Source organism: Micromonospora sp. CNZ309, from assembly GCF_002846525.1.
The window spans coordinates 113,267-340,363 of sequence record NZ_PJNG01000001.1 but is presented as its reverse complement, the minus strand read 5'-3'; the positions used below and the strand labels follow the sequence as shown (position 1 = coordinate 340,363).

The 227,097-nt window shown below is 74.0% G+C and carries 203 protein-coding genes and 4 pseudogenes (1 of these 207 running past the window's edge); 103 read left to right on the top strand and 104 right to left on the bottom strand.

Translation table 11 applies throughout. The features are described 5' to 3' along the window. Positions 1 to 240: 240 nt before the first annotated feature. Positions 241 to 1,122 (top strand): peptidylprolyl isomerase, encoded by an 882-nt coding sequence (locus CLT72_RS01565; RefSeq protein WP_101409200.1) that lies wholly within the window; start codon positions 241 to 243, stop codon positions 1,120 to 1,122. 64 nt (positions 1,123 to 1,186) lie between these two features. Beyond that, complete coding sequence (locus CLT72_RS01560) at positions 1,187 to 2,023, top strand: peptidylprolyl isomerase (protein WP_101409199.1); 837 nt, start codon at positions 1,187 to 1,189, stop codon at positions 2,021 to 2,023. Between the two features lie 87 nt (positions 2,024 to 2,110). On the opposite strand, the gene CLT72_RS01555 is transcribed toward CLT72_RS01560, so the two are convergent. Beyond that, complete coding sequence (locus CLT72_RS01555) at positions 2,111 to 2,812, bottom strand: winged helix-turn-helix transcriptional regulator (protein WP_101409198.1); 702 nt, start codon at positions 2,810 to 2,812, stop codon at positions 2,111 to 2,113. 105 nt (positions 2,813 to 2,917) lie between these two features. On the opposite strand from CLT72_RS01555, the gene CLT72_RS01550 reads away from it, so the two are divergent. After that, positions 2,918 to 3,280, top strand: coding sequence for a DsrE family protein (locus tag CLT72_RS01550; protein ID WP_101409197.1), 363 nt, complete (start codon positions 2,918 to 2,920; stop codon positions 3,278 to 3,280). A 67-nt stretch (positions 3,281 to 3,347) separates the two neighbouring features. Here the strand turns inward: CLT72_RS01550 and CLT72_RS01545 are convergent. From CLT72_RS01545 to ruvC, 9 genes and pseudogenes are all read right to left on the bottom strand, one after another. Further along, positions 3,348 to 5,678 (bottom strand): annotated as a pseudogene (locus tag CLT72_RS01545) (RelA/SpoT family protein); the annotation flags it as partial. A 353-nt stretch (positions 5,679 to 6,031) separates the two neighbouring features. Beyond that, on the bottom strand, positions 6,032 to 6,598 hold the full coding sequence (locus tag CLT72_RS01540) for an adenine phosphoribosyltransferase (protein ID WP_101409196.1): 567 nt from the start codon (positions 6,596 to 6,598) through the stop codon (positions 6,032 to 6,034). Positions 6,599 to 6,699: 101 nt separating this feature from the next. Then, positions 6,700 to 7,893, bottom strand: coding sequence for a protein translocase subunit SecF (secF, locus tag CLT72_RS01535; protein WP_101409195.1), 1,194 nt, complete (start codon positions 7,891 to 7,893; stop codon positions 6,700 to 6,702). A 1-nt stretch (position 7,894) separates the two neighbouring features. Further along, the gene (gene secD / locus CLT72_RS01530) at positions 7,895 to 9,826 is read right to left on the bottom strand and encodes a protein translocase subunit SecD (protein ID WP_199184447.1); all 1,932 of its coding nucleotides are present in this window, start codon (positions 9,824 to 9,826) and stop codon (positions 7,895 to 7,897) included. Between the two features lie 256 nt (positions 9,827 to 10,082). Then, complete coding sequence (gene yajC / locus CLT72_RS01525; RefSeq protein ID WP_199184446.1) at positions 10,083 to 10,427, bottom strand: preprotein translocase subunit YajC; 345 nt, start codon at positions 10,425 to 10,427, stop codon at positions 10,083 to 10,085. A gap of 138 nt (positions 10,428 to 10,565) precedes the next feature. After that, positions 10,566 to 11,900 (bottom strand): Holliday junction branch migration DNA helicase RuvB, encoded by a 1,335-nt coding sequence (gene ruvB / locus CLT72_RS31775; RefSeq protein WP_486484359.1) that lies wholly within the window; start codon positions 11,898 to 11,900, stop codon positions 10,566 to 10,568. Positions 11,901 to 12,437: 537 nt separating this feature from the next. Next, positions 12,438 to 12,644 (bottom strand): annotated as a pseudogene (locus CLT72_RS01515) (Holliday junction branch migration DNA helicase RuvB); the annotation flags it as partial. Beyond that, positions 12,641 to 13,243 carry a Holliday junction branch migration protein RuvA gene (ruvA, locus tag CLT72_RS01510; protein WP_101409192.1) on the bottom strand — a complete coding sequence of 201 codons (603 nt, stop codon included), beginning with the start codon at positions 13,241 to 13,243 and terminating at the stop codon, positions 12,641 to 12,643. The pseudogene CLT72_RS01515 and the gene ruvA, both read right to left, overlap by 4 nt. Next, positions 13,240 to 13,767, bottom strand: a complete 528-nt coding sequence (ruvC, locus tag CLT72_RS01505) for a crossover junction endodeoxyribonuclease RuvC (protein WP_089001018.1) — start codon at positions 13,765 to 13,767, stop codon at positions 13,240 to 13,242. Before ruvC ends, ruvA begins: the two co-directional genes overlap by 4 nt. A 194-nt stretch (positions 13,768 to 13,961) precedes the next feature. Here ruvC and CLT72_RS01500 point away from each other — a divergent pair, with 194 nt between their 5' ends. Both CLT72_RS01500 and CLT72_RS01495 read left to right on the top strand, forming a co-directional pair. Further along, entirely contained in the window at positions 13,962 to 14,744 is a 783-nt protein-coding gene (locus CLT72_RS01500) for a 3-hydroxybutyrate dehydrogenase (RefSeq protein ID WP_101409191.1), read from the top strand. A 14-nt stretch (positions 14,745 to 14,758) separates the two neighbouring features. Then, positions 14,759 to 16,678 carry a helix-turn-helix domain-containing protein gene (locus CLT72_RS01495; RefSeq protein ID WP_101409190.1) on the top strand — a complete coding sequence of 640 codons (1,920 nt, stop codon included), beginning with the start codon at positions 14,759 to 14,761 and terminating at the stop codon, positions 16,676 to 16,678. Positions 16,679 to 16,757: 79 nt separating this feature from the next. On the opposite strand, the gene CLT72_RS01490 is transcribed toward CLT72_RS01495, so the two are convergent. Next, the gene (locus CLT72_RS01490; RefSeq protein ID WP_101409189.1) at positions 16,758 to 17,366 is read right to left on the bottom strand and encodes a TetR/AcrR family transcriptional regulator; all 609 of its coding nucleotides are present in this window, start codon (positions 17,364 to 17,366) and stop codon (positions 16,758 to 16,760) included. A 10-nt stretch (positions 17,367 to 17,376) separates the two neighbouring features. Beyond that, complete coding sequence (locus tag CLT72_RS01485) at positions 17,377 to 18,945, bottom strand: MFS transporter (RefSeq protein ID WP_101409188.1); 1,569 nt, start codon at positions 18,943 to 18,945, stop codon at positions 17,377 to 17,379. An 835-nt stretch (positions 18,946 to 19,780) separates the two neighbouring features. On the opposite strand from CLT72_RS01485, the gene CLT72_RS01475 reads away from it, so the two are divergent. Continuing rightward, on the top strand, positions 19,781 to 20,374 hold the full coding sequence (locus CLT72_RS01475; RefSeq protein WP_101409186.1) for a hypothetical protein: 594 nt from the start codon (positions 19,781 to 19,783) through the stop codon (positions 20,372 to 20,374). Positions 20,375 to 20,673: 299 nt separating this feature from the next. Further along, positions 20,674 to 20,937 carry a DsbA family oxidoreductase gene (locus CLT72_RS01470; protein WP_101409185.1) on the top strand — a complete coding sequence of 88 codons (264 nt, stop codon included), beginning with the start codon at positions 20,674 to 20,676 and terminating at the stop codon, positions 20,935 to 20,937. 27 nt (positions 20,938 to 20,964) lie between these two features. Here CLT72_RS01470 and CLT72_RS01465 read toward each other — a convergent pair whose 3' ends face one another. Then, the gene (locus CLT72_RS01465; RefSeq protein ID WP_396801705.1) at positions 20,965 to 21,594 is read right to left on the bottom strand and encodes a transcriptional regulator; all 630 of its coding nucleotides are present in this window, start codon (positions 21,592 to 21,594) and stop codon (positions 20,965 to 20,967) included. 96 nt (positions 21,595 to 21,690) lie between these two features. Next, positions 21,691 to 21,885, bottom strand: a pseudogene (locus CLT72_RS01460) (ABC transporter permease subunit); the annotation flags it as partial. Between the two features lie 61 nt (positions 21,886 to 21,946). Here CLT72_RS01460 and CLT72_RS01455 point away from each other — a divergent pair. After that, complete coding sequence (locus tag CLT72_RS01455; RefSeq protein ID WP_101409184.1) at positions 21,947 to 22,807, top strand: SPFH domain-containing protein; 861 nt, start codon at positions 21,947 to 21,949, stop codon at positions 22,805 to 22,807. A 42-nt stretch (positions 22,808 to 22,849) separates the two neighbouring features. Here the strand turns inward: CLT72_RS01455 and CLT72_RS01450 are convergent, their stop codons facing one another. Both CLT72_RS01450 and dnaE read right to left on the bottom strand, forming a co-directional pair. After that, on the bottom strand, positions 22,850 to 23,887 hold the full coding sequence (locus tag CLT72_RS01450; protein ID WP_101409183.1) for an aminotransferase class V-fold PLP-dependent enzyme: 1,038 nt from the start codon (positions 23,885 to 23,887) through the stop codon (positions 22,850 to 22,852). Positions 23,888 to 24,108: 221 nt separating this feature from the next. Continuing rightward, a complete protein-coding gene (gene dnaE / locus CLT72_RS01440) occupies positions 24,109 to 27,639 on the bottom strand; it encodes a DNA polymerase III subunit alpha (protein ID WP_101409182.1) in 3,531 nt (1,176 codons plus the stop codon). A gap of 267 nt (positions 27,640 to 27,906) precedes the next feature. Here dnaE and CLT72_RS01435 point away from each other — a divergent pair, with 267 nt between their 5' ends. Together CLT72_RS01435 and CLT72_RS01430 are read left to right on the top strand one after the other, a co-directional pair. After that, a complete protein-coding gene (locus CLT72_RS01435) occupies positions 27,907 to 28,470 on the top strand; it encodes an RNA polymerase sigma factor (RefSeq protein ID WP_101414869.1) in 564 nt (187 codons plus the stop codon). Continuing rightward, a complete protein-coding gene (locus CLT72_RS01430) occupies positions 28,467 to 29,039 on the top strand; it encodes a hypothetical protein (RefSeq protein ID WP_101409181.1) in 573 nt (190 codons plus the stop codon). Before CLT72_RS01435 ends, CLT72_RS01430 begins: the two co-directional genes overlap by 4 nt. A gap of 9 nt (positions 29,040 to 29,048) precedes the next feature. On the opposite strand, the gene CLT72_RS01425 is transcribed toward CLT72_RS01430, so the two are convergent. Further along, positions 29,049 to 30,617 carry a protein kinase domain-containing protein gene (locus CLT72_RS01425; protein ID WP_101409180.1) on the bottom strand — a complete coding sequence of 523 codons (1,569 nt, stop codon included), beginning with the start codon at positions 30,615 to 30,617 and terminating at the stop codon, positions 29,049 to 29,051. A gap of 196 nt (positions 30,618 to 30,813) precedes the next feature. On the opposite strand from CLT72_RS01425, the gene CLT72_RS01420 reads away from it, so the two are divergent. From CLT72_RS01420 to CLT72_RS01390, 7 genes are all read left to right on the top strand, one after another. Next, positions 30,814 to 31,416: a hypothetical protein gene (locus CLT72_RS01420; RefSeq protein WP_101409179.1), complete on the top strand. Its 603-nt coding sequence runs from the start codon at positions 30,814 to 30,816 to the stop codon at positions 31,414 to 31,416. Positions 31,417 to 31,546: 130 nt separating this feature from the next. Beyond that, positions 31,547 to 31,888: a PadR family transcriptional regulator gene (locus tag CLT72_RS01415; protein ID WP_089001033.1), complete on the top strand. Its 342-nt coding sequence runs from the start codon at positions 31,547 to 31,549 to the stop codon at positions 31,886 to 31,888. Then, the gene (locus CLT72_RS01410; protein WP_101409178.1) at positions 31,885 to 32,835 is read left to right on the top strand and encodes an HAAS signaling domain-containing protein; all 951 of its coding nucleotides are present in this window, start codon (positions 31,885 to 31,887) and stop codon (positions 32,833 to 32,835) included. The genes CLT72_RS01415 and CLT72_RS01410 overlap by 4 nt, the downstream gene beginning before the upstream one ends. Positions 32,836 to 33,041: 206 nt before the next feature. Next, positions 33,042 to 34,328 carry a sensor histidine kinase gene (locus CLT72_RS01405; RefSeq protein WP_101414868.1) on the top strand — a complete coding sequence of 429 codons (1,287 nt, stop codon included), beginning with the start codon at positions 33,042 to 33,044 and terminating at the stop codon, positions 34,326 to 34,328. Then, entirely contained in the window at positions 34,325 to 35,044 is a 720-nt protein-coding gene (locus CLT72_RS01400; RefSeq protein WP_101409177.1) for a response regulator, read from the top strand. The genes CLT72_RS01405 and CLT72_RS01400 overlap by 4 nt, the downstream gene beginning before the upstream one ends. Positions 35,045 to 35,125: 81 nt before the next feature. Further along, complete coding sequence (locus CLT72_RS01395; RefSeq protein WP_101414867.1) at positions 35,126 to 36,019, top strand: ATP-binding cassette domain-containing protein; 894 nt, start codon at positions 35,126 to 35,128, stop codon at positions 36,017 to 36,019. Continuing rightward, on the top strand, positions 36,016 to 37,077 hold the full coding sequence (locus CLT72_RS01390; protein WP_101409176.1) for an ABC transporter permease: 1,062 nt from the start codon (positions 36,016 to 36,018) through the stop codon (positions 37,075 to 37,077). Before CLT72_RS01395 ends, CLT72_RS01390 begins: the two co-directional genes overlap by 4 nt. A 151-nt stretch (positions 37,078 to 37,228) precedes the next feature. Here the strand turns inward: CLT72_RS01390 and CLT72_RS01385 are convergent, their stop codons facing one another. From CLT72_RS01385 to pgsA, 7 genes are all read right to left on the bottom strand, one after another. Beyond that, the gene (locus CLT72_RS01385; protein WP_101409175.1) at positions 37,229 to 37,978 is read right to left on the bottom strand and encodes a YebC/PmpR family DNA-binding transcriptional regulator; all 750 of its coding nucleotides are present in this window, start codon (positions 37,976 to 37,978) and stop codon (positions 37,229 to 37,231) included. A 307-nt stretch (positions 37,979 to 38,285) separates the two neighbouring features. Continuing rightward, complete coding sequence (gene pdxT / locus CLT72_RS01380; protein ID WP_089001038.1) at positions 38,286 to 38,894, bottom strand: pyridoxal 5'-phosphate synthase glutaminase subunit PdxT; 609 nt, start codon at positions 38,892 to 38,894, stop codon at positions 38,286 to 38,288. Between the two features lie 100 nt (positions 38,895 to 38,994). Next, complete coding sequence (gene pdxS / locus CLT72_RS01375; RefSeq protein ID WP_101409174.1) at positions 38,995 to 39,912, bottom strand: pyridoxal 5'-phosphate synthase lyase subunit PdxS; 918 nt, start codon at positions 39,910 to 39,912, stop codon at positions 38,995 to 38,997. Positions 39,913 to 40,208: 296 nt separating this feature from the next. Beyond that, entirely contained in the window at positions 40,209 to 40,709 is a 501-nt protein-coding gene (locus tag CLT72_RS01370) for a hypothetical protein (protein ID WP_089001040.1), read from the bottom strand. Between the two features lie 2 nt (positions 40,710 to 40,711). Next, a complete protein-coding gene (locus CLT72_RS01365) occupies positions 40,712 to 41,872 on the bottom strand; it encodes a glycosyltransferase family 4 protein (RefSeq protein WP_101409173.1) in 1,161 nt (386 codons plus the stop codon). Between the two features lie 15 nt (positions 41,873 to 41,887). Beyond that, positions 41,888 to 42,820 (bottom strand): phosphatidylinositol mannoside acyltransferase, encoded by a 933-nt coding sequence (locus CLT72_RS01360; RefSeq protein ID WP_101409172.1) that lies wholly within the window; start codon positions 42,818 to 42,820, stop codon positions 41,888 to 41,890. A gap of 43 nt (positions 42,821 to 42,863) precedes the next feature. Continuing rightward, positions 42,864 to 43,496, bottom strand: a complete 633-nt coding sequence (gene pgsA / locus CLT72_RS01355) for a phosphatidylinositol phosphate synthase (protein ID WP_101409171.1) — start codon at positions 43,494 to 43,496, stop codon at positions 42,864 to 42,866. A 252-nt stretch (positions 43,497 to 43,748) separates the two neighbouring features. Between pgsA and CLT72_RS01350 the strand changes: the two genes are divergently transcribed. Further along, entirely contained in the window at positions 43,749 to 45,911 is a 2,163-nt protein-coding gene (locus CLT72_RS01350) for an elongation factor G-like protein EF-G2 (RefSeq protein WP_101409170.1), read from the top strand. A 214-nt stretch (positions 45,912 to 46,125) separates the two neighbouring features. Here CLT72_RS01350 and CLT72_RS01345 read toward each other — a convergent pair whose 3' ends face one another. Continuing rightward, complete coding sequence (locus CLT72_RS01345) at positions 46,126 to 47,184, bottom strand: aldo/keto reductase (RefSeq protein ID WP_101409169.1); 1,059 nt, start codon at positions 47,182 to 47,184, stop codon at positions 46,126 to 46,128. An 83-nt stretch (positions 47,185 to 47,267) separates the two neighbouring features. Beyond that, positions 47,268 to 47,780 (bottom strand): HIT family protein, encoded by a 513-nt coding sequence (locus tag CLT72_RS01340; protein ID WP_172896686.1) that lies wholly within the window; start codon positions 47,778 to 47,780, stop codon positions 47,268 to 47,270. Between the two features lie 211 nt (positions 47,781 to 47,991). Here CLT72_RS01340 and CLT72_RS01335 point away from each other — a divergent pair, with 211 nt between their 5' ends. Next, the gene (locus tag CLT72_RS01335; RefSeq protein WP_101409168.1) at positions 47,992 to 48,741 is read left to right on the top strand and encodes a D-Ala-D-Ala carboxypeptidase family metallohydrolase; all 750 of its coding nucleotides are present in this window, start codon (positions 47,992 to 47,994) and stop codon (positions 48,739 to 48,741) included. A 64-nt stretch (positions 48,742 to 48,805) separates the two neighbouring features. On the opposite strand, the gene thrS is transcribed toward CLT72_RS01335, so the two are convergent. Continuing rightward, positions 48,806 to 50,815, bottom strand: a complete 2,010-nt coding sequence (gene thrS / locus CLT72_RS01330; RefSeq protein WP_089001047.1) for a threonine--tRNA ligase — start codon at positions 50,813 to 50,815, stop codon at positions 48,806 to 48,808. 267 nt (positions 50,816 to 51,082) lie between these two features. Between thrS and CLT72_RS01325 the strand changes: the two genes are divergently transcribed. Beyond that, positions 51,083 to 51,985, top strand: coding sequence for a DUF1775 domain-containing protein (locus CLT72_RS01325; RefSeq protein WP_158241942.1), 903 nt, complete (start codon positions 51,083 to 51,085; stop codon positions 51,983 to 51,985). Positions 51,986 to 52,162: 177 nt separating this feature from the next. Here the strand turns inward: CLT72_RS01325 and CLT72_RS01320 are convergent, their stop codons facing one another. Continuing rightward, entirely contained in the window at positions 52,163 to 53,083 is a 921-nt protein-coding gene (locus CLT72_RS01320; protein WP_101409166.1) for an ADP-ribosylglycohydrolase family protein, read from the bottom strand. A gap of 74 nt (positions 53,084 to 53,157) precedes the next feature. Here CLT72_RS01320 and CLT72_RS01315 point away from each other — a divergent pair, with 74 nt between their 5' ends. Further along, complete coding sequence (locus CLT72_RS01315) at positions 53,158 to 53,847, top strand: response regulator transcription factor (protein WP_089001050.1); 690 nt, start codon at positions 53,158 to 53,160, stop codon at positions 53,845 to 53,847. Positions 53,848 to 53,876: 29 nt separating this feature from the next. Then, entirely contained in the window at positions 53,877 to 55,265 is a 1,389-nt protein-coding gene (locus tag CLT72_RS01310; protein ID WP_199184445.1) for a HAMP domain-containing sensor histidine kinase, read from the top strand. Between the two features lie 252 nt (positions 55,266 to 55,517). On the opposite strand, the gene CLT72_RS01305 is transcribed toward CLT72_RS01310, so the two are convergent. Together CLT72_RS01305 and CLT72_RS01300 are read right to left on the bottom strand one after the other, a co-directional pair. Continuing rightward, complete coding sequence (locus CLT72_RS01305) at positions 55,518 to 56,543, bottom strand: adenosine deaminase (protein WP_101409165.1); 1,026 nt, start codon at positions 56,541 to 56,543, stop codon at positions 55,518 to 55,520. Next, positions 56,540 to 57,337, bottom strand: a complete 798-nt coding sequence (locus CLT72_RS01300; RefSeq protein WP_101409164.1) for a trans-aconitate 2-methyltransferase — start codon at positions 57,335 to 57,337, stop codon at positions 56,540 to 56,542. The genes CLT72_RS01305 and CLT72_RS01300 overlap by 4 nt, the downstream gene beginning before the upstream one ends. An 84-nt stretch (positions 57,338 to 57,421) precedes the next feature. Between CLT72_RS01300 and CLT72_RS01295 the strand changes: the two genes are divergently transcribed. After that, the gene (locus CLT72_RS01295) at positions 57,422 to 58,405 is read left to right on the top strand and encodes an aldo/keto reductase (protein ID WP_101409163.1); all 984 of its coding nucleotides are present in this window, start codon (positions 57,422 to 57,424) and stop codon (positions 58,403 to 58,405) included. A gap of 40 nt (positions 58,406 to 58,445) precedes the next feature. Further along, complete coding sequence (locus CLT72_RS01290; RefSeq protein ID WP_089001054.1) at positions 58,446 to 58,640, top strand: hypothetical protein; 195 nt, start codon at positions 58,446 to 58,448, stop codon at positions 58,638 to 58,640. Between the two features lie 132 nt (positions 58,641 to 58,772). Here CLT72_RS01290 and CLT72_RS01285 read toward each other — a convergent pair whose 3' ends face one another. The 7 genes from CLT72_RS01285 to CLT72_RS01255 form a co-directional block, all read right to left on the bottom strand. Next, positions 58,773 to 58,976, bottom strand: a complete 204-nt coding sequence (locus CLT72_RS01285) for a cold-shock protein (protein WP_007075740.1) — start codon at positions 58,974 to 58,976, stop codon at positions 58,773 to 58,775. A gap of 292 nt (positions 58,977 to 59,268) precedes the next feature. Beyond that, positions 59,269 to 59,541: a DUF4235 domain-containing protein gene (locus tag CLT72_RS01280; RefSeq protein WP_101409162.1), complete on the bottom strand. Its 273-nt coding sequence runs from the start codon at positions 59,539 to 59,541 to the stop codon at positions 59,269 to 59,271. Then, positions 59,538 to 59,888: a DUF3618 domain-containing protein gene (locus CLT72_RS01275; protein ID WP_101409161.1), complete on the bottom strand. Its 351-nt coding sequence runs from the start codon at positions 59,886 to 59,888 to the stop codon at positions 59,538 to 59,540. The genes CLT72_RS01280 and CLT72_RS01275 overlap by 4 nt, the downstream gene beginning before the upstream one ends. After that, the gene (locus tag CLT72_RS01270) at positions 59,885 to 60,319 is read right to left on the bottom strand and encodes a phage holin family protein (protein WP_101409160.1); all 435 of its coding nucleotides are present in this window, start codon (positions 60,317 to 60,319) and stop codon (positions 59,885 to 59,887) included. The genes CLT72_RS01275 and CLT72_RS01270 overlap by 4 nt, the downstream gene beginning before the upstream one ends. A 400-nt stretch (positions 60,320 to 60,719) precedes the next feature. Further along, positions 60,720 to 61,919 (bottom strand): mechanosensitive ion channel family protein, encoded by a 1,200-nt coding sequence (locus tag CLT72_RS01265; protein WP_101409159.1) that lies wholly within the window; start codon positions 61,917 to 61,919, stop codon positions 60,720 to 60,722. 82 nt (positions 61,920 to 62,001) lie between these two features. Next, entirely contained in the window at positions 62,002 to 62,823 is an 822-nt protein-coding gene (locus CLT72_RS01260; RefSeq protein ID WP_101409158.1) for a DUF1206 domain-containing protein, read from the bottom strand. A gap of 61 nt (positions 62,824 to 62,884) precedes the next feature. Then, positions 62,885 to 63,250, bottom strand: a complete 366-nt coding sequence (locus tag CLT72_RS01255) for a hypothetical protein (RefSeq protein ID WP_101409157.1) — start codon at positions 63,248 to 63,250, stop codon at positions 62,885 to 62,887. A gap of 89 nt (positions 63,251 to 63,339) precedes the next feature. On the opposite strand from CLT72_RS01255, the gene CLT72_RS01250 reads away from it, so the two are divergent. Together CLT72_RS01250 and CLT72_RS01245 are read left to right on the top strand one after the other, a co-directional pair. Then, positions 63,340 to 64,566 (top strand): cysteine desulfurase-like protein, encoded by a 1,227-nt coding sequence (locus CLT72_RS01250; RefSeq protein ID WP_101409156.1) that lies wholly within the window; start codon positions 63,340 to 63,342, stop codon positions 64,564 to 64,566. Continuing rightward, positions 64,563 to 64,850, top strand: coding sequence for a GNAT family N-acetyltransferase (locus CLT72_RS01245; protein WP_101409155.1), 288 nt, complete (start codon positions 64,563 to 64,565; stop codon positions 64,848 to 64,850). Before CLT72_RS01250 ends, CLT72_RS01245 begins: the two co-directional genes overlap by 4 nt. A gap of 119 nt (positions 64,851 to 64,969) precedes the next feature. Here the strand turns inward: CLT72_RS01245 and CLT72_RS01240 are convergent, their stop codons facing one another. After that, positions 64,970 to 66,466: a glycoside hydrolase family 3 N-terminal domain-containing protein gene (locus CLT72_RS01240; RefSeq protein ID WP_101409154.1), complete on the bottom strand. Its 1,497-nt coding sequence runs from the start codon at positions 66,464 to 66,466 to the stop codon at positions 64,970 to 64,972. 178 nt (positions 66,467 to 66,644) lie between these two features. On the opposite strand from CLT72_RS01240, the gene CLT72_RS32495 reads away from it, so the two are divergent. From CLT72_RS32495 to CLT72_RS01220, 5 genes are all read left to right on the top strand, one after another. Next, entirely contained in the window at positions 66,645 to 66,767 is a 123-nt protein-coding gene (locus tag CLT72_RS32495; RefSeq protein ID WP_255474757.1) for a hypothetical protein, read from the top strand. A 92-nt stretch (positions 66,768 to 66,859) separates the two neighbouring features. Then, the gene (locus tag CLT72_RS01235) at positions 66,860 to 67,810 is read left to right on the top strand and encodes a TIGR03557 family F420-dependent LLM class oxidoreductase (RefSeq protein WP_101409153.1); all 951 of its coding nucleotides are present in this window, start codon (positions 66,860 to 66,862) and stop codon (positions 67,808 to 67,810) included. Between the two features lie 445 nt (positions 67,811 to 68,255). Continuing rightward, positions 68,256 to 68,687 carry a hypothetical protein gene (locus tag CLT72_RS32095; protein WP_199184444.1) on the top strand — a complete coding sequence of 144 codons (432 nt, stop codon included), beginning with the start codon at positions 68,256 to 68,258 and terminating at the stop codon, positions 68,685 to 68,687. Positions 68,688 to 68,804: 117 nt separating this feature from the next. Then, the gene (locus tag CLT72_RS01225; protein WP_101414864.1) at positions 68,805 to 70,436 is read left to right on the top strand and encodes a RecQ family ATP-dependent DNA helicase; all 1,632 of its coding nucleotides are present in this window, start codon (positions 68,805 to 68,807) and stop codon (positions 70,434 to 70,436) included. Positions 70,437 to 70,503: 67 nt separating this feature from the next. Further along, positions 70,504 to 71,007 carry a hypothetical protein gene (locus CLT72_RS01220; RefSeq protein ID WP_101409152.1) on the top strand — a complete coding sequence of 168 codons (504 nt, stop codon included), beginning with the start codon at positions 70,504 to 70,506 and terminating at the stop codon, positions 71,005 to 71,007. A gap of 66 nt (positions 71,008 to 71,073) precedes the next feature. On the opposite strand, the gene CLT72_RS01215 is transcribed toward CLT72_RS01220, so the two are convergent. Continuing rightward, entirely contained in the window at positions 71,074 to 71,847 is a 774-nt protein-coding gene (locus CLT72_RS01215) for an ABC transporter permease (protein ID WP_250100642.1), read from the bottom strand. Continuing rightward, complete coding sequence (locus CLT72_RS01210; RefSeq protein WP_101409151.1) at positions 71,840 to 72,799, bottom strand: ATP-binding cassette domain-containing protein; 960 nt, start codon at positions 72,797 to 72,799, stop codon at positions 71,840 to 71,842. The genes CLT72_RS01215 and CLT72_RS01210 overlap by 8 nt, the downstream gene beginning before the upstream one ends. Before the next feature lie 98 nt (positions 72,800 to 72,897). On the opposite strand from CLT72_RS01210, the gene CLT72_RS01205 reads away from it, so the two are divergent. Then, positions 72,898 to 73,653, top strand: coding sequence for a TetR/AcrR family transcriptional regulator (locus tag CLT72_RS01205; RefSeq protein ID WP_199184443.1), 756 nt, complete (start codon positions 72,898 to 72,900; stop codon positions 73,651 to 73,653). Between the two features lie 108 nt (positions 73,654 to 73,761). Then, complete coding sequence (locus CLT72_RS01200; protein ID WP_101409149.1) at positions 73,762 to 74,799, top strand: AraC-like ligand-binding domain-containing protein; 1,038 nt, start codon at positions 73,762 to 73,764, stop codon at positions 74,797 to 74,799. Positions 74,800 to 74,942: 143 nt separating this feature from the next. On the opposite strand, the gene CLT72_RS01195 is transcribed toward CLT72_RS01200, so the two are convergent. The 8 genes and pseudogenes from CLT72_RS01195 to CLT72_RS01160 form a co-directional block, all read right to left on the bottom strand. After that, entirely contained in the window at positions 74,943 to 75,926 is a 984-nt protein-coding gene (locus CLT72_RS01195) for a DNA topoisomerase IB (protein ID WP_101409148.1), read from the bottom strand. Continuing rightward, positions 75,910 to 76,863, bottom strand: coding sequence for a glycosyltransferase family 9 protein (locus CLT72_RS01190; RefSeq protein ID WP_101409147.1), 954 nt, complete (start codon positions 76,861 to 76,863; stop codon positions 75,910 to 75,912). The genes CLT72_RS01195 and CLT72_RS01190 overlap by 17 nt, the downstream gene beginning before the upstream one ends. Then, positions 76,860 to 77,561, bottom strand: coding sequence for an SDR family oxidoreductase (locus CLT72_RS01185; protein ID WP_101409146.1), 702 nt, complete (start codon positions 77,559 to 77,561; stop codon positions 76,860 to 76,862). Before CLT72_RS01185 ends, CLT72_RS01190 begins: the two co-directional genes overlap by 4 nt. Before the next feature lie 80 nt (positions 77,562 to 77,641). After that, a pseudogene (locus CLT72_RS01180) lies at positions 77,642 to 79,123 on the bottom strand (PfkB family carbohydrate kinase); the annotation flags it as partial. Beyond that, positions 79,120 to 79,791: an SIS domain-containing protein gene (locus tag CLT72_RS01175; protein WP_486484163.1), complete on the bottom strand. Its 672-nt coding sequence runs from the start codon at positions 79,789 to 79,791 to the stop codon at positions 79,120 to 79,122. The gene CLT72_RS01175 and the pseudogene CLT72_RS01180, both read right to left, overlap by 4 nt. Beyond that, the gene (locus CLT72_RS01170; protein WP_101409144.1) at positions 79,791 to 81,008 is read right to left on the bottom strand and encodes a glycosyltransferase; all 1,218 of its coding nucleotides are present in this window, start codon (positions 81,006 to 81,008) and stop codon (positions 79,791 to 79,793) included. The genes CLT72_RS01175 and CLT72_RS01170 overlap by 1 nt, the downstream gene beginning before the upstream one ends. Next, positions 80,993 to 81,970 (bottom strand): glycosyltransferase, encoded by a 978-nt coding sequence (locus tag CLT72_RS01165; RefSeq protein WP_101409143.1) that lies wholly within the window; start codon positions 81,968 to 81,970, stop codon positions 80,993 to 80,995. The genes CLT72_RS01170 and CLT72_RS01165 overlap by 16 nt, the downstream gene beginning before the upstream one ends. Next, on the bottom strand, positions 81,967 to 83,598 hold the full coding sequence (locus tag CLT72_RS01160; RefSeq protein ID WP_250100636.1) for an HAD-IIIA family hydrolase: 1,632 nt from the start codon (positions 83,596 to 83,598) through the stop codon (positions 81,967 to 81,969). Before CLT72_RS01160 ends, CLT72_RS01165 begins: the two co-directional genes overlap by 4 nt. 284 nt (positions 83,599 to 83,882) lie before the next feature. Here CLT72_RS01160 and CLT72_RS01155 point away from each other — a divergent pair, with 284 nt between their 5' ends. The 3 genes from CLT72_RS01155 to CLT72_RS01145 all read left to right on the top strand — a co-directional run bounded on the left by CLT72_RS01155 (position 83,883) and on the right by CLT72_RS01145 (position 86,196). Next, positions 83,883 to 84,311: an SRPBCC family protein gene (locus CLT72_RS01155; RefSeq protein WP_308220769.1), complete on the top strand. Its 429-nt coding sequence runs from the start codon at positions 83,883 to 83,885 to the stop codon at positions 84,309 to 84,311. Then, complete coding sequence (locus CLT72_RS01150; protein WP_101409140.1) at positions 84,308 to 85,309, top strand: SDR family oxidoreductase; 1,002 nt, start codon at positions 84,308 to 84,310, stop codon at positions 85,307 to 85,309. The genes CLT72_RS01155 and CLT72_RS01150 overlap by 4 nt, the downstream gene beginning before the upstream one ends. A gap of 119 nt (positions 85,310 to 85,428) precedes the next feature. After that, positions 85,429 to 86,196 (top strand): polyprenol monophosphomannose synthase, encoded by a 768-nt coding sequence (locus CLT72_RS01145; protein WP_101414861.1) that lies wholly within the window; start codon positions 85,429 to 85,431, stop codon positions 86,194 to 86,196. A gap of 1,186 nt (positions 86,197 to 87,382) precedes the next feature. Here CLT72_RS01145 and CLT72_RS01140 read toward each other — a convergent pair. Then, on the bottom strand, positions 87,383 to 88,987 hold the full coding sequence (locus tag CLT72_RS01140; RefSeq protein ID WP_101409139.1) for a phytoene desaturase family protein: 1,605 nt from the start codon (positions 88,985 to 88,987) through the stop codon (positions 87,383 to 87,385). Positions 88,988 to 89,057: 70 nt separating this feature from the next. Between CLT72_RS01140 and CLT72_RS01135 the strand changes: the two genes are divergently transcribed. Beyond that, positions 89,058 to 90,491, top strand: a complete 1,434-nt coding sequence (locus CLT72_RS01135) for an aldehyde dehydrogenase family protein (RefSeq protein ID WP_101409138.1) — start codon at positions 89,058 to 89,060, stop codon at positions 90,489 to 90,491. Positions 90,492 to 90,572: 81 nt separating this feature from the next. On the opposite strand, the gene CLT72_RS01130 is transcribed toward CLT72_RS01135, so the two are convergent. Beyond that, a complete protein-coding gene (locus CLT72_RS01130; RefSeq protein WP_101409137.1) occupies positions 90,573 to 90,974 on the bottom strand; it encodes a ChaB family protein in 402 nt (133 codons plus the stop codon). A gap of 159 nt (positions 90,975 to 91,133) precedes the next feature. Here CLT72_RS01130 and CLT72_RS01125 point away from each other — a divergent pair, with 159 nt between their 5' ends. From CLT72_RS01125 to CLT72_RS01110, 4 genes are all read left to right on the top strand, one after another. After that, a complete protein-coding gene (locus CLT72_RS01125) occupies positions 91,134 to 92,114 on the top strand; it encodes a YihY/virulence factor BrkB family protein (RefSeq protein WP_101409136.1) in 981 nt (326 codons plus the stop codon). A 95-nt stretch (positions 92,115 to 92,209) separates the two neighbouring features. After that, on the top strand, positions 92,210 to 92,626 hold the full coding sequence (locus CLT72_RS01120; RefSeq protein WP_089001084.1) for a DUF2795 domain-containing protein: 417 nt from the start codon (positions 92,210 to 92,212) through the stop codon (positions 92,624 to 92,626). A gap of 52 nt (positions 92,627 to 92,678) precedes the next feature. Further along, entirely contained in the window at positions 92,679 to 93,140 is a 462-nt protein-coding gene (locus CLT72_RS01115; RefSeq protein ID WP_089001085.1) for an SRPBCC family protein, read from the top strand. Positions 93,141 to 93,235: 95 nt separating this feature from the next. Beyond that, entirely contained in the window at positions 93,236 to 93,496 is a 261-nt protein-coding gene (locus CLT72_RS01110; protein WP_101414860.1) for a hypothetical protein, read from the top strand. 100 nt (positions 93,497 to 93,596) lie between these two features. Here the strand turns inward: CLT72_RS01110 and CLT72_RS01105 are convergent, their stop codons facing one another. Then, positions 93,597 to 94,799 carry an MFS transporter gene (locus tag CLT72_RS01105; RefSeq protein WP_101409135.1) on the bottom strand — a complete coding sequence of 401 codons (1,203 nt, stop codon included), beginning with the start codon at positions 94,797 to 94,799 and terminating at the stop codon, positions 93,597 to 93,599. Positions 94,800 to 94,953: 154 nt separating this feature from the next. Between CLT72_RS01105 and CLT72_RS01100 the strand changes: the two genes are divergently transcribed. Beyond that, entirely contained in the window at positions 94,954 to 95,166 is a 213-nt protein-coding gene (locus tag CLT72_RS01100) for a hypothetical protein (protein ID WP_089001087.1), read from the top strand. A 9-nt stretch (positions 95,167 to 95,175) separates the two neighbouring features. Here CLT72_RS01100 and CLT72_RS01095 read toward each other — a convergent pair whose 3' ends face one another. Then, the gene (locus CLT72_RS01095; protein WP_101409134.1) at positions 95,176 to 95,625 is read right to left on the bottom strand and encodes a hypothetical protein; all 450 of its coding nucleotides are present in this window, start codon (positions 95,623 to 95,625) and stop codon (positions 95,176 to 95,178) included. A gap of 162 nt (positions 95,626 to 95,787) precedes the next feature. Here CLT72_RS01095 and CLT72_RS01090 point away from each other — a divergent pair, with 162 nt between their 5' ends. Continuing rightward, positions 95,788 to 96,165 carry a DUF6401 family natural product biosynthesis protein gene (locus CLT72_RS01090; protein WP_101409133.1) on the top strand — a complete coding sequence of 126 codons (378 nt, stop codon included), beginning with the start codon at positions 95,788 to 95,790 and terminating at the stop codon, positions 96,163 to 96,165. 68 nt (positions 96,166 to 96,233) lie between these two features. Here CLT72_RS01090 and CLT72_RS01085 read toward each other — a convergent pair whose 3' ends face one another. Further along, a complete protein-coding gene (locus CLT72_RS01085) occupies positions 96,234 to 97,100 on the bottom strand; it encodes a mechanosensitive ion channel family protein (RefSeq protein WP_101409132.1) in 867 nt (288 codons plus the stop codon). A 189-nt stretch (positions 97,101 to 97,289) separates the two neighbouring features. On the opposite strand from CLT72_RS01085, the gene CLT72_RS01080 reads away from it, so the two are divergent. From CLT72_RS01080 to CLT72_RS01070, 3 genes are all read left to right on the top strand, one after another. Continuing rightward, entirely contained in the window at positions 97,290 to 99,416 is a 2,127-nt protein-coding gene (locus tag CLT72_RS01080; protein ID WP_101409131.1) for a SpoIIE family protein phosphatase, read from the top strand. A 38-nt stretch (positions 99,417 to 99,454) separates the two neighbouring features. Beyond that, the gene (locus CLT72_RS01075) at positions 99,455 to 100,132 is read left to right on the top strand and encodes an HAD family hydrolase (RefSeq protein ID WP_101409130.1); all 678 of its coding nucleotides are present in this window, start codon (positions 99,455 to 99,457) and stop codon (positions 100,130 to 100,132) included. A 105-nt stretch (positions 100,133 to 100,237) separates the two neighbouring features. Continuing rightward, positions 100,238 to 101,527, top strand: coding sequence for a cation:proton antiporter domain-containing protein (locus CLT72_RS01070; RefSeq protein WP_101409129.1), 1,290 nt, complete (start codon positions 100,238 to 100,240; stop codon positions 101,525 to 101,527). A gap of 31 nt (positions 101,528 to 101,558) precedes the next feature. Here CLT72_RS01070 and CLT72_RS01065 read toward each other — a convergent pair whose 3' ends face one another. Beyond that, positions 101,559 to 102,500, bottom strand: coding sequence for an NAD(P)/FAD-dependent oxidoreductase (locus CLT72_RS01065; protein ID WP_199184690.1), 942 nt, complete (start codon positions 102,498 to 102,500; stop codon positions 101,559 to 101,561). 164 nt (positions 102,501 to 102,664) lie between these two features. On the opposite strand from CLT72_RS01065, the gene CLT72_RS01060 reads away from it, so the two are divergent. Then, positions 102,665 to 102,880, top strand: coding sequence for a DUF3072 domain-containing protein (locus CLT72_RS01060; protein WP_089001095.1), 216 nt, complete (start codon positions 102,665 to 102,667; stop codon positions 102,878 to 102,880). Here the strand turns inward: CLT72_RS01060 and CLT72_RS01055 are convergent. Then, positions 102,874 to 103,389 carry a metallophosphoesterase family protein gene (locus CLT72_RS01055; protein WP_101409127.1) on the bottom strand — a complete coding sequence of 172 codons (516 nt, stop codon included), beginning with the start codon at positions 103,387 to 103,389 and terminating at the stop codon, positions 102,874 to 102,876. The two genes, CLT72_RS01060 and CLT72_RS01055, sit on opposite strands and share 7 nt — an antisense overlap. A gap of 159 nt (positions 103,390 to 103,548) precedes the next feature. Here CLT72_RS01055 and CLT72_RS01050 point away from each other — a divergent pair, with 159 nt between their 5' ends. The 5 genes from CLT72_RS01050 (at position 103,549) to CLT72_RS01030 (ending at position 108,069) form a co-directional block, all read left to right on the top strand. Then, entirely contained in the window at positions 103,549 to 104,931 is a 1,383-nt protein-coding gene (locus tag CLT72_RS01050) for a glycoside hydrolase family 6 protein (RefSeq protein ID WP_250100628.1), read from the top strand. A 79-nt stretch (positions 104,932 to 105,010) separates the two neighbouring features. Next, a complete protein-coding gene (locus CLT72_RS01045; RefSeq protein ID WP_486484358.1) occupies positions 105,011 to 105,802 on the top strand; it encodes a helix-turn-helix domain-containing protein in 792 nt (263 codons plus the stop codon). Positions 105,803 to 105,855: 53 nt separating this feature from the next. Continuing rightward, positions 105,856 to 106,440, top strand: coding sequence for a YflT domain-containing protein (locus CLT72_RS01040; RefSeq protein ID WP_089001099.1), 585 nt, complete (start codon positions 105,856 to 105,858; stop codon positions 106,438 to 106,440). A 149-nt stretch (positions 106,441 to 106,589) separates the two neighbouring features. Further along, on the top strand, positions 106,590 to 107,072 hold the full coding sequence (locus CLT72_RS01035) for a MarR family transcriptional regulator (RefSeq protein WP_101409124.1): 483 nt from the start codon (positions 106,590 to 106,592) through the stop codon (positions 107,070 to 107,072). Between the two features lie 10 nt (positions 107,073 to 107,082). Continuing rightward, positions 107,083 to 108,069, top strand: coding sequence for a pirin family protein (locus CLT72_RS01030; RefSeq protein WP_101409123.1), 987 nt, complete (start codon positions 107,083 to 107,085; stop codon positions 108,067 to 108,069). Between the two features lie 63 nt (positions 108,070 to 108,132). Here CLT72_RS01030 and CLT72_RS32490 read toward each other — a convergent pair whose 3' ends face one another. Further along, entirely contained in the window at positions 108,133 to 108,261 is a 129-nt protein-coding gene (locus tag CLT72_RS32490; RefSeq protein ID WP_284039359.1) for a hypothetical protein, read from the bottom strand. Between the two features lie 141 nt (positions 108,262 to 108,402). Between CLT72_RS32490 and CLT72_RS01025 the strand changes: the two genes are divergently transcribed. Then, positions 108,403 to 109,992 (top strand): phospholipase D family protein, encoded by a 1,590-nt coding sequence (locus CLT72_RS01025; RefSeq protein WP_101409122.1) that lies wholly within the window; start codon positions 108,403 to 108,405, stop codon positions 109,990 to 109,992. Between the two features lie 16 nt (positions 109,993 to 110,008). On the opposite strand, the gene CLT72_RS01020 is transcribed toward CLT72_RS01025, so the two are convergent. Continuing rightward, a complete protein-coding gene (locus CLT72_RS01020; RefSeq protein ID WP_250100624.1) occupies positions 110,009 to 110,764 on the bottom strand; it encodes an acetoacetate decarboxylase family protein in 756 nt (251 codons plus the stop codon). A gap of 354 nt (positions 110,765 to 111,118) precedes the next feature. On the opposite strand from CLT72_RS01020, the gene CLT72_RS01015 reads away from it, so the two are divergent. After that, positions 111,119 to 111,946: a SigB/SigF/SigG family RNA polymerase sigma factor gene (locus CLT72_RS01015; RefSeq protein ID WP_101409121.1), complete on the top strand. Its 828-nt coding sequence runs from the start codon at positions 111,119 to 111,121 to the stop codon at positions 111,944 to 111,946. Between the two features lie 202 nt (positions 111,947 to 112,148). Here the strand turns inward: CLT72_RS01015 and CLT72_RS01010 are convergent, their stop codons facing one another. The 3 genes from CLT72_RS01010 to CLT72_RS01000 are packed head-to-tail and all read right to left on the bottom strand — an operon-like array spanning position 112,149 to position 114,930. Continuing rightward, positions 112,149 to 112,739: a GNAT family N-acetyltransferase gene (locus CLT72_RS01010; RefSeq protein ID WP_101409120.1), complete on the bottom strand. Its 591-nt coding sequence runs from the start codon at positions 112,737 to 112,739 to the stop codon at positions 112,149 to 112,151. Beyond that, complete coding sequence (locus CLT72_RS01005; RefSeq protein WP_101409119.1) at positions 112,736 to 114,262, bottom strand: APC family permease; 1,527 nt, start codon at positions 114,260 to 114,262, stop codon at positions 112,736 to 112,738. Before CLT72_RS01005 ends, CLT72_RS01010 begins: the two co-directional genes overlap by 4 nt. Before the next feature lie 41 nt (positions 114,263 to 114,303). Further along, positions 114,304 to 114,930, bottom strand: a complete 627-nt coding sequence (locus CLT72_RS01000) for a GOLPH3/VPS74 family protein (protein ID WP_101409118.1) — start codon at positions 114,928 to 114,930, stop codon at positions 114,304 to 114,306. 141 nt (positions 114,931 to 115,071) lie between these two features. Here CLT72_RS01000 and CLT72_RS00995 point away from each other — a divergent pair, with 141 nt between their 5' ends. The 3 genes from CLT72_RS00995 to hrpB are packed head-to-tail and all read left to right on the top strand — an operon-like array spanning position 115,072 to position 118,815. Further along, positions 115,072 to 115,914, top strand: coding sequence for a helix-turn-helix domain-containing protein (locus tag CLT72_RS00995; protein ID WP_101409117.1), 843 nt, complete (start codon positions 115,072 to 115,074; stop codon positions 115,912 to 115,914). A gap of 41 nt (positions 115,915 to 115,955) precedes the next feature. Continuing rightward, positions 115,956 to 116,156, top strand: a complete 201-nt coding sequence (locus CLT72_RS00990) for a DUF397 domain-containing protein (protein WP_101409116.1) — start codon at positions 115,956 to 115,958, stop codon at positions 116,154 to 116,156. Between the two features lie 28 nt (positions 116,157 to 116,184). Continuing rightward, complete coding sequence (gene hrpB / locus CLT72_RS00985; RefSeq protein WP_101414859.1) at positions 116,185 to 118,815, top strand: ATP-dependent helicase HrpB; 2,631 nt, start codon at positions 116,185 to 116,187, stop codon at positions 118,813 to 118,815. A gap of 86 nt (positions 118,816 to 118,901) precedes the next feature. On the opposite strand, the gene CLT72_RS00980 is transcribed toward hrpB, so the two are convergent. Next, positions 118,902 to 119,627, bottom strand: a complete 726-nt coding sequence (locus CLT72_RS00980) for a PP2C family protein-serine/threonine phosphatase (RefSeq protein WP_101409115.1) — start codon at positions 119,625 to 119,627, stop codon at positions 118,902 to 118,904. Positions 119,628 to 119,851: 224 nt separating this feature from the next. Between CLT72_RS00980 and CLT72_RS00975 the strand changes: the two genes are divergently transcribed. From CLT72_RS00975 to CLT72_RS00965, 3 genes are all read left to right on the top strand, one after another. Next, on the top strand, positions 119,852 to 122,464 hold the full coding sequence (locus CLT72_RS00975; RefSeq protein WP_101409114.1) for a glycoside hydrolase family 9 protein: 2,613 nt from the start codon (positions 119,852 to 119,854) through the stop codon (positions 122,462 to 122,464). 126 nt (positions 122,465 to 122,590) lie between these two features. Continuing rightward, a complete protein-coding gene (locus tag CLT72_RS00970) occupies positions 122,591 to 123,595 on the top strand; it encodes a hypothetical protein (protein WP_199184442.1) in 1,005 nt (334 codons plus the stop codon). A 327-nt stretch (positions 123,596 to 123,922) separates the two neighbouring features. Then, entirely contained in the window at positions 123,923 to 124,456 is a 534-nt protein-coding gene (locus CLT72_RS00965) for a GNAT family N-acetyltransferase (RefSeq protein ID WP_101409113.1), read from the top strand. Positions 124,457 to 124,511: 55 nt separating this feature from the next. On the opposite strand, the gene CLT72_RS00960 is transcribed toward CLT72_RS00965, so the two are convergent. Genes CLT72_RS00960 through CLT72_RS00950 form a run of 3 tightly spaced genes read right to left on the bottom strand, consistent with a single transcriptional unit; the run spans position 124,512 to position 127,221 of the window. After that, positions 124,512 to 125,477, bottom strand: coding sequence for a TIGR03885 family FMN-dependent LLM class oxidoreductase (locus CLT72_RS00960; protein WP_101409112.1), 966 nt, complete (start codon positions 125,475 to 125,477; stop codon positions 124,512 to 124,514). Positions 125,478 to 125,532: 55 nt separating this feature from the next. Beyond that, the gene (locus CLT72_RS00955; protein WP_101409111.1) at positions 125,533 to 126,945 is read right to left on the bottom strand and encodes an NADP-dependent succinic semialdehyde dehydrogenase; all 1,413 of its coding nucleotides are present in this window, start codon (positions 126,943 to 126,945) and stop codon (positions 125,533 to 125,535) included. Positions 126,946 to 126,957: 12 nt separating this feature from the next. Then, positions 126,958 to 127,221, bottom strand: a complete 264-nt coding sequence (locus CLT72_RS00950; protein WP_089001114.1) for a DUF6343 family protein — start codon at positions 127,219 to 127,221, stop codon at positions 126,958 to 126,960. A gap of 179 nt (positions 127,222 to 127,400) precedes the next feature. Between CLT72_RS00950 and CLT72_RS00945 the strand changes: the two genes are divergently transcribed. Together CLT72_RS00945 and CLT72_RS00940 are read left to right on the top strand one after the other, a co-directional pair. Then, positions 127,401 to 128,012: an antibiotic biosynthesis monooxygenase gene (locus CLT72_RS00945; RefSeq protein WP_101409110.1), complete on the top strand. Its 612-nt coding sequence runs from the start codon at positions 127,401 to 127,403 to the stop codon at positions 128,010 to 128,012. Between the two features lie 188 nt (positions 128,013 to 128,200). Then, a complete protein-coding gene (locus CLT72_RS00940) occupies positions 128,201 to 129,052 on the top strand; it encodes a GDSL-type esterase/lipase family protein (RefSeq protein WP_101409109.1) in 852 nt (283 codons plus the stop codon). Positions 129,053 to 129,115: 63 nt separating this feature from the next. On the opposite strand, the gene CLT72_RS00935 is transcribed toward CLT72_RS00940, so the two are convergent. From CLT72_RS00935 to CLT72_RS00930, 3 genes are all read right to left on the bottom strand, one after another. Next, on the bottom strand, positions 129,116 to 129,874 hold the full coding sequence (locus CLT72_RS00935) for an EcsC family protein (RefSeq protein WP_101409108.1): 759 nt from the start codon (positions 129,872 to 129,874) through the stop codon (positions 129,116 to 129,118). Between the two features lie 37 nt (positions 129,875 to 129,911). Next, positions 129,912 to 130,055, bottom strand: a complete 144-nt coding sequence (locus CLT72_RS32090; RefSeq protein WP_172896546.1) for a hypothetical protein — start codon at positions 130,053 to 130,055, stop codon at positions 129,912 to 129,914. Positions 130,056 to 130,158: 103 nt separating this feature from the next. After that, complete coding sequence (locus CLT72_RS00930; protein WP_101409107.1) at positions 130,159 to 130,992, bottom strand: peptidase M23; 834 nt, start codon at positions 130,990 to 130,992, stop codon at positions 130,159 to 130,161. 420 nt (positions 130,993 to 131,412) lie between these two features. On the opposite strand from CLT72_RS00930, the gene CLT72_RS00925 reads away from it, so the two are divergent. From CLT72_RS00925 to CLT72_RS00915, 3 genes are all read left to right on the top strand, one after another. Beyond that, positions 131,413 to 132,333 carry a proteasome assembly chaperone family protein gene (locus CLT72_RS00925; RefSeq protein WP_101409106.1) on the top strand — a complete coding sequence of 307 codons (921 nt, stop codon included), beginning with the start codon at positions 131,413 to 131,415 and terminating at the stop codon, positions 132,331 to 132,333. Positions 132,334 to 132,370: 37 nt separating this feature from the next. Then, positions 132,371 to 133,168: an exodeoxyribonuclease III gene (locus CLT72_RS00920; protein WP_101409105.1), complete on the top strand. Its 798-nt coding sequence runs from the start codon at positions 132,371 to 132,373 to the stop codon at positions 133,166 to 133,168. A 187-nt stretch (positions 133,169 to 133,355) separates the two neighbouring features. After that, positions 133,356 to 133,664, top strand: coding sequence for an antibiotic biosynthesis monooxygenase family protein (locus CLT72_RS00915; RefSeq protein ID WP_101409104.1), 309 nt, complete (start codon positions 133,356 to 133,358; stop codon positions 133,662 to 133,664). A 16-nt stretch (positions 133,665 to 133,680) separates the two neighbouring features. On the opposite strand, the gene CLT72_RS00910 is transcribed toward CLT72_RS00915, so the two are convergent. Next, on the bottom strand, positions 133,681 to 134,358 hold the full coding sequence (locus tag CLT72_RS00910) for a class F sortase (protein ID WP_101409103.1): 678 nt from the start codon (positions 134,356 to 134,358) through the stop codon (positions 133,681 to 133,683). 8 nt (positions 134,359 to 134,366) lie between these two features. Further along, on the bottom strand, positions 134,367 to 134,894 hold the full coding sequence (locus CLT72_RS00905) for a hypothetical protein (protein WP_089001123.1): 528 nt from the start codon (positions 134,892 to 134,894) through the stop codon (positions 134,367 to 134,369). 142 nt (positions 134,895 to 135,036) lie between these two features. Here CLT72_RS00905 and trmB point away from each other — a divergent pair, with 142 nt between their 5' ends. Further along, positions 135,037 to 135,750 carry a tRNA (guanosine(46)-N7)-methyltransferase TrmB gene (trmB, locus tag CLT72_RS00900; protein WP_101409102.1) on the top strand — a complete coding sequence of 238 codons (714 nt, stop codon included), beginning with the start codon at positions 135,037 to 135,039 and terminating at the stop codon, positions 135,748 to 135,750. Positions 135,751 to 135,847: 97 nt separating this feature from the next. After that, positions 135,848 to 138,352 (top strand): DEAD/DEAH box helicase, encoded by a 2,505-nt coding sequence (locus CLT72_RS00895; RefSeq protein WP_101409101.1) that lies wholly within the window; start codon positions 135,848 to 135,850, stop codon positions 138,350 to 138,352. Between the two features lie 37 nt (positions 138,353 to 138,389). Here the strand turns inward: CLT72_RS00895 and helR are convergent, their stop codons facing one another. Next, a complete protein-coding gene (gene helR, locus CLT72_RS00890; RefSeq protein ID WP_199184688.1) occupies positions 138,390 to 140,534 on the bottom strand; it encodes an RNA polymerase recycling motor ATPase HelR in 2,145 nt (714 codons plus the stop codon). Between the two features lie 532 nt (positions 140,535 to 141,066). Between helR and CLT72_RS00885 the strand changes: the two genes are divergently transcribed. The 3 genes from CLT72_RS00885 to CLT72_RS00875 all read left to right on the top strand — a co-directional run bounded on the left by CLT72_RS00885 (position 141,067) and on the right by CLT72_RS00875 (position 144,788). Further along, positions 141,067 to 141,711 (top strand): hypothetical protein, encoded by a 645-nt coding sequence (locus tag CLT72_RS00885; protein WP_101409099.1) that lies wholly within the window; start codon positions 141,067 to 141,069, stop codon positions 141,709 to 141,711. 152 nt (positions 141,712 to 141,863) lie between these two features. Continuing rightward, entirely contained in the window at positions 141,864 to 143,633 is a 1,770-nt protein-coding gene (locus CLT72_RS00880; protein ID WP_396801779.1) for a hypothetical protein, read from the top strand. A 63-nt stretch (positions 143,634 to 143,696) separates the two neighbouring features. Then, positions 143,697 to 144,788, top strand: a complete 1,092-nt coding sequence (locus tag CLT72_RS00875; protein ID WP_486484162.1) for a glycosyltransferase family 2 protein — start codon at positions 143,697 to 143,699, stop codon at positions 144,786 to 144,788. Between the two features lie 22 nt (positions 144,789 to 144,810). On the opposite strand, the gene CLT72_RS00870 is transcribed toward CLT72_RS00875, so the two are convergent. Genes CLT72_RS00870 through CLT72_RS00855 form a run of 4 tightly spaced genes read right to left on the bottom strand, consistent with a single transcriptional unit; the run spans position 144,811 to position 148,763 of the window. After that, complete coding sequence (locus CLT72_RS00870; protein WP_101409097.1) at positions 144,811 to 145,755, bottom strand: ABC transporter substrate-binding protein; 945 nt, start codon at positions 145,753 to 145,755, stop codon at positions 144,811 to 144,813. Beyond that, a complete protein-coding gene (locus CLT72_RS00865) occupies positions 145,755 to 146,603 on the bottom strand; it encodes an ABC transporter ATP-binding protein (protein ID WP_101409096.1) in 849 nt (282 codons plus the stop codon). The genes CLT72_RS00870 and CLT72_RS00865 overlap by 1 nt, the downstream gene beginning before the upstream one ends. Before the next feature lie 25 nt (positions 146,604 to 146,628). Continuing rightward, entirely contained in the window at positions 146,629 to 147,720 is a 1,092-nt protein-coding gene (locus tag CLT72_RS00860; protein WP_250100611.1) for a FecCD family ABC transporter permease, read from the bottom strand. Beyond that, a complete protein-coding gene (locus CLT72_RS00855) occupies positions 147,717 to 148,763 on the bottom strand; it encodes a FecCD family ABC transporter permease (protein WP_101409095.1) in 1,047 nt (348 codons plus the stop codon). Before CLT72_RS00855 ends, CLT72_RS00860 begins: the two co-directional genes overlap by 4 nt. 152 nt (positions 148,764 to 148,915) lie before the next feature. Between CLT72_RS00855 and CLT72_RS00850 the strand changes: the two genes are divergently transcribed. Next, positions 148,916 to 149,275, top strand: coding sequence for a YciI family protein (locus CLT72_RS00850; RefSeq protein WP_101409094.1), 360 nt, complete (start codon positions 148,916 to 148,918; stop codon positions 149,273 to 149,275). Between the two features lie 74 nt (positions 149,276 to 149,349). Here CLT72_RS00850 and CLT72_RS00845 read toward each other — a convergent pair whose 3' ends face one another. Further along, complete coding sequence (locus tag CLT72_RS00845) at positions 149,350 to 149,790, bottom strand: cytidine/deoxycytidylate deaminase family protein (protein ID WP_101409093.1); 441 nt, start codon at positions 149,788 to 149,790, stop codon at positions 149,350 to 149,352. 169 nt (positions 149,791 to 149,959) lie between these two features. Between CLT72_RS00845 and hrpA the strand changes: the two genes are divergently transcribed. Then, entirely contained in the window at positions 149,960 to 153,991 is a 4,032-nt protein-coding gene (hrpA, locus tag CLT72_RS00840; RefSeq protein WP_101409092.1) for an ATP-dependent RNA helicase HrpA, read from the top strand. Here the strand turns inward: hrpA and CLT72_RS00835 are convergent. Next, positions 153,958 to 155,298 carry an FAD-dependent oxidoreductase gene (locus CLT72_RS00835; RefSeq protein WP_101409091.1) on the bottom strand — a complete coding sequence of 447 codons (1,341 nt, stop codon included), beginning with the start codon at positions 155,296 to 155,298 and terminating at the stop codon, positions 153,958 to 153,960. The genes hrpA and CLT72_RS00835 overlap by 34 nt on opposite strands. Positions 155,299 to 155,424: 126 nt before the next feature. Then, complete coding sequence (locus tag CLT72_RS00830) at positions 155,425 to 156,354, bottom strand: LysR family transcriptional regulator (RefSeq protein ID WP_101409090.1); 930 nt, start codon at positions 156,352 to 156,354, stop codon at positions 155,425 to 155,427. Positions 156,355 to 156,431: 77 nt separating this feature from the next. Here CLT72_RS00830 and CLT72_RS00825 point away from each other — a divergent pair, with 77 nt between their 5' ends. The 7 genes from CLT72_RS00825 (at position 156,432) to CLT72_RS00795 (ending at position 164,855) form a co-directional block, all read left to right on the top strand. Next, complete coding sequence (locus tag CLT72_RS00825) at positions 156,432 to 157,121, top strand: succinate dehydrogenase/fumarate reductase transmembrane subunit (RefSeq protein WP_308220768.1); 690 nt, start codon at positions 156,432 to 156,434, stop codon at positions 157,119 to 157,121. A 1-nt stretch (position 157,122) separates the two neighbouring features. Further along, complete coding sequence (locus tag CLT72_RS00820) at positions 157,123 to 159,060, top strand: fumarate reductase/succinate dehydrogenase flavoprotein subunit (RefSeq protein ID WP_101409088.1); 1,938 nt, start codon at positions 157,123 to 157,125, stop codon at positions 159,058 to 159,060. Beyond that, complete coding sequence (locus CLT72_RS00815) at positions 159,057 to 159,821, top strand: succinate dehydrogenase/fumarate reductase iron-sulfur subunit (RefSeq protein WP_089001139.1); 765 nt, start codon at positions 159,057 to 159,059, stop codon at positions 159,819 to 159,821. Before CLT72_RS00820 ends, CLT72_RS00815 begins: the two co-directional genes overlap by 4 nt. Before the next feature lie 553 nt (positions 159,822 to 160,374). Beyond that, positions 160,375 to 161,559, top strand: a complete 1,185-nt coding sequence (locus CLT72_RS00810) for a zinc-dependent alcohol dehydrogenase (protein ID WP_101409087.1) — start codon at positions 160,375 to 160,377, stop codon at positions 161,557 to 161,559. Continuing rightward, positions 161,556 to 162,500 (top strand): SDR family NAD(P)-dependent oxidoreductase, encoded by a 945-nt coding sequence (locus CLT72_RS00805; protein WP_101409086.1) that lies wholly within the window; start codon positions 161,556 to 161,558, stop codon positions 162,498 to 162,500. The genes CLT72_RS00810 and CLT72_RS00805 overlap by 4 nt, the downstream gene beginning before the upstream one ends. A gap of 98 nt (positions 162,501 to 162,598) precedes the next feature. Further along, on the top strand, positions 162,599 to 163,600 hold the full coding sequence (locus tag CLT72_RS00800) for a serine hydrolase (RefSeq protein ID WP_486484161.1): 1,002 nt from the start codon (positions 162,599 to 162,601) through the stop codon (positions 163,598 to 163,600). A gap of 109 nt (positions 163,601 to 163,709) precedes the next feature. Beyond that, positions 163,710 to 164,855, top strand: a complete 1,146-nt coding sequence (locus CLT72_RS00795) for an MBL fold metallo-hydrolase (RefSeq protein WP_101409084.1) — start codon at positions 163,710 to 163,712, stop codon at positions 164,853 to 164,855. A gap of 61 nt (positions 164,856 to 164,916) precedes the next feature. Here the strand turns inward: CLT72_RS00795 and CLT72_RS00790 are convergent, their stop codons facing one another. After that, positions 164,917 to 166,428, bottom strand: a complete 1,512-nt coding sequence (locus tag CLT72_RS00790) for a deoxyguanosinetriphosphate triphosphohydrolase family protein (protein WP_101414857.1) — start codon at positions 166,426 to 166,428, stop codon at positions 164,917 to 164,919. Between the two features lie 170 nt (positions 166,429 to 166,598). Here CLT72_RS00790 and CLT72_RS00785 point away from each other — a divergent pair, with 170 nt between their 5' ends. The 8 genes from CLT72_RS00785 to CLT72_RS00750 all read left to right on the top strand — a co-directional run bounded on the left by CLT72_RS00785 (position 166,599) and on the right by CLT72_RS00750 (position 177,036). Beyond that, on the top strand, positions 166,599 to 169,028 hold the full coding sequence (locus CLT72_RS00785; protein WP_486484160.1) for a Tex family protein: 2,430 nt from the start codon (positions 166,599 to 166,601) through the stop codon (positions 169,026 to 169,028). Between the two features lie 204 nt (positions 169,029 to 169,232). Continuing rightward, positions 169,233 to 169,664, top strand: coding sequence for a hypothetical protein (locus tag CLT72_RS00780; RefSeq protein WP_101414855.1), 432 nt, complete (start codon positions 169,233 to 169,235; stop codon positions 169,662 to 169,664). A gap of 359 nt (positions 169,665 to 170,023) precedes the next feature. Next, positions 170,024 to 170,662: a sugar transferase gene (locus CLT72_RS00775; protein ID WP_101409083.1), complete on the top strand. Its 639-nt coding sequence runs from the start codon at positions 170,024 to 170,026 to the stop codon at positions 170,660 to 170,662. Next, a complete protein-coding gene (locus tag CLT72_RS00770) occupies positions 170,659 to 171,807 on the top strand; it encodes a PLP-dependent aminotransferase family protein (protein ID WP_486484159.1) in 1,149 nt (382 codons plus the stop codon). The genes CLT72_RS00775 and CLT72_RS00770 overlap by 4 nt, the downstream gene beginning before the upstream one ends. Next, on the top strand, positions 171,804 to 172,448 hold the full coding sequence (locus CLT72_RS00765) for an acetyltransferase (RefSeq protein WP_101409082.1): 645 nt from the start codon (positions 171,804 to 171,806) through the stop codon (positions 172,446 to 172,448). Before CLT72_RS00770 ends, CLT72_RS00765 begins: the two co-directional genes overlap by 4 nt. A gap of 149 nt (positions 172,449 to 172,597) precedes the next feature. Further along, a complete protein-coding gene (locus CLT72_RS00760) occupies positions 172,598 to 174,469 on the top strand; it encodes a nucleoside-diphosphate sugar epimerase/dehydratase (protein WP_101409081.1) in 1,872 nt (623 codons plus the stop codon). 102 nt (positions 174,470 to 174,571) lie between these two features. Then, positions 174,572 to 175,798: a glycosyltransferase family 4 protein gene (locus CLT72_RS00755; protein ID WP_486484158.1), complete on the top strand. Its 1,227-nt coding sequence runs from the start codon at positions 174,572 to 174,574 to the stop codon at positions 175,796 to 175,798. After that, the gene (locus CLT72_RS00750) at positions 175,795 to 177,036 is read left to right on the top strand and encodes a glycosyltransferase (RefSeq protein WP_486484157.1); all 1,242 of its coding nucleotides are present in this window, start codon (positions 175,795 to 175,797) and stop codon (positions 177,034 to 177,036) included. The genes CLT72_RS00755 and CLT72_RS00750 overlap by 4 nt, the downstream gene beginning before the upstream one ends. Positions 177,037 to 177,105: 69 nt before the next feature. Here the strand turns inward: CLT72_RS00750 and CLT72_RS00745 are convergent, their stop codons facing one another. From CLT72_RS00745 to CLT72_RS00720, 6 genes are all read right to left on the bottom strand, one after another. Next, positions 177,106 to 178,530: a glycosyltransferase gene (locus CLT72_RS00745; protein ID WP_101409080.1), complete on the bottom strand. Its 1,425-nt coding sequence runs from the start codon at positions 178,528 to 178,530 to the stop codon at positions 177,106 to 177,108. A 123-nt stretch (positions 178,531 to 178,653) separates the two neighbouring features. Next, the gene (locus CLT72_RS00740; RefSeq protein WP_158241941.1) at positions 178,654 to 179,970 is read right to left on the bottom strand and encodes an oligosaccharide flippase family protein; all 1,317 of its coding nucleotides are present in this window, start codon (positions 179,968 to 179,970) and stop codon (positions 178,654 to 178,656) included. Further along, complete coding sequence (locus tag CLT72_RS00735) at positions 179,967 to 181,244, bottom strand: O-antigen ligase family protein (RefSeq protein ID WP_101409079.1); 1,278 nt, start codon at positions 181,242 to 181,244, stop codon at positions 179,967 to 179,969. The genes CLT72_RS00740 and CLT72_RS00735 overlap by 4 nt, the downstream gene beginning before the upstream one ends. Continuing rightward, on the bottom strand, positions 181,241 to 182,248 hold the full coding sequence (locus CLT72_RS00730) for an SDR family NAD(P)-dependent oxidoreductase (RefSeq protein ID WP_101409078.1): 1,008 nt from the start codon (positions 182,246 to 182,248) through the stop codon (positions 181,241 to 181,243). Before CLT72_RS00730 ends, CLT72_RS00735 begins: the two co-directional genes overlap by 4 nt. Positions 182,249 to 182,298: 50 nt before the next feature. Further along, positions 182,299 to 183,210 (bottom strand): NAD-dependent epimerase/dehydratase family protein, encoded by a 912-nt coding sequence (locus tag CLT72_RS00725; RefSeq protein ID WP_101409077.1) that lies wholly within the window; start codon positions 183,208 to 183,210, stop codon positions 182,299 to 182,301. Beyond that, positions 183,207 to 183,935 carry a nucleotidyltransferase family protein gene (locus CLT72_RS00720; RefSeq protein ID WP_101409076.1) on the bottom strand — a complete coding sequence of 243 codons (729 nt, stop codon included), beginning with the start codon at positions 183,933 to 183,935 and terminating at the stop codon, positions 183,207 to 183,209. Before CLT72_RS00720 ends, CLT72_RS00725 begins: the two co-directional genes overlap by 4 nt. Before the next feature lie 189 nt (positions 183,936 to 184,124). Between CLT72_RS00720 and CLT72_RS00715 the strand changes: the two genes are divergently transcribed. Continuing rightward, the gene (locus CLT72_RS00715; RefSeq protein WP_101409075.1) at positions 184,125 to 185,054 is read left to right on the top strand and encodes an NAD(+)/NADH kinase; all 930 of its coding nucleotides are present in this window, start codon (positions 184,125 to 184,127) and stop codon (positions 185,052 to 185,054) included. A gap of 10 nt (positions 185,055 to 185,064) precedes the next feature. Here CLT72_RS00715 and pgm read toward each other — a convergent pair whose 3' ends face one another. Together pgm and glgC are read right to left on the bottom strand one after the other, a co-directional pair. Beyond that, a complete protein-coding gene (gene pgm, locus CLT72_RS00710; RefSeq protein ID WP_101409074.1) occupies positions 185,065 to 186,711 on the bottom strand; it encodes a phosphoglucomutase (alpha-D-glucose-1,6-bisphosphate-dependent) in 1,647 nt (548 codons plus the stop codon). Next, entirely contained in the window at positions 186,708 to 187,940 is a 1,233-nt protein-coding gene (gene glgC / locus CLT72_RS00705; protein ID WP_101409073.1) for a glucose-1-phosphate adenylyltransferase, read from the bottom strand. The genes pgm and glgC overlap by 4 nt, the downstream gene beginning before the upstream one ends. Before the next feature lie 71 nt (positions 187,941 to 188,011). On the opposite strand from glgC, the gene glgA reads away from it, so the two are divergent. Next, entirely contained in the window at positions 188,012 to 189,214 is a 1,203-nt protein-coding gene (gene glgA / locus CLT72_RS00700; protein WP_101409072.1) for a glycogen synthase, read from the top strand. Between the two features lie 478 nt (positions 189,215 to 189,692). On the opposite strand, the gene CLT72_RS32485 is transcribed toward glgA, so the two are convergent. Then, on the bottom strand, positions 189,693 to 189,926 hold the full coding sequence (locus CLT72_RS32485; protein ID WP_486484156.1) for a type II toxin-antitoxin system VapC family toxin: 234 nt from the start codon (positions 189,924 to 189,926) through the stop codon (positions 189,693 to 189,695). Positions 189,927 to 190,197: 271 nt separating this feature from the next. Between CLT72_RS32485 and CLT72_RS00690 the strand changes: the two genes are divergently transcribed. The 4 genes from CLT72_RS00690 (at position 190,198) to CLT72_RS00675 (ending at position 195,091) form a co-directional block, all read left to right on the top strand. Beyond that, positions 190,198 to 192,297, top strand: coding sequence for an alpha-1,4-glucan--maltose-1-phosphate maltosyltransferase (locus CLT72_RS00690; protein WP_101409071.1), 2,100 nt, complete (start codon positions 190,198 to 190,200; stop codon positions 192,295 to 192,297). Then, entirely contained in the window at positions 192,285 to 194,387 is a 2,103-nt protein-coding gene (gene glgB / locus CLT72_RS00685; RefSeq protein ID WP_101409070.1) for a 1,4-alpha-glucan branching protein GlgB, read from the top strand. The genes CLT72_RS00690 and glgB overlap by 13 nt, the downstream gene beginning before the upstream one ends. A gap of 78 nt (positions 194,388 to 194,465) precedes the next feature. Continuing rightward, positions 194,466 to 194,720: a type II toxin-antitoxin system Phd/YefM family antitoxin gene (locus tag CLT72_RS00680; RefSeq protein WP_101409069.1), complete on the top strand. Its 255-nt coding sequence runs from the start codon at positions 194,466 to 194,468 to the stop codon at positions 194,718 to 194,720. Then, on the top strand, positions 194,717 to 195,091 hold the full coding sequence (locus CLT72_RS00675; RefSeq protein ID WP_101409068.1) for a type II toxin-antitoxin system VapC family toxin: 375 nt from the start codon (positions 194,717 to 194,719) through the stop codon (positions 195,089 to 195,091). The genes CLT72_RS00680 and CLT72_RS00675 overlap by 4 nt, the downstream gene beginning before the upstream one ends. 44 nt (positions 195,092 to 195,135) lie before the next feature. On the opposite strand, the gene CLT72_RS00670 is transcribed toward CLT72_RS00675, so the two are convergent. The 4 genes from CLT72_RS00670 to CLT72_RS00660 all read right to left on the bottom strand — a co-directional run bounded on the left by CLT72_RS00670 (position 195,136) and on the right by CLT72_RS00660 (position 198,758). After that, positions 195,136 to 197,160, bottom strand: a complete 2,025-nt coding sequence (locus tag CLT72_RS00670) for a family 10 glycosylhydrolase (RefSeq protein ID WP_486484155.1) — start codon at positions 197,158 to 197,160, stop codon at positions 195,136 to 195,138. 334 nt (positions 197,161 to 197,494) lie between these two features. Continuing rightward, complete coding sequence (locus tag CLT72_RS00665) at positions 197,495 to 197,959, bottom strand: hypothetical protein (protein WP_144082152.1); 465 nt, start codon at positions 197,957 to 197,959, stop codon at positions 197,495 to 197,497. Between the two features lie 53 nt (positions 197,960 to 198,012). Continuing rightward, on the bottom strand, positions 198,013 to 198,231 hold the full coding sequence (locus CLT72_RS31455) for a hypothetical protein (RefSeq protein WP_144082151.1): 219 nt from the start codon (positions 198,229 to 198,231) through the stop codon (positions 198,013 to 198,015). Continuing rightward, entirely contained in the window at positions 198,228 to 198,758 is a 531-nt protein-coding gene (locus CLT72_RS00660) for a sugar O-acetyltransferase (protein ID WP_199184440.1), read from the bottom strand. Before CLT72_RS00660 ends, CLT72_RS31455 begins: the two co-directional genes overlap by 4 nt. A 138-nt stretch (positions 198,759 to 198,896) precedes the next feature. On the opposite strand from CLT72_RS00660, the gene CLT72_RS00655 reads away from it, so the two are divergent. Further along, on the top strand, positions 198,897 to 199,394 hold the full coding sequence (locus CLT72_RS00655) for a YcxB family protein (protein WP_101409065.1): 498 nt from the start codon (positions 198,897 to 198,899) through the stop codon (positions 199,392 to 199,394). A 191-nt stretch (positions 199,395 to 199,585) separates the two neighbouring features. Further along, the gene (locus CLT72_RS00650) at positions 199,586 to 200,677 is read left to right on the top strand and encodes a winged helix DNA-binding domain-containing protein (RefSeq protein WP_199184439.1); all 1,092 of its coding nucleotides are present in this window, start codon (positions 199,586 to 199,588) and stop codon (positions 200,675 to 200,677) included. Positions 200,678 to 200,713: 36 nt separating this feature from the next. Here CLT72_RS00650 and CLT72_RS00645 read toward each other — a convergent pair whose 3' ends face one another. After that, positions 200,714 to 201,754: an App1 family protein phosphatidate phosphatase gene (locus CLT72_RS00645; RefSeq protein WP_101409063.1), complete on the bottom strand. Its 1,041-nt coding sequence runs from the start codon at positions 201,752 to 201,754 to the stop codon at positions 200,714 to 200,716. A gap of 216 nt (positions 201,755 to 201,970) precedes the next feature. On the opposite strand from CLT72_RS00645, the gene CLT72_RS00640 reads away from it, so the two are divergent. The 4 genes from CLT72_RS00640 to CLT72_RS00625 all read left to right on the top strand — a co-directional run bounded on the left by CLT72_RS00640 (position 201,971) and on the right by CLT72_RS00625 (position 206,373). Further along, positions 201,971 to 203,590 (top strand): hypothetical protein, encoded by a 1,620-nt coding sequence (locus tag CLT72_RS00640; protein ID WP_101414850.1) that lies wholly within the window; start codon positions 201,971 to 201,973, stop codon positions 203,588 to 203,590. A gap of 62 nt (positions 203,591 to 203,652) precedes the next feature. Further along, on the top strand, positions 203,653 to 204,450 hold the full coding sequence (gene yaaA / locus CLT72_RS00635; RefSeq protein WP_101409062.1) for a peroxide stress protein YaaA: 798 nt from the start codon (positions 203,653 to 203,655) through the stop codon (positions 204,448 to 204,450). 102 nt (positions 204,451 to 204,552) lie between these two features. Further along, positions 204,553 to 205,227, top strand: a complete 675-nt coding sequence (locus tag CLT72_RS00630; RefSeq protein ID WP_101409061.1) for a hypothetical protein — start codon at positions 204,553 to 204,555, stop codon at positions 205,225 to 205,227. Between the two features lie 225 nt (positions 205,228 to 205,452). Continuing rightward, a complete protein-coding gene (locus CLT72_RS00625; RefSeq protein ID WP_250100658.1) occupies positions 205,453 to 206,373 on the top strand; it encodes a TAXI family TRAP transporter solute-binding subunit in 921 nt (306 codons plus the stop codon). A gap of 57 nt (positions 206,374 to 206,430) precedes the next feature. Here the strand turns inward: CLT72_RS00625 and CLT72_RS00620 are convergent, their stop codons facing one another. From CLT72_RS00620 to CLT72_RS00610, 3 genes are all read right to left on the bottom strand, one after another. Beyond that, positions 206,431 to 207,918, bottom strand: a complete 1,488-nt coding sequence (locus CLT72_RS00620; protein ID WP_101409059.1) for a sensor histidine kinase — start codon at positions 207,916 to 207,918, stop codon at positions 206,431 to 206,433. Positions 207,919 to 207,927: 9 nt separating this feature from the next. Continuing rightward, entirely contained in the window at positions 207,928 to 208,584 is a 657-nt protein-coding gene (locus CLT72_RS00615) for a response regulator transcription factor (protein ID WP_089001170.1), read from the bottom strand. Positions 208,585 to 208,772: 188 nt separating this feature from the next. Further along, complete coding sequence (locus tag CLT72_RS00610; protein ID WP_101414849.1) at positions 208,773 to 209,084, bottom strand: hypothetical protein; 312 nt, start codon at positions 209,082 to 209,084, stop codon at positions 208,773 to 208,775. Between the two features lie 115 nt (positions 209,085 to 209,199). Between CLT72_RS00610 and CLT72_RS00605 the strand changes: the two genes are divergently transcribed. Both CLT72_RS00605 and CLT72_RS00600 read left to right on the top strand, forming a co-directional pair. Further along, complete coding sequence (locus CLT72_RS00605) at positions 209,200 to 209,538, top strand: DUF952 domain-containing protein (RefSeq protein ID WP_101409058.1); 339 nt, start codon at positions 209,200 to 209,202, stop codon at positions 209,536 to 209,538. A gap of 159 nt (positions 209,539 to 209,697) precedes the next feature. Next, positions 209,698 to 210,240, top strand: a complete 543-nt coding sequence (locus tag CLT72_RS00600) for an acyltransferase (RefSeq protein ID WP_089001172.1) — start codon at positions 209,698 to 209,700, stop codon at positions 210,238 to 210,240. A 55-nt stretch (positions 210,241 to 210,295) separates the two neighbouring features. On the opposite strand, the gene CLT72_RS00595 is transcribed toward CLT72_RS00600, so the two are convergent. The 4 genes from CLT72_RS00595 to CLT72_RS00580 form a co-directional block, all read right to left on the bottom strand. Beyond that, on the bottom strand, positions 210,296 to 212,041 hold the full coding sequence (locus tag CLT72_RS00595) for a CDP-glycerol glycerophosphotransferase family protein (protein ID WP_101414848.1): 1,746 nt from the start codon (positions 212,039 to 212,041) through the stop codon (positions 210,296 to 210,298). A 187-nt stretch (positions 212,042 to 212,228) separates the two neighbouring features. Next, positions 212,229 to 213,512: a nucleotide sugar dehydrogenase gene (locus tag CLT72_RS00590; RefSeq protein WP_101409057.1), complete on the bottom strand. Its 1,284-nt coding sequence runs from the start codon at positions 213,510 to 213,512 to the stop codon at positions 212,229 to 212,231. Positions 213,513 to 213,516: 4 nt separating this feature from the next. Further along, positions 213,517 to 215,088 carry a glycosyltransferase family 2 protein gene (locus CLT72_RS00585; protein WP_101409056.1) on the bottom strand — a complete coding sequence of 524 codons (1,572 nt, stop codon included), beginning with the start codon at positions 215,086 to 215,088 and terminating at the stop codon, positions 213,517 to 213,519. Next, entirely contained in the window at positions 215,085 to 216,653 is a 1,569-nt protein-coding gene (locus CLT72_RS00580; protein ID WP_101414847.1) for a glycosyltransferase family 4 protein, read from the bottom strand. The genes CLT72_RS00585 and CLT72_RS00580 overlap by 4 nt, the downstream gene beginning before the upstream one ends. A 286-nt stretch (positions 216,654 to 216,939) precedes the next feature. Between CLT72_RS00580 and CLT72_RS00575 the strand changes: the two genes are divergently transcribed. Beyond that, positions 216,940 to 218,217 (top strand): hypothetical protein, encoded by a 1,278-nt coding sequence (locus tag CLT72_RS00575; RefSeq protein WP_101409055.1) that lies wholly within the window; start codon positions 216,940 to 216,942, stop codon positions 218,215 to 218,217. 15 nt (positions 218,218 to 218,232) lie between these two features. Here the strand turns inward: CLT72_RS00575 and CLT72_RS00570 are convergent, their stop codons facing one another. After that, a complete protein-coding gene (locus CLT72_RS00570; protein ID WP_358166681.1) occupies positions 218,233 to 220,044 on the bottom strand; it encodes a DUF6311 domain-containing protein in 1,812 nt (603 codons plus the stop codon). 56 nt (positions 220,045 to 220,100) lie between these two features. Further along, positions 220,101 to 221,660: a glycosyltransferase family 4 protein gene (locus CLT72_RS00565; RefSeq protein ID WP_101414846.1), complete on the bottom strand. Its 1,560-nt coding sequence runs from the start codon at positions 221,658 to 221,660 to the stop codon at positions 220,101 to 220,103. Positions 221,661 to 221,881: 221 nt separating this feature from the next. On the opposite strand from CLT72_RS00565, the gene CLT72_RS00560 reads away from it, so the two are divergent. Next, positions 221,882 to 223,063 carry an acyltransferase gene (locus tag CLT72_RS00560; protein WP_101409054.1) on the top strand — a complete coding sequence of 394 codons (1,182 nt, stop codon included), beginning with the start codon at positions 221,882 to 221,884 and terminating at the stop codon, positions 223,061 to 223,063. A 140-nt stretch (positions 223,064 to 223,203) separates the two neighbouring features. Here CLT72_RS00560 and CLT72_RS00555 read toward each other — a convergent pair whose 3' ends face one another. From CLT72_RS00555 to CLT72_RS00545, 3 genes are all read right to left on the bottom strand, one after another. Further along, positions 223,204 to 225,768, bottom strand: coding sequence for a glycosyltransferase (locus CLT72_RS00555; protein ID WP_101409053.1), 2,565 nt, complete (start codon positions 225,766 to 225,768; stop codon positions 223,204 to 223,206). Positions 225,769 to 225,849: 81 nt separating this feature from the next. Next, on the bottom strand, positions 225,850 to 226,887 hold the full coding sequence (locus tag CLT72_RS00550) for a Gfo/Idh/MocA family protein (protein WP_101409052.1): 1,038 nt from the start codon (positions 226,885 to 226,887) through the stop codon (positions 225,850 to 225,852). Continuing rightward, positions 226,884 to 227,097, bottom strand: the end of a protein-coding gene (locus tag CLT72_RS00545) for a DegT/DnrJ/EryC1/StrS family aminotransferase (RefSeq protein ID WP_101409051.1). 896 nt of this gene lie beyond the right edge of the window; only the last 214 of its 1,110 coding nucleotides appear in the window; the start codon falls outside the window, past its right edge; its stop codon occupies positions 226,884 to 226,886. The genes CLT72_RS00550 and CLT72_RS00545 overlap by 4 nt, the downstream gene beginning before the upstream one ends.

Here is a 227,097-nt window from a genome sequence, read left to right as displayed (position 1 = left end):
TCCCGTGTGGCGCCGGTCGCGCCCCTCACTCGCGGCGCGGGCGGCACCGGTCGCGTGCGTCCCGTGGGTCCGACCGGGCGCAGTGACGCGTTCCGATAAACCCGGCCCGGACCTCGTACACCACTTTCCCAGCCGGTAGCCGTACACTCTGGCGGGCGTGTGGCGTGGCGCACCCGCCGTCGAACGGGCGCAGGACGCCCGACCACCGGTGACGACCAGGGTAGAGGAAGGGGAGCACGGGTGGCTTCCAGCAGGGACCGGCAGCGCAAACTGGCGCGGGCCAAGCTCGACCGGCAACTCGCCCGCCGGGCCGCCGCAGTCAGACGCCGCCGGCAGATCCAGGCCGGCGTCGGCGTCGCCGTCGTGCTCGTGCTCATCGTGGCCGGCTCGGCGTGGGCGCTGGGCGCCTTCGACGACGAGCCGAAGGAGAACACGGCCACCGAGGACGTCTGCCTGTGGACCCCGCAGGACGCCACCGCGAACACCAACCTCAAGGACGTCGGCACCCCGGCCACCCAGGGGCTGCCCACCGACGGCGTACGCCCGATGACCGTCACCACCAACCAGGGCGCGCCGATCACCGTCGAGTTGGACCTGGCCGGCGCCCCCTGCGCGGCGGCGAGCATCGCCCACCTCGCCAGCCGGTCGTTCTACGACAACACCAAGTGCCACGAGATCACCGCCGAGGGCGCGGTGCGCTGCGGCGACCCCAGCGGCACCGGGCTCGGCGGCCCCACCTACTCGTTCTACGACGAGAACGTCCCCACGGCGCCGTCGGCGAGCCCCGCGGCCGGCCAGCCCGCGACCTACCCGAAGGGCACGGTCGCGATGGTCGCCAACCCGCCGGGCGCCAACGGCAGCCAGTTCCTGATGTTCTTCAAGGACTTCACGACCACCGACCCGAAGTACCCGATCATCGGCCGGGTCACCGGCGGGATCGACGTGGTGGCGAAGATCGGTGCCAAGCCGACCGTGGACAATGGGACCGGGGCCAAGGTCAAGCCCAAGGACGACGACGTGGTCGTGCAGAGCCTGACCGTCGGTGAGCCCGTGGCGCAGGCGACCTCGGCGCCGACGCCGCCCGCCTCGGGCGCTCCGGCGGCCAGCCCGAGCGCCGGCTGACCCGGCCGCCCCACCAACCTCAGCGGCACCGACCGCGCCACAGACAGCCCAGGAGGATCCAGGCGTGACGTCCACCAGAGAGCGGCAGCGCGCGGCGGCGCGCGCCCGGCTCGAGAAGGAGATGGCCGAGCGCGCGGCCAGGGCCCGCAAGCGCCGGCAGACCCAGGCGATCGTGGGGGCCGCCTCGGTCCTGGTCCTCGTCGTCGCCGGCACGGTCTGGCTCGTCACCGCCCTCGGTGACGACGACAAGACCGACACCGCCGGCCCGGCGGCCGGCAACGTGCAGTGCGCCTGGACCGAGGTCCCCAAAGACCAGCGGTCCCCGCAGATCAAGGACGTCGGGCTGCCGCCCGTGCAGCAGTCGGCCACGGGCACCCAGACGATGACGATCGACACCGACCTGGGCCCGATCACCGCCACGATCGACCGGGCGGCGGTGCCCTGCACCGCGGGCAGCTTCACCCACCTGGCGGAGAAGAACTTCTTCGACAACAGCAAGTGCCACCGCCTGGTGACCGAGGGCATCAAGGTGCTCCAGTGCGGTGACCCGAGCGCGACCGGCAAGGGCTGGCGCCAGACCGACGGCACCGGCGGCCCGAGCTACCGGCTCGCCGAGGAGAACCTGCCCACCGACAAGCGGCCCCCGTACCCGGAGGGCGTGATCGCGATGGCCAACTCCGGCCAGCCGGGCAGCACGGGCAGCCAGTTCTTCATCGTCTACGGCGACTCGCCGCTGGAGCCGAAATACACCGTCCTGGGCACCATCACCGGCGGCATGGACCTCGTCAAGCAGGTCGCGGCGGCGGGCGACGACAAGGCGTTCGCGCAGCAGGCCGGTGGCGGCCACCCGAAGAAGGAAGTCACCATCAAGAAGCTCACCATGAGCGCCCCCCAGGGCTGAACCACAAACCTGACGTACGACGAGCGCCCGCCGGCACAGCCGGCGGGCGCTTTCATCCGTCCTGGCCGGGCCGGCCGACGACCCCAGTCAGTGGGGCCGGTGGAGGCCGACCTCCGCCCGCTCCACGGCGGCGAAGGGGCTGACGTCGAGCCACTGCGGCAACGCGCGGCAGGCCGCGGTGTCGCCGGCGACGGTCAGCAGGCCGTCCCGCAGGGCTGCGGCCCAACTCATGTCCCCCATCCAGACCCGGGTGAGGGTGGGCACGTCGGTCTCCACCCACACGCTGACCGCGAAACCGGGGTCGGTGTCGCAGGCGTCAAGGCCACCGGAGCGGGACAACACCAGCCACCACCGCTGCTGACCGCTCCGCGCGTCGCGGAAGTAGAGCTGAACGGCGGTCGCCGTCTCCGGTAGGCGGCTGGACCGGGCCTCCCGTTTCATGTCGATCAGCAACATCGCCGGATCGAAGTCGTCCGACCGCAGGTCGTGGATCCAGCGCACGCCCCACGCGCCCATCTGCTCCAGCACCGGCCGCAACTCCAGCCCCGCCTGCGTGAGCCGGTAGCGGGGCTCGTCGTCGACCATGTCACGCCGGAGAAGGCCCGCCCGTTGCAGCTCGCGCAACCGGGTCGCGAGCAGCGACGGCGACATCCGGGGCACCCCGCGGGCGATGCCGTTGAACCGCTCCTCGCCCCAGAGCAACTCACGAAGGACGAGCAGCGTCCACCGTTCGGCGAGGATCTCCGCGGCCCGGGCCACCGGGCAGTACTGGTCGTAGTGCTTCGCCACTCGCACCTCCGCCGGGACCGAGCGCTACAGAAAACATAGCGGGCGCACGGTCAGCGGTCACTCATCCTGGCGGACGACGAGCAATTCCCGACGAGGAGGAGCGAGATGTCCGGACGAGCGGTTGTCAGCCTTACCACCGGCCTGGAGGACCCCGAGAAAGTCACCGTGGCGTTCCTGGTAGCCGTCGGCGCGGCCGAGCAGGGCCGGCCCACGCTGATGTTCCTGACCAAGGAGGCGGTCCGGCTCGCGACCGGCAGTGTCGCCACCGGGGTCGCCTGCTCCGGCTGCCCACCCCTGCCCGATCTGGTCCGGCGGTACCAGGACGCGGGCGGGACGTTCCTGGTCTGCTCGGTGTGCTTCACCGCGAAGGGTCTGGACGAGTCCCAGCTGATCAGCGCCGCCGAGATCGGCGGCACCGTCCAGTTGTGGCAGTGGATCGGCGACGGGGCGACAACGTTCAGCTACTGACGTCCGACCGGCGGCTCCCGGGTCGTCGACGCCGCCGGTACGGGCGGGCCGACGACCCGGAGTTGTCTCAGGCGCCGGAGGTGACGCGGTAGGCGTCGAAGACGCCGTCCACCTTTCGGACCGCGGCCAGCAGGTGGCCCAGGTGCTTCGGGTCCGCCATCTCGAAGCTGAACCGGCTCACCGCCACCCGGTCGCGCGTGGTGGTGACCGTGGCGGAGAGGATGTTCACCCGCTCCTCGGAGAGCACCCGGGTCACGTCGGCCAGCAGCTTGTGCCGGTCCAGCGCCTCGACCTGGATGGCGACCAGGAAGGTCGACGCCGAGGTGAGCTTCCAGCTGACCTCCACCACGCGCTCGGCCTGCGCCCGCAGGTCCTCGGCGTTGGCGCAGTCGTCGCGGTGCACGCTGACCCCGCCGGAGCGGGTGACGAAGCCGAAGACCGAGTCCGGCGGCACCGGCGTGCAGCAGCGCGCCAGCTTGATCCAGACGTCGCTGACCCCGCGCACCACCACGCCCGGATCGGCGCTGCTCTGCCGGCTGCGCGGCGGCCGGGTGGCGACGGCGGTCTCGGCGATGTCCTCCGCCGCGCCCTCCTCGCCGCCGTACGCGGCCATCAGCTTCTGCACCACCGACTGGGCGGAGACCTGGCTGTCGCCGACGGCGGCGTAGAGCGAGGCGACGTCGGCCAGGTGCAGGTCGCGGGCGATCGCCATCAGCGCGTCGGAGGTGAGCATCCGCTGCAACGGCATGCCCTGCTTGCGCATCGCCTTGACGATCGCGTCCTTGCCGGCCTCGATCGCCTCCTCGCGCCGCTCCTTGTTGAAGTACTGCCGGATCTTCGTACGCGCCCGCGGGCTCTTGACGAAGCCCAGCCAGTCCTGCGTCGGGCCGGCCGTGTCGGACTTCGAGGTGAAGATCTCGATCACGTCGCCGTTGGACAGCGTCGACTCCAACGGCACCAGCTTGCCGTTGACCCGCGCCCCGATGCACTTGTGCCCGACCTCGGTGTGCACCGCGTACGCGAAGTCCACCGGCGTCGAACCCGTCGGCAGCGGGATGACGTCGCCCTTCGGGGTGAAGACGTACACCTCCTGGCTGGACAGGTCGAAGCGCAACGCGTCGAGGAACTCGCTCGGGTCAGCCGCCTCCCGCTGCCAGTCCAGCAGCTGGCGCAGCCACGTCATCTCGTCGATGTGCGCCGGCGGGCCGACGATCTGGGTGCCCTTGTGCTCCTTGTACTTCCAGTGCGCGGCGATGCCGAACTCGGCGGTGCGGTGCATGGCGTACGTGCGGATCTGCATCTCGACCGGCTTGCCGGTGGGCCCGATGACCGTCGTGTGCAACGACTGGTACATGTTGAACTTGGGCATCGCGATGTAGTCCTTGAACCGGCCCGGCACCGGCTGCCAGTTGGCGTGGATCACGCCCAGCGCCGCGTAGCAGTCGCGCACCGTGTCGACCAGGATCCGCACCCCGACCAGGTCGTAGATGTCGTTGAAGTCGCGACCCCGCACGATCATCTTCTGGTAGATCGAGTAGAGGTGCTTCGGCCGCCCGGTCGTCTCCGCCTTGATCTTGGCGGCCTTCAGGTCCGTCTGCACCTTCTGGGTGACCTGGCGCAGCAGCGCCTCGCGCTGCGGCTGGTGCTCCCCGATGAGGCGGTTGATCTCCTCGTAGCGCTTCGGGAAGAGCGTGCCGAACGCGAGATCCTCCAGCTCCCACTTGATCGTGTTCATGCCCAGCCGGTGGGCCAGCGGAGCCAGGATCTCCAGCGTCTCCTTCGCCTTCTGCTCCTGCTTCGGGCGGGGCAGGAAGGTGAGGGTGCGCATGTTGTGCAGCCGGTCGGCCAGCTTGATCACCAGCACCCGCGGGTCCTTGGCCATCGCGACGACCATCTTGCGGATGGTCTCGGCCTTGGCCGCGTCGCCCAGCTTGACCTTGTCGAGCTTGGTCACCCCGTCGACCAGCAGCGCCACCTCGCCGCCGAAGTCGGCGCGCATCTGGTCGAGGGTGTATTCCGTGTCCTCGATCGTGTCGTGCAGGAGCGCGGCGACCAGGGTGGTGGTGTCCATGCCCAGGTTGGCCAGGATCGTGGCGACCGCGAGCGGGTGGGTGATGTAGGGGTCGCCGGACTTGCGGTACTGCCCGGAGTGCCAGCGGGCCGCCGTGTCGAAGGCGCGCTGGAGCAGCCGCGCGTCCGCCTTGGGGTGGGCGTCGCGGTGGGTCGAGATCAGCGGCTCCAGCACCTCGCTGACCTGCGAGGACTGCCAGGGCGCGTTGAACCGCGCCAGCCGCGCCCGGACCCGGCGGCCGGTGGGCGCGGTGGAGAGCGCGAAGCCGGCGCTCGGGATGTGGTCGCCGATGACGTCGGCGGGGAACGGGAGCACGACCCCCTCGGTCGCCGCGCCCGCGTCGCCGCCCGCCGCGAGCGGCGTGTCGGGGCGTACGGGATCGACCGCGCCGGTCGCGCCGGACGTCTTCTCCGGGGCCTGCGCGTCACCGTTCCGTGCGGTCACCGAGCCGTCCGCGTCGCCTGTCGGGTGCACCGTGCCCTCCACCGGAGGGGCGACATCGTGGGACACCGGCCTCCTCACCGCTCGCCGGGAAGTCACCGACCGTGAGCCGGCCGGCCTGGTCTCGCGCCGCCCGGACGGGTCCCGCCCGGTCAGCAAAGGGCAATGCTACCCGCACGCACGGTGCCCCGCCGCTCCGCCGGACGGTCCGCGCCGGGTCGGCCCGACGGTCGGCCGACTCAAACGGTCAACAGGGCATGCACCGGACGCGGGGCCAGCCGCTCCCGGCCGCCGAGGAAGGCTAGCTCCAGCAGGACGGTGAAACCGGCCACCGTCCCGCCGGCCCGCTCCACCAGGTCCAGCGTCGCCTCGGCCGTACCGCCCGTGGCCAGCACGTCGTCGACCACCAGCACCCGGTGCCCGGCGGTGAAGGCGTCCTCGTGCACCTCCAGCGTGGCCTCGCCGTACTCCAGGGCGTAGGAGGCCGAGTGCGCCGGGCGGGGCAGCTTGCCGGCCTTGCGCACGGGCACCACGCCGACCCCGGTCGCGTACGCGATGGCCGCCGCGACCACGAACCCGCGCGCCTCGATGCCGACGACGACGTCGAACGAGTCCCGCCCGTGGTACGCCACGATCCCGTCGATCACCGCGCGGAACACGTCGCCGTCGGCGAACAGCGGCATCAGGTCCTTGAACATGACGCCGGGCTTCGGGAAGTCGGGCACGTCGAGCACCCGGCTGGCGACCAGCGCGGCGGCGCCCGGGCCGCTGTCTCCCCGTGCCCCGGTGCTGTGGGTCTCCGTCACGGCAGTTCCGCTTCCCTTCACGACGACGGCGTCCTGCATGCTGCTCGCACAGCATGAAGGACGCCGTCGGATCGGTTCCTACCGGGTCTGCCCGGCCCGGCTCAGCGCCGCTTGCCGCCACCCGGGCGGTTGCCACCGCCGCCGGCCGGCCGGCCGCCCCGGGCGCCAGTCGGGCGCTTCCCGGCCGGTCGGGCGCCCACCCGCGGCGCGGCGCCGGCCAGCGCGGCCGACTCCGGATCGACCGGCGCGTCGTCGGAGTCGTCGGTGCGGGGAGCGGCGCCCTTCGGGGTGACCTCACCACGGGCGAGGGCGCCCCGGCGGGCCAGCACCCGCTTGTTGTGCGCCTGGATGCGCGGCTCGTAGTTCTTGAGCAGCACCAGCAGCGGCGTGGCCAGCAGGATCGAGGTCAGGAACGCCACCGCCATACCGACGAAGAGCACCAGGCCGAGGTCCTTCAGGGTGCCCGCGCCGAGCAGGCCGGCACCGATGAAGAGCAGACCGCCGACCGGCAGCAGCGCGACCACCGAGGTGTTCAGCGACCGCATGAGGCTCTGGTTGATGGCCAGGTTGGCCGCCTCGCCGTACGTCTGGTTGTTGTTGGCGGTGATGCCGCGCGTGTTCTCCTGCACCTTGTCGAAGACCACCACCACGTCGTAGAGCGCGAAGCCCAGGATCGTGAGGAAGCCGATGACCGTCGACGGGGTGACCTCGAAGCCGACCAGCGAGTAGATGCCGGCGGTGAGGATCAGGTTCATGATCAGCGAGGTGACGGCGGCGACCGCCATCCGCCACTCGAAGCGCAGGATCAGGTAGATCATCACCACCGCGATGAAGATGACCAGACCGAGCAGCGCCCGGGAGGTGACCTGGCTGCCCCACGCCTCGCTGACCTGGTTGCCGCTGATGCTGGCGGCGTCGATGCCGAACTCGTCGGCGATCTCGGTCTTGACGGCGTTGGCCTGCTCGGTGTCGAGCTGGGTGGTGCGCACCTCGTAGAACTCGCCGCCGGTGCCGCCGACCTTCTGCGTGGTGACGACCTTGGCGTCGTCACCGGCCGCGGCCAGGGCCTCCTGGACCTTCACCTCGGTCTGCTCCAGTGTGCCGACGCTGGCCGGGATCTGGAACGAGTTGCCGCCGGCGAACTCGATGCCGAGGCTGAAGCCGCGCAGCCCGAAGCTGAGCGCCGACAGCAGGACCAGCGCGAGCGCCACGCTGAACCAGACCTTGCGCCGGCCGATGATGTCGAGGCCGGCCTCGCCGCGGTAGAGGCGGCTCGCGAGACCACTCTTTGCCATCTCAGGCCTCCTTCACGCGCTGGTTGCGCGGCTTGGCCGGCTCGGCCGTCCGCGGCGGGAGCGCCCGACCGAGGCCACTGACCCGTGGGGACAGGAAGGCGGAGGTGCGGGCGAACATCGTCATGATCGGGTGCCGGAAGAGGAAGACCACGACCAGGTCCAGCACCGTAGCCAGGCCGAGGGCGAAGGCGAAGCCCTTCACCGCGCCGACCGAGACCACGTAGAGCACCACCGCCGACATCAGCGTGATCGCGTTGGCCGAGATGATCGTGCGGCGGGCCCGGATCCAGGCGCGCGGCACCGCGCTGCGCGGGCTGCGGCCCTCCCGGATCTCGTCCTTGAGCCGTTCGAAGTAGATGACGAACGAGTCCGCCGCCACACCCAGCGAGACGATCATGCCGGCGATGCCGGCGAGGGTGAGGGTGAAGCCGATCTGCCGGCCGAGCACCACCAGCGCGCCGAAGACCAGCAGCGCCGAGAGGATCAGGCTCAGGAAGATGACCGAGCCCAGCAGGCGGTAGTAGAAGAACGAGTAGATGATGACCAGCGCCATGCCGATGCCCGCCGCGAGCAGGCCGGCCCGCAGGTGGCTGGCGCCCAGGGTGGCGGTGACGTTCTGCTGCTCCTGCGCCTCGAAGGTCACCGGCAGCGCGCCGTAGCGCAGCTGGCCGGCCAGGGCGCTGGCGTCCTTCTGGGTGAAGTTGCCGGTGATCTGCGAGTTGCCCGTCAGCACGCCCTGGATCTCGGGCGAGGAGACGATCTCGTTGTCGAGCACGACGGCGACGCGGCACTTGCCGTCCTGGCCGAGGGCGGTGGCGTCGCAGGCCTGGCCCTCGTTGTTGAAGGCCTCACGGGTCAGGGCGGTCCACTTGTCCTGGCCCGCGCCGGTGAAGTCGAGGCTGACGACCCACTGGCTGGTCTGGTCCAGCACCGCGCTGGCGTCCTCGACGTCGGTGCCGAGCACCTTCGCCTGGTCGAGCAGGTACTTCGCGGCGCCGTCCTCGCAGGCCACCACCTGCTGGTCGGCGGCGGAGATGGAGGCCGGCGGGCGCTTGTCGAGCTGGGCGCAGCCGATCTGCGGCACGTTGAACTGCATCGCCGCCGGCAGCACCGCGACCTCGCGCGCGTCGAGGGCCGCGAACGGCTTGAGCTTCTCCGCCAGCGACGGGTCGGCGGACAGGTCGGCCGGGGCCTGGAGACCGCTCGCGGCGGCCCAGGCGGCGGCGCCGACCTTCTGCTCGACGGCCTTGCGCTGCTCCTCGACGCTCTGCGGCACGGGCTCGCCGCCGACGCTCGGCGTCGGGGTGGCGGCGCTGGCCGACGGGGTGGCGCTCGGCGCGGCCGATGCGCTGGCGCTCGGGGCCGGGGCCATGCCGCCCTGGCCGCCGCTCGGCGACGCGGTCGCCTTCGGCGCGGCGCTGCCCGACGGGGCGGCGCTGCCGGAGGGCTTCGCGCTGCCCGACGGGGCCGGGGTCGCGCTGCCGGAGGGGGCAGGGGTGGCGGCGGGCGGCGGGGCGGTGGCCGCGCCGCTGCCGTCGGCGGCCTTGAGGACCTTGCGGAAGCGCAGCTCGGCGGCGCTGCCCACCTCGGTCAGGTCGCGGTTCTCACCGGGCAGGGAGATCACGATGTTGCGGTTGCCCTCGGTGACCACCTCGGCCTCGGCGACGCCGAAGGCGTTGACGCGGCTCTCGATGATCTGGCGGGCCTCTTCGAGGTTCTCCGCCGTCGGGGCCTGGCCGCCGATGCTGTTGGTCGCCTCCAGCGTCAGCCGCGTGCCGCCGACGAGGTCCAGGCCGAGCTTGGGCTCGAGCCGGTCCTTCAAGCCGCCGCTGGCGCCGCCCGCGAAGAACACCAAAAGATAGAGGACGACGAAGATGAGCCCGAGCACGGCCAGTTGCCGTCCGGGGCGCATCTGTCCCTGAGGTGGTGCCACGGCTGTCCTGTCTCCCTGTACGGTCGCGCCGCTGGTGCGGCGGGTGTCGGCCGGTCCGGCCGGCGGGTCCGACGGGCCGGCGTCGGAGGCCGGCATCCGGCTCCGGGGCTCGGCGCGGGGGCGCCGGGCGGAACGGGACGAGCCGGCTTCCGGCGTCGGGCCCACTATCCAGTTTTCTCGTCGCCTCCGCTGCCCCGTCGGGGGAAGTCGTCACCGGAGTGCGGCGACCACCACCCCGTGCGGGCGGGAGCGACCGTCACTCCTTGACGACGTCCGCGTCCTCGACGACCGGCTCGTCGGCCGGGCGCTCCGCCTGGCTGACCACCCGGGCGATGGCCGGACGGGCGTAGCGGGTCTGCACACCGGGCGCGACCTCGAGCAGGACGGTGTCGTCGTCCACGCCGGTGACCGTGCCGTAGAGCCCACCGATCGTGACCACCTCGTCGCCGGGGGCGAGGGCGGACTGCATGGACTCCGCCTCACGGCGGCGCTTCTGCTGGGGGCGGATCATCATGAAGTACATGACGCCGAAGAGCAGAGCGATCATGAGGATCGGCGTCAGGCTGCCGGCACCCCCGCCGCCCTCTGCTGCGTAAAGCACGGTGAAAGACCTTCCCATTGGCCGCCGTCCCGGCGCGGGCGCGCCGGAGCGGAGGCGGATTCTCACGTCCTGTACAGACCGGCGCGAGTCTAATCCCTGCACCTGGGAACGCCGAATGCGGCACAGATCACGTTCACATCACGGCTGATCGGCGTCCACCGAGAACAGATCGGGCACGGGAGGGGCATCCGTGCCAAATGTACCATTCGGGGGCGTACGGCCCAGGTGCCGCCAGGCGGCCTCGGTGGCGACCCGGCCCCGGGGCGTACGGGCCAGCAGGCCGGCCCGGACCAGGAACGGCTCGCAGACCTCCTCCACCGTGTCGGGCTGCTCGCCCACCGCGACGGCCAGGGTGGACAGGCCGACCGGCCCGCCCCGGAACGAGTCGACCAGCGCGGTCAGCACCGCCCGGTCCAGCCGGTCCAGCCCCAGCGCGTCGACGTCGTACACCGTCAGGGCGGCCCGGGCGGTCTCCAGGGTGACCACACCGTCGGCCCGGACCTCGGCGAAGTCGCGGACCCGCCGCAGCAGCCGGTTGGCGATGCGGGGCGTGCCCCGGGAGCGGCCGGCCACCTCGGCGGCGCCGTCGTCGGTGATCGGCACGCCGAGGATCCGGGCCGATCGGCGCAGCAGCACCTCCAGGTCGGCCGGCGAATAGAAGTCGAGGTGCGCGACGAAGCCGAACCGGTCGCGCATCGGTCCGGTGAGCAGGCCGGAGCGGGTGGTCGCGCCGACCAGCGTGAACGGCTCGACGTCCAGCGGGATCGCCGTCGCGCCCGGGCCCTTGCCGACGATCACGTCGACCCGGAAGTCCTCCATCGCGCTGTAGAGCAGTTCCTCCGCCGGCTTGGCGATGCGGTGGATCTCGTCGATGAACAGGACGTCGCCCTCGGCGAGGCTGGTCAGGATCGCCGCCAGGTCGCCCGAGCGCTCGATCGCCGGGCCGCTGGTCACCCGGATGCCCGAGCCCAGCTCGGCGGCGACGATGTTGGCCAGGGTCGTGTTGTGGACGACGAGGTCGTTCACGGTGAAGGTGTGGTCGCCGTCGACCGTCAGGCATCGGCATTCGTGCAGGCCCGCCGGCTCCACGGAAGCGACGCGATCGGCGGCGAGCCGCTCCTCGAAGCGATCACGTCGAGGGGCCCACTCCGCAAGCCTCAGGCCTCGCTCGCCGATCACCGTGACGCGTTGCACGAACCTGGCGACGTCGTCCTGGCTCGTGATGCTCAGCCGCCACGACTCGTGCGGTCTGCCCTGGTAGCGGCCCCGCTTGAGTTTCAGACGTGACTGGACGCCGATGCGCAGCAGGAGGTGCTGGACGTCCGCGAGCAGGTCCCGCGAGACGCTGTAATATTCGACGACCAGGTCGTAGCGGTCGCGGCCGCGTCGGCTGACCGTTCCGTCGCAGGCGAAGTAGGCACCGAGAAACGCCGCCACCTGCCACGCGTCACCGCGGTAGACGAACTCGGGCACGCGCTTCTGCCAGGCATTCTTGTCCAGCAGACCGTGCTCGGCCAACCAGGGCCGCAGGCCCGAGACGCGGACGAGCGAGCTCCGCGCGCTGTTGGGCCTGGTGCGGTGGACCAGGCCCAACCGATCACAGGTCGAGCGGAAGTCGGCGAGGACGTCCTCGTCGCCGCCGGTGAAGGTGACCTGGTTGGTCGTGCAGCCGTCCCCGACGAGGTAGCCCGCGAGCTTGTGCTCGCTGGTGTCCTCGGTACCGTCGGCGACCAGGTCGGGACGGAGCACGTTGGCGAGGAAGTCGTTCCCGGTGAGGTCCCCGGCCTTCGTCCACCCTTCGGTGGTCCAGAAGGGGTGGTCCGGAGCGGCGACGACCTCCCGGCCGCTGGTCGTCCGGATCCGGACCGAGTCCAACTCGCCCTGCTCGTGGACGGCGGTCACCGTCGCCCCCTCGCCGGTGCGCGTGATGACCCGGTCACCGACGACGATGTCGCCCAGGCGGCGTCGAGAGCCGTCCTCCAGCAGCACCAGGGCGTCGACGGACACCGGCTTACCCAGGCCAGGCGGCCCCGAGAGGAGGATGTGGTCGGGCGGGGAGCCGCGCCGCATCGCGCCCTGGAGCAGCAGGTCGAGCTGGTCGCGCACGCGGTGCTGGGCGATGAACTCCTCCAGCCGCTTCGGCCGTACGGTGGCCTCCGCGTCCAGGTCGGCGTCGTGCACGTAGGCGGAGACCAGCCCGCCGTCGGGGCCCGTCACCGGGTGCGACCCAGCAGCCGGATGGCCTGCTTGAGCAGGACCGGCACCGGCGGGACGTCACCGTCGACGGTCTCCGCCACCGCGGCCACCGCCTGGTCGGCCTGCCCGGCCGTCCAGCCGAGCCCGACCAGCGCCTGCCGGACCTGCTCGGGCCAGGCCCCGCCGGTGACCCCGGCCGCGCCGTCGGCGCCGACAGGCACCGGGCCGACGCGGTCGCGCAGCTCCAGCACCAGGCGCTCCGCGCCCTTCTTGCCGATGCCGGGCACCCGGGTCAGCGCGGCGGTGTCGGCGTTGGCGATCGCCTTGCGCACCGCGTCCGGGCTGTGCACGGCGAGCACCGCCTGGGCCAGCCGGGGGCCGACGCCGCTGGCGGTCTGGAGCAGCTCGAACAGCTGCTTGGCGTCGTCGTCGGCGAAGCCGTAGAGGGTCAGCGAGTCCTCCCGCACGACCAGGCTGGTGGCCAGCCGGGCGGGCTGGCCGATCCGCAGGTCGGCGAGGGTGCCGGGGGCGCACTGCACCGCCAGGCCCACCCCGCCGACCTCCACCACGGCGTGGTCCGGACCGGTCGCGGTCACCACCCCGCGCACGCTGGCGATCATCTGGCTCCTCCTCGTCGTACCCGGTCGGCCGCGGCGGCCAGCTTGGAGCGCGTCCCGCCGCGCCACACGTGACAGATGGCCAGGGCGAGGGCGTCGGCGGCGTCGGCCGGCTTCGGCGGCTCGGCCAGCCGCAGCAGCCGGGTCACCATGGCGGTCATCTGCGCCTTGTCGGCCTGACCGGAACCGGTCACGGCCGCCTTCACCTCGCTGGGCGTGTAGGTCTGCACGGGCAGCCCGGCGCGGGCGCCGGCGAGCACGGCGATCCCGCTGGCCTGGGCGGTGCCCATCACCGTGCGGACGTTGTGCTGGCTGAAGACCCGCTCCACCGCGACGCTGTCGGGCCGGTGCTCGGCGACCAGGTCGGTGAGCGAACGGTCCAGGTGCAGCAGGCGCAGCGGCAGCTCGTCGGCCGGGTCGGTGTAGACGACGTAGTAGGCGACCAGCGTGCAGGGCCGCCCCGGCACGCCCTCGACCACGCCGACCCCGCACCGGGTCAGCCCCGGGTCGACGCCCAGCACCCGCACGCCGCCTCCTCCCCCAGCCGCCAGCAGTACGTGTGTTCGACACCCTACCGAGCCGGGCGACACCCCGCCGCCGGGGACACGCCGGGCGCGCCGACACGCCGCCCGGGGGAGCGCGGCGGCCACACACTCCGGCCGCCGAGTATGTGTCGCCGCCCCATGTGCGCCCGCACACACAGCTCGTAACTTCATGCGCCATGACGGCAGAACCCGTGGCGGTCCCCCACGTCGTACACGTCGACCTCGCTGGTCGTACCGCCCTGGTGACCGGGGGCGGCAGCGGCATCGGCCGGGCGTGCGCCCTGCGGCTGGCCGCCGCCGGCGCCGACGTCCTGGTGGTGGACCGCAACATCGAGGCGGCCAAGGCGGTGGCGGCGGAGGCCGGCGGGCGGGCCGAGGGCGTGGACCTGGCCGACCCGGACGCGGTGGACCGGCTCGACGCCGACGTGGACATCGTGGTGAACAACGCGGGCCTGCAACACGTGGCGCCGGTGCAGGAGTTCTCCCCGGAGCGCTTCGCCCACCTGCACCGGGTGATGGTGGAGGCGCCGTTCCTGATCATCCGCCGGGCCCTGCCGCACATGTACGCCCGCGGCTGGGGCCGCATCGTGAACATCTCCTCGGTGCACGGGCTGCGCGCCTCGCCGTACAAGTCGGCGTACGTCTCCGCCAAGCACGCGCTGGAGGGGCTGTCGAAGGTGGTCGCGCTGGAGGGCGCCCCGCACGGCGTCACCGCCAACTGCGTCAATCCGGCGTACGTGCGCACGGCGCTGGTGGAGAGCCAGATCGCCGACCAGGCCGCCAGCCACGGCATCCCCGAGGCCGAGGTGGTCGAGAAGATCATGCTGGCGCGGGCGGCGATCAAGCGGCTGATCGAGCCGGAGGAGGTGTCCGAGCTGGTGGCGTACCTCTGCTCCCCGCCGGCGGCGTTCATCACGGGCGCGTCCATCGCGCTCGACGGGGGCTGGACGGCCAACTAGTGGCAAGCCGCACAATGTCGGTCATGTCGTCACCGGTGGAGTTCCTGGAGCTGCTCGCCCGCGAGGCCGCCGCGGTGGAGTTCGAGGGGCCGCTCATCGCCGCGCGCGCCGCCGGCGTGCCGCCGGAGCGGCTCGCCGAGCTGGAGCAGGCCAAGACGGTGGCGCTGCGGGTCCGCGCGCTGCTGGAGCGTCGCCGCCGCCGGGAGGTCGAGCTCTCCGGGCTGTACGACACGGTCAGCGACCTGGCCGGGCTGCGCGACCTGGACGACGTGCTGCGCGCGATCGTGCACCGGGCGCGCAACCTGCTCGGCGCGGACGTCGCCTACATGACCCTCGACGACGACGAGCGCGGCGACACCTACATGCGGGTCACCGACGGCTCGGTCTCCGCCCGCTTCCAGCAGCTGCGGCTGCCGATGGGCGCCGGCCTCGGCGGCCTGGTGGCCCAGTCCGGCGCCCCGTACGTCACCGCGAACTACCCGGAGGACGACCGCTTCCACCACACCGGTGAGATCGACGCCGGGGTGGGCGAGGAGGGCCTGGTGGCCATCCTCGGGGTGCCGCTGCGGCTCGGCTCGACCTCGATCGGGGTGCTCTACGCGGCCAACCGCTCCGCCCGGCCGTTCGTCCGGGAGGAGGTGGCGCTGCTGGTGTCCCTCGCCGCGCACGCGGCGGTGGCGATCGACACCGCGCGGCTGCTCGCGGAGACGCGGGCGGCGCTGGAGGAGCTGTCGGCGGCGAACACCACGATCCGCGCGCACAGCAGCTCGGTGGAGCGGGCCGCGGCGGCACACGACCGGATGACCGCGCTGGTGCTGCGCGGCGGCGGCGTGGAGGACGTCGCCTCGGCGGTCACCGACGTGCTCGGCGGGGCGCTGCTGGCGCTCGACGCGGAGGGCCGGCTGCTGGCCCGGGTCGGCGAGATCGAGGAGCCGGACCGGGCGGACATGGTGGAGGCGGTGGCCGCGTCGCGCACGGAGGGCCGCAGCGTGCGCCGGGGCCGGCTCTGGTACGCGGCCGTGGTGGCCGGTGCGGAGAACCTGGGCGCGCTGGTGCTGCGCCCCGACGACGAGTTGGTCGACGCCGACCAACGGATCCTGGAGCGGGCGTCGCTGGTGACGGCGCTGCTGCTGCTGTTCCGGCGTACCGTCGCCGAGGCGGAGGGGCGGGTCCGGGGCGAGCTGCTCGACGACCTGATCGCCCGGCCGCTGCGGGACACGGACGCGCTGCGCAGCCGGGCCCGCCGCCTCGGGGTGGACCTGGACGCGCCGCACGTGCTCGTGGCGATCGGCGACGACGCGATCGCCGCGACCGGCTCGGCCCGGCAGCGGGTGCTCTCCTGGGCCACCACGTACGCCTCGACGCGCGGCGGGCTGGCGGCGGCCCGCGACGGGCGGGTGGTGCTGATGCTGCCCGGTCAGGACGCGGGCGGCAGCGCGCGGGCGGTGGCCCGGGACCTGTCGCGGGTGACCGGGCGGCCGGTGACCGCCGGGGCGAGCGGCCCGTCGACGGGTCCGGCGTCGCTGGCCGCGACGTTCGCCGAGGCGGAGCGGTGCCTGACCGCCCTGGGTGCGCTGGGCCGCTCGGGGCAGGGGGCGAGCACGGCGGAGCTGGGCTTCGTCGGGCTGCTGCTGGGCGCGGTCGGCGACGGGGGCGACAAGGACGTGAACCGGTTCCTGACCGCCACCGTCGGGCCGGTCGTCGACTACGACGCCCGGCGGGGCACCGCGCTGGTGCGGACCCTGGAGGCGTACTTCGGGGTGGGCGGCAGCCTGGCGCGCGCCGCCGAGCTGCTGCACGTACACGTCAACACCGTCACCCAGCGGCTGGAGCGGGTCGGGCAGCTGCTCGGCGCGGACTGGCAGAGGCCGGAGCGGGCCCTGGAGGTGCAGCTGGCCCTGCGCCTGCACCGCCTGCGTACGCCCGCCGCCTGAACACCCGCCGGCGGCACCTGGCCGCCGGCCGGCCCGTGTCCCGGCCGACCGCCGGGCCGCCGCGCGGCGCGGCGGCCCGTCAGCGGGCGCGGATGCCGTCCAGTACGCCGTCGACGATGCGCTGCGGCAGGGTCGGCTCGTCGAGGTCGGGGTGCCACCGCATGACGCGCTGCACCAGCATCGGGCCGGTCAGCATCGCCATGACCACCTCGACGTCGAGATCGGCGCGCAGCTCGCCGCAGCGCACGCCGCGGCGCAGCACCTCGCGCATCATCTCGCGCCGGGGCTCGATGATGTTCTGGTAGAGCTGGTACTGCTCGGGGCTGCGGTTGACCTCCGGCACCAGGCAGGGCATGATCCGCGCCGCCCGCGGGTCGATGTGGTGCCCGACCGCCCCGACCAGCAGGATCAGGTCGTCGCGCACCGAGTGGCCGGCGGGCTCCGGCGGGGTGCCCTTGAGCCTGCGCAGGGCGTCGCGCAGCAGCGCCTCCTTGCCGGGCCAGCGGCGGTAGATGGTGGCCTTGCCGACCCCGGCGCGGGCGGCGATCGCCTCGATCGAGATCGCCTCGATCGTGCTGCCGTCGGCCAGCAGGTCGAGGGTGGCCTCGACGATCGCCTCGTCCGCACGGACGCTCCTCGGACGCCCGGGCGGCCGGGGAGCGTCGGCGGGGGAAGTCATGTCGGACATTGTGGCGAGGCTAGGCGGTGCCGGCCAACTCGGCCTCCCCCACCGGCGCCGGCTCCCCCGGCCGCGCGGCGGGCCGGCCGGGCATCCAGCGCAGCACCACCACGATGCCGAGGGCGGCGGTCGCGGCGGCGAGCCCCGCCGCCCAGTGCATCGCGGCCAGGAAGGCGTCGTCGGCGACCGCGATCAGCTGCGGCGCCGCCGGCCCGAGCTGACCCGCGGCGGCGTACGCGCCGGAGATGGACTCGCCGGCCGCCTCGCCCGCCCCGGCGGGCAGGTCCCGCAGGGCGGAGTCGATGTCGGCCCGGTAGACCGCGGAGAGCACCGACCCGAGCACCGCCACGCCGAGCGCGCCGGCCACCTGCCGGATCGTGTTGCTGACCGCCGAACCGACGCCGGCCTTCTCCCGGGGCAGCGCGGACATGATCGATTCCGTGGCCGGGGGCATGATGTTGGCCATCCCCGTGCCCTGGAGGAAGAAGACGACCAGCACCACCCAGATCGGGGTGGTCGCGTCGACGAAGGCGAACACGCCGAGCGCGGCCACGGTCAGCGCCAGCCCCACCGTCGCGACCGCCCGGCCGCCGTAGCGGCGGACCATCGCCGCGCTGCTCGGGGCGAAGATGAGCTGGGCCGCGGCGAAGGGCAGGTAGAGCAGGCCGGTCTCCAGGGGGCTGAACCCGCGCACCAGTTGCAGGTAGAACGAGCTGAAGAACATGACGCCCGTCGCGGCGAAGAAGATCAGCCCGACGATGGCCACCGGCGCGGCGAAGCGGGGCACCCGGAACAGCCGTACGTCCAACGACGGGTGGTCGCTGCGCCGCTCGTACGCCACGAACCAGGCCAGCACCGCCAGCCCGCCGAGGGTCGCGGCCCAGACCACCGGGCGGCCGAAGCCGTGCTCGCCGCCGTCGATGATGCCGTACGTCAACGCCACGAGCCCGACCACCGACAGCAGTACGCCGACAACGTCGACGCGGCCCGGATCCGGGTCCCGCGACTCCGGCACGAGCAGCGCCACCAGCACCACGCCGAGCGCCACCACCGGTGCGTTGATCAGGAACACCGAGCCCCACCAGTAGTGCTCCAGCAGGGCACCACCGAGGATCGGGCCGATGGCCACGGCCAGGCCGACCGCGCCGGCCCAGACGCCGATCGCCCGGCCCCGCTCGCGGGGGTCGAACACGTTGGAGATGATCGAGAGCGTGACCGGCATGATGGCCGCACCGCCGACGCCCATCAGCGCGCGGGCCGCGATCAGTTGCGCGGGGCTCTGCGCGTACGCCGACAGCACCGACGCCAGCCCGAAGAGCACCAGGCCGATCAGCAGGAAGCGCTTGCGCCCGGCGCGGTCGCCGAGGACACCGAAGGTGAACAGCAGGCCGGCGAAGACCAGCGTGTAGGAGTTGATCGACCACTCCAGTTCGCCCTGGCTCGCGCCGAGGCCGTGCACCGGGTCGGCGAGCGTACGCAGCGCGACGTTGAGGATCGTGTTGTCCAGGACGACCACGAGCAGGCTGATCACCAGCACCCCGAGGATCGCCCACCTCCTCGGGTGTCCCGTGTGCTCGTGCGGCGGCATCAGCGTTCTCCCCCCGGCCCCGTTTCGATACGGGGCAGACTCGTAATCCGGGTGTGAGCGTAGGCGGGCGATTATCGATACGGAACCGGTTCGTATCTTATGTGACGGCAGTCACCCCTGTCCTCTTCACGGTTGCGCTACGCCACCCGGGTGGGCTGCGCGGGCGCGCGTCGTGTCGGCGGGTGTGGCGTCGGACGGCTGCGCCGGGTCCGGGTCCGGGTCCGGGGAGATCTCGGTAGGGACGTGCCCCTCCAGGGGCCGGTAGCTACCAGGATCTGCGGCGAGTCGCCGCCGTATGCGGCTGCGTGCGGTGTGCGGTGTCGTGGCGGGTGCCCGGTTGGCTGGTCGGGTCGGGGGTGTCGGGTGTCTGGTTGGTTGGTGGTGTCCGGTTTGGGGGTGTGGTCGGGGGCATCGTGGGGGCGGAATCGTGGCGGGGGTGGGGTCGTTACACCCTGCGTACGACCGAGCAGGGCCACACGCCAGGCCACGTCGCCCGCCCCGGCGGGCAAGTCCCAAGGTGATGTCGCCCCGGGTTGGGATGGCGGGCCCCGGGGTCCCGGAATGGTGGCGGGCCGGTGGTCGTTACACATGGTCCGGCCGACGTGAGGGCACCCCCCGGCCCCACGAAAACAGCCGGCCTCTTCCGACCGCACAGGTTTCGGGCATCCGGCCGACACGGCCGACCTGATCTTTCCTCCAGTCGGACGCCGGAGGTCCCTCCGGTTCGACTGGGCATCCCCCTTGATCTTCTTGGGCGCCGGACGGTGCTTGTACCCGCGTGAAAGCCGATCCCCCTTCGGCGTGTGGGTGCCGACCCCCGAATGGAGCATCTGCGATGAACACGATCATCCGTAACAGCGTTCTCGGTATCGCCGGTCTGGCGTTCGCCGGTGGTGTGGCCGCCGGCCCGATGACCGACACCGCGCACAGCCCGAGCGTGGACGCCACGGCTGTCGCCGTCGCCGCCGTGCAGGCCGACAAGCCCGACATGGCCAAGCTGGTCCCGCACGGTGTGCAGGGCGCCCAGTCGCACATCGACCTGTCCGACGAGCAGGTGGGCAACGTGAAGGCGATCATCGCGGCGACGAAGAAGGCCGGCATGGACGAGCGTGCCGCCGTCGTCTCCATCGCGACCGCCCTGCAGGAGTCGAAGCTGGAGAACCTGGGGCATCTGGGTGACCGCAACGACCACGACTCGCAGGGCCTGTTCCAGCAGCGTCCGTCCAGTGGTTGGGGCACGGTGGAGCAGATCACCGACCCCGAGTACTCGACCACCGCGTTCCTGAAGGGCCTCAAGCAGGTCGACGGGTGGCAGGACATGCCCCTGACGAAGGCCGCGCAGACGGTGCAGGTGTCGGCGTACCCGGACCACTACGCCCAGTGGGAGCAGCAGGCCGCCGACCTGGTCGCCGAGCACTGGAACAGCTGACCCGCAACCACGGACACAGACTTTCCACCACAAGGGGGATCGCTGGCCGGCACCCGAACCCGGGGTGCCGGCCAGCGGCACGTTCATCGACCTTTCCGCGAAGGGCTTGACCTCAAGTTCGGATGAGGATCGAGGATCTCAGTCGGATCCACGGTCTCCGACAAGTCCGAGACGGGAGTACGCATGAGCCCTGACACCAGCTTCTACTCGATCATCGACTACACGGTCGACGGACCCGAGGGTTCCCGTGGCCGCGGGAACCGGACCCGACTCGCCCGGGCCGGCAAGGACCGCAGGTCGTGCCGCACGAGGGCAGGACCCAGGCCGGACAGCGGCCGAGGCCATGGCGGACTGGTGGGCTGGACGTCGCCGACGTCCGTACCCTGCTGGCCGGTGACGCCTACGCGGACCGTGTGCGGGCCGACGAGCGCCGCGCCGTGGAGTGCGGCGTTACCGGCGTCCCCTCGCTGGTGATCGACGGTCGGCCCCCGGTCTCCGGAGTCCAAGCTGCCGATGGACTCCGCCGCCTGCTCAGCCGCCGCCCGGCCGTACCCGTGGAATAGGACCGGGGCAGCGACGGCGCGCAGCGGTCAGGGCAGGAGCGGCGCGGCGCAGGCCGCGACGGCGGCAGGCAGCGTCCACAGTCGGGTCGCCGGGTCGCCGAGCGGCTCGATCCAGCCCGGGCCGGCGCCGTACACCTGGATCGCCGGGAAGTCGCGGGCGAAGCGCACCAGGCGGTACGCGCGCCCGGTGACCGGCGTCTGGGCCCAGACCACGACGATGCGCGGCCGGACGCGGCGGGCGGCGCTGGCGAGCGCCGTCCACGGCAGGGCCGGTCCGAGCAGCAGGCTGCCCCGCGTGCGCTCGCGCAGCGCGGCGGCGAGGGCGTGCAGGCCGAGGCAGTGCGTCTCCTGCTCGGCTCCGGCCAGCAGCACGCCGCCGGTGGGCAAGGGGCGGCCCGGTACGCGCCGGAACACGTCCAGGCCGACGCGGACGCCCTCGGCGAGGGCGTGCTCGACGGCGACCTCGATGGCGGTGTGCCCGGGCAACGCGGCCAGCATCGGCACGCAGACCTGCTCCCACAGCGCCGCCGCGCCCCACTCGTCGGCCGCCTCGACGACGAGCGCGGCGACCCGGTTGGCGTCGAGGTCCTCGGCGGCCAGGGAGAGATGCTTGCGCGCGGTCTCGACGGCCTCGACCGGCATGGGATCTGTCAGCACCAGACGTACCCCCGGGTAGACGTTCACTACCAGGGGGTTCGTCGGGAGGGTCGCGAATGGATGCGCCAGGGTGCGACTAACGGCGGCGGGACGCCCAGACACGATCGGGAAGTCGGACAGGTACGCCTCGCCCCACGCCTGCACGAGCCGATGCCGAAGCCGGCGGCGACGGACCCGAAGATCGAGCCCAGCCCGCCGATCACCACCACCGCGAAGACCACGATGATCAGGTCGGCGCCAACAGCGGGTTCACGGCCGCATCGGCGCGGCCAGCACCCCGGCACCACCTGCGCCTCACCTTGACCGGTGCCCCTAGGGTGATGGGCCCCCTCCCGCGAAAGGTGCCGAGCGAATGCCCTTCGGCTTCACTGTTGCGATCATCTTCGCCGTCGGCCTGGCGATCTCCGGCCTGCTGGCGCTCGCCGCTTCGAACAGGTCGACCAAGCGGACCGCCACCCTGGCGGCGCTCGGCTGCCTCGTCGGCGCGGTCGTGTTCGTCGTCGGCTCCAGCGCCCACTCCGTGCCGATCCGCTCGGTCGGCATCGTCACCAGCTTCAACAAGCCGACGGGCAAGGTCACCGGCTCCGGCCTGAAGTGGGTCGCCCCCTGGCACAAGGTCGGCGAGTGGGACGCGGGCCGGCAGAAGTACGACCACATCGGCGGCGAGGACTGCGTGCGGGTCCGCACCGGCACGCTCGCCGACGCCTGCGTCGAGGTGCTCGTCGAGTGGCAGGTCAAGCCGGAGAACGCGCCGAAGCAGTTCATGGACTACAAGGGCGACTTCGACAGCTTCCGGGGCCAGCGGGTGGGCGTGCAGCTCGACAGCGCCGTCAACGACGCCTTCGCCACCTACAACCCGCTGGAGAAGATCGACTCGGACACCGGCAGCCTGAACGTGGACCTGAAGCCCTTCGCCGAGAGCATCAAGACCAGCGCCGAGTCGCGGCTCTCCAGCGACGTCGACATCCTGTCGGTGACGATCACCCGGGTCAACCACGACGACAAGACCGAGGGCAACATCAAGGCCTTCCAGGACAAGCTCGCCCAGACCCGCAACCTGGAGCAGGACCGGAAGAACGCCGCCATCCAGAAGCAGATCACCGAGACCAACGCGAAGGTCGACAAGGTGTCGCGGTGCCTGGAGATCGCCGAGCGCAACGGCAGCAACCCCGGCCTCTGCATCAACCCGGGGATCGTCACCGGCGCCAAGTGACGGTCGGCCGGCGTCGACCCTGCCCTTGGCCGCGCCCCGGCCTCAGCCGGTGAGCGCGTCCAGGGCTAGGTCGACGTCGGCCTCCGTGGAGTAGACGTGGAAGGACGCCCGCACCCGGCCGGCACGGACCGCCGCCCGGACGCCGGCCCGCTCCAGCCGCTCCGCCGCGCCCGGCACCTCCACAGCGACGATCGCGCTCTCCCCCGGCGGGCGGCCCAGCCCGGCGAGGAACCGGTTGGCCAGGGCCACGTCGTGGGCGTGCACGGCCGGCACGCCGATCTCGGCGAGCAGTTCCAGTGCGGGGGCCGTGCCGACCCAGCTGAACCAGGCCGGCGAGATGTCGAACCGGCGGGCATCGGCGGCCAGGCGCAGCGGCGGGCCGTAGTAGGAGGCGTGCGGGTCGTCCCCCGCGTACCAGCCGGCGGCGTCGGGGCGCAGCCGCTCCCGCAGCGCGGGCGCCAGGTAGGCGAACGCGGAGCCGCGCGGGGACATCAGCCACTTGTAGGCCCCGACCGCCACCACGTCGGCCAGGCCCGCGTCGAACGGCAGCCAGCCGCACGCCTGGGTGGCGTCGACCGCGACGAGGGCGCCGTGCGCCCGGGCCGCCGCGACGATCTCGGCGTACGCGGCGACCGCGCCGTCGGCCGACTGCACCAGGCTGAACGCGACCAGGTGGGTGTCGGCGTCGATCGCGTCGACGAGCCCGGCCAGTGGCACGGTACGCACCCGCACGCCCCGCTCGGCCTGCACCAGCCACGGGAAGAGGTTGGAGGTGAACTCGACCTCCGGCACCACGACGGTCGCGCCGGCGGGCAGGGCGGCGGCGACCGGGGCCAGCAACTGCGAGACCGTGCTGCCGACCGTGACGTCGACGGCCGGCACCCCGACCAGCCCGGCGAAGGCGGCCCGCGCCCGCTCGGTGGCCGAGCCCCAGCCCTCCCACGACGTACGCCCGGCCCGCCAGTCGACCATCGCCTCCTGCACCGCGTCCCACGCCGGTTCGGGCGGGAGCCCGTAGCTGGCGGTGTTCAGCCAACCCGGCTGCGGCTGCCACAACTTCTGCGCCTGTGCGATCTCCACGCCGTCGACGCTAGCCACCCGCGCGACGGACCGGGACGGCCAATCCGGCGCTCGCGGCCCCTGGTGCTGCCTTCCCGCCTCCCGCCCGTGCAGCCGATCCAGGCCACCTCCGAGGTCGACCAGCTCGGACCGGCGGCCCCGGAGCGGGCCGCAGCACCGCAGGACGGCCGGGCGGGCGCAGGTACGCGCCCGTCCCGGTCGCGTCCTCGGCCCCGCCGGCGTCAGCTGACGTTGGCGGGGCCGAGGACGCTCTTGAGGTCGCCCATCAGCGCGGTGGTGGCCGCCACCCGGAACGGCCCCAGCCGCAGGGTGGTGGTCCGCCCGCCGTTGAGCAGCTTGACGTGCACCTCGGTGTCGCCCGGGTGCAGCACCAGGGTCTCCTTGAGCCGCTCCACCAGCGGCGGGGTGCACCGGTGCACCGGGATGGTTAGGGTGATCGGCTTGCTCCCCGGGGTGCTGCTGACGTCCGGCATGGACATGTCCATCGCCATGATGCGGGGCGTGTCGTCGCGCCGGTCGACCCGCCCCTTGACCACCACGATGGCGTCCTCGGCGATGTACTGCCCGATCACCTCGTAGGTGTTGGGGAAGAAGAGGGTCTCCACGCCGCCGGCGAGGTCCTCCAGGGTGGCCGAGGCCCAGGCCCGGCCCTGCTTGGTGACCCGCCGCTGCACCCCGGAGAGGATGCCGGCGAGGGTGACCACGGCCCCGTCCGGGACGGTGCCCTCCTCCGACAGGGCGGCGATGGTGCAGTCCGCCGCCGCGCCGAGGACGTGCTCCAGGCCGAACAGCGGGTGGTCGGAGACGTAGAGGCCGAGCATCTCGCGCTCGAAGGCGAGCTTGTCGCGCTTGTCCCACTCCCCGTCGCCGATCACGGGCATCACCGTGGTGCTGTTGGTCTCCGCGTCGCCGAAGCCGGCGCCGAAGAGGTCGTACTGGCCGACGGCCTCCTTGCGCTTGACGTCGGCGTACGCGTCGATCGCCTCGGCGTGCACCGTGAGCAGCGCCTTGCGGGCGTGCCCGAGCGAGTCGAACGCCCCGGCCTTGATCAGCGATTCGATGGTCTTCTTGTTGCAGACCACCGCGTCGACCTTGGAGAGGAAGTCGTAGAAGTCGGCGTACTCGCCCTTCTCGTCGCGGCAGCGCATGATCGCGGCGACGACGTTGGCGCCGACGTTGCGCACCGCGCCGAGGCCGAAACGGATCTCCTTGCCGACCGGCGTGAACGGCCCGGCGGAGGTGTTCACGTCCGGGGGCAGCACCTGGATGCGCATCCGGCGGCACTCCGAGAGGTAGAGCGCCATCTTGTCCTTGTCGTCGCCGACGGAGGTGAGCAGCGCCGCCATGTACTCGGCCGGATAGTGGGCCTTCAGGTACGCCGTCCAGTACGACACCAGCCCGTACGCCGCCGAGTGCGCCTTGTTGAAGGCGTAGCCGGCGAACGGGACCAGCACGTCCCAGACCTTCTGGATCGCCTCGTCGGAGTAGCCCCGCTCGCGGCAGCCGTCCCGGAACGGGATGAACTCCTTGTCGAGGATCTCCTTCTTCTTCTTGCCCATCGCGCGGCGCAGCAGGTCGGCCTGGCCGAGCGTGTAGCCGGCGAGGATCTGCGCGGCGCGCTGCACCTGCTCCTGGTAGACGATCAGGCCGTAGGTGGGCGCGAGGATCTCCCGCAGCGGCTCCTCCAGCTCCGGGTGGATCGGCGTGATCTCCTGGAGGTTGTTCTTGCGCAGCGCGTAGTTGGTGTGCGAGTCCACGCCCATCGGACCGGGGCGGTAGAGCGCGAGGACGGCGGAGATGTCCTCGAAGTTGTCGGGCTTCATCATCCGCAGCAGCGAGCGCATCGGCCCGCCGTCGAGCTGGAAGACGCCCAGGGTGTCGCCCCGGGCCAGCAGCTCGTACGCGGGCTTGTCGTCCAGCGGCAACGCCAGCAGGTCCAGCTCCTTGCCGTGGTTGAGCTGGATGTTCTTCACCGCGTCGTCGATGATCGTCAGGTTGCGCAGGCCGAGGAAGTCCATCTTCAACAGCCCGAGCGACTCGCACGTCGGGTAGTCGAACTGGGTGATGATGACCCCGTCGGAGTCCCGGCGCATCAGCGGGATGTGGTCGACGATCGGCTCGGCGGACATGATGACGCCGGCGGCGTGCACGCCGGTCTGCCGGATCAGCCCCTCGATGCCCCGGGCGGTGTCGATGACCTTCTTGACGTCCGCCTCGGCCTCGTACATGCCCCGGATCTCGCCGGCCTCGGCGTAGCGGGGGTGCTTGGGGTCGAAGATGCCCTCCAGCGGGATGTCCTTGCCCATCACCGCCGGGGGCATCGCCTTGGTGATCCGGTCGCCGACCGCGTACGGGTAGCCGAGCACCCGGGCCGAGTCCTTGATCGCGGCCTTCGCCTTGATGGTGCCGAAGGTGGCGATCTGGGCGACCTTGTCCTCGCCCCACTTGTCGGTGACGTACTTGATGACCTCGCCGCGCCGGCGCTCGTCGAAGTCGATGTCGACATCCGGCATCGAGACGCGCTCGGGGTTGAGGAAGCGCTCGAAGATCAGGCCGTGCGGGATCGGGTCGAGGTCGGTGATGCCCAGCGCGTACGCCACGAGCGAGCCGGCGGCCGAACCACGGCCGGGCCCCACGGCGATGCCCTGGCTCTTCGCCCACTGGATGAAGTCGGCGACCACGAGGAAGTACGACGGGAAGCCCATCTGGGTGATGACGCCCAGCTCGTACTCGGCCTGCCGGACGTGCCCCTCGGGGATGCCGCCGGGGTAGCGGCGGGCCAGGCCGGCGAAGGTCTCCTTGCGGAACCAGGAGTCCTCGGTCTCCCCCTCGGGGACGGGGAAGCGGGGCATCAGGTTGTGGAACTCGAACATCCCGGCCGGGTCGACCTTCTCGGCCACCAGCAGGGTGTTGCGGCAGCCCTCAAGCCACAGGTCGGAGTTGTCGACGGCGCGCATCTCGTCGGCGGACTTGATGTAGTAGCCGCTGCCGTCGAACCGGAACCGGTTGGGGTCGGCGACGTTCGCCGCCGTCTGCACGCAGAGCAGCACGTCGTGCGCCTCGGCCTGGGCCTCGTGCGTGTAGTGCGAGTCGTTGGTGACCACGGGCGGGATGTCCAGCTTGCGGGAGATGTCGTGCAGCTCCTGCCGGACCCGTCGCTCGATGCTGATGCCGTGGTCCATGATCTCCAGGAAGTAGTTCTCCTTGCCGAAGATCTCCTGGTATCTCGCCGCGGCCTTGAGCGCCTCGTCGTACTGGCCCAGGCGCAGCCGGGTCTGCACCTCGCCGGAGGGACAGCCCGTCGTGGCCATCAACCCCTCGGCGTTGTCGGCCAGCAGCTCCGCGTCCATGCGCGGCCACTTGACGAAGAACCCCTCGGTGTACGACCGGCTGGTGAGCTTGAAGAGGTTGTGCAGGCCGGTCTTGTTCTTCGCCCAGATCGTCATGTGCGTGTAGCCGCCGCTGCCGGAGACGTCGTCGCTCTTCTGCTCCGGGCGGCCCCAGCGCACCCGCTGCTTGTGGAAGCGCGACTCGGGCGCCACGTACGCCTCGATGCCGAGGATCGGGGTGACGCCGGCGGCCATCGCCTGCTTGTAGAAGTCGTTCGCGCCGTGCATGTTGCCGTGGTCGGTCATCGCCACCGCCGGCATGCCCTGCCGCTTGACCTCGGCGAAGAGGTCCTTCAACCGGGCCGCCCCGTCGAGCATCGAGTACTCAGTGTGCACGTGCAGATGCGCGAACGAATCGCCCATGCGTGGCGCCCCCCGGGTCGGATCATGGGTTGGTCGAGCTCGGACGGCCTACCCTATCGCCGCCGCCGAACGCGGTTCCAGACGCCGCGCTGACCGCCGCCGGCCGGGGTGGCGCGGGTCTCTCCGACCGCCCCGGGGGCGGGCCGCCGGCGGCCGACCGGGCTGCCCGGCGGCCTCCGACAGTCGGTTCCCGGACTCGTGACGCCGGGTGCGGTGGCGCCGGCCGTAGCCTGGGCGGACGGTATCCGGCGAGCATTGGACGACCTGATGCCCCTCCCGGACGGTGTCGAGGAGCTGGCCGCCTCGGCGTCGCGCGGCGACCCCGCCGCGCTCGACGCCCTGCTGGTCGCGGTGCGCCCCGAGGTGCTGCGCCTCTGCGCCCGCCTGCTGCCGCACCGGGAGGACGCCGAGGAGGCGTGCCAGGACACGCTGCTCGCGCTGGCCCGGGGCATCGGCCGGTTCGAGGGCCGCTCGTCGTTGCACACCTGGCTGTACCGGCTGGCGGCCAACCGGTCCCGCTCCACGTACCGGGTGCTGCGCCGGCGCTGGCTGGTGGAGGCGGGCGGCGTGCCGCTGCCGGAGCCGGTGGACCCGCGCCGCACGAGCGTGGTCGCCGGCACCCGGCTGGACCTGCTCGACGCGCTCGACGCGCTCCGTGGCGACCTGGCCGAGGCGGTGGCCCTGCGCGACGTCCTCGGGCTGGGCTACCGGGAGATCGCCGGCCTGCTCGGCGTGCCCGAGGGCACCGTCAAGTCACGCATCCACGAGGCCCGTCGGCAGCTGCGTCACCGGCTCTCCGGCGGGCCCGCCGCCGAGCGGGGGCGGCGGTGACCGCGCGGCGGCGCGGCGGAGTCGCGGTCGTCGCCGTGGTCGTGGCCGTAGCGGCGGCGGGGTGCGGCGGTGGGGACGCGCCCGTCTCGCCCCTGCCCGTGCAGGCGCCGGCCGCGCCGACAGCGCCGGCCGCCCACTCCCCCGGCCCGCCGTCGGCCACCGCGTCGTCGGCGTCGCCGCCGCGACCGGGCGCCCCGGGCACGTCGGCCGTCGTCCCCCCGGCCCGCCGGCCCCCGCCGGCCGCGCGCCCCACGACCGCCGTCGGGCGTACGCCGAGCGCGACGGCGTCGCCGAGCGGACCGCCCGGCACCTGCTTCGGGGCGGTACGCCACGACGTGGTGCTGGCCGAGACCGAGCTGGCGCTGCTCACCTCGCTCTGCTTCGCCACCGGCGGGGTGCTGCGGCTCATCGGCATCGGCCCGGGCGAGGTGGGCGTGGACCGGGAGGACCTGGTCTCCCACAGCTACGAGGCCGGGGTGGTCGACATCCGGTTCGTGCGCCCCGGCACCGTGGCCGTGCTGATCCCGCAGGGCGGCACGACGCACACGGTCACCGTGGTGGTGCGGTGACGGGCGGGCTCACCGCACCCGCACCCCGGCCAGCAGGGTGTCGACGAAGTCGGCCCGACCGTTGGCCGGGGGCGTGACCTGCACGTAGATCAGGCCGGCGCGGCCGGGGGCGAGCCCGGCGGCCTCCACGATCTCGGGTCGACCCTCGTCGCAGGTGAACCGGGCCACCACCCACTCCACGCCCGCCTGGCGGGTACGCCGTACCGGCCAGGCGGCGCACGCCGCGTGCGGACGCTCGGCGACGAATCCGGCCGGGGTGCTGCGTGCCGCGCTGTCGGCCGACAGCCCGACGAAGGCGCCCGGCACGCTCGGGTCGGCCGCCCACCGGTGCGGGTCGGGCGACATCACCAGCGCCGGTTCGAGCCGGCCGTCGGCACCGTACCGGCCGGCCCAGCCGGTGCCGGCCGCCCGCCAGCCGGGCGGCAGCGCGACGGTCAACGGTCCGCTGGTCGCACTCTCGGCGTCACGCCCACCGGTCGTGTCGTCCCCGCCCGTGGCCCCGGCTGCGACGAGCGCCAGCACGCCCAGCGCCAGTACGCCGAGGCGGCTGCGGGCGACCGGCCGTCCCCGCGCGCGCACCCGCCGGGGCGGGGAGCCGACCGGCGCGGGGGCGGCTCGCGGGTTCCCCGGTGACGCGCCGGCGACGGCCCGGCCGGGCGACGGTTCGCCCGACCCGGCTGCCGACGCCACGAGGACGGAACGGTCGGGCGCGGTGACGGCGTGCCGCAGGGCGAGGCGGAAGGCGGCGGCGTCCGGGTACCGGTCGGCGGGTCGGAGCGCGGTGGCCCGGCGCAGCACGTCGACCACCTCCGGCGGGACGCCCCTCCCCCGCTCCCCGTCGCCGCCGTCACCGACGCGCCGACGCGGCCCGGTCGCCGCCCCGCCGGCGCGCCCGTCAGGGCCGTCCGCCGGGCCGACGGTCGGGGTGGCGTCCCGGGCGACGGTGGTGCCGGCGGCCGGGGCGAGGAGTCGCAGGCCGAGGCGGCCCAGGCCGTACACGTCGGCGCGGGTGTCCACGACGGCGAACGGGTCGTCCTGCTCGGGTGCCATGTAGCCGGGGGTGCCGGCCCGGGCGGTGAGGCCGGAGGCGGCGGCGAGGGCCTTGGCCAGCCCGAGGTCGGCGATGAGCACCCGCTCGCCGTCCGGCCCGGAGCGGAACAGGACGTTGCCGGGCGTCAGGTCGCGGTGCACCACGCCGTGGCGGTGCAGGACGGCCACCCCGGCGGCGATCTCGGCGAGCAGGTCCAGGGCGACGGGCGGGGGCATCGGGCCGGTCGCCAGCCGCTCGTGCAGGCTGCCGCCGTCGGCCCAGGCCATCACCGAGTACGGCCGGCCGTCGGGCAGCTCGCCGGCGGCGTGGACGCGGATCAGCCGCTCGTCGTCGAGCCGGCGCAGCAGGCGGGCCTCGTCGAGGAACCGCTCCCGCACCCGCAGGTCGTGGTGCCAGTTCTCGGCCAGCACCTTGATCGCCACCAGGGAGTCGAGCACCGGGTCGTGGGCCAGCCAGACCGTCGCGAACGACCCCGCGCCCAGCAGCCGCTCGATCCGGTAGGGCCCGATCCGCTCCGGACTGGTCACCGCACCACCCCCGACACCGGCACCGCCGGCCGCCGTTCCGCCTCGACAGTAGACGGCGCGTCGGTGCGGCGGCAGCCCCCGGCGGCGCGGCCGGCGCGCGTCCGGGGGCGTGTCGGTCGGGAACCCGACGAACCGACCGGGTCGGCGGGGAGACCAAGAGGACAAGGACACCCGCACCGTCGAGGAGGAGATCCCCGTGCACCGTCTCTCGTACACCGTCGTCACCGCCCTGCTGGCCACGGCCGGGCTCGTGCCGATCACCCTGGCGGCCCCGGCCGCCGCCGCGCCCCTGCCGCCGGTCGTCGCCGGGCACCTCACGGACCGTCCCGGCAGTGACGCCGCCGCCGAGCGCGACGAGGTCCGGATCATCAGTGTCCGGGGCGCCGGGCCGTTCCGGATCGGGGCCGACCTGGCCCGCCTGTCGGCGGCCGGCCTCGTCGACTGGGTCGCGCCGGGCTGCGGCGGCACGGTCCACACCGGCGTGACCGGGGCCTGGGCGGGCAAGATCCTGCTGACCTTCCACGACGGGCGGCTGGTCGAGGTGGGCACCGCCACCGCGCCGCCGCGTACGCCCGCCGGGGCGGGGGTGGGCATGTCCTTCGCCGCCCTGGAGGAGATCTACGGCCCCCGCGGCTCGATGATCCGCAACGACGCGGGCGACGCGTCGGCGTACCTGGTGCGGGTCGGTTCCCGGGTGGAACTGTTCACCGGGCACCCGATCCGGCCCGGGGTCGGCTACCTCCAGGTCGGGCCGGCCCACGTCGTCGAGCGCGGTTTCCGGGAGGGCCGGCCCTGCTGAGCGGCCGACACCACGGCGGCGGATCCCGTAGGGGTCCGCCGCCGCCCGTTTCGCCCGAACACACTGATGGTGGAGCACACGATGTTGTGCCGGTGGACGATAGTGTATGCCACACAGTATCGTGTGACGCATGGTGAGCGATGAGATCCTGCGAACGCACCTCCAGGAGTTGCGTCGGGGAACCGTGGTCGTGGCGAGCCTCGTCGCGCTGCGCCGCCCCGACTACGGTTACGCGTTGCTGCAACGCCTCTCCGACCACGGCTTCCCCGTCGACGCCAACACGCTCTACCCGCTGCTGCGGCGCCTGGAGGAACAGGGGCTGCTGACCAGCGAGTGGAACACCGAGGAGAGCCGGCCGCGCAAGTTCTACCGGACCAGCGAGGAGGGCGAGTCGGTGTTGGGCCGACTCCTGACCGACCTCGCCACAGTGCAGACCTCCCTGACCGGGCTGATCGAAGGAGCCGACCGATGACCACCCTGACCGACCGATACCTCGCCGCGACCCTGCGCTCGGTGCCGGTCGCGCGCCGCGCGGAGATCGCCACCGAGCTGCGCGCCTCGATCGACGACATGGTCGAGGGCCGTGCGGCCGGCGGGCAGGACGCCGCCACCGCCGAGCGGGAGGTGCTCACGGAGCTGGGCGACCCGGACAAGCTCGCCGCCCGCTACGCCGACCGCCGGTTGCAGCTCATCGGCCCGGCCTACTACCTGGCCTGGTCGCGACTGATGAAGCTGCTGCTCAGCTTCATCCCGGCCCTGGCCGGTGTCCTGGTCGGGCTGCTGCAGACCGCCGACGGCGGCGACGTGGGCGACGCTATCGGCGGGGGCATCTCCGCCGCCTTCCAGGTGGCCGTCCAGCTCGCCTTCTGGGTGACCGCGGTCTTCGCGGTGCTGGAACGCACCAAGACGCCCCTGCACCTGCCCGAGTGGAGCGTCGACCAGCTCCCGGAGGACACGACCGAACGGCAGATCACCCTGAGCGACATCGCCGCCTCGGTCACCTTCCTGGCGCTGATCATCGCCTACCTGCCGCTACAGCACTTCCGTTCGTTCGTGCCCACCGACGACGGCGAGAACCTGCCCGTCCTCGATCCGGCGCTGTGGAGCTTCTGGCTGCCGTTCCTGATCGCGGTGCTGGTGGCCACGATCGGCCTGGAGTTCGCCAAGTACCGCGCGGGGCGCTGGACCTGGCCGCTGGTCGCGGTCAACGCGCTGCTCGGCCTGGCGTTCGCGGCGCCGGTGGTCTGGCTGATGTCGACCGACCGGCTGCTCAACCCCGACTTCGTGGCCCGCTTCGAGTGGCTCGGTGAGGGCGACAACCTGAACCTGGTGGCGACGGCCGTGATCGCCGGCACCGTGCTCGTGACGCTCTGGGACATCCTCGACAGCGCCGTCAAGACGTGGCGCAACCGCACCTGATCCCGTCCGCACCATCACCACGGCCCGGCAGGCCCCACGGCTGCCGGGCCGTGGCGTGTGCCGGCCTCTGGTGCCCGTGGGCACCGGGCGTACGACCTACCCGCCGGGACGCGGCGCGCCGGTGCGGACGCCGCCGCCCGGTGGGGCGAGCCGTCCCGGTCGGGTGCCGGGCCGGCGGCGACCGGCGGGATGAGATCCTGACCTGGATGAACAGCGAAGCCGACGAGGACTGGCAGCGGCCGGGGCCCACCCCCGAGCAGCGCCGGCTGGACGTCTACACCGGGCTGGCCGCCACCGTCCTGGCGCTGTTCAGCCTGACCCTTGCCCGCAGCGCCGGGGCGTTCCTGCTCGGGCCGCCGCCCTCGGGGCCGGAGCAGATCTTCTGGACCGTCGCGGTGACCCTGCCGCTGATCTGGCGACGCCGGTTCCCCGCCGCCGTCACGCTGGTGGTCTCGGTCGCGTTCATCGCCGCGCAGGCCCGCTCCGCCCCGGAGACGCAGATCGCCTCGTGGGCGCTGTTCGCCGCCCTCTACACGTTGGGCGCGTGGGGCCGGGACCGGCGGCTGTCCCGGCGACTGCGGATCGGCGTCATCGCCACCATGTTCCTGTGGCTCGGGATCTACTACGCGACCACCTACACCACCATCCCCGCCGACGCGTTCGCCCGCGCGGTCGGGCCCGTGCCCCCGCTGCTCGCGGCGATGGTGAACGGGGTGCTGGTCAACGGCCTCTACTTCGGGTTCGCGTACTTCTTCGGGGAGACCGCGTGGCTGGCCGCCCGGCGCCAGCACGAGGTGCAGGCGCGGGCCGAGGAACTGCGCCGCTCGCAGGCCGAGGTCCGCGAGCACGCCGTGGTGGGCGAGCGGGTGCGCATCGCCCGCGAACTGCACGACGTGGTCGCCCACCACGTGTCCGTGATGGGCGTGCAGGCGTCCGCCGCCCGCCGCGTGTTCGACAAGGACCCGGTGAAGGCCCGCGCCGCGCTGAGCGCCATCGAGGAGACGGCCCGCACGGCCGTCGACGAGCTGCGCCGGATGCTCGGCCTGCTCCGCGCCCGCGACGGCGGCCCGGAGCGCGAGAACCAGCCGGGACCGGCCGGCATCGACCAGGTCGAGGCACTGGTCGAGCGCGCCCGCGAGGCCGGGCTGCGGGCCACCCTCGGGGTGTACGGGGATCCGGGGCCACTGCCGGAGTCGGTCTCGCAGGCCGCGTACCGGGTGGTCCAGGAGGCCGTGACGAACGCGCTCAAGCACGCCGCCGGGGCGACCGCGCTCGACGTGCGGATCCGCTACCTGGCCCAGGAGGTGGAGGTCGACGTGACCGATGACGGACGGGCCACCGGCCCGGCGAACGCCGACGGGCTCGGCCTGGTCGGGATGCGCGAGCGGGTCGCCACCCACGGCGGCGCGCTGGAGACCGGCCCGCGCGCGGGCGGCGGCTGGCGGGTGCGGGCCAGGTTCCCGCTGCCGCTGCCGGTGGGGCGGCCCGCGTGAGCGCCGACCACGAGGCGCCCGGGACCGACCGGCCGATCCGGGTGCTGCTCGCCGACGACCAGCACCTCGTGCGTACCGGCTTCCGGGTCATCCTCGAGGTGGAGGACGACATCGAGGTCGTCGGGGAGGCCGCCGACGGGGAGCGGGCCGCCGGCATGGCGCGGGCGCTGCGCCCGGACGTGGTGCTGATGGACGTGGAGATGCCCGGGGTCGACGGGCTGGAGGCCACCCGGCGGATCACCGCCGAGGACGACGGGCCGGGCGGACCGGCCGTGCTGATCCTCACCACCTTCGACCGGGACGACTACCTGTTCGCCGCGCTGCGCGCCGGGGCCAGCGGCTTCCTGCTCAAGAACGGCACCCCGGAGGACCTGATCGAGGCGATCCGGGTGCTGGCCCGGGGCGACGGCCTGCTCGCCCCGGAACTCACCCGGCGGGTGATCGCCACCTTCGCCCGACCCGGCGGATCCGTCACGTCGGGCGGCCCGCGTACCGCTCCCGAAGCGGCGCTGCGCGACCTGACCCCCCGCGAGCGGGAGGTCCTGGTCCTGGTCGCCGGCGGCGCCAGCAACGGCGAGATCGCCGCCGCGCTGCACCTGGGCGAGGCGACGGTGAAGACGCACGTCAGCCGGGTGCTCGCCAAGCTGGGTCTGCGCGACCGGGTGCAGGCGGTGGTCTTCGCGTACGAGCACGGGGTGGTGCGCCCCGGCGGCTGACCGGTCTCCGCCACGAGGGGGACGGCACGCTCGATCTCGGGACGGACGGCGCGCCGCGCCCGACGACCTAGCGTGGACGCCGTGACCAATGTGCTCCGCCTCGACGGCGTCGACCGCAGCTTCAGCGACCGGCGGGTGCTCCAGAACGTGTCCTTCGACGTGGCCGCCGGCCGGATGACCGGCTTCGTGGGCGGCAACGGCGCCGGCAAGACCACCACCATGCGGATCATCCTCGGGGTGCTCGCAGCGGACGCCGGTGAGGTGACCTGGCGGGGTGCGCCGCTGACCCGCGAGGCCCGCCGCCGCTTCGGCTACATGCCGGAGGAGCGCGGCCTCTACCCGAAGATGAGCGTCCGGGACCAGATCGCCTACCTGGGCCGGCTGCACGGCATGACCGCCGCCGCGGCGGGCCGCAGCACCGACGCGCTGCTGGAGCGGGTCGGCCTCGCCGAGCGCGGCGCCGATCTGCTGGAGACGCTGTCGCTGGGCAACCAGCAGCGCGCGCAGATCGCCGCCGCCCTGGTGCACGACCCCGAGGTGCTGGTGCTCGACGAGCCGTTCTCCGGCCTCGACCCGCTGGCCGTGGACACGGTCGTCGCCGTCCTGCGCGAACGGGCGGCCACCGGGGTGCCGGTGCTCTTCTCCAGCCACCAGCTCGACGTCGTCGAGCGGCTCTGCGACGACCTGGTGATCATCGCCGACGGCGTGATCCGGGCCGCCGGCAGCCGGGAGCAGCTGCGCGCGACGTACACCTCGCCCCGCTACGAGCTGGTGGTGCAGACCGACGCCGGCTGGCTGCGCGACGAGCCCGGGGTGACCCTCGTCGACCTCGACGGCGCGCGCGCCGTGTTCGACCTCGCGCCCGGCGCGGACGAGCAGCCGGTGCTGCACGCGGCGCTGGCCCGGGGCCCGGTGCGCGCGTTCCGCCCGGTCAGCCCGTCCCTCACCGAGATCTTCCGAGAGGTCGCACAGTGAACACCACGCAGGCCACCCGGCTGGTCGCCGGCCGGGAGATCCGGGTCAAGCTGCGCGACCGCACCTTCCTGTTCAGCACCCTGTTCTTCCTGCTGATCGCCGCCGCCGCGACCATCCTGCCGCCCCTGCTCTCCGGCGGCCCGTCGAGCGTGGCGGTGACCGAGGCGGCGGCCGGCCCGCTGCGCGAGGCGGGGCTCGAGGTGCGTACCGTCCCCGACGACCGCGCCGCCGAGCAGGCCGTACGGGCCGGCGACGCCGACGCCGCCGTGGTCTCCGGGCCGGCGGTGCTGGCCATGGACGAGGCCCCCGACGACGTGGTGGCGGCGCTGAGCACCCAGCCCGCGGTCCGGCTGCTGGACCCCGACGCGGTGGACCCGGTGGTGGCCTTCCTGGTGCCGTTCGCCTTCGCGTTCATCTTCTTCATCACCTCGCAGACCTTCGGCGTGCAGATCGCGCAGAGCATCGTGGAGGAGAAGCAGACCCGGATCGTGGAGATCCTGGTGGCCGCGGTGCCGGTACGGGCGCTGCTGGCCGGCAAGATGATCGCCGGAACCGTCCTGGCGCTCGGGCAGATCGCCCTGGTCGCCCTGGTGGCCGTGATCGGGGTGCAGTTCGGCGACAGCGGCGGGCTGCTCTCGCTGCTGGCCCCGGCGATCGGCTGGTTCCTGCCGTTCTTCCTGCTCGGCTTCGTGCTGGTCGCCGCGATGTGGGCGGCGGCCGGGGCGCTGGTCAACCGCCAGGAGGACATCGCCGGCGTGTCGACGCCGGTGCAGCTGGCGGTCATGCTGCCGTTCTTCGCGGTGGTCTTCCTGAACGACAACGCGACGGCCATGCGGGTGCTGTCCTACCTGCCGTTCTCCGCGCCGACGGCCATGCCGCTGCGGCTGTTCACCGGCGACGCGGCCGGCTGGGAGCCGCTGGTGTCCCTGGCGCTGCTGCTGGTCGCCGCCGCCGCGTTCGTGGCCGCCGGCGCCCGGGTCTACGAGGGCTCGCTGCTGCGCACCAACGGCCGCACCTCGGTGCGGGCGGCGTGGCGCTCGCGCGAGACGCCGGGCTGAGCGACGTCGCGCCCGGCACGCCCCGGCGTGCCGGGCGCCGTCGCGTCCCTGAGGGCGTGGCGGCCGAACCACACCTCACCGCGCAGGATCCCGCGCCGGACGACGACGTCGCCCGGCGCCGGAGCGGCCACCGCCGCCGGTGGCGTCGGGGTCAGCCGACGGCCTCCATCACCTCGTCGCTGACGTCGAAGTTCGCGTAGACGTTCTGCACGTCGTCGCAGTCCTCCAGGACGTCGATCAGCTTGAAGATCTTGCGGGCGCCCTCCTCGTCGAGGGGGACGTTGACGCTCGGGATCAGCGACGACTCGGCCGACTCGTACTCGATGCCGGCGTCCTGGAGCGCGGTGCGGACCGCGATCAGGTCGGTCGGCTCGGAGACCACCTCGAACGCCTCGCCCAGGTCGTTGACCTCCTCGGCGCCGGCGTCGAGGACCGCCATCATCACGTCGTCCTCGGTCGTGCCGGCCTTGGGGACGAGCACGACCCCCTTGCGGGAGAACATGTACGACACGGAGCCCGCGTCGGCGAGCGAGCCGCCGTTGCGGGTCAGCGCGGTGCGTACCTCGGTGGCCGCGCGGTTGCGGTTGTCGGTGAGGCACTCGATGAGCATCGCCACGCCGTTCGGGCCGTAGCCCTCGTACATGATGGTCTGCCAGTCGGCGCCGCCGGCCTCCAGGCCCGAGCCGCGCTTGACGGCGCGGTCGATGTTGTCGTTGGGGACCGAGTTCTTCTTCGCCTTCTGGATGGCGTCGTAGAGCGTCGGGTTGCCGGCCGGGTCACCGCCGCCGGTGCGCGCGGCGACCTCGACGTTCTTGATCAGCTTGGCGAACATCTTGCCGCGCTTGGCGTCGATGACCGCCTTCTTGTGCTTGGTCGTCGCCCACTTTGAGTGGCCGGACATCTGCTACCTCCGTTGCTACCCGCCGTCTGCATCGACCGACCGCGCACGCCCCGCTCCCGCCGGCGCACGCGGTGGTGCCGGTCAGCCCTGCGGGAAAGCCGTGACGGGCAGCTGGCCCCGCCGAATCTCGGCAATCCTACCGACGACCGGCGGGTGGCTGTCACGCGCGGCACGGCGGCGGCCCGCCCAGAACCGTCCGGACACCGACGACGGGGGCGGCCGGGCCCCCGGCCCGGGGGCCGGGTGAACGGCGCGGGCGGGGCCCCTCCCGAGGGAGGAGACCCCGCCCGACGTGCCACGGGAGCGCTCAGCGGGCGGCGCGGACCAGTTCGACGAAGTACGCGTGCACCCGCGCGTCGCCGGTCAGCTCCGGGTGGAACGAGGTGGCCAGCAGGTTGCCCTGCCGTACCGCCACGATCCGGCCGGCGGCCGGGCCCTCGGTCACCGTGCCGAGCACCTGCACGCCGTCGCCGACCCGCTCGACCCACGGCGCCCGGATGAACACGGCGTGGAACGGCCCGCCCTCGACGCCGGTGATCCCCACGGGCGCCTCGAACGAGTCGACCTGCCGGCCGAACGCGTTGCGCCGCACGGTCATCTCGATGCCGGCGAACCCGCGCTGGTCGGGGCGGCCGTCGAGGACCTCGGTGGCCAGCATGATCATGCCGGCGCAGGAGCCGTAGACCGGCATGCCGTCGGCGACGCGCTTGTCGATCGGCTCGCGCAGCTCGAAGATGTCGGCGAGCTTGCTGATCGTGGTGGACTCGCCGCCGGGGATGACCAGCCCGTCCACCTCGTCCAGCTCCCGCGCGCGGCGCACCGGTCGGGCGTCCGCGCCGGCCGCCGCGAGCGCGGCGACGTGCTCGCGCACGTCGCCCTGGAGGGCGAGTACGCCGATGACGGGTGCGTCGCTCATGTCACCGTTCCTTCCGTCGTCGACCTGCGCGTAGCTCCGCGGCGGCACGCCGCGGGCGGTGGCCCCTCCGCCGCCCGGGGCGCGCGGACGGGGCCGTTGCTCACCAGCCGCGCTCGGCCAGCCGGTGCGGCTGCGGGATGTCGTCGACGTTGATGCCGACCATCGCCTCGCCGAGGCCCCGGGAGACCTTCGCCAGGACGTCGGGGTCGTCGTGGAAGGTGGTGGCCTTCACGATCGCGGCGGCGCGCTGCGCGGGGTTGCCCGACTTGAAGATGCCGGAGCCGACGAAGACACCCTCGGCGCCGAGCTGCATCATCATCGCGGCGTCGGCCGGGGTGGCGATCCCACCGGCGGTGAACAGCACCACCGGCAGCTTGCCGGCCTCGGCGATCTCCTTGACCAGCTCGTACGGGGCCTGCAGCTCCTTGGCCGCCACGTACAGCTCGTCCTCCGGCAGCGACTGCAGCCGGCGGATCTCCTGGCGGATCTTGCGCATGTGGGTGGTGGCGTTGGAGACGTCACCGGTGCCGGCCTCGCCCTTGGAGCGGATCATGGCCGCGCCCTCGGTGATCCGGCGCAGGGCCTCGCCGAGGTTGGTCGCCCCGCAGACGAAGGGGACGGTGAACGCCCACTTGTCGATGTGGTTGGCGTAGTCGGCCGGGGTCAGCACCTCGGACTCGTCGACGTAGTCCACGCCGAGCGACTGGAGGATCTGGGCCTCGACGAAGTGGCCGATGCGGGCCTTGGCCATGACCGGGATGGAGACGGCGTCGATGATGCCGTCGATCATGTCGGGGTCGCTCATCCGGGACACCCCGCCCTGGGCGCGGATGTCGGCGGGCACCCGCTCGAGCGCCATCACCGCGACGGCACCGGCGTCCTCGGCGATCTTGGCCTGCTCGGCGTTGACCACGTCCATGATCACGCCGCCCTTGAGCATCTCGGCCATGCCGCGCTTGACGCGGGCGGTGCCGGTGACGGGGCTGGCGCTAGCGTTCTGGGCAGTGGTTTCGGGCACGGGTCATCGCTCCTCGAACATGCTCGGGGGGTGGCTGCGGAAATGCTACGACGGTCCCAACAACGATCCGACAGCCAATCAGACCCACGGTGGCCTGCACTGTGGCAACCGTCACCGCCCCCACGTGGTTTCTCCCCGCCCGCCCCGCGGCTCCCCGCTGCGAAGTCCGTCCCAGGTGCGCGCCCCATCCGGTGATCAGGACGCCATGGACCTCTCAGCGGCCGGATGACGTCCATGGGGTCCTGATCACGACGTCCGGGGTTGCGACGCCCGCGCGGCGCGAGGACGCGCTGGGGTCAGTTGGCGGGGACGTCGGCCGGGACGGCGAGCGTCGGGTCGTCGATGTCGAAGTAGCGCGGCCAGGGGCGGCGGCGCCCCATCCGCAACAGGCGCACCAGCGGGCGGCCACGCGCCGATCGGGCGTCGCGTACCAGGTCGGTGTGCACCTGGCGGGCCAGGGCCAGCCGCCGGCTCGCGCCGATCACCGCCTCGCAGTCCGGGTCCCCCGGGTCCAGGTCCACCGCCCGCAGTTGGCGGGTGAGGTCGTTCTCCGCCGCCTCCCGCTCGTCGGGCTCGGCGTCCAGGGCGATGCGCGCCGCCGCGTACAGCTCGACGCCGTAGCGGCGCTCGGCCAGGACGGCGGCGGCCGCCGCCCGGCGCAGCAGATGGGCCTCCAGGGCGCGGGCCGCCAGCTCGGCCCGCGCGTGCAGCCGGGCGACCCGGCCGGCGGTCCAGACGAGGTACGCCACGACCAGCCCGACGACCAGAGCCGCGAGCACCCACCAGAAGCGCGACATCGTCAGTCCAGCCCCACCCATTCGGTGTCCATGACCCGCCCGTCGGTGGCCTCGATCGCCGCCGCGTACACCTCCAGCACCCGCCGGGCGACCACGGGCCAGTCGAAGGTGGCCACCACCTGGTCGCCGCAGGCGGTCAGCGCGGCCCGGGCGTCGGGGTCGTCGAGCAGGTCGGCCAGGGCGGTACGCAGCGCCGCCGCGTCCCCGGTCGGGAAGAGCCGGCCGGCCCGGCCGCCGTCGAGGACGCGCCGGAACGCGTCGAGGTCGCTGGCCACGACGGTCGCGCCCGCCGCGAGCGCCTCGGTGAGGATCATGCCGAAGGACTCGCCGCCGGTGTTCGGCGCCACGTAGAGGTGCACGCTGCGCAACATCCGCGCCTTGTCCTCCTCGGAGACCAGCCCGAGGAACGTCACCCGGTCACGCAGGTCGGCCGGGAACCGCCCGAACAGGTCGTCGGCGTCGCCGGGGCCGGCCACCAGCAGCCGCAGGCCGGGACGCTGCCGGGCCAGTTCCACGAAGGCGTCGCGCAGGATCGGGAAGCCCTTGCGGGCCTCGGTGAACCGGCCGAGGAACCCGATGGCGCCGTCGTGGCCCGGCCGGCACCGCCCCGGCCAGCCCGGCAGCGGCTGCGCGTGACTGAACTTCGCCACGGCCACCCCGTTGGGGATCTCCACCGCCCCGCCGTCCATGTGCTCGACCTGCACCTTGCGCGCCAGGGCGCTCACCGCGATCCGGGCCGTGATCCGCTCCAGCACGATCTGGAGCACCCCCTGCGCGGCGGCCAGCGCCCGCGACCGGGTCATCGCGGTGTGGAAGGTGGCCACCACCGGCCCGCGCGCGGAGAGCACGGCCAGCAGCGACAGGCTCAGGGTCAGCGGCTCGTGCACGTGCAGCACGTCGAACTCGCCCCGGATGATCCACCGCCGCACCCGCGCGGTGGAGACCGGGCCGAAGGCGATCCGGGCCACCGAACCGTTGTACGGCAGGGGCACGGCCCGCCCCGCCGGCACCACGTACGGCGGCAGCGGGGAGTCCTCGTCGGCCGGGGCGAGCACGCTCACCTCGTGCCCGAGCCCGATCAGCGCCTCGGCGAGGTCCATGACGTGGTTCTGCACCCCGCCGGGCACGTCGAAGGAGTACGGGCACACGATGCCGATGCGCACGCCTCAACGCCTCCCTTACGCCTGTCCGGCGGCCGGGGAGGGCAGGGTCGGATCGCCGCCCCTGCCGTGCTGGTCCAGCCACATCCGCTGCAACATGTGCCAGTCTTCCGGATGCCGGGCGATGCCCGCCGCCAGACCGTCGGCGATCCGCTGGGTCAGCGACCGGACCCGCTGGTCGAGCGGGCCCTCCTCGGGGCCGGGCAGCGGCAGCGGTCCCTCGATCGACGCGCACGCCGCGTCCGCTTCATACCACATCGAGGCGACGTAGAGCGGCGCTCCGGTGCGCAGCGCGAGCAGGGCCGGGCCCGGGGGCATCCGGGTGCGGTGGCCGAAGAACTCGACCTCCACGCCGCGCGCGGAGAGGTCGCGGTCGGCCAGCAGGGGCACCACCGTGCCGGCCCGGACCCGGTCGACCAGCACGTCGAACGCGTTGCGCTCCCCGCCGTGGGTGGGCAGGATCTCCATGCCCAGGCTCCGGCGGAAGGCGAGGAACCGCTGGTAGACGCCCTCGGGCTTGAGCCGCTCGGCGACGGTGGTGATCGGCCAGCCGGTCGCCGCGACCCAGGCGCCGGCGGCGTCCCAGTTGCCGGCGTGCGGCAGCGCCACCACCGCGCCCCGGCCGGCCGCCACGTCGGCGGCGAGCTTCTCCTCGCCGTCGAGCCGGAAACCGGCCAGGATCTCCGCCCGGCTGAGCGCGGGCAGCCGGAACGCCTCCAGCCAGTACCGGGCGTACGAGCGCAGCCCACGACGCACCAGCTCGTCGAGCTCGGCCTCCGGCAGGTCGGGGCCGACCACCCGGCGCAGGTTCGCGCGCAGTCGGGCCGTACCCCCGCCGCCGCGACGGTGGGCGCGGTCGGCGCCCGCCCGGAACGCCGCCGCCCCGACGGACCGGGGCAGCGCGCGGATCACGCGCCACCCGGCCACGTAGCCGAGCTCGGTGAGGTTCACCGGCGCCGGCCCCCCGACCCCGGCCGACCGGCGGGTGTCGCGCTCACCCCTGTCCGCCCGGGGTGTGCACCCGCTGGGCCTGGCGGTAGACGTGCGCCATCCGCTGGCCGACGGTGAAGATCGACACGGCGGCGAGCAGCCACAGCGCGATCTCCAGCGCGGGCTTGACGTTGAAGCCGGTGAGCAACCCGCCGACGCCGACGATGAGCAGCCGCTCGGTGCGCTCGGCGATGCCCACGTTGCAGGTCATGCCGAGCCCCTCGGCGCGGGCCTTGACGTAGGAGACCAGCCCGCCGGCGGCCAGGCAGAGCAGCGCGGCGGCGACGCCCGAGTACTGGTGCTGGGTCGCCAGCCAGTACGCCACCGCGCCGAAGACGGCGCTGTCGGCGACCCGGTCCATGCTCGAATCGAGGAACGCCCCGAACTTCGTCGAGCCCCCGCTCATCCGGGCCATCGTCCCGTCGAGCAGGTCGGTGAGCGCGAAGAACGTGACTATCAGGGCCCCGGCGACCAGATGACCGCGGGCACCGAAGCCGAGCGCGCCGACGAGCACCCCGAGGGTGCCCGCCACGGTGACCGCGTTGGGAGTTACGCCCGCTCGGAGCAGGCGGCGTGCGACCGGCTCGACGACGCGGGTCATCCCCGCGCGGGCCGACACTTGGAAGATCTTCGCCATGGCGGTCCCACGATAACGGTCGGCGTGTCAGCAGCGGTACGGCCGGTCCGGCGACCCGCGGAAACGGAGCCTTGTGCCGGCCCCGGATCGGGTGTGAGATCGAGCCAGGGACGTGAGTCAGCTCACCCGTCCGCCCGTTGATTACCCGCAACCCGGCACAGCACCGGAGGATGTCGCCGCGGAACCCGACCGGGCCGCTTCCCCGTCGCGCGCGGCGGTCGCCACCAACCACGGCTGAGGGAGGTGCGCCCCATGGCGCAGAAGAGTCAGGAGAAGGGGGCCGCCGGCGGCGCGCCGGTGGTGACCGAGCCCGCCAGGATCCGCAACGTGGTGCTCGTCGGGCACTCCGGCGCGGGCAAGACCACGCTGGTGGAGGCGCTGCTCGCCGCGAGCGGCACCATCGCCCGGGCCGGCGACGTCGCCGCCGGCACCACCGTCTGCGACCACGACCCCGCAGCCGTACGCCAGCAGCGCTCGGTCAGCCTGGCCTGCGCGCCGCTGCTGCACGACGGGATCAAGGTCAACCTGCTCGACACCCCCGGCTACGCCGACTTCGTGGGCGAACTGCGGGCGGGGCTGCGGGCCGCCGACGCGGCGCTGTTCGTGGTCTCCGCCGTCGACGGCATGGACGCCGCCACCGCCGCCCTCTGGGAGGAGTGCGCGGCCGTCGACATGCCCCGGGCGGTCGCCGTGGCCCGGCTGGACCACCCGCGCGCCGACTTCGACGAGGCCGTGGCGCTGTGCCAGCGGGTCTTCGGCGACAACGTGCTCCCGCTCCACCTGCCGATGCTCGGCGACGACGGGGTCTCCACCGTCGGCCTGCTCAGCCTGATCACCCGCCGGGTCTTCGACTACACCGCCGGCCTGCCGGCGCAGGTGCGCGAGCCGGACCCGGAGCACCTGCCCGCCATCGTCGAGTCCCGCGACGAGCTGATCGAGGGGATCATCGCGGAGAGCGAGGACGAGTCCCTGATGAACCGCTACCTCGCCGGCGAGGAGATCGGCACCGACGTGCTCGTCGACGACCTGGAGAAGGCGGTCGCCCGCGGCCACTTCTATCCCGTGGTGCCGGTCTGCGCCGCGACCGGCGTGGGGCTGGACGTGCTGCTGGAGGTGCTCACCGCCGGTTTCCCCTCGCCGCTGGAGCACGAGGTGCCCGCCGTCGCCGGGGTGGACGGCTCCCCCCGGCCGCCGCTGACCTGCGACCCCGACGGCCCGCTGGTCGCCGAGGTGGTCAAGACGACCGTGGACCGGCACGTCGGCCGGGTGTCCCTGGTGCGGGTCTTCTCCGGCACGCTACGGCCCGAGCAGACCGTGCACGTCTCCGGGCACGGGATGGCCGAGCGGGGCCACCCCGACCACGACGCCGACGAGCGGGTCGGCCACGTCTACACGCCGCTGGGCGCGAGCCTGCGCGAGGTGGGCGCCTGCGTGGCCGGCGACATCTGCGCGCTCACCAAGTCGGGCAGCGCGGAGACCGGCGACACCATCTCCGCCAAGGACGACCCACTGCTGATCGCCCCCTGGGAGATGCCCGAGCCGCTGCTGCCGGTGGCCGTCGTGGCCCACAGCCGCGCCGACGAGGACGCCCTCGCGCGCAACCTGGCCCGCCTCGTCGCCGCCGACCCGACCCTGCGGCTGGAGCGCAACCCGGAGACCCACCAGCTGGTGCTCTGGTGCATGGGCGAGGCACACGCCGACGTGGTGCTGGAGCGCCTGCGCGCCGGCGGGGTGCAGCTCGACACCGAGCCGGTCAAGATCGCGCTGCGCGAGACGCTGACCGTACCGGCCACGGGACACGGCCGGCACGTCAAGCAGTCCGGCGGCCACGGCCAGTACGCCGTCTGCGACATCGAGGTCGAGCCGCTGCCGCCCGGCGCCGGCTTCGAGTTCGTCGACCGGGTCGTCGGCGGGGCGGTGCCGCACAACTACGTCCCCTCCGTCGAGAAGGGCGTACGCGCCCAGATGGCGCGCGGCCTCGTCGCCGGCCACCCGGTGGTGGACCTGCGGGTGACCCTCGTCGACGGCAAGGCGCACAGCGTCGACTCCTCCGACGCGGCCTTCCAGACCGCCGGGGCGCTCGCCCTGCGCGACGCCGCCGAGAAGGGCCAGCCGGCGCTGCTGGAGCCGGTCGACGAGGTGCTGGTCCGGGTGCCCGACTCCTCGGTGGGCGCCGTGATGGGCGACCTGTCCGGCCGACGCGGCCGGGTGCTCGGCACCGAAGCCGACGCCGAGGCGGAGGGGCGCACCGTGGTCCGCGCCGAGGTGCCCGCCACGGAACTGCTCCGCTACGCGGCCGAGCTGCGCTCGATGACCTCGGGCACCGGCACGTTCCGCCGCCACTTCGTCCGCTACGACCCGATGCCCGCCCACCTCGCCGACCAGCTCCGCACCGCCCCCACCGCCCACCCCTAGGCGTGTCTCGGAAGTGGTGGGGGCCGATCGCAGTCCTGACGGCGTGACGCTGAGGAACCACCGCCACGAGAACGCTGATACCTCAGGGGCATAAAAATACCTAGGAGGTATCGGGGCCGGGGGCCACACCGCCGGCCGCCGCGGTCCGGCGCAGCCAGTCACGGTCGCGCCCCGCGGTGGTGTCCGGGTGGGGCAGACCGACCCGACACCCCCGTCAGGGGCGGGCGGTGGGCAGCGTCGGGGTCGGCCAGTGGGGGCGGTCGGCGTCGCGGAGGGCGGCCGAGCGCAGCGCGGCCAGTTGGCGCTCCACCTCGGCGAACTGGTCGGCGGGTAGCGGGCCCCGGTGCAGGGCGCCGGCGTTCTCCGCCACCTGGGCCACGGTGCGGCAACCGGGAATCGGGACCGTACGGGCGCTGCGCGCCCAGAGCCACCCGAGCGCGCCCTGCGCCAGGGTGCGCCCGTCGGCGGTCAGCGCGGCGCGCACGGCGGCCACGCGGCGCAGCCACTCGGGCGCCGGCCGGCCGCCCCGGAACCACTCCAACCAGCCGGGGGCGGCTCCGCGTACGTCGTCCCGGGGCAGCGTGGTGCCGGCCGTGTACTTGCCGGAGAGCAGCCCCATGCCCAGCGGTGCCCGGTTGACGCTGGCGAGGTCGTACTTGTCGCAGACGGCGAGCAGTGCGGGGGCGTCCCGGAGCACCGACAGCGTGTGCTGCACGGCGGTGGCGTGCCGGGCGCCCTGGCCGAACGCGGCGGCCCGGTCGGGGCGGTCGGTGCTCCAGCCGTACGCCCGGATCAGACCTTCGGTGACCAGGTCCTCCAGGGTTCCCACGAGCGCCTCGGCACGAGGCACCGGCAGGTCCGCGAGGTGCAGCTGGTAGAGGTCGATCCGGTCGGTGTCCAGCCGGCACAGCGAGTGCGCGACGGCCTGCCGCAGGTATGCCGGGGAGGCGTTCTCGCCGGTGGCCTGGCGGGCGGCCTCGTCGAAGGTGTAGCCCCACTTGGTGGCGATGACGGCCTCGTCGCGTCGGCCGGCGAGGGCCCGGCCGAGCACCCGCTCCCCGTGCCCGGCCCCGTAGGTGTCGGCGGTGTCGAAGAGCGTCACCCCGAGGTCGAGTGCGTGCCGGATCGCCCGGACCGACTCGTCGTCGTCGACCGCGCCCCAGCCCAGCGGCCGGGCGCCCTCGGCCCAGGGGCCGCCGATCGCCCAGCACCCCATGCCGAGGGCGCTGACCTCGATGCCGCTGCGGCCCAACGTCCGCGTCGTCACTGCCATCGCCAGATCGTGCCACCTCGCGCCCCGCCCCGGGTGGGAAGTTCACCGCCGCCCCGACCGTCCACTGCGGCCGGGCGGGCCGGTCAGGTCGGCCAGGCCCGGGTGAACAGGTCGCGGGTGTCGGTGAGCAGCTGGGGCAGGACCTTCGTCCGCCCGATGACGGGCATGAAGTTGGCGTCCCCGCCCCAGCGGGGCACCACGTGCTGGTGCAGGTGTGCGGCGATGCCCGCGCCGGCCACGCCGCCCTGGTTCATGCCCAGGTTGAAGCCGTGCGCGTTGCTGACCTTGCGCACCACCCGCATGGCGGTCTGGGTGAACGCCGCCAGCTCGGTGGTCTCGGCCAGGTCCAGCTCGGTGTAGTCGGCGACGTGCCGGTAGGGGCAGACCAGCAGGTGCCCGGGGTTGTATGGATAGAGGTTGAGCACCGCGAAGACGTGCTCGCCCCGGGCCACCACCAGGCTCTCCTGCGCCGCCAGCCCGGGCGCCCGGCAGAACGGGCAGCCGGCGGGCCGCTCGTAGCCGCCCTCGGGCCGGTCCTCCCCGGAGATGTAGGTCATCCGGTGCGGAGTCCAGAGCCGCTCCAGGCCGTCGGCCATGCCGCTGTCCGCGTGCCGTTCCACCCCAGTCACGCCACCGATCCTACGTTCCCGGCGGGTGCCGCTCCCGATGCCGCACGCGGGCCCGCGTCCCGGCCCCGACGGCCTCTGGGGGTCGGGGTGCGTTCAGGGGGACGGATAGGGGGTGAAAGTTCTTGACCAAACGATGACCGTGAATGAAGAATCCATCCGCATACATCATCCCCCGTCGATGGGAGACACCGTGAGAACCGCACTCCGCCGAATCGGCCGGGCGTTCGCCGCCTGCACCCTCGCCGCGGTCACCACCCTCGTCGGGGTCGTGGCGACGAGCAGCGCCGCACAGGCCGACGGCTGCTACACCTGGGGACGCGTCCTGACACAGGGCGCGACGGGCGAGGACGTCCGGCAGCTCCAGATCCGGCTGGCCGGCTACCCGGGATACGGCGGGATCCTCGCCCTCGACGGGTCGTTCGGCCCGGCCACCCGCTCCGCCGTCATCCGCTTCCAGCAGGCGTACGGGCTGAGCGCGGACGGCGCGGCCGGCCCGCAGACCTTCAACCAGCTCTACGCGCTCCAGGACAACGACTGCACTCCGGTCAACTTCAGCTACGCGGAGCTGAACCGGTGCAACAGCACCTGGTCCGGAGGCGCGGTCTCCGCCAGCACCGCCAAGTTCAACGCCCTCGTGTCGATGTGGAAGCTCCAGGCCATGCGCAAGGCCCTCGGCAGCGTGTCGATCAACATCAGCAGCGGCTTCCGCAGCTACTCCTGCAACAGCGCGGTCGGCGGAGCCTCCAACAGCCGGCACCTCTACGGCGACGGCGTCGACCTCGTCGGGTCGCCCTCGTTCTGCCGGCTCGCCCAGCAGGCCCGCTACCACGGCTTCGGCAACATCCTCGGCCCCGGCTACCCGGGTCACAACGACCACACCCACGTCGGGGCGGTCGGCGGCTGGTCCGCGCCGACCTGCGGAATCTGACGCCCGACGACCCGTCGACGAAGGGCCCCCCGCAGTCGCGGGGGGCCCTTCGGTGCGTGGCGGGTCAGGCGGCGGACGGCCCGGCGTTCGTCCGGGAGCCGACCACGTCGAGCACGTGGGCCACGGCGTCGGCGACCGGCACCCCGTTGCGCTGCGAGCCGTCCCGGTAGCGGAACGAGACGGTGCCCGCGGCCACGTCGTCGTCGCCGGCGATCACCATGAACGGGACCTTCTGCTGCTGGGCGGTGCGGATCTTCTTCTGCATCCGGTCGTCACCCGCGTCGACCTGGGCGCGGACGCCCTCGGCTCGCAGGGTGGCGACGAAGTCGTGCAGGTAGTCGGTGTGGTCCTCGCGGATCGGGATGCCGACCACCTGCACCGGGGCCAGCCAGGCCGGGAACGCGCCCGCGTAGTGCTCGGTGAGCACGCCGACGAAGCGCTCGATCGAGCCGAACTTCGCGCAGTGGATCATGACCGGCTGCTGCCGGGTGCCGTCGGCCGCCTGGTACTCCAGCCCGAAGCCCTTGGGCTGGTTGAAGTCGTACTGGATGGTGGACATCTGCCAGGTGCGGCCGATCGCGTCCTTCGCCTGCACGGAGATCTTCGGGCCGTAGAAGGCCGCGCCGCCCGGGTCCGGCACGAGGTCCAGCCCGGTCTCCCGGGCGCACTCCTCCAGCACGGCGGTCGCCGTCGCCCAGTCCTCCTCGGTGCCGACGAACTTCTCCGGCTTGGACTCGTCGCGCGTCGACAGCTCCAGGTAGAAGTCGTCGATGCCGAAGTCCTTCAGCAGGCCGAGCACGAAGTTCAGCAGGTGCTTCACCTCGCCCGGCGCCTGCTCCTTCGTGCAGTACGAGTGCGAGTCGTCCTGGGTGAAGCCGCGCACCCGGGTCAGGCCGTGGATGACGCCGGACTTCTCGTACCGGTACACCGACCCGAACTCGAACAGCCGCATCGGCAGCTCGCGGTAGGAGCGTCCGCGCGAGCGGAAGATCAGGTTGTGCATCGGGCAGTTCATCGCCTTGAGGTAGTAGTCCGCGCCCTCGAACTCGATGGGCGGGAACATCCCGTCGGCGTAGTACGGCAGGTGACCCGAGGTGTGGAAGAGCCCTTCCTTCGAGATGTGCGGGGTCCCGACGTACTGGAAGCCCTCCTCGATGTGGCGGGCCCGGACGTAGTCCTCCATCTCCCGCTTGATCACGCCGCCCTTGGGATGGAAGACCGGCAGGCCCGAGCCGATCTCGTCGGGGAAGCTGAACAGGTCCAGGTCCGCGCCGAGCTTGCGGTGGTCGCGCCGCGCGGCCTCCTCGAGCAGCTTCAGGTACGCCTTCAGCTCGTCGCGGGTCGGCCAGGCGGTGCCGTAGACCCGCTGGAGCTGCGGGTTCTTCTCGGACCCGCGCCAGTACGCGGCGGCCGAGCGCATCAGCTTGAACGCGCCGATGAGCCGGGTGTTCGGCAGGTGCGGGCCCCGGCACAGGTCCGACCAGCAGACCTTGTCCTCGTTTGCGGCGAGGTTGTCGTAGATGGTCAGCTCGCCGCCGCCCACCTCCATCACCTCGGAGGTGTCCAGCCCCTCGCCCTTGACGTCGATGAGCTCCAGCTTGAACGGCTCGGCGGCCAGCTCGGCCTTCGCCTCGTCGAGGCTGCCGAAGCGCCGGCGGCGGAACCGCTGGCCGGACTTGACGATCTCCTGCATCCGCTTCTCGAGCTTGCCGAGGTCGTCCGGCTGGAACGGCTTGTCGACGGCGAAGTCGTAGTAGAAGCCGTTCTCGATGGGCGGGCCGATGCCGAGCTTCGCATCGGGGAAGACGTCCTGCACGGCCTGGGCGAGCACGTGCGCGGTCGAGTGGCGCAGCACGTCGAGCCCGTCCGGCGAGTCGAGGCTGACCGGCTCGACCTCGGTGTCGACCTGCGGGGCCCAGTCGAGGTCGCGCAGCTGGCCCTGCGGGTCGCGGACCACCACGACCGCCTTCGGGCCGGACGCGGGCAGACCGGCCGCGGCCACCGCGTCGGCCGCCGTGGTCCCGGCGGCGACGACGACGGGGTCGGCCACGGCGGGGGTACGGGGTGCGGACACGGTGACTCCTCCAGCAGACGGCACGGATGACGCCGAACGTTCGGCTCCTGCGATGCTATCGGTCGCCTCCGCCACCACGGTGGCCGACGCCACCGCCCCGGGATCCGTGGGACGGGCGGCGCCCCGTCGGCAGCCGGGGAGTGGCCGACGGCGTCGGGCCCGATCGGCGTCCTGAGCCCTGCGTTGAACCTTTCCGCCGCCGCATCCGAACTACCCGGTGTGGCCGGAACCGGTGCCGGCCCCCCCTGGAGACGGATGGGACCGACGATGGCGACGATGCACGGCACGCGCTCCCGACGCCGGGCGGCGACGGTGGCCGCCCTGGTGGCGGCCGGGGTACTGACCTGGCCCGCCCCGGCGTACGCGGCCGACGTGACGACCAGCCCGACGCAGGCGCGCCAGGGCGGTTCGGTGAAGCTGGAGTTCGTGGTGCCCGACGAGCTGCCGGGCGCCCGCGCCGAGCGCATCGAGATCCGGCTGCCGGCCGACGCCCCGATCGCCGAGGTCTACCCGATGTCGGTGACCGGCTGGGCGCCCCGGATCACCTCCCGCAGGCTCGACGAGCCCCTCGCCGGCATCCACTCCGCGCGCGTCGACGAGGTCGCCAGCGCGGTGACCTGGATCCGGATGCCCGGAGGGGCCCCCGGTCCGGCCCGGCTCACCCTCTCCATGGGGCCGCTGCCGCAGGCCGACCGGCTCACCTTCGAGGTGATCCGGACGTACGCCGACGGCACGGTCGTGCGCTGGGCCGGGCCGAGCGGGGCCCGCCGCGCGCCGGCGCTCACCCTGCTGCCGGCGGCCCCCGGCGCGGCGACCGGGCACGGCGGACACGGCGCCGGTCCGGGGGCCGGGACGGCCGGGCACGGCGGCGGCCCGGCGGCCGGAACGCCGGCCGGCGGGGCTGGCGACGTGCCGGGAACGGCCGGCGGGGCTGGCGGCGTGCCGGGGACGGCCGGCGGCACGTCGGCCGAGGGCGGGAACGCGGACGCGATGCTGGCCGCCGGGCTGCTCGCCGGCCTCGGCGGGGGCGCGGCGGTCGGCTGGCTGGTCAGCCGATGGCGTCGCCGCGAGCCGGCCGACCCGGTCGACCTGTCGGTGCTGCGGGAGGTGCCGGCGACCCCCGCCGACGCCGGGGCGCGGTCCCCGGGCGGGCCGGTCACCGCACACTGAGCGCGGCACGTGGGGTCGGCCGGCCGCTGCCGGAGGCGGCGCGCACGTCGGCCGACCCCGTGCTTCGCGCGGCGCGCGGGCCAGCCGGCCCAGTGCGTTGCGCGGCACGCGGGCCCCCCGGTCCGACGCGTGGCGCGGCACGCGGGCCCCCCGGTCCGACGCGCGGCGCCGCGAGGGTCAGCCGGCCCAGTCCGGCAGGGGTTCGCGGGCGGCCAGCCAGTCGGTCGGCACCCCGCCCGGGGTGCCGACCCCGGTGTGCGCGGCCACCACCGACCCGACGATCGCGGCGGTGGTGTCGACGTCCCCGCCGGCCTCGACGCAGGCGCGGACCGCCGCCGGGTAGTCGTCGAGGTGCACGGCGGCGACCCAGCAGGTGAAGGCGACGGTGTCCTGGGCGGTGACCCGGGAGCCGTTGCCGAGCACGTCGGCGGCCTCGGCGACCGGGCGGTCGAGCAGGCCGGCGGCCCGGCGTACGCCCCGGTGCACCTCGGTGGCCGGGTCCAGCGCGGCGGTGACGCCGGCCAGCAGCCGCTCCGGGGCGGGCCGGTGGCCGTCGAGGCGGGCGCGGGCGGCCAGCGACGCGGCCACCGCGACCGCCACCGCGCCGGCGACGCCCTCGGGGTGCGCGTGGGTCACCTCGGCCGACGCCCGGGCCTGCGCCGCCGCCCGCGCGGTGGAGTCGGCGAACCACGCGCCCAGCGGGCCGACCCGCATGGCCGCGCCGTTGCCGCAGGAGCCCTGGCCGTCGAAGGCCGAGGCGGCCGCCACCGGCCACGGCGTGCCGGTGCGGATCAGCCGCAGGATGGTCACGGCGCCCGGCCCGTACCCCCGGTACGGCTCGCAGCGCTCGGCGAAGGCCGTGGCGAGGGCGTCGGAGTCGATGCGGCCGGCGTCGGCGAGGGCGGCGACGACGGAGCAGGCCATCTCGGTGTCGTCGGTCCACTGCCACGGCGGCGGGGGCAGCTTCCCGGCGGCCAGGTCGCCGGGGCGCCGGCCGGGGACGAAGAACTGTGAGCCGAGCGCGTCGCCGACCGACAGGCCGGCGAGCGAGTCCCGGGCGAGCGCGAGACGGGTGTCGGGAAAGAGCGTGAAGGACATCGTTGTACCAGCTTGCCCCTTTGCCTCGTGCGCCGCAAACGCGATCGACTTGCCACCACGAGTACGGTCTTGCTGTGGCCACCGTGCTCCTGGTCGAAGACGATCACGTCGTACGCGGCGCGATGCTGCGATCCCTCGCCGACCGGGGGCACGCCGTGCACGCCGTCGGCACGGCGCTGGACGCGCTGCGCCGGGTGGCGGCCGAGACCCCCGACCTCGTGGTGCTCGACCTCGGGCTGCCCGACCTCGACGGCTCGGACGCGCTGCGGATGCTGCGCGGCATCACCGACGTGCCGATCATCATCGCCACCGCCCGCGACGACGAGCAGTCGGTGGTACGCCTGCTGCGCGCCGGGGCCGACGACTACATGGTCAAGCCGTTCACCGGCGCGCACCTCGACGCGCGGATCACCACCGTGCTGCGCCGGGCCGGGCGGGCCAGCCGGACGGTGCAGCCGGCCGTGCACAGCGTCGGCGGGCTGCGGGTGGACGTCGGCGAGCGCAGCGCCCACCTCGACGGTGAGCCGCTGGCGCTGACCCGCAAGGAATTCGACCTGCTGGCCTATCTCGCCGCCCGGCCGGGCCGGGTAGTGTCCCGCCGGGAACTTCTGGAGGAGGTATGGCGGCAGCCATCGGTCGGCGAGGACCAGACCATCGACGTTCACCTGTACTGGCTGCGCCGCAAAATGGGCGAGTCCGCGGCGAAGCCGCGCTACCTGCGCACCGTGCGGGGGGTCGGCTTCCGGCTGGTGGCGCCGGACTGAGGCCGTCGCTGGCCCTGCTCACGGCCGGCATGTGCGCCCTGGTCGCGCTCGCGTTCCTCGTCCCGCTCGCCGTCGGTCTCGGTGACCGGGCGCGCGAGGAGGCCATCGCGGACGCGGCCCGGCGCAGCGCGCTGGTGACCGGCGCGCTCACCGTCAGCACCGACCCCGCCGTGGTGGAGCGCGCCGTGGCGGCCAGCGGCGACGACCCGGCCACCCGGCCCGTCGTGCACGGGCTGGGGGTGGACGAGTCCACGGCCCGGGCCGACGCCGCGAGCCTGGAGCGGGCCCGGGCCGAGCGGCGCTCCGTGGTCGTCGACGTCGAGGGTGGCGTGCTCCGGCTGGACCCGGTGGTGCTCGGCGACACCACGGCCGTGGTCGAGGTCTTCGTGCCCGAGTCCGCGCTGACCGGCAACAGCCGGTGGCTGCTGCTGCTCGGGGTGGCCGCCGCCCTGGTGGGCGCGGCGGTGCTGGTGGTCGACCGGGTCGCCGCCCGCGCGGTCGACTCGGCCCGGGGCCTGGTCCGCGCGGCGCTCGCGATCGGCGACGGCGACCAGGGCGTACGCGTCGACCCGAGCGGCCCGCGGGAGCTGGCCGAGGCCGGGCACGCCTTCAACCGGATGGCGGACCGGCTGGACGCGGCCCGTACCGACGAGCGGGAACTGGTCGCCGACCTGTCGCACCGGCTGCGTACCCCGCTGACGGTGCTGCGGCTCGACGCCGAGGCGCTGGAGTCCGACGACACCAGCGTGGGCTCGTTCAGCGAGGCGGAGCTGGACCGCCGCCGGGGCATCCGGCGGATCCGGCAGGCGATCGTCACCCTCGAGGGCGAGATCGACGTGCTGATCAAGACCACCCGCAAGGCCGTCGCGCACGAGGCCGGGCCGGCGATGTGCGACGTCAGCGAGGTGGTACGCGACCGGATGGTGTTCTGGGCCGCCCTGGCCGGCGACCAGAACCGCCCGCACCGGGTCAGCGGCGCCCAGCTGCGCATCCCCGCGCCGGTGCCCCGGGCCGAGCTGGCCGCCGCGCTGGACGCGGTGATCGGCAACGTCTTCCGCTACACCCCGCAGGGCACCGCGTTCGAGGTGGCGGTCTCGCGCCGCGACGGGTACGTGGCCATCCGGATCGACGACGCCGGTCCGGGGATCGCCAACCCGGACCGGGCCCTGCGCCGGGGCGCCAGCGACCAGGGCTCGACGGGGCTGGGGCTCGACATCGCCAAGCGAGTGGCGTTGCAGGCGAACGGCTCGGTGAGCATCGACCGGGCCCGGCTGGGCGGGGCGAGCGTGGTCATGCTGCTCGCCGACCCGGAGGCGACGCCCCGGCAGGTCAGCCGCTTCGGCCTGGTCGGCCGGATGGCCCGGGAGCAGAAGACCGGCAGCCGCCGCTGGCCCCGTCAGCGGCCCACCGACGACTGACGCGGCGTGCGGGGCGGCGGCCCGCACGCCGATCCCGGGAAGACGGGCCGGTTGTGCGGCGGCGCAAGTCTTCCTTAGATCGGAGTTAACCGCGCTGCCGTGGCGGGCCGGCGCTGACAGGATCGAATCCGAACCCATCAGTTCCACCGGCCAATGCCTCGGGGCACCCCACCGGCCGGTGGAGCCGGGCGCGCGGCGGGAGACTCGGTCCCCCCACACCTCCTCCCGCCGCGCGCCGTCCCCTCTTCGCGCTCAGTCGGTGGCGGTGGCCAGGTAGGCGTCGATCTCGGCGGTGATCCGCCGCTTCGCCGCCGCATCCAGGAACGAGGCGGTCACCGCGTCGCGGGCCAGCGCGGCCAGCCCCTGCGGCCCCGCGTCGAGCAGCCGGGCCGCGACGGCGTACTCGTCGTTGAGGGTGGTGCCGAACATCGGCGGGTCGTCGGAGTTGATGCTGACCAGCAGGCCGGCGTCGACCAGCTGCCGCAGCGGGTGCTCCTCGATGGCGGCGACCGCCCGGGTGCGCACGTTGGAGGTCGGGCAGACCTCCATGCCGATCCGGTGCTCGGCGAGGTACGCCAGCAGCTCCGGATCCCGGGCGGCGGAGATGCCGTGCCCGATCCGCTCGGCGCCGAGCTCGCGCAGCGCGTCCCAGACGGTCCCGGGACCGGTGGTCTCGCCGGCGTGCGGCACCGAGCGCAGCCCGGCCGCCCGGGCCCGGTCGAAGTACGGCTTGAACTGCGGCCGGGGCACCCCGATCTCGGGGCCGCCGAGGCCGAAGCTGATCAGCCCGTCCGGGCGCTGCTCCAGACAGATGCGCAGCGTCTCCTCGGCAGCCGCCAGGCCGGCCTCGCCGGGGATGTCGAAGCACCAGCGCAGCTCGATGCCGAAGTCGGCCTCGGCCCGCTTGCGGGCGTCCTCGATCGCCTCGCAGAAGGCGGGCGCGGGGATCCCCCGGTGCACGTGCGAGTACGGCGTGACGGTCAGCTCGGCGTAGCGGACCTGCTGGCGGGCCAGCTCGCGGGCGACCTCGTGGGTGAGCAGCCAGACGTCGTCGGGGTCGCGGATGAGATCCACGACGCTCAGGTAGACCTCGATGAAGTGCGCGAAGTCGCGGAAGGCGAAGTAGTCGGCGAGCGCGGCCGGGTCGGCGGGCACGGGGCTGCGGCTCTCGTGGCGGGCCGCCAGCTCGGCGACGATCCGGGGTGAGGCGGAGCCGACGTGGTGCACGTGCAGCTCCACCTTGGGCAGTCCGGCGATGAAGGTTTGCAGGTCGGTCACAGGTTCTCCTCTGCGCGGGCGCCGGTGCGGGCGACGAAGAAGACGCGGCGGAACGGGAAGTGCACCTGAGCGTGCCGCACCGGGTACGCCTCGGCGAGGCGTACGCCCAGCTCGGCCCGGAAGTCGGACCAGCGGTCGGCGTCCAGGGCCGCCCGGACCGGCCGGAGCGCGGTGCCCTCCAGCCAGCTCAGCACGGGGTGGTCCGCGTCGGCGCGGGCCGGCAGCAGGTGCACGTAGGTAGTCTCCCAGGCGTCCACCGCGCAGCCGGCACCGGTCAGCAGCTCCGCGTAGCCGACGGCGGTGTCGTCGGCCGGGGGCCGGCGCAGCAGGGGTGCCACGTCGGCGCGCCACGCCGGCCGCCCGGCGAGCTCGCGCAGCGCCCGGTGCGAGGGCGCGTCGAAGTTGCCCGGCACCTGCACGGCCAGCCAGGCGCCGGCGGGCAGTTGCCGGGCCCAGCGAGTCAGCAGCTCCCGGTGCCCGGGCACCCACTGGAGCACCGCGTTGCTGACCACCACGTCCACGTCGGACGCGGGGCGCCAGTGCCGCACGTCGCCCACGGCGAAGCGGACCCCGGGGGCGGTGGCGGCGGCCCGGTCGACCATCTCGGGTGAGGAGTCGAGGCCGGCGACCCGGCTGTCCGGCCACCGCTGGGCGAGGGTGGCGGTCAGGTTGCCCGGGCCGCAACCGAGGTCGACCACCGCGCGGGGTCGCTGCGCGGGGACCCGGGCGAGCAGGTCGTGGAAGGCCCGGGAGCGCTCGTCGCCGTAGCGCAGGTACGTCGTCGGATCCCACATCACTACCTCCCAAACCGTACGTTCGTCTTGTTAACCGTACGGGCCGGCGCGCGGCACGACAAGGCGATCACTAGGCTCAGTCCCATGCAGCAGCGCACCTTCCCCCGGCTGGGGCGGCACGTCGGGGTGATCGGGCTGGGCGCCTGGCAGCTCGGCGCGGACTGGGGCACGGTCAGCGAGGCCGACGCCACCGCCGTACTGAGCGCCGCCGTCGAGTCGGGGGTCACCTTCCTCGACACGGCGGACGTCTACGGCGACGGTCGCAGCGAGCAGCTCATCGGGCGGTTCCTGCGCAGCCGGCCCGACGCCGCGCTGACCGTGGCCACCAAGATGGGCCGCCGGGTCGCGCAGACGCCCGAGGCGTACACCCTGGCGCACTTCCGCGAGTGGACCGACCGGTCCCGGCGCAACCTCGGCACCGACACCCTGGACCTGGTGCAGCTGCACTGCCCGCCCTCCGCCGTCGTCGCCGACGACGCCGTCTTCGACGCGCTGGACACCCTGGTCGCCGAGGAGCGGATCGCCGGCTACGGGGTGAGCGTGGAGACCTGCGAGCAGGCGCTCACCGCCATCGCCCGGCCGGGCGTCGCCAGCGTCCAGATCATCCTCAACGCGCTGCGGCACAAGCCCCTCGACCGGGTGCTCCCGGCCGCTGCCGCCGCCGGGGTCGGCATCGTCGCCCGGGTCCCGCTGGCCAGCGGGCTGCTCTCCGGCCGCTACGACGAGCACACCACCTTCGCCGCCGACGACCACCGCACCTACAACCGGCACGGCGAGGCGTTCGACGTCGGCGAGACCTTCTCCGGCGTGGACTTCACGCTGGGCCTGGCCGCCGTACGCCGGCTGGCGCCGCTGGTCGGCGACGGTCGCACCATGGCCCAGTTCGCGCTGCGCTGGGTCGTCGACCAGCCCGGGGTCACCGTGGTCATCCCCGGCGCCCGGGACGCCGCCCAGGCCCGGGGCAACGCCGCCGTGGCCGGTCAGGCGCCGTTGACGCGACGGGAACTGGCGGCGGTGGCGGAGGTCTACGACGAACTCGTCCGCCCCCGGGTGCACGACCGGTGGTGAGCCGGGCGACCGGGGCCCGGACCGACGGAGGGGGATCGCGATGAAGGGCTGGCTGCCGCTGACCCTCGGACTGCTCGCCGTTGTCGGCGGTGCGTTGTGGACGGTGCAGGGCCTCGGCTACGTCGAGGGCAGCGTGATGACCGACCGGCGGTTCTGGGCCGCCCTCGGGCCGCTCGTCGTCCTGGTCGGACTCGTCGTGCTCTGGTTCGGGCTGCGCGCCCGCAGGCGCCGCTGAGCGCCCCCGCAGCCGCCACACCGCTCCGGCGTCGCGGTACGCGGAAAGCCCCGCATCCCGGGCGGAATACGGGGCTTCGCTGTGATCCGGGCGCCGGATCACCACTGGCCGGCGGCTGCCGACCGGCACTGCTCAGATGGGGCGGACCTGCTCGGCCTGCGGACCCTTCTGACCCTGGGCGATCTCGAACTCCACCCGCTGGTTCTCCTCCAGCGTGCGGTAGCCGCTGGTCTGGATGGCCGAGAAGTGGACGAACACGTCAGCACCCCCGCCGTCGACGGTGATGAAGCCGAAGCCCTTGTCTGCGTTGAACCACTTCACGGTTCCCTGCGCCATGTGTATCTCCTTCTAAAACTGGCGGCCGAGCACGCCGTGCGGCCGATTGGCCGTTTTCGAGCAGCGGTGCCTGAGGCGGCCCCCACGAAGGAGACTTCACTCAACCCACGCCATCTCTCAACAGCGTGGAACAGCAAACCACGTAGCGAAAACTCTGCACAGAGTACCGGACGAAATTCTTCGACATGTGACCTGACGGATGGCGAAGATCCGCTGGGTGGGCCCTTGTCCCCGTGCGAAAAGACCCCCGCACCAGGGCGCCGGTGCGGGGATCCTTTTCGTCGTCGTCGGGTCAGTCCGGCCAGCTTCCGGTGAACCGGCGTACGCCCACCGCGCCGCCCCGGTCGACGGCGGCCCGGACGACCGAGAAGATCGCGCCCTGCAACGCCGCCGCCGCCAGGACCTCGCCCCAGCCGCGGTCCTCGTCGGTGGCGCTGGGTGCCTCGCCGTCGCCCGCCGTCATCTTCCACACCTGCCGGAAGATCGCGCCCGCGACCGCACCGGCGGCGATGCCCATCAGCACGCCGACCGGCTTGTACGCGGCCTTCCCGATACCCTTGCTCACCGCTGCCTCCCCCGAACGATCATCAACACGATCACTGCGGCCACCGCCCCGGCCGCGAGGGCGACGAACGGCGTCGGGTTACGCCGTACGACCTCGCCCGTCTCCTGCGCCTGGCCCCGCGCGAGCTGCGCCTTCTGCGTCGCCTGCCCGCGCACCCGGGCCACGGTCTGCGCGGCCTGGCCCCGCATCCGCTCCTTCGCCTGGTCGGCGGAGGACCTCAGGCGCGCCTTGACGTCGGCCTTGGCCGCCAACGCCTCCATCGTCTCGCCCAGCTCGACCCGGGTCCGCCGGATCTCCTCCCGCAGCGCCTCGGTGTCGCCGCTGCCCCGGCCGTTGCCCGTCGTCATGCCCGTCCCCTGTCCTTCACGGCGGCGGTGACCGTGTCCACGTCCGCCCGGACGCTACGGACCGCGGCCTGCGGCACCGGTGGGACCGCCTGGCTGACCTGCTTCTTGCCCACCAGGGCCAGGATGCCGGCCATCGCGAAGAGCACCACCGCGACGATCAGGGCCGCCGCCCAGGCCGGCAGCACCAGGTCGAGCAGCAGGATCGCGGTGGCGACCAGGGCGCCCAGGCCGTAGAGCGCCAGCGCCCCGCCACCGCCGAAGAGACCGATACCGATACCGGCGTGCTTGCCCTTCTCGGTCAGCTCCGCCCGGGCCAGGGCCAGTTCGTCGCGGACCAGGCGGGAGACCTGCTCCGTGGCCCGCTGCACCAGCTCGGCGGTGGACGGCTCGCTCCCGTTGCGGGATGTGCGGGCGTTCGCCACGTCAGCCATGCTGTCCTCCTTTCCTCATCACCGCGCTGTATGCCCGGAGTCGCCGCCCGTCAATCCTTCGCCGGTGCACCCGGACCGCCGGGCCCCCCGAGCCGCCGCACGGCGCGGAAGAAGGTGCAGAAGCGTCGCGCAGCAGGTCCCCACGAAACGCCCGGTCAAACCCCCCGAGCCACCGCACTCCACTCCGGGCGCCCCCAGCAGGCACAACCCACCCACACCACCAACGCCCCCACCCCCCACAGGTCACGACCCCACTCCCCCGCCCCGACCTCCGCTGCGCCGATCGTGCAGTTGTGGTGGGCTCCACGCGACCTACGCACCTTCTGCGGGGCGCCGCAACTGCATGATCGACACGGGGCCGGGCCCGGGGCGGCCGGCGCCCCCGGCACGGGTGGGTGGGTCAGCGGCGGGAGTCGGCGGGTTCGTCGGGGCCGACGAAGGCCTCGCTGCGGGCGTCGCCGTCGTCGCTGCCGCCGAAGACCCGCGCGTCGTCGGGTACGTCGGCGGCGTCGGTACGGCGACGCACCGGCCGGCGGGGGCGTACCCACTGCCACGGCAGGTTGCTCTCCACGTCCCCGATCTCGGTACGCATCCGGGGCATGGCGGTCGGCCGGTGGTCCCGGATCCAGGTGACCAGGTGCTCGCGCACCAGGCAGCGCAGGTCCCACAGGCTGCCGGCGTCGGCGGCGCTGACCAGGGCGCGCACCTTGACCGTCCCGCCGGTCGCGTCGGTCACCTGCAGTACGCAGACCCGGCCGTCCCACAGGTCGGTGCCCTCCGCGAGGCGGCGCAACTCCTCCCGCATGGCCTGCACCGGGATCGACCAGTCGACGTCGAACTCGGCGGTGCCCAGCACGGCCGCCTCGGTGCGGGTCCAGTTCTGGAACGGCTTGCTGGTGAAGTAGGAGGTGGGCAGGATCAGCCGCCGGTCGTCCCAGATCTGCACGACCACGTAGCTGAGCGTCAACTCCTCGACGCGGCCCCACTCCCCCTCGACCACCACCACGTCGCCGAGGCGGACCGCGTCGCTGAAGGCGAGCTGGAGACCGGCGAAGACGTTGCCCAGCAGGCTCTGCGCGGCCAGCGCGCCGACCACGCCGAACACACCGGCGCTGGTCAGCACGCCGGCGCCGATGCCGCGTACGGCCGGGAAGGTCATCAGCATCACGCCGATCGTCAGCACGACGATCACCGCGATCGTCAGCCGGCGCAGCATGACCACCTGCGTCCGCACCCGCCGCGCGTGCCGGTTGTCGGGCACGTCGACCCGGAAGCGGACCAGGGCGGTGTCCTCGGCCACGACGAGCAGCGAGGCCACCAGCCAGGCGACGCTGGCGATCACGCCGAGCACCAGCAGGTGCAGCAGCGCCTGGCGCCACTGCTCGCCGACCGCGTAGCCGGTGCTGAAGCGCACGGCGAACTGGACGGCGAGGACGGTGGCGGCGACCTGGATCGACCGGTGCGCGTGGTCGGTGAGCTCGGTCAACAGCAGCGAGCGCCGGCCCACCCGCCGGATGACCCGGTGCGCGACCTCGACCGCGAACAGGGCGATCGCCGCCGCGGCGAGCGCGGCGACGATCGTCCCGAGATAGCTCTGCACAGGTTGTTCCTCCTACTGGCGCCGGACACATGGCTTCGGGCAAAGCCCCAATGGTGCCCGGCGACGCCGGAATCGACCAGGATCAGACCTTGCGATACCGGGACTGGAGGAAGCAGAAGACACCGAAGGCGGCGATACCGAGCGCCACCAGGGTGAGCAAAATCTGGCCGTACGCCTGGTCGCGCAGCGTGCGCAGGGCCGCGTCCAGGCCGCGGGCCTTCTCGGGGTCGTAGTTGACGGCGGCCAGGATGATCAGCAGGCCGGAGATGCCGTACGCGACGCCCTTGGCGATGTAGCCGGCCATGCCCAGCCGGCGGGTGAGCTGCCGCGTCCTGGCGTTCATCTCGCCGGTCTTGAGGTGCTTCTCGAAGCGCTTGATCAGCCCGTAGATCACCAGGCCGACGCCGATCGCGGCGAGGCCGAGCCCGGCCAGGCCGACCAGCCAACGGCCACCGGAGGACTCCATGAGCTTGCCGGTCAGCGCCTCCTGCTTGTCGGCGCTGTTGGAGCCGGCGTCCCTGAAGACCTTGAAGGCCGTCCAGGCGAAGTAGAGGTAGACGACGGTGCGTCCCAGCGAGGCGAGCCGCTCCCAGACGCGCTCCTTGCCGCGCTCGGCGCGGTGCCCGACGGCCGCCTCCAGCGCCTGCCAGATCGCCATGGCGAGCAGGCCGACCGCGATGGTGACGACGAGGAACTTGCCCAGCGGCTGGGCGGCGAGGGTGCGCAGCGCGCCGGCCTGGTCGCCGTCGGCGGCGGGCTTGCCGAACGCGATCTGCAACGCCAGCCAGGCGAACAGGAGGTGCACGATGCCGTAGCCGATGAAACCGGCTCTGGCCAACAGTTCGAGCCACCTGCTGTTCGCGGTGCGGGAGGCGGTGGCTTCGGCGTTCCGGGTAAGCGACATGGCGCCACAATCACCGAATACGAAGATTTCCAAACGTCGGCCACCGCCGCCCCCGGCCAGGTCAGTTGCCCGGGCTCCTCGACACCCGGATCTTGACCTCCTGGTCGGTGACGCTGTCCAGCGTGACCGCGAAGCCGCCGGCCTCGGCGGCCTGCTGGCCCATGGTCAGCGACAGCTGCTCGCCGGCGACCTCGACGGTCACCTGGTCGTCCTGCGCGCCGATCAGCTTGGCCTCGACGCCGAGGATGGTGGCGCTGGCGTTCACGCCCCGGTCGAAGGTGACCGTGCAGGCGTCCAGGCCGCAGTCGGTGCTGGCGCCCTCGGAGCTGCAACCGGCGAGCACGGCGACGCCGAGCGCCAGGCCGGCCAGCAGGCCGGCGGCTCGGCGGGCGGGGGTGAGGGGGGAGGCAACACGTCGGTTCGTCACCCCGCCAAGGGTACGAGACGCCGGCCACCGCGGCAGCGCGTGATCATCCGCCCAGGTGGGCACCCGTGGCAGGGGTTAGGGTCCCGGGCATGCCGTTCGACATCGCCCGCACCCGGGCCGCCTACCCCGCCCTCGCCGAGGGCTTCGTCCACCTCGACGGGGCCGGGGGCACCCAGACCGCCGCCGGAGTCGTCGACGCGGTCACCACCGCCATGCGGGCGGCGGTGGGCAACCGCAGTGCCGCCTTCGCACCCGGCCGGCGGTCGCTGGAGATGGTGGCCGCCGCCCGCTCGGCGGTGGCCGACCTGCTCGGTGCCGAGCCCGGGGGCGTGGTGCTGGGGCCGAGCGCGACGGCGCTGACGTACACCCTGGCCCGGACCCTGGGCGCCGGATGGCGGCCCGGCGACGAGGTCGTCGTGTCGCGGCTGGACCACGACGCGAACGTACGCCCCTGGGTGCAGGCCGCCGAGGCGGCCGGTGCGACGGTGCGCTGGGCCGAGTTCGACCGCGACACCGCGGAGCTGCCGGCGGCCCGCTACGCGGAGCTGGTCGGCGAGCGCACCCGCCTGGTCGCGGTGACGGCGGGCAGCAACGCCACCGGCACCGTCCCGGACGTGGCGGCGATCGCCGCCACCGCGCACGCCGCCGGGGCGCTGGTCTGCGTCGACGGGGTGCACTCGGTGCCGCACGGCCCCACCGACCTTGCCGCCCTGGGCGCCGACTTCCTGGTCACCAGCGCCTACAAGTGGTCGGGGCCGCACCTGGCCGCGATGGTGGCCGCCCCGGCGACGTGGGAGCGGCTGCGCCCGGCGAAGCTGCTGCCCTCCTCCGACGCGGTGCCGGACCGCTTCGAGTACGGCACCCCGAGCTTCCCCCTGCTGGCCGGCGTGGCCGCCGCCGTGGACCACCTGGCGGGGCTGGACCCGACGGCCACCGGCAGCCGGCGCGAACGGCTGCTCGCCGGGCTGGGCGCCGCGCAGGCGTACGAGGAGGCGCTGCTTCGGCGGCTGCTCGCCGGGCTGGCCGCGCTGCCCGGCGTCACGGTGCTCGGCTCCCCCGTCCGGCGCTGCCCGACGGTGTCCTTCCGGCTGGCCGGGCTCTCGCCGCAGCGGACCCAGGAGGAACTGGGCGCGGCCGGGTTCTGCCTCTCCGCCGGCGACTACTACGCGTACGAGTACTTCCAGGCGATGGGGCTGCGCGACAGCGGCGGGGCGGTGCGGGCCAGCCTCTACCACTACAACACGGCCGACGAGGTGGACCGGTTGCTCGGCGAACTGGACCGCCTCGCCGCCGGCGGGGGCAGAATGGCCGCGTGAGCACCCTGGTCGAGGACAACCCCGCCAAGCACCGGTTCGAGATCCTGGTCGACGACGCGCTGGCCGGGTTCACCGCGTACCTGCCACGCGGCGAGGTGCTGGTCTTCACCCACACCGAGATCGACCCGAGGTTCCAGAACATGGGCGTCGGCGCGGCCCTGGTCCGGGGCACCCTCGACCAGCTGCGCGAGCGCGGCACCACCGTCGTGCCGCGCTGCCCGTTCATGGCGGCCTTCATCGACCGTCACCTCGAGTACGCCGACCTGGTCACCCCCGAGCCGTAGCCCGGGGGCACCGGTCGGGCCGGCCGTGCTGGTCGACGGCGCCTCTGCGGCCTCCGCTCGACGCCGTCGCCCCGGTCGGGTGCCGGGAGGCGGCTACGGGCGCCGGGTGCCGGCGGTGGTCAGCGGCCCGCGAGCAGGCCGGCGGCGGCGTGGGCGGCGGCCCGGGTGGCGCCGTGGGTGGCGACGTGCACCGCCCCGGTGACCAGCTCGGGAACGCCCAGCTCGACCACGACCGCGTCCGGGCGGGCCGCCAGCGCGCGGTCCACCGAGGCTCGCATCCAGTCGTGCCGGTGCAGGTCGCGGACCACCAGCACCACGCACCGGCCGGCCGCCCCGGTGGTCGGGTCGGCGGGCACGTCGGCCTCGGCGTAGCGGGCGGTGGTGGTGCCGGCGATCAGGTCGGCCAGCGGGGCGGCGACTCCCCACGGGGTCTCCGGACCGATCGCGATGTTGCGGGGCGGCTCGAACTCGACCACGTGCGCGGGGCCGGCCAGCGGCAGGGCGCCGACGCCGGCGGGCGCGGTGGTGACCCGCAGCGCCCGGCGGGCGGCGGCCAGCCCGACGGCCGAACCGGCGGCGGTGGGGCGGCGTCGGTTCGGCCGCTCGGCCCGGGCCGCGACGGTCCAGGCGGCGAGCTGCCCCACCCGCTTGGCCGCCTCGGTGAGCCGTTCCTCCGGCAGCTCGCCGGAGACGACCGCCGCGACGATGGCGTCGCGCAGCAGCCGGGCCGACTCCTCGTCGGCGCGTTCCCCGCCCACGCAGATCGCGTCGGCGCCGGCCGCGAGGGCGCGGACCGCCGCGCCCGCGAAGCCGTACCGGTCGGCGACCGCCCGCATCTCCACCGCGTCGGTGACGACGACGCCGGAGAAGCCCAGCTCGTCGCGGAGCAGCCCGCCGAGGATCCGGCCGCTGAGGGTGGCCGGCAGCTCCGGGTCCAGCGCTGGCACCAGCAGGTGGCCGGTCATCACGGCCTGCACCCCGGCCGCCACGGCGGCCCGGAACGGGGCCAGCTCCACGGCCTCGAGCCGGGCCCGGTCGGCGGTGATGCGGGGCAGGTCGTGGTGCGAGTCGACCTTGGTGTCGCCGTGCCCGGGGAAGTGCTTGGCGCAGGCGGCGACCCCGCCCGCCTGGAGGCCGCGTACCCAGGCGGCGGTGTGCCGGGCGACCAGCGCGGGCTCGGCGCCGAAGGCGCGTACGCCGATCACCGGGTTGGCGGGGTTGGAGTTGACGTCGGCGTCGGGGGCGTAGTTGAGGGTGACGCCCAGCGCGGCGAGATCGGCGCCCAGGTCGTGGGCGACCTCCTCGGTCAGGGCCGGGTCGTCCACCGCGCCGAGGGCGAAGTTGCCGGGCCGGGAGCTGCCCCGGGCGGACTCGATGCGGGTCACGTCGCCGGCCTCCTCGTCGATGGCGACGATGACGTCGGGGCGTTCGGCCCGCAGGGTGGCGGTGAGCGCGGCCACCTGCTCCGGCTGGACCACGTTGCGGGCGAAGAGCACCACGGAGCCCAGGCCCTCGCCGAGCCAGCGGCAGATCCACGGCGGCGGTGTGGTGCCGACGAACCCCGGTTGCAGGACGGCCGCGGCCAGGGCCGCCAGGCTCTCGTCGCGCCCGCTCACGCCGGCCCGCCCGCGTGGTGGCTGTTGTGTCGCTCGCTCATGCGGTCGTCGTACCCCCGTCTTCTCCGCGCCCGGCGGCCCGCCACCCGCGGCGGTGCTGACATGGTCACACCGCGCGAAGAAATAGTCAATAAACCTTACAGTTGCCGTCCGGCGCGGAGCTGGGGACAGTTCGGGGATGGATCCCCTGCTGCTGGCCGACGCGACGAGCCCGGCCGACATCCCCGGCGTACGCCTGCTCGGCCTGGTCGTCGGCGGCCTGCTGCTGCTCGCCGCGATCCGCGCGATGTTCCGGCGCTGAGGCGCCACCCGGCGCCGGCGCCCGCGGTTCGACGGCGGCCGTCGGGGTACCGCCTGCCTCGTTGGACCGGTAGGAAACCGCGAGGGGGAACGATGAGGATCGGCTACTTTCTGTCCACCGAGGAGTACACGCCCGCCGAGCTGCTCGAACAGGCGCGCGGAGCGGAGCGGGCCGGCTTCGAGGCGCTCTGGATCTCCGACCACTACCACCCGTGGACGGACGCGCAGGGCCAGAGCCCCTTCGTCTGGTCGGTCATCGGCGCGCTCAGCCAGGTCTGCCAGCTCCCGGTCACCACCGCCGTCACCTGCCCGACCGTGCGCATCCACCCGGCCGTCGTGGCGCAGGCGGCGGCCACCAGCGTCGTCATGCACTCCGGCCGGTTCGTGCTCGGGGTGGGCAGCGGCGAGGCGCTCAACGAGCACATCCTCGGCGACGCCTGGCCGCAGACCGACGTGCGGCTGGAGATGCTGGAGGAGGCCGTCGAGGTGATGCGCGAGCTGTGGCGGGGCGGCTTCGTCAACCACCACGGCAAGCACTACACCGTCGAGCACGCCCGGATCTACACGCTGCCCGAGACTCCCCCGTCGGTGTACGTCTCGGGCTTCGGCCCCAAGGCCGTCGACCTGGCCGCACGCATCGGCGACGGCTTCGTCAACACCTCGCCCGACGCCGGACTCGTCCGGCGGTTCCGGGAGAACGGCGGCGGCGACAAACCGTGCCAGGCCGGCTTCAAGGCGGCGTACGCGCCGACCGAGGAGGAGGGCGTGCGGATCGCGTACGAGCGCTGGCCCAACGCCGGGGTGCCGGGCGAGCTGTCCCAGGTGCTGCCCTCGCCGCGGCACTTCGAGCAGGCCGCCGAGCTGGTTCGGCCGGAGATGATGAAGGACGCGTTCGTCTGCGGGCGGGACACCGACGCGCACCTGGCGAAGATCGACCAGTACGCCAAGGCCGGCTTCGACGAGGTCTACGTGGCCAACACCGGCCCGGACTGGCAGGGCCTGCTCGACCTCTACCAGCGCGAGGTCTTCCCCCGCGTACGCTGACCGCGCCGGCCCCTCCGGCGGGGCTGCCCGGGCTCGGCGCGAGCCCGACGCCCGGCACGGCCGCGCGCACCCGGCGATGGCAGGAAGTGGCGTGCGCCGTCGGCTAGCCGACCCTGCCGGTGCCCGGGCTGGTTTCCAGCGCGGCGACCCCCGCGTCACGGACGTGAGCGGTCAGCGTCTGCGACCTCGCGAGAACGATCGGCCCCACCACCAGGAGCACGAGCCACAGTGGCACCAGGCGGGGGGGGTGATCGCCCGCCAGATGGGCCACACCGGCTCGACGAGCATGTCCGCGGCCAGGTCCCTCCAGGTCAGGGCGACGCCCGGGAGCAGTGCGACCATCACCAGCGTGCCGATGAGTCGGGGCACGGGCGCAGGTCGCCGCGCCACCAGCCAGAACAGGGCCGCACCGGTGGCGGCGCCGAAAAGGACGCCAGCGAGGGTGGTGGCGAGGAATCCGTCCGGAGCAGCTGGCGCGACGCTCAGCACCGACCCGTTCGCCTGGCGCGAGCCCGCCACCGGCGACGACGAGCAGCGCGTCGAGGATCTGCCCGACCCCGGCGCCCTCCCCCGCCCTGACGACCGACAAGGAGGAGCCGTGGCCAGTGAGCCGGAGCCGGGCATCGCGCCCGAGGACCAGTCGCCCCGCCATGCCGGCGATCCCGTCATGTTGACGGTCGACGGGCACGACTTCCGGGTTCGGGTACGCACCGGGGAGCCCGGCACGTACGACTTCGACTGGCTCAGCGGGCCGCACGAGTACGGCTTCGGCCTCTCCGGCGCTGCCGGTGCCCCGATGAGCCGGGCCGCGATGGAGGAGGCCATCCGCGGTTTTCTCGCCGAGATCGATCCCGCTACCGGCTACCTGGCGGAGTGACGGCAACCGACGGCAGCACGAGTGGGTCCCTCCCACCGGCTCTCCGCGCGTCGGGTCGCCGACGTCACCCGGGCCGCCGGTTTCGCCGCTGAACACGTCGGGTACCTCCGGCCCTCGATGAAACTGTCCACGCACTCGACGACACTGCGCCGCGCGGCGAAGAGCCTCTTCGGCTGGACCGCACTGCGGCCCCACCAGCTGGCCGCCATGCGGGCGGTGATGAAGCGCCGTGACGCCCTGGTGGTGCTGCCCACCGGTGCCGGCAAGTCGGCGATCTACCAGATCCCGGCCAGCCTGATCCCCGGCCCGACCGTGGTGATCTCCCCGCTGCTCGCCCTCCAGCAGGACCAGATCGCGGCGCTCAACGAGCGGCAGCGGCCGGAACTGCGCGCCGTGCGGATCAGCTCGAACGAGTCGGCCGCCCAGCAGGCGGAGGCGATCGCCGAGATCCGCGACGGGCGGGCCGAGTTCCTCTTCATCACCCCGGAGCAGCTCGCCAACCCCGACCGGATGGCCGAGGTCAGGTCGCTGAAGCCGGCGCTGGTGGCGATCGACGAGGCGCACTGCATCTCGGCCTGGGGGCACGACTTCCGCCCCGACTACCTGGCGCTGGGCCACCTCATCGACGGCATCGGCCGGCCGCCGGTGGTGGCGCTGACGGCCACGGCCTCCCCGCCCGTACGCGACGACATCATCGCCCGGCTGCGGCTGACCGAGCCCGAGGTGGTCGTCTCCGGGCTGGACCGGCCGAACCTGTTCCTCGAGGTGGCGCACTGCCCGACGGAGGACTACCGGTGGCGGCGGCTGACCGCCCTGCTGCGCGACGACACCCGCCCCGGCATCATCTACGTGCCCACCCGGCGCTCCGCCGAGGAGCTGGCGGCCCGGCTCACCGACGCCGGCTTCCCGGCCCAGTACTACCACGGCGGGATGGCGGCCGGGGCCCGCGCCGAGCTGCACGAGGCGTTCCTCGCCGACCAGGTACCGATCATGGTGGCCACCTCGGCGTTCGGCATGGGCATCGACAAGCCGAACATCGCCTGGGTGGCGCACATGGCGCTGCCGGACTCGCCCGACAGCTACTTCCAGGAGATCGGGCGGGCCGGCCGCGACGGCGCCCCGGCCCGGGTGCTGCTGCTGTGGCAGGCCGAGGACGTCGGGTTGCAACGCTTCTTCAGCGGCGGCCTGCCGGACCCCGACGAGCTGCGCGACCTGTCCGCGCTGCTGCGCAAGAAGGCGCGCAACAAGAAGGAACTGCGCGAGGTCACCGGCCTGGGCCCGCGCAAGCTCGGCCAGTACCTGGCCCTGCTGGAGCAGGTGGGCGCGGCCGAGCCGAGGGCGAAGCAGCGCATCGGCGCCCCCCGCTACTCCCCCGCGCCCGTGGACGCCGCCGCCGCGGCCCTGGCGGAGGCCGAGCGGCAGCAGACCGTGACCCGCTCGCGTACGGACATGATGCGGGCCTTCGCCGAGACCACCGCCTGTCGGGGGCAGACGCTGCTGGCGTACTTCGGCGAGCAGATGACCGAGGTCTGTGGGCACTGCGACAACTGCCACGCCGGCACCAGCACCCCCGACGACGGCTCGGTGGGGCCCTTCCCCGTGCACAGCCAGGTCCGGCACCCGGAGTGGGGGCACGGCCTGGTGCTGAGCTACGAGGAGGACCGGATGACGGTTCTCTTCGACGAGGTGGGGTACAAGACGCTGTCCGTCAGCGTGGTGTCCGAACAGGGCCTGCTGACCCTCGACTAGCCTGAGCCGGGCTCCCCCTGTCGGGGCCGCGGACGACGAGCGACATCAGTACGGAAGGGGCGTTGCCGTGATCGAGCAGCCGGCGTACACCGGGTTCGGTTTCTCCGACGAGGAGTGGGGGCTGCTGGTCGGCCTGCCGCAGTCGGTGCTGACCGCGGCGAGCGCCGCCGAGTCCGACGGCACCCGCCGCACCATGGCCGAGAACGCGGCCGGGCTGGAGACCATCGCCGCCGGCCGGGAGTCGGCCAGCCCGCTGGTCGCGGCCGTGGCCGGCGAGATCGTCTCGCGGGTCGGCGACCCGGAGGCGGGCGAGGAACTGCCGGTCATCGCGCCGTCCGACCCGCGCGCCTACCTGGAGGACGTGCTGGGCCGGGCCAGGGAGGCGGCGGTGCTGCTGGCCGCCCGGACCGACGAGGGCGAGGCCGGCGCGTACAAGCACTGGCTCGTGGACATCGCCGAGCAGGTGGTGGGCGCGGCGTCCAGCGGCGGCATCCTGGGCCTCGGCGGGGACGTGGTGAGCGACTCGGAGCGGCGTTTCCGCGACCGGCTCTCCCAGGTGCTCAACGACTGACGCGTAGACGACGGCGGCACCGGACGAGGTCCGGTGCCGCCGTCGCGTACCCGGGGTGGCACGCGGTCAGGCCACGCGGCGGCGGAACAGCACGGCGGTCAGCGGCACCGAGACGGCCAGGACGCCGAGGCACCAGGCCACCGCCAGGGTCGGGGCCGTGCCCGTCGGGGTGCCCAGCAGCAGGGCGCGCAGCGTCTCGATGACGGGTGTGACGGGCTGGTGGTCGGCGAAGCCGCGGATCCAGCTCGGCATCGTCTCCACCGGCACGAAGGCGCTGCTCGGGTAGGGCAGGAACATCGCCAGGAAGGTGAAGCCGCTGGCGGCCTCCGGGGTGCGGACCAGCAGGCCGAACGCGGCCGACAGCCAGGACATGGCGAGCAGGAAGAGCAGCAGCACCCCGAACGCGGCCAGCCAGCGCAGCGGGTCCACGGCAGGGCGGAAGCCGATGGCGACGGCGAGGGCCAGCACCAGCACGGTGGAGACGGCGTTGCGGGCGATGCTGGCGACGACGTGCCCGCCGAGGATCGCGGTGGCGCTGACGTCCATCGTGCGGAACCGCTCGATGACCCCGTTGGTCAGGTCGGTGGTCACGCTGACGGCGGTGCTCGCCGCGCCGAAGCTCGCGCAGAGCAGCAGGACGCCGGGCACCACGTAGGTGACGTAGCGGGTGCCGGTGTCGATCGCGCCGCCGAACAGGTAGACGAAGAGCAGCATCAGCAGCACCGGCAGCAGCAGCGACGTGAGCAGCGCGTCGACGTTGCGGCGGGACAGCCGCAGGCAGCGCGCCACCATGACGACGGCTTCGCCGGCGCGGGTCGGACGCAGGGTCAGCTCAGACACGGGCCACCTCCGGGTGGGCGGTCACCGGGTCGCCGGTGAGGGTGAGGAAGACGTCGTCCAGGGTCGCCTCGCGGACGACGAAGCGGGCGAGGCCCCGCCGGTCGGGGTCGGCATGGTCGAGCAGGTGGCGGATCTCCGCCGCGTCGCCGCCGGTGGCCACCGCCAGCTCCAGGCGGGCCGGGTCGCGGTGCGTGACCCGGTCGCCGAGCCGCTGCCCGGCGGCGGCGAAGCTCTGCGCGTCGCGCAGCGTCAGCTCCAGCCGGTGGGCGCCGAAGCGGCGCTTGAGGTCGGCCGCGCTCCCCTCGGCGGCGAGCCGGCCGTCGTGCAGCACGGCGATCCGGTCGGCGAGCCGGTCGGCCTCCTCCAGGTACTGCGTGGTGAGCAGCACCGTGACCCCGGCCCCGGCCAGCTCGGCGACGACCTCCCACAGGCCCTGCCGGCTGCGCGGGTCGAGGCCGGTCGTCGGCTCGTCGAGGAAGATCACGGACGGCGTGCCGACCAGACTGGCCGCGAGGTCGAGACGGCGGCGCATCCCGCCGGAGTAGGTCGCCACCCGCCGGCCGCCGGCGACGACCAGGTCGAAGCGCTCCAGCAGGTCGCTGGCCCGCCGCCGGGCGGCGGCCGGGGCCAGCCCGGCCAGCCGGGCCATCATGCGCAGGTTCTCCGCGCCCGTCTGCTGGTCGTCGAGCGCCGCGTGCTGCCCGGCGAGGCTGATCGCCCGCCGCACCCGGCGCCGGTCGCGGACCACGTCGTGGCCGTCCACCCGGGCCGCGCCCCCGTCGGGCGCGGTCAGCGTGGCCAGGATCCGTACGGTCGTGGTCTTGCCCGCCCCGTTGGGGCCGAGCAGGGCGTGCACGCTGCCCCGGGCCACCTGCATGGTCAGCCCGTCGAGCACCGCCACCCCGCCGTAGCGCTTGCACAGGTCGACGGTCTGCACCGCTGCTGTCTCCATCACCCCTCACCCTCCGCCTTCTGCGTATGACGTACGCTGTTCTGCGTAGACCATACGCAGAAGTTAGGATGGCGGTCAAACACGCACCGGGAGGTGGGATGAGCGACGCCGACGTCGAGCTGCCGGAGAGCATCGAGCTCGCCTGGGGCCTGCGGGAACGCCCCGGCAAGGGCCCCCGGCGCAGCCTCACCATGGAGCAGGTGGTGGCCGCCGGCATCCGGGTGGCCGAGGCCGACGGGCTGGCGGCGGTGTCGATGAACCGGGTGGCCGGCGAACTGGGCGTGGGGACCATGTCGCTCTACCGCTACGTCTCCGCCAAGACCGACCTGCTGGAACTCATGGCCGACGCCGGCTACGGGGACCCACCCGCGCCACGCGGCCCGGACGAGGGCTGGCGGCCGGCCCTCGCCCGCTGGGCGCACGCCAACGTCGCGGCGATCCACCGCCACCCGTGGATCCGGCAGATCCCCATCGGCGGCCCGCCGATGGGCCCCAACGGGGTCCGCTGGATGGAGCAGGGGCTAGCCGCCCTGCGCGGCACCGGTCTGCGCGGCGTCGAGCGACTCTCGACGATCCTGCTGGTCAGCGGGTACGCCCGGTACTGGGCCACGCTCACCGCCGACCTCACCGAGGCCGCGGCACGGGAGCAACTCAGCCCGGACGAGGTCGGCGCGCGGTACTGGCAGCAGCTCGAACGACTGACCCGCAACGGCCCGTACCCGGCGGTCCGGGAGTTGCTGGCGGACGCCGAGGACGAGCTGGACGAGGAACTCGATGCGGAGTGGCGGTTCGGCCTCGACCGGATCCTCGACGGCGTCGAGGCGCTGATCAGCAGCCGCACGGCCACGCGCTGAGCCGCCGGCGCGCCCGGCCGCGTCGACGGGCGGGCCGGGGAACGCCCTGGGCACCCGGACGACCACGATGGACAATGGCCACTCGAACTGCGCGAGGACGGGGAGCGGATGCTGCTGCGCAACACCGTCGACACGACTGCGGTGCCGCCGGCCGAACGCTTCGAGATGTGGCTCGACCTGGTGGCGCGTACGGCGTCGCCGCTGCGCATCCGCACCGAGCACGCGCACGACTTCGCCGCCCGGGCCGAGATCGTCGAACTCGACCCCATCCGGGTGGTCAACTACCGGTATCCGTCCCTGGATGCCGTCGGGAGCTCCCGGCTGGTGCGCGAGTCGGCCCCGGAGATCTACACGCTGGCGCTCACCGTCGACGGCGACGGCGCGGCCAGCCAGGCCGGTAAGAGCAGCGTGCTCGGGCCGCGCGAGTTCATCTTCTACGACGGGTCACGGCCGCACGGGGTGCGGCACGTCGGCGACGACGGCGGCCGCCAGCCGGCCCGCTCGGTCGTGGCGATCATCCCGCACGCCGCGCTGCCGCTGTCGCCGGACCGGCTGGCGCCGCTGCTCGGCGGCCGGATGTCGGGCACCGAGGGGATCGGCGCGCTGCTGGCCCAGTTCCTCCTCCAGATCGCCCGCCACCCCGAGCAGTACCACGCCGCCGACGCCCCCCGCCTCGGCACCGTCGGGCTCGACCTGGTGTCCACCATGCTGGGTCGGCACCTGGTGGCCGAGGACGCGGTGCCGACGGAGGCCCGCCGGCGCGCCGTCGTCACCCAGATGCGGGCGTACATCCAGCGGCACCTCGGCGACGCGACGCTGAGCCCACAGGTGGTGGCGGACGCGCACCACGTCTCGCTGCGTACCCTGCACCGGCTCTTCGAGGCCGAGGAGTCGACTGTCGCGTCGTACATCCGGGAGCTACGGCTGGCGCGGTGCCGGCACGACCTCGCCGACCCGGGCCTGCGCGGCCAGCCGGTCCAGGCGATCGGGGCCCGCTGGGGCTTTCCCGACAAGGCGCACTTCAGCCGGGCCTTCCGCAAGGCGCACGGCGTCGGGCCGCAGGCGTGGCGGGCCGGCCAGGCGCAGGACGCGGCACGGGAAGTCAACCCGGCGGCGTCCACGGTCAACCCGGTCGCGGCAGACTGACGCCGAGGTGGCCGATCCCCGCCCGCCACGGCACCGGCGGAGCGGGATCGCCAACGGGGGCCGCGGCGAGCCGCCCGCCGCCACGGGGGAGGCGGGCGGCCGCCCGGTGACCACCGGGGACGGTCCCCGCACCGGCGGCCGGCTCAGGCGTCCTGGAGCAACTCGAGCACGATCCGCTCGGCCTTCTCGCGGGGCGTGGCGGGTTCGACCGGGGCGACCACGCCGTCGTGGAAGAGGTCGACCACGCGCGGGTCGACGTAGGACGTGCGCGCCACCGTGGGGGTGTTGCCGAGCAGCTCCGCGACGTCGCGCATCACCGCCGCCACCGCCCGCCTGCCGGCGGTGGCCGAGCGCGGCGGGCCCACCGTCGCCAGCTCGGTCGCCGCCAGCACCGTGGCGTGCCAGGTCCGGAAGTCCTTCGCCGTCATCTCGCCGCCGCTGGCGTCGCGCAGGTACTCGTTGACCTCGTCGCTGCGCACGTCGCGCCAGTCCCCGCCGTCGCGGTAGCCGAACAGCCGGTCGGCCGAGCGCCGCCGGCGGCGCAGGTTGATCAGCACCCGGCACAGCTCCGGGTCCTCGATGCGGCGCACCTGCTCGACGCCGCCCTTCGCGGGAAACTCGAAGACCACGCAGCCGCCCCGGGAACGGGCGTGCTCGGGGCGCAGGGTCGACACCCCGAACGTCGGGTCGTCGCCGGCCGCGTACTGGTCGCTGCCGACGCGGAACATGCCCATGTCGAGCAGCCGGGTCACCGTCGCCAGCACCCGGTCGCGGTACAGGCCCCGGCCGGACAGGTCACGCTCGACCCGCTCGCGCAGCACCGGCAGCCGGCGGGCCACCTCCAGCACGTGGTCGAACTTCGCCTCGTCGCGCTTCTCGCGCCACTTCGGGTGGTAGAGGTACTGCTTGCGCCCCGCCGCGTCGATGCCGGTGGCCTGGATGTGCCCGTTCGGGTACGGACAGATCCACACGTCCCGCCAGGCGGGCGGGATCACCAGCTCACGCAGCCGGCCCAGCTGGCCGGGGTCACGTACCGGCTGCCCGGACGGGTCGAGGAAGAGCCAGCCCCGGCCGCGCCGGCGTCGCCCGTACCCCGGCCTGCCCGGATCACTACGCCGCAACCGCACCGGACACCCGCACCGCCCGTTCCACCTCGTCCACGGCGGCCACCACCTCGTCGACCCCGATGGCCGCCAACGTCGGATGGCTTCCTACCCCGTCCCACCTGGGCCAACCCTGTCCACCCGCCCACAGCGCCCGGTGCCGGGCCCGGCCCGGCGGCGGCCCCCACCGCGCCGGGGAGACCGGTCCGAAGAGCACCACCGACGGGGTGCGGTAGCCGGTCGCCAGGTGCGCCACGCCCGTGTCCCCGCTGACCACCACCCGGGCGTACGCCACCAGCGCCGCGAGCCGGCCCAGATCCGTCCGGCCGGCCAGCACCGCGTCGGCGGGCAGCCCCGCCCCCGCCGCGATCCGCTGCGCCGTCGCCCGCTCGTCGGGGCTGCCGGTGAGCATCACCCGGTGCCCCCGGGCGGCCAGCTCCCGGGCCAGCGCGGCGAACCGCCCGGGCGGCCAGCGCTTGGCGGGGACCTTGGAGCCCGGGTGCAGCACGGTCACGCCGGTCGGGACGTCGCCGGGGGCCGGGCGCAACAGGTCCAGGTCGGCGCGGTCGGCGGGGATGCCGTACCAGTCGAGCAGCCGGCACCAGCGGTCGACCTCGTGTTCGTCGGCGCGCCAGTCGGGGCCGTCGCGGTGACCGGCCTCCGGGCTGGCGTAGGCGAGCAGCCGGCCCGGGTGGGTGCCCACGAGCATCCGGTGCGACTCGGGGCCCCGCCCGTGCAGGTTGACGGCGACGCGCGGGTTCCGCAGGGCCGCACCGGGGCGGCCCAGCCCGTCCGTGGGCACCAGCCGGTCGACGCCGCCGACCAGCTCCACCAGCGGCGCCAGCCAGCCGGGCGCGGCGAGCACGAGCTGCCGGTCGGGGTGGGCGGCGCGCAGGGCGCGCAGGGCCGGGGCGGCGGTGGCGAGGTCGCCGACGCCGAGGGCGCGCAGGACGAGGATCACGGGTACGAGGTCTCCTGGTCGGCGCAGACGACCATCTCGCGTACGGCGCAGCCGGCGGGTTGGGACAGCGCGAACATGACGGCGGCGGCGGTGTCGGCGGGGTCGTTCAGCACGGCGTCGGGACCGGGCTTGTACGCGGCGTCGCGCTCGTCGAAGAAGGCCGTGCGCATGCCGCCGGGGATGAGCAGCGTGACGCCGACCCTGCCGGCCAGTTCGGCGGCGAGGGCCCTGGTGAAGCCGACGACCCCGAACTTGGCCGCGCAGTACGCGGTCGCGTCGGCGACGGCCTTGACCCCCAGCGTGGAGGCGACGGTGACCACGCTGCCCCGGGAGGTCTCCAGGAACGGCAGGGCGGCCCGCACCACGGCCGCCGTGGCGAGCAGGTCCACGGCCACGATCCGGTCCCAGGTCTCGCCCGGCACGTCCGCCAGCTTCCCCGGCACGTCCATTCCCGCCGCGGTGACCACCGCGTCCAGCCCGCCCGACCGCTCGGCGAGTTGCCGGGTGGCGGCCTCGGCGGCGCGGGTGTCGGCCAGGTCGCACTCCACCCACGGCACCCCGTCGGCGGGTGCCTGGCGGTCCAGCACCAGCGGCCGACCGCCGGCACGGGCCACGGCCGCGACCACGGCGGCGCCCAGCCCGCTCGATCCTCCGGTGACCAGCACGGTGCGCCCCGCGCCGGGCGAACCGGCGCTCATCGGGTGCCCTCCGCCGCGCCCGGTCCCCCGAGGGCCGGTCGGCCGGCCCGCACCCGTGTCGGACCGTCGGCCGGCGTCCCGCCGGGGGCGGGGCCGGGCGGCGGCACGCAGGCAGGCGGCACGGTGTCGGTGAGCGGCGTCCCGGCGGTGCCCGTCGACCGGGCGGCGGCGATCAGCCCGGTGGTGGAGCGGCCGTCCAGGTACGGCACCACCACGGCGTTGCCGCCCCACCGGCGCAGCACCTCCGCCTCGGGCAGGGCCGGCTCGCCGCCGTCGCCGGCGTAGTCGCCGCCCTTGACCCAGACGTCCGGACGCAGCCAGGACAGCGCCGCGTGCGGGGTGGACTCGTCGAAGATCATGACCGCGTCGACGCAGCTCAGCGCCGCGAGCAGCCGGGCCCGGTCGCCCTGCGGGATCACCGGCCGGTCCGGGCCCTTCAGCCCCGCCACGCTCGCGTCGGAGTTCAGGCAGACCACCAGGCAGTCGCCGAGCTGCCGGGCCGCCTGCAACGTCGCCACGTGCCCGGCGTGCAGCAGGTCGAAGCAGCCGCCGGTGGCCACCACCGTGCCGCCGGACGCGCGTACCGCCGACACCACGCCGGCCGCCGCGGCCACGCCGACACGCTCGCCGCCGGGGCTGGAGACCGCCGGCGGCAGCGGGCGCACCGACTGTGGCAGCGCCGTCGCCACTCCCCCGCCGGCAACGTACGCCGACGCCTCGGCCACCGCCTCCTGCACCGCCTCGGAGACCAGCGCCCCCCGCGCCAGGGCGAGGCTGGCGGTGGCCGCGAACCGGTCACCGGCGCCGCACGTGTCCCCCTCGGCGGTGGCCGGGGCGGGCACCACCATCGGCGTCGCGCCGGCGTGGCAGAGCAGCGCGCCGTCCCCACCGAGGGTCACCGCGACCGCGCCGGCACGCCAACGCTGGCGCAGTCCCTGCGCGCCCCGCGACGCCGTCGCCAGCCGGGTCGCGCCGGGCGCGACCGTGACCAGCTCCCGCACCTCGGACTCGTTGGGCGTGACGAGGTGCACCCCCGGGACGGCCGCCGGCCCCCGCGGGTGCGGGTCCCAGACCACCGGCGCCCGGGTCGCGGCCAGCGCCGCCCGCAACGCGGGCTGCCGCGCGACACCCCGCCCGTAGTCGCTGACCAGCACGGCGGAGGCCCGCGCGAGCACCCGCAGCACCGCCTCCGACGGCTCGCCCGGCGTGCCGGCCGCCCCGCCCCGGTCATGGCGCAGCAGCACCCGGCCCCGGGCGCGCAGCCGGACCTTCTCCGGCGTGCCGCCGCGCAGCCCCAGGGGATAGACCTGCACGCCGGAGTCGGCCAGCAACGAGCTGAGCCGGGCGCCGCCCGCGTCGTCGGCCAGCGCGGTCACCAGCACCACGTCGACGCCCCGCGCGGCGGCGGCGAAGACCGCGGCCAGCCCGGCGCCGCCGGGCCGGTCGACGTGGGCGGTCTCGTCCAGCACCGGCACCGGCGAGTCCGGGCAGAGCCGGTTCACCACCCCCTCGACGTCCCGGTCCAGCAGGGTGTCACCGACCACCACGACGGGTCCCCTCACGCTTCCCCCCTCATCACGGTCTGGGCCTGCCGACCTGCACCGCCGTCGAGCACCACCTCGACCCCGGTCCGTACGGGCGCCCCGGGCGCGGCCGACGCCACCGGCAGCGCCCGCTCCACGTACTCGCAGAGGAGGTGGCTGGTCACGAGATGGAGTTCCTGCACGACCTGGCTGTCGGCGGAGCCGACGGCGAGCACGTCGTGGCACAGCTCCGCCAGCGGGTTGGGGGCGGGGCCGGTCAGGGCCCAGCAGGTCAGCCCGATGTCGCGCCCGGCGCGGGCCGCGGCGAGCAGGTTGGCGCTGCTGCCGCTGGTCGACAGCAGCAGCAGGATGTCGCCGTCGCGGCCGTGGGCGCGTACCTGACGGGCGAAGACCTCGTCGTAGCCGTAGTCGTTGCCGATGGCGGTCATCGCGGAGGTCTCGGCGTGCAGGGCGATGGCGGACAGGGGCTGGCGGTCCTCACGCAGCTTCCCGACCAGCTCGGCGGTGAGGTGCTGGGCCTCGGCGGCGCTGCCCCCGTTGCCGGCCACCAGCAGCCGGCCGCCGTCGACCAGCCGGCGGGCGAGCACCGCCCCCCACTTCGACAGCAGCGGCTCGTGCCGCCGGAAGGGCACCAGCGCCGCCGCCAGGTTCGTCAGGTGCGCGTCCAGCGGGGTGCCCGCCGTCATCAGGCCACCACCCGGGTCGGCCGGCGCAGGGCCGCCACGTCGCCGTAGACCTCCACCAGCCGCTCCGCGGTGGCCGCCCAGGAGTACCGCCGCCGGGCCCGTTCCCGCGCCGCCGCCGCGTACGCGAAGCGGCGGATCCGGTCGTCGAGCAGCCCCTGGATCGCGGTGCCCAGCGCACGCGGGTCGCGGGCCGGCACCAGGTCGCCGGTGACGCCCTCGACCACGGTGTCCTTGATCCCGCCGACGGCGGTGCCCACCACGGGCACGCCGCACGCCATCGCCTCCAGCGGGGTGAGCCCGAACGGCTCGTACCAGGGGGCGGCCACCAGGACGTCCGCCGAGCGGTACCAGCGGCCCATCTCCTCGCGGGGCACCGCGCCGACCAGCCGCACCCGGTCGGCCACCCCGCAGCTGACCGCGAGGGCGCGCAGCCGGCGGGCGTACGGGTCGGTCTCCAGCAGGCCGGCGGGCGGGCCGCCCACCACCACGCACTCGGCCTCCGGCACGTACGCCATGGCCCGCACGACGGTCTGGAAGCCCTTGCGTTCGACCAGGCGGCCGACGGTCAGGATGCGCGGCCGGCCGTCCTCCCGCTCGGCGGTCGGCCCGAGCGGGGCGAACGTGCCCAGGTTCACCCCGGACGGCACGACCGTCATCCGGGACCGGGGCACGCCCATCCGGACCAGCTCACCGACCTCGTCGCGGCACTGGGCGATGATCCGGTCGACGGCCCGGCCCAGCTCCCGCTCGTAGCCGATCCGCCGGGCCGGGCTGGTGTCCTGCACGCCCTGGTGCCGCCGCTTGACCGCCCCGAGGGCGTGGTACGTCTGCACGACCGGCACCCCGGTCTGCCGGCCGGCGGCCAGGGCGGCGAGGCCGCTCATCCAGAAGTGCGCGTGGACCACCTCGGGCATCCAGTCCCCGCCCCGCCACCGCTCGACCAGCCAACGGCTGAACTCCTTCATGTGCGGCAGCAGGGCGTCCTTGGCGACCGGCTCCGCCGGACCCGCCGGTACGTGCACCACGTCGTAGCCGTCGGCGCTGCGTACGGTCACCGGCAGGTCCACGGCGTCGCGGCGGGTGTAGACCCGCACGTCGTGTCCGGCGGCCGCGAGGGCGGCGGAGAGCTCGGCGACATGCGTGTTCTGACCGCCGGCGTCCTCGCCGCCCAGGATGGCGAGCGGGCTGGCGTGCTCCGAGATCATCGCGATGCGCATACTTCCTCCTCCAGCAGCCGGTCCCAGTCGGCGAGGAAACGGTCGAGGCCGTAGCGGTCCCGCGCGGCGAGGCGGGCCCGCTCCCCCGCCCGGCGCGCCTGTGCCGGCTCGTCGATGAACCGGCGGGCGGCGTCGAGCAGGGTGTCGAGCCGGGTGGACAGCGCGCCCGCCCCTGGTGGCACCGCCATCGCCGCCTCCGTGGCGGCCAGGGCCACCACCGGCATCCCCATCGACATCGCCTCGATGAGGCTCAGCCCCAGCGAGGTCCACCGGCACAGGTGCAGGTACGCCCGCCGCCGCCCCAGCTCGGCGTGCATCCGGTGCTGGGGCACGTCGTCGTGGCTGACGATCCGGTCGGCGGGCAGGCCGAGGTGCCCGGCCAGCCCGGCGACCTTCATGCCGAAGACGTCCAGCGGGGCGATCTCGGCGAAGCGGGGCAGCAGGTCGGTGCCCGTGACCCGCCAACGGCGTACCGGCTCGTTGATCACCACCGCGAGCCGGTCCAGTTCGCCCGTGTACTCCACGGCCGGGGTGACGATGCCGTGGTCGACCACCGTGGTGCGGGTGGCGCCGGTGTCCCAGAACAGCTCGTTGAACCCGGTGACGTGGGCGACGAGCAGGTCGTCGCGGTCGGCCATGGGGTGCCGGCTGTCGGGCACGTCGCCGTCCTTGGGCGTGTTGTGCTCGACGTAGACGGCGGGGACGTCGCGGCCGGGCCGGCGCCCGAGCCACCGCTCGGCGAGGTCGAGCTCCTCGGGGCGTTGCAGGACGACCAGGTCGACGTCGGCGGTGCGCAGCTGCTCGGGGGTCACCTCGACGACCGTGTCGGGCCACGGGTAGGTGCGGGCCCGGCCGAGCCCGTACGGGCCGCGGTCCGGGGTGACGGGCACCAGGTACCGGTGCTTGCCGTGCACGAACGACGTGGTCCAGGAGCCGTGCACGTGCCAGAGCAGCAGGTTCATCGGCCGCTCCCGCCGGTGCTGGTCCCCGCCGGCACGCCGGCCGCCCGGTCGGCGGCCCTCGGCGCGGGTCGGGCCGGTGGGTCCACCCCGAGCAGCCGCAGCGCGTCGAGGACCTGGTCGGGTTCGAGGCCGCTGAGGCAGGGGTGTCCGGGCACCGGGCAGCGCGCCGCGCGGGTGCCGCGGCAGGCCGCCTCCGCGTCGCCGAGCCGCACCGTTGGCACCCGCCACGGCCCCCACTGCCCGAACGGGACCGTGGGGGCGAAGAGACTGACCACCGGCACGCCGTGGGCGGCGGCGAGGTGGGCGGGGCCGGTGTTGCCGACCACGACCGCGCCGGCGCCGGCGACCGTCGCGGCCAGCGCGGCGATCGTGGTACGCCCGCCCAGGTCGACGGCGACGTCGCCGGCCACCCATGCGGTCAGCTCCCGCTCGTCGGGGCCGCCGGTGACCACCACCCGGTGGCCGGCGGACGCCAGGGCGCGGGCGATCCGCGCGGCCAGCTCCGGCGGGCAGCCCCGGGCCTGCGCCGCCGAGCCGGGGTGCAGCACCACGTATCCCGGCGCGCCGACCTCCGGCGGCGGCGCCGGCACCGGACGCAGGCGGGGCGCGGGTCCGTCGAGCTCGACTGGGGCGAAGCCGGCGGCGGCGGCGAGCGACAACGCCCGCTCCGCTTCCGGTACGCCGGGCGGCACCCGGTGCCGCACGTCGAGCAGGCTGCCCGGGTAGTCGTCGCTGATGGCGCTGACCCGGCGGATCCCGGCCAGGCGCAGCAGCAGGGCCAGGGGCAGGGGCGACTGGTGGAAGCTGGTGAAGACGACCGCCTCGTCGGCGCCCACGGCGGCGAGCCGGTCGACGAGCCGGCGCATGTCGGCGGGGTCGACCGGGGCGGGCGTGGGGTCGATCCAGGGCAGCCGGTGTTCGACGATCTCGTCGACGCCGGGCAGCAGTTCCGCGGCGGCCCGCCCCCGTGGCCCGCACAGCAGCACCACGCGCCGGGCGCCGGCCGCCACCGCGCGGATGCCCGGGCCGGTGACCAGGACGTCCCCCGCCGAGTCGGCGCGTACCACCAGCACCGTCCCCACCCGCCGCGCGTCGACGTGCCCGTAGGTGGCCGGGTCGACCGCCGCCTGGCGGCGGAGGATCTCCGCCACGGCCGCCGGCAGGTCGGGCGCGACCTGCGGCGCGGCGGCCACCTCCTGAGGGCGGGTCACCGGCGTGGGCACCAGGATCCCCGAGGCCCCCGCGGCCGAGGCGGCCGTCATGTCCCGCCCGATGTCCCCCACCAGCGCGCACCGCGCCGGCACGGTGCCCAGCTGCCGCGCCGCCGCGTACACCAGGCCCGGGGCCGGCTTGCGGCATCCGCATCCGTCGCCGTCGTCGTGGGGACACACCGCCCAGGCGTCGAACGGCCCCAGCAACTGCTCCACCCGGGCGTGCACCGCCCGCATCTGTCCCTCGGTGAACAGCCCCCGGGCCAGGCCGGACTGGTTCGTCACCACCGCCAGCCGCAGGCCCGCCGCGCGCAACCGGTCCAGGGCGTCCCGTGCCCCGGGCATCGGCCGCACCTTGTCGGGATCGCCGTTGTACGGCACGTCCTCGATGAGCGTGCCGTCGCGGTCCAACAGCACCGCGTCGAACAGGACGGGCCTGGACGCGACCCGGTCAGCGCCGGCAAAAACCCGGGCTGACCTGCGCTGATCCGGCTCGACCTGGTCCTGTCGCACAGCCGGCGGGTTCCCGGCGCCCCGGGGAGTAAACGTCATCTTGAACGCCCCGCCGCGTCCCTCGCCAGCGGTGTCCCCACGCCGGCCCGCAGGTGCCGTTACCCGTCGCCCGGGAGAAGCTAACCCGCCGGCGCCGTTAGCCCCCGGTACGGCCGGGGTATGGGAGCGCAGTGGCGATTGTGGAGAAAGTGATCGAGGCTTCCCCGGAGCAGGTCTGGGCGGTGCTGGCGGACGGGTGGACGTACAGCGACTGGGTCGTGGGCACCGCGCACGTACGCGACGTCGACGACGCCTGGCCCCGGGTGGGCAGCCAGCTGCACCACAAGGCCGGACCGTGGCCGTTGTCGCTGCACGACTCGTCGACGGTGCTGACCTGCGAGCCGCCGCGCCGGCTGGTCATCCGCGCCGGCCTCTGGCCGGCCGGGGAGGCCGTCGTGGTGTTCACCCTCGAAGCGGCCGGCGCGGGCGCCACCCGGGTACGCCTCGGCGAGGACTTCGCCGCCGGCCCGCTGCGCTGGGTGCGCAACAAGCTCAACGACCTGGTGCTGCACCAGCGCAACAAGGAGACCCTCACCAGGCTGGCCGACATCGCGATGCGACAGAAGGGCGACGCATGACGCAGACCGTCGTCATCACGGGGGCGAGCGCCGGCGTGGGACGGGCCGTCGCCCGCCGCTACGCCGAGCGCGGTGCCCGGCTCGCGCTGCTCGCCCGGGGTGGGGCCGGGCTGGCCGCCGCCGAGCGCGACTGCCGGGAGCTGGGCGCCTCGGACGTACGCACGTACCGGGTGGACGTGGCCGACGCCGGCGCGGTGCAGCAGGCCGCCGACGACGTGGCGCACCGCTTCGGCGGCATCGACGTGTGGGTGAACAACGCGATGGTCTCGGTCTTCGCCCCGGCGTGGGAGATCCCGGCCACCGAGTTCCGTCGGGTCACCGAGGTCAACTACCTCGGAACCGTGCACGGCACCCTCGCGGCGCTGCGGCACATGCGGGCCCGTGGCCGGGGCGCGATCGTGCAGGTGGGCTCCGCCCTGGCCTACCGTGGGATCCCGTTGCAGTCGGCGTACTGCGCGAGCAAGCACGCCGTGCAGGGCTTCAACGACTCGCTGCGGGCGGAGCTGCTGCACGACTGTCCGGGGGTGAAGCTGTCGATGGTGCAGCTGCCGGCGATCAACACCCCGCAGTTCTCCTGGGTACGCACCCGGCTGCCCCGGCACCCCCAGCCCGTACCGCCGATCTTCGCGCCCGACGTGGCCGCCAGGGCGATCGTCTGGGCGGCCGAGCACGGGCCGCGCGAGCTGAACGTGGGTGGCCCGACCTGGCGGGCCCGGCTCGGCGACATCCTCGCGCCCGGCCTGCTCGACCGGAAGCTGGCGCGCGACGGCTACGACAGCCAGCAGACCGAGACCCCGATCGACCCGGCCGCCTGGCGGGACAACCTGGACAGCCCCGGCGACGACGAACGGGACCGGGGCGCGGAGGGCGTCTTCACCGACCGGGCCCGCGGCCGCTCGGCCGCCCTGTGGGTCGGTACGCACAAACCGGCCGTCTCCGGCATCGCCCTGGCGGGGTTGACGGTGGCCCTCACCGCGCTCGCCCGACGCCTCCGCTGACCCGGATCCGTCCTCGCCGGGGGCGGGAAGACGGGGCGGTAGGGGTGGCCTTTTCGACCCGGATGTGGCAACTGGCTACGCTCTCAGGGAGCCCTGTCCGCCGACCGAGGATGTCCGACATGATCGAACCCGTGCAGTTGCCCGTGCCGTGGCGGGACGCACGCCTGACCGTCGTGGTTCCCACCTACAACGAGGCGGGCAACCTCCCGGTGCTGGTCGAGCGGCTGCTGGCCCTGCCGCTGCCGGGCCTGAAGATCCTGGTCGCCGACGACAACTCGCCGGACGGCACGGGTGAGGTGGCCGACAAGCTGGCCGTCGAGCACCCCGACCGGGTCGAGGTCGTGCACCGGGCCGGCAAGGAGGGCCTGGGCCGGGCGTACGTGGACGGCATCGGGCGCGCCCTCGACGGCGGGGCCGAGTACGTGGCGCAGATGGACGCCGACCTGTCGCACCCGCCGGAGGCGCTGCCGGGCATGCTCGGCGCGCTGCTCTCCACCCAGGCCGGCGTGGTGATCGGCTCCCGCTACGTACCCGGCGGCGAGCTGGACGAGAACTGGCCGCTGTACCGACGGGCGCTCAGCGGCTGGGCCAACCTGTACGTGCACACGCTGCTGCGGGTCCGGATCCGCGACCTCACCGCCGGCTTCAAGATCTGGCGGGCGGACGCGCTGCGCGACATCGGCCTGGAGCGGGTGCAGTCCAACGGCTACAGCTTCCAGGTGGAGATGCACTACCTGGCCACCAAGCTGGGGCACACCATCCTGGAGGTGCCGATCCGCTTCGAGGAGCGGCGCGACGGCGCCTCCAAGATGACCACCGCGACCAAGATCGAGAGCGCGCTGATGCCGTTCAAGCTGCGCAGCAAGCACCGCAACATCGAACCCTGACCCCGCCCGGAGCCTGCGGCCCTCCGGTCCCGGGCTCCCTCGGGTCGCTGCGGTCCGCCGCCGCCCCACCCTGCCCCGTGACTCAGCCCTGCCTGCTTCCGCCTGCCGGGCCCGGCCCCGCCACGGCCGCCGCCCCGGCCCTGCCGCCTCACGGCCTTGCCCCGCCCCAGGCTGGCGGGCGGCTCGGGCGAGCCTGGCCCACGCGCCGGTACGGCTGCGGGCAGGGCAGTGTGGGGCGGCTGAGGCCGGCAGCGGGGCGAGGCCGGCAGTGGGTGAGGCCCGAGGCCGCGGCAGGGCCGGGGCCTTCACGGCCGGCGGATCGGATGACACGTGGCCTCGGCCCACGGCAGGGGATCAGCGAGCGGGGCCTCGGCGCTACCCGGATCGGCAAGTGCGCTCGTCGCACGGTGGGCGCGGCGGCACGGCCGTCGGCGGTCGCGGCGGTCGCGGCCGAGCGCGGCGGCAAGGCCGTCGGCTGGTCGCGGCGCGGCGGTCGGCGGTCGCGGCGGCTTGCGAACGACCTCAGGCACCCCACCCCGACCGTCCTCACTGAGCATGCGGTTACCGTACGTAATTTGACTGTGGGTAGTCTCCATCCAGGAGCCTCGGACCACCCCTATCGGCCCTTTGCTCTGCAGCCATGGACGCACCACCCCGCTGAGCTGGTGCTATGCAATTCTCGACACGGTTGCGCCGTCAATCAATGGTCACCTTAAGTAACCGTTGCGTATGCGGATGCAGAGCAAAGGGCAGAGCCAGGATTCCCGACCGCCCGCCAGATCCTCACCCTACGTAGTCAGATGCATCCATGAGCGGCTCGGTGCCAGAGCTTCTCCGCGCATCTGGCGGCTGGCGTCAGGCCCACGCGCGCAGATTCCGCCGAAGGCGATCGCGGGAAGCCCCGGCTCACCGCGACCAGGATCGGACTCTGTCGATGGAGAAGGCCAGGGGGACCGCCGGGAGACCAGCGGGCCGGCGGAAACCGGGGGACTCGCGAGACAGGCGGAGCATGCTGGTGTGACCGGGCAGGCGGACGGAGCGGGGCGAGCAGGCCGAAGCCGAGGCCGCGGGACCGGCCGAAGGCTACGGGCGGCCGAAAACGGCCGGCGGCCGAGGACGGCACCTCCCGCCGGGTCGTCATCCGGTTGGAGCGGCCGCGCGGCGTGGGGTCGGGGCGCCGCTGGCGTCAGCGGTAGACGGCGCGGTGCGCCGCCTCGATCCCGGCCGCGTACAGCGGGCCGGTGAGGGCACGGTCGCGGGCCAGGGCGGCGCGGGCGGCGTTCGCGCCGGGGGCGCCGTGCACGCCGCCGCCCGGGTGCGCCGACGCGCTGGCCAGGAAGAGCCGGTCCACCGGGGTGTCCGCGCGGCCCAGGCCGGGGATCGGGCGCAGGAACAGCTGCTGGTACGCGGCGGCGGTGCCGCCGCCCAACGCGCCGCCGACGAGGCTCGGGTCGCCCGCCTCCAGGTCGGCCGGCCCAGCCACGTGTCGCCCGATGACGAGGCTGCGGAAGCCCGGTGCGGCCTCCTCCAGCACCTGCTCCATCCGCTCGACGTGCGCGGCGATGTCCTCGGCCCGCCACTGCCGGCGGAACGGCAGATGGGTGTACGACCACAGCGACTCGGTGCCGGGCGGCGAGTGGCTCGGGTCGGCCACCGACATCTGCCCGAGCAGCAGGAACGGGTCGCGCGGGATCTCCTTGCGGGCCAACGCGGCGGCATAGCTGGTGAGCCCGTCCAGGTCCGCGCCGAGGTGCACCGTGCCGGCGGTGGCGACCGCCCGGTTGGTCCACGGCACGGGGGCCGACAGCGCCCAGTCCACCTTCAGCGTCGAGCCGTCCCAGCGGAAGTGCGCCAGGTCCTCCACCAGCCGGGGCGGCAGCGCCGCCGCGCCGACCAGGTCGAGGTAGAGCGCGGGCGCGGGGACGTCGGCGAGCACCGCCCGGCGCGCCCGCCACAGGGTGCCGCCGACGGTACGCACGCCCATCGCCCGGCCGCGCGCGGTCAGCACCCGGTCGACGTGTGCGCCGTAGAGGATCCGGCCGCCGCGCTCGGTCAGCCGGGCCACCAGCGCGTCGGTGATCTTCTGCGCGCCGCCGTCCGGCACCGGCCAGCCGACCTGCTGGCCGAGCATGGCGAGCAGCCAGCCGTACACGCCCGAGCCGGCCTCCTCGGGTGAAAGGTCGGTGTGCAGGGCGCAGCCGGCCAGCAACGCCGGGCCGCCCTCGCCCTCGAAGAGTTCGTCGCCGAGCTTGCGTACCGGCACCACCAGCCGCCGGGCCAGCCGCAGCGCCCCGGCCACCCGCAGCCGGCGCAGCAGGCTCAGGCCCCCGCGCACCGGCGGGAACGGCGTGGTGATGGTCTCCAGCATCGGCCCGGCCACCTGGCGCCAGTCGTCGTACGCGTGCAGCCAGCGCTTGCCGTCGCCCGGCGCGAACGCCTCCAGCGACGCCGCCGTGGCCTCCGGGTCGCGGTTGAGCACCGCCGCCCGGCCGTCGGGCAGCAGGTGGGCCAGCACGTCCGGGGAGTGCCGCCAGCGCAGCCCGTAACGGTCGAGCCCCAGCCCGCGCAGCACCGGCGAGGCGTAGCCGAGCGGGTAGAAGGAGCTGTAGAGGTCGCTCAGGTAGCCGGGAGCCGTCACCTCGGCCGAGCGCACCGCCCCGCCCGGCGTGGCCGTGGCCTCCAGCACCAGCACGTCCCAACCGGCGTCGGCCAGCAGGTTGGCGGCGACCAGGCCGTTGTGTCCGGCTCCGACGACGACGGCGTCCGCGCTCTCCGCGCCGGGGGAACTCATCCGATCCGCCTACCCGGCCAGCAACCGGGCGAAACGCGTTTGCCGCGCCGGGACCGGGGCATGCACTGCCATGTACACGGTTGCGCAGCTCATTGGCGGAGTGTGGGGCGCGGGCGGCGAGGGTGGCGAGCTGGTCGTACACGATCCGGCCGACGGCTCCCCGGTCAGCTCGGCGCCGGTGGCGACGGCCGACGAGGTCGGCAAGGCGGTGGAGGCGACGCGCGGCGCCGCGGCGGAGTGGGCGGCGACCGCGCCCGTGGAACGGGCGGCGGCCCTGCACCGGGCGGCGGACGCCGTGGCGGCGGTCGCCGACGACCTCGCCAGGGCGACGACGGCTGAGATGGGCAAGCCCCTGTCGGACGCCCGCGGCGGTGTGGAGGCGGGGATCGGCACGCTGCGACAGTACGCGGAGCTGGCCCCCGTGCGCGGCGGGCGGACCCTGCACGGCGACACCCACGCCCTCGACTTCATGACGCCACAGCCGCGTGGCGTGGTCGCCGCGATCACCCCGTGGAACGACCCGGTGGCGGTCTCCTGCGGGCTGCTCGGCGCGGCCCTGGTCACCGGCAACGTGGTGCTGCACAAGCCGAGCGAGCGCGCTCCGGCGACGGGCTGGCTGCTGGCGAAGGCGCTGGACTCGGTACTGCCGCCCGGGGTGCTGTCGCTGCTGACCGGGGGTCCGGAGGTCGGCGCGGCGCTGGCCGCACAGCAGGTGGACGTCGTCGCCCACGTCGGCTCCACCGCCACCGGGCGGGCCATCGCGGCCGCGGCGGCGCGGACCGGAGCCAAGGTGCTGCTGGAGAACGGCGGCAGCGACCCGCTCGTCGTGGACGGCGACGTCGACCCGGTGTGGGCGGCCGGGCAGGCGGCGCTCGGGGCGTTCGCCAACGCGGGGCAGATCTGCGTCGCGGTGGAGCGGATCTACGTGCACCGGGACGTCGCGGAGGACTTCACGCACGCGCTGGTGGAGCGGGCCGAGCGGCTGCGTACGGGCCCCGGCGGCGACCCGGAGACCGAGCTGGGGCCGCTGGTGGACCGGCGGCACCGCGACCACGTGCACGGGCAGGTGACCGCGGCCGTGGCCCAGGGCGCGCGGATCCGCACCGGCGGCACGCTGCCCGACGGCCCCGGGTCGTTCTACCCGGCGACCGTGCTGGGCGACTGTCGGCACGAGATGACGGTGGTGCGGGAGGAGACGTTCGGGCCGGTCGCCCCGATCGTCACCGTCGACTCGTTCTCCGAGGCGCTGCGGTGCGCCGCCGACTCCCCGTACGGGCTGGCCGCGACGGTGCTGACCGGGTCGATGAGCCACGCCCAGCGCGCCTGGCGGGAGCTGCCCGTGGGCACGGTGAAGGTCAACGCCGTGTTCGGCGGGGCGCCGGGCGGGGCCGCGCACCCGCGCCGGGGTAGCGGGCACGGCTACGGCTACGGACCGGAGCTGCTGGACGAGTTCACCGCGACGAAGGCGGTCCACATCGAGGCGCCCGGCGGCGGGCACTGGTGAGGTTTGGCAGGGGCTATCGAGACACACACAGGGGCTGTCCGCTCGCGGACAGCCCCTGTGTCGCGTACCCGAAATGTCGGCTCAGCGGCCGCGGGCCCTGGCGGTCTGGCGGTTGTTCGCCTTCTCGATGGCCTTGACCAGTTCCGGCTTCGTCATCGTCGAACGGCCGGGGACGTCCAGCTTGCGGGCCACCTTCATCAGGTGGTCCTTGGTGGCGTTGGCGTCCACCCCGCCGGCCGTGGGTGCCCGGCGCCCCGGTCCGCCGCCAGCCGCCTGGCGGTCGCTCGGTCCCTTACGGCCCTTGGGTTCCCAGTGGTCGCCGACCTTCTCGAACTCGTGTTTGACGGCGGCGAAGGCGGTGCGGTGGGCCCGCTCCCCCTCGCCGTACGTCTCCACGGCCGAGTCGTGCGTCTTCTCCCAGGTGCGCTGCGCCTTCTTGGGGGAGCGTCGCAGCGTGCTGGGCAGTACCTCGCGCCCGGGCATCTCGTCCTCCTCCGCGTCGTGGGTTCCCGGTTGACCGTTCCCCCGCGCCCGGTCGGCAAACCGGTGGTCGGGTTTGTCGATTTCCGGCCACGGGTACCGGCGGGGCCAGGCGACGCCGGATGCACCGGGTCATCCGGGCGCCGGGCACAGGGAGCGGGCATGACGACGACGGACCCCGGCGCGGCGCCCACCGAGGAGCGGCGACCGCGGATGCCCCGCCGGGTACGCCAGCTGAGCTGGCGGACGTGGCGCGGGGTGCTGGTGCGCAGCGTGCGCAACTTCGTCAAGGACAACTGCGCGGACTGGGCCGCCGCGCTCACCTACTACGGGGTGCTCGCGCTCTTCCCGTCCACGATCGTGGTGGTCGCCCTGGTCGGGCTGGTGTCCAACGGCGAGCAGACCGTCGACACCGTGCTCGACCTGGCCCGGGACATGGGCGCCGGTTCGGTGGTGGCCAACGAGGGCTTCGTCGGCGTCGTACGGGGCGTGGTGGACCAGAACGACTCGGCCAGCGTGCTGCTGAGTTTCGGTCTGCTCGGTGCCCTCTGGTCGGCCTCCGGCTTCATCGGGGCGTTCACCCGGGCCTCCAACGCCGTCTACGGGGTCGAGGAGGGGCGGCCGGTCTGGAAGCTGCGGCCGATGCAGATCGGCCTGGCGGGGGTCTCGCTGGTGCTGCTGGCGGTCGTCGCCACCGGGCTGATCGTCAGCGGGCCGGTCACCGACGCCGTGGGCGACCTGATCAACGCCGGCGGGCTGGCGCGCACGGCGTGGAGCGTCGCCAAGTGGCCCGTGCTCGCGCTGATCATGATGGTGCTGCTGAGCCTGCTGTTCTGGATCGCGCCCAACGTCCGGCAGCCCCGGTTCCGCTGGCTCACCCCGGGCGGCGCGGTCGCCCTGGTCGCCTGGGCCCTCGCCTCGTTCGGCTTCGGCCTGTACGTGGCCAACTTCGGCTCGTACGACGCCACGTACGGCAGCCTGGGGGCCGTGATCGCGTTCCTGGTCTGGCTCTACCTGTCCAACTCGGCGCTGATGCTCGGCGTGCAGATCAACGCGGAACTCCAGCGTGGCCGGGTGCTCCAGGCCGGCGAGCCGGACCCCGAGGAGCCCGTCCTGCCCCCGAAGACGCCCGCCACCGCGTGACCCGCGACGGGTTTGGCGGCCCTCACCGTCGCCGCCCGCGCCAACGAGCCGCGCCGGACCGTTTACCGGCGGTGCCACCGGGTAGCGCAGAAGGCATGGAACGTGGCAGCAGCAAGCACGGACCGAGGGTCGACGAGCAGATGAGCCGGGAGGTCAGCGGGCTCGTGCAGGGGCCGGGGACCGGCGGCTCACGGGTCGACGAGTCCCGTGTGCCGGAGCCGGCGGGTGAGGACCAGCCGGAACCGACCACGGCCCCGGCCGGCGACCTGCGTACGGGCGCGCCCAAGGGGATGAGCTCCGAGGACGTCGAGCGACGCAGCCGGCTCGGACGGTTCATCACGATGACCGCCCTGCCCGGTGACCGGGAGACGCTGATCGCCAACGCGCGGGAGAACGAGGCACCGGCGGACATCGTCGCCGAACTGGAGCGGCTGCCCGAGGGCACCCGCTACCAGACGGTCTCCGAGGTGTGGGCGGCGCTCGGCCACAAGAACGAGACGACCCGCTGGTGACCGGATCCCCGCACGATCCGACCCGTCTCCGGCGGACGAAGGAGGATGGCTGATGAGTGGCGTTACCGAACACGTGGACGTCTCCGTCCCGGTGCGCACCGCGTACGACCAGTGGACGCAGTTCGAGGACTTCCCCCAGTTCATGGAGGGGGTGCAGGAGGTCCGACAGCTGACCGACACGATGACCCACTGGACGGTGGAGATCGCCGGGGTGAAGCGGGAGTTCGACGCCGAGATCACCGAGCAGCTTCCGGACGAGCGGGTCGCCTGGCGTTCGACGGGCGGCACCCAGCAGGCCGGCGTGGTCACCTTCCACCGGTTGGACCCGGAGACCACCCGGGTCACGCTCCAGCTCGAGTTCGAACCGCACGGCGTGGTCGAGCAGGCCGGCGACAAGCTCGGCATCGTCGACCGGCGCGCGAAGGGCGACCTGGAGCGGTTCAAGCAGTTCATCGAGCGCCGTGGTCAGGAGACCGGTGCCTGGCGCGGCAAGGTCGACCGGCCGCAGCCCTGATCTCCCCTCCCCCGGAACGCGAACGTCCGATGGCCGCCGGCTCTTCCGGCGGCCATCGTCGTTTGCGTGCACCGGGCCGGGGTACCGCGATGGGCATGACGGACGACGACAAGGTGTGGCGGGACGAGGAACGCACTCCCCTGCGGGAACTGGACCGGGCCGTGGCGCGGTCGACGCTGGACGGCCAGGCCGACGACGTGACGGCGAACGACGCCGGCGAGGAGGCGGCCTTCGGCCACGGCCCGGAGGCGGTGGACCGGGGTGGGCAGGCCGCCGGCGCGGGCCGCGAGCCGACGGACCCGGACCGCGCGTACCGGCCCTCGACGACGGGGCGGACCGGGCCCGACACGATGTGAGCCGCGCCGTGCGGCGGGCGGGCCGGCTGACGGAGGACGGGCAAGACGCGCCGGCCGTCGAGGTCGCGCGGTCATGGAGCGGACCGTGGCCCCGCCGCGCTCAGTGCGGCGCCGGTCGGCGGGTGCCGGCCGTGTGCAGGGCGATCAGGCCCAGCGCGAGCACGACCAGCGCCGACCCGAGCAACTCGACCGAGGTGTTGCCGAGCAGCACCCCGATCCCGGCCGGCACCAGCGCGCCGCCCAGCCCGGCCGCGGCGATCTGGAGCCCGATGGTCCGGTCGGCGTGCGCCGTACCGACCCGCTCGGCGGTGGTGAGGGTGAGCAGCGGGAAGACCGGGGCGGCGGCGAAGCCGACGACGAACAGCCCGGCCACGGCGATCCAGGCCGGCGCCGGCAGCGCGATCAGGACCGCGCCGACCGCCATCCCGACCAGGCTGCCCCGCAGCACCGTCGCCGCGCCCAGCCGCTCGGCCACCACGCCCTGCACCACGCGCCCGACGAAGAGGCTCCCCCAGTAGCCGGAGACGCAGACGCCGGCGACGGCCGCGCCGAGGCCACGCCCCTCGGTGAGCAGCAGGAACGCCCAGAGCCCGGCGGCCACCTCGATGGCCACGTACACGGCGAAGGCCGCCGCGCCGAGCCAGACCGCCGGCAGGCGCAGCGTCTCGCGTACCCGGGTGACGGCCGGCGGGGCGACGGCGGCCTGCCCCGTCGCGGTCCCCGCGGGCCCCGGGGCCGGGGTGCGGTCCCGCCAGGCGCGGACGGTGAGCGCGAACGCGGCGGCCAGCGCGAGCTGGGCCCCGGCAACCAGGCCGTAGCCCCAGCGCCAGGAGAGCCCGGCGCTGAGCGCGCCGGTCATGATGAGCGGCCCGAGCGCCACACCGAGGCCGAAGAACGCGTGCATCCAGTTCATGTGCCGGGGGCCGAAGGCACCCGCCGCGTACGCGTTCAGGCCGGAGTCGATCGCGCCGGAGCCCAGACCGAGCACCAGCGCGCAGCCCACCATCAGGATCAGCCCGGGGGTCAGCGCGTAACCGGTGAGCGCGAGGCTGGCCAGCAGCGTGCTGCCGGCGAGCAGCCAGCCGACGCCGAGCCGGGCCAGCGTGAAGCCGGCCAGCACGCTGGAGGTCAGGTAGCCGGCCGTGCCCGCCGTGAGCACGAGGCCGACGGCCTCGGTGGGTACGCCGAAGTCGGCCCGGATCGAGGGCCAGCCCACGCCGATCAGGCCGTCGGGCAGGCCGAGGCTGACGAACGCGAGGTAGGCCAGCAGGAGCAGCGAGGCGCGGGGCGGGGCGGTGGACACGAGGGACCATCCTGCCCGGAGTCGGCGACGACGCCAGTCCGCCTCCCCCGGTGGGACGAAGATTACGGTCCGGACGGGTGGTGAAACGGACAGCTCATCCAGAATCGGCCGTTCGGCTGACGGCAAGGCCCGGGTCACGCGCAAGACTTTCGGGATGCATCAGGGCTCCGGCATCCTCTCCACGCGTCAGCGCCGCCTGGCATGGCTCGGCTTTCTGCTCGCCGCGCTCCAGGCTCCCGTCTCCGCCAAGCTGGTCTCGGACGACTCCTGGTTGTTCAGCCTCTGCGTGGCGCTGATGGTGGCGACCGTGATCATCGCCGACGACGCGGCCCGGCGCCGCCCGGCGGACGCCCGCCCCACGGACTGACGGGTCGGTTCAGCCCTCGCCGGCGGGGCGCGCCTCGTGCCCGGGCAGGCCCCGGGTGCGCCGCCGCTCCTTCATCTCCGCCTCGTAGAGGTGCCGGCGGCCGCCGACCAGTTCCTCGCGGGCGGCCCGGTCGAGGTCGCGGAAGAGGGCGTAGTAGCCGTCGTCGAAGTCCTCGACGATCTGGAACGTCCACCGCCCGGCGATGACGTTGCGGCCCAGCAGGTCGGCGTCGATGCGGTCGGCGATGCGGTCGTGCCCGGCGGCGCGGAACATCTCCACGGCGTCGTCGAGCATCAGGTCGGCGTGCCCTACGAGCTGGTGCAGCGAGTAGAGGTGACCGCGCACCCGCTCGACGCACTCCAGCGCCTCGCTGAGCTTGCCCAGCGCCGCCACCGTCTCGTCGCTCACCCCGGCCGGCCTGCGGTGCCGCTCGTCCGGCCCGTCCCCGTGTCGTTCCATCCGTTCCTCCAGGTGTCGACGTCGCCCCGGCGGGGCGGTTCTCCTCCTGCCCCGCCCGGGCCGACTCAATCCCCCGTGGGCGGTTGACCGTTCGGGGGAGGGTGAAAAACCCGCCGACCGGCCGAGGTCGACCCTGGTCACGGCCGGATAGCCTCGGTCACCATGCGTGTGCCGTTCACCCGGGTCGAGGCCCGTTCCGCCGCCAGCTCGGCGCGCTCCACCCTCGCCCTCCTGGCCGCCTCCGTCGGCGCCGAGGGGCTGGCCGCCGCCGCCGCGCGTCCGGGCCTGCTGGCCCTGGTCGACCAGCACGCCGCAGCGGTACGGGAGAGCCTGGACGGCGACCGCCGGCCGCTGAGCGCCGCCGCGCTCGCCGGCTACGCGGAGGGCGTACGCGCCGCCGCGCTGGAGCACGGCTGGCAGCCCCCGGTGGCGCCGGTCGACTGGTCCGCGCCGGACTGGCTGCTCACCCGGCTGCTCGCGGTCTGCGCGCTGACCCGCTCGCTGGGCACCCCGGCGCCCGCCCCGCTCCCGCTGGTCTGACCGGCGGCCCGACGCGCCGGAGGGGCGCCCGCGGTCCGCGGACACCCCTCCCCGTCGCGCCGCACCGGTCAGCGGCGGAACTGCTGGGTCTCGTCGCCCACGTTCCCCGACTGGTAGGTGCCGCGCCCGCCGGCCGTCGCCGACTCCTGCCCGCGCGGCATGACCTCGGTTCGCTCGGCCGCCGTACGGTCGGCCATCTGCCGGCCGACGTCGACCTGGCCGGCCTCCCGGGCCCGACGGTGCTCCTGCACCGCCCGCGACTCCTCGGCCATCCGGTTCAGCCAGCCCTCCCAACGGTTCTGCATGGGCCGCACCAGACCGCCACCGACGCCGACGATCAGGATGCCGGCCACCGTGGCGAGCACCGCGATCAGCACCGGCGTGGTCACCGCCGTGGCGATGCCGACCTGGTTCAGCGCGGCGATGACACCCAGCGCGATGATGAAGATCGCCGTCAGGTCGGCGAGGATCTTGCCGTACGAGAGGCCGCCCAGTGCCCCGGTGACGATGTCGCGGACGGCGCTGGCGATCGCGGCGGCCACGACGATGATGACGATCGCCACGAAGGCGCGTGGCAGCCAGGCGACCACGCCGCCGATCAGGTCACTGATCGCGTTGGGTCCCCACACCCCGAAGGCGAACTGCAGGGTGAACAGCAGCACCGCGTAGTACGCGAGCTTCGCCAGGATGTCACTGGCGTCGTACCTGGTGCGTTCCAGCGCGCGTTTGATGCCGCCCCGTTCCACCGCTCTGTCGAAGCCGACCCGTTCCAGCGCCGCGTCGACGATCTTGAGCACGGCCTTGGCGATGAGCCATCCGACCACGAGGATCGCGATGAACGCGATGGCCCGCGGTATGAACAGCAGCACCGACCTCCACATGTCGGCCACGGCGTCGCCGATGTCGACCTGCCTGACCGCGAGGCTATCCGGCATGATGTCCCTCCTGTCGCATGGACTGCGCCGCGCGCATACCCGGTCACCGACGCGGCACGCCGTACCGCTCCCCGAGTTTTTCCCGACATGTCACCGCAGAGCCGACCTGACCTGCCCGAACGTCCGACCGGGGGGACGCGCGCGGCATGATCGGAAACGGCCGGTAGGGGCTGCGGCTAGGCTGCGGTCATGCCAGGAACGGTCGGACGGGTCCCGAACCCCCCAGCCCCGGTCTCGGGAGCACCCTCCGTGTCGCACACGGCGGCCACCGTCCTGCGCCACGACTGGGGCGGCACCCCGCTGGGCCCGTGGCGCGCGTGGGACCCGGCGGTCCGCGCCGCCGCCGAGTTGCTCCTCGCCTCGCCCGTACCGATGGCCCTCACCCTCGGCGACGAGCACCTGCTGGTCTACAACGACGCGTACGCCGACCTGATCGGTGACCGGCACCCCGACGCGGTGGGGCGGCCGGCGGCCGAGGTGTTCGCCGAGTCCTGGCCGCTGCCCGGCGTCGGCGACGCCATCGAGCACACCTACCGCTCGGGGGAGCCGTTCCTGGAGAAGGAGACGAGCCTTCCGCTGCACCGAGGCCCCGGCCTGGTCGAGCAGTCCGTCTTCACCCGGGGCTACTCCCCCGTGCGCGACAGCGCCGGGCGGATCGTCGGCGTGCTGACCGTGGCCGCGGAGACCACCCAGGTCACCCAGCAGTTGCAGAGCCTCAGCGACTTCGCCGCGGCGCTCGCCGGCACCCTCACCCTGGACGACGTGGCCCGGGTCGCGCTGCGCTACGCGATCACCGCGTTCGACGCCGACCGGGTCACGTTCGCCGTGGACGAGGGCGGCGGCGGCTGGCGGATGGTCCGGCGCGTCCGGGGCGAGCTCATGGACGAGGCCGACGAGCGGCTGCCCCCGCTGTGGCGACGCATTCCGCCGGACTCCCAGGGACCGGTGGTCGCCGCCGCCCGCAGCGGGGTGCCGCACTTCGTCGACGACGGCCAGCCGCTGCGGGAGACCGCGGTTGACCGGCACGACCAGAAGGTCCGCTCGCTCGCGGCGGTGCCGCTGCGGGCCTCGGTGGTGCGCGGCGGGTTGACGGTCGGCTACCAGGTCCCACACGTCTGGTCGGCCGCGCGACGCGCGCTGCTGGCCGCCTCCGCCGAGCTGGTCGGCCAGGCCGCCGAGCGGGCCCGCCGGTTCGAGACCCAGCACGGCACCGCCCAGCTGCTGCAACGCAGCATGCTGCCGGAGCACCTGCCCGACCTGCCCCGGATGCGGATCGCCGCCCGCTACGACCCGGGTGTCGACGGCAACGCCGCCGGCGGGGACTTCTACGACGCCTTCCTGCTGCCCGACGGCGGTCTGGGCATCGTGCTGGGCGACGTCGCCGGCCACGACGTGCAGGCCGCGGCCCGGATGGGTCAGGTGCGCGCGGCCCTGCGGGCGCTGGCGCTGGCCGATCCCCGCCCGGACGCCGTGCTGGCCGGGCTCGACCGGCTGGTCACCAGCCTGGGTGCCGAGGGCGACACCCACGAGCTCTTCGTCACGGTGGTCTTCGGTGTCGTCGACGCCGACCGGCAGCGGCTCACCCTGGCCAGCGCCGGTCACCCCGCCCCGCTGATCCGCCGGTGCGCCTCCGACGGCGAGCCGGTCGCCGAATACCTCGACCTGCCCCCGGGCGCCCCCCTGGGCCTGGGCTGCCGGCCACCGACGGCCACGGTGCGCTTCGCCCCGGGCGACACCCTGCTGCTGTTCAGCGACGGGGTGGTGGAGCGGCGCTGGCAGGACCTGACGACCGGCCTGGACGCCCTGGCCGCCGCCGTCGCCGGCGCGGGCAGCGGCGACCCCCGCGCCCTGTGCGCGGTGGCCATCGCGGCGGTGCCCGGCGCCACCGAGGACGACGTCGCCGTGTTGGCGGTGGAGTACGCGCTGCGGCCGTCGCGGTCGGCGAGCATGGAGGTGCCGGCCGAGCCGACGGCGCCGAGCCGGGTCCGGCACTGGATGACCGGGCAGCTCACGGAGTGGCAGGTGCCCGAGTCGATCATCGGCGCGGCCGTGCTCTGCACCAGCGAGCTGACCACCAACGCCCTGCTGCACGCGGGCACCGCCGCCCGCGTGGAGATCGACCTCAGCCCGGAGCGGCTGCTGGTGTCGGTCGCCGACTCGGGCACCCGGGGCACGGTGACCCGCGCGCAGACCGACACGCTGAGCAGCCGTGGCCGGGGGCTGGGGCTGATCGAGGAGCTGAGCGACGCCTGGGGGACGGACCCGACCGTACGCGGCTCGACGGTCTGGTTCGAGATCCTGGTGCCGTCCGGGTGAGCGGCGTCAGCCCCGTCCGGAGGGGGTAGGAGGAGGTCATGCCCACCGACAAGCCCGCCGGTGTCCTCTTCGACGTGGACGGCACCCTGGTCGACACCACCTACCTGCACACCGTGAGCTGGTGGGAGGCGCTGCGCCAGCTCGACCGGCCCCCGCCCATGGCGACGATCCACCGCGCCATCGGGATGGGCTCGGACAAGCTGCTCGACCACCTGCTCGGCCCGGAGCGCGACCGCGGCGCGGACCGGAAGCTGCGCGACGCCCACGACACCCTCTTCGCCGAGTACTGGGAGCGGCTGGTCCCGCTGCCGCGCGCCGCCGACCTGCTGCGGGCCTGCGCGGAGCGGGGGCTGCGGGTCGTGCTCGCCACCTCCGCCGCCGAGCACGAGGTGGCCGCGCTGCGCCGAGCGCTGGCCGCCGACGACGTGATCCACACGATCACCAGCTCGGCGGACGCGCGGGAGAGCAAGCCGGCGCCGGACATCCTGGTCGCCGCGCTGGAGCAGTCCGGGCTCGCCGCCGAACGGGTGGTCTTCGTCGGCGACTCGGTGTGGGACGTCGCCGCCGCCGGCGAGCTGGACGTGCCCTGCGTGGGGCTGACCTGCGGCGGCACGAGCCGGGGCGAGCTGGCCGGGGCCGGCGCGGTGGCCGTCTACGAGGACCCGGCCGCGCTGCTCGCCACCCTCGACGATTCGCCGGTGGCCCGGGTGAGGTGACCGGCGCCGGTTTCCGTCGCTCCGGGAGGAATACGAGAAGTCCTCCGGGGGCAAGGACTTGCACCACCTGCCCGCACGCCGTGGGCGAGGCGGAGAGGTGGGGTCGTGGAGCCGGTAGACGTGGCGTTCGCGGTGGTCGGTCTGGGCGCGCTGCTGGCGGGGATCCTGCCCCGGGTGCTCGAGCAACGGCCGCTCTCCATGCCGATCGCGTTCCTCGGGCTGGGCATGCTGGTCTTCGCCCTCCCCGTCGGGCTGCCGAACCCCGACCCGCTCGCGTACCCGGACGTCGCCACCCACCTCACCGAGATCGGCGTCATCGTGGCGCTGATGGGTGCCGGCCTGAAGATCGACCGGCCGTTCAGTTGGCGCCGCTGGTCGTCGACGTGGCGGCTGCTCGCCATCGCCATGCCGCTGTGCATCGCGGCGGTGGCGCTGCTCGGCTGGTGGTGGGCCGGGCTGGTGCCGGCCGCCGCCCTGCTGCTGGCGGCCGCCCTCGCGCCGACCGACCCGGTGCTCGCCGCCGACGTGCAGGTCGGCGAGCCCAACGACGTGGAGGACTCCGAGGACGAGGTCCGCTTCGCCCTGACCTCGGAGGCGGGGCTCAACGACGGGTTGGCCTTCCCCTTCGTGTACGCGGCCATCGCCATCGCCACCACCGGCCTGGCCCCGGGCGACTGGCTGGGCCGCTGGGTCGGCGTGGACCTGCTCTGGAAGGTCGGGGCGGGCGTGGCGGGCGGCTGGCTGGTCGGCTGGCTGCTCGGCAAGCTCTTCTTCCGGGCCCCGAGCGAGCTGCGGTTGGCCCGGCACTCGGAGGGCTTCCTGGCGCTGGCCGCGACGTTCCTGGCGTACGGGCTGGTGGAGGTGGCCGGCGGGTACGGCTTCCTGGCGGTCTTCGTGGCGGCGCGGGCGATCCGGGCCGCCGAACGCACCCACGAGTTCCACTCCGTGCTGCACGACTTCGCCGAGCAGGTCGAGCGGCTGCTCACGGTGCTGTTGCTGCTGCTCTTCGGCGGCGCCGTCGTGGGCGGCCTGCTGGGCCCGTTGACGTGGCCGGCCGCCGCGGTCGGGCTGGCGCTGGTCTTCCTGGTCCGTCCGCTGGTCGGCTGGCTGTCGCTGCGGGGGGCACCCGGCCGCCCGGCCGAGCACTGGGTGATCGCCCTGTTCGGCATCCGGGGCGTGGGCTCGTTCTACTACCTGGCGTACGCGACGACGAAGGCCGACTTCCCGCAGGCGGACCTGCTCTGGGCGACCGTCGGCCTCGTCGTGATCGTCTCGGTGGTGGTGCACGGTGTCGCGGCGACGCCGGTGATGCAGTTGCTGGACCGGGCGGGGCAGCGCACCTCCGACCCGTCGGAGCGCGGCCACGCCGGCGAACCCGTCCCCGCCGCGAGCTGACCGGCCCGACGGTGCCCGTGAGGGCGGGCCCTCACCCGCCACCCAGGCGGGCGACGAGGGCGCGGCCGAGGTCGCGGCCGGAGCGCCAGGCGCTCTGCACCCGGGGCTTGCCGAAGGCGTCGCCGGCCAGCCCGACGCCGTCGGCGTCGAGGTGGTACGTGCCGCCCGGTCCGGCCGTCGGCTTCGCGTACGTCCAGCGGTGCACGTGCACGTGCTCCGCCGCCTCGGGCAGCCCCAGCAGGTCCCGTACGGCCTCCTCGACCGCCGGCCCGGCCCCGGTGGGCAGGGCGAGATGGCCGGCGGCGAACTCGGGCGTGGTGTGGGCGACCAGCACCGGCGCGTCGTCGCCGCGGCGGTCGCCGTCGTCGCAGACGAGGTTGAGCACCGGGTGGTCGTTGACGAAGGCGCCCCGGAAGGCGGCCCACCGGCGGGCCGGGAAGCGCAGCACCGCCGCCAGCGACGGCGACCAGCGCTGGGCCTGGGTGGCGCGGGTGGCGGCGGCCAGGGTCGGGGCGAGCAGCAGCGCCGCCTGCGGGCCCGGCATGGCGAGCGCCACCGCCTCGCAGGCCCGCCCGTCCACCACGGGTCCCGGTTCGACGCCGAGCACGAGCCGGTTCACGGTCACCGGCAGGTCCCGGGCCAGGTGCTCCACCAGCGAGCGCAGCCCCCGGGTCGCCGCCCAGCGCATCGGGCCGGGCGCCTCGCGCCGACCGGCGGCGTCGTACGCGACGAAGGTGTCGGTCCACTCGCGGGCCAGGCCGGCGGACCGCCATCCTTCGGCCAGCTGTGCGAAGTCCGGATCGTCGACCGTGAAGTACGCGGCGCCGAGGTCGGCGGGCCGGCCGTCGAAGCGGCGGCTGGCCATCCGGCCGCCGGACACCCGGGCGCGCTCCCGGATCTCCACCGGGATGCCCGCGCGGGCCAGCTCCGTCGCGCACGCCACCCCGGCGATGCCCGCGCCGACCACCAGCACACCCGCCCGCTGCCGCGTACCCACCCGGTGATCGTATGCGGGCCAGGTCGCCGGGGCGGCGCAGTCGCCCGCGCGGCACGCCCGGGGCCACGACGCGCCGGGGCGCCGCATGGATCGGGGCCGCGCGGGGTATTGGCACGTCTGTTCGAAGGAAGGTGGAGACCATGACGGACCGCACCAGCAGCCAGGCCAACCCGCAGGGCGCCATCAAGGACCCGGACGAGTGGGTCACCGGCGAGGAGCCGCCGACCGCCGCGCAGGAGTCCTACCTGGCGACCCTGGCCCGGGAGGCCGGCGAGGAGCCGCCGGAGGGACTGACCAAGGCCGAGGCCTCGAAGCGGATCGACCAGCTCCAGGAGGAGACCGGCCGGGGTCAGTGACCGGACGGGCGGCGCGGTGGCAGGCGGTGCAGCTCGACCTCGTCGAGCCGGCCCGCCGCCACCCGCGCCGTCAGGTACGTGGCGTACGGCTGGGCCCGACGGTCGGTGGGCGAGCCCGGGTTGAGCAGCCGCAGACCGCCCGGGGCGAGCGTGTCCCAGGGGATGTGCGAGTGCCCGAAGACCAGCACGTCGGCGTCGGGGAAGCGGGTCGCGCAGCGGCTCTCCCGACCGGCCTTCGGGCCGGTCTCGTGCACCACGGCGACCCGCAGTCCGTCCAGTTCGACCCGGGCGACCTCCGGCAGCCGGGCGCGCAGCGCCGGCCCGTCGTTGTTGCCGTACACCCCGACGAGGCGGCGGGCCCGGGCGGCCAGGGCGTCCAGCAGCGCCTCGTCGATCCAGTCCCCCGCGTGCAGCACCACGTCGGCGGCGTCGACCGCCGCCCAGAGCGGCTCCGGCAGATCCCTGGCCCGCTTCGGCACGTGGGTGTCCGCGGTGATCACCAGGCGCATCCCGCCATTCTCCCGGGCGGGCGCGCCACGCGCCGCGCCGGTAGGGAAATGTCGCCGACGGCGACGCGGCCCCTTCACATCGACGTCATCACCACGTAGTTTGACGGCGGTATATGGGAGCGCTTCCAGCGGTGCTCCTCGATGGAATGGGAGAGTCCCGTGAGAAGTAGACCCGCACTCGCCGCGGCGGGCGCCGCCGCGGCCGCGCTCACCGTCGCCGCCACCGTCGCCGTCGGCATCGTCCGCGCTCCCGCCGCCGTCGCCGCCGACTCGGCGTTCTACGTCGACCCGGCCACGGCCGCCGCGGCCTGGGTGGCCGCCAACCCCGGCGATCCCCGGGCCGCCGTCATCTCCGACCGGATCGCCAACGTCCCCCAGGGCCGCTGGTTCACCCGCACCAACACCTCGACCGTACGGTCCGAGGTCGACGCCCTCGTCGGGGCGGCGGCCGCCGCCGGCAAGGTGCCGATCCTGGTCGTCTACAACATCCCCAACCGCGACTGCAGCGGCGCGAGTGGCGGCGGCGCCCCCGACCACGCCACCTACCGGCAGTGGGTCGACCAGGTGGCGGCCGGACTGGCCGGGCGGCCGGCGACCATCGTGCTGGAGCCGGACGTGCTGCCGCTGATGACCAGCTGCCAGAACGCCGCCCAGCAGGCCGAGACGAGGGCCTCCATGGCGTACGCCGGCAAGCGGCTCAAGGCCGGCTCCGCCGCCGCCCGGGTCTACTTCGACATCGGGCACTCGGCGTGGCTCGCCCCCGGCGAGGCGGCCTCCCGGCTGCTCGGCGCGGACGTCGCCAACAGCGCGGACGGCATCTCGCTCAACGTCTCCAACTACCGGCGCACCGCCGACGAGGTCGCCTACGCCAAGGCCGTCATCGCGGCCACCGGGGTGTCCCGGCTCAGGGCGGTCGTCGACACCAGCCGCAACGGCAACGGGCCGGCCGGCTCCGAGTGGTGCGACCCGGCCGGGCGGGCCATCGGCACCCCGAGCACCACCGCCACCGGCGACTCCGCCATCGACGCGTACCTGTGGGTGAAGCTGCCCGGCGAGGCCGACGGGTGCATCGCGCCGGCCGGCCAGTTCGTGCCGCAGCGGGCGTACGACCTGGCCGTGGCCGCCGGCCCGGCCCCCACCACCGCGCCGCCGACCACCGCACCGCCCACGACGGCGCCCCCGACCACCGCACCGCCCACGACGCCTCCGGCGACCACTCCCCCGCCGACCGGTGGCTGCGCGGTGTCGTACACCCCGAACTCGTGGTCCGGCGGCTTCACCGCCGAACTGCGGGTGACCAACCACGGCGCCGCGCTCACCGGCTGGACCCTCACCTTCGCCCCCGGCGCCGGGGTCCGGCTGACCAACGGCTGGAACGGCGACTGGACCCAGTCGGGTGACCGGATCACCGTGCGCAACGCCACGTGGAACGCCGGTCTGCCCTCGGGCGGCACAGTCTCGATCGGCTTCCAGGGCACCTGGCCGGGCGGCACCCTGCCCACCCCGACCGGGTTCACCCTCAACGGCGCCGCCTGCTCCTGACCCCCGACGCCTCGCCCGCCCGTGCGGGCGGGCGAGGCGGCACCGGGGCAGCGCCTAGGATCGGCGCGTGAGCGCGGCGGTGGAGCAGCGGCGGGCGCCGGTCGGCACGCTGCTGCGGCAGTGGCGCAGGCGGCGCGGGCTCAGCCAGCTCGCCCTCGCGGTCGAAGCGGAGGTCTCCACCCGGCACCTCAGCTTCGTGGAGACCGGCCGCTCGGCGCCGAGCCGGGAGATGGTCCTGCGGTTGGCCGAGCACCTCGACGTGCCGCTGCGGGAGCGCAACCGGCTGCTGCTGGCTGCCGGGTACGCCCCGGTCTACTCCCACGCCCCGCTGGACTCCCCCGAGCTGCGCCGGGTCCTCGACGCGGTACGCCGGGTCCTGCGGGCGCACGAGCCGTACCCGGCCGTCGCTCTGGACCGGCGCTGGAACCTGGTCGCCGGCAACGCCGCCCTGCCGCTGCTCACCGAGGGGGTGGCAGGGCACCTGCTCCGGCCGCCGGCCAACGCGCTGCGGCTGACCCTGCACCCCGAGGGCATGGCGCCCCGGATCGCCAACCTCACCGAGTGGCGGGCCCACCTGCTCGGCCGGCTGCGCCGACACCTGGGGCTGACCGCCGACGCCGAGCTGACCGCGCTGCACGACGAGCTGCGCGGCTATCCGGGCGGGTCGGCCGAGCCGGACGCCGGGCTGCCGCGCGCCGGGGACGTGGTGGTGCCCCTGCGGCTGCGTCACCCGGCCGGCGAGCTGGCCTTCCTCAGCACCGTCTCGACCTTCGGCACCCCGCTCGACGTGACGGTCGAGGAGCTCTCCGTCGAGTCCTTCTTCCCGGCCGACGAGGCCACCGCCGCGTACCTGCGCGCCGCCGCCCGCTGAGCGTTACCTCGCGACGGCGGCGGGAACGCGGGCGGTCGACGAAGGAGGAACTCATGACCACACCGTCGAGTCCCACCTCGGCATGGCGGCCCGGGATGCCGGGCGCCGACACCCTGCCGTCCGGTCCCGCCGGCCGGCCCAGCGCCCCCGGTCAGGACGGGCACGGCCCGGAGACCGGCCCGCCCACCGTGACGATCGGGTCGTACCCGGACTATCCGTCCGCCCAGCGGGTCGTCGACTACCTGGCGGACAACCGGTTCCCGGTCGAACACAGCGCCATCGTCGGCACGAACCTCACCCTGGTGGAGACCGTCCTCGGGCGGATGACGACCGGGCGGGCGGCCCTGGCGGGCGCCGGGACGGGCGCCTGGTTCGGTCTCTTCATCGGACTGCTGTTCGGCATCTTCACGGCCGGCAACTGGCTCGCGGTGATCCTGGTCGGGCTGGTCGTCGGCGCGATCTGGGGAGCGGTGTTCGGCGCGGTCGCGCACGCGATGACCGGCGGGCGGCGCGACTTCACCTCCGCCAGCTCACTGCGCGCCGGCCAGTACGCCGTGATCGTCGACGCGCAGTTCGCCGAGCAGGCCCGGCAACTCCTCGGCCGGATGCACATGCCGGCCTCGTCGCCTGGCCGCTGACGGTACGGGGCCGGGGCGTCCTCCGAGCGGACGGCGCCCCGGCCTGGTACGCAAGCACATCGTTCAAAGCTGCACGACCATCCCCTGACAGTGGAGTGACCGCACTCACGGACACTAGTTAAATTTTGAAATAGTGCTACTGTCGTGGCGTGACCGAGAGCCTGGACAACGCCCACCTCGCCGCCTGGCGCGCCTACATCGAGGCCAGCCAGCGGCTCTACACGCGGCTGGAGGACGACCTGCGCGCCGACAGCACGCTCAGCTTCGCCGACTACCACGTGCTCGTCCTGCTCTCCGAGGCGCCGGGCCAGCGGCTGCGGATGGGCGAGCTGGCCAGCCGCCTGGTCTTCTCGCCGAGCCGGCTGACGTACCAGGTCACCACGATGCAGCGGCGCGGGCTGGTCGCCCGGGAGTCCTGTCCGGACGACCGCCGCGGCAGCGAGGCCGTGCTCACCGCCGCCGGGCTGCTGGCCCTGCGCGAGGCCGCCCCGCACCACCTGCGATCGGTACGCGCCCACTTCATGGACGACCTCGACGACGCCGAGGTCGCCTGTCTCACCCGGATCTTCGAGCGACTCGGCCGGCGCCTGCGCGCGGACCGCGACGCGTCGACCGCCCACCCCCACAGCTGAGGAGTCCCCGATGCCCGCCATCACCGTCGACAACGTGCTCGTCCTGCCCCGCCTGCCCCGGCTCGACGAGTCCACCGCGATCCGGCCGGTCCGCCGGCTGACCACCGCGCCCAGCGGCTACGAGGGCGAGGGCTTCCCGGTCCGCCGGGCGTTCGCCGGCGTGCCGGTGGCCGAGCTGGACCCGTTCATCCACCTGGACCAGATGGGCGAGGTGGACTACGCGCCGGGCGAGCCGAGGGGCACGGCCTGGCACCCGCACCGCGGCTTCGAGACGGTGACCTACATGATCGACGGGATCATGGACCACCAGGACTCGCAGGGTGGCGGCGGCACGATCACCAACGGCGACACCCAGTGGATGACGGCCGCGAGCGGGCTGCTGCACATCGAGGCGCCGCCGGAGCACCTCGTCATGAGTGGCGGGCTGTTCCACGGCACCCAGCTCTGGGTCAACCTGCCCCGGGCCGCCAAGATGAACCCGCCCCGCTACCAGGACATCCGTGGCCGGGAGGCGGCTCTGCTGACCACGCCCGACGGTGGCGCGCTGATCCGCGTCATCGCCGGGGAGATCGCCGGGCACCGGGGGCCGGGCTCCACCCACACCCCGATCACCATCACCCACGTGACGGTGCAGCCGGGCGCGCGCGTCGACCTGCCGTGGCGGCCGGACTTCAACGCCCTGGTCTACGTGCTGGGCGGGCGGGGCACGGTGGGCACCGACGGGCGGCCGGTGCACACGGGCCAGCTGGCCGTGCACGGCCCCGGCGACGCGCTGACCTTCGCCGCGGACGCCAGCCAGGACGGCCACACCCCGACGCTGGACCTCTACATCATGGGTGGCGAGCCCATCCGGGAGCCGGTGGCGCACTACGGGCCGTTCGTCATGAACACCCGCGACGAGCTGCTCCAGGCGTTCGAGGACTTCAAGGCCGGTCGGCTCGGTGTCGTCCCCGCCGAGCGGCTGCCGCACACCGACGGCGGGGCCCCGAGGCCCTGAGCCCACGGCGGGCGGTGGGCGCCCCTGCCACGGCGGGCGGCGCCCACCGCCCGCGGCGCGGCGTCAGGAGACGGCGAATATGCCCGCGACGCCCAGGATCACCATGAGCAACACCGTCACCAGCGCACCCCGCTCGCTCTCGACCGCCGGCTCGCGGTGCTCGTTCGCGGAGTTCGTCGTCTCGCCGGGCATGGTGTTGCCTCCTCGGTGTCGCGTCGTGTTCGGGCGAGCTGTCGGGGGTCGTCCGGCCGGGTCACCGGGGTGCCGGTCGGGATGCGGCCCCGCGACGTGGGTCCTACCGTGAGGACGTTGTCGACCTCGGGGGGCTGGAACGTGGCACCACGCAACTGGTTCCTCAGCGCGGCCGAACGCGCCAACCCGGTGTCAGAGTTACCCGTCTGGACCAGCGGTAACCTTGCCGAGCCGTTAATTCACGGTGTCGCGTACTTCGACCGGCTGGTCGACGAGGTGGAGGCCCTGGAGGCCGGCGACCACCTCTTCTTCACCGACTGGCGGGGCGACCCGGACCAGCGGCTGCGCCCGGACGGGCCGACCGTGGCGCAGCTCTTCGCGCGGGCCGCGCAGCGGGGCGTGGTGGTCAAGGGCCTGATCTGGCGCTCCCACCTCGACCTGCTGGCCTACAGCGAGGCGGAGAACCGCAACCTGAGCGAGACGGTCTCCGCCGCCGGCGGCGAGGTGCTGCTCGACCAGCGGGTCCGCCGGGGCGGCTCGCACCACCAGAAGCTGGTGGTGCTGCGGCACCCGCGGGCGCCGGAACGCGACGTCGCCTTCGCCGGCGGGATCGATCTGTGCCACAGCCGGCGTGACGACGCCGCGCACCGGGGCGACCCCCAGGCGGTGCAGATGTCCACCCGCTACGGGGAGCACCCGCCCTGGCACGACGTGCAGCTCGCGGTGCGGGGGCCGGCGGTGGGCGCGCTGGACACCACCTTCCGGGAGCGGTGGAGCGACCCGATGCCGCTGGACTCCGAGAACCCTCTCGCCTACCTGCGCGACCGGCTGCGCGGCGCGGACCTGCGACCCGACCCGCTGCCGCCGCAGCCGGCCGACCCACCGCCCTGCGGGCCGCACCACGTCCAGGTGCTGCGCACCTACCCTGCGGTACGGCCCCGCTACTCCTTCGCCCCGGACGGCGAGCGCACGGTGGCGCGCGGCTACACCAAGGCGGTCCGGCGGGCGCGGCGGCTGATCTATTTGGAGGACCAGTACCTGTGGTCCACCGAGGTGGCCGACCTGTTCGCCAAGGCGCTGCGCGACAACCCCGACCTGCACCTGGTCGCGGTGGTCCCCCGGTATCCGGACGTGGACGGCCGGTGGGCGCTGCCGCCCAACACGGTCGGCCGCGAGCAGGCACTCTCACTCTGCGAGCGGGCGGCCCCGGAACGGGTGCACGTGTTCGACGTCGAGAACCACGCCGGCGCCCCGGTGTACGTGCACGCCAAGGTCTGCGTGGTCGACGACGTGTGGGCCAGCGTCGGCAGCGACAACTTCAACCGCCGTTCCTGGACGCACGACAGCGAGCTGTCCTGCGCCGTACTGGACGAGACCCGGGACGAACGGGCGCCGACCGACCCGGCCGGCCTAGGCGACGGCGCCCGGCTCTTCGCCCGGGAGCTGCGGTTGCGGCTGTGGCGCGAGCACCTGGACCTCGACCCCGACGGCGGCGAGGACGCCGACCTGGTCGACCCCGCCGACGCCGTGGCGGCGATCACCGCCGCCGCCGACGCGCTGCGACGGTGGTACGACACCGGCCGGGTCGGTCCCCGGCCGCCGGGCCGGCTGCTGCCGCACCGGGCCGAACGGCTGCCCTGGTACACCCGGGCCTGGGCGCTGCCGGCGTACCGGCTGGTCTACGACCCCGACGGCCGGCCGCTGCGGGCCCGCCGGTCCGGCACGTGGTGAGCGCGCGGGTGGGCGTTCAGGCGGGTACGGAGAGGGCGTCGATCCTGCCGAAGGTGGGCACGGCCCCGGTGTCCGCGTCGGTGGCGTGGACCGTCAGCCCGCCGGGATAGGCGAACGAGGCGCGCGGCGAGTAGAAGCCGAAGCCGATGGTCAACGGGTTCTCCGGGCGCAGCGCGTAGATCGGGTGGGCCGGCTCCAGGAACTCCAGCGACTCGATCACGAACGGGTCGACCGGTTCGGCGACGAAGGGGTGCACGGAGCTGAGCAACTGCCCGTCGCGGGCCGTGAGGTAGCGGTGGTGGCCCCGGCTGATCGTTCCGCCGGTCTCGCCCACCTGGCAGCGGACGCGGATCACCGGCACGCCGTCGATCTCCGTCTCGGCGACGATGTCCCCGCCGTGGCGCTCGATGTGGGTACGGCCGACGACGGCGGGCGCGCCCCGCGCCGCGGCGTAGGCCCGGACCCGCTCGCTGCACGTCACGTAGTGCGTCCACCAGCCGCCGGGGTTGAGCCCGCCCGGCGCGTCCACCCCGGTCAGCGCCACGCCGAGGTAGGTCAGCGAGTACGCGCCGAAGCCGGAGGTCTGGCTGTCGTCGTCGACCACGTACTGGTTCATGAAGACCAGCCGCTCGGGCGACGGGCGCAGCCCGGCCGGGACCAGCGCCGCGACCGCGTCCGGGTCCGCCGGCAGCCAGCCGAAGTAGAGCGTGCGGCTGTTGACGACCAGGTGGGGAGCGGCGGGGTCGAGCACGGCACCTCCGGCGTGGGGCATGTACCCGCACGCTACGGGCCGTCCCGTTGACGGGACAACGACGGAAAGCCGACATTCGACGCCGGTCGTCCGGTGGACCGTGGCCGCCCGGCCGACCCGCCGGGGCCACCTGGATGCGTCGACGTCGATGTAGGGCGCGGCCGACCCGGCCGCTCGCCGGCGTAACCCGGCCCACAATCCGAGGCGCATTTGCTCGCTTTGCCGCTCTCGTGGTCGAAAATCACTTAAGTACATCGTACTTTCGGCTAGATTTCGTCAGACCGATCGGGCTAAGGTGGCTCCCGAACGGACATCTGAAGTTAAACCTAAGCGTCACGTCTTTCATCCGCGGACGAGGTGCAGGGAGGACCACCCATGACCGCGCCAACGATCAGCGAACCGGCGACCACAACAACGCCGAGCACCACCGAGAAGCTCGACCCGCGTGCGCTCACCGACAGCGCCGCCGACCTGCTCAACGCGATGGCCGCGCTGCCGGCCGGCCACCCGTCCCGCGCCGCTCTGCGCGACCGCGCGATCGAGGCCTGGCTGCCGCTCGCCAACCACCTCGCGCACCGCTACAGCGGCCGGGGCGAGCCCACCGACGACCTGGCCCAGACGGCCGCCGTCGGCCTGATCAAGGCCATCGACAAGTTCGACCCCACCCGCGGCGTCGACTTCGCCGGCTACGCGATCCCCACCATCATCGGCGAGCTCAAGCGGCACTTCCGCGACCGCACCTGGGACATCCGGGTGCCGCGTCGCCTCCAGGAGCTGCGCCTGGCCATCTCCGACGCCAACAGCACGCTGTTGCAGACCCTCGGCCGCTCCCCCACGGTCGCCGACATCGCCGCCCACCTCAAGCTCACCGAGGAAGAGGTGCTGGAGGGCCTGGAGGGCGCCCGTGCCTACAACGCGGTCTCGCTCTCCACGCCGACCGGCGACGGCGACCGCGCGACCGAGCTGGGCGACATGCTCGGCGGCGAGGACGGCGAGTTCGAGCTGGCCGAGCTGCGGGTGGCCCTCGGCCCGGCGCTGGCGACGCTCGACGAGCGCGAGCAGAAGATCCTCACGCTGCGGTTCTACGGCAACCTGACGCAGTCGCAGATCGCCGAGCAGATCGGCGTCTCGCAGATGCACGTCTCCCGGCTGCTGGCCCGCGCGCTGACCAAGCTGCGTGGGCAGCTCGACGGCACGTACTAGGGATACGACCCAGGGGTAGCCCGGCCGGCGCACCCGGCCGGAAATGGTGGCGAAGGCCTCCGGTCGTGGAGTGGGACCCTCCAGGTCCCGCTCCGCCGACCCGGAGGCCTTCTTCGTGTCGCTCCGACATGTCCCGGCCGGTCAGCGCCGCCCGTCGAGCCGCCCGGGTCGCCCCTGCGACGGGTGACCCGGGCGTCGGCGTTCAGCGGGCGGGCTCGCGCCACATCGGCCAGAACGGGGTGCCGTCCGGCAGGTGGAACGGATCGGCGACCCGGTAGCCGTGCCGCGCGTACAGGTCGCGGCCGATCTCGCTGGCGGCCTCCAGGTATCCGGGCACGCCCTCGGCGTCCAGGACGGCGTGGTGGTGCCGCAGCAGCGCGCTGCCCAGCCCCTGCCCCTGCCGCTGCGGCGCGACGGCGAGGAACGCCAGGTGGTGGTGGTCCGCGTGCGGGTGGTGGGCCTCGAAGAGCTTGTCCAGGTGGGCGAACCGGTCCGTCCACTGCCCGCACGCCGCGGCCAGCCGGGCGTCGTAGTCCTCCGGCGGCGGGGCCGGATCGCCCACCGACGGGAACCAGACCGCCACCCCCGCCCGGTCCGCGGTCGCGTACACGAGGCCGTGCCGCATCGCGTGGTCCACCAGGATCGCGAACTGGCCGGCCAGCACGGACTGCCGCCGCCCTTCGTCGGGCACCAGCCAGCGCGGCGCGTCCAGGGCCATGAACGCCTCGGCGATCCGGTCGGCCACCAGCGACGTCTCCGCCGGCCCGAGCCGCTCCACCCGTACGCCGCTCATCGCCGGGCCCCCGTCGCGCTCGGCACGGGCCCGCCCGCGTGCCCGGTCGTCGGCACCGCCGCCGCCACGCTCTCCGCGCCCAGGCCGATCCGGGCGTACGTGTCGGGGCGGCTGCCGCGCAGCACCAGCGCCCACAGCAGGCCGAGCAGCGCGGCGACCGGATAGACCGCCGGGACCGCCCAGCGCAGGGGCGAGTCCGGCGCCACGCCGAGCAGGTCGGCGAAGTTGGCCACCGCCAGCGCGACGATCACGGTCAGGGCCACGGCGGCGAGGCCGGGGGCGACCGCGCGGCGCCACAGCGTCTCCTCCACCTGGCTGCGGACGAAGTACGCGATCACCGCGACCGAGGTGGTGGCGATCAGCAGCAGCACGCCGAAGCCGCCGGCCGTGCCGACCCAGTAGAACAGCTGCACCACCGGGTCCCAGCCGTTGAGCGCGTAGAGCACGATCACCACGAGCCCGAGCGCGCTCTGCGCGAGGGACGCCGCCCGGGGCGACCCGGTGCGCGGCGAGGTCTGCCCGAACACGGCCGGCAGCACCCGCTCCCGGCCCAGCGCGAAGGCGTACCGGGCGGTCGTGTTGTGGAAGGAGATCATCGCGGCGAGCACCGAGGTCAGGAAGAGCGCCTGGCCGATGGCCACGGCGGTGCCCCCGAGGTGCGCCTCGGCCAGGTTGAAGATCAGCCCGATGCTCTGTTCGCCCGCCTCGGCGGCGATCCGGTCCGGTCCGACGGCGACGGTCATGCTCCACGACGACAGCGCGTAGATCCCCGCGATGATGGCGATGGAGAGGTAGGTGGCCAACCGCACCGTCCGCCGGGGGTCCTTGCTCTCCTCGCTGAACACCACGGCCGACTCGAACCCGACGAAGCCCAGGATGGCCAGCACCAGCACCGCGCCCGCCCCGGGCACGACGAGGTTCTCCGGGGAGAGGGCGGCGAAGCTCACGTCACCGCCGGCCGGGTGGGCCAGCTGCCCGAGGTCGAAGACGACGATCACCACCATCTCGGCGACCAGCAGCGCCGCCAGCACCAGGCCGTTGAGGTCCACCCGGAGCAGGCCGAGTACGCCGACCGTCGCCCAGGCGATCAACGCCACGAGCCACCACGCGGGGGCCACTCCGAACAGGCGGCCCAGCACCGGCTCCGCGGCGGCGCCGATGGTGCCGTACAGCCCCACCTGGAGGGCGTTGTACGCGATCAGCGCGACCCAGGCGGCGCCGACGCCGGCCGGGCGGCCCAGCCCCCGCGAGACGTAGGCGTAGAACGCGCCGGCGTTGGCCATCCGCCGCGCCATGGCCACGTAGCCGATGGAGAAGAGGGCGAGCACGGCGGCCACGGTCAGGAAGGCCACCGGGATGCCGAGCACCCCGACGACCCCGTAGCCGGTGGTGACGACGCCGGCCACCACGGTCAGCGGGGCGGCGGCGGAGAGGACGAAGAAGATCACCGACGGCACGCCGAGCCGGCCGCGGGCCAGTGCCTCGGAGACGTTGCTCGGTCGGCCGAGCGTTGGTGTCGACATACGCGGACTCCGGTTCGAGGGGAGGGGGGGTGGAGTGGCGGTCAGCCCACGCCGCGCAGCACGGCAGCGCCGACCGCGGCCTCGGTGTGCGCCACGAGTTCCCGCAGCGGCGGGGGCAGCGCCGGGATGAGCACGCCCAGCCGGTGGTGTGCCCGGGGGCCGGCGCTCCACAGCACCTCGCGGCTCAGCCCGGCGGCGACGACCAGACCCAGCAGCGTCCCGTCGGGCACGCTCGGCGGTTCGGGCCGGTCGAGCAGGGCACGCAGCCGGGTGGCCGGCCAGGCCACCGCGTTGAGGTCGATCGGCAGGTAGCTGACGGTGGTGCGGAGCAGCCGGCGGCTCTCCTGCCGGCGCAGCACGCCCGCCCTGACCAGCCGATCCCCCACGGAGGTGGTGGCGGTCTGCGCCAGGAAGCTGAGCCAGGTGCGCACCGGGTGCTGCTGCGTCTCGCCGACCAACTGGTCGAGCACGGTGTGCGCCAGCGCGTCCGCCGGGGGGCGGCGGTCGAGCACCGTGACCAGTCCGGAGGAGACGGTGGCGTGGCCGTGGAGGACCAGTTCGGCGAGCAGCCCGCCGGCGAGGCCGAGGCCGGTCGCCGTGGGGTGCAGCTTCGCCTTGCCCCGACTGTCGTTGTGGGTGATCAGGAAGAACTCGTCGGCGATGAGCAACCGGTCCTCCCATGCGGGTTGTCCACAGTGATCGCAACCGGGCAAGGATGCACCGGCCGTGACTGCAACGCAACTCCCGTTTGTGGAAGTTGCACTCCGTGCTGGCGCGACCTGCGGATCTTGCCGTGACAGACTCGGAGGGTGACCGCGAGCCCCACCGTCCGCCGCCGCCGCATCGCCCGGGAACTTCGCCAGTTGCGCGAGCGCGCGGGCATGACCCTGGATGTCGCCGCCCGGCAACTGGACATGTCCAAGAGCAACCTGTCCCGCATCGAGAACGCCCAGATCGGCATCAAGCCGCGCGACGTCCGGGCCGCGCTCGCCCTGTACGAGGTGACCGGGGCGGACGCCGAGGCGCTGATCGAGATAGCCCGCGGAGCGCAGCAGCGCGGCTGGTGGCAGAGCTACAGCGACGTGCTGCCGGAGTGGTTCGAGTTCTACGTCGGGCTGGAGGCGGAGGCGGCGACCCTGCGCACGTACGAGGTCGAGGCGGTGCCCGGCCTGTTGCAGACGGAGGCGTACGCGCGGGAGGTCTTCCGGCGCACCGCGGGCGAGGACGGGATCGAGCGCAAGGTCGCCGCGCGGCTGCACCGGCAGAACGTGCTGCACGGCGACGGCCCGGTCGAGTTGTCCGTGGTGCTCAACGAGGCGGTGCTCTGCCGACCCGTTGGCGGCGCGGCCGTGATGTCCGATCAGATGGCCCATCTCGCGAAGGTTGCTCAGTTACCGAACGTGACTCTCCAGGTACTTCCGTTCTCGGCCGGCGGGCACCCGGCCATGAACGCGCCGTACGTCGTGCTGACGTTCGCCGACACCGCCGACGCGGCCGTGGTTTACCTGGAAAACCTCACGATGGGGCTGGCTCTGGAGGAGGCCGTACAGGTGCGCGGGTATAGCCTTGTGCACGAGGAGCTGTGTCGCATGGCACTCGGTCCGGAGGCGTCTCTGACGCGCCTGGCGGAAGCTTCTCGTCACTTTGCGTGACCGCTGACGCGGCGCGCCGGCACAGACGGGGGTACCGCCCGATGACCGCGTTCGACCTCACCCGGGCCCAGTGGCGCACCAGCAGCCGCAGCGTCGGCAACGGCAACTGCGTGGAGGTCGCCGTCGCGGCGGACCGGGTCGCCGTCCGCGACAGCAAGGACCGGTCCGGCCCCGTCCTGGCCTTCCCGGCACCGGCCTGGCGCGCCTTCGTCACGGGCGTTGACGGGGTACGCCCCGACTGAGCCACGCCGGGCGGTGCGAGACTGGGCCGTGCTCTCGGACGTGCCCCTCGACCTGCCCGTACGGCCCGTGCTGCCGGAGCTGGTCGCGGCGCTGCGCGCCACCGGCGCCGGAGTGCTGGTCGCCCCGCCCGGGACCGGCAAGACGACCCTCGCCCCGCTGGCCGTGGCCGACGAGGTCGCCGGCCGCGTGCTGGTCGCGCAGCCGCGCCGGGTGGCCGCCCGCGCGGCGGCGCGCCGGATGGCCGCGCTGCTCGGCGAACCGCTGGGCGAGCGGATCGGCTACGCCGTACGCGGCGAGCGTCGCAGCGGACCGCGTACCCGCGTCGAGGTGGTCACCACCGGGCTGCTGGTGCGGCGGCTGCACCGCGATCCCGAGCTGGCCGGCACTGGCGCCGTGCTGCTCGACGAGTGCCACGAGCGGCAGCTCGACGCCGACCTGGCGCTCGCGTTCACCGTGGAGGCGCGGGCCGCCCTGCGCCCCGACCTGTGGCTGCTGGCGATGTCGGCCACCCCCGAGGCGGACCGGTTCGCCGCGCTGCTCGGCGGCGGTGGCGCGCCCGCACCGATCGTCCGGGCGTCCTCGGCCCTGCACCCGGTGGCCCGGATCTGGGCGCCGCCGCCCCGGCCGGTGGCCGCGCCGGGGGCCGGCCCGGTCGACCGGGGACTGCTCGACCACGTCGCGGCGACGGTGCGCCGGGCGCTGCGCGAGCGCGCCGGGGACGTGCTGGTCTTCCTGCCCGGCGCCGGCGAGATCGGCGCCGTCGCCGGCCGGCTGGCCGACCTGCGCGGCGAGGTCGCCGTCCTGCCGCTGCACGGCCGGCAGCGTGGCGCCGACCAGGACGCGGCGCTTCGCCCCGCCGACCGGCGGCGGGTGGTGCTGGCGACCGCCGTGGCCGAGAGCAGCCTGACCGTGCCGGGCGTTCGGGTGGTGGTGGACGCCGGGCTGTCCCGGGTCGCCCGGATGGACCTGGCCCGGGGTTTGGGCGCGCTGGTCACGGTCACGGTGTCCCGGGCGGCGGCCACCCAGCGGGCCGGCCGCGCGGGCCGGGAGGCACCGGGGTGCGTCTACCGCTGCTGGTCGGCGGCCACCCACGAGCGGCTCGCCGCGCAACCCGAGCCGGAGATCGCCACCGCCGACCTGACCGGCTTCGCCCTGGAACTGGCCGCGTGGGGGTCGCCGGACGGCACCGGGCTGGCCCTGCCCGACCCGCCCCCGGCGGCGTCGATGGCCGTCGCCCGCGACACCCTCACCACGCTCGGCGCGCTCGACGCGGACGGCCGGATCACCGACCGCGGCCGGGCGATCGCCGCGGTCGGGGCGCACCCCCGGCTGGCCCGGGCGCTGCTCGACGGGGCCGCCCGGGTGGGCGCGGACCGGGCGGCGGAGATCGTGGCGGTGCTCGCCGAGGACACCGCCGCCGGGCCGGGCGACGACCTGACCGCCGCCTGGCGCCGGCTGCGCGCGGGCGCGGACCCGGGTGCCACCGCCCGCTGGCGCGCGGAGGTACACCGGCTGCGCGCCGCCCTGCCCGACGCCGCGCCGCCGGGGCGACCCGGCCGGGCGCGCGCGACCCACGGTGCGGCGACGGCGGAAGGCACCGGCCGGGCGCGGCCGGACGCCGACGCGGGCCGGACCGGGAACACAGGCCGGGGCGGAGACGCGGGCCGGGGCGGGCTGACCGACGACCTGGCCGCCGGGCTGCTCGTCGGGCTCGCCCACCCGCAGCGGCTGGCCCGGGCCCGGCGCGCGGGCGGCTCGGCGTACCTGATGAGCGGCGGAACCGCCGCGGAGCTGGCGCCCGGGTCGGGGCTGACCGGCGCCGACTGGCTGGCCGTCGCGGTGGCGGACCGCTCCCCCGGCGCGCCGACGGCCCGGGTACGGCTGGCCACCCCGCTCGACGAGGCGACCGCCCGGGAGGCGGGCGGGCCGCTGCTGCGCACCGAGCGGGAGGTCGGCTGGGCCGGCGACGACGTGGTGGCCCGGGAGGTGGTGCGGCTGGGCGCGATCGAGCTGGTCGAGCGGCCCCTCGCCCGGCCCGACCCGGCGCAGGTGGCACAGGCGCTGCTGACGGGCCTGCGGCGTACGGGCCTGGGCCTGCTGACCTGGAGCCCGGCGGCGCGGGCCCTGCGCGAGCGGCTCGCGTTCTGCCGGCACGCGCTCGGCGGCGACTGGCCCGACGTGGGCGACGAGGCGCTGCTCGCCGACGCGCCCGCCTGGCTGGGCCCGGAGCTGGCCCACGCCCGGCGCCGCGCCGACCTGGCCCGGGTCGACGTGGCCGGGGCGCTGCGCCGGCTGCTGCCGTGGGCGCTGGCGGCCCGGCTGGACGAGGTCGCGCCCGAGCGGATCGCCGTGCCGAGCGGATCGCGGATCCGGCTCGACTACGCCGACCCGGCGGCGCCGGTGCTCGCGGTCAAGCTCCAGGAGACCTTCGGCTGGCGCGACGCGCCCCGCGTCGCCGACGGCCGGGTGCCGGTGCTGCTGCACCTGCTCTCGCCGGCCGGGCGGCCGGTGGCGGTCACCGCCGACCTGGCGTCGTTCTGGCGGACCGGCTACCCGCAGGTGCGGGGCGAGCTGCGCGGGCGCTACCCGCGCCACCCGTGGCCCGAGGACCCGACCACGGCCCCGCCCACCCGGCACGCCACGCCGCGACGCCGCTGAGCGGCCTCATGTCGTCGCCTCCCTGCGGTCGGCGACGCCACGAGGCTCCAGAGCGCTGAACCGGCTGGTTCGCTCGCGACGCTCGCTCACTCCTCCACGACGTCGGCGACGACCACCGTGACGTTGTCCGGCCCGCCCGCGCGCAGCGCGAGGTCGATGAGCCGGCGGGCGCAGTCCGCGCGGTCCGGGTGCTCCGCGAGCACCTCGGCGAGGGTGTCCGGGCGGACGACGTTGGACAGCCCGTCGCTGCACAGCAGCCAACGGTCGCCGGGCCACGGCACCATCGTCGCGTACGCCGGGGAGACCTCCTCGCCCTGCAACGCCTGGGTGACCACCGCCCGGCGGGGGTGGCTGCTGGCCTGGTCGGGGGTGATCACCCCCTGGTCGACGAGCAGCTGCACGAACGTGTCGTCGCGGGTGATCTGCTTGAGTACGCCTTCGCGGAACAGGTAGGCGCGGGAGTCGCCGACGTGGGCGAGGGCCAGGCAGCTGCCCGTACGGGCGAAGAGCAGGGCGGTGAGGGTGGTGCCCATGCCCTGCCGCTCCGGATCCTCGGCGACCGCCTGGTGGATCCGCGCGGTGGCCTGCTCGATGCCGCTCTGCAGTGCGGCCACCAGCGCGTGCTCCGGGGTCTCCACGTCGAGCGGAGCGACCGCCTCGATGGCGATCGCGCTGGCCAGGTCGCCGGCCGCCATCCCGCCCATGCCGTCGGCGACGGCGACGAGCCAGGTGCCGGCGTGCAGGGCGTCCTGGTTGCCACTGCGGATCAGCCCACGGTCGCTCGTTCCCACGGAACGCAGCTTCAGGGTCATGGGTGGCAGCCTGCCAGGCGGAGGGCTCGGTTGTCTCTAGGAGATCGGGACCTCGGCGCGTCGCGCGGCGAATCTCACTGTCCCGGGGGCCTCCCGGGGCGGTTTCGAACCATCCAGCCGGATCGATTGACAGGGTGGCGGCGGCACTGGAACCATCGAGGCGACCTGGGAGCGCTCCCAGGTCGCCACCTTCCCGTCCCCACAGCCGTCCGGAAGGAACACCCGTGACGCCATCCCCACGCCGCCTCGCGCTGCTCGCGGCCGCGACCGCCGTCGCCCTGACCGCAGCCACCGCCGGCGCCGCACACGCCGAACCGCCCCCCGACGCCCCCGAGCAGATCGACAACGGCGACTTCAGCGCCGGTGTGTCCCCCTGGTTCTCCTACGGCACCGGACCGCTCGGCGTCACCGACGGCCGGCTCTGCACCACCGTGCCCGGCGGCCTGGCCAACCCGTGGGACGCCGGCATCGGCCAGGACGGCGTGCCGCTGGTCGCCGGGGCGGAGTACACCCTCGGCTTCGACGTCTCCGCCACCCCCGGCGCCGCCGTCAAGGCCGTGCTGCAACTGGGCACCGCCCCCTACACGACGTACGCGAGCGTCGACGCCACCGCCAGCGGCACCGCCCAGCGGTTCGAGAAGACGTTCACGGTCGCCGAGGGCAACCCGGCCGCCCAACTGATCTTCCAGGTCGGCGGCAGCGCGGCCGAGCAGACCGTCTGCCTGGACGACGTCTCCCTGCGCGGCGGCGACCCGCCCGAGCCGTACGTGCCCGACACCGGGCCACGGGTGCGGGTCAACCAGGTCGGCTACCTGCCCGGCGGGCCGAAGAACGCCACCGTGGTGACGGCGGCGACCGACGCCCTGCCCTGGCAGCTCCGCTCGGCCGCCGGCGCCGTCCTGGCCAGCGGCACCACCACCCCGCGCGGCGTCGACGCCGCCTCCGGGCAGAACGTGCAGACGCTCGACTTCTCGTCCTACCGGACCCCGGGGGCGGGGCTCACCCTGACCGTCGACGGCGAGACCAGCCACCCCTTCGACATCTCGGGCACCCTCTACGACCGGCTGCGCGCCGACTCCCTCCAGTTCTTCTACGCGCAGCGCAGCGGCATCGCCATCGACGGCGACCTGATCGGCGCGGAGTACGCCCGTCCCGCCGGGCACCTCGGCGTGGCACCCAACAAGGGCGACACCTCCGTGCCCTGCCAGCCCGGCGTCTGCGACTACTCCCTGGACGTGCGCGGCGGCTGGTACGACGCCGGCGACCACGGCAAGTACGTCGTCAACGGCGGCATCGCCACCTACCAGCTGCTGAACACCTTCGAGCGGACCCGCACGGCAGCCACCGCCGGGCACGGCGCCGCCCTTGGCGACAGCACGCTGCGGGTGCCCGAGCGCGGCAACGGCGTACCGGACGTCCTGGACGAGGCCCGCTGGGAGCTGGAGTTCCTGCTGCGCATGCAGGTGCCGGCCGGCAAACCGCTCGCGGGGATGGCCCACCACAAGATCCACGACCGGAACTGGACCGGGTTGCCGCTCGCCCCGCACGACGACCCCGAGCAGCGCGAGCTGCACCCGCCGTCCACGGCCGCCACGCTCAACCTGGCCGCCGTCGCCGCGCAGTGCGCGCGGCTGTTCGCCCCCTACGACGCGGCCTTCGCGAAGCGCTGCGGCACCGCGGCGAAGACGGCCTACGCCGCCGCGAAGGCCAACCCGGCGCGGTACGCCAGCCCCGCCGACAGCACCGGCGGCGGCGCGTACGACGACACGAACGTCACCGACGAGTTCTACTGGGCCGCCGTCGAGCTCTACCTGACCACCGGCGAGCAGGCGTACCTGGCGGACCTCACCGCGTCGGCGCACCACACCGGCGACGTGTTCGACCCGCGCGGCTTCGGTTGGCAGGGGGTCGCCGCGCTGGGCCGGCTCGACCTGGCCACCGTGCCGAACGGGCTGCCGGCCGCCGACCTGGCCCGCGTACGCGCCTCGGTCACCGCCGCCGCCGACGCCCACCTCGCCGAGGTGGCCCGGCAGGCGTACGGGCTGCCCATGCCCGGCGACGCGGGCAGCTACTTCTGGGGCGGCAACAGCAACATCATCAACAACGCGGTCGTGCTGGCCACCGCCTTCGACCTGACCCGCGACGCGAAGTACCGCGACGGCGCGGTGCAGGCGATGGACTACCTCCTCGGACGCAACGCGCTGAACATCTCGTACGTGACCGGGTGGGGCGAGCACGCGGCGGAGAACCAGCACAGCCGGATCTTCGGCCACCAGCTCGACCCCGACCTGCCGAAGCCGCCCGCCGGCTCCCTGGCCGGCGGCCCGAATGCCGCCCTCCAGGACCCGTTCGCCGCGAAGCTGCTCGCCGGCTGCAAGCCGATGTTCTGCTACGTCGACGACATCAACTCGTACGCGACCAACGAGGTGGCGATCAACTGGAACTCGGCGCTGGCCTGGATCGCCTCGTTCCTGGCCGACCAGGGTGACTCGGCGGCGGTGCCGGCGCCCACCTGCTCCGCCACGTACACCAACTACGGCACCTGGCAGGGCGGCACCGGGTTCACCGCCCAGGTGACCATCCGCAACACCGGCACCAGCGCCGTCGACGGGTGGACGGCCCGCTTCGCCTTCACCGGCGACCAGCAGGTACGCGAGGCGTGGCTGGCGAAGGCGACCCAGGCGGGGGCCACGGTCACCGCGAAGAACGAGTCGTACAACGCCCGGATCGCCCCCGGCGGCACCGTCACCTTCGGCTTCAACGCCGTGACCGGCGGCGGCGCCAACCCGGCACCCGGGCTGATCACCGTCAACGGCGCGGCCTGCGCCCTCTCCTGACCGCCGGCGTCCGGGTGGCGGTGGCTCCAGGAGTGGGAGCCGCCGCCACCCGGCGTCGTCGCCGGCCGCGACGCGGCGCGGGGATTTCGATGGACCGCGCCCGGGGCGTGCGGCAGGGTGTCCCGCATGGACGACGCGGAGCGGCGGGTGTGGGGGCGGCTGCCGGGCGGCGCCCGGGCCGCCCTGGCCGACCTGAGCCCGGCGGACCTGCGCACGCTGCTGTTGGCGGTCGCGCGGGACCGGGCGGCGGAAGTGCGCCCGGCGGACCTGGTCCGCCGGTGGCGGGCGGACCGCTTCACCCGCCCGGCGGCGGCCGACCCGCGCGTGCTGGCCGGAGTCGAGGCCCGCCTGTGGGAGCTGTTGCCCGCCGAGTTCGCGGGCGTGAGCCTCTCCCCCGTCGTGCCGCTCGGCACCTGCGCCGCGGTCGCGCCGGTGAGCCAGAACCGGATCGTCACCACCCTGCGCGCCACCGAGGTGCTCAGCGACCCCACCAACGCTCTCGCCGTCGAGGCGGCGGTTCGTCGCCGCGCGCAGCCGGCCGACGGCGCGGTGCACCTGGCCGCCTGCCACCGGGTCCTGCGGGCGCAGGACTTCGGCCCCGGCTGGTCGGCGCACTTCCGGCTCTTCGCGCTGGTCTCCAGCGCCCGCGACGGCGGCTCGGGACGCACCGAGGCGCGGCTGCTCACCCTGCACCTGGCGCACTGGCGGCGGGTGCTCGACACCCTGCTGCCGCCGTCGGCGGGGGCGCGGCTGCGCCTGACCGTGCTCGACGGCCCCGTCGTCGGCGAGCGGATCGAGGACACCGTCCGGCCGGCGCTCGGCCCGGCGGGCGTACCGCTGGTGGACGAGCCGGAACGCCGGCGCGGCCGGGGCTACTACGTCGACGCCGCCCTGCGGATCACCGTCGGCGAGGGCGCGCACGAGGTCGAACTCGGCGACGGCGGCCTCACGGACTGGACCGCCCGGCTGACCAGCGACGGCAAGGAACGCTGCCTGGTGTCCTGCCTGTCCACCGAGCGACTCGCGGCGCTGACCGACGCCCTCGGCGGCGGTGGCGGCGGCGGTGGCGGCGGCGACGACGCGGACGCGGGACCGTGGCGGCACGGGACTCCGGCGTCGGTCGTCGAGTGATCCGAGGCTTCCCGACACATGCCCGTCGACGCGCTGTCGAGCTGCCCGCACAGATGGGGCAGTGGCCAGCCGGGCGCGTCGGGGCTTCCGCCCAGGAGCGACTGGACCGCCGAGCAGCTGCGGACACTCGCCAGGCGACCGTCTCCCGGCCTGGGATGGCGTAGAAGGTGGTGTTCCCCTCGACCGCCGGGACGGCGTCGTTCGCTGTCACGCCCCCAAGGACGTTGGTCCTACTGGCGGGGCAGCTCGACAGCGCCAACGGAGCAGCCGGGCCGCCGCCAGGCCGGGCGAGGCATCGAAGGACGCCGCTGTAGCAGCATGTTGGGCATGACCGAGCAGCGGATTCCGAGCCTGCGTCCCGGCGGCCCCACGGACGCGCCCGCCGTACTGCGGCTGCTCGACGACGCCACCGCCTGGCTGGCGGCGCGGGGGCGCACCGGCCAGTGGGGCACCGGACCGGCCTCGACCGACCCACGGCGCATCGCGCAGGCCGAGGCCTGGGCGACCGGCGGCGGGCTGTGGCTGGCGACGCTCGCCGAGCGCCCCGTCGGCGCGCTCGTGGTGGGGACGGCGACCGCGTACGTGCCACCCGCCACCGAACCCGAGCTGTACGTGAACCTGCTGGTCACCGACCGCGCGCACGCCGGGTCGGGCATCGGCGGCCGGCTGCTGGCGCACGCCGCGGAGCTGGCCCGGGAGCGCCGGCTCGGCCTGCTCCGGGTGGACTGCTACGCGGGCGACGACGGTGCGCTGGTCCGGTGGTACGAGCGGCAGGGCTTCACGGCCACCGATCCGTTCACGGTCGAACGCCCGGGCCGCGACCCGTGGCCGGGACAGGTGCTCGTGCGACGTCTGCCCTGACTGTGCGGCCGCTCGACCCGGCCCGGAACCGTTCAGGCTCCGGGCCGGGACCCGCTCAGCCGGCGCTGCGCAGCTTCGGCAGCACCTCGGCGCCGAACGCGTCGATGAAGTCCCGCTGCTCCTGCCCGACGTGGTGCAGGGCGATCTGGTCGAAGCCGAGCTCCAGGTACTCCTCCAGCCAGCCGACGTGCCGTCCGAGGTCGGCGGAGACGTTCACGACCTCGTGGACCTTCTCCATCGGCACGTCCCGCGAGACCACGTCGAAGTGCTCCGGGGTCTCCAGGTCCCAGCAGACCGGCGGGGCGAAGACGTTGCTGCGCCACTGGTCGTACGCGATCCGCTCGGCCTCGGCCTGCTCCGGCGCCCAGCTCACGTGCACCTGGAGGTGCAGCGGTCCGCGGCCGCCGGCGTCCCGGTACGCGTCGATCATCTCCCGCAGGTGCGCGGTCGGGGCGTTCACCGTGATCAGACCGTCCGCCCACTCGGCGCACCAGCGGGCGGTGGCCACGCTGACCGCCGCCCCGATCAGCGCCGGCGGCTGCTCCGGTCGGGTCCACAGCTTCGCCCGGTCGACCCGTACCAGGCCGTCGTGGCTGACCTCCTCGCCGGCCAGCAGCGCGCGGATCACGTCCACGCACTCGCGCAGCCGGGCGTTGCGGACGTCCTTGCGCGGCCAGGCGTCGCCGGTGATGTGCTCGTTGCTCGCCTCGCCGGTGCCGAGGGCAGCCCAGAACCGGCCCGGGTACATCGCGCCCAGGGTGCCGATCGCCTGCGCGATGATCGCCGGGTGGTAGCGCTGCCCGGGGGCGTTGACCACCCCGAACGGCAGGTTGGTCGCCTGGAGCGCGGCCCCCAGCCAGGACCAGGCGAAACCGGACTGGCCCTGCCGCTCGCTCCAAGGCGCGAAGTGGTCCGAGGACATGGCGGCGTCGAAGCCGGCCCGCTCGGCGTGGATCACCGCCTCCAGCAGGGCGCGGGGATCGATCTGTTCGTGGGACGCGTGGAAGCCGAACACCGTCATGGCGTCACTCCGTACCCATGACGGCGCCCGGCTACGCCGGCGGACCGGGAGCGGGCTACTCCGCGTGCGCCCCGGCGCCGACCGAGGCGGCCCCCTCGCCCACCCAGACGGTCTTCGTGTTGCAGAACTCCCGCATTCCGAGCGCGGAGAGCTCGCGGCCGTAGCCGGAGTTCTTCACCCCGCCGAAGGGCAGTTCCGGGTAGGAGGTGGTCATCCCGTTGATGAAGACGTTTCCGGCGTCCAGGTCGGTGGCGAAGCGCTCCTGCTCCTCGGGGTCGCGGGTCCAGGCGTTGGAGCCCAGGCCGAAGGAGGTGCCGTTGGCCACCTCGATCGCCTCCTCGTACGACGACACCCGGTAGAGGCCCGCGACGGGACCGAAGACCTCCTCGGACCACATCCGCATCTCGGGGCGCAGGTCGGTGACCACCGTCGGCGGGTAGAACCAGCCGGGGCCGGCGGGCGGCTCGCCGCCGCAGAGCACGGTGGCGCCCTTGTCGACGGCGTCGCGCACCTGGGCGTGGACCTCGTCGCGCCCGCCCTCGCTGGCCAGCGGGCCGACGTCGGTGTCAGGGTCCATCGGGTCGCCGACCCGCAGGGCCGACATCTTCGCGGCGAACGTCTCGGCGAAGGCGTCGAAGACGTCGGCGTGCACGATGAAGCGCTTGGCGGCGATGCAGGACTGGCCGTTGTTCTGGCAGCGGGCGGTGGTGGCGACCTCGGCGGCCCGGTCGAGGTCGGCCGACGGCATCACCACGAACGGGTCGCTGCCGCCGAGTTCCAGTACGGTCTTCTTCAGCTCCCGGCCGGCGATCTGGGCGATCGACCGGCCGGCGCCCTCACTGCCCGTCAGCGTCGCCGCGCGCACCCGCGGGTCGCTGAGCACCCGGTCGACCTCGGCCGAGCCGACCAGGAGGGTGGTGAACGCCCCCTCCGGGAAGCCGGCGCGGCGGAAGAGGTCCTCCAGCAGCAGTGCGGTCTGCGGCACGTTGGAGGCGTGCTTGAGCAGGCCGGTGTTGCCGGCCATCAGGGCCGGCGCGGCGAAGCGCAGCACCTGCCAGAGCGGGAAGTTCCAGGGCATCACCGCGAGCACGGGCCCGATCGGCTGGTAGCGGACGAAGGCCCGGGTGGCCTTGACCGCCCCCGCGTCGGCGGGCTCGTCGGCGAGGAAGTCGGCCGCCTTCGCCGCGTAGAAGCGGCAGGCGGTGGCGCACTTGGTGACCTCGGCCCTGGCCGACGCGTACGTCTTGCCCATCTCGGTGGTCATCAGCCGGGCGATCTCGTCGCGTTCGGCCTCCAGCAGGTCGGCCGCCGCGTTCAGCCAGCGTCCGCGCTGTTCGACGGTGGTGCCGCGCAGCTGGCGGTACGCCAGGTCGGCCCGCTCGATCGCCGCGTCGATCTGCTCCGCCGACATCGGGGCGTAGGACTTGAGCGTCTGTCCGGTCGCGGGATTCGTGGTCGCGATGGGCATCTCGTACTCCTGTCACTCGAAGAGTGAGTGGCGGGCGCCCGGCTCCTCCCGGCGGCGGGCGGCGCGGCGGCGCTGGATGATGATCAGGTCGACCACGGCGACCACCGCGAAGACCACGCAGAGGACTCCCAGCCACACCAGGTCGGCGTTGAACGCCAGCACCGCGAAGACGGTCATGGTCACCAGCCCGAACCCGGCCAGCAGGAGCCGCATGTTGAGTGCGCTGTAGGCGTGGCCGACCGTGCCACGGGCGCGCCGGGGCTGCGATCTCGTCATTGCACCGACCTACCCCCGATCGACCCGCTTAACCCGCCCCGGCCGGTCGGCTCCCCGGGCGCCCTCGTCGGCCCCGCCGCCAGCCCTGCCGGTGGGCCGCGTCACCCCGCTGGTGGGGTGCGTTACACCGGCGCCCGGTGAGCCTGTCGAACCGGCTCCGACCGGAGAGGATGGCCGGTATGACGATGACCCACGCGCTGCCGGTGACTGTCGCCGTCGCCCGGCGCACCGACCCGGCCCGGACCAGCGAGATGGTGGCCTGGATGCGGGCCGGCACGGCGCTGGCCGAGGCGTTCCCGGGGTTCCTCGGGTCCGGCTGGGTACGCAGCGCGCCCGGCTCCGGGGAGTGGCACATCATCTACCGCTTCGCCGACCACGACACGCTGCGCCGCTGGGAGGAGTCCCCGCAGCGGCACTGGTGGCTCTCCTCCGCGCAGGGCATCGTCGAGCACACCCGGGTCGAGCGGCGTACCGGCGTCGAGGGCTGGTTCGACCCGCCGCGGGAGCACCTGGCGCAGACCGTGCCGGTCAGCGCCGAGCCGACGGTCCCGCCGCCCTCCCCACCGCGCTGGAAGCAGGCGGTGACCATCTGGCTGGCGTTCTTCCCGCTCAGCCTGACCGCGACGCTGCTCACCAGCCGCTTCCTACCGGACGTGCCGCTGGCCGCCCGGGTGCTCCTGATGACCCTCACGCTGACCCCGCTGATGACCTACCTGGTGCTGCCCCGGATCACCCGGGCCCTGCACTGGTGGCTGCACGGCCAGGCCGCGCCCTGGCACGTGGCGCGCTGACCTCCGTCCGCGGCGCTGGTCCCGCCCGGCACGCCGCCCGCCGCCCGGCCCGCGATCCGCGCGCACCTAGCACGCGGAGCCGCGCCGGAACAGCCGTCTGCCGCATAGTCGACAGCGGCGGGCCACCCCGGCAGGCCCGCGCTTAGAGTTGCCGCGCTGTCGCTCTCCGCTGCGGGACTGGGGATGGTATGCCTCGACGTTGGGTCACCGTGGCCGCCTGCCTGCTGGCGCTGGTCGCGCTCGCCTGTGAGGGCGGTGGGGAGCCGGGATCCCGCCCGCCCCGGGACACCCCGTCGCCCGGCTCGGCCGGCGGCATCGCGGCCCTCGGCGACTCGATCAGCACCGGGTTCGGCTCCTGCCTGGTGCTCGTCTCGTGCGAGCGCAACTCCTGGTCCACCGGCGACGGGCTACGCGTCGACAGCCTCTACCGGCGCCTGCTCGACCGGAACCCGGCGATCCGGGGCCGGGCCCACAACCACGCCAGCCCCGGGGCCCGCGCGGCGTCCCTGGAGGGACAGGCCCAGCGGGCGGTACGCGACCGCGTCGACCACGTCACCGTGCTGGTCGGCGCCAACGACGTGTGCCGGGGCGGCATCGAGGCGATGACCCCGGTCAAGCAGTTCCGCGCCGACGTCGACCGCGGCCTGCGGGTGCTGCGGCAGGGCCGGCCGAAGGCCCGGGTGCTGGTGGTGAGCGTGCCGAACCTGCACCGGCTCTGGGAGGTCGGGCACACCGACGCGCGGGCGGTACGGGCCTGGAAGCGGGGTGTCTGCCCGGCGCTGCTGGCGAACCCCACCTCGACGGATCCGCTCGACCGGGCGCGCCGGGCGGCCGTGCGGGAGCGCATCGCCGACTACAACACGCAGCTCGCCGCCGCCTGCAAGGCGTACGGCTCGCGCTGCCGGCACGACGGCGGGGCGGTGCACCGGGTGCGGTTCGACCTGGAGCTGGTCAACCCGCTGGACTGGTTCCACCCGAACGCCGCGGGGCAGGACCGCCTGGCCGACGTGGCGTGGCGCGCCTCGGGCCTCGGCTCCTGACCCCACCACCCGGCGCACCGGCCCGTCCGGGCCGGGCGCGCAGGCGGCGTCGAGGGGCCCGGATCAGGGCCGGCGGGGTTCGGGGACGCTGGGCCCGCCGTGCTGCCGGTAGAGGGCGCGGGAACGCACCGCGAGGTCCTTGGTGGCCGACGAGTTGGCCCACGTGCCCAGGACGATCGCCGCACCCGGCACCACCTTGGCGAAGACCCGCTTCGCCGCGCGCACCCCGGCCATCTGGGCCAGGCGTACGCCGAGGCGCAGCATCACCTTGCCGAGCGGGTTCTGCCCGCCGCTGCCGAAGAGGGCCCCGGCGCGCTCCCGACCGGCGGCCACCCCGAGCGCGAGCCGGGCGCTCTCGGCGACCTTGTGCACCTTCTGCAACACCAGCAGGTCGGTGGCCCGGTCGCCGTGCAGCGGGTCGACGCCGTACGCGGCGGCGATGTGCAGCACCATCCGGGCCTGGGTCCAGGCCAGCACCCCCACGTCGATCACGGCACCGGGCAGCCCGGCGGCGCCCGAGACCGCCCCGGAGAGGCGGGCGTGGTTGACGAACTTGCGTACCGCCTGCTCCGCCAGGGCCTCGGCGGTGGCCCCGGGCTGCTCGGCCCGGGCCCGCGCGGCCCACTGCGCCGCCTCCGGCCCCAGCCGGCGTACGGCCTCCAGGGCGAGGTGCTCCGGGGCGTACTGCGGGTCCTCCCGCATCCGGTCCCAGAGCTTCAGCGGCGGCGCCTCGGTGGCCTCCTGCGTCGGTGCCGGAACCACGGCCGGCGGCTGCGGTTCCCCGGCGACGGGCTGGTCGTCGGTGGGCACGGAATCGGTCACAGGGTCTCCCGGGGGTCGGAGAGGGCGTCGGTGACGGTCAGCGGCGGTTCTGGAACTTGGCCGCGAGGCCCCTCAGCTTCTGCTGGGTGCCGGGCTTGGCCAGCTCGCGCCGGCCTCGGTCGACCATCTGCTGGCCCTTGGGCGAGCGCAGGAAGGTGGTGATCCGCTGCATCAGTGACATGTCGTCCTCCAGTCGGTGGCGCCTGTTCCATGTGTACCTCGGAGCGACAACACCTGTACCCCGGATGCCCGAACCGCAACCGTCCACTATGGTCGGTGAGAGCCTACTGCCCGGCCTCCAGGCACGCCGCGACGACCTTGGTGGCGCGCCACTCGTGTTTGGCGTAGTGCTCCGGATAGGCGGAGATCTGCACCGCCTGGGCGGCATCGGTGAGCCGCATCTGCTGCCAACCCGGCACCCGCGCCAGCGCCGAGAGGAACTGCCGGGTGGCGAACTCCGGGTCCATCAGGTCGCCGACCTCGCCCCAGCCGCTGCTGGAGCGCTGCTGGAACAGCCCGACCGAGTCGTGGTCCCACCCGATGCCCTGGTGCGGGTACTCGCGCGACTCGGGAAGCACCCCGCTGGCGACGTTGTAGAGGTTGCTCTCCTGCATCGCGGTGGCGACCGCGATCACCAGCGCGCGCCGGGGCATCCCCATCTCGCGTCCGGTCCGCACGATCTCCTCGGCGTTCTCCATCTGGGCGTTGTCGAGCCCGACCACCGGGGCGGGGTCGACCGGCTTGCGGGTGGTCTTCTTCGGGGCGGGGGTGGTGGTGTCCGGGTCGGCGGTGCGGGTGGGGCTGGCGGAGACGGCGACGCGCTCCAGGCTGCGGGAGGCGGGGTCCGGCTCGGCGCGCTCGGCGAGCGCGGAGGGGGCAGGGGCGGGTGTGGGGTCGGCGGATCCGTCCCGCGCGCCCTGCGCGACGGCGGTCAGCCCGAGGCAGCACAGGACGCCGGTGGCGAGGACGATCCGGGCCCGGGCGGGCCCGCGCGTCAGCAGGCGGGCGTACGCCGCGGCGCGCAGACTGGTTGACCGAACGCACGAGGGGGTATCGTCCGAACGGTCGATCGGCTCGCTCGGGGCGAGCTGGTCATCGAGGGTGCGGTCGTCAGGCATCAGCCGAGGCTAGGCAGGCCGACAGGCCGAGCACCCGAGGTGATCTCGTGGCTTTCCTCACGATATGGCCCAGGTCGGGTGGACGCCCGTGCCGAGCCGGGCAGCCGTCGGGACGCACCTCGCGGACCGGTCAGACCTCGGCAGGGCCCCGGGGCGACACGGGGCGCCCGGAACGCGGACAAACCACCGGCGACCGGCCCATGATCTACAAACTCCCCCGTTCGGTCGATAGTCTGGTCACCCTGACGGCCATGCCTCGTCGCCCGACGGTGGGCTTGCGGGCATACGCCCGATTACTGGTCAGGTGGCGACCCGTGGCGGGGCGCGGCGCGGAATGCACGAGGATGGCGGGTACGTTTCCCGAACCGGGTGCCGTCTCCGCACGGCGACCCGTACGCACAACCAGGGAGGTCCGCACCGGTGCTCGACCCACACGAGCTCTACGAGCTCACCGACGATCTGCCCGACCTCGGTCAGCCGGTGCTGATCCAGACCCTCACCGGCTTCGTCGACGCCGGCAGCGCCACCCGACTGGCCAGGGAGCAGCTGCTCACCTCCCTGGACGCCCGCCCGATCGCCCGCTTCGACGTCGACCAGCTCTTCGACTACCGCTCGCGCCGCCCGGTGATGACCTTCGTCGAGGACCACTGGGAGGCGTACGACGCCCCGGAGCTGGAGCTGCACCTGCTCCGCGACGACGACGAGACCCCCTTCCTGCTGCTCACCGGCCCGGAGCCGGACCTGCAGTGGGAGCGCTTCGTGGCCGCGGTGGCCGGCATCTCCGCACGGCTGGACGTCCGGCTCACCGTCGGGCTCAACTCGATCCCGATGGCCGTGCCGCACACCCGGCCGGCCGGGGTGACCGCACACGCCACCCGCCGCGAGCTGATCGCCGGCTACGAGCCGTGGTTGCAGCGCGTGCAGGTGCCGGGCAGCGTCGGCCACCTGCTGGAGTACCGCCTCGGCGAGCTGGGCCGCGACGCCCTCGGCTTCGCCGCCCACGTGCCGCACTACGTGGCGCAGACGGAATACCCGGCCGCCGCCGAGGTGCTGCTCGCCTCCGTGTCGCGCAGCACCGGGCTGCTGCTGCCCCGCGACGGCCTGCGCTCGGCGGCCGAGGTGGTCCGGGTGGAGATCGACCGGCAGGTCGCCCAGACCGACGACGCCGCCCAACTGGTGCAGGCCCTGGAGGAGCAGTACGACGCGTTCGCGCGCGGCCGGGGCGAGAAGAACCTGCTCGCCGCCGAGGCCGGGCCGCTGCCCACCGCCGACGAGCTGGGCGCCGAGCTGGAGCGGTTCCTGGCCGAGCAGACCCGCCCGGGCGACACCCCGGGCAGCTGACCCGGCGACGCGCGTGGGGATGGGGCAGGCTGGTCACATGCGTCTGGCGACCTGGAACGTGAACTCGGTGAAGGCCCGCCTGCCCCGGCTGCTGGACTGGCTGGCCGGCACCGGGCCGGACGTCGTCTGCCTACAGGAGACGAAGTGCCCGGACGGCGCCTTCCCGGTGGCCGAGGTGGGCGAGCTGGGCTACACGGTGGCCAGCCACAGCGACGGCCGGTGGAACGGGGTGGCGATCCTGTCCCGGGTCGGCCTGGCCGACGTGACGGTGGGGTTCCCCGGGGAACCGGGCTTCCCCGAGCCGGAGGCCCGGGCCATCTCGGCGACCTGCGACGGGGTCCGGGTCTGGTCGGTGTACGTGCCGAACGGCCGGGCCCCGGACGACCCGCACTACGCGTACAAGCTGGCCTGGTTCGCGGCGCTGCGCGACGCGCTGGAGGCGGAGCTGACCGGCGGCCTGCCGCTGGCGGTCTGCGGCGACTTCAACGTGGCGCCCACCGACGCCGACGTCTGGGACCCGGCGGTGTTCACCCACTCCACGCACGTCACCCCGGCGGAGCGGGCGGCCCTCGCGGCGCTGCGCGACCTCGGGCTCCGCGACGTGGTGCCCACCCCGATGAAGGGCCCGCACCCGTTCACCTACTGGGACTACCGGGCGGGCATGTTCCACCAGAACAAGGGCATGCGGATCGACCTCGTGTACGCCTCGGCACCGTTCGCCCGGGCGGTCCGCTCGGCGTACGTGGACCGGGAGGCCCGCAAGGGCAAGGGCCCCTCCGACCACGCGCCGATCGTCCTCGACGCCGACCTGGTTCCGGCGGTCGAGTCGTTCTGAGCCCCGGCGCCGTCGCCAGGGCGTGTTCCGGAGGCGCGTGAGGCTGATGGACCACTGCCACCGGAACGCTGATACCTGTAGGGCATAAAGATGCCTGCGGGGTATCGGGATCGAACGACTACACCGCCGACCGGCGAGGTCCGGCGCAGCCAGTCACGGTTCGTGGGACAGACCGTAGGGTGGAGCCATGGCAGTCGTGAAGATCAACGCAATCGACGTTCCTCCCGGCGCGGGCGAGGAACTGGAGAAGCGGTTCGCCGCCCGGGCGGGAGCAGTGGAGAACTCCCCCGGCTTCCTCGGCTTCGAGCTGCTGCGTCCCGTCGCGGGCGAGAACCGCTACTTCGTGTACACCCGGTGGGAGACCGAGGAGGCCTATCAGGCGTGGGCCGCCGGCCCGTCGCGTGCCGCCCACGCCGGCGAGAAGCGCCCCCCGGTCGCCGCCGGCGCCACCCTCCTGGAGTTCGAGGTCGTCCAGCAGGTCCCCGGCCGGTCCTGACGCGCCCTCGCGCCGCTCAGGCGGGGCGGGAGGAGAGCAGGGTGGCGAAGGCGATGATGTTGTCGGCGTAGCCCGTCCGGCCGCCGAGCCAGTCGCCGCCGCAGGTGATCAGGCGCAGGCCCGGCGGGCCCTCGTCGCCGTAGACCCGTTCCGCCGGCAGCCGCTCCTTGGGGAAGTGCTCCACGGAGTCGACCTTGAACACCACGACCGAGCCGTCGGCCCGGGTCACGTCGACGGTGTCGCCCGGGCGCAGCTTGTGCAGGTCGTAGAAGACCGCCGGGCCGCGCTTGGTGTCCACGTGCCCGACGATGACCGACGGGCCCGGCTCGCCCGGGGTGGGGCCCCGGTCGTACCAGCCGGTCTCGTCGGCACGCTCCAGCGGCGGTACGGCGATCGACCCGTCCCGTGCCTGACCCACGGGGGCGACCGGGGCGGACACCTCGATCGCGGGTACCGACAGGCGCACCGGCCGACTGGCCGACAGTGCCCCGCTCCCGCTGCGCGCCGGCCGCTCCTGCCCGCCGCCGGCGGCCCAGTCGAGCGGCCCGGCGGTGCGCCCCAGCCCCGCGCCGGTGGCGAATACCCCGGCCAGCACCAGCACCACCGCCAGCGGCACCGACCAGGGGCGGCGTCCGGACGGCCGTGGCCCCCGGGCCGCTGCGGCGGCCGGCTGCGGGGCGGGCGTGGTGGCCATGAGGCGGCTCAGCGTCGGGCGGCGCCACGGGCGGTACGCGGACGGCGCGCCGCCCGGACCGCGAGCACGATGCCGGTCACGGTCAGGGCGAGACCACCCGGAAGCAGCAGCCCGCCGGTGAAGCCGCCGGCGCCACCGCCGAACCCGGTGGCCGGGCCGCGGCTGGGCTGCACGGCCTTGACGACCTGGAGCATGGTCGAGGCGGTCTCGCCGTCGCGGCACTCCAGCTTGATCCGGTAGTTGCCGGGGCGGGTGCGCTCCCGCACCATCGGCGCGGCGGTCAACGTGCCGCCCTGCGGCTGCACCTGCACCCGACCGAAGGCGTCCGAGACCACGGTGGCGGGAACGGAGTTGTTGCGGCAACTGGCCCGGATCCCCACGAGGAACCCCGGCTCGACCGTGCTCGGGCTGACCTCGACGAAGACGTTCGGCCCCGGCGGCCCCGGCTGGGGCGCACCGGCGAGGGCGGGCGCGGCCGCGAGCAGCGGCCCGACGACCACGGTCGCGATCGCGAGCGCCACACCGCCACGGTGCACCGACACGACGCCCCCTCCCGGCGCGTTGGGGCAGCGCCGGGGCAACACCAGGCACCCGGCCCGCCGTACGGGATGGATCCTCTCATCCCCGGGCGAACATCACATCCGATTCGGCGCGGTCGTCGCGTACGCTCAGGTCGTTGTGACCTCCACCGACTTCCCCGCCGCCGTCCCCGCGCCGCCCGCCGCCCGGACGATCCGGACCTTCCACCCGCGCCGTGGCCGGATGAGCAGCCGCCAGACGGAGGCCCTCGACCGGCTCTGGCCGGTCTACGGCCTGCACGTCCCGGAGCGGCCCGGCACGCCCGTGGACCTGTCCACCCTGTTCGGCCGACGTGCCCCGCTGGTGCTGGAGATCGGTTCCGGGATGGGCGACACCACGGCCGAGATGGCCGCCGCCGACCCCGACCGAGATTATCTGGCGGTCGAGGTCCACACGCCCGGAATCGCCAACCTGCTGGACCTGGTCCAGCGGCACGGCCTGCGCAACGTACGGGTGGCCCAGGGTGACGCCCTGGACCTCGTGGCGGGCCTGCCGGAGGCGTCGCTGGACGCCGTGCACGTCTTCTTCCCCGACCCCTGGCCCAAGTCCCGGCACCACAAGCGGCGGATCATCCAGCCGGCCCACGTCGCGCTGCTGCGCTCCCGGCTTGCGCCCGGCGGCACCCTGCACTGCGCCACCGACTGGGCCGAGTACGCCGAGGCGATGCGGGCCACCCTGGACGCCGACCCGGGGCTGGTCGACGCGCACGACGGCTTCGCGCCCCGCCCCGCCCACCGCCCGGTCACCAAGTTCGAGCGCCGGGCCCTGCGGGCGGACCGCCCGATCTTCGACCTGATCCACCGCCGGTCGTGACGGCGGGGGCCGCTCGGGCGCCGAAGCGGCCCTTCCCCGCCTCGCCCGCCCGGCCGGTTGGCGCTCGGGGGCATGATCCAGGCACCATGGACGCGCTATGACGCTCACCGCCGCGCTGCCGACAAGCGCCGACCCCGACACCCTCTTCGACGCGTTCGCCGGCTGGGCGAAGGAGCGCGGCCTCGACCTCTATCCCCATCAGGAGGAGGCGGTCATCGAGATCGTCTCCGGCGCCAACCTGATCATGAACACGCCGACCGGGTCCGGCAAGAGCCTGGTCGCCATCGCGGCGCACTTCGCGGCCCTGGCCGACGACCGGACGACCTTCTACACCGCCCCGATCAAGGCGCTGGTGTCGGAGAAGTTCTTCGCCCTCTGCGAGGTCTTCGGCGCCGACAACGTCGGCATGCTGACCGGCGACGCCAGCGTCAACGCCGACGCGCCGATCATCTGCTGCACCGCCGAGATCCTGGCCAACCTCGCGCTGCGCGAGGGCGAACGCGCCGACGTCGGCCAGGTGATCATGGACGAGTTCCACTTCTACGCCGAGCCCGACCGGGGCTGGGCGTGGCAGGTGCCGCTGATCGAGCTGCCGCAGGCGCAGTTCGTCCTGATGTCCGCCACGCTGGGCGACACCACCCGCTTCGTCGACGACCTGACCCGGCGCACCGGCCGACCCACCGCCGTCGTCCGCTCCGCCGAGCGGCCGGTTCCGCTGATCTTCTCGTACGCGATGACGCCGCTGCACGAGACCCTCGAGGAGCTGCTGGAGACGAAGCAGGCACCCGTCTACGTCGTGCACTTCACCCAGGCCGCCGCCCTGGAACGCGCGCAGGCCCTGATGAGCGTCAACGTCTGCACCCGCGCCGAGAAGGACATGATCGCCACCGCGATCGGAAACTTCCGGTTCACCTCCGGCTTCGGCAAGACCCTGTCCCGGCTGGTGCGGCACGGCATCGGCGTGCACCACGCCGGGATGCTGCCCAAGTACCGCCGGCTCGTCGAGACCCTGGCCCAGGCCGGCCTGCTCAAGGTCATCTGCGGCACCGACACGCTCGGGGTGGGCATCAACGTGCCCATCCGCACCGTGCTGTTCACCGGCCTGTCCAAGTACGACGGGGTGCGCACCCGGCTGCTCAAGGCCCGCGAGTTCCACCAGATCGCCGGGCGCGCCGGGCGGGCCGGGTTCGACACCGTCGGCCGGGTCGTCGTGCAGGCCCCCGAGCACGTCATCGAGAACGAGAAGGCGCTCGCCAAGGCCGGCGACGACCCGAAGAAGCGGCGCAAGGTGGTGCGCAAGAAGCCGCCGGAGGGGTCGATCGGCTGGGGGAAGCCCACCTTCGACCGCCTCGTCGAGGCCGAGCCGGAGCCGCTTACCTCCAGCTTCCACGTCAGCCACTCGATGCTGCTCAACGTCATCGGCCGCCCCGGCGACGCGTTCGCCGCGATGCGCCACCTGCTCACCGACAACCACGAGGAGCGTGCCGCCCAGCGCCGGCACATCCGCCGCGCCATCGCCATCTACCGGGCGCTGCGCGCGGGCGGCGTCGTCGAGCAGCTCGACGAGCCCGACGAGACCGGCCGGCGGGTCCGCCTCACCGTCGACCTCCAGCTCGACTTCGCCCTCAACCAGCCGCTCTCCCCGCTGGCGCTGGCCACGATCGAGCTGCTCGACGTCGAGTCCCCCGCGTACGCCCTCGACGTGCTCTCGGTCGTCGAGTCGATCCTCGACGACCCACGCCAGGTGCTCTCCGCACAGCAGTTCAAGGCCCGCGGCGAGGCGGTCGCCGCCATGAAGGCAGAGGGCATCGAGTACGAGGCCCGCCTCGAACTGCTCGACGGCGTGACCCATCCGAAGCCGCTGGCGGAACTGCTGGACTCGGCGTACGAGATGTACCGGCAGGGGCACCCGTGGGTGGCCGACCACCAGCTCTCCCCCAAGTCCGTCGTGCGGGACATGTACGAGCGGGCGATGACCTTCACCGAGTACGTGCAGTTCTACGGGCTGACCCGCTCCGAGGGCCTCGTGCTGCGCTACCTCGCCGACGCGTACAAGACGCTGCGCCAGACGGTGCCCGAGGACGCCAAGACCGAGGAGCTGATCGACCTCATCGAGTGGCTCGGCGAGCTGGTCCGGCAGGTCGACTCCAGCCTCATCGACGAGTGGGAGCGGCTGCGCAACCCCACCGACGCCGCCGAGGCCGCCGAGGCGCTGGACGACCGGGTTCCGGCGGTCACCCGTAACGCCCGCGCCTTCCGGGTGCTGGTGCGCAACGCCCTGTTCCGCCGCGTCGAGCTGGCCGCCCTGCGCCGCTGGTACGACCTCGGCGAGCTGGACGCCGCGTCGGGCTGGGACGCGGACGCCTGGGCCGACGCCCTGGAGCCGTACTTCGAGGCGTACGACTCCATCGGGGTGGGCCCGGACGCGCGCGGCCCGGCGCTGCTGATGATCGAGCAGGGTCGGGAACGGTGGACGGTCCGGCAGATCCTCGACGACCCCGACGAGGACCACGACTGGGGCATCAGCGCCGAGGTCGACCTCGCGGCCTCCGACGAGGCGGGTGCGGCGGTCGTCCGGATCACCTCGGTCGGGCAGCTCTGACCCTCGCGGCGGCTCCGGCCGGACGCCGCTCCCACGGTCACGTGGTGAGGACGACGAGCTGCCGGGTCGCGCGGGTCATCGCGACGTAGCGGTCGACCGCTCCCTCGACGCCGACACCGAAGGCCTCCGGGTCGACGAGGACGACCAGGTCGAACTCGAGCCCCTTCGCCAGCTCCGGCGTCAGCGACCGGACCCGGGACGTCGCCCGGAACGTGGGATCGCCGATGACGCACGCGGTCCCCTCGGCGTGCGCGGCGAGCCACGTGTCGAGGATCGGGCCCAGGTCGGCGGCGGATCCGCGTACGACGGGAGCGCCGCCGCCGCGGATGGAGGTCGGCACGTTGGCGTCGGGGAGCACGGCCCGGATGACGGGCTCGGCCTCCGCCATGACCTCTTCCGGCGTCCGGTAGTTGACGGTCAGGGAGGTCAGGGTGATCCGGTCGAGCCCGATGCGCTCCAGCCGTTCCCGCCACGACTCGGTGAAGCCGCGCCGGGCCTGGGCGCGGTCCCCGACGATGGTGAAGCTCCCCGACGGGCAGCGCAGCAGCAGCATCTGCCACTCGGCGTCGGTCAGCTCCTGAGCCTCGTCCACCACGATGTGGGCGAACGGTCCGGCGAGCAGGTCCGGCTCGACGTGGGGCAGGGCGGTCTCGTCGACCAGGGCGTCCTGGAGGTCCAGCTGGCGCAGGCTCGACAGCACGCCCTCGCCGTCGTCGTAGGTGTCGGCCTCGATCAGGTCGTCGACGACGGCGGCCATGCGCGCGCGTTCGACGGCGACGACGGCCTCCTGCCGGCGTCGGCGCCCGGACGCCTCCGCGTCGCCGAGCCGGTGCCGTGCCGCGTCCAGCAGCGGCAGGTCGGACACCGTCCAGGCCCGGGCGTCGGGGCGCTGCAACGTGCGGACCTCTTCGGGGCTGAGCCAGGGAGCGCACCGGCGCAGGTAGGCGGGCACCGACCACAGGTCGCCGACGAGGTCGGTCGCCTCGATCAGCGGCCAGGCCCGGTTGAACGCCGTACGCAGCTCCCGGTTGCGCAGCAGCGAGGCGCGGACCAGCTCGTCGGGCTCGTCGCCGTCGTACTTCTGCACCAGGATCGTGAGCAGCTCCTCCCAGACCTCGTCGCGCGCCTCGTTGTGGGGGGTGCCGGGCCCCGGCGCCTCGAACGCCTCGGCCCAGTCGGCGGCGCGCAGCCGGATGTCGGCCTCGTCCGTGCTGACCGTCATCGGTGCGGTCGGCGGCTCCTCGTAGAACCTGACGGCCGACTCGATCGCCTTCGCCATCGCCGCCGACGACTTCAGCCGGGCCACCTCCGGGTCGGTCTCGACGCTCGCTGAGGCGCCCTCGGGCACGAGGTCACGCAGGGTGCAGGTCTGCACCTCCTCCTCCCCCAGGCTGGGCAGCACGTCGGAGACGTACGCCAGGTAGGGCTGGTGCGGCCCGACGAACAGCACGCCGCCCCGGCGGTGACCGAGGCGCGGGTCGGCGTAGAGCAGGTACGCGGTGCGGTGCAGCGCGACGACGGTCTTGCCGGTGCCGGGACCGCCGTCCACGACGAGCGCCCCGCTCGATCCCGCGCGGATGATGGCGTCCTGGTCGGCCTGGATCGTGCCGAGCACGTCGCGCATCCGGGGCGACCTGCTGGCCCCCAGGCTGGCGATGAAGGCGGACTGGTCGTCGAGCGTGACGGCGTGCCCCGCGAGGGCGTCCGGGGTGAACACCTCGTCCCAGTAGTCGGTGATCCGGCCGCGCGTCCAGCGGTACCGGCGGCGACTCGCCAGGCCCATCGGGTTGGCGTGGGTCGCCGCGAAGAACGGTTCGGCCGCGGGGGAACGCCAGTCGAGCAGCAGTCGTCCGCCCGCGCCGTCGGTGAGGCCGCGTCGTCCGACGTACACGGGCGTGGGATCGTCGGCGCCGACCATGCGGCCGAGGCACAGGTCCACGCCGAAGCGGCGCAGTGTGCGCAGGCGGGCGGCCAGCCGACGGACCTCCATGTCCCGGTCCACCGCCTGCCGGCCCTTGCCACCGGGGGCCCGGCGCTCGGCGTCGAGGCGGTCGGACAACTCGGCGCCCGTCCGCTCGATGCTCCGCGCGACGGCCGCGAAGTGCCGCTCGTCGGCGGCGATCAGCATCGGATCGGCCTTGGCGGCGAGGTGGTCGGGAAGGTCGAACGCGCTGGTCGTCAGGCGATCCACGTCAGCAACTCCACTCTCGTTCCGGCTCCTGGCCCGCGATGCCGTACGCCGCATGCGGGCACCGGGCGTCCGACCATCGGCTCGACGTTTCCATTCGGCCGTACGTCGACGGCGGCCACTTTTCGCTGGTCCCGTTTCCGCAGCTCGCGGCCTCGGCCGGGTGATTCTGCGGCACGGACCGGGTCTTGCCGCAAGCCCCCCGGTGCGATATAAGTTGAGAAGGGAAAGGGGCGGACGCTCTCCTTTCCCTTTATTTCTGTCCGGGGCGGAAAACCCTTCGGGAACGGGCGCCGCACACGACGGCGCAGCGGCCGGGCGGACATTTCCCGGCACGTGCGACGGCGCCGCAGCGCGCCCCGGCGGGGCCGCCGACCTGGTGTGGATCTTCCGGGGGCAGGCGTGACCTCCCATCGTGCCCGCCGTCACCAGGACGCCCGAGGAACGCTCCGCAAAGCCTGGGAGATGTCACACCCGTCGATTAGAATGTATGTACTAATCGAGGTCCTGACCTGGGAGGACGCCCGTGACCACGCCCGCCTCCGCCCCACCCACCCCCTACGCCACCCTGCTCGGCTTCACCCGCTACGTCGACCGCACCGGCCCGACGAAGGCCACCTTCGTCGGGGGGCTGCGCAAGCAGCGGGCCAGCCGCTCCGGCTTCAACCCGCACGGCCAGTTCGTCAAGGCGCTCAAGGCCGACATCGCCTTCCACACCGGCGGCACCCACCTCGACCAGGTGGTCGACGTGGTCAAGCCCCGCTGGCGACCGCTCTACCAGGCCCTCGTCCCCGGCGCGACGGCCTGGCTGCGTTCCCTCGGCGAGCCGAGGGACGTCGACCTCGCCCAGACCCGCGACGCGCTCGCGATGCTGGGCGACCTCCCCGTCAAGGTCAACCCCCAGTTCGGCGTACGGCACGGCGACGGTCGCGTCGAGGCCGTCCGACTGCACTTCGACGAGACACCGCCCAGCGAGGAGGCGACGCTCGCCACCCTGCACCTGATGGCCCGGCACATGGACGCGGTGCTCCCGCACGCCGAGCCGGTCCTGGTCGACGTGCGTCGGGGCGAGGCCCACCGCATGCCCGCCGACGCCCGCCCCGAGCAGATCGAGCGCTGGCTGGCCGGCGAGGCGGCGGCCTTCCGGGCCATCTGGGCCACCGCCGCCTGATCCCTTCCCACCACCCGATCCGCTCGCCCGGCCCGGCCGACATGGCCGGGCCGGGCGCCGACCGGGGATCCGCGCGGAAGCCCACATCCCGGGCGGCGGATCGACATGACGTCCAGCATCGTGAATCATCTATCTTCATGACCACCGGGTCCATGGACGCCCGTCCACCCGCCGAGATCGCCGAAGACGACCAGGTGCCCGCGCCCGGGCCCCCCGGCCGGCGGGAGCGGTGGCGATGGCTGTGGCACGAATGGACGCTGGCGGTGCTCGGCGGGCTGCTGCTGGCGGTCGTGCTGACCTGGCCGACGATGCGGCATCCGGCGAGCACGATCCCCGGCGACATCGGCGACCCCACGTTGCAGACGTGGCAGATGGCCTGGGCCGGGCACGCCCTGCTGAACAACCCGGGCGGCCTCTGGCACTCCAACACGTTCTTCCCCGAGACCCACACGTACGCCTACAGCGACACCCTGCTCGGCTACGCCCCGCTCGGCATGCTCGGCTCGGGCTTCGAGGCCGCCCTGGTCCGCTACAACGTGGCGTACGTGCTGGTGCACGCGCTGGCCTTCGTCGGGGCGTACGCGTTGGCCCGGCAGCTCGGGGCGGGGCGGCTGGGCGGGGCGGTCGCCGGGGTCGCGTGGGCGTACGCGCCCTGGCGCCTGGCACACGCCGGGCACCTCAACATCCTCTCCAGCGGCGGGATCGCGCTGTGCCTGGCGATGCTGGCGCGCGGCCACGGCTGGTCGTTGCGGCACGGCTACCGCCCGGAGCGCCGGCGACCGGGCTGGGCCCTCGCGGGGTGGCTCGTCGCCGCCTGGCAGATCAGCCTGGGCTTCGGCATCGGCCTGCCCCTGGTGTACTTCCTGCTGGCCGCGGTGCTGGTCGGGGCCGGCGGCTACGGCTGGTCGTGGTGGCGGCGCGGGCGACGTCCCGCGTTCGGCCGGCGGCTGCTGGTCGCCGACCTGGCCGGCGGGGCCGTCTTCGGGGCGGTGACGCTGCTGCTGGGGCTGGTCTACCTGCGCGTCGTCGACCTCAATCCGCAGGCCGAACGGTCGCTGGCCTGGACGGAGATGTTCTCGCCGCCGCTGATCGGCTTCGTCACCGCCCCGGCCGACTCGTGGTGGTGGGGCGAGCGGCACGCGGCGGCCCGCGAACAGCTGACCTGGCCGCCGGAGATGGCACTGCTGCCCGGGATGGTCCTGCTCGCGTTGGCCGCGGCGGGACTGTTCGTCTCGGTCTATCCGGCCCGGCGTCGGGTCGCGGTGGCGCTCGGCGTGCTCGGCACGGTGCTGCTGGGCCTGGGGGTCACCCTCGGCGGCGACGGCGATCCGGGTTACCTGACGCTGTCGAAGCACCTGCCGGGCTGGGACGCGTTGCGTACGCCGGGGCGGATGATGCACTGGACCAGCCTGCTGCTGGCGGTGCTGGCGGCGGGTGCGGTGACGGTGTTCGCCACGGCGGTGCGCCGGTGGGCGTCCCACGGCCGGGCGAGGTTCCTGGCGCCGGTGCTGCTGCTGGTGCCGCTGGCCCTCGTGGGGCTGGAGGGGGTCAACCGGACGGCGCACCCGGAGGTGCCCCCGCCGCCGGCGGCGATGCGTACGGCGGCGGAGCCGATGCTGGTGCTGCCTGCCGGCGGCGCGCTCGACCTGATCTTCATGTCGTGGACCACGGACGGGTTCCCCCGGGTGACGAACGGGCTCGCCGGGTTCGAGCCGGTCACCCAGGCACAGACCCGGGCCGCGACGGCCGCCTTCCCCGACGCGGGCAGCGTGGCGTACCTGCGGGGCATCGGGGTGCGCTCCGTGGTGGCCCTGCCGGGCTGGGCCGCCGGCACCCCGTGGGAGGGCATCGCGCAACGGCCGTACGACGGGCTGGGCATCACCCGGGAGGAGATCGATGGTGTGCTGGTCTACCGCCTCTGACCGGGCCGGCGCGCGGCGGCGCGGTGGGCGTCGCCGGGCGTCCTCGGGCGCCGGCCGGACGGGGTGACGGACGTGCGCCTGTCGGTGGTGGTGCCCTGCTTCAACGAGGAGGCCTCGGTGGAGCGGCTGCACGCGGCGGTGAACGCCGCCGTCGCGGAGCTGACCGACGTCGAGATCGAGGTGGTGTACGTCGACGACGGCAGTTCCGACGGCACCCTCGTGGCGCTGCGCCGGCTCGCCGCCGCCGACCCCCGCGTGCGGTACACGTCGCTGAGCCGCAACTTCGGCAAGGAGGCGGCGATGCTGGCCGGGCTGGAGCGGGCCACCGGCGACGCGGTCGTGATCATGGACGCCGACCTCCAGCACCCGCCCTGGCTGCTGCCCGACATGGTGGCGCTGTACCGGCAGGGCTTCGACCAGGTGATCGCCCGCCGGGACCGGCGCGGTGACCGGTTCGTACGGATGCTGGCCTCGCGCTCCTTCTACCGGCTGGTCAACTGGTGGATCGACGTGCGGCTGCTCGACGGGGCGGGCGACTTCCGGCTGCTGTCCCGGCTCGCGGTGGACGCGGTGCTGGCGATGCCCGAGTACAACCGCTTCTCGAAGGGGCTGTTCTCCTGGATCGGGTTCCGCACGGTGGTGGTCGCGCACGGCAACCAGACCCGGCAGACGGGCCGGAGCAGGTGGACGTTCGGCAAGCTGTTCAACTACGCGTTCGACGGGCTGCTGTCGTTCAACAACCGGCCGCTGCGTCTGGCGATCTACGGCGGCCTGTTCCTCACCCTGATCGCGGTGGTCTACATGGCCTGGGTGGTCGCCGACGCCGTCAGCAAGGGCATCGACGTTCCCGGCTACACCACCATCATCGTCAGCGTGATCGGTCTCGGCGGCATCCAGATGACGATCCTGGGCGTCATCGGGGAGTACATCGGCCGGATCTACTACGAGACCAAGCGCCGGCCGCACTACCTGGTCCAGGAGACCGAGGACCTGGTCACGCAGGGCGGGGAGGCACCACGGGTGCCGGACCAGCCGGCGGTGCGGCCGGCGGAGCGGATGCGCCGGGACGGGCCGTCCCGCGAGGACCTGCCCCGGTACCGCTCGCTGCGGCGCGCCGCCGGCGAGTCCGTGACGGGTGACGCGCGGCAGCCGTAGGGGGCTGCCGCGCGCGTACCGGTCAGGCGGTGAGGTACTTGGCCAGGTCGTCGAGGATCTTGTTGGCGGCGCCGATGCCGATGCCGGTCATCCAGATCTCGTCGGACACGACGTGCGCCTTGCCCGCCTTGACCGCCGACAGCCCCTTCCAGAGCGTCCCGCCGGTGACCTTGGCCTGCTCGGCGGCGGCCTTCTCGCCGTACGCGGTCACGAAGATGACGTCGCCGTCGACCTCGCCGACGCGCTCCGGGCTGACCCGGTCCATCCGCCGGTCCTCCTTGCCGGTGAGCTGCTGGCGCTCGGGGCGGCCCAGGCCGGTGTCGCCGATGACGATGCCGGAGAACGAGTCCGGCCCGTACACCCGGATCTCGGTCGGCATGAAGCGGACGATGGAGACCTTGCGCTCGGCGGCGTCGCCGAGCTTGCCGCCGAACTCCCTGGCCCGCGTCTCGTACGCGGCCAGCAGGTCCTTGGCCTGCTGTTCCTTGCCGAGCGCCGCGCCGTCGAAGAGGAAGTTCTCCTTCCAGGTGATGCCGACCTTCTCGGTGAAGACGGTCGGCGCGATGGCGGCCAGCTCGTCGTAGAACTTCTCCTGGCGGAACTTGCTGCCCAGGATGAGGTCCGGCTTGAGGGCGTTGATGGCCTCCAGGTCGGGCTCGGTGAGCACCCCGACCTCCTTGATGCCGGCGAGCTTCTCCTCGCCGAAGTAGGTCGGCCAGCTCCTCGCCTCGCCGGCGGTGGCGGCGCCGACCGGTGTGACGCCGAGGGTCAGGGCGGTGTCGATCTTGTCGGTGTCGAGCACGACCACCCGCTTGGGCTCCGTCGGCACCTTGGTGGTGCCCATGGCGTGGGTGATCTCCCGGGTCTGCCCGGTGGTGGTGTCGGCGACCGGGTCGCTCTCACCACAGGCGGTGAGACCGACGCCGAGAGCCAGGGCCGCGGTGAGGGCGGCGGCGAGACGACGCATCAGATTCCTTTCGAGGGGTACGAGCCGGTCAGCGGCGTCGCCGCCGCCCCGGCCGAGGGGCGAGGCAGGGAGGCGCCGGTGAGCGCGGGCACCACCAGGGGCGCCCCGGTCACCGGGCAGGGCACGACCACGCAGTCCAGGCCGAAGACGTCCCGGACCAGGTCGGCGGTGAGGATCTCCCGGGGCGGCCCGGCGGCCACCACCGCGCCGGAGCGCATCGCGATCAGGTGGTCGGCGTAGCGGGCGGCCTGGTTGAGGTCGTGCAGCACGGCGACGACGGTGCGGCCCCGCTCGACGCGCAGCCGGTGCAGCAGGTCCAGCACCTCCACCTGGTGGGCGAGGTCGAGGAAGGTGGTGGGCTCATCCAGCAGCAGCGCCTCGGTGTCCTGCGCGAGGGTCATGGCGATCCAGACGCGCTGCCGCTGCCCCCCGGAGAGGGTGTCCACCGGCCGGTCGGCCAGCCCGGTCACGTCGGCGAGCGCCATGGCCTGCTCGACGGCGACGCCGTCGGACTCCGACCACTGCCGCCACCACCGCTGGTACGGCTGCCGGCCCCGGCCCACCAGGTCGGCCACGGTGACGCCCTCCGGCACCAGCGGGCTCTGCGGCAGCACGCCGAGGCGGCGGGCGACCTCGCGGGTCGGCAGGTCGCGGATGGCGGTGCCGTCCAGCAGCACGGCGCCGCGCCGGGGCGTGAGCAGGCGGGCCATGGTACGCAGCAGGGTGGACTTGCCGCAGGCGTTCGGCCCGACGATGACCGTGAACGCGTCGCCCGGCAGCTCCAGGTCGAGCCCGTCCAGCACGGTCCGCTCGTCGTAGCCGGCGACCAGGTCGCGGGTGGAGAGCATCACGCCTCCTTGCCAGGGTCAGACTTCACGAGGACCGCCGCCGGCCGCGCAGCAGCAGGAAGATCAGGTACGGGCCGCCGATGGCGGCGGTCAGCACGCCGGCGGGCAGCTGGGTGGGGGCGAACAGCCGCCGGCCGCCCAGGTCCGCCAGCACCAGCAGCAGCGCCCCGAGCAACGCGGCGCCGACCAGCGGCGGGCGCTCGGCGCGGACCAGCCGGCGGGCCAGCTGCGGGGCGACCAGGGCGACGAAGTCCACCGCGCCCACCTGGGCGGTGACCATCGCGGCGGCCAGCACCCCGGTCCCGGCGAGGCCGACCCGGCGGGCCGTCGGACGCAGGCCGATCCCCCGGGCGGTGTCGTCGTCCAAGGCGGTGCTGTTCAGCGCCCAGCCGGCCCAGGCCAGCACCGGCAGGAGCGCGGCCAGGGTGAGGGCGATCCACAGGCTCTCGGTCCAGCCCTTGCCGGCGAGCGTGCCGATCAGCCAGATCTGCGCGCGCAGCCCGTCGATCGGGTCGGCGGTGAGCATGACCACCTCGGTCAGGGCCCGCAGCGCGAAGGCGACCGCCACGCCGGCGAGCACGAACCGCTGGGCAGCCAGGCCGTGCCGGGCGCCGAGGAGGAACAGCAGCGCGGCGGCGACCAGCCCGCCGACCAGCGCGGCCGGCGCCACGAGGACGGCGGCGAGGCCGCCGGTCAGGGCCACCGTCGCGGCGAGGCCGGCGCCCTGGGTGATGCCGACGACGTCGGGGCTGGCGAGCGGGTTGCGCGCCACGCTCTGGATCAGCGTGCCCGCCACCCCGAAGGCCGCGCCGGCCACCGCCGCCAGCACCAGCCGGGGCAGCCGCAGGTCGAGGACCACCAGGTCGTACGGGGTGCCGGCGCCGGAGAGGGCGCGCAGCACGTCGACCGGGGCGACGTACGGGGTGCCCAGCGAGAGGCTGAGCAGCCCCGCGGCGAGCAGCAGCACGACCAGCACGGCGGCGACCAGCACCGAGCGGCGGCGGACCTGCACGGCGACCGGACCGATCCGCACCAGCGAACGCCCGGGCAGCGCGGTGACGCCGACGCGGGGGCGACCCGCCGGCCGTCCGGCGGCCGGGGCGGTGGGGGCGGTCACGCCGTCACGACCTTCGCGCGGCGCACCAGGAAGGCCAGCAGCGGGGCGCCGACCAGGGCGGTGACGATGCCCGCGGGCACCTCACCGGGCGGCGCGACGAGCCGGCCGACGACGTCGGCGCCCAGCAGCAGCGCGGGCCCGAGCAGCGCCGAGACCGCGAGGGTCCACCGGTGGTCGGCGCCGACCAGGGCGCGGGCCAGGTGCGGCACCGCGAGCCCGACGAACGCGATGGGGCCGGCGGCGGCGACGGCCGCCCCGGTGAGCAGGACCGCGGCGAGACCACCGCCGAGGCGGACCAGCCCGATCCGGTGCCCGAGTCCCCGGGCCACGTCGTCGCCGAGGGCCAGCGCGTCCAGGCCCCGGGCGACCAGCGCGGCCAGGAACAGCCCGGCCAGCACGAACGGCACCACCTGGACGGCCACCGTGAGGTCCCGACCGGTCAGCCCGCCGACCACCCAGAAGCGGTACTCCTCGAAGGTGCGGGCGTCCATGCTGAGCAGCGCGTACACGACGGAGGCGAGACTGGCGTCGAGGGCCGCGCCGACCAGCGCGAGGGTGACCGGGCTGGCGCCCTCGCGGGCCTTGGCGGCGACGGCGAAGACCAGCGCGCCGGCGCCGAGCGCGCCGCCGATGCCGAACCAGACGTACCCGGCCAGCGTGCTCACGCCGAAGACGGAGATGGCCAGCACCACGCCGAACGAGGCGCCGGCGCTGATGCCGAGGATCCGCGGCTCGGCCAACGGGTTGCGGGTGAGGGCCTGGAAGAGGACCCCGGCGACGGCGAGGGCGAGCCCGACGGCGAGGCCCAGCGCGGTACGCGGCATCCGCAGTTCCCGCACGATGGTGGCGGCCTCGCCGCCGTCGGGGGCGACCAGCGCGCGCCACACCTCGTCGACGGCCAGCGCCCGGCTGCCGAGCGCGAAGCTCGCCAGTACGGCCAGCCCCAGCACCACGGCGGCGGCCACGGTGACCGCGAGCCGACGACCGCCACGCGCCCGGGGCCGGGTGCCGGCACGCGCCGGTCGGGTGGCGAGGGTGGTCACGAGGCTCCTGCACGTTCGGGCTTAGGGTCGCCTTACCTTAGCGGAACGGCCTGGCCGGGCCTAACTCGCCGTCGTCGATCCGAGCGGCGCTGAGCAGGGCGGACGGCGCGGATCCGGGCGGACGGCGGCCCCGGCCGCCCTAGTGTGTGGGCATGCGATTCGACCAGCACACCGTGGTGCTCCTGCTCCGGCCGGCGGACGCGCCCGACCTGCCGCTGGACGCGGCCGACCGGTTGCAGGACGCCCACCTGGCGCACCAGGCGGGGCTGGTGGAGCAGGGGCTCGTCCTGGCCGCGGGGCCGTTCGTCGACGCCGACGACGAGCGGCTGCGCGGGTTCGTCGTGCTCTCCGTCTCGCCGCAGGAGGCCCGCGAGCTCTACCGCAACGACCCGGCGGTGCGGGCCGGGCGGCTCGGTGTGCAGGTGATGAGCTGGATGGTGCCGGAGGGCATCGTGCGCTTCGAGAGCGCGCCGCTGCCCCGGTCGGTCCTGGAAGCCGCCGCCGGCGACTGACGGCGGCCACCGGTGTCGGTCGGCCGCCGACCGGGCACCGGGCGAGACCGGGCGTCAGTCTGGCGGGCCGGGCGTCAGTCGGCCGGTCGCGGCGCGGGGAGCGGGCCGGTCGGCCCGTCGAGCTGCTGGTCGGCCCAGACGTACGTCTCCGGCAGCAGCTCGGCGACGTGCACCACGCGCAGCGCGTCCATCGGCCCGACGATGACCCGGACCGTGGGGAAGTAGTCGCGCAGCACCTGCCGGCAGCGCCCGCAGGGCGGGATCACCCCGCGCCCCCGGTCGCCCACCGCGACGATCGTCTCCAGCTCGGTGACGCCCTGCGTGGCGGCGGCGCCGACCGCGACCACCTCGGCGCAGGGGCCGCCCGTGAAGTGGTAGACGTTGACCCCGGTGAAGACGCGGCCGTCGGTGGTCCGCGCGGCGGCGGCGACCGTGTGGTTCTCGCTGCGGCAGCGCAGCTTGGCGACTGCCGTGGCGGCCTGCACCAGGGCCCGGTCGGTGTCCCGCATCGTCATCCAGTCCCCCGTGGCCAAGGTCGGTCGACGCCCCACTCTAGTCCGAGGCGGCGCCACCGCGCTCCCCCTCGCGGGGCGCCGTCGACGGGCGTGGGCGCGGGCGGGCCGGGGCGGTGCGGCGGTAACCCGGGGGCGGTCCGGCCGGCGGCTGCCTATCCTTGGCGACGACATGCAGAATCCAGCCGCACCCGCCGCGACCGACCCCGTCCGCGAGCTGCACCGCCGCCTCCGTCCCCTGATGTTCCGCGACCAGCGCCGCCTGCAACGACGCCTGGACGGGGTACGCCGGCTGCGCGACCCGCAGCGCCGGGAGTCGGCGCTCGACGAGATCGCCGCCGACGTGGCGCGGGCCGAGGCGGTGCTCGAGAACCGGCGCGCCGCCGTACCGGTGATCACGTATCCGGCCCAGCTGCCGGTGAGCGAGCGCAAGGACGACATCGCCGCCGCCATCCGCGACCACCAGGTGGTGATCGTGGCCGGCGAGACGGGCTCCGGCAAGACCACCCAGCTGCCGAAGATCTGCCTGGAGCTGGGGCGCGGGATCACCGGCCTGATCGGGCACACCCAGCCGCGCCGGCTGGCCGCGCGTACGGTGGCGGACCGGATCGCCGAGGAGCTCGGCACCGAGCTGGGTGACGTGGTCGGCTACAAGGTGCGCTTCGCCGACCAGGTCAGCGACCGCAGCCTGGTCAAGCTGATGACCGACGGCATCCTGCTCGCCGAGTTGCAGACCGACCGGATGCTGCGCCAGTACGACACGCTGATCATCGACGAGGCGCACGAGCGCAGCCTCAACATCGACTTCATCCTCGGCTACCTACGCCAGCTCCTCCCCCGCCGCCCCGACCTCAAGGTGGTCATCACCTCGGCGACCATCGAGACCGAGCGCTTCGCCCGGCACTTCGCGGGGCCGCCCACCGCCGAGCATCCCGACGGCGTACCGGCGCCCGTGGTCGAGGTCTCCGGGCGCACGTACCCGGTCGAGGTGCGTTACCGGCCGCTGGTCGAAATGGCCGAGGGCGACGACGACGGCGAGGACGAGGAGAACGTCCGCGACCAGGTCCAGGCCATCGGCGACGCCGTCGAGGAGCTGGCCGCCGAGGGCCCCGGCGACGTCCTGGTCTTCCTCAGCGGCGAGCGGGAGATCCGCGACACCGCCGACGCGCTGGGCAAGCTCGTGGAGAAGAAGCCGGCGCTGCGCGGCACCGAGATCCTGCCGCTGTACGCCCGGCTCTCCACCGCCGAGCAGCACCGGGTCTTCGCCCCGCACGCCGGGCGCCGCGTGGTGCTGGCGACAAACGTGGCGGAGACCTCGCTCACCGTGCCCGGCATCAAGTACGTGGTGGACCCGGGCACGGCCCGCATCTCCCGCTACAGCAGCCGGCTCAAGGTGCAGCGGCTGCCGATCGAGCCGGTCTCGCAGGCGTCGGCCAACCAGCGCAAGGGGCGCTGCGGGCGCACCTCGGACGGCATCTGCGTCCGCCTCTACGACGAGCAGGACTTCCTGTCCCGCCCGGAGTTCACCGACCCGGAGATCCTGCGCACCAACCTCGCCTCGGTCATCCTCCAGATGACCTCCATCGGGCTGGGCGACATCGCCGCGTTCCCGTTCATCGACCCGCCGGACCGGCGCAACGTCGCCGACGGCGTGAACCTGCTGCACGAGCTCGGCGCGCTCGACCCGGCCGAGGTCGACCCGGCGAAGCGGCTCACCCCGCTGGGCCGGCGGCTGGCCCAGCTCCCCGTCGACCCGCGGCTGGCCCGGATGGTCGTCGAGGGCGAGCGCAACGGCTGCGCCACCGAGGTGATGGTGATCGCCGCCGCGCTGTCGATCCAGGACCCGCGCGAGCGGCCCGCCGAGAAGCAGGCCCAGGCCGACCAGGCGCACGCCCGGTTCACCGACCGCGAGTCGGACTTCGTGACGCTGCTCAACCTGTGGCGGCACCTGCGCGAGCAGCAGCGCGAGCTGTCCTCCAGCGCGTTCCGGCGGATGTGCAAGGCCGAATACCTCAACTACCTGCGGGTACGCGAGTGGCAGGACATCGTCAGCCAGCTGCGCCAGGTCCTGCGTACGCCCGAGGACGGGCGACCGGCGCGCGACGCCGGTGGCGGCGGGCGCCGGGGCGGCGCGGACCTGCCGGAGGAGATCGACACCCCGAAGGTGCACCAGTCGCTGCTGGCCGGCCTGCTGTCGCACGTCGGGCTCAAGGACGCGCAGAAGCACGAGTACCTGGGCGCCCGGGGCGCGAAGTTCGCGCTGTTTCCCGGCTCGGCGCTGTTCAGGAAGCCGCCGCGCTGGGTGATGGCCGCCGAGCTGGTGGAGACCTCCCGGCTCTGGGGCCGGGTCGCCGGCCGGGTCGAGCCCGAGTGGGTCGAGCCCCTGGCTCAGCACCTGGTCAAGCGCAGCTACAGCGAGCCGCACTGGGAGAAGAAGCAGGCGGCCGTGATGGCCTACGAGAAGGTGACCCTCTACGGCGTTCCGCTGGTCACCTCGCGGAAGGTCAACTTCGGGCGGATCGACCCGGCGCTGTCGCGGGAGCTGTTCATCCGGCACGCCCTCGTCGAGGGCGACTGGCAGACCCACCACCACTTCTGGCGGGACAACCAGCGGCTGCTGACGGAGATCGAGGAGCTGGAGCACCGGGCCCGGCGCCGCGACATCCTCGTCGACGACCAGACCGTCTTCGACTTCTACGACGCCCGCATCCCGGCCGACGTGGTCTCCGGGCGGCACTTCGACGCCTGGTGGAAGAAGACCCGGCGGGAGCAGCCCGACCTGCTCACCTTCACCCGGGAGCTGCTGGTCAACGCCGGCCGCACCGGCGTGGACGAGGCCGACTACCCCGACGAGTGGTCCGCCGACGGGGTGACCCTGCCGCTGACCTACCGCTTCGAGCCGGGCACCCCCACCGACGGCGTGACCGTCGACATCCCGCTGCCCCTGCTCAACCAGGTGCCGGCGGAGAGCTTCGACTGGCAGGTGCCCGGGCTGCGCGAGGAACTGGTGATCGCGCTGATCCGTTCGCTGCCCAAGGCGGTACGCCGCAACTTCGTCCCGGTGCCGGACTTCGCGCGCGCGGCGCTGGCCGCGATGCCGGCCGGCGAGGAGCCGCTGCTGGACGCGCTGACCCGGCAGCTGCGCCGGATGACGGGCGTCACCGTGCCCCGCGACGCGTGGGAGCCGGAGAAGCTGCCGCCGCACCTGCGGGTCAGCTTCCGGGTGCTCGACGAGGAGAACAAGCCGGTCGCCGAGGGCAAGGACCTACCGGCCCTGCAACGTCGGCTCAAGGCGGAGGTACGCCAGGTCGTGGCCGCCGCCGCGCCGGACGTCGCCCGGACGGGCCTCCGCACGTGGAGCATCGAGGATCTTCCTCGCACCATCGAGCAGGTGCGCGCCGGCTACGCCGTGACCGCGTACCCGGCCCTGGTCGACGAGGGCGACACCGTCGGGGTGAAGGTCTTCGACTCGCCCGCCGAGCAGGAGGCGGCGCACTGGGCGGGTACGCGGCGGCTGCTGCGGCTCACCGTGCCGTCGCCGGCGAAGTTCCTGCAGGGGCGGCTGAGCAACGAGGCGAAGCTGGCGCTGAGCCGCAACCCGCACGGCGGCGTGCAGGAGCTGATCTCGGACGCGGCGGGGGCGGCGATCGACAAGCTGATCGGTGACGCCGGCGGCCCGGCCTGGGACGCGGAGGGCTTCGCCGCCCTGCGGGAGAGGGTCCGGGCCGACCTGGTGGACACCGTGGTCGAGATCATGGACCGGGTCCGCCGGGTGCTCGCCGCCGCGTACGCGGTCGAGCAGCGCCTCGGCGCCACCCGGAACCTGGCGGTGGTGGCCGCGCTGGCCGACATCCGGGCCCAGCTGAACGGCCTGGTGCACAAGGGGTTCGTCACCGAGACCGGGTACGCGCGCCTGCCCGACCTGCTGCGCTACCTCACCGCCATCGAGCGGCGGCTGGACCGGCTGCCGGGCAACCCGCAGCGCGACAAGCAGCAGCAGGACCGGGTCGCGGTGGTGCAGAAGGAGTACCAGGAGATGCTCGCCGCGCTGCCGCCGAGCCGCCGGCAGTCGACGGCGGTCCGGCAGATCCGCTGGATGGTCGAGGAACTGCGGGTGAACGTGTTCGCCCAGGCGCTGGGCACCCCGTATCCGGTGTCGGAGCAGCGGATCTACCGCGCGATGGACGAGGCGGAGGGCAGGTAGGGCGACCCGCGCAGCACCCGCAGCAGCACCGGCGGGGAGAGCAGCCGCGTCGGCGGGTCGACGAGGTTCACCACCCGCAGGAACGCCGCGCCCAGCGCCGGGTCCCGGGTCGCCGCCGCGTGCAGCCGGCCCACGTACGCGTTGACCAGGCGCACCCGCGGCGAGCGTCGGCCGGGCACCTCGGGGAAGCGCAGGTCGGTGCCGACCGCGATGGACCACGGCCCGTCGATCAGCCGGGCGGCGCCCCGGAAGAACCGCCGGGCGAGCCGGTCGGGCGAGCGCCGCAGCAGCCGGCGCAGCAGCAGGGCCTCCAGCGCGGCCACCGTCATGCCCTGCCCGTAGACCGGGTTGAAGCTGCACACGGCGTCGGCCACCACCAGGTAGCCGGCCGGGAAGCGGCGCAGCCGCTCGTAGCGCCGCCGCACGCTGGCCGGGAACTTCATCGTCGCCGGCGGGCTCTCCGGCTGCGCCGTACGCAGCAGCTCGGCGATCTGCGGGGCGGCGAGGCTCTCGGCGAAGGCGGTCATGCCCTCGTCGTCGGCCGGCGGCTCCTCGCCGAGCATGCCGCTGAGCGCCACCGCGAACCGGCCCTGCTCCTGCACGGCGACGATGCCGCCCCGGGGCTGGCCGGGCACGGCGTTGGTGAGCGCGCCGAGCAGCCCCTCGAGGTGGTGCGGCTCCCGGCGGTAGGTGCGGGTGAGGTAGGTGACGCCGACCTTGACCCGTTCCTCCGGCGCGGGCCGGTAGCCCAGCTCGGCCAGCCACACCGGACTGCGGGTGCCCCGGCCGCCGGCGTCGACGACGAGGTCGGCGGCGACGGTCGTGGGCTCCCCGTCGCGGGGGTGCAGCCGCACCCCGGTGACCCGCCGCCGGTCGACGGTGGTGGTCAGGCCCGCCACCTCACAGGCCGAGACGATCCGCACCCCGGGCAGGGCGGCCACCCGCTCCCGGACGACCTGTTCCAGCAACGGTCGGCTGACCCCGAGGGCGAACAGCGGCGACGGGGCGCGGCGCATCCGGTGGCCGTTGTTGTACCAGTGGACCTGCTCGTGCAGGTCGACCGTGGGCACGCCGCGCGCGGCCAGCTCCGCCGAGATGCCCGGCAGCAGCTCCTCGAACGCCTGCCGGCCCCGGGTCAGCAGGACGTGCAGCTGCCGCCCCTGGGGTACGCCCCGGCGGCTGTCCGCCCGCTCGGGCAGCAGGTCGCGGTCCACGAGGGTGACCCGCTCGTACGCCTCGGTGAGAGCGCGCGCCGTCAGCAGGCCGCCCATGCTGGCGCCGATCACCACGGCGCTGCCCGTTGCCATGCGGGCAGCGTAGGCACGCCGACGGGGGCCGGTCGTCTTCCGTCGTGCGCACCTGGCGGCGTGGGACCGGCGCGGCCGGTCGTGCGGCGGCCGGCCTCCGCGCGGCCCGACGGCCGGCGGCGGAGCTCAGAGCGGTTCGACGCCCGGCGGCAGGTCTCCCTCGGTGGTGGCGTCGCGGACGTAGTCCAGCAGTATCCTGCGCAGCTCCCGGCCGGCGTGGGTGGGCACCACGTCGCGGCGCCGGGCGACCGCGATGGTGCGCCGGACGCCGGGCGGGGCCAGCCGGGTGACGCGTACGCCCGGCCGGCGGGCCACCACGATGCCGGGGACCAGCGCGACGCCCAGCCCGGCCTCGACGAAGCTCAGCACCGCGTCCATCTCGCCGCCGTCGACGGCGATGGTCGGCTCGAAGCCGGCCTCCCGGCAGGCCTGGAGGGTGGCGTCGCGCAGGTCGTAGCCCTCCCGGAACATGACCATCGGCTGGTCGCGCAGGTCGGCGACGCGTAGCTGCCCGGTCTCCGGGACCACCGACAGCTCCTCGACGGAGGCGACCACCAGGCTCTCCCGCAGGATGGGGTCGGCCCGCAGCCCGGGGTCGGTGCCCTGGGCCGGCATGATGATCAGTGCCAGGTCGAGGTCGCCGCGGAGCAGGCCGCGGACCAGGTCCTGCGAGCCGCTCTCCTCCACCCGCAGGTCGATGGTGGGGTGGGCGTCGCGGAAGCGGCGCAGCACGGGCGGGGCGAGCGAGGTGGCGAGGCTGGGGGTGGCGCCGAGCCGGACCCGGCCACGGCGCAGGCCGACCAGCTCCTGCACCTCGCGGGTCGCGGTGTCGACGTCGGCGAGGATCCGCTTGGCCAGCGGGAGCAGCACCTCACCGGCCGCCGTGAGGGTGATGTTGCCCCTTACCCGCTCGAAGAGCGGGGCGCCGAGGCCCTCCTCCAGGGCGTGAACTTGCTTACTCAACGAAGGCTGGGTGATGCCCACGATGTCGGCGGCTTGGGTGAAATGTCGTACTTCTGCCACCGCAACGAAGTACTTCAGCTGATGGAGCTGCATCTACATAGCCTATAGCTATCAAGACTGCGAGGTCGATGCATTGGACGACTGAATCAAGTGCTCCTAGCGTCGATCGCGTGGTAGTCACGAGAACTCGGTCGCCCATCCGTTCCAGCGTCGGCCTCAAGGCCGTCATGGCGGTGACGGGCATCATCCTGGTGTCATTCCTGATCGCGCACATGCTCGGCAACCTGAAGATCTTCACGGGGGCGACCTCGTTCGACCACTACGCGCACTGGCTGCGCGAGATCGGCACCCCGCTGCTGCCGGGCGTGTGGTTCCTGTGGATCATGCGGATCGGCCTGGTGGTGGCGGCAGTCGGCCACATCTGGGCCGCGACCGCCCTCGCCGTGCGCGCCCGCGCCGCCCGCCCGGTGCAGTACGCGCACCGCAAGAAGGTGCAGGGCAGCTACGCGGCCCGCACGATGCGCTGGGGCGGCGTGATCATCCTGCTGTTCGTGATCTACCACATCCTGGACCTCACCACCGGCACGCTGAACCCGGTCGGCGACCCGAGCCGGCCGTACGCCAACGTGGTGGCCGACTTCGCCCCGGAGCGCTGGTACGTGACGCTCTTCTACACCCTGGCGGTCGTCACCCTCGGCTTCCACCTGCGGCACGGCCTGTTCAGCGCGCTGCGCAGCCTCGGCCAGCAGAGCCCGCGCGGCGAGCGGCGGGCCCGAGCCGTGGCGCTGGGCTTCGCCGTCGTGCTCTGCGCCGGCTACCTGGTGGTCCCGTTCGCCGTACTCACCGGATTGGTGTCCTGACATGGATCTCTACACCGAGGGCGACCCGATCGCCGACACCAAGGCTCCCGACGGCCCCATCGAGACCCGCTGGGAGCGGCGGCGCTTCGAGGCCAAGCTGGTCAACCCGGCCAACCGCCGCAAGATGACCGTGATCGTGGTCGGCACCGGCCTGGCCGGCGGCTCGGCCGCCGCCACGCTGGGCGAGCAGGGCTACCGGGTCAAGACCTACTGCTACCAGGACAGCCCGCGCCGGGCGCACTCCATCGCCGCGCAGGGCGGCATCAACGCCGCCAAGAACTACCGCAACGACGGCGACTCGGTGCACCGCCTCTTCTACGACACCGTCAAGGGCGGCGACTTCCGCTCCCGCGAGTCGAACGTGCACCGGCTCGCCGAGGTCTCGGTCAACATCATCGACCAGTGCGTCGCACAGGGCGTCCCGTTCGCCCGCGAGTACGGCGGCCTGCTGGACACCCGCTCCTTCGGCGGCGCGCAGGTGCAGCGCACCTTCTACGCCCGGGGCCAGACGGGCCAGCAGCTGCTGCTCGGCGCGTACCAGGCGCTGGAACGGCAGATCGGCCTCGGCAACGTGGAGATGAACACCCGGCACGAGATGCTGGAGCTGATCGTCGTCGACGGCAAGGCCCGCGGCATCGTGGTCCGGGACATGGTCACCGGCGAGATCACCACCGAGTTCGCGGACGCGGTCGTGCTCGCCTCCGGCGGCTACGGCAACGTCTTCTACCTCTCCACCAACGCCAAGGGCTGCAACGTCACCGCCACCTGGCGGGCCCACCGCAAGGGCGCGTACTTCGCCAACCCCTGCTACACGCAGATCCACCCGACCTGCATCCCGGTCTCCGGCGACCACCAGTCGAAGCTGACCCTGATGAGCGAGTCGCTGCGCAACGACGGCCGGGTCTGGGTGCCCAAGGCCAAGGGCGACACCCGCAGCCCACGGGACATCCCCGAAGACGAGCGGGACTACTACCTGGAGCGGATCTACCCCTCCTTCGGCAACCTGGTCCCCCGCGACATCGCCTCCCGCGCCGCGAAGAACGTCTGCGACGAGGGGCGCGGCGTCGGCCAGACCGGGCTCGGCGTCTACCTGGACTTCGGCGACGCGATCAACCGGCTCGGCCGCAAGGCCATCGAGGCCAAGTACGGCAACCTCTTCGAGATGTACGAGCGGATCACCGGCGAGGACCCGTACGAGGTGCCGATGCGCATCTACCCCGCCGTGCACTACACGATGGGCGGCCTCTGGGTCGACTACGACCTCCAGTCGTCCATCCCGGGCCTCTTCGTGATCGGCGAGGCGAACTTCTCCGACCACGGCGCGAACCGGCTCGGCGCCTCGGCGCTGATGCAGGGCCTGGCCGACGGCTACTTCGTGCTGCCGAACACCATCGCGCACTACCTGGCGTCCGGCCCGATGGAGAAGGTCGACGCCACGCACCCGGCGGCCGTGCAGGCCCGCGCCGACGTCGAGGACCGGATCCAGCGGCTGCTGGCCGTCGACGGCGACCGGACCGTCGACTCGTTCCACCGCGAGCTGGGCCAGATCATGTGGGAGCACTGCGGCATGGAGCGCAGTGAGGCCGGGCTGCGCAAGGCGATCGACGAGATCCGCGCCCTGCGCGAGCAGTTCTGGCAGCGGGTCCGGGTGCCGGGCAGCGGCGAGGGGCTCAACCAGTCGCTGGAGAAGGCCGGCCGGGTGGCCGACTTCTTCGAGCTGGCGGAGCTGATGTGCATCGACGCCCTGCACCGCGAGGAGTCCTGCGGCGGTCACTTCCGGGCCGAGCACCAGACGCCCGACGGTGAGGCGGAGCGCGACGACGACCGCTTCGCGTACGTGGCGGCCTGGGAGTTCACCGCCACCGGCGAGCCCTCGGTGCTGCACAAGGAAGACCTGAACTTCGAATACGTCCACCCCACGCAGCGGAGCTACAAGTGAACCTGACCCTGCGCATCTGGCGCCAGTCCGGCCCCGAGGACAAGGGTCGGATGGTGACCTACAAGGTCGACGACGTCTCCCCGGACATGTCCTTCCTGGAGATGCTCGACGTCCTCAACGAGCGGCTGATCCTCGCCGGCGAGGAGCCGGTGGCGTTCGACCACGACTGCCGCGAGGGCATCTGCGGCATGTGCGGCCTGATGATCAACGGCGACGCGCACGGGCCGCAGCGCGGCACCACCGCCTGCCAGCTGCACATGCGGCAGTTCTCCGACGGCGAGACGATCGACATCGAGCCGTGGCGGGCCCGGGCCTTCCCGGTGATCAAGGACCTGGTGGTCAACCGGGGCGCGTTCGACAAGATCATCGCGGCCGGCGGCTACATCACCGCGCCGACCGGCAGCGCCCCCGAGGCGCACTCGACCCCGGTCGCCAAGGCCAACGCGGACGCCGCCTTCGAGGCGGCGGAGTGCATCGGCTGCGGCGCCTGCGTGGCGGCCTGCCCGAACGGCTCCGCGATGCTCTTCACCGCCGCGAAGGTCACCCAGCTCTCGCTGCTGCCGCAGGGCCAGCCGGAGCGCTACACCCGGGTGGTCGGCATGGTCGACGCGCACGACGAGGCCGGCTTCGGTGGCTGCACCAACGCCGGTGAGTGCACCGTGGTCTGCCCCAAGGGCATCCCGCTGAACACCATCGGCCGGCTCAACCGCGACTTCCTGATGGCCACCTCGAAGCGGGGCGACAACACCCCCGGTTCCTGACCGGATCGAACGGACGGGCCGTCGCACCCCTGCGGGTGTGGCGGCCCGTCCGCTTTCCGGTAGCGGCCCCGTCGGCCGGGGTGCGTCCTGTCGGCTCCAACGCCGCGGCTGCGGGCAGCCGGGGCCGTGGCGGGGCCGGGCCGTGGCGGGGCCGGCCCCCTCGACGGCCCCTGTCGAGCTGCCCCGTTTATGGGACCGGCCACCAGCGGCGAGCGCGGCGTGTCGAGCGGACGACCCGAAGGGCGGCACCCGCGTGCTCCCCACATCCCACGTCTCGCCGGGCAGTTCCTCGACGGGCGATCGCCTGCGCCACCGAACGGGCTGCCCCACACCACGGGGCAGCTCGACAGCGTCCACGCGACACCCCGGCTCACCCAGGCGAGCCAACGGGCCGGACGGGAAACGCAGTCCGGGTGGAGCGGGACGACGGGGGTACAGGCCCGCGCCGGACCGGTGGAAGGGCGGCGAGAACCGGACCGCCGGCTGGGGCGCCGGTTCAAGTCGGCGGGGGCGGGTAGCACCCCCGGGGACGGCACGAGGAGGGACGACGGACATGAAGGCGCTGACCTGGCAGGGCAAACGGGACGTACGGGTGGAGGAGGTGCCCGATCCGCGCATCGAGGAGCCGACCGACGCGATCGTCCGGATCACCTCGACCGCGATCTGCGGCTCGGACCTGCACCTGTACGAGGTGCTCGGGCCGTTCCTGAAGCCCGGCGACGTCCTCGGTCACGAGCCGATGGGCATCGTGGAGGAGGTGGGCCCGGGAGTGACCCGCCTCAAGCCGGGCGACCGGGTGGTGGTGCCGTTCAACATCTCCTGCGGCTCCTGCTGGATGTGCGACCGGCAGCTGTACGCGCAGTGCGAGACCACGCAGGTGACCGCCGAGGGCAAGGGCGCCGCGCTGTTCGGCTACACCTCGCTCTACGGCTCGGTGCCCGGCGGGCAGGCCGAGTACCTGCGGGTGCCGCACGCCCAGTTCGGCCCGGTCAAGGTGCCCGACGCCGGGCCCGACGAGCGCTGGCTCTACCTGTCCGACATCCTGCCGACCGCCTGGCAGGCGGTGAAGTACGCCGACACCCCGCGCGGCGGCACCCTCGCCGTCTTCGGGCTCGGGCCCGTCGGCCAGTTCTGCGCCCGCATCGGCCGGCACCTCGGCGCGGACCGGGTCATCGGGCTGGACCTCGTGCCGGAGCGGTTGGCGATGGCCCGCCGGCACGGCATCGAGGTCCTCGACGTCAGCCAGCTGGACGACGTGCCCGGCGCGCTGATCGACCTCGTCGACGGGCGTGGTCCCGACGCGGTCATCGACGCGGTGGGCATGGAGGCCCACGGCGCGCCCCTCGGCAAGCTCGCCCAGACCGCCGCCGGGCTGCTGCCCGACAAGCTCGCGCAGACCATGACCGACAAGGTTGGCGTCGACCGGCTGGTCGTACTCAAGGCCGCGCTCAAGGCCGTGCGCCGGGGCGGCACCGTCTCCATCTCCGGCGTCTACGGCGGCGAGGTCGACCCGATGCCGCTGATGGAGATGTTCGACCGGGGCGTCCAGCTGCGGATGGGGCAGTGCCACGTGCGCCGGTGGACCGACGAGATCATCCCGCTGCTCTCCGGCGACGACGACCCGCTGGGCGTGGCGGACCTGCGTACCCACCGGGTGCCGCTGGCGCAGGCGCCGCAGGCGTACGAGATGTTTCAGAAGAAGGAGGACGGCTGCGTCAAGGTCGTGCTGGCACCGTGACCCGGACGGTGGTCGTGACCGGCGCGACCAGCGGGATCGGCCGGGCGGCGGCCCGGGCCTTCGCCGACCGCGGCGACCGCCTCGTGCTCGCCGCCCGCTCCGCCGCCGCCCTCGCCGCCGTCGGCGACGAGTGCCGGGCCGCCGGCGCGCAGGCGCTGGAGGTACCCACCGACGTCACGGCCGACGGCGCGCTCGCGGCGCTCGCCGACGCGGCCCTCGGCCGCTTCGGCGGCGTCGACGTCTGGGTGCACACGGCGGCGGTGATGGCGTACGGCCGGTTCGAGGAGACCCCGGAGCGGGTCTTCGAGCAGGTGGTACGCACCGACCTGCTCGCCGCCGCCGCGGTGGCCCGGGTGGCGCTGCGGCGGTTCCGGGCCGACGGCGGGGGGACGCTCATCCTCACCGGGTCGGTGCTGGGGCACATCACGGCGCCGTACATGAGCGGCTACGTGGCGAGCAAGTGGGGGTTGCGGGGGCTGACCCGCACGTTGCAGCAGGAGGCCCGGGAGACCCCGGGCGTGCACGTGTGCATCGTGAACCCCGGCAGCGTGGACACCCCGGTCTACCAGCGGGCCGCGAACTACCTCGGCCGCATCGGCCGGCCCCCGCCGCCGGTCACCACCCCGGAACGGGTGGCCCGGGCCATCGTGGACTGCGCCGACCGGCCCCGCCGGGAGGTGTCGGTGGGCCGGGTCAACACGGTCATGCGGGTCGGCTTCACCGTGTTCCCCGGCGTCTACGACGCCCTCGTCGGCCCGTTGATGCGGCTGGCCGGGCTGACCGACCGTCCCGTCGCGCCGCACGACGGCGTGGTGTTCGCGCCGGACGCCGCCGCCGCGTCCGTACGCGGCGGCTGGCTGCCCGACCTCGCACGGGTGGCGCGGGCCGTCGGGGAACTGCCCGGCCCGGTCGTCGCGGCCGTCCGGCGCCGGCTGCGGTGAACCCCGCACGGGATCACCGGCGTCGATCGTCTGGCCTAGGGTGGTGGGCCGGTAAGCGCTCCGGCCCACCACGACGGGAGAGACGATTGACTATCCGGGTGAACCGCAGGACCGCGCTGGGACTGGGCACGGTGGCCACGGCGGGAACGGTGCTCGGCGCCGCGGCGCCGGCCGTCGCCGCCCCCGAGGTCGCCGAGCCGGCTCCGACGACGCCCCGGCAGGCGGCCCGCCGGGTGGCCGCGATCTACGAGCGGGAGACGGTGGCGGCGGGGGGCAACTGGCAGGCGTACGTCAGCGTCGCCGACCCGGCCGGCGCGCCGCAGGTGGCGGTGTCCGACGAGCCCGACCGGCGCCTCGAGGCGTACAGCGTCAACAAGATCGCGGTGGCCGTGGCGGTGCTCGACAAGGTCGACCGGGGGCTGCTGACGCTCGACCAGCGGGTCGAGGTGACCGAGGCGATCGTGGTGCCCGGCGGCGACGGCATGTTCAGCCTCGACGGGGCCTACCCGAGCTTCGTGACGCTCGGCCACGTGCTGGCCAACCTGCTGACCGTCTCCGACGACACGGCGGTGCGGCTCTGCGGCCTGGTCTGCCCCGCCGCCGAACTCAACGACATCGTGCGCGGCAAGGGCTTCCCGAACACCCAGGTGCAACCGGTGGCCAACCCCAACCGGTTCTTCCTCGGCACCAGCACGCCCCGGGAGACCCACGACCTGCTGCGCGCGCTGGTGGCCGGCACGCTGCTCTCGCCGGCCGGCACGGCGTTCGTGCTGCGGCTGCTGCGCGCCCCCGTCGCGTACACCGACGGCATCCGGCGGGTCATGTCCTCCACCGAGCGGGCCCGGGTCGCCACGAAGGCGGGCTGGTTCGCCGACGCCCGGCACGAGGCCGGGGTGATCTTCGACACGGCCGGCGCGCCCGTGCTCACGTACGCCCTCTTCGCCGACGGCCAGGCCGAGCCGGCCGACTACGGCGCCACGCACCCCGCCGTCGCGGCCCGCGCCCGGATGGGCCGGCGCTTCCTCGCCGCGGTCGACCGCCTCACCGGCACCGGCGTCACCCACCGACCGACCGCGCAGCGACCCAGCAACGGCGGCTGAGCCGCCCTCGACGCCCGGGGCCCGCCGCGACGGCGGGCCCCGCCGACCTTCCGGCGCTCCCCCGGCCGCCGGGCTACCGTGTACGACGGGACACGGCGGAGGGACGGCGATGGGCGCACCAGCGGAACGCGCGGGAATCGAGGGGACCCTCGGCCGGCGGCTGCGTGGGGCGGCCGGGCTGGCCGCGCTGGCCGGGCTCGCGTGGGTGGCCCGGGACGTGCCGGCGGCGCTCGGCGGCCGGCTCACCGGCGCCCGCGCGGAGCGGGCCGCCCGCTCGCCCCGGTTCCACGACGGCGTCTTCCGCAATCCGGGCGGCTCCCGCTCGATGGCCGGCACCCCCGACCGCAACCTGGTCCGTGAGCTGCTCTTCGGCAAGCAGAAGCGCCGGCCGGGCGTCGCGGTGCCGCTGCTGCGTCCCGGCGCCGCGCCGGCCGACGACGCGGGGCGCCAGCTGAACGTCGTCTGGTACGGCCACGCCTCCGCCCTGATCGAGGTCGAGGGCCGGCGGGTGCTGCTCGACCCGGTGTGGAGCGACCGGTGCTCCCCGTCGAGCCTGGTCGGTCCGCGCCGCCTGCACCGGCCACCGGTGCGCCTCGACGAACTGCCCCCGGTCGACGCGATCCTGATCTCGCACGACCACTACGACCACCTCGACATGGCGACCGTCCAGGCGCTGACCGCCCTGCAGTCGGCGCCGTTCCTGGTGCCCCTGGGCGTGGGCGCGCACCTGGACCGCTGGGGCGTACCGGCCGGCCGGATCGTCGAGCTGGACTGGGCGGAGAGCCACCGGGTGGCGGGGCTGGAGATCACCGCCACCGCCGCCCAGCACTTCTCCGGCCGGGGGCTGCGCCGCGACGGCACGCTCTGGAGCTCCTGGGTGGTCGCCGGCGCGCACCGGAAGGTCTTCTACACCGGCGACTCCGGCTACTTCGACGGCTACGCCGAGATCGGCGAGCGGCACGGGCCGTTCGACGTGACGCTGATGCAGATCGGCGCGTACGACCGGGCCTGGCCGAGCATCCACATGTTCCCCGAGGAGGCCGTCGCCGCCCACCTCGACCTGCGCGGCGGGCTGCTCCTGCCGGTGCACTGGGCGACGTTCAACCTGGCCCTGCACGACTGGTCCGAGCCGGTGGACCGGATCTGGGCCGAGGCGAAGGCCCGGGACGTGCGCCTCGCCGTGCCCCGCCCCGGCGAGCGGGTGGTGGTGGACGACCCGCCCGCCGTCGACGGCTGGTGGCAGGCCGTCGCCTGAGCGCCGTGGGGCGGGCCACGGCGCCGCCCCACAGGCCGTGGGCCGGCCACGGCGCCGCCCCTCAGAGCACGAAGGCGTCGGTCCAGAGCGCCCCGGAGCGGCCCGACAGGGCGTCCAGCATGGCGACCGCCTGGCCGTCGGTGAGCTGGGCGACGAAGTCGACGATCGCCCGCCCACGGGCCTTGCCGATCCGGTCCGGCGTACGCGGGTGCAGCTCCGCCTCGGCCAGCTCCACCAGGTCGTGCAGCCGGCGCGGCAGCCGGGACTCCTCCTCGGGGTCGAGGAGCCACTCCAGCAGCGCCTCCACCAGGGTGCCCAGCAGCCGGGCCTGCCCGCGCTGGTGCAGGGCCAGGTCGGGCCGGGCCAGCACGAACCGGTGGTGGACGAACTTGAGCACCTGCACCTCGTGCCACTGCGCGGGGGCGAGCAGCACGTGCCCGGAGCGCACCGCCGGCTGTTCGACCACGGTGATCGCGTCGACGAAGCGGGTGGTCCAGCGGGCGGAGAACCGGGCCACGTACTGCTCCGCCTCGATGGAGCCGTCGAAGGGCATGGCCAGCAGCCCCTCCACCAGTTCCTCGCGGACGTGCTCGACGGCGGCGGCGAACGCCTCGTCGTCGGCGATCCAGGCGTCCTTGCGGTGCAGTTGCCGGCGCAGCCGCTCGATCGCCGAGCCGGGTCGGCGGGCGGCGGCGGCCAGGGCCGCGTCGGTGATCGCGCGCAGGTGCCCGCTCTCGCGCTGCCAGGCCATCAGCTCGGCGGCCACGGCACCCTGCTGGAGCACCCCGACCCGGTAGAAGTCCTCGACGTCGTGGATCGCGTACGCGATGTCGTCGGCGGTGTCCATGATCGACGCTTCGGGGGTCTGCTGCCAGTCCGGGATGCGCCCCACGAACGGTTCCCGGGCCTGCCGCAGGTCGCCGATCTCCGTGCGGTACGCCCCGAACTTCGACGAGCCGCTGCCCGGGTCGTCCGGCGGCGGGGTGGCGCCGCGCGGCGGCGGGTCCAGCAGCCGGGGATGCGGGTCGGGATGGTCCAGCCGCGTCCACGGGTACTTCAGCAGCGCGGCCCGCACGGCCGCCGTGAGGTCCAGGCCGGTGGTCGCCGCGCCACGGATCTCGGTGCTGGTGACGATCCGGTACGACTGGGCGTTGCCCTCGAAGCCGTCGGTCAACCCGAGGCGCTGGCGGGCCAGCCGGTCCAGCACCCGCTCACCCAGGTGCCCGAACGGCGGGTGGCCGAGGTCGTGGGCGAGCGCGGCGGCCTCCACCACGTCCGGGTCGCAGCCGCCCAGCTTCTCCAGCAGGTCGCGGTGCCGCTCGTCGGCGGTGAGCCGCTCGGCGATGGCCCGCGCGACCTGCGCCACCTTGAGGCTGTGGGTGAGCCGGTTGTGCACGAGCAGGCCGGAGCCGCCGGGGCTGACGACCTGGGTGACGCCGTTGAGCCGGGCGAAGAACGGCGAGGCCACGATGCGGTCCCGGTCGGCCCGGAACGGGCTGGCTGCCAGGTCGCCGAGCGCCCGGGCGCTGCCGCCGAAGAGCCGCCGGGCGCGCGGGTCCGCGGGAGGTTCCATGATCGCCACGCTAGCGCAGCGTGGGCCGTGGCGGCGACGGGTCGCCGGGCCGGGGGCGGCGACGGCGTCACGGGGCGAGGTGCCGGCACGCCGGGCCGGGGGCGGCGACGGGCGTCGGTGCGGGCCGGCAGAATGCACAGCGGAACCCACACCGAAGGCGGATCGAGATCGTGACCCTCTCTGTTCATCAGCGGATCGCCGACGAGCTCGGCGTCGCCGAGCGTCAGGTACGGGCGGCCGTGGAGCTGCTCGACGGCGGCGCCACCGTGCCGTTCATCGCCCGCTACCGCAAGGAGGCCACCGGCCTGCTCGACGACACCCAGCTGCGCACCCTGGAGGAGCGGCTGCGCTATCTGCGCGAGTTGGACGAGCGACGCGCGGCGGTGCTGGAGTCGATCCGCGGTCAGGGCAAGCTCGACGAGGCCCTGGAAGCACAGATCATGGCGGCCGACTCGAAGTCCCGCCTGGAGGACATCTACCTGCCCTACAAGCCCAAGCGCCGCACGCGGGCGCAGATCGCCCGCGAGGCCGGGCTGGAGCCGCTGGCCGAGTCGCTGCTGACCGACCCGTCGCAGGACCCCCGGGAGGTCGCCGCCGGCTACGTCGACGCGGAGAAGGGCGTGGCCGACCCGGCCGCCGCCCTGGAGGGCGCCCGGGCCATCCTCATCGAGCGCTTCGCCGAGGACGCCGACCTCATCGGCACGCTGCGCGAGCAGATGTGGTCGCGGGGCCGGCTGGTCTCCCGCGTACGCGACGGGCAGGAGGCGGCCGGCGCCAAGTTCGCCGACTACTTCGACTTCGCCGAGCCGTACCCGAAGCTGCCCTCGCACCGGATCCTGGCCATGTTCCGGGGCGAGAAGGAGGGCGTGCTCGACCTGACGATGGAGCCCGAGGAGGCCGGCGACGCCGACGCGGCAGCCACCGGGCCGAGCCGCTACGAGGCGGTGATCGCGGGGCGGTTCGGCGTCAGCGACAAGGGCCGGCCGGCGGACCGGTGGCTGGCCGACACGGTGCGCTGGGCCTGGCGCACCCGGATCCTCATCCACCTCGGAGCCGACCTGCGGATGCGCCTGTGGCAGGCGGCCGAGGAGGAGGCGGTGCGGGTCTTCGCCACCAACCTGCGGGACCTGCTGCTCGCCGCGCCGGCCGGCACCCGGCCCACCATGGGGCTGGACCCGGGCCTGCGTACGGGGGTGAAGGTCGCCGTCGTGGACGCCACCGGCAAGGTGGTCGCCACCGACACGATCTACCCGCACGAGCCGCGCCGGCAGTGGGACGCCTCGATCGAGACCCTCGCCCGGCTGGCCGGGGCGCACGGCGTCGAGCTGGTCGCCATCGGCAACGGCACCGCCAGCCGGGAGACCGACAAGCTCGCCGGTGAGCTGATCAAGCGGTACCCGCAGCTCAACCTCACGAAGGTGGTGGTCTCCGAGGCCGGCGCGTCGGTCTACTCCGCCTCCGCGTACGCCTCCCAGGAGCTGCCCGGGCTGGACGTCTCGCTGCGCGGCGCGGTCTCCATCGCCCGCCGGCTCCAGGACCCGCTCGCCGAGCTGGTGAAGATCGACCCGCGCTCGATCGGGGTCGGCCAGTACCAGCACGACCTGTCGGAGGTGAAACTCTCCCGGTCGCTGGACGCGGTGGTCGAGGACTGCGTCAACGCGGTGGGCGTCGACGTCAACACCGCCTCCGCGCCGCTGCTGACCCGGGTCTCGGGCATCGGCGCCGGGCTGGCGGAGAACATCGTGCTGCACCGCGACGCGAACGGGCCGTTCCGCACCCGGGCGGAGCTGAAGAAGGTCGCCCGGCTCGGGCCGAAGGCCTTCGAGCAGTGCGCCGGCTTCCTGCGCATCCCCGGCGGCGACGACCCGCTGGACTCCTCCAGCGTGCACCCCGAGGCGTACCCGGTGGTGCGCCGGATCCTGTCCACCACGGGGCAGGACCTGCGGTCGCTGATCGGCAGGAGCACCATCCTGCGGGGGCTGCGGGCCACCGACTTCGTCGACGACACCTTCGGCCTGCCCACCGTCACCGACATCCTGGCCGAGCTGGAGAAGCCGGGCCGCGACCCACGGCCGGAGTTCCGCACCGCCACCTTCGTCGAGGGGGTGGAGAAGATCAGCGACCTGGTGCCGGGCATGGTGCTGGAGGGCGTGGTGACCAACGTGGCCGCGTTCGGCGCGTTCGTGGACGTCGGCGTGCACCAGGACGGGCTCGTGCACGTCTCGGCCATGTCCCGCACGTTCGTCAAGGACCCGCGCGAGGTGGTCAAGTCCGGCGACGTGGTCCGGGTCAAGGTGCTGGACGTCGACGTACCCCGCAAGCGGATCTCGCTCACCCTCCGGTTGGAGGACGACGCGGAGGCGGGGCGCGGCGAACCGCAGGGCGGTGGCCGGCGGGAGCGCGGCGGCGGGCAGGGCGGCAGTCGCGGCGGGCAGGGCGCCGGTGGTCGCGGCGGGCAGGGCGGCAGTCGCGGCGGGCAGGGCGGTGGCCGGGAGGCTCGCGGCGGTGGGTCGCCGCAGCGGCAGGGCCGCGGCGGTGGCGCGGCGGCGCCGGCCAACGACGCGATGGCCGAGGCACTGCGCCGCGCCGGCCTCGCCTGAGCGCCGGCCGGGGCACGGCCCCGCACCGGAACGGACGCCGTCGGGCTGACCCGCCGGTGGGCCAACCCGCCCGCCATGTCGTGCGCGGCTCAGCTCGACGGCGTCCGACACCACCGTCCCGTCCGATGGCCGGGCGCCGCACCCGGCGGCGGACAGGGCGTCACGCCCGCCCGGCGGGGCGGGGCGTCGCGTACCTTCGGGGTCGTGGCATCCGACGACGGCCCGGACTGGCGGGAGCGGCAGCGACAGGCGGTGCGGGCGCACGCGGCGGCCGACGAGCAGCGCCGGGCGGCGGAGCGGGCCGAGGCGGCTGAGCTGGTGGCCCGGTTCGTCGCCGAGGCCGTCCGGCGCGGCCTGCCGCCCACGCCCCTGACCGCGCGGTCCTACGACGGGCGGGGTCGGTACCGGACGCGGTTGCGCGGCTGGTACGTCGACCGTGCCCGGAGCCGCGCCGTGGACACCGACGGACGGTTCCATCTGCTGACCGTGCCGGGCGGTCTGCGCGCGCGGCTGTTCGGCGCCGATCCGGAGCCCAGCCCGCCGCCGCTGGTCGTCGGCGCGGGCGGCCGCGACGGCGAGTCGATCCCGCTGGAGGTCCTGCTGGCCCGGCTGCTCGACGGGAACGACGGCCCCTGACGCGGGTCAGCGCGGAGCGCCTCCCGCCGGGGCTCCTGAGCGCCTCCCTGCCGGAGACCGATCACCGGAACGGACGTCGGGACTCCGGACCACGTCGGTCAGCGGTCGCCCCGCGGTCGCCGCTGTCCCTCCCCCGTCGATCAGCCGCCGAACGCCCCGCTGCCCTCGGAGGCCTGGGCCGGGTACGAAGGTCGGCCGGGTCGAAGCCGTGTCCTGAGCGGGACTTTCGAGGTTGATCCGACGGATTGCGGGGGGAGTGTCGAGGTTGTCGGCACTCCGAGTGCAATTCACTGATAGGACTGTTTCGTAGTCTTTGACGGTTTTGCCGGGAGGTCGGATCGGTGTCGGTGTCTGGACTCGTGAACGCACCCGAGCGCCCCGTACCCGCCTCGGCACGGCCGGAGCGGGGCAAACGGCTCCTCGACGTGACCGTGGCGATCGCCCTGCTGGTCCTGACCGCGCCGCTGCTCGCGGTGGTCGCCGCTCTCGTCGCGGTGGGACTCGGCCGGCCGGTGCTCTTCCGGCAGTGTCGTGCGGGGCGGCACGGTCTCCCGTTCGAGCTGGTCAAGTTCCGGACCATGCGTCCCATGGACGCGCGCCGCGGGCTGGTGACCGACGCCGAACGGCTCACGCCACTCGGGCGCTGGCTGCGCGCCACCAGCCTGGACGAGCTGCCCACGCTGTGGAACGTGCTGCGGGGCGACATGAGCCTGGTCGGCCCCCGGCCGCTGCTGCCCGAGTACCTCACCCGGTACTCGCCCACCCAGGCCCGCCGGCACGAGGTCCGTCCCGGTGTCACCGGCCTGGCCCAGGTACGCGGCCGCAACAGTCTGAGCTGGGAGGACAAGCTGGAGCTCGACGTGACCTACGTGGACACCCGGAACCTCCGCCTCGACCTGGCGATTCTCGGCGCGACGGTGCGGACCGTCCTGCGCCGCGAGGGGATCTCCGCGAAGGGATCGGCGACCGCGCCCGAGTTCCTCGGGAGCCCACGGTGAGCCGGACCATCTACCTCTCCCCGCCCGACGTCGGGCCGCTGGAGGAGTCGTACGTCCTCGCGGCCCTCCGGTCGGGCTGGGTGGCCCCGGTCGGCCCGGACCTCGACGCCTTCGAGAGCGAGGTGGCCCGGCGGGTCGGCACGCAGGGCGCGGTGGCGGTCAGCTCCGGAACCGCCGCGTTGCACCTGGCCCTGCTCGGTGTCGGCGTCGGCCCCGGAGACGTCGTCATCGTGCCGACGTTGACCTTCGTCGCCACGGCCAACGCGGTCCGCTACATCGGCGCGCGGCCCGTCTTCGTCGACTGTGATCCGCACAGTGGCAACATCGACGTCGCCCTGCTGGCCGAGCTGCTGGGTCGACTGCGTGAGCGGGGTGAACGGGTCGCCGCCGTGGTGCCGGTCGACATGTTCGGCAGCTGCGTCGACTACACGGCGCTGCTGCCGGTGTGCGCCGAGGCGGACGTACCGGTGGTCGAGGACGCCGCGGAGGCGCTGGGCGCGCACCACCACGGCCGGGCCGCCGGCTCGTTCGGTCGGATCGGCGCGCTGTCGTTCAACGGCAACAAGATCATCACGACGTCGGGCGGCGGCATGCTGGTCTCCGACGACCCGGCGCTGCTGAGCCGGGCCCGGCACCTCGCGACCCAGGCACGGGAACCCACGCCGCACTACGAGCATCGTGAGACCGGCTTCAACTACCGCCTGAGCAATCTGCTCGCCGCGCTGGGTCGCGCCCAGCTGGTACGGCTGGACGGGATGATCTGGCGCCGCCGGCAGCTCCGCGAGCGCTACGCCAAACTGTTCGCGTCGGTGCCGGGCGTCGAGCTGATCGGTGCCGAGGACGCCGAAGCCAACTGCTGGCTCACCTGCATCCGCGTCGACCCGCAGCGGTCCGGTTGGCGTGCCGCCGAACTGGGTGCGCACCTGGCCGGCCGGAGCATCGAGACGCGCCCGGTGTGGAAGCCGATGCACCACCAGCCGGTCTTCGCGGGTGCCGAGAGCCTGCTGACCGGCGCCGCCGACGCGCTCTTCGCCGACGGGCTCACGTTGCCGAGCGGCAGCGCGCTCACCGAGCAGCAGGTGACGTCGGTCCTCGGGGCGATCGACGAGTTTCTGGCCGCCCGCGTGGGCGCGACGACAGCGTGACGATCCCACTGGTGGTCGTCGGCTGCGGCGGCCACGGCCGGGAGGTCCTCACGATCGCCCGCGCGATGGACGTCGACGCGCGCCGGCCGCGCTGGCGACTGCTCGGCTTCGTCGACGACCGCCCCTCGGAGGAGAACCTCAAGCGGGTGCAGCGGCTCGATGTGCCGTTCCTCGGCGGAGTCGCCTGGCTACGGGACGCGCCGCCGGAGACGCACCACGTGATCGGCATCGGCGACCCCCGCATCCGGCGTGCGGTGGCTCGGCGCGTCGAGGGCTACGGCATCGCGGCGGCCAGCGTCGTCCACCCGGCGGCCACGATCGGGCCGGACATCGTGCACGGGCCGGGCTTCGTCGCGTTCCCGGGAGCCCGGGTCACCACCAACGTCACTCTCGGCCGGCACGTGCACCTCAACCAGAACGCCACGGTCGGGCACGACAGCACGCTCGCCGACTTCGTGTCCGTCAACCCGCTGGCCGCCGTCTCCGGTGACTGCCACCTGGCCGAGGGCGTGCTGATCGGCACGACCGCCGCCGTGTTGCAGGGCCTGCGGGTCGGCCGGGACAGCACGGTCGGTGCGGGCGCCTGCGTGGTCCGGGACGTCCCCGACGGCGTGGTGGTCAAGGGCGTCCCGGCCCGCTGACCGGGAGGCGGGCCCGATCGTCCCCCGGGTTACGCCGCTCTCACGAAAACGCCCAAAAGGCCATAAAAAGGTAGTAGAAACCTTTATAGAACAAATTTGCCCCGCCCGGGTGTGCGGGAAGTGGTCGACAGACGCGACAAGGAGCACACATGCCGCTGGACACGGACACCCCGCGACGCACACCGGCCGCCGATCGTCGTGCCCGCGCCCGACGCCGCACCGCCGGCTTCCTGGCCACGGACACCGTCGCCTGGCTCGGTGGCTTCCTCGCGGCGGCGTGGACGCGCTACGAGTTCCACCTGCCACCGGGCCTGTTGCCCCGGGCCGTCGGCGTCGGCGTCGCCGCCGCCCTGGTGCACATCGCCGTCGCGGCGGTCCGCCGGCTCTACTCCGGACGGCACCCGCTGGGCAGCCTCCAGGAGGTGCAGGGTGTCGCCGGAGCGGCGATCACGACCTCGGGAATCGTGCTGCTCGCGCTGCTCCCGTCGGCCGACCGGCCGGTCCCGGCGAGCACGCCGCTGGTCGCCGGCGCGCTGGCCCTGCTGTTCATGCTCGCCACCCGGTTCGCGTACCGGCACCGTCGCGACCTCGCCATGCGGCCGGACGTACGCTCCGCGACACCGGTGCTGCTGTTCGGGATGGGTGAGGCGGGACAGGGCCTGCTCCGGGCGATGCTCGGTGACCCGCGCAGCCGGTACCTCCCCGTCGGCGCCCTCGACGACGACCCGGACAAGCGGAACCTGCGTATCGGTGGCGTCCGCGTCCTCGGTGGACGGCACCACGTCGCCGCCGCCGTACGCCGCACCGGCGCGACGACGGTCATCTTCGCGGTGGCCAACGCCGACGCCGCCCTGATCCGTGAGATCCGCGAGGCGACGCTGGAGACCGGGGCCGCGTTCAAGGTGCTGCCGCCCATGCGGGACCTGGTGGACCACCGGATCACCGTCACGGACGTGCGGGACGTCCGCATCAGCGATCTGCTCGGCCGCCGTCAGGTCGTCGGCGACCTGCCGCTGAGCACCAGCAGCCTCACCGGCCGCCGGGTCCTCGTCACCGGCGCCGGCGGCTCGATCGGCTCGGAGCTCTGCCGGCAGGTGATGAAGGCCGATCCGGGCGAGCTGATGATGCTGGACCGCGACGAGTCCGCCCTGCACGGACTCCAGATGTCCCTCGACGGCCGGGCGCTGCTGGACGGGCCCGAACTCATCCTCGCCGACCTGCGCGACGACGAGGGGATCCGGCGCATCATCCGGGAACGCCGGCCGGACGTCATCTTCCACGCGGCGGCGCTCAAGCACCTCCCCCTGCTCCAGCGGCACCCCGGCGAAGCGGTCAAGACGAACGTCTGGGGCACCCTGTCGGTGCTGGACGCCTGCCGTGAGGTGGAACGGTTCGTCAACATCTCCACCGACAAGGCCGCCAACCCGATCAGCGTGCTCGGCTACTCGAAGCGCATCACCGAGCGACTCACCGCGCACGCCGCCTCCCGGTTCCCCGGCACGTTCCTCAGCGTCCGGTTCGGCAACGTGCTCAGCAGCCGAGGCTCGGTGGTCACCGCGTTCCAGCGGCAGATCGAGGCCGGCAACCCCCTCACGGTCACCCACCCCGACGTGACCCGCTACCTGATGACCGTCGAGGAGGCGGTGCACCTGGTGCTCCAGGCCGCCGAGATCGGACGCGACGGCGAGGCGCTCGTGCTGGACATGGGTGAACCGGTCCGGATCCTCGACATGGCCCGGCAGCTGATCGAGCAGGCCGCCAGCTCCGTGCCGATCGTCTACACCGGGCTCCGCGTGGGCGAGAAGCTGCACGAGGACCTGCTGGGCACCGGGGAGACCGACACGCGACCGTTCCACCCGCTCGTCTCCCATGTCCCGGTGCCGGCGCTGGACCCGATCGAGATCACCGGGCTGGACCCGTACGACGACCCGGAGAAGGTCATCGAGCAGCTCGCCCTGCTCTGCGTCTCGCCGCTCGACCCGCTGTTCGACCTCGCGCAGGAGACACCGCTGCGCCGCTGACGTGTGAACCGAGCGGCCCGGCGCGCCCAGGAGGCGACCGCCGGGCCGCTGCCGGCGCCCCCACCGGTGTGTCGGCGAGCAGGACGAAGGGAGTTCCTCCAGGTGACATCGACCGACGAGAAGCAGGCGCCGGGGCGGGAACGGCGACCGGCGGGCAGACCACTCCGGATCGCCGTGCTGATCAAGACGAACGACGGTGGGCTCTGGATCCTGCCGCAGGTGGAGGCCATGCGCCAGCGGGGACACGAGGTCGTCGTGGTGCTCCCGCCCGGCGCCGGCCGGCTCAGCGACGAGCTGCGCCGGCGCCACTTCGACGTGGTCGACTGCCCGTTCCCCTTCCGGCCGGGGCCGTCGATGCTGGCGGGGCTGTGGCGGCTCCGGCGCCTCATCCGCCAGCTGCGACCCGACGTGCTGCAATACCACCTGATCGCGTCCGCGTACGTGGCCCGGATGGCGACGGTCGGCCTGCCGGTGCGCCGGGTGCACACCGTGGCGGGACCGCTCTACCTCGACTCCCCCGTGATCAGAGCGGCCGAACGTCTGCTGTGGCGATTGGACGACACCATCATCTGCGGCTGTGCGAACGCCTCCGAGCGGTACGGCGCCCTTGGCTGTCCCGCGCCGCGCCGGGCCGTGGCCACGTACGGGGTGGACACCAGCGCCTTCGACCCGACGGGCGCGGACCCGGGGACCCGGCTGACCGCCCGCGCCGAACTGGGCATCCCCCGCGACGCCTTCCTCGCCGTCATGGTCGCCTACGTGTACCCGCCGAAGCGGCTCGTCCACGGCGGGCGCGGCATCAAGGGGCACGACGTGCTGCTGGCAGCGTGGCCGGAGTTCCGACGGCGACATCCGGACGCGCACCTGCTGCTGGTCGGCGGCGGTTGGACGCAGGCGGGAGTGGCGCACCGCCGGCAGCTGGTCGAACGGTTCCGGGTCGCCGAGGATCCGACCATCACCTGGTTGGAGACCGTGCCCGACGTCCGTCCCTGCTACCACGCCGCCGACGTGAGCGTGAGCCCGTCGTTGAGCGAGAGCCACGGCGCGGCGGTCGAGGCGGGGGCGATGGGCGTGCCGAGCATCGTCAGCGACGCCGGCGGGCTCCCGGAGACGGTCGACGAGCGGTCCGGCTGGGTGGTTCCCCGCGACGACCCGGCGGCGCTGCTGGCCGCGCTGGAGCACGCCTACGGCGAGTTCGAGGCCGGCACGCTGGCGGGCCGGGGCAAGGCCGCGCGGGACCGGATGGTCGAGCTGTTCGACAACCGGCGGACCGCCCGGACGGTCACCGACGTCTGCGAGCGGGTGGCGACCGTGGCGGGGCACCGGTGAGTGGCCCCGGCGGTGACCTGCCGACCCGGGTCGTGGTGACGACCGAGTCGCGGTTCAGTCGTACGCCCGACGGGCGGGTCTGGGTCGAGGCCGGACCGGACCACTCGGTCTGGCGGCGCTACCTGGTCGCGTTCGACCGGGTGCGGATAGCCGCCCGCACGCGTGACGTCCCCGAGGCACCCGCCGGCGCCGCCCGGGTGGACGGTGACGGTGTCGAGGTCTGGCCGCTGCCGTACTACGTCGGTCTCGGCCAGTACGTGCGGCAGCGCCGGGCGCTGGCCCGGGCGGCGGCGTCGGCGGCCGGCCCCAACGACGCCGTCATCCTCCGGGTGCCGTCGCCGGTCGGGTCGCTGCTGGCCGCGGCGCGGGAGCGCGCCCGACTGCCGTACGCCCTCGAGGTGATCGGTGACCCGTACGACGTGCTGGCCCCCGGCGTGGTCCGGCATCCGCTACGGCCGGTGCTGCGGGCCACGTCGACGCGGCGGCTGCGGCAGCAGTGCCGCAGCGCCGCAGCGGTGGCGTACGAGACGGAGCGGCACCTGCAGAGCCGCTACCCATCGCTGCCGACGGTCCCGACGGCCGGCATCTCCAGCGTGGACCTCCCCCCGGCGGCGTACGTCCCCCGGGCGCGGCCGGTCCGCCCGCGGCTGCGGGCGGCGACGCTCGTCTCGATCGGCTCGCTGGAGCAGCTCTACAAGGGCATCGACACCCTCATCGAGGCGCTCGCGCTGCTGACCGGCGACGGTCCGGCCGTCCGGCTGGTGCACGTGGGGGTCGGCGCGTACCGTCCGCAGCTCGAACAGCTCGCGGCACGGCTCGGCGTGGCCGACCGGGTCACCTTCACCGGGCTGCTGCCCACCGTCGAGACGGTCCGCGCGCAGCTGGACGCGGCGGATCTGTTCGTGCTGCCGTCGCGGACCGAGGGCCTGCCGCGCGCCCTGATCGAGGCCATGGCCCGTGCCCTGCCGGCGGTCGGATCCACCGTCGGCGGCATCCCGGAGCTGCTCGCCCGGGACGACCTGGTCCGACCGGACGACCCGGCGGCGCTGGCCGACAGGGTCGCCGCCTTCCTGGCCGACCCGGACCGGCTGGCCGCGGCGTCGGCCCGAAACCTGGCCCGGGCCCGCCGGTACGCCGCCGGAGAGCTGGACGCACGGCGCGCCGCCTACTACCGCGCGGTCGCCGAGGCGACGCGCCGCCGAGCGGGACGGGGTGTCCCGGTGCCGGCCCCCCGCTGAGCGAAGCACCCATCACGACGACGTCCCGGCACACCACGAGCGGTGTGCCGGGACGCTGCCGCGCGGCGCCTAGTGGCGACGGCCGGTGGTCGCGGTGCGTGCCCGCGAGCCGGGCGTGCCCCGCTGCGCGGCCTCCCGGAGGATCTCCAGGAACCCGCTGAGCTGGTCCTCCCGGTAGAGGCCGTCGAGGGCGGAGGCCGCAACGGCGGGAACCCGCCCGGTGCGGTCCTTCACCGCGAGCCACTCGCGCAGCCGGGCCGCGATCGTCTCCGGGTCGTTGCCGACCACCCCGGCACCGCGGGTACGCAGCAGCTCGGCGGCCACGCCGCCCTCGTAGCCGAGCAGCAGGATCGGGCGGCCGGCGAGGAGATAGTCGAAGATCTTGCCGGTGTACGTGCCGGCGTCGCGCGGGTCGTTCCACATCAGCAGGACGAGCACGTCCGCCTCGACCTGGATACGCCAGGACTTCTCGGCGGAGACGTGGCCGAGGAGCGTGACGGAGTCGACGACGCCGGCCCGCTCGGCTGCCGCCCGGACGATGCCGTGGTCGTCACCGGCGAAGACCACGTGCACCCGGGCCGCGTCCGGGCCGAGCAGCGCGATGGCGTCCAGGAGCGGCCCGGGATCGCGTTTGCCGGGATAGACGTAGCCGGTGTGGGCCAGGGTCAGCGTGGCCGCCGACGAGATCGTGGGGCCCCCGGCCGGCGACGGGGCCGGACGCCGGTCGATCCCGTTCATCACCACGCGGGCATCGACGCCGAAGGTGCTCCGCAACGCGTCCGCCAGCGGCTCCGAGACGGTCACGCAGGTGGTGACCGTCCGCAGCACCCGCTGCTCCAACCGCCGGTCGAGAGCGCGGCGGGGCCCGGACCGGACCCAGTACTCGTTGCCGACCGACCAGAGATCCCGGTAGTCGGCCACCCAGGGAACGCCGAACCGCCGGGCCAGGGACGCCGCCACGACGAACCCGGAGAACGGTGGGCCGGAGGCGACGATCACGTCCGGACGCCACCGGTCCGGCCCGCGCAGGAACCCCCGGACGGCCGCTCTGATCCAGTTGACCTGCGGGTCGGGAACGAGCAGTTCCATGCCGGCCTTCCAGACCCAGCCCTTCGCGACGGCGCGGACCGACGCGAGTGTCGTCGGCGCCGGTGCCGCGCCGTTGGTCGCAGACGCGCCCGTACCGGCCGACCGGTTCAGCCGGGGCAGCCGCGGCGTCGGTTCCGCCCGGACGATCGACGCCTCCGCCAGGCCGGCGTCGACCCCCTCGGGGGACGGCGCGATGGCGGTGAGGACACGGACGTCCCAGCCGTGGTCGCGGGCGAACCGGGCGAGGGCTGCCGGCCGGCGTGCGCCGACCGTCTCCGCCGGCGGGAAGTGGTACGACACGAGGAGCAGCCGCGGCGCGTCGCGGCCGTCGGACGGCACGGGCGTCGGCAGGTCGGCGGGCTGGGTGTCGCCCGTACCGGCCCCGGCCGAGGGGTCACGTCTCATCGACGGCACCCCGCACCGGTGGTGACTGGCGTCTCGCCGTGGCGGTACGCATAGCTTCGGGCTCCTCTCCACTTCGACAACTGATCAACGAGTCGCCCGGCGGCCAGGACGCGCCCGGCAGCCTCACCCTCTCGGGAGGAGTTCCCGCTCGGGCGGGACGGCCGGCACCACGCGGCCGGCGGCAGTGACCGCGCGCAGCGCCATCCACCACGACACCACGTACGCGAGGGCACCCGTGACGCTCATGGACCAGATCGCGGCCAGCGGCGGCAGCCCGCTCACGGCGACCACGGTCACCGCGCCCGGGACGAGCAGGGCACGGCCCACGTCCCAGCCGAGCTGCCGGCCGTGGCGCTCGAAGACGACCAGGGTCTGGGACAGCGGTGCGGCGACGAACTGGGCGGCCATGAAGAGGGCCAGGGCCTGCGCGTACGTGCCGCTGGTCCGCCACTGCGCGCCGAAGAGGAACCCGAACGCGGTGGGTGCCACGACGACGACGGCCGTGGCGCTGGCCGCGCCGATCAGCACGAGCTTCCTGGTCGCCCGAACGAAGATCAGCCGGGCCGAGCCGGGGTCCTCCCGGACCGCCCGGGACATCTCCGCGAGGTAGACCTGCGCGACGGCGGACGCTATCAGAGCGGCGGGTACGGCGATGATGCGCTGGGTCATGCCCAGCCATCCGGCGACGGCACCGCCGTACCAGGCGGCGACGAGGAGGACGGGAAGCTGTGTCCCGAGGACGTTCAGCAGCCCCGAAGGCGCGAGCAGGAGCGGGAAACGCCGGTAGCGGCGCGCGACCCGCAGCAGGTCAAGCCGCCCGGCGCGGGCCTGACCGGCACGCAGGCCGGCGCCGCGGAGCAGCACCAGCGCCGAGGCGACCTGCCCGACCCCGAGGCCGAGCGCCAACCCACCGGGGCGCAGCCCGGCCAGGCCCGCCGCGAGCTGGGTGGCCACGATGGCGGTGGACTGCACCAGGTTCCGTCGGCCGATCGCGCCGTAGCGCCGGCGACGCACCGCGAGCTGGTTCAGCACCAGGACCACACCCGTCGCCGCCGCCGTGGGCGGCACCACCCACAACCAGTGCTCCAGCGTGGGCTGGCCGAACAGGACCGCGAGCCGGTCGCCCCAGACTGCGACGACCACCGCACCCACCACGGCCGTGGTGCAGGCGGCGACGCAGCCCAGGGTGACCAGGGCGTACGCGTCCCGCTCCCGCTCGGGAAGCGGGACGGCCATCTCGAAGCGGAGGGCCGCGACCGTACCGATGATCGCCACCAGGGCCGCGACGACGGCGAACGTTCCGAAGTCGGTCGGGCGGTAGAGCCGGGCCAGCAGAGGCACGGCCGCCAGCGCGAGCAGTTGCCCCCCGGCCGAGCCGGCGGCGATCGCGAGGACACCTCGCCGGCTCGCCGACAGCCGCGCCGATGGCAGGCCCCTCACCAGCGGACGGGCTCCCGGTCCTCGCGCCGGTGCGCCGCGGGACGGGTGCGCCACGGCAGACCCGCGCCGATCGGGGCGGTGTCCGCCGCCCTCCGCACCCGCAGCAGCACCAGCAGACCGAGGGCCAGCGACACGAAGAGCCCACGGCTGGCGTTGACGTCCCCCGACGTCGACACGGCGACCGCGTTGAACGCCAGCATCGCGAGGACGAACCCGGCGAGGGCGTCCGACCGCGCCGCGCCCCACAGCCGCACCGCCATCACCAGGCAGAGGAGGATGAAGGCGCCGCCCACCAGCCAGCCCGCCTCGGCGAGCAGTTCCAGCCAGATGTTGTGCGGGTAGTTGTGCTCGAGCATCCAGGAGTGGCTGGTCCAGTTGCCGTAGCCGACACCCCCCGGGTGCTCGGCGATGATCGCCATCGTGCGGTCGCGCATCTCCGTCCGCGCGGTCCCGGCCAGTTCGTTCGACGGATCCACGACGAAGGCGTACATCCGCGGCGGAAGCAGCGACGGCAGCGCCAGCACCACGACGACCAACGCGCCCAGCAGGCCGACGCCGACCCACTCGCGGCGCCCGTGGCGGATCTTCCGCCGCAGCCCGGACAGGACGAGGACGAACAACGCGACGACCGTCGCCACCAGCGGCCCACGGGATCCGGTGGCGAACAGCCCCAGCGCGAGCAGCACGACGAGGCCGGAGGCGACTGCCATGGACAGTCGCCGACAGAAGTAGAGCCAGATGCAGGCGACGACCGCGATGCCGATGGCCCGGGCCAACCAGATGGGATTGGAGCCGAATCCCGCCGCCCGATCTTCACCCGAACCGCTGGCCAGTGCGGCGACGGCCAGTACGCCGCCGCAGCCGACCAGGGCCAGGGCGAACGCCTCGACGTCCCGCTGGCTCCGGATGACCGCAACGGCCGCGGTGGCGAGCAGGGTCACGGTGACGAGCAGGAGGAACTTGAGCTGGCCGTACTCCGTCTCCGGCCGGTGCAGGACGCCGGGCAGGGCGAGGACACCGAACACCGCCACGACCCAGAGGACGACGACCCGGGCCCGCGACTCCGGCCGCAGGATCTCGTTGAAGACGATCAGCGCGGCGAGGGCCGCCGCGGTGAGCAGAAAGGCCCGACCGATCTGGCGTGGAAACTGGTCGAAGTTCAGCAGGAGCATCACGGTGACCGCACGCAGCAGCGTGGACCAGGTGCCCGTGCGGCGTCCGGGTCGCGTCGTCGGGAGCGGGCCGGCCGCCACCGGCATGGCGAGCCGGCTCACACCGCGCGCTCCGCCCGGTACCGGGCCAGGTTGGCCGGGTCGAGGAACCACTCCACGGTCGCCTTCAGCCCGTCGTCGAGCGTGGCGACAGGCTGCCACCCGGTGGCCGTACGCAGCAGACGGTTGTCGCCGACCAGCCGCTCCACCTCGGAGTCGGCCGGGCGAAGCCGGGCCTCGGAGACCCGGATCTGCGGTTCGCTGCCGAACACCGCCGCGATCCGGCGCACGAGTTCCCCGATGGCCGTCTCCTGACCGGTGGCCGCCTGGAAGACCCGACCCACCACGGCCGACTCCGGCGCGGTGCCGACGGCGCGGAACGCGGCCACGGTGTCGGTGACGTAGAGCAGGTCCCGGGTGGTACGCAGCGCGCCCAGCTCCACCGCACCGGTCCCCCGCGCCAACTGGCTGACGATGGTCGGGATGACCGCCCGGGTGGACTGCCGGGGACCGTACGTGTTGAAGGGCCGCAGCGTGACCACCGGCAGCCCGAAGCTGAGGTGGTAGCTCTCGGCCAGCTTGTCGGCGCCGATCTTCGTGGCGGCGTACGGGGACTGCCCACGCAGCCGGTGCTCCTCGGTCATGGGGACCGTCGTCGCGGTGCCGTACACCTCGCTGGTGGAGGTGACCACGACCCGGCCGGTGCCGGCGGACCGGGCGCTCTCCAGCACGTTCAGAGTGCCGGTGATGTTGGTGTCGACGTAGGACTGCGGCGCGAGGTAGGAGTACGGGATGCCGCCCAACGCGGCCAGGTGGTAGACGACGGAGGCGCCGTCGACCAGGCGTTGGACCATGCCACGGTCCCGGATGTCCCCGGCGACCACCTCGACGTCGGCGAGCTGCTCGGGGCTGAACGTGTCCAGCCAGCCGTGCGTGCCGGCACCGTTGTAGTGCACGAAGGCGCGCACCCGGTGACCGGCGGCGGCGAGGGCCTCGACCAGGTGCGAGCCGATGAAGCCGCCCGCACCGGTGACCACCACCGGATCCGCGACGGGGTGTGCCGTCATGTCCTCTGCTCCTTCTTCTGCTGGCGGCTCGCGAGGGGCCGCCGGTGGCGTCAGCCGGCCGGTGCGAACGGGCGGACCTCGGACGCGGCGGCCGCCGCGTGCCAGACGGTCCGGATCGAGTCGGCCAGGTCGTGTCGTGGCGCCCAGCCCAACGTGGAGCGGGCACGGCGGATGTCGGCGCGGATCCAGTCGACCGCCGCCGACCGGGTTGGCGGGGTGCGGTCCTCGGTGAGGCGTACGGTCGCGCCCGCCGTCTCGACCAGGAGCCGCACCGCGTCGCGAACCCCGACGGCACGGCCGCTGCCGACGTTGACGACCCGGACCGGGAGTGCGGGGGCGTGTACGGCGGCGCGCACCGCCGCCGCCACGTCGCGGACGTCGACGAAGTCGCGGTGGGCGTCCAGTGGACCGGTGCGCAGTTCGGCGCCGGGGGTGGGCCGGCGGAGCTGCGCGGCGACCCGCCCGAGCAGCGTCGTCGCCGGGAGCCCCGGACCGATCGGGTTGAAGACCCGCAGCACCACGGCGTCGACCCGGCCCGCGCGGGCCGCCAGCTCGGTCAGCCGGGTGGCCGCAGCCTGGCTGACGCCGTAGTCGCTGACCGGTTCCGCCGGGTCGTCCTCGCTCACCGACGACCCGTTCGGCGTCGGTCCGTACTCGGCCGCCGAGCCGAGGCGCACCAGGCGGGCCGTCGGCGCCGCGACCGCGACCGCCTCCACCAACCGCGCGGCGACGACCGTGTTCGCCAGGACGAGGTCGGCCGCGGTGCCGCTCACCGCGCCCGCGCAGGTGACCACCGCGTCGGGGCGTACGGAGGTGAGCAGTGCCCGCAGCCCCTCGGTGCCGCAGCGGGTGAGGTCGCACTCGGCACGCGTGGGACAGACCAGGTCGCCGTCGACCTCCAGGGCCCGCCGGACATGTGTCCCGAGGAAGCCCGAGGCGCCGAGGACGAGGATCCTCCTCATACCGCGGAGGGTGCCCGCGCGGGCAGCAGCATCGGCTCCACCTCGGCGAAGCAGCGGTTGGCCTCGTCGTAGTCCTCGGGGCGACCGATGTCGAGCCAGTAGCCGTCGAACGCGTAGCCGGCCGGCGGCTCACCCCGGCGCAGCAGGTCCAGCACCAGTTCGTCGAACCCGAAGGGCATGCCGGCCGGGTACCCGGCGATGGTGCTGCGGGAGAGCCCGTAGACGCCCATGCTGACCCGGTAGTCCAGGACCGGCTTCTCCGAGAAGGAGGAGATCTTGTCACCCTCCAGCTCGAGCACACCGAAATCGATCTTCACCGTCCGGCGGTAGGTGGCGACGGTCAGCGGCGCCCCGGAGAGTCGGTGCGTGGCGAGCAGGTCGGCGTAGTCGAGGTCGGTGAGGACGTCGCCGTTCATGACGAGGAAGTGCTCGGGCAGCTCGTCGCGCAGGTGGAACAGCGGGCCGATGGTGGACAGCGGCTCCCGCTCCTCGGCGTACCGCACGACGAGCCCGAAGCGCGAGCCGTCGCCGACGAACGCCCGGATCAGCGAACCGAGGTGATTGATGGCCAGCGTGACATGGGTGAAGCCGCGTGCCGCCAACTGCCGGAGGATGATCTCCAGGATGGCGTAGTTCTCGCCGATCGGCACCAGCGGCTTCGGCAGGGTCGACGTGTAGGGGCGCAGTCGTACGCCCGCACCGCCGGCCATGATCACGACATGCATCGCCCCTCCGCTCGTCGCGCGACGCCTTTCATTGCCTGGTCAACGAGCAGGGCAGACGCAAGGTACGCATAATGCCCGTCCGTGTCACCCCGGGTGGGGCGGCCGACAGAGCCGACCGGTCCCGCGGAGCACCGCCGCACCTGTGCGTTCCGGCCACCCGGCAGGCCCGGCCTGTGGTGAGCTGTAGCCATGGAACGGATCCGGCTCGGGCTGGTGCTGCACCCGACCCGGGACGTGACCGAGGTGGTGGAGATCATCGAACGCTGGGCGGACCGGCAGGGGATGACCCTCGCGGTCCGCGCCGAGGACAGCCACCGGGTGCCGGCGAGCGTCGAGCCACTGCCCGTCGACCGGGTGCCGGTGGTCTGCGACGCGCTGATCAGCATCGGCGGGGACGGCACGATGCTCGGCGCGCTGCGTTCGGCCGTGAACGACCCGAAGCCGGTGCTCGGCGTGCACCTGGGCCGGCTGGGGTTCCTGGTGGAGGTCGAGCCGCCGGAGCTACCGGCGGCGCTGGACCGGCTGGCCGCTCGGGACTTCACGGTGGAACGGCACAGCTGCCTCGTCTGCGACGTCTGCGGCGACGACGTCGTGGCCTTCAACGACATCGCGCTGGTGCGGCAGCCCGGCGCCGGCTTCGTGTCCGCCACCCTCGCGGTGGACGGTCAGCGGTACGGCTTCTACCGCTGCGACGCGCTGGTGGTGAGCACCCCGAGCGGCTCGACCGCGTACAGCTACGCCGCCGGCGGCCCCCTGGTCTCGCCCGCCACCGATGCCGTGGTGGTGACCCCGTCGGCGCCGATGGCGGGCATCTCAAGGGCGGTGGTGCTCTCCCCCGACGAGTCCATCCAGTTGGCGCTGACGCCGGGCTCCGCCCCGGTCGCGGTCGAGATGGACGGCCGGATCTTCCGGGAGGCCGCCACCTCCGGCGCGTTGCACGTGCGCTACCGCCGCGACGCCGGCCTGGTCGTACGCCTCGACCCGCGCCGCTACCAGGAGCGCAACCAGCTCAAGCTCAGCCTGCTGGACCTGCCGCTACTGCCCGAGCAGTTGCGCGAACTGCTCCCCGAGAACCTGCGTGAGCAGCTCAACCGCCGCCAGCTCCCGCCGCCCCGCTGACCGGCGGTGGTCAGGCCTCGGCCAGGACGCTGGACACCAGCTCCTTCGCCTCGGTCTGGATGCGGGCCAGGTGCTCCGGCCCTTGGAAGGACTCGGCGTAGATCTTGTAGACGTCCTCGGTGCCCGACGGCCGGGCGGCGAACCAGCCGGACTCCGTGGTCACCTTCAGCCCGCCGATCGGCGCGTCGTTGCCCGGTGCGGTGGTGAGGGTCGCGGTGATCGGCTCGCCGGCCAGCTCGGTGGCGGTCACCTGCTCCGGCGAGAGCTTGCCGAGCACGGCCTTCTCCTCCCGGGTCGCGGGCGCGTCGATGCGGGCGTACGCGGGGGCGCCGAAGCGCTCGGCCAGCTCCGTCCAGTGCTGGCTGGGGGTGCGCCCCGTGGTCGCGATGATCTCGGCGGCGAGCAGGCAGAGCAGGAGGCCGTCCTTGTCGGTGGTCCACGTGCCGCCGTCGCGGCGCAGGAAGGACGCCCCCGCGCTCTCCTCGCCGCCGAAGCCCACCGCGCCGTCGAGCAGCCCCGGCACGAACCACTTGAAGCCGACCGGCACCTCCAGCAGCGGGCGGCCCAGGTCGGCGGCGACCCGGTCGATCATCGAGGAGGAGACCAGCGTCTTGCCGACGGCGGCGGCCGGCCCCCACTGCGTCCGCGTGCGGAACAGGTGGGCGATCGCCACCGCGAGGTAGTGGTTGGGGTTCATCAGGCCGCCGTCAGGGGTGACGATGCCGTGCCGGTCGGCGTCGGCGTCGTTGCCGGTGGAGACCTGGTAGTCGGCGCGGGCGGCGATCAGCGAGGCCATCGCGTTCGGCGAGGAGCAGTCCATCCGGATCTTGCCGTCGCCGTCCAGGGTCATGAACCGCCAGGTCGGGTCGACCGTCGGGTTGACCACGGTCAGGTCCAGCCGGTGCCGCTCGGCGATCTCGCCCCAGTAGGCCACGCTCGCGCCGCCGAGCGGGTCGGCGCCGATGCGCACCCCGGCATCGCGGATCGCGGCCACGTCGATCGCCGCCGGCAGGTCGTCGACGTAGCGGGCGAGGAAGTCGTACGACCCGGTGGTGTCGGCGGCGCGGGCCCGGGCGTACGGGATCCGCCGGACCTCCTTCAGGCCGTCGGCGAGGATCGCGTTGGCGCGGTCCTGGATCCACCCCGTGACGTCGGAGTCGGCCGGGCCGCCGTGGGTGGGGTTGTACTTGAAGCCGCCGTCGTCGGGCGGGTTGTGCGACGGGGTGATGACGATGCCGTCGGCGAGCCCGCTGGTGCGCCCCCGGTTGTGGGCGAGGATGGCGTGCGACACCGCCGGGGTGGGCGTGTAGCCGTCGCGGCTGTCCAGCAGCACGGTGACCTCGTTGGCGGCGAGCACCTCCAGCGCGTCCACGGCGGCCGGGGCCGAGAGCGCGTGGGTGTCGCGGCCGAGGAAGAGCGGACCGTCCAGGCCCCGCTCCCGCCGGTAGTCGCACAGCGCCTGGGTGACCGCGAGGATGTGGTCGGAGTTGAACGCGTTGCGCAGGCTCGACCCGCGGTGCCCGGACGTGCCGAAGGAGACCTGCTGCGCCGGGTCCTGCGGGTCGGGGTGCTCGGCGTAGTAGGCGGTCACCAGCCGCGGCACGTCGACCAGGTCGGCGGGCTGGGCGGGCTTGCCGGCCCGGGGATGACTGCTCACGGTTCCACCTTCTGTCCCTTGCCGATGACCACGATGCCGTTGTCGGAGACGGTGTAGCGCTGCCGGTCCTTCTCCAGGTCGACGCCGATCTCCGCGCCCTCGGGCACGATTACGTTCTTGTCGAGGATGGCCCGGCGGACGACCGCGTGCCGGCCGATGTCGACCCCCTCCATGAGCACCGCGCCATCCACGTGCGCCCAGGAGTGCACCTTCACCTTGGGTGAGACGACCGAGTTCTCCACCAGGGAGCCGGAGATCACCGCGCCGGGCGAGACCATCGAGGCGACCGCCCGGCCGACCCGCTCGCCCCACTGGTGCACGAACTTGGCGGGCGGGTAGGTGAGCTGCCCGGTGTAGATCGGCCACTCGAAGTTGTAGAGGTTGAACACGGGATGCACGTTGATCAGGTCCATGTGGGCGTCGTAGAAGGAGTCCAGCGTTCCCACGTCGCGCCAGTAGCCGCGGTCCCGGTCGGTGCTGCCCGGCACCTCGTTGTCGCGGAAGTCGTAGACGTTGGCCTCGCCGCGCTCCACGAGCATCGGGATGATGCTGCCGCCCATGTCGTGCTTGCTGGTCTTGTCCTCCGCGTCGCGCTCGACCGCCTCGCACAGCGCCTTCGTGCTGAACACGTAGTTGCCCATCGAGGCGTAGATCTGGTCGGGTGCGTCGGGCAGGCCGACCGCGTCGGTGGGCTTCTCGCGGAACGCCCGGATCCGCCGGCCGTCCTCGCCGACCTCGATCACGCCGAACTGGTCGGCCATCGACAGCGGCTGCCGGATGCCGGCCACGGTGACGCCGGCGCCGGAGGCGATGTGGTCCTCCACCATCTGGCGCGGGTCCATCCGGTAGATGTGGTCGGCGCCGAAGACGATCACATGGTCCGGCTGCTCGTCGTGGATCAGGTTGAAGCTCTGGTAGATGGCGTCGGCGGAGCCGGCGAACCACCACGGGCCGCGCCGCTGCTGCGCCGGCACGGGCGTGACGTAGTTGCCGAGCAGGGTCGACATCCGCCACGTCTTGGTGATGTGCCGGTCCAGCGAGTGGGACTTGTACTGGGTCAGCACGACGATCTTCAGATAGCCGGCGTTCGCCAGGTTGGACAGGACGAAGTCGACCATGCGGTACATCCCGCCGAACGGGACGGCCGGCTTGGCCCGGTCCGTGGTGAGCGGCATGAGGCGCTTGCCTTCTCCGCCGGCCAGGACGATCGCGAGCACCTTGGCAGCCATGTCCAGACGCTATCCATCCCCGTGGGACTTCACCACTCGTACGGGCACACTTCTGCACTAGGGTGCGGGGGATGACGGACTCCACACCACTTCGCGTCGATCTGCTGACCCGGGAGTACCCGCCGGAGGTGTACGGCGGGGCCGGCGTGCACGTGGAGTACCTGGCCCGTGAGCTGCGTCGACTCGCCGAGGTGCGGGTGCACTGCTTCGGCGCGGCACGCACCGAGCCGGGCGTCACCGCGTACGCCGAGCCGGCGAGCCTGACCGGCGCGAACGCCGCGCTGCGGACGATGGGCGTGGACCTAGCGATGGCGGCGGCGTGCGCCGGCACCGACGTGGTGCACAGCCACACCTGGTACGCCAACTTCGCCGGGCACACGGCGAAGCTGCTGCACGGCGTGCCGCACGTGGTGACCGCGCACAGCCTGGAGCCGCTGCGGCCGTGGAAGGCCGAGCAGCTCGGCGGCGGCTACGCGCTCTCCTCCTGGTGCGAGCGCACGGCGTTCGAGGCGGCCGACGCGATCGTCGCGGTCAGCGAGGGGATGCGCCGCGACGTGCTGACCGCCTACCCGGCGGTCAACCCGGACCGGGTGCGGGTGGTGCACAACGGCATCGACACGGCGCAGTACGCCCCCGACCACGGCACGGACGTCGTGGACCGGCTCGGGATCGACCCGGCCCGGCCCAGCGTGGTGTACGTGGGGCGGATCACCCGGCAGAAGGGCCTGCCCTACCTGCTGCGCGCGGCGCGCGACCTGCCGGCGGACACCCAGCTGGTGCTGCTCGCCGGCGCGCCGGACACTTCGGAGATCGCCGCCGAGGTGGAGGGCCTGGTGGGCGAGCTGCGGGCGAACCGCTCCGGCGTGGTGTGGGTGGCCGAGATGCTGCCGAAGCACGAGGTGATCCAGGTGCTCACCCACGCCACCGTCTTCGTCTGCCCCTCCGTCTACGAGCCGATGGGCATCGTGAACCTGGAGGCGATGGCGTGCGAGACGGCGGTGGTGGCCACCGCCACCGGCGGCATCCCGGAGGTGGTCGCCGACGGCGAGACCGGGCTGCTGGTCGGAATCGAGCAGGCCACCGACGGATCCGGCACGCCGCTGGACCCGAAGCGTTTCGTGGCCGACCTGACGGCGGCGATGAACGAGGTGCTCGCCGACCCGGGCCGCGCCAAGGAGTTCGGACTCGCGGGCCGGCGCCGGGCGGTCGAGCACTTCTCCTGGGACTCCATCGCCGCCCACACCCTCGACCTCTACCGCTCGGTGCTGGGGTGAGGCAGCAGGGCCGTCGATCCGGCACCTGACCGTCGAGACCCCGCTTGTCGGGTGTGGGCAGAATGGCGGGCATGGGCTGGCGGCCAGCCTCGTGGTCCTGCTGGTCGGAGCCGGGTGGCTGCTGCTGCTCGGGATCGACTCGGCATACCGTACGCACCGGTTGAACACCTACGGCGTGCGCGCCCCGGCGACGGTGCTGGAGGTCCACGGCCTCCAGCGGGACTCGTACGTGGTGGCCTCGTTCACCACCGCCGACGGCCACCACGTCGTCACGCGGGTCAGCGACTACTACTGGCGTCCACGGCCGCGGGTGGGCGATGCGGCCACCGTGGTCTACGACCCCGCCTCGCCCGACGCGATCGTGCGCGACGTACGCATGGGCGGCGACTACCGCACGGCGTGGCTCGGCGTCGGCGGCGAACCAGGGTCAGTTGACGTGCAGGGCGGCAGCGAGGCGCCGGCCGGCTGGCCGCGCGGCTCAGCTCGTCGGGGTGATCAGATCGAGCTTCGGGAAATAGGTGCGGTATCGGGTGCCGTCGCGGGTGAGCAGCCGATACCCGCACACCGCCGCGTGCGCCCCGATGTAGAAGTCGGCGATCGGCGATCGCTTGGCCCCTCCCTGGGAGCGGTATCTCGCGTAGGCCTTCCCGGCCAGGAATCCGGCCAGGTAGGGCAGTTCCTCGCGGAGGAGGTCCGCCGCCGGCCAGGGCATCAGCGTGCCCGGCTTGCGCCGGAACCCGGGCGGCCGGCCGGCGGTGTTGTCGCTCGCCCCGATACCACAGAGGCATTTTTATGCCACAGAGGTATCAGCGCCTTAGGCAGCAATGGTTCATCTGCCCCCGCGCCGTCCATGTCTTCCGTCAGGCAGCCGACGGTCACGCCATCAGCTCGAAGTGCGTCAGGAGCTGGTGCCGCGTCAGCGCCCGTGGCGTACCAACCGGCTTGGCCGCGCGCGAAAGGATCTCGCGCAGTAGGTTGAACCGGTGACTGGACGGTTCCCGATCGAAGACGTCTCCCCCGTCGTCTCCTGCGGTCGCTACCCGGCCAAGGCGGTGGTCGACGAGCCGGTGCCGGTGTCGGCCCGCGCCTACCGCGAGGGGCACGACGCGCTCGGCTGCAACGTGGTCTGGCGCGGCCCCGACGGGCGGGCGCGGCCGTTCACCCGGATGCGCCCCGGCGAGCCGGGGCAGGACCGCTGGCACGCCGTGATCCGCCCCGACGCGGTCGGCGAGTGGACCTTCACGGTGGAGGCGTTCCAGGACCCGTACCTGACCTGGCAGAACGCGGTCACCAAGAAGATCGCCGCCGGGCAGGGGCCACAGGAGCTGGCCAACGACCTCGCCGAGGGCGTACGGGTGCTGACCGCCGCCGTCGAGCTGGTGCCGGCCGGCGACGCGGGGCGGGTCCGCGCGGCGGTGGCGGCGCTGGGTGACGCCGGGAAGGAACTGCCCCGGCGGGTGGCCCCGGCGCTGGAGCTGGCCCCCCTGCTCTGGGAGCACCCGGTCCGGGAACTGGTCACCGCCGGCGAGGAGCACCGGCTCTGGGTGGACCGGCGGCGGGCGCTCTTCTCGGCCTGGTACGAGTTCTTCCCCCGCTCCGAGGGGGCCGTCCCGGCGACCGTCGACGCCCCGGCGCGCTCCGGCACGTTCGCCACCGCCGTCGAGCGCCTGCCGGGCGTCGCCGCGATGGGCTTCGACGTGCTCTACCTGCCGCCGATCCACCCGATCGGCCGGGTCAACCGCAAGGGCCGCAACAACGCGCTCACCGCCGGGCCGGACGACGTCGGCTCGCCGTGGGCGATCGGCGCCGCCGAGGGCGGCCACGACGCCATCCACCCCGATCTGGGTACGCCGGAGGACTTCCGCGACTTCGTGGCCGCCGCCGCCGAGCAGGGCCTGGAGGTGGCGATGGACCTGGCGTTGCAGTGCGCGCCGGACCACCCGTGGGTGACCGAGCACCCGGAGTGGTTCACCACCCGGGCCGACGGCAGCATCGCGTACGCGGAGAACCCGCCGAAGAAGTACCAGGACATCTACCCGCTGAACTTCGACAACGATCCGGAGGGCATCCGGGCGGAGGTCCTGCGGGTGGTGCTGCACTGGGTCGGCGAGGGCATCCGGATCTTCCGGGTCGACAACCCGCACACCAAGCCGTTCGACTTCTGGCACTGGCTGATCACCGAGGTGAAGCAGGTCGACCCGGACGTGCTCTTCCTCGCCGAGGCGTTCACCCGACCGGCGATCATGCACGGGCTGGGCAAGGTCGGCTTCACCCAGTCGTACACGTACTTCACCTGGCGCACGTCGGCGGCGGAGATGCGGGCGTACTGCGAGGAGCTGGTCGAGGCGGCCGACTACATGCGGCCCAACTTCTGGCCGAACACGCCGGACATCCTGCACTCCTCGTTGCAGCACGGCGGCCCGCCGATGTTCAAGATCCGGGCGGTGCTGGCCGCGCTGCTCTCCCCCTCCTGGGGCATGTACGCCGGCTACGAGCTGTTCGAGCACGTCGCCCGCCCCGGCGCGGAGGAGTACCTGGACAACGAGAAGTACGAGCTGCGCCCCCGGGACTGGGCCGGCGCGCAGGCGCAGGGCCGCTCGCTGGCCCCGTTCATCGCCGTGCTGAACCGGGTGCGCCGGGAGAACCCGGCCCTGCACCAGCTGCGCAACCTGGTCTTCCACGACATCGACAACCCGGCGCTGCTCTGCTGGTCCAAGCACGACCCGGGCACGGGCAACACGGTCCTCGTCGTCTGCTCGTTCGACCCGCAGGCCGTGCAGTGGGGCAACACCACGCTGGACATGCCCGCGCTCGGGCTGGACTGGCACGACCGGTTCACGGTGCGCGACGAGCTGACCGGCGCCAGCTACGACTGGGGCCAGCGCAACGCCGTACGCCTCGACCCGTACCTGCAACCGGCGCACGTGCTGACGGTGCGCCGGGCGGCCCCCGATCCCACCGCCGGCCCGGCGGCGGCCACCGGCGCGCCGGACCTGACCGTCGAGGACGTGCCCGACGACCTCTCGGGCGGCACCGCGCCCACCGCTCCCGCCCAGAAGGACGACGCCCGATGGACAAGCTGATCGCCGGCGCCACGCACGACCCGCACGCCGTGCTCGGCGCGCACCCGGCCGACGGGCGTACGGTCGTCCGGACGTTGCGCCGGGGCGCCACCGACGTCGCCCTCGTCGTCGACGGCGAGCGGCACCCGATGCGGCGGGTGCACGACGTCGGGGTGTTCGAGACGGCGGTGTCGGGCGAGGTGCTCGACTACCGCGTCGAGGTCGACGGCCGGCTCCACGACGACCCGTACCGCTACCCGCCCACGCTGGGCGAGCTGGACCTGCACCTCATCGGCGAGGGCCGCCACGAGCGGCTCTGGGAGGCGCTCGGCGCCCGGGTCTTCGACGAGGGCGTCGCGTTCACCGTCTGGGCGCCGAACGCGCGCGGGGTCCGGGTGGTCGGCGACTTCGCGGGCTGGGCCCCGGACGACGGCTGGCCGATGCGATCGCTCGGCGGCAGCGGCGTGTGGGAGCTGTTCGTCCCCGGCGTCGGGGCGGGCGCCCGCTACAAGTACCGCATCCTGGGCGCCGACGGGCAGTGGCGGGACAAGGCCGACCCCCTGGCGGCGTACGCGGAGGTGCCGCCGGCCACCGCGTCGGTGGTGCACCACTCGACGTACGAGTGGGGCGACGCCGACTGGCTGGCGCGGCGGGGCCGGCGGCAGCCGCACCAGGAACCGATGAGCGTCTACGAGGTGCACCTCGGCTCGTGGCGTCCCGGGCTGGGCTACCGGGAGCTGGCCGAGCAGCTGACCGCGTACGTCACCGAGCTGGGCTTCACGCACGTGGAGTTCCTGCCGGTGATGGAGCATCCGTTCGGCGGCTCCTGGGGCTACCAGGTCACCGGCTACTACGCGCCCACGTCCCGCTTCGGCGACCCCGACGAGTTCCGGCACCTCGTGGACGCCCTGCACGCCGCCGGGATCGGCGTGATCCTGGACTGGGTGCCGGCGCACTTCCCCAAGGACGAGTGGGCGCTGGCCCGCTTCGACGGCACCGCCCTCTACGAGCACCCCGACCCGCGCCGGGGCGAGCACCCCGACTGGGGCACGTACGTCTTCGACTTCGGCCGCCCGGAGGTGCGCAACTTCCTCGTCGCCAACGCGCTCTACTGGTGCGAGCAGTTCCACGTCGACGGGCTGCGGGTGGACGCGGTGGCGTCGATGCTCTACCTGGACTACTCCCGCCAGGAGGGGCAGTGGGCGCCGAACGTGCACGGCGGCCGGGAGAACCTGGAGGCCATCGCGCTCATGCAGGAGGTGAACGCGACGGTCTACAAGCACCACGCCGGGGTGGTGCTGATCGCCGAGGAGTCCACCGCCTGGCCGGGGGTCACCCGCGCCACGGCCGACGGCGGGCTCGGCTTCGGGTTCAAGTGGAACATGGGCTGGATGCACGACACCCTGCTCTACACCTCGAAGGACCCGGTCCACCGGCAGCACCACCACCACCAGCTCACGTTCTCCCTGGCGTACGCCTGGAGCGAGAACTACGTGCTGCCGATCAGCCACGACGAGGTGGTGCACGGCAAGGGCTCGCTGGCGGGCAAGATGCCCGGCGACACCTGGCAGCGGCTGGCCAACGTCCGCGCCCTGCTGGCGTACATGTGGGCGCACCCGGGCAAGCAGCTGCTCTTCATGGGCTGCGAGCTGGCCGACGACCGGGAGTGGAGCGAGGAGCGCGGCCTCGACTGGTATCTGCTGCACGACCCGGCCCGCGCCGGCGTGCAACGCCTCGTCGCCGACCTGAACCGCGTCTACCGGGACACCCCGGCGCTGTGGGCGCAGGACACCGAGCCGGCCGGCTTCCGCTGGATCGCCGGCGACGACGTCGCCAACAACACCGTCTCGTTCGTCCGGATCGCCCCCGACGGCGCGACCCTGGTCTGCGTGGCGAACTTCTCCGCCCGGCCCCTGGAGGACTACCGGGTGGGGCTGCCGGCCGGCGGCACCTGGGCGGAGGTGCTCAACACCGACGCCCACCACTACGGCGGCTCGGGGGTGGGCAACCTGGGCGCGGTGCAGGCCGAGGACGTGCCGTGGCACGGGCTGCCCGCCTCGGCGGCGCTGCGGGTGCCACCGCTCGGCGTCCTCTGGCTGCGCCGCGACTGAACCAGGCGTCGGCGTGGAACCGTGGCACGGTCGGGGCGGGGCGGACTAAGCTGCTAGCTAAGCAGGGAGGTGGAAGCGGTGTCGGCGGAAGCGGTGCACTACAACATGCATGATGCGAAGACTCACCTGTCGCGCATCATCGAGCGCGTCGAACGTGGCGAGGAGATCATCATCGATCGGGCCGGCACCCCGGTGGCACGAGTCGTTCCACTGGTGCGTCGGGTCAACCGCACCGCCGTCGGCTCCCTGGCCGGGCAGGTGGACCTGTCGGGCGACTGGGACTCGTCACGCACCAACGCTGAGATCGCCGCCGACTTCGGCCTCGGCGAATGACCCTGCTCCTGGACACCCACGTCGCGCTGTGGGCCATCACCGGCGACGCCACCCTTGGCGAAGACTTCCTCGATCGGCTGCGCCACGACCCGGACATCTTCCTGTCCCCGGTCAGCCTGTGGGAGATCACCATCAAGCAGACCACCGGGAAACTCGTGGGACCGGCCGACCTCGCCGAACGGGTACGGGACATGGGCTTCCGCGAACTGCCCGTGACCCACGCCCACGCCATCGCCGCCGGGCGCCTTCCGTTCCATCACCGTGATCCCTTCGACCGGATGCTGGTGGCGCAGGCGGTCGTCGAAGGCCTGACGCTGGTGACCCGCGACGCGTCGATCGCGCTGTACGACGTGGACGTCCTCAAGGTGTGACAGCGACTGGGCCTGGGGGGATCCCAGGCCCAGTCCAGTTCGGTTCAGAGCCGCGTGATCCGGACGGCGTCGGCGACGACGTACCCCTGGGTGCTGGTCCAGCGGCTGACCCCGACGACCTGGCGCGTCCCCGCGGCGAGGTCGTAGGTGCCCAGCACCCGCCACTGGCCGCCGCCGGTGCGCTGGTCGACCCTGGCCGTGACGGTCCCGCCCGCCGTCGTCACCAGGTACGGCGTGGCGCTGTTGTAGCCGGGGTCGGCCGGGTACCAGACCTCGACCCGGTAGCTGCCGGCGGCGGGCAGGGTCGCGGTGAACCAGGCCGGATCGCTGACCGCCTGCGGGTTGGCGAAGCGGTAGTTGGCGCCGTAGCGCGCCGGCAGGTACGACGACGTGCCCCAGGTGGCGGCGGCCGTGAAGCCGCCGGCGGTGGCGTTGTCCACGATCACGCTGAACGTCCCGCCGGTGCCGGTGACCACCCGCGCGTTGCTCGCTGCGCTCTCGTGGTGCAGCCGGTCCAGCGCCGTCACCAGATAGCGGTACGTCGAGCCGGCCGCCGCGCTGGCGTCGGTGAACGTCCCGGTCGTGCCCGAGGCGCGTACCGTGCCGAGCAGATGACGGGCGTCGGCCAGGTCGCACGCGTCGACCGCGCCGTCGCCGGGCAGGCGGTACACCGCGTACGCGGCCGTGCCGGCGGTGGCGCCGCGCTGCCAGGTGAGGGTCACGCCGCCGGTGCCGCGTACCGCCGAGGTGAGGTTGGGTGCGGCGGGCGCGGCGCCGCCCACCCCGGCCGGTGCCAGCGCGGGCCGGCGGTAGTGGTCGGTCGCCACCCGGGAGACGGCGCCGATGCGGTCGGCGCGGACGTCCTTGGCGCTGAAGTGGATGTCGCCGACGATCCTCGGGTGGCTACGGTTGAGCGTGAGGTGGTCGGTCAGCTCGGCCGGGTCCTGCCAGGCGGCGTCCTGCCCCGTCGCGCCGGCCCGGTAGGTGGCCTGCCCGACGAGCAACTGCACGTCGGTGCCGGTCACCGTCTCGGACCACCAGCGCACCAGCTCCGCGTAGTCCGCCGCCGGGTGGCCGATGTGCCAGTAGATCTGCGGGGCGATGTAGTCGACCCAGCCCTGCCGCACCCAGCGCCGGGTGTCGGCGTAGATCGCGTCGTACGACTGGAGCCCGGTGGTACGCGAGCCGAGCGGGTCGGTGCCGGCGTTGCGCCAGATGCCGAACGGGCTGACGCCCAGCTTCACCCACGGCTTGGCCGCCCGGATCCTGTCGCGCATCTCCCGCACCAGCAGGTTGACGTTGTTGCGCCGCCAGTCGCCGATGCTGCTGAAGCCAGTGCCGTACTGGGCGTAGGTGGCCTGGTCCGGGAAGGCCACCCCGCTGACCGGGTACGGGTAGAAGTAGTCGTCCCAGTGCACCGCGTCGATGTCGTAGCGCTTGACGGCGTCCATCATCGCGTCCTGCACGAAGGCGCGGACGGCCGGGATGCCGGGGTTGTAGTAGATGTGTCCGCCGTAGGTGACGGTCCAGCCCGGGTTCTTGCGGGCCGGGTGGCTGGCCGCCAGCTTGCTCAGGTCGGTGTGGTTCGCCACCCGGTACGGGTTGAACCAGGCGTGGAACTCCAGGTTGCGGGCGTGCGCCTCGGCGACCATGAAGGCCAGCGGGTCGTAGCCGGGGTTGGTGCCCTGGGTGCCGGTGAGCCACTGCGACCACGGCTCGTACGTCGACGGCCAGAACGCGTCGGCGGCGGGCCGGATCTGCACGACGACGGCGTTCATCCGCCGCTGCTGGGCCAGGTCGAGCCAGCCCCGGTACTCCGCCTGCTGGGCCGACGGGGTGAGCCCGGTGCGGCTGGGCCAGTCGATGTTGGCCACGCTGGCGATCCACATCCCGCGCAGCTGCCGCTTCGGGGTGGCCGGGTCGGTCACACAGGCCGCCTGGGCGGCGACGGGAACGGTCTTCGGCGTGGCGGGACGGGAGGCGGGGGCACCCGTGGGGACGGCCGCGCCGAGCGCCAGCGCCGCCACCAACGCCAGCCCGGACAGGTATCGACCATAATCTCTGCGCACGAAAAGATGCTCAACGTTGCCGCGAAGTTTCGCAAGTATCCTTCACGGCTTTTACCGTCTGGGGTCACTCGACAGCCGACCGTAGGGTTCACCGACAGGAGCGAAGCGGCCGACTTCCGCTGGCTACCACTTCAGCGGATCCGGGGTTGGGCAACCTGGGCGCCGCGCAGGCGCAGGATGCGCGCTGACACTGACTGCCAGCCTCAGCCGCGCTGCGGGTGCCACCGCTCGGCGCCCCACTCTGGCTGGGCTACCGCCGAAACGGACGGTGGCCTGCCGGGTCACGCCAGCAGACCACCGTCGAACTACACCATCAAGGCCCTACGAAGAGGCGCTACAGAAGCCGCGCCACTGCGGGGACGGCGATAGCGAATGCGGACCAGATCAAGGCCAGCCACGAAAGATGCCGCATCCACGGCACCTTGGACTCCACCTCACCGCTCGACTCGCGTGAACCCCTACCGATCCGGTACTTCTCAATAGCGCCAGAGGCGCGCTTGGCGCTGGCGTTACCGAATAATCTACCGAGAACCGAGCCCTGGAAGGCATGGCAGGCAATTTCCTCAGAGCCCGCAAGCTTGATCACGAAACCGTTCTGCGTATCGATAGACCGAATCCGGCTCCACGGCACGGTGAACTCCGCTCCAGGGTTTACGACCAGCAGAGCTTCCCGCCTTGGCTTAACCAGGGAAAACATCGACGTCAGGGACACCAAATAGCAGATAATGGCGAAAAAGCTTGCGACACCGACAAGCTCACCCCAGTCATTGGCGGGGTTAAGACTGAACATGAGCATCATGAATACACACAGCAACCATAATGCCATGCCGCCCGTCCAGTTTAATCTGTTCCTCATCCGCTTCTCAATTTCTCACCAGATGTCAGCACCATTAGAACCGGCCCACATGCTGGCATTGCCGAGAAACCGGCATCTGTAGCACCCACATCCAGATTGTTGATCACGTGCCTGGTGCGAGCTGCGGCGTAGAGCAGCAGGTTGCCGTCGGCGTCGTACACGAAGGTGTTATCGCCGCTGGCGCCGCCAGTGAATCCGGTTTCAGACGCTTTCACTCGACGACGCTCGTCGCCGTCACCACGCTCAGCGGCGGCACGTCCTTCGCGACGACGGCTCCCGCGCCGACGACCGAGCCGCGCCCGATCGTCACGCCGGGGGTGATCGTGGCCGCGGCACCGATCCACACGTCATCCTCGACGACGATGGGCGCATGCGTGATGAAGTCATACCGTTCGTCGAGCTCGACCGGGTGTCCGGCCGTACTCAGGGTCACCCGGGGACCGATCATGACGCGGTCACCGATGGTGATTCCCCCGTAGTCGAGGAAGAAGCATCCCTGATTGATGAACACCCGCTCTCCGAACGACGCTCCAAGCCCGTAGTCGCAGTAGAACGGGGGCAGGACGGACAGCGAGTCGGGAATCGGCCTACCGAAGATCTCGGTCAGCACCGCCCGGCGCGCGTCGAGGTCGTCGAACGGCAGCGCGTTGAGGCGCGCGGTCAGGTTCATGACGAGCCGTACGCGCTCCGCGAAGGCTCGTGACTCGTGCGTCCGCGTCCGTAGGCGTTGCTCGTTGCGCACGAGGCGATGCTGACACAGCGGGTCAGCGACCCGGTGACGACCCCGGGCAGGAAACGCGTCACCGCTTGTTGTCGGTCGGATGCCGTCGGCGCTGGTCGGCGGACGGCTCGAGGCGGCATGGGGCACTATCGTTCTGGCGTGCACATCCGTTTCGACGTTCCCGCCGATCCCGCCTACCCGGGCCGCGTGGCCGCCGCACTCAGCAGCGTGCGGCTGCGCAAGTTCGGTTACATCGGCGCCGTGCTGGTGGCGGCCGGGGTGATCGGTTTCGCCGTCTCGCGGGGGTTCGCGTGGGGCGAGAAGATCTCGCCGCTGTCCCTGACGCTGGTCCTGGGCGGCCTGCTGTCGATGCTGTACTCGCCGTGGGTACGGCTACGCGCCCGGCGCCGCTCCGGTCGCTACGCCGCCGAGGGCGCCTACGACATCACCGACGACAACATCATGATGCGCAGCGGCTCGGAGTCCGGCGGCATCGCCTGGGACGGTGTGACCCAGGTGCGGGACACCCCCGAGTTCTGGATCGTGTACGTCGGCCGGATGCCGGCGACCGTGATCCCACGCCACATGATGTCCCGCGAGGACGCCGAGACGTTGCGCGCCCACATGGCCGAACGCGGGCTGCTCCAGCCTCGGTGAACCCGTCGGCCGCCGGCCTGCCAAGCCGCGCACCGATCAGCCGACCAGCTTCTCGAAGAGTTCGTTCGACGCAAGGAAGTCGGCGTCCTCGTCGCGCCAGGGACGCAGCAGCAGCCGGTCGCTCGCCATGGTGCGCACGCGACCCAATCCAGCCGGCCGCGTTTGTCGGGGTCCCTGCCTAGGGTGTGGGGGTGGTTGATCCGCATCAGGTGATGAAGTTCCGCGTTCAGGCGCAGCAGCTCGACCGGGTCGAGGGCACACTTGCAAGCACCGCGCTGCTCGACATCGGGGTGCAGGAGACCGGTCCGGACGGCGGCAGGTGGGCGCTGGCCGTTCGCGGGGTCGATGTGGCAGCGCTGTCCGTGGCGGATCTGATCCTGCTGTGGACCGCACGAGGCGCTCCCCACCTCTACCGTCGCGCCGACGCGGGGAGGGTGGCGGCCGCGGTCGAGCCGTTCTCCGACGCTGACGCGGGCAAGCGCGTCTACGATGCCGCCAAGCCGTTGAAGGCGGCTGGCATCGACATCCTGACCGCCCTCGATGAGGTGGCCGCCCAGATGCGGGACATCGTCACCGGGCCGATGGTCAAGGGGGATGTCTCCGGGCGCCTGGCCGAGGTGATGCCCGAGCCGTATCTGCGGTCGTGTCGGCCGTGCGACGCTACCCACCTCTTTGAGATGCCGTTCCGGTTGGCCGCCGTACGGGCCGGGCTGGAGCTGCGACTCGACACGTCGCCGCCGGTCCTGCAGCGCATAGCGGGGTTCGAGAAGGCCGCCACCTCGGGCGACAGGTTCGACCTCATCCGCGCGTACCTTCGTCTGCTCGGCCCGGCCACCCCCCGACACGTGGCCGACTACCTCGATGCCCCGGTCAAGGAGGTGAAGGCACGCTGGCCCGAGGACGTGATCGAGGTGTCGGTCGGTGGCGAGGCACGCTCGCTCCTGGCCGCAGACGAACAGGCGCTGGAATCGGCCGACACCAACGGTACCCGGCTGCTCGGCCCGTTCGACCTGTTCCTCCAGGCCAAAGACCGGGCAACGCTGGTGCCGGACCCGGCCCGCGCCAAAGAGCTGTGGCCGGTGCTGGGCCGCCCCGGCGCCGTCCTGGTCGACGGCGCACTGGTCGGCACCTGGCGTCCCCGCAAGTCCGGCAGGACGTTGAAGGTCACCGTCCAGCCGTGGCAGAAGCTGCCCGCCACCACGCGCGACAACGTCGTCGAACAGGCTGAACGCCTCGCCGCCTACCGGGCCGTCTCCCTCGGCGGCGTCGAATTCAAGGCCTGACCCCGACCAGACAGACCGGCCCGGCCAGCCTCACAGTCAGACCAGGCCGGCGTCGCGTAGGAGCTTCCACAGGCCAGCCCCGTCGGGCGCGGAGAGCCACTTCTGCCCCACCGGCCCCGCCGACGTCTCGCCGGCGGGGGTGGGCAGGCTACCGGCCAGCACCGCCTGGGTGGGCGAGAGCCGGCGGATGCCCACGCCGGCCACGTTCTGCGGGTGGGCGGCGGCGAACTCGCGGTAGATCTCCGGGTCGTGCTGCCCGTCGTCGCCGACCAGCAGCCACTTGACGTCGGGGAACTCCCGGGCCAGCCGGGCCAGGGTGACCCGCTTGTGCTCCCGCCCGCTGCGGAACCAGCGGTCGGCGGTCGGCCCCCAGTCGGTCAGCAGCAGCGGCCCGGCCGGGTAGAGGTGTCGGGACAGGAACCGGGTCAGCGTCGGCGCCACGTTCCAGGCGCCGGTGGAGAGGTAGAAGACCGGGGCGCCGGGGTGCGCGGTGACCAGCCGCTCGTAGAGCACCGCCATGCCGGGCACGGCGTTGCGGGCGTGCTCGTCGAGGACGAACGTGTTCCAGGCGGCGAGCAGCGGTCGGGGCAGCGCAGTGACCATGACCGTGTCGTCGATGTCGGAGAGGATGCCGAAGCGCACCTCCGGGTCGAGGATGCGCACCGGCGCCTCCACCGGCTCGGCGTCCGGCAGGCTGATCCGCACCGAGCCCCAGCCGGGCGGCAGGTCCGCCTCGACCACGGCGTCGACGAAGCCGCTGCGGTCGGCGCGCGCCTCGTGCCGTTCTCCGCCGGCCTCGATGGTGACCGTGACGTGCTTGGCCGGCAGCGTGGTGAAGCTGCGCCACCCGCGTACCTTCTCCAGCCGGCCGCGCTGGCGGGTGTCCGGCCGGCCCAGCAGCACCCGGCACATCACCCGCACCCAGCCGGGCGCGCCGTAGCCGGTGTACGCGATGACGTTCGTGCGCCAGCCGGTGCGCCGCAGCCGGCGTTCGACCAGCGAGTGCACGGCGTCCTCGATCCGCGCGGCCCGGTGCAGGTTCGGTACGGCCAACTGGCCGGCGGGAGTGGGTGGCACGTCAGCAACCCTGCCACAACCCGGCCGCCTCGGCCACGCGAGGCGATCTTCCCCGGCCACCGCAGACCTCGACGTCACCCCCGCCACAGTCCCGTCGCCGGCGGCCCTGAAGGCCGACGCCGCGCCCGCGCAGATCGTCCGCGCTGCGCCGATCCGCCCCGCCCGGGCCCGGCGGCGTGAAACACTCCGGTCGGGACGACGACGGGGGCGTTGGTCGTGTCGCAACCAGTGCGCAAGCGTGGGCGGTGGCGCCCGCAGCTCGACCGGCCGGCGCTCGTCGCGCTCCTGTTCGGGCTGGCCGGGGTCGGCTACCGGCTGGTCCTGACCCTGTTCACGGTGCCCGTCTCCAACAGCGACGAGGCGACGTTCGGGTTGGCCGCGCTGCACATCGCGCAGGGTCGGGAGCTGCCGGTCTTCCTCTACGGGCAGCGCTACATGGGGATGCTGGAGTCCTACCTGGCGGCGCCGCTGATCGCGGTGGCCGGACCGAGCTGGCCGCTGCTGCGGCTGCCGCTGCTGGTGCTCTACGCCCTCTTCCTGTGGCTGATCCACCGGCTGACCCGGCGGATCTGCTCGCCCTGGTTCGCCGCCGGGATCGTCGGCCTGCTGGCGCTCGGCGGGGAACGGGTGGTGCGCGACCAGCTGACCGTGGTCGGCGGCCGTCCCGAGGTCAAGGTCGCGGTGCCGCTGATGCTGCTGATCGCGGTGGGGCTCGCCCGGGGCACGGTGCGGCACCGCCGGCTGGCCGTCGGGCTCTTCGGCCTGCTCGCCGGGGTGGCCGCCTGGTCGGACTGGCTGATCCTGCCGTATCTGGCGGTGGCCGCGCTGGCACTGCTCTGGGTGGCCCGCCGGGAGCTGCTCGGCCTGGCCGGGGTGCTGCTGCTGGCCGGGTTCGCCGTCGGGATCGCGCCGATGATCCGGGACAACCTCCTCGCCCCGCCCGGCGAGGACTCGCTGTCGGTGTTCCGCGAGATCAGCACCAAGGCCGGGCCGACGCCGCCGTGGTCGCGGCGGCTCGACGGCGGGCTGCTGGAGGGGGTACCGCTCGCCGCCGGCCTCTGCCCGGTGGACGGCTGCGCCCGCTGGCAGGGGTGGTTCGGGCTGATCTATCCCGTACTGCTGGTGGTCGCCGCCGCGCTCGCCGTCGTCGCGTACCGCCGGGCCGCGGGCGCCCCGCGCGGCGAGCGGGTCGGCCCGGTGGTGCACCTCGCGCTGGTCGCCGGCGCGGCGCTGACCCTGCTGTCGTACGTGCGCAGCCCGCTCGCCGCCACCAGTCCCCTGGACAACGCCCGCTACCTGTCGGTGCTCCAGCTCTCCCTGCCGGCGGTGCTCTGGCCGCTCTGGGTGGCGGCGGTCGCCTGCTGGCGGGGCACCGTCGGGGCGCTCGGCCGGCTGGCCGGGGCGCTCGCCACCGCCGTGCTCGCCGCGCTGACCGCGACCACGCTGGTGGTCACCGTGCTGTTCGCCGTCGCCGGTGTCGGGGCGTCCCGGGTCGAGGAGCGGCAGGCCCGCGAGCTGGCCGACCGGCTGCGCGCGGGCGGCCCCCACGAGGTGTACGGGGACTACTGGACCTGCAACCGGCTGATCTTCAACTCGGCCGAGTCGGTGGTGTGCGGGGTGCTCGACGGCGACCTCACCCCCGGGCAGAACCGCTACCCGGCGTACTGGCGGCAGGTGGGGCGGGCCGACCGGCCCGGGTACGCGCTGGAGGCCGGATCGGCGGCGGAGCGGCGCCTGCGCGGGCTGCTGGGCGACGGGGCCGACGCCGCGCTCGTCGCCGAGGTCGGCGGGTATCGCGTGTACCACCCGCAGACGCCGGTACGGCCGTGGCGGTAGGGCCGGCCCGTACGCTGGCCGCACCGGCGCGCGGATGCCGTGCCGAGCCGAGGAGTCCACCGATGCTCATCCTGCTGCCGCCCTCCGAGGGGAAGGCCGACGCCGGCACCGGCCGGCGGCTGGACCTCGCCCGGCTCTCCCTGCCGGAGCTGACCGGTGCGCGGGAGGAGGTGCTGACGGCCCTGGTGGCGCTCAGCGCCGACGGCGACGAGGAGGCGGCCCGGGCGGCGCTGGGGCTCAGCGAGGGCCAGCGCGGTGAGTTGCGCCGCAACGCGCGGCTGCGGGCGGCGGCCACCGCGCCCGCCGCCCGCGTCTACACGGGGGTGCTCTACGAGGCGCTCGACCTCGCCTCGCTGCCGGCGACCGCGCAGCGGGCGGCGCGCCGGTCGGTGCTGATCAGCTCGGGCCTCTGGGGGGCGGTACGCCTCACCGACCGGATCCCGCCCTACCGGTGCCCGGTCGGGGCGAGGCTGCCGGGGATCGGTGCCCTGTCGGCGTACTGGCGGCGGGCGCTCGCACCGGCGATGGCCGCGGCGGCCGCCGACGGGCCCGTGCTCGACCTGCGCTCCGGCGCGTACGCGGCCACCTGGGCGCCCCGGGGCGAGGTGGCCGAGCGCACGGTGACCGTCCGGGTGCTGCACGAGCGGGAGGTCGACGGGGTGCCCGTCCGCTCGGTGGTGAGCCACTTCAACAAGGCGACCAAGGGCCGGCTGGTCCGCGACCTGCTGACCGCCAACGCCCGGCCGCGTACGGTCGGCGGGCTGCTGAGCGCGTTGCGCGACCTGAAGTATCCGGTGCTGGAGCAGCCCGGCGTGGCCGGCCGGCCACGCCAGGTCGACGTGGTCGTCACGGAGTTGTAGGACAGCCGCAAGATTTCCTCAAGGCTGGGGCCGATCGGTTTCCCCCTCGGCGTCGACGGGCCACGGTAGGAGGACCCCCGACGCCGACAAGGAGTGCCTGAGTTGGCTCCCGAACAGATCCTGCTCGACCGGCCGCGCCTGCCCTCGACCCCGCCGCCGCTGGACTGGTCGACCCTGGCCGACGCGTTCGAGGCCGCCTGCCTGCTGCGCTGCACGCCCCCGCCGGCCGTCGCCGGCACCCGCCGGACGGTGCCGGAGCACCGTCCCCCGTCGGTGGAGTTCAACCGGGCGGAGGCGGCGCACCGGATGAGGCAGTTGCTCGGCCGGCTGGACGTCCCCATCGCGCACGAGGTGACCGTCGGCGGGCTGCGCCGCCGCTTCGAACTGCACCGGCTCTCCGTGCCGCTGGAGCACCGGCCGGCGTACGCCCGGACGTTGGAGGCCGGCTGGCGGCAGGGCCGGCGCGAACTGCTGGGCGGGCCGGTTCCGGGCGCGTCGACCGTACGGCGGGCGTGGCGGCCCCGGCTGGCCGCAGCGGCCTGGCGGGCCGCCCTGCTCGCCGGGGGACGCCACGTCCGCCGGCACATCCTCGGCATCCGGATCACCGACCGGGAGTTGGCCGCCATCCTGGTACGCGGTGCCGCCCTGCTGGACGTGCCGGCGCTGCTGCGTCCCGGCACCGGGTGCTACCTGGTCTGCGTCGCGGACGGCCCGGACCGCGAGCGGATCCTGCACAGCACGGCCCTGGATCCCGCCCACGTGCGCGAGCGGTCATGACGGCCGGATGAGCACGCCCGGGGTGGTGTCCGGCGTCGGCGAGCCGCCCGACGGGGTCGCCCCGGCCCCGGTCGCGTACCGCAGCGGGCTGACCATCGTCACGGACGCGCCACCGGTGCCCTAGCCCGACGGATGGGCGGCGGGTTGCGGCGGCGGCCCGTACGGCGCAGAGTGCAGCCCGTGAGTCGCACCCGGTCCCGCCGTGTCCGCCCGCGCCCCGTCCGTATGCCGGCACTGCTGGCGTTGCTGCTGCTGGTGACGTCGCCCGGCCTGACCGGGTGTCAGGACGCCCCCGACGCGCCGGTGCGGATCCGGATCGCGACCGGCAGCCCGACGGCGGTCTACCACGCCTTCGGGCAGTCGCTGGCCACCGTCCTCAACCGGGAACTGCCGGGCGTGCAGGCCAGCGTGGTGGTCACCGCCGCCTCGGCGGAGAACGTCCGGCTGGTCGGCTCCGGCGAGGCCGAGCTGGGTTTCACCCAGGCCGACGTGCTGCCGGCGGCGCCGGCGGCGCACCCCTCCGTGGTCGCGGTCGCCCGGGTCTACGACGACCTGCTGCACCTGGTCACCACCGCCGGCGGGCCCGTCCGCACCCTGGCCGACCTGCGCGGCCGGCGGGTGTCCGTGGGCGCGCCCGGCTCCGGCACCGAGATCACCGCCATCCGGCTGCTGGAGGTGGCGCGCCTGGGCGGCGACCGGGTACGCCAGGAGCGGCTCGGCCTCGACGACTCGGTGGCGGCGCTGCGGGCCGGCACGATCGACGCGTTCTTCTTCTCCGGCGGGCTGCCGGTCCGGGCGGTGGAGCAGCTCACGGACGACAGCGCGACCCGGATCGTCGACCTCGGCGAGTGGACGGGGCCGCTGCGCGCGAGCAACCCGGAGGTCTACGTGTCCCGGGACATCCCCCGCTCGGTGTACGGGACGGACCCGGTGACCACGGTGGCCAACCCGAACTTCCTGATCGTCCGGGCCGACCTGCCGACGCCGCTGATCCGGGAGGTGACCCGGCTGCTGATGGAACGCCGCCAGGAGTTGGCCGCCGCGCACCCGGCCGCCGGCCGGATGAGCCCCCGGTCGGCCATCGCCACCGCCCCGCTGCCGCTGCATCCCGGCGCCGCCGACTGGTACCGCAACGCCAAGCCCTGACCCGCCACCTGGCGTCGCTGTCGACCCGCCCGGGGCGGCGCGACGGGGCCGACGGCCTCAGCGCTCGGCCGCCCCCGCCGGGAGCGGGTCGGCGTCGTCGTCGCGGGCCGGCGCGGCGGGAGCACCGGACACGGTGTCGGCGGGAGCGGCGTCCCCGCGCGCGGGGTCAGCGGGGGTGTCGGGGGCGGGGAACCAGAGGCCCGCGACCAGCCCCCGTGGCTCGCCGCCACGCATGGTCAGCCGCCCGTCCGAGGCGTCGACCAGCACGGCGACGATGGTGAGGCCCAGCCCGGCCCCGTCGACGTTCTGCACCTCCGGGGCCCGCCAGAACCGCTCGGTCGCCTGGCCGAGCTGGCTCGCCGTCATGCCCGGCCCGGTGTCGCGGACCTCCAACGCGGTGCCGTCGCCGTCGTGCCGGACGGTCACCGTCACCTCGCCACCGGCGTCGCTGAACTTCACCGCGTTGTCGATCAACGCGTCCAGGGCCTGGTCGATGGCGGTCGGCACGGTGCGCGCGTACGCCGGGGCGTCCTCGGCCACCAGCCGCAGGGCGATGCGGCGGTGCCGGGCCAGCGGGTCCCAGGCGGCGACCCGGGACGCGGCGACGGCCGCCGCGTCGACGGTGACCCGCTGGTTCTCCCGCCGTTCGGCGCGGGCCAGGGTCAGCAGCGCGTCCAGCACGAGCGCCAGCCGGTCGGTCTCCTCCAGGGCCAGTTGGTGCTCGGCGCGCCCGTCGGCGTCGGTCAGGCTCGGCCCCAGTTCCTCCACCCGCAGCCGCAGTGCGGTCAGCGGGTTGCGCAGTTGGTGGCTGGCGTGCGCGACGAACGCCCGCTGCCGGTCCATCACGTCGGAGACGACGTCGGCCATGTGGTTGAAGCTGGCCGCCAGGCGGCGCAGTTCCGGCGGGCCGAGCCGGTGCTGCACCCGCGCGCCCCGGTCCCCCTCGGCGATCTCGTGGGTGACCGCGTCCAGCTCGGTGACCGGGCGCAGCACCCATCCGGCCAGCCCGAACGCGGTCAGCACGCAGGCCAGCACGGCGAGCAGCCCCGTGCCGGCCAGCGCCAGCCACCACACCGTCACGGCGCGCCGGACCGCGTCTGCGGGCGTGGTGATGACCACCGCCCCGAGCACCTCGCCGCCGTCGTTGATCGGCACCGCCACCACGATCGGCCCGTCGACCCAGGGCCAGACCGACTCCGGCCCGCTGGCCTGCTGGCCGGAGAGCGCGGTGTCCAGCGCCTCGTGGGAGCCGGGGGCCGGCTGCCAGCTCTCCGAGGCCGCCACCGTCCGGCGGTCCCGGTCGACCACCGCCGCGCCGATGCCGTACAGGGCGTCGTAGCTGCGCAGCTCGTTGTCGAGCGGGCCGGGGGTGCCGCCCCGCAGCGCCGGCCCGGCCAGCGAGGCGAACCGGGTGGCGTCGGCGAGCCGGTCGGCGCGTACCCGGTCGGTCTCCCGGGTCGCCAGGGTTATCGCCAGCGGGGTCTCCAGCGCGATCAGCACCAGCACCATGAGCAGCAGGTAGCTGATCACCAGTCGACGTCGCACGGCGTCACCTCACTCGCCGCGCAGCCGGTAGCCGACCCCGCGTACGGTCTCCACCAGGCCGGGGTCGCCCAGCTTGCCGCGCAGCGACCCGACGTGCACCTCGACCGTGTGCCCGTCGCCCCAGGTGGTGCCCCAGGCGTCGAGCAGGATCCGGTCCCGGGCGACCGCCACCCCGGGCTGCCGGGCGAGAGAGAGCAGGACGTCGAACTCCTTGCGGGTCAGCGCCACCGCCCGGCCCTCGACGGTGACCGTACGGGCGGCGACGTCGACGCGTACGGGCCCCACCTCGATCAGGTTGCGCTCCGGCACGGCGTGCGCCGCCCGGCGCAGCACCGCCTCGATGCGCGCCTGGAGCTCGGTCATGGAGAAGGGCTTGACCACGTAGTCGTCCGCGCCGAGCCGCAACCCGAGCACCCGGTCCCGTTCCTCGCCCCGGGCGGTGACCGCGATGATGCCGAGCTGGCTGCTGCGCCGCCGCAGCTCCCGGCACAGGTCGGTGCCGTCTCCGTCGGGCAGGGTCAGGTCCAGCAGCACGAGGTCGCAGGGGGCCGCGCAGAGGGCGGCGGCGACGGTCGCGGCGTGCTCCACCTCGTACCCCCGGCGGGTGAGGGCGGCGGAGAGCGCGGCGGCCACCCGGCGGTCGTCCTCGACCAGCAGGATGCGCACCCGGGGCCCCCATTCGTCGGTCTGTCGACCCGAATGGTGGCAGAGGTACGCCCGCGACGGGAGAGCCGGCCCCGCCCGCACCGCTCCAGGGCCGCGCCGGGTGAGCGAGCAGGGCGGGCCGGGCCGCGCCGGGCGGGGTGGCCGGCGGTGGGCCGGGTGGGGTGGCCGGCGGTGGGCCGGCCGGCAGGTCAGAGGCCGAAGACCTCGTCGGCCGTGGCGTCGCGGACCCCGTCGACGAAGCCCCGGAAGCCGGGGTCGTCGTGGCTGGCGGGCACGCTGGTGACGAGCTCGCCGGTGGCCTGGGTGACCGCGTCGACCAGGGGCGGATAGTCGATCTCGGCGTCCGCGAGGGTGTCGTCGTCGGCCTGGCCGAGGTTGATCACGTGCTGCACGTCCTCGGTCGGCGTGTCCGGGTCGGCGGCCCACTCGCCGCCGGCCCGGTGGCACTCGTCGTACAGCGCCCGCTGGCTGTCGGTCCAGTCCTCGTCGTAGCTCTCCATCGCCATCCCTCCGCGACCCGCTGCCCCGAGCATGCCCGTCGGCGGCGGCCACCCGGGGCGGTACCGGGAAACCGGGACGGCCGCGGGCGGTACCGGCCGCGCGTAGGCTGCCCGGGTGATCTACAAGCTGCTCACCACCTCCGAGTGGGACGACGCGCTGGCCGCGGGCCACTTCGAGGGTACGGCGGCGGACCGGCAGTCCGGGTTCGTCCACCTCTCCGGCGCCGACCAGGTGGTCGAGACCGCCCGGCGGCACTACGCCGGCGCCACCGGGCTGACCCTGCTGACCGTCGACCCGGACCGGCTGGGCGCCGCGCTGCGCTGGGAGCCGTCGCGCGACGGCGCGCTCTTCCCGCACCTGTACGGCCCGCTGCCGGTGCCCGCCGTCGTGGCCGCCGACGCGCTGCCCGCCGACCGGCCGGCCGCCGACGCGGTGGCGGCGCTGCTCGGCTGAGGGGTCGCTATGCTACGCCGAGTCCGCTCCCCCGGCCTCGCCTGCGCGCCCCGGGGCGGGTGTGGCAGAACCGATCCGCGCGATCGACGCCCGCCCGGCGTACGCCGACGTGGATCACCGACGGCGCGACGCCGCGCCCCGAGCCATGCGAGTTGAAGGATGACTGACAGCAGTTCCCTGTCCCCCTCCGTCTTCGTCCACCCGACGGCCGACGTCGAGGAGGGTGCCCGCGTCGGCGACGGCACGAAGGTCTGGCACCTGGCCCACGTCCGGTCCTCGGCGCAGGTCGGCGCCGGGTGCGTCATCGGCCGCAACGTGTACGTCGACGCCGGCGTCACGGTCGGCGACCTGGTGAAGATCCAGAACAACGTCTCGGTCTACCAGGGCGTCACCATCGAGGACGAGGTCTTCGTGGGCCCGTGCGCCGTCTTCACCAACGACTTCCGGCCCCGGGCGCAGAACCCGGACTGGACGATCACCCCGACCCTGGTCCGCCGGGGCGCGTCGATCGGCGCCAACGCCACCCTCGTCTGCGGCATCGAGGTCGGCGAGTACGCGATGATCGCCGCCGGGTCCGTGGTGACCCGGGACGTGGCGCCGTACCAGCTCGTGGCCGGCAACCCGGCGCGCCCGAAGGGCTGGGTCGACGAGCGCGGCGAGGTCGTCTCGCGGGACGTGGACAACCCGCCGCAGCGGGGCTGAACGGACGCGGGGGCGGGGTCCGGCACCGGCCGGACCCCGCCCCCGCGTCGACGCGTCAGCCGCAGAGGCGGTCGACCTCCGCCCGGAACCGGTCCATCGGGTTCGGCTCGTCCGGGCCCAGCAGGTACGTCTTCAGCTCCCGGCGGGCCTCGGTCATCGGGTCGTCACCGGCCCGGGTCACCGCGACGATCTTCGCCAGCTCGCCGCAGTCCGCCCCGAGCAGGTACGCGGCCCGCGCCGTCGGGTACCGGCGGCGGAACTCGTCCTCGGGCAGCCCGGCCGGGTTCGCCACGACGTACGGCCGCTGGCTCTGCATGAAGTCCGAGACCACACTGGAGATGTCGCTGACCAGCAGGTCGGTCTGGTTGAAGCAGTCGAACAGCCCGGGCGCCCGGCCGGTGACCACGAGGTGCGCCCGACCGGTCAGCGAGGTCGCGTCGGTCTGCCCGCCGGCGGAGCGGATCCGCCGGACGATCCGGTCGTTGACCGACCGGGCCTTGGCCGACCGGCTGCCGGTGAGCGGGTGCGGCTTGTAGATCACCCGCACCCCGGGGGTGGCGATCAGGCCGGCGACGATCCGCTCGCCCATCAGCACCACGGAGGTGTGGTAGATCTCCTCCTCCAGCCAGCCCTCCCACGTCGGGGCGTACAGCACGGTGAACGGCCGGCCGGTGGCCGCCGAGCCGAAGGTGTGCACGCCGGCGAGCTGCGGCCGGCCGATCTCGACGATGTCGCGGTCGAGCACGCCGACGCCGCTGAGGGCGTACCGTTCCCGCCCCGCCGGGCCGGCCACCCAGACCTCGTCGTACACCTTGCTGTAGGGGTTGACGCTGGCCTGCTTGTCGCTGTCGCCGTGGCCCACGAAGACGTGCTTCACGCCGGGCTCGCGCAGCAGGTGGATGTTGGCGCCCACGTTCGCCACGTAGAGGGCGGCCCGGAGGCTGCCCAGTTCGAGGTTCATGAAGTCGGTGCCGGCGGGTACGCAGACGACCGGCAGGCGGGTGTCCGCCAGCGCCCGGAACGCCTCCTCCTGGCGCATCAGCACCACCGCCCGGCGGCCCGTCGCCTCGACCGGGGCGAGCCACATGTTGGCCTGGTAGACGTCCTTGACCGGGCCGGCGAAGTAGAGGGCGAGGTCCGGCTGCTCCCGAGCGAGCCAGCTCTGCACGACCGGCAGCGCCGAGGTGGCCCGGCCCCGCCCGCGCAGCCACGTCAGCGCGAGCACGGCGGCGACCAGCGCCCCCGCCACCAGCGTCACCGCCGCGGTGAGCACCACCGGCGCCACCTCGTCGGCCAGCACCGCGACCACGGCGGCCGGCACCAGCAGCAGGTTCAGCAGGGGCAGCCGCTCCCCCTCGACGGCGACGGCCCAGGCCGGCGGTCGGGGCGCCCCGGAGGACCGCCCGAGGTCGATGTTGCGGACGAAGGCGACGGCGCCGGCGCCCCGCTCGCCGAGGCGCGCCAGCACCCCCGTGCCGAGGGCGAGCGCCAGCAGCACCGCGGGCAGCAGCAGGACCAGGACCAGCGCCGTCGGGCCGGGACGCAGCGTCGTCACGATCAGCAGGACGACCGCCAGGTCCCGGGCCAGGTGCCGGTGGAGCTGCCCGATGCCGGCCTTCTCCAGCAGTTCCCCGCCGGCCGGCCGACGCAGCAGGGTGAGTTCGCCACCGATGGCGGCCAGGCCGGCGAGCGCGAAGGGGATCACCCAGCCGAGGGCCCCGGCCAGCACCATGACGGCGTACGACAGCAGCAGCGCGCCGATGAGGCCGGCGTCCGGCTGCCTGCGCAGTTTGCTGAACAAGGACACTCTCCCCTATCGATCACCGGCGAATCCGGGCAGGTGCGACCTTAACGTGGCATGTCCTTCGAGTATTGCCGGGGTGTCGCGTGGCCCACCGGCGGGTGGCGCGCCGGCCCACGGCGGCACCACGTTCGACGCGACGGGGCCCCGGCCGTTGTCGACCGGGGCCCCGTGACGCGACGGCGGATCAGCCGCCGATGACCACCCGCCGTACGCCCGCCCAGCGGGCCGGGTCGGTGACCCGGCGGCCGTCGACCAGGACGGTCACGCCGGGCAGGTCGGACGGGCTGAGGGTGCGGTACTCCGCGTGGTCGGCCTGCACCACGGCCGCGCCGAGGGACTCGCCGGCGTACGGCGGCAGGCCGTGCGCGGTGAGCTCCTCGGCGGTGTACATCGGGTCCGAGACGTACGGCCGGGCGCCCCGCTGCCGCAGCGCCTCCACGGTCGGGAAGACACCGGAGAAGGCGGTCTCCTTGACCCCGCCCCGGTAGGCGGCGCCCAGCACCAGCACCCCGACGTCGGTCAGGTCGCCGTACGCGGCGGCGAGCAGGTCGACCGCGTACTCCGGCATGGCCGCGTTGGCCTCGCGGGCGGAGCGGACGACGGTGGCCGCCGGGTCGTTCCACAGGTACATGCGGGGGTAGATCGGGATGCAGTGCCCGCCGACCGCGATGCCCGGCTGGTGGATGTGGCTGTACGGCTGGGTGTTGCACGCCGCGATGACCTTCGTGACGTCCACGCCGACGGTGTCGGCGAAGCGGGCGAACTGGTTGGCCAGCCCGATGTTGACGTCCCGGTAGGTCGTCTCGGCCAGCTTGGCCAGCTCGGACGCCTCGGCGGAGCCGAGGTCCCACACGCCGTTGGGCTGCTCCAGGTCGGGCCGCTCGTCGAAGTCCAGCACCGCCTCGTAGAAGCGCACGCCGTGCGCCGCCGACGCCTCGTCGATGCCGCCGACCAGCTTCGGGTAGCGGCGCAGGTCGGCGAAGACCCGGCCGGTGAGCACCCGCTCCGGGCTGAACACCAGGTGGAAGTCCTTGCCAGCGGTGAGCCCGGAGCCCTGCTCGAGCATCGGCGCCCAGCGGTTGCGGGTGGTGCCGACCGGCAGGGTGGTCTCGTAGCTGACGAGGGTGCCCGGCTTCAGGCCGGCGGCGATGGCGCGGGTCGCGTCGTCCATCCAGCCGAAGTCCGGCACGCCCTCGGCGTCCACGAAGAGCGGCACGACCACCACGACCGCCTCCGACTCGGCGACCGCGGCGGCGGTGTCGGTGGTGGCGCTCAGCAGCCCGGCGGCCACCGTCTCCTTGAGCTTGACGTCCAGGTCGGTCTCGCCCGGGAAGGGCACGGCCCCGTCGTTGACCAGCCCGACGACCCGCTCCGAGACGTCGGCACCGATCACCCGGTGGCCCTTGGTGGCGAACTGCACGGCGAGCGGCAGGCCGATCTTCCCCAGCGCGACGACGCAGATGTTCATGGAACTAGTTTCCTCCTAGTGGAAGCCTGCGCCGCAGGCGGGCCACCACCCGGCGCAGCGTCACCGGCGAGACGGCGATCACCAGGTGGCCCTTGTGGTTCGTGGTCGTGGTGAACACGTACAGCTGTCCGCCGTGCCGGTGGAGCACCCGCTGCCGGACCGGCGGACGTGGCCCGCGCAGCGGGGTGGAACCGCTCTCCCCGGCCGCCACGGCGGTGGCCCGGACGGTCCGGGTCCGCCCTCCCGGCGGGAGGCCGGCGAGCAGGTCGACGGCCCGGAACGTGACCCGGACGGTGGTCCCCAGCGGGTCCTCCGTCAGGCCGGTGACCGTGCCGGCGGCCGAACCCACCTTGAAGGTGAGCCCGCCGTCGGCGAGCTCGGCGAGCTCCGGCCAGGGGCTGCGCGCGACGACCGTCAACGTCCTCTCCCCGCCCCGGTCGGGGGACCAGGTCGCGGAGACCGCCTCCAGCCGGGCGAGCCACTTGGGGTCGGACCGGCTGACCTCGAACCACTCCTCGGACAGGGCGGATCGGGGGTCGCCGAAGCCAGGGTACAGGGCGTACCAGCGCTCGTCCTGCACCACCGTGGGCGGCAGGCCCTCCTCGACGTCCTGCCTGATCACCGCGCGCAGGTCGGCGAGCGACCCGAGCCAGGCGGCGCCGATGCGGACCCGGGCGGTGACGCCCAGCCGGTCCCGGATGGAGTCCGTGAGGTGCTTGCGGGCCAGGTTGGCCACGCCCGCGCGGACCTGCTCCTGGACGTCGGGCTCCAGCGTGAGGAAGTCGTCCTGGAGCAGCTTGGCGATCTCCCAGGTGAAGTGGCGGTACAGGATCGCGTCGCGCCGCTCACCGGGCTCGATCAGCTCCGCCACCACGTCGACGATGCGCTCGACACCGCGCAGCCGCGCCAGGTGGTTGCTGCGGTAGGTGATGTTGCCGGCGTTGAGCCGCTTGACCGCGTAGTAGTAGTCGTAGTCGGCGAGCACCGAGATGCGCCCGGCCCGCAGGCAGGCCTCCAGGGTGAAGGGCTGGTCGCTGCCGACCGGCATGTCCTCCGGGAAACGCAGCCCGTGCTTCTCGATCAGGTCGCGCCGGAACAGCTTGGTGTTCGACAGGGCGAACGGCAACGCGGAGGCGAAGAGGTCCACCTCGTCGCGGGTGCTCTCGAAGATCGCCTGGTGGACGTAGCGCTCGTTGACCCCGACCATCCGGCCGAGCAGCACGTCGGAGCCCCACTCGTCGGCGGCGGCCACCATCCGGGCCAGCGCCTCCGGCCCGAGGTGGTCGTCGGCGCCGATGAACAGGACGTACCGGCCGGTGGCGTGCTCCAGCGCCCGGTTGCTGGGGGCTGCGGGGCCGCCCGAGTTGGCCTGGTGCAGCACCTTCACGGTGCCCGGGTACGCCGCCGCGAAGCGGTCCAGCTCGGCGCCGCTGCCGTCGGTGGAGCCGTCGTCGACCGCGACGACCTCCAACCGGTCCAGCCCGATGGTCTGCTCGACCAGGGAGGTCAGGCACCGGGTCAGGTCCGGCATCGTGTTGTAGACGGCCGTCACCACCGTCACGTCGGGCGTGGTCACGCGCCGACCCGCAGGGCTGGCGGCTCGGCGCCCGGGTTGGTGTCGTCACCGCCGGCGCCGCGACCGGCGGGCAGCAGCCGGGAGTAGACCCCGTCCAACACCCGCGCCTGCGCCTCCCACGTCCACGACTCCAACAACCCCGGACGCTCGTACGCCTCCCGGTAACGCCCCGGATCCGCCAACACACCCCGCACCACCCGCACGAAGTCCCCCACATCCTCCGCCCGGAACACCTCACCCTGACCCGTCGACCGCACCGTCTCCGCCATCGTCCGCACATCACTGACCACCAACGGCAACCGCGCATGCGAATACTCGAAGAACTTCGTGATCAACGCGATCTCATGATTCGGCCAATGATGAATCGGAATGACCCCCACCGAAGCCCCCGACAAGAACGGCACCACCTGATGATGCGGCACGTACGACAACACGTGCACCCGCCCCGCCACACCCAACTCCCCCGCCCGCACCACCAACCCCTTCACGTACGCGGAGTCGGGCTTGTTGACCACGAAGGCGACGTGCGCGTCGGGCAGCTGCGGCAGCGCCTCGACCATGACGTCGAGGCCCCGCCGCGCGGCGGCCACGCCGCTGTAGACCAGCAGCGGCACGTCCGGCCCGATCCCGCACAGCTCGCGGATGTCCGGGGCCGGCTCGTCGCCGGGGCCGGGCAGCTCGGCCAGCGCGGGGGCGTTGAGCACCACCTCGGGGCGTTCGGCCAGGCGGTGCTCCTGCTGCAACAGGTCGGCCAGCCCGCCGGAGACGGTCATCGCCGCGTCGGCGTACGGCACGAACTCCCGCTCGTGCGCCATGTTGCCGGGCAGCCAGCGGACGTTGTCGCGCCACGCCTGCACGCCGGGCAGGTACTCGTGGGCGTCCCAGACGACCGCGATCCGGCGGCCCTGGGCGGCGGCGCGCAGCTTGGCCCGGGCGGCCACGCCGAGCATCCGGAAGTCGTTGGCGTGGATCAGGTCCGGCCGCAGTTCGTCGACCGTCGGGCCGTAGGCCAGCTCGTAGTCCCACAGCCCCGGCTCCAGCCGCCGCCAGGCGCCGTCGCCCTGCACGGTCTGCCAGAACTTCGTGTACGCCCGGTCCAGCGGGCCGTCGAGCTTCTTCCGGCCCTGCCGGGACCGGGTGAGCTGCCAGTGGCGCAACGAGACCCAGCGACGGGCCACCCCGGCGGCCAACTCCTCGGCGCGCAGCGCGTGCCACCGCAGCGGTGACGGGCGGGCACCACCGTCGCGGGCGGCCACCGTCAGCGCCGCCCGCCGGAAGGTCAGGTCCGCCCGCCAGGCCTTCATCGCTTGGCTGCGGTGCGCGGCGATGCCGGTGGGCGGGTACGCCAGCGGCCAGCGCAGCCAGCCACGACGGAACTCGTGCCGGCGCTTGGCCAGCGGCTCGAGCATCGGCAGCAGGCGCACCTCGGCGTCGCCGAGCCGCCAGCTCTGGGAGCGCCCGGCGGCTGTGCGGCCGAGCAGGACGACCTCCCAGCCGGCGTCGGCGGCCGAGCGGGCGGCCTTCTGGACCCGGGAGTCACCGTTGACCCCGTTGTCGACCAGCATGACAACACGCCCCCGGGCGCCGGCGCCGCCGTTCAGCCCCATCGTCTGCTTCTCCGCCTCTGCCCGGTGCCGTCCGGCCGGGTCACCCGGCCCGGATCCCGAGCGATTGTACGAGACCGCCGGCCGGCGACCCCGCACCTTGGATGTGGGAAAGCGCGGGTCGGCATCGCCTCCGCGCGCCCCGGAGCGTACCCTCCCCGCTGTCCGTCCCGGCGCCGACCGCGTCGTTGCGCGCCCCGCGCGAGGAAACTGTCAGCCGGATACGTTCCGCCGGAAGTAGGGCGAGATGTCGACCAACCAAACATTCGGTGCCGCACCGGCGGACGGTCGGCCGACCGCGCCCGACGTCCGCCGGGCCCGCGTCCGGCTGGTGCTCGGCCTGCTCGCCGCCGCCGCGCTCGGCAGCCTGCTGTGGTGGGGCCGCTGGGAGACCGCGCCGCAGCACGCCTACCCGGACACGTACTGGTACGCCCGGCAGGCCGCCACCATGACCGGCACGCCCTCCGCCGAGGCGGACCGGTTCGCCGCCCGGCTGGTCTGCCGCAAGGGCATGCCGAGTCCGCGCCGGGGTGTCTCCTGCGTCGCCGGGACCCGGCAGTGGGCGGCCGACATGCCCCCGCGCTACCAGCGGATCTTCACCACCCGACCCGGCTACTCGTTGATGACGGCGCCGTTCGTGCTGGTCTTCGGGGAGCGGGGGATGGTGCTGGCCACCGCCGCGCTCGCCGTATTGGCCGGCGTGTTGGCGGCCCTGGCGGTGCGGCTGCTCGGCGGGGGCCTGGTCAGCTCGCTCGCGGCCACCGCGCTGCTCTTCCTGCTGCCCACCGGCTTCTGGCTGAGCCGGCTGCTGGCCGAGGCCGGCGCGACGGCGTTCGCCCTGGCCGCGCTCTGCGCCGCCGTACCCCTGCTCCGGCCGGGCGGGACGGCGCGCGGCCGGCTGCTGCTCGGTGGCGCGGTGCTGGCCGGGCTGCTCGGCTCGACCGTCACCCGGCCGGCCACCGGCCTGCTGCTGTCGGCGGCGCTGACGGCGGTGTTCGCCGCGCTGACCCTGCTCCGCCGCCGCCGGGCCGGCTGGGAGCCGGGGCTGGTCGTGTTCACCGCCGCGTGCGGCGTGGCCACGGCGGTCTGGCTCGGCCTCAGCGCCGCGCTGGACATCCCCGGCGCCGCCGAGACGCTTCAGGACAAGTTCACCGTGCACTTCACCCGGCCGGACGTACCCGACCCGTGGCCGCGCCTGGTGGAGCTGAACCGGGACTTCTGGCCCGCCCAGCTCAACGCCTGGTGGAACGGGGGCGCGCCGCTGGCCGCCTCGCCGTTCCTCGCCCTGCTGCTGGTCGGCTTCGCCGCCCTGTTCCGGGCGCTGCCCGGGCGGGCCGCGCTGCTCTTCGCCACGACCGGAGCGACCGGCCTGCTCACGCTGGTGGCCCACCCGAAGGAGTCCGAGGCCGACCGGCTGGTCCTGGTCATCTGGCTGCCGGTGGTGGTGGGCCTCGCCATGCTGCTGGCCAGACCCGCCCGGCCCGCCCGGGACCCCGCCGGCGAGGAGGGGCAGCCCCCGGGGTAGGAACCGCCCGGGCGGTCAGCGGGTCAGCGGGCGGACGTCCCAGAGCCAGACGTCGTCGACGCGCCGGCCCGGGCCGAAGCAGGCGTCCAGCGTCGCACGGAGCGCCTCGGCGCGGGGATGCCGGGGCAGCACCACGGCGTCCGCCCGCCAGTGCCGGACGTCCCGCTCCGCCTGCGCGCGTTCCTCCGGGGTGATGGTGACGGGCGCCGGGCGTTTCCCGTTGGCCACCTCGGTCAGCAGGGCCGCGGTGGGCCGGGGGTCCACCCCCCACCGGCCGGTGTCGTCGGTGGGCGAGGTCGGCCCGAGGAAGTAGCCCTGCGGTACGGCGAAGCCGGCGCCCCCGGCGGCGCCCCATCGCACCGAGGTCATGTTCTCCACCGGCACCGGCACGAGCGTCCGCCCGGGCGCCACGTGGTCGCGCCACCCGCCGGCCGTGACGAACCGGGGCACCTCCGGGCGTCCCACGGCCGGCAGCGGGGTCGGCAGCAGCGGCACCAGGGCCGCGGTCAGCGCCACCGCGACCAGCGGCCGGAGCGGTACGACGCCCACCCGGGCCGGGATCCGACCGGAGAGCAGCCGGTCCACCACGATCGCGACGAGCACCCCGAGCGCGGCCGTGGTGATCAGCGCGAAGCGGGCCACCACCATCGCGTCGACCACCGGCAGGCCGTTCAACAGGCGGAACGGGCCGGGAACCCCGGGGCCACGGACCGCCCAGTTGATCGTGTTGCCCAGCGAGAAGAGCGCGGCCAGCACCGCCGTGAAGCCCAGCACCCGGACCAGGTGCTCCCGGCGCAGCCAGGCCACCGCGGCGACCGCCAGCAGCACGAGCGGCCAACCGTAGAAGCTGGCCTCCTCGGTCACGTTGGCGGCCAGCCGGCGGTCACCCTGCGGGCCACCGGCCAGCGATTCCGTCGCGTAGCTGAAGTAGGAGGCGAGCCGCAGCGCGTACTTGTCCGGATCCGTGGGGTGGCCGCTGCGGTGCTGCGGGCCGAGGAACTGCATCCAGAGCGGGTACGCCGTCACCAGCAGGATCAGCGCGCCGGCCACCCCCAGCACGGCCAGCGCCCGGGGGGCCGCCGCCAACGCCGCCCGGGGTCGGAACAGCACGTGCCCCAGCAGCGCCATCGCGCAGGCCAGGGCGAGGATGAAGAGGATCTCGACGCTGACGAAGAACTGCGCGGAGACCAGGGCGCCGAGGATGAGCCCGTCGCGCAGCGGACGCCCGCCCCGGGTCAGCCGGGCCACCCGCCACACGATGAAGGGGATCAGCCACTGCGCGGTTATGTGCGGGTGACCGTTGCTGTGCGAGACCAGAGCCGGCGCGAAGGCGCAGCAGGCGGCGCCGACCAGCGCCGCCGCCCGGTTGCCGACCACGTGCCGGGAGAGCACCCAGTACCAGGCGAGGCCGGTGCCGGCCAGGTTGAGGGTCATCAGCACCAGGTAGGACAGCGCGGCGCCACCGAGCAGGGTCACGGGCGCGAGCAGCACGCCCGGCAGTTGGATGCCGACGTTGGTCATCAGGTTCACGCCGTCGGGCGCGTTCTGCAACCGGGTGAAGAAGGGGTTCTCCAGGTTGGCCACCGCGTGCGCCGCGTGCGCCAGCATCCACTCGTTGAAGTCCTGGTCCGCCGGCTGCGCGCCGAGCACCCGGCCGTGCACGTCCCGCCAGCCCCGGCCGGTCACCCAGAGCGCGCCGGCGAGGAGGACGAGCACGGCGACGAGATCCGGCCGACGTCGGCGCGGCTCCCGGGGCGGAGCAGCCGGCGCGCGCTCCTCGGCGGCGTCGGTGGACATGGCGGTAGCCGGGGGTTGCGCTGCGGTCACGGTGCCCGATCCTACTCATGGCGGCATGCTCCACAGTGCCCCCGCTCCGGCCTGCTTCAGACCCCCACCTGCCGGGACGGGTCGGCCGCGGGGCCGTGCGTCGGGGCGGGCGGGTGGTCCGGCAGCAGCCGGGAGTAGACCCCGTCCAACACCCGCGCCTGCGCCTCCCACGTCCACGACTCCAACAACCCCGGACGCTCGTACGCCTCCCGGTAACGCCCCGGATCCGCCAACACACCCCGCACCACCCGCACGAAGTCCCCCACATCCTCCGCCCGGAACACCTCACCCTGACCCGTCGACCGCACCGTCTCCGCCATCGTCCGCACATCACTGACCACCAACGGCAACCGCGCATGCGAATACTCGAAGAACTTCGTGATCAACGCGATCTCATGATTCGGCCAATGATGAATCGGAATGACCCCCACCGAAGCCCCCGACAAGAACGGCACCACCTGATGATGCGGCACGTACGACAACACGTGCACCCGCCCCGCCACACCCAACTCCCCCGCCCGCACCACCAACCCCTTCACGTACGGGGCGGCCGGACGGGGCACGACCAGCGCCACGTGGGCGTCGGGCAGTTCGGTGAGCGCCTCGACCATGATGCCGAGGCCCCGCTGCTCGGCGGCGGCGCCGCTGTAGACCAGCAGCGGTACCTCCGGCCCGATCCCGCACAGCTCGCGGATGTCGGGCACCCCGTCGCCGGCACCCGCCGCGTCCGCGCTGCTCGGGGTGTTCAGCACGACGGTGGGCTGCTCGGGCAGGTGGTGCCGCTCGCGCAGCAGGTCGGCCAGCCCGTCGGAGACGGTGAGCACCGCGTCGGCGTACGGGGCGTACTCCCGCTCGTGGGCGGTGTTGGCCGGCAGCCACCGGGGGCTGTCGTTCCAGCGCCGGATGCCGGGCAGGAACTCGTGGGCGTCCCAGACCAGCGCGACGCGCCGGCCCTTGGCGGCGGCCCGCAGCTTGGCCCGCGCGCCGACCCCGAGCATCCGGAAGTCGTTGGCGTGGATCAGGTCCGGCCGCAGCTTGTCGACCACCGGCCCGTAGGCCAACTCGAAGTCCCACAGCGCCGGGTCGAGCCGTCGCCAGGCGCGGTCGCCGGCCACCGTCTGCCAGAACCGCGTGTAGAGCTGGTCCACCGGCGTGGCCAGGCCCTTGCGTGCCTCCTGGGCCCGGCTGAGCTGACGGCGCCGCAGCGACACCCAGCGGCGCGACACCTTCGTCGCCAGCAGCTCACCGCGCAGCAACTGCCGGCTCAGCGTCAGCCCGGCGGAGGAACGCCCCTCCCCGCGGGCCTGGCTCAGCGCGCCGAGCCGCGCCTCCAGGTCGGCGCGGCGGGCGCGTACCTCCTGCTCGCGGCGGGCCGCGATCCCGGTGGGCGGGTAGGCCAGCGGGCCGCGCACCCAGTGGCGGCGGAACTCGTGCGGCGGCCGCGCGAGCGAGGTGGTCATCGGCAGCAGCCGGACCTCGGCGCCGCCGAGCTGCCAGGTCTGCACCTTGCCGGTGGCCGAGCGGCCCAGCAGGACCACGTCCCAGCCGGCCTCGGCGGCCGAGGCGGCGGTCTTCTGCACCCGGGAGTCGCCCTCGACGCCGTTGTCCACGAGCATGACCACCCGGCCACGGGTGGCGGGGGCGGCCGGTCCGGCGGCGCCGTCGGTCATGGTGCCTCCTCGTTCTGTGCGACCCCGTCGGGCCCCGGCGAGTGTACGGCAGCGGCAGCCGCCCGGAACGCCACGCCGCCGGTGCGTCGGGGGCGGCCGACGGCCGTCGACCCACCGGCCGCAGCATCGTCGTCGGACGCGACCGGCCGGGGCACTAGCATGGCCCGGTGACCGCCTCCCACCCTGTCAACGTCGCGCCGGCCACCGGGTCCGGCCCCGCTCCGTCGCCGGCGCCGCACCGGCCGGACGCAGCCGCCGTCACCACGGGCCCGGGCCCGCAGCGCCCCGCCGGCGGACCACCGCCACGCGAGTACGGGCTGGACGCGCTGCGGGTCGTGGCGATCTGCGGCGTGGTGGCGATCCACGTCTTCGGCGTCATCGTGGGCCAGGACGACCTGCGCGGCAACCTCGGCTGGTGGGTGGCCACCGCGATCGACATCGGGGCGATCTGGACCGTGCCCGCGTTCATCATGATCAGCGGGGCGTTCGTGCTCGACCCCCGGGCGCACCGGGCCGGCCCGGCGGCGTTCTACCGCAAGCGGTTCGCCCGGATCCTCCCCGCCATGATCGTGTGGCACGTGGTGTACGTGGTCGTGGTGCGGATGGCGATGCGCGGCGAGGAGATGAGCCTCACCCTGCTGACCCGCCTGCTGATCGACGGCAAGGTCTTCACCGCGCTGTACTTCCTCTGGCTGATCGCCGGGCTCTACGTGCTCGCGCCCGTCATCGCGCCGTTCCTGCACGCCGGCGGGCGGCACCGGGCGCTGGTCACCGCCGGCGTCGCGCTGGGCTGGACGATGGTCGCCTACATGATCCCCGGCATCGCCCTCATCCTCGGCGACTCCCGGCCCAACATCCTGACCAGCTGGAACCGGTGGTGGCCGTACGTCGGCTTCTTCATCGCCGGCTGGGCCCTGCGCCGGGTCGTGCTCAACCGGCTCTGGACGGCGCTCGCCCTGCTCGGCGCCGGCCTGCTGCTGGCCGAGGCGATCTGGCAGTTCGGGGTGGCGCCCCAGCACCGCCTGCTCCAGGCCACCTTCCCGGTGATGGCGACCGGCACCCTGGTCGCCGCCGCCACCCTGCTGATCTTCATGGCCTCGGTGAGCATCGGGTCCCGGGTCACCTGGCGCCCCACGGTGGGCCGCCTGGTGACGCGCCTCTCCGACGCCTCGTTCGGGGTGTTCCTGATCCACCTGCTGGTCTTCGAGGTCTTCCGGCAGCTCATCCCCGACGTGGAGGCCGGGCGGTCGCTGGAGGTCATCGGGCTGACCTACCCGGCCGTGCTGGTGATCTCCTTCGCCGTCTCCATGCTGGCGTCGAAGATCCCGTACGTCCGCGCGGTCTTCTGACCGCCCGCACCGCGAGCGCCGACGGCGGCCCGGACGATTCCGCATCGTCCGGGCCGCCGTCGCTCGTCGGCCCGGGCCTGACGGCCGACGGCCGCCCGCACCCCCCGCAGCGGGGGACGGACGGCCGTCGGCGCGTCGTCTCAGCGAAGGAACGAGGTGAGCTGGCGGGCCGTCCAGGTGCCGTCGTGGTAGGTGCGGGCGTACTCGGCGGAGGCCAGGCCGATCTTGGCGGTCGCCTCCCGGTCGTCGAGCAGGGACTCCACGACCGAGGTGAGGTTGGTCGGGGTGGCGTTGACGATCGGCAGGTCGCCGCCGACGGTCTTCGTGACCTGCTCGCTGAGGTAGGCCACCACCGGCTTGCCGGCGGCCATCGCCTCGACCGCGAAGGTGCCGAAGCTGCCCGTGGTGAACTGGTCGAGCACCAGGTCGCAGTCGCGGACCAGCTCCCGCATCTCGGCCCAGGCGACCCCCTCGGCCAGCCGCAGCTCGATGACGCCCCGGTCGTGCAGGGCCTGCATCGCCGGCAGGATCCGGTCGGTGCCCTTGGTCCACCGCTTGGACGGCGCGTGCAGCACCAGCGGCCGGGGCCGCTGCATCACCGGCCGGTCGCACGCCCAGGCGTCGACGTCCACCACCAGCGGGGCCCACGTCGCCCAGGGCAGGTCCTCCAACAGGTCCGGCGTGGTCACGAAGGCCGGCAGCCCGGACTCCTCCGCCACCCGGCGGTTGCGCTCGGCCTTCTTGCGCAGCTTCGCCGCGATCCCGTCGGGCGCGTCGCTGAACAGGGAGAACTCGTGGCGCTGCTGGTGGCGGTCCGGGTGCCGGATCTCGCTGCCGTGCGCCAGCAGCGCGACCTTGATCCCTGCCTTGCGCAGCGCCGGCAGGTCGCCCTCGATGTTGTCGCCGTTGAGCTGGCCGAACAGCGGCATGAACGCGTCCACCAGCACGTGGGTGTACTGGCTGAGCACCCGGTTGAGCTGATCCAGTTGGAAGTCGAGTTCCGGCTGCCGCAGCGAGTCGAGGTAGATGTCCGCCGGGTAGTCGAACGAGCCGGGCAGCTTGTTCATCACCACCTGCACCGACACGTCGGTGTTGTCGCGGCAGATGGCCCGGGCGAAGGCGGCGGCCTGGCCGGCGTAGTTGGCCGGACCGAGACCGAGGCGGATCGGCGTGTCACCGAGCTCGCGCCAGCCGCCCAGGGGCCGCGGCTCGGCGGTGCCCGTCGACGGCGCGGTGACCGGGCGCTCCTGCACCGTCCACGGCACGTCGCGCGGGCCGGCGGGCGCGACGCCGGAGAGGTCCCGGTAGAGCTGGAGCAGCTTGCTGCTCTGCCGCTCCCAGGACAGGTCGTCGAGGATCGGCTCGCTGATGTGCGCGGCCAGCTCGGCCCGGCGGGCGGTGGCCCGGCGTACGGCCTCCGTGAAGCCCGCCACGTCGCCGGAGGTGAAGGTCTCCCCGATGTCGTGCCCCTCGACGAACGCCCGGACCACCCGCACGTCGCTCGTGACCAGGGGAAGGCCGGCGTGCAGGTACTCGGAGACCTTCGTCGGCAGGGACAGCTCGCAGTTCGGGGTCCGCTGGAACGGGATCAGGCCGAGGTCGGCGGAGCTGAGGTAGTCGGCGACCTCGTACGGGGCGACGTAGGGCACCACGTGCACCCGGTCGCGCGTGCCGTTCGCCTCGGCCCGGGCGAGCAGCTCCTCCAGCAGCGGGGTCATCCGGCCGCTGACCAGGGCCAGGTGGTGCTCGGGCAGCTGCGGCAGCGCCGCGATGACGGTGTCCAGCCCGCGTTCCTTGCCGATCCAGCCCGCGTACACCATCAGCGGCACGCCCTCGGCGACGCCGGCACGCTCCCGTACGGAGGCGGTCATGGCGCCGCTGCGGATGCCCTCGCGCACCGGCGAGTTTCCCACCACCATCGGGGTCTTCGGCAGCCCGTACTCGGTCTGGAGCTTCTCGGCGATCTGCTCGGAGACGGTGACCACCGCGTCGGCCCGGCCGATGAACTCCCGCTCGGCGGCCCGCACGCCGCTGGCCTGCTGCGGCTTGGGCCAGGCGACGCCCTGCACGTACTCGTGGGCGTCGTAGAGCCAGACGCAGCCGCGCCCGCGCGCCCGCAGCCGCGCGGCGCTCATCGCCGCGGTCGGGATCGTGTTGATGTCGTTGGCGTGGATGACGTCCGGCTCCAGCTCCTCCAGCACCGGCCCGAACGCCAGGTCGATGTCGAGCAGCGTCGGCCAGTCGGTCCGCCAGTCGCCGGTCGGCGGCAGCGGCTGGGTGCTGTGGAACTGTTCCCAGCCCCAGGCCCGCAGCCGGAACTGGTGGACCGCCTCGTGCGCCCGCAGCCAGGCGCGCGGCGGAGGGTTGCGCTTCGCCGTCTGCGACCGGAGCCAGGCCTGGTGCGAGGCGCGGTAGCGCGCCAGCGCGGACTTGTCCGGGATGCCGAACTGCGTCAGCGTACGGCGGACCCGGTGCTCGCGGGCCGGCCGGCGCGACAGGGTCTGCGGCACCGGCACCCGGATGACCTGGATCGGCCCCATGGCGGAGCGCTCCAGCTCGCCCTTCTTGCGGCTGCTCCGGCCCACCAGGACCACGTCCCACCCGTCCCGGGCGGCGGCGATGGCGGTCTTCTGTACGCGGGAGTCGCCGGTGATGCCGTTGGCGACCAGTACGACGAGCCGCGGCGCTCGGCGGGGCGTTGACATGCGCTGTCCTTCGTGGAGGAGGGCTGGCGGTGAAGGGTGCCCGACCGCGGTCCGCCGGACGCGGACCGCGGTCGCCCGGGGTCAGCGGGTGGAGAGGGTGTCCCCCGCCGGGGACGGGGTGCCCGTGCCCACGGCGATCGTGCTGCCGTCGGTCGCGGACCGCAGGACGGCGCCGGCCACCTCGACCGTACGCAGGCCCTGGCGCAGGGTCACGATGTCGCTCTCCTTGCCCTCGACCGCGTCGCGGAAGCGCTCGTGCTCGACCAGCAGCGGCTCCCGCTTCGGGATCGCGTAGCGCACCATGTCACCCTCGGCGACGCCCCGGAACGCGCGCAGCGCCTCCCACTCGGTGTCGATGGCGCCGTTGGCGTAGAAGGTGAGGTCGGCGGTGAGGGTGTCGGCGACGAAGCAGCCCCGGTCACCGGTGATGACCGTGGACCGCTCCTTGAGCGGGCTCAGCCAGTTGACCAGGTGGTTGACCATGGTGCCGTCGGCGAGCTGCCCCACCACGGCGACCATGTCCTCGTGCAGCCGGCCGCTGCGCGAGACCGTCCGGGCCGACACCGAGGTGTATTCCTGGCCGGTCACCCAGCTGGTCAGGTCGATGTCGTGGGTGGCCAGGTCCATCACCACGCCGACGTCGGCGATGCGGTGCGGGAACGGGCCCTGCCGGCGGGTGACGACCTGGTAGACCTCGCCCAGCTCGCCCGCCTCCAGCCGGGTGCGCAGGTTCTGCAGGGCGGGGTTGTAACGCTCGATGTGCCCCACCCCGGCCACCAGGCCGGCGGCCTCGAACGCCTCGACGAGCCGCAGCGCCGCGTCCACGCTCTGCGCGAGGGGCTTCTCGATCAGGGCGCTGACGCCGTTGGCGGCCAGTTCCAGGCCGACCTGCTCGTGCAGCGCCGTCGGGCAGGCCACCACCGCGTAGTCGACGCCGAGGGCGAGCAGGTCGCCGAGCTCGGGTACGACCGGCGCGCGCAGCGTGCCGGTGGTGTCGCCGGCCGGGTCGACGATGCCGACCAGCTCGACGCCGTCCAGGCCGGCGAGGACGCGGGCGTGGTTGCGGCCCATCGCGCCGAGGCCGATCAGGCCGGCGCGCAGCTTGCGGCCGGCGCTCATCGGGCACCCCCGGCGAGGTTCGCGCCCTCGGCGATGCGCTCCAGCTCGGCCTCGGTCAGCGAGGGGTGCACCGGCAGGGAGACGACCTCGGCGGCGGCGCGCTCGGTCTCCGGCAGGTCCCAGGGGCCGGGCTTGCCGTCCTCGGTCAGGTAGGGCTTGAGCCGGTGGATCGGGGTCGGGTAGTAGACGGCGTTGCCGATGCCCAGCTCG

What these genes read in the sequence shown, in the direction of transcription:
- CLT72_RS01080 (WP_101409131.1), top strand. Translation starts at nt 97,290, where the DNA reads ATGCCAGGAACGGTCGGACGGGTCCCGAACCCCCCAGCCCCGGTCTCG.
- CLT72_RS00990 (WP_101409116.1), top strand. Translation starts at nt 115,956, where the DNA reads ATGACCGCGTTCGACCTCACCCGGGCCCAGTGGCGCACCAGCAGCCGC.
- CLT72_RS01075 (WP_101409130.1), top strand. Translation starts at nt 99,455, where the DNA reads ATGCCCACCGACAAGCCCGCCGGTGTCCTCTTCGACGTGGACGGCACC.
- CLT72_RS01385 (WP_101409175.1), bottom strand. Translation starts at nt 37,978, where the DNA reads ATGTCCGGCCACTCAAAGTGGGCGACGACCAAGCACAAGAAGGCGGTC.
- CLT72_RS01100 (WP_089001087.1), top strand. Translation starts at nt 94,954, where the DNA reads ATGCATCAGGGCTCCGGCATCCTCTCCACGCGTCAGCGCCGCCTGGCA.
- yaaA (WP_101409062.1), top strand. Translation starts at nt 203,653, where the DNA reads ATGCTCATCCTGCTGCCGCCCTCCGAGGGGAAGGCCGACGCCGGCACC.
- CLT72_RS01335 (WP_101409168.1), top strand. Translation starts at nt 47,992, where the DNA reads ATGGGAGACACCGTGAGAACCGCACTCCGCCGAATCGGCCGGGCGTTC.
- CLT72_RS01115 (WP_089001085.1), top strand. Translation starts at nt 92,679, where the DNA reads ATGAGTGGCGTTACCGAACACGTGGACGTCTCCGTCCCGGTGCGCACC.
- CLT72_RS01185 (WP_101409146.1), bottom strand. Translation starts at nt 77,561, where the DNA reads ATGAGCGCCGGTTCGCCCGGCGCGGGGCGCACCGTGCTGGTCACCGGA.
- CLT72_RS00715 (WP_101409075.1), top strand. Translation starts at nt 184,125, where the DNA reads ATGGAACGGATCCGGCTCGGGCTGGTGCTGCACCCGACCCGGGACGTG.
- CLT72_RS01150 (WP_101409140.1), top strand. Translation starts at nt 84,308, where the DNA reads ATGACGCAGACCGTCGTCATCACGGGGGCGAGCGCCGGCGTGGGACGG.
- hrpA (WP_101409092.1), top strand. Translation starts at nt 149,960, where the DNA reads ATGCAGAATCCAGCCGCACCCGCCGCGACCGACCCCGTCCGCGAGCTG.
- CLT72_RS01235 (WP_101409153.1), top strand. Translation starts at nt 66,860, where the DNA reads ATGAGGATCGGCTACTTTCTGTCCACCGAGGAGTACACGCCCGCCGAG.
- CLT72_RS00665 (WP_144082152.1), bottom strand. Translation starts at nt 197,959, where the DNA reads ATGATGCTCATGTTCAGTCTTAACCCCGCCAATGACTGGGGTGAGCTT.
- CLT72_RS00845 (WP_101409093.1), bottom strand. Translation starts at nt 149,790, where the DNA reads ATGACGATGCGGGACACCGACCGGGCCCTGGTGCAGGCCGCCACGGCA.
- CLT72_RS01110 (WP_101414860.1), top strand. Translation starts at nt 93,236, where the DNA reads ATGACGGACGACGACAAGGTGTGGCGGGACGAGGAACGCACTCCCCTG.
- CLT72_RS00725 (WP_101409077.1), bottom strand. Translation starts at nt 183,210, where the DNA reads ATGAGGAGGATCCTCGTCCTCGGCGCCTCGGGCTTCCTCGGGACACAT.
- CLT72_RS01290 (WP_089001054.1), top strand. Translation starts at nt 58,446, where the DNA reads ATGAAGGGCTGGCTGCCGCTGACCCTCGGACTGCTCGCCGTTGTCGGC.
- CLT72_RS00575 (WP_101409055.1), top strand. Translation starts at nt 216,940, where the DNA reads ATGTCGACCAACCAAACATTCGGTGCCGCACCGGCGGACGGTCGGCCG.
- CLT72_RS01135 (WP_101409138.1), top strand. Translation starts at nt 89,058, where the DNA reads ATGTACACGGTTGCGCAGCTCATTGGCGGAGTGTGGGGCGCGGGCGGC.
- CLT72_RS00870 (WP_101409097.1), bottom strand. Translation starts at nt 145,755, where the DNA reads ATGCGTCGTCTCGCCGCCGCCCTCACCGCGGCCCTGGCTCTCGGCGTC.
- CLT72_RS00835 (WP_101409091.1), bottom strand. Translation starts at nt 155,298, where the DNA reads ATGGCAACGGGCAGCGCCGTGGTGATCGGCGCCAGCATGGGCGGCCTG.
- CLT72_RS00920 (WP_101409105.1), top strand. Translation starts at nt 132,371, where the DNA reads ATGCGTCTGGCGACCTGGAACGTGAACTCGGTGAAGGCCCGCCTGCCC.
- CLT72_RS00830 (WP_101409090.1), bottom strand. Translation starts at nt 156,354, where the DNA reads ATGCAGCTCCATCAGCTGAAGTACTTCGTTGCGGTGGCAGAAGTACGA.
- CLT72_RS01250 (WP_101409156.1), top strand. Translation starts at nt 63,340, where the DNA reads ATGCCGTTCGACATCGCCCGCACCCGGGCCGCCTACCCCGCCCTCGCC.
- CLT72_RS00590 (WP_101409057.1), bottom strand. Translation starts at nt 213,512, where the DNA reads ATGAACATCTGCGTCGTCGCGCTGGGGAAGATCGGCCTGCCGCTCGCC.
- CLT72_RS01020 (WP_250100624.1), bottom strand. Translation starts at nt 110,764, where the DNA reads ATGCCCCACGCCGGAGGTGCCGTGCTCGACCCCGCCGCTCCCCACCTG.
- CLT72_RS00865 (WP_101409096.1), bottom strand. Translation starts at nt 146,603, where the DNA reads ATGCTCTCCACCCGCGACCTGGTCGCCGGCTACGACGAGCGGACCGTG.
- CLT72_RS00955 (WP_101409111.1), bottom strand. Translation starts at nt 126,945, where the DNA reads ATGCCCATCGCGACCACGAATCCCGCGACCGGACAGACGCTCAAGTCC.
- CLT72_RS01095 (WP_101409134.1), bottom strand. Translation starts at nt 95,625, where the DNA reads ATGGAACGACACGGGGACGGGCCGGACGAGCGGCACCGCAGGCCGGCC.
- CLT72_RS32485 (WP_486484156.1), bottom strand. Translation starts at nt 189,926, where the DNA reads ATGCCCTGGCCGGCGGCGGACCTCCTCCGCGAGGAACTGCCCTACCTG.
- CLT72_RS01345 (WP_101409169.1), bottom strand. Translation starts at nt 47,184, where the DNA reads ATGGCAGTGACGACGCGGACGTTGGGCCGCAGCGGCATCGAGGTCAGC.
- CLT72_RS00555 (WP_101409053.1), bottom strand. Translation starts at nt 225,768, where the DNA reads ATGTCAACGCCCCGCCGAGCGCCGCGGCTCGTCGTACTGGTCGCCAAC.
- CLT72_RS00945 (WP_101409110.1), top strand. Translation starts at nt 127,401, where the DNA reads ATGACGATGACCCACGCGCTGCCGGTGACTGTCGCCGTCGCCCGGCGC.
- CLT72_RS00790 (WP_101414857.1), bottom strand. Translation starts at nt 166,428, where the DNA reads ATGGAACCTCCCGCGGACCCGCGCGCCCGGCGGCTCTTCGGCGGCAGC.
- CLT72_RS00880 (WP_396801779.1), top strand. Translation starts at nt 141,864, where the DNA reads ATGGACGCCCGTCCACCCGCCGAGATCGCCGAAGACGACCAGGTGCCC.
- CLT72_RS00810 (WP_101409087.1), top strand. Translation starts at nt 160,375, where the DNA reads ATGAAGGCGCTGACCTGGCAGGGCAAACGGGACGTACGGGTGGAGGAG.
- CLT72_RS00565 (WP_101414846.1), bottom strand. Translation starts at nt 221,660, where the DNA reads ATGCTCGTGGACAACGGCGTCGAGGGCGACTCCCGGGTGCAGAAGACC.
- CLT72_RS00550 (WP_101409052.1), bottom strand. Translation starts at nt 226,887, where the DNA reads ATGAGCGCCGGCCGCAAGCTGCGCGCCGGCCTGATCGGCCTCGGCGCG.
- CLT72_RS01010 (WP_101409120.1), bottom strand. Translation starts at nt 112,739, where the DNA reads ATGAGCGGCGTACGGGTGGAGCGGCTCGGGCCGGCGGAGACGTCGCTG.
- CLT72_RS01295 (WP_101409163.1), top strand. Translation starts at nt 57,422, where the DNA reads ATGCAGCAGCGCACCTTCCCCCGGCTGGGGCGGCACGTCGGGGTGATC.
- CLT72_RS01455 (WP_101409184.1), top strand. Translation starts at nt 21,947, where the DNA reads ATGCCCTTCGGCTTCACTGTTGCGATCATCTTCGCCGTCGGCCTGGCG.
- CLT72_RS00960 (WP_101409112.1), bottom strand. Translation starts at nt 125,477, where the DNA reads ATGACGGTGTTCGGCTTCCACGCGTCCCACGAACAGATCGATCCCCGC.
- CLT72_RS01270 (WP_101409160.1), bottom strand. Translation starts at nt 60,319, where the DNA reads ATGGCTGACGTGGCGAACGCCCGCACATCCCGCAACGGGAGCGAGCCG.
- CLT72_RS01175 (WP_486484163.1), bottom strand. Translation starts at nt 79,791, where the DNA reads ATGACGGCGGGCACCCCGCTGGACGCGCACCTGACGAACCTGGCGGCG.
- CLT72_RS01145 (WP_101414861.1), top strand. Translation starts at nt 85,429, where the DNA reads ATGATCGAACCCGTGCAGTTGCCCGTGCCGTGGCGGGACGCACGCCTG.
- CLT72_RS01030 (WP_101409123.1), top strand. Translation starts at nt 107,083, where the DNA reads ATGCCCGCCATCACCGTCGACAACGTGCTCGTCCTGCCCCGCCTGCCC.
- CLT72_RS01125 (WP_101409136.1), top strand. Translation starts at nt 91,134, where the DNA reads ATGACGACGACGGACCCCGGCGCGGCGCCCACCGAGGAGCGGCGACCG.
- CLT72_RS01415 (WP_089001033.1), top strand. Translation starts at nt 31,547, where the DNA reads ATGGTGAGCGATGAGATCCTGCGAACGCACCTCCAGGAGTTGCGTCGG.
- CLT72_RS00850 (WP_101409094.1), top strand. Translation starts at nt 148,916, where the DNA reads ATGCGATTCGACCAGCACACCGTGGTGCTCCTGCTCCGGCCGGCGGAC.
- CLT72_RS01040 (WP_089001099.1), top strand. Translation starts at nt 105,856, where the DNA reads ATGACCACACCGTCGAGTCCCACCTCGGCATGGCGGCCCGGGATGCCG.
- CLT72_RS01275 (WP_101409161.1), bottom strand. Translation starts at nt 59,888, where the DNA reads ATGACGACGGGCAACGGCCGGGGCAGCGGCGACACCGAGGCGCTGCGG.
- CLT72_RS00910 (WP_101409103.1), bottom strand. Translation starts at nt 134,358, where the DNA reads ATGGCCACCACGCCCGCCCCGCAGCCGGCCGCCGCAGCGGCCCGGGGG.
- CLT72_RS01410 (WP_101409178.1), top strand. Translation starts at nt 31,885, where the DNA reads ATGACCACCCTGACCGACCGATACCTCGCCGCGACCCTGCGCTCGGTG.
- CLT72_RS01260 (WP_101409158.1), bottom strand. Translation starts at nt 62,823, where the DNA reads ATGTCGCTTACCCGGAACGCCGAAGCCACCGCCTCCCGCACCGCGAAC.
- glgB (WP_101409070.1), top strand. Translation starts at nt 192,285, where the DNA reads ATGGACAAGCTGATCGCCGGCGCCACGCACGACCCGCACGCCGTGCTC.
- CLT72_RS01550 (WP_101409197.1), top strand. Translation starts at nt 2,918, where the DNA reads ATGTCCGGACGAGCGGTTGTCAGCCTTACCACCGGCCTGGAGGACCCC.
- CLT72_RS01405 (WP_101414868.1), top strand. Translation starts at nt 33,042, where the DNA reads ATGAACAGCGAAGCCGACGAGGACTGGCAGCGGCCGGGGCCCACCCCC.
- CLT72_RS01090 (WP_101409133.1), top strand. Translation starts at nt 95,788, where the DNA reads ATGCGTGTGCCGTTCACCCGGGTCGAGGCCCGTTCCGCCGCCAGCTCG.
- CLT72_RS00980 (WP_101409115.1), bottom strand. Translation starts at nt 119,627, where the DNA reads ATGACCCTGAAGCTGCGTTCCGTGGGAACGAGCGACCGTGGGCTGATC.
- CLT72_RS01225 (WP_101414864.1), top strand. Translation starts at nt 68,805, where the DNA reads ATGAAACTGTCCACGCACTCGACGACACTGCGCCGCGCGGCGAAGAGC.
- CLT72_RS00970 (WP_199184442.1), top strand. Translation starts at nt 122,591, where the DNA reads ATGGACGACGCGGAGCGGCGGGTGTGGGGGCGGCTGCCGGGCGGCGCC.
- CLT72_RS01475 (WP_101409186.1), top strand. Translation starts at nt 19,781, where the DNA reads ATGAACACGATCATCCGTAACAGCGTTCTCGGTATCGCCGGTCTGGCG.
- CLT72_RS01130 (WP_101409137.1), bottom strand. Translation starts at nt 90,974, where the DNA reads ATGCCCGGGCGCGAGGTACTGCCCAGCACGCTGCGACGCTCCCCCAAG.
- pdxT (WP_089001038.1), bottom strand. Translation starts at nt 38,894, where the DNA reads ATGAGCGACGCACCCGTCATCGGCGTACTCGCCCTCCAGGGCGACGTG.
- CLT72_RS01200 (WP_101409149.1), top strand. Translation starts at nt 73,762, where the DNA reads ATGCTGCTGCGCAACACCGTCGACACGACTGCGGTGCCGCCGGCCGAA.
- CLT72_RS01210 (WP_101409151.1), bottom strand. Translation starts at nt 72,799, where the DNA reads ATGGAGACAGCAGCGGTGCAGACCGTCGACCTGTGCAAGCGCTACGGC.
- CLT72_RS00820 (WP_101409088.1), top strand. Translation starts at nt 157,123, where the DNA reads ATGGATCTCTACACCGAGGGCGACCCGATCGCCGACACCAAGGCTCCC.
- CLT72_RS00950 (WP_089001114.1), bottom strand. Translation starts at nt 127,221, where the DNA reads ATGACGAGATCGCAGCCCCGGCGCGCCCGTGGCACGGTCGGCCACGCC.
- CLT72_RS00760 (WP_101409081.1), top strand. Translation starts at nt 172,598, where the DNA reads ATGCCGCTGGACACGGACACCCCGCGACGCACACCGGCCGCCGATCGT.
- CLT72_RS01320 (WP_101409166.1), bottom strand. Translation starts at nt 53,083, where the DNA reads ATGTCCTTCACGCTCTTTCCCGACACCCGTCTCGCGCTCGCCCGGGAC.
- CLT72_RS00930 (WP_101409107.1), bottom strand. Translation starts at nt 130,992, where the DNA reads ATGCCTGACGACCGCACCCTCGATGACCAGCTCGCCCCGAGCGAGCCG.
- CLT72_RS32090 (WP_172896546.1), bottom strand. Translation starts at nt 130,055, where the DNA reads ATGTCACTGATGCAGCGGATCACCACCTTCCTGCGCTCGCCCAAGGGC.
- ruvA (WP_101409192.1), bottom strand. Translation starts at nt 13,243, where the DNA reads ATGATCGCCAGCGTGCGCGGGGTGGTGACCGCGACCGGTCCGGACCAC.
- CLT72_RS01300 (WP_101409164.1), bottom strand. Translation starts at nt 57,337, where the DNA reads ATGTGGGATCCGACGACGTACCTGCGCTACGGCGACGAGCGCTCCCGG.
- CLT72_RS00610 (WP_101414849.1), bottom strand. Translation starts at nt 209,084, where the DNA reads ATGGAGAGCTACGACGAGGACTGGACCGACAGCCAGCGGGCGCTGTAC.
- CLT72_RS01310 (WP_199184445.1), top strand. Translation starts at nt 53,877, where the DNA reads ATGTGCGCCCTGGTCGCGCTCGCGTTCCTCGTCCCGCTCGCCGTCGGT.
- CLT72_RS01485 (WP_101409188.1), bottom strand. Translation starts at nt 18,945, where the DNA reads ATGCCGCCGCACGAGCACACGGGACACCCGAGGAGGTGGGCGATCCTC.
- CLT72_RS00580 (WP_101414847.1), bottom strand. Translation starts at nt 216,653, where the DNA reads ATGCTGGTCGACAACGGGGTCAACGGTGACTCCCGGGTCCAGAAGGCC.
- CLT72_RS01500 (WP_101409191.1), top strand. Translation starts at nt 13,962, where the DNA reads ATGACGGCAGAACCCGTGGCGGTCCCCCACGTCGTACACGTCGACCTC.
- CLT72_RS00720 (WP_101409076.1), bottom strand. Translation starts at nt 183,935, where the DNA reads ATGCATGTCGTGATCATGGCCGGCGGTGCGGGCGTACGACTGCGCCCC.
- CLT72_RS00600 (WP_089001172.1), top strand. Translation starts at nt 209,698, where the DNA reads ATGACTGACAGCAGTTCCCTGTCCCCCTCCGTCTTCGTCCACCCGACG.
- pgsA (WP_101409171.1), bottom strand. Translation starts at nt 43,496, where the DNA reads ATGGCGAAGATCTTCCAAGTGTCGGCCCGCGCGGGGATGACCCGCGTC.
- CLT72_RS00730 (WP_101409078.1), bottom strand. Translation starts at nt 182,248, where the DNA reads ATGACGGCACACCCCGTCGCGGATCCGGTGGTGGTCACCGGTGCGGGC.
- CLT72_RS00940 (WP_101409109.1), top strand. Translation starts at nt 128,201, where the DNA reads ATGCCTCGACGTTGGGTCACCGTGGCCGCCTGCCTGCTGGCGCTGGTC.
- CLT72_RS01005 (WP_101409119.1), bottom strand. Translation starts at nt 114,262, where the DNA reads ATGTCGACACCAACGCTCGGCCGACCGAGCAACGTCTCCGAGGCACTG.
- CLT72_RS01120 (WP_089001084.1), top strand. Translation starts at nt 92,210, where the DNA reads ATGGAACGTGGCAGCAGCAAGCACGGACCGAGGGTCGACGAGCAGATG.
- secF (WP_101409195.1), bottom strand. Translation starts at nt 7,893, where the DNA reads ATGGCAAAGAGTGGTCTCGCGAGCCGCCTCTACCGCGGCGAGGCCGGC.
- CLT72_RS32490 (WP_284039359.1), bottom strand. Translation starts at nt 108,261, where the DNA reads ATGCCCGGCGAGACGACGAACTCCGCGAACGAGCACCGCGAGCCGGCG.
- CLT72_RS01490 (WP_101409189.1), bottom strand. Translation starts at nt 17,366, where the DNA reads ATGTCCGACATGACTTCCCCCGCCGACGCTCCCCGGCCGCCCGGGCGT.
- CLT72_RS01170 (WP_101409144.1), bottom strand. Translation starts at nt 81,008, where the DNA reads ATGCGCATCGCGATGATCTCGGAGCACGCCAGCCCGCTCGCCATCCTG.
- CLT72_RS01060 (WP_089001095.1), top strand. Translation starts at nt 102,665, where the DNA reads ATGACGGACCGCACCAGCAGCCAGGCCAACCCGCAGGGCGCCATCAAG.
- CLT72_RS01055 (WP_101409127.1), bottom strand. Translation starts at nt 103,389, where the DNA reads ATGCGCCTGGTGATCACCGCGGACACCCACGTGCCGAAGCGGGCCAGG.
- CLT72_RS01015 (WP_101409121.1), top strand. Translation starts at nt 111,119, where the DNA reads ATGACCGCGCCAACGATCAGCGAACCGGCGACCACAACAACGCCGAGC.
- CLT72_RS00965 (WP_101409113.1), top strand. Translation starts at nt 123,923, where the DNA reads ATGACCGAGCAGCGGATTCCGAGCCTGCGTCCCGGCGGCCCCACGGAC.
- glgA (WP_101409072.1), top strand. Translation starts at nt 188,012, where the DNA reads ATGACGGACTCCACACCACTTCGCGTCGATCTGCTGACCCGGGAGTAC.
- CLT72_RS01340 (WP_172896686.1), bottom strand. Translation starts at nt 47,780, where the DNA reads ATGGCCGACGGCCTGGAGCGGCTCTGGACTCCGCACCGGATGACCTAC.
- dnaE (WP_101409182.1), bottom strand. Translation starts at nt 27,639, where the DNA reads ATGGGCGATTCGTTCGCGCATCTGCACGTGCACACTGAGTACTCGATG.
- CLT72_RS01350 (WP_101409170.1), top strand. Translation starts at nt 43,749, where the DNA reads ATGGCGCAGAAGAGTCAGGAGAAGGGGGCCGCCGGCGGCGCGCCGGTG.
- CLT72_RS00745 (WP_101409080.1), bottom strand. Translation starts at nt 178,530, where the DNA reads ATGAGACGTGACCCCTCGGCCGGGGCCGGTACGGGCGACACCCAGCCC.
- CLT72_RS00895 (WP_101409101.1), top strand. Translation starts at nt 135,848, where the DNA reads ATGACGCTCACCGCCGCGCTGCCGACAAGCGCCGACCCCGACACCCTC.
- CLT72_RS32495 (WP_255474757.1), top strand. Translation starts at nt 66,645, where the DNA reads ATGGATCCCCTGCTGCTGGCCGACGCGACGAGCCCGGCCGACATCCCC.
- CLT72_RS01435 (WP_101414869.1), top strand. Translation starts at nt 27,907, where the DNA reads ATGCCCCTCCCGGACGGTGTCGAGGAGCTGGCCGCCTCGGCGTCGCGC.
- CLT72_RS01205 (WP_199184443.1), top strand. Translation starts at nt 72,898, where the DNA reads ATGAGCGACGCCGACGTCGAGCTGCCGGAGAGCATCGAGCTCGCCTGG.
- CLT72_RS00915 (WP_101409104.1), top strand. Translation starts at nt 133,356, where the DNA reads ATGGCAGTCGTGAAGATCAACGCAATCGACGTTCCTCCCGGCGCGGGC.
- CLT72_RS01140 (WP_101409139.1), bottom strand. Translation starts at nt 88,987, where the DNA reads ATGAGTTCCCCCGGCGCGGAGAGCGCGGACGCCGTCGTCGTCGGAGCC.
- CLT72_RS01495 (WP_101409190.1), top strand. Translation starts at nt 14,759, where the DNA reads ATGTCGGTCATGTCGTCACCGGTGGAGTTCCTGGAGCTGCTCGCCCGC.
- CLT72_RS01285 (WP_007075740.1), bottom strand. Translation starts at nt 58,976, where the DNA reads ATGGCGCAGGGAACCGTGAAGTGGTTCAACGCAGACAAGGGCTTCGGC.
- CLT72_RS01165 (WP_101409143.1), bottom strand. Translation starts at nt 81,970, where the DNA reads ATGAACCTGCTGCTCTGGCACGTGCACGGCTCCTGGACCACGTCGTTC.
- CLT72_RS00625 (WP_250100658.1), top strand. Translation starts at nt 205,453, where the DNA reads ATGCCGGCACTGCTGGCGTTGCTGCTGCTGGTGACGTCGCCCGGCCTG.
- glgC (WP_101409073.1), bottom strand. Translation starts at nt 187,940, where the DNA reads ATGGCTGCCAAGGTGCTCGCGATCGTCCTGGCCGGCGGAGAAGGCAAG.
- CLT72_RS01085 (WP_101409132.1), bottom strand. Translation starts at nt 97,100, where the DNA reads ATGCCGGATAGCCTCGCGGTCAGGCAGGTCGACATCGGCGACGCCGTG.
- CLT72_RS01325 (WP_158241942.1), top strand. Translation starts at nt 51,083, where the DNA reads ATGGCGACGATGCACGGCACGCGCTCCCGACGCCGGGCGGCGACGGTG.
- CLT72_RS00675 (WP_101409068.1), top strand. Translation starts at nt 194,717, where the DNA reads ATGACCCTGCTCCTGGACACCCACGTCGCGCTGTGGGCCATCACCGGC.
- CLT72_RS00795 (WP_101409084.1), top strand. Translation starts at nt 163,710, where the DNA reads ATGGGCGCACCAGCGGAACGCGCGGGAATCGAGGGGACCCTCGGCCGG.
- CLT72_RS01370 (WP_089001040.1), bottom strand. Translation starts at nt 40,709, where the DNA reads ATGTCGCGCTTCTGGTGGGTGCTCGCGGCTCTGGTCGTCGGGCTGGTC.